Raw genomic sequence first — 226411 nt, 5'->3', positions numbered from 1 at the left:
CTCATCCAGCGTGTACAGGCGCTGCTTGATCGAACGCACGATCGTGGCCTGGTCCCCGCCCCACAAATCCGTGCGCCCGACACCGCGTCGAAACAAGGTGTCTCCGGCGATCAGCAGCTTGGCATCGGCGAACCAGAAACTCATCGAGCCCGGCGTGTGCCCCGGCGTATGCAAGGCCACGCCGCAACCGCAGGCGAGCTCTTCCTCATCCTCCAGCCAACGGTCCGGTGACGGCACAGGCGTGTAGGGCACCCGAAACATTTGGCATTGCATTTCCAGGTTATCCCAGAGGAATTGATCCTCTTTGTGCAGGTGCAACGTCGCGCCGGTCTTCTCCTTCAACTGGCCGGAAGCCAGGAAGTGATCCAGATGGGCATGGGTATGAATGATGCTGACCACATGGAGACCGAGCGCATCGAGGCGCGCCAGGATCAACTCGTGATTGCCACCCGGATCGACCACAATGGCTTTTTTGGTGATCGGGTCGCCGATGATGGTGCAGTTGCACTGCAACGGGCCGACGGGGAAGGTTTCGCGGATCAAGGCGGGAGGCAGAGACATCAGGGCGGGCTCGGTCATGTGTGATCCGGTGATTTTGGCACAGATCGTTTCATTCCTAGCCCAGCAACCCCATCTCCTGCGCACGCGCCACCGCCTGAGTTCTGCGCTCCACCCCCAGTTTGCTGTTGATATGACTCGCGTGGGTTTTGACCGTGTGCAACGAGATAAACAGCCGGTTACTGATTTCCTGATTCGAACAGCCTTGGGCAATCAGATGGAGAACTGCCAATTCCCGCGCGCTCAGGGTTTCATGGGCCGGTGAAGCGTCGACCGGCGTTACGGCCGGCAGCAGCGCCAGCAAACTTTGGTTCAACACACCCTGCGGATCCTTGCCCAGTTGTTCGCGCATCCAGCCCGGATGGCTGTCCAGCAACCGCTGAAACGGTTGCAGCGCGCCGCCAATGCCAGCCTCGAGGGCCTTGGCCAGACCCAAGCGCGCTTTGGCTTCCTGACCACACGCCAGCAACACCTGCGTCTGCTGGGTCAGGGCCATCAAGGCAATCATCTGGCGACCACTGTTTTGCGCCTGTTGCGCCAGTTCTTCGAGCCGCTCCAGCGCCGTCGCCGGTTGATGGCGGGTGGCTTCCAGCGCGGCCTGTTGCAGTCCGATATGCTGCGGCAGGTGCGGATGAAACTCCGGCGCGGCGGCCGCGTGCTCACCGTTGTAGGTTTGCCCCAGCCGGGCCAGCCAGGCGTCGGCAAGGTCAGTGCGCCCCTGAGCCAGCCACAACTCGCATTTAATCAGCGTGATCATTGCCAGGTAATAAATGGGCGGCACGTCCCAGATGTGCATCAAGCGCTCGGCCTCGGCGAGTTCGGCAAAGGCTTTGGGGAAATCATTGCGGCGCCCTTCAAAGTTGGCGATGACGCAATGCCCGATCAGCACACTGATATCCCGGCACGCGCGGGCTTCGGTGAGCCCGGCGCGCAGGCGCGCAAGGCCCGCTTCCGGTTGGCAACGCACCAGCAACAAAAAACCTTCATACAGTGATAAACGTGCGCGTACCGCATACAAGCGCTGCGGCGGCAGGCCGTGCAAACGCTGCTGGCCCTGGCGCACCTCGTCAAGCGAACGCAGGATTTCGCCTCGCGCCTGCAGCACTCGCGCCCGGTCGTAGTGGGCCAAGGCCTCGAATAACGGGTTGCCGACGCGCTGGGCCAACTCCAGAGATTCGCGATTCAAGCCACGGGCGCGCCACAGATCGGCGTCAACGATGGCCAGGTTGGACAGGGTCGACAGGCACATCAGCCGCTGGCCATAACGCTTCTGCGGCAGGCTTTCCAGCGCCTCGCTGCAGTAGCGCTGGGTCAGTTCGCGGTCGCCCCGGCCCCGGGCGATGATCCCGCTCAGCGCCAGCCACTGGGCCAGCATCGACTTTTGCGCAGTGGCCGACGGCGCGGGCAGAAAGCGGCTGAGATAGCCGGACAATTCTTCCGCCGCATCCAGCTGGCAGGCCAAGCCCAACGCCCAGCTGTAGAGCACGATCAGGCGCGGCGTGCTGATCAACAGGCTGTCGGGCAAGTCCATCTTCCAGCGCAGCAGCATGCCAATATTCTGTTCGGCCAGCAGCTGCTCCTCCGACAGGTTCTGCACCAGGTTGGCCGCCACGTCCAGATGGCCGGCGCGCAATGCCTGCTCCACCGCCTCATCAATCAACCCCTGGGCGTTGAACCAGCGGCAGGCGCGCAAATGCAGGCTGGCGAGCGTCAATGTGGCATTGCTTGCACGGCGGGTACGCAGCAAATCGGAGAACAAATGGTGATAGCGGAACCAGTGGCCCTGCTCGTCCAACGGCACCAGGAACACCTGATGGGACTGCAAGTAGCGCAGGATTTCCGCGCTGTCGTGGGCTTCGCGCAGGGCGTCGCACAGCTCGCTGCAAAAACGGTCCTGAGACGCGGTGTCGTACAGAAATGCCTGAACCTCGACGGGCAGGCAGTCGATCACTTCTTCGAGCAGGTAATCACGAATCAGCCCTTCCCCACCGTGCAGGTTCTGCGGCAAAGCGCCTTCATTACCGGCCTCGGAGACGGCCAACAGCCAAAAACGCAGGCCGGCGACCCAGCCTTCACTGCGCCGAATCAGGTTGTCCAGCGCCTCGCCACGCAGCGAATTGCTGTGCCTGTCCAGCACGGCCAGGGACTCGGCGTGGGTCAGGCGCAGGTCTTGTTCGTTCAGTTCCAGCAAATGCCGCGACAAACGCAGCCGCGCCAGGTGCCAATCGGGGCGCTGACGGCTGGTGACCAGCACCACCAGCCCATCCGGCAGATGATTGAGAAAAAATTGCAGGCAACGATCCAGCACCGGGCCCTGGGCCAGATGGTAGTCATCCAGCACCAGCAATAACGGCGCGCGCGTAGACAGGTGTTCGGCCAGCTCGTCGAGCAACCCATCGAGCCACTCTTCAAAGGCAAAGGGCTGATGGCGCTGGCGCATTTTCAGCAAGCCCAGGGACTGGGTGCCGATGTGCGGGAAATAGTGCTGCAAACCGTCGAGCAGGCGTTCAAGAAAACGGCCCGGGTCATTGTCCCGAGGGCTCAAGCCCAGCCAGAGGCTTTGCCAGTGAGCCGGCAGGCTTTGACAGAACTCCACCGCCAGCGAACTCTTGCCGAACCCCGCCGGTGCGCTGACCAGCAGCAACCGCCCTTCGAGGCCCGCACTCAACCGCTCGCACAGACGCGGGCGCAGCACGTAGCCGTCAGGTAGCGGAGGCCTGTAGAAACGCGCTTCCAGGGTTGGAATTACCGCGCTTGCAGGCCCCAGGACAGGGGACAGATCAGTCATCGCCGGGCTCTTGTGGAAGGCTGTTGTCGGCATTGCGGATGTCCGCAGACTAGCGGTAAAAGCGGCGGGATTGTAGATCTTTGCAACATTTGCCTGAAAAAGAACTGCGACAAAAAATGTGGGAGGTGGCCAGTGTGGGAGCCGGGCTTGCCCGCGATGCAGTCACCCCGGCCTGTCAGACCAACCGGGGCGAGGCTATCGCAGGCAAGCCAGCTCCCACACTGGCCGCCTCCCACATGGGCGTTACGTGTAAAGCTTAGCGAACACCATCCTGACGCAGGGCCGCAGGCGAGAAGTCGGCGGTGGAGGCGGTGAAGCCGAAGTCATACGCCTGCTTCTCTTCGTTCTTCATACCCAGCGCGAGGTAACGGCCGGACTGCAGGTCGTAGAGGGTTTCGAGGGCGTACCACGGCACTTGTTTGTCGTAGTAGTTCTCGGCATGGGCTTCGGCGACGCGCCACAGCTGGCCACGGCCGTCGTAGTGGTCGATCACGGCGGCTTGCCAGGTGTCTTCGTCGATGAAGAAGTCACGCTTGGCGTAGATGTGGCGCTGGCCTTCCTTCAAGGTCGCGACCACGTGCCACACGCGGCGCAGCTCGTAGCGTGCCAGGTCCTGGTTGATGTGGCCGGCCTTGATGATGTCGGCGTATTTGAGCTTCGGATCGTCGATCTTGTAGCTGTTGGAGGCGATGTACAGCTCCTTCTTGCCTTCCAGTTTCCAGTCGTAGCGGTCCGGCGCGCCGTTGTACATGTCGAGGTTGTCGGAAGTGCGCAGGCCGTCGGCGGCGGTACCCGGGCCGTCGTAGGACACTTGCGGCGCCCGGCGCACACGGCGCTGGCCGGCGTTGTAGACCCACGCCGAACGCGGTTCCTTGACCTGGTCCAGGGTTTCGTGCACCAGCAGCACACCACCGGCCAGACGCGCCGGCGCGGTCACTTGCTGCTTGAAGTAGAACAGCACGTTGCCCGGGTTTTTCGGGTCGAAATCTTTCATCTTGTCGCGGAACACGAACTGGTCGCGGAAGTACACCAGGCTGAACGAACCGTTGGTTTGCGGCGTGGCCTGGGTCACCAGACGGGTCACGCTGCCGCCGCGATAGCGGGTGATGTGGTTCCAGATGACTTCAACGCCGCTTTTGGGAATCGGGAACGGCACGGCCGTTTCGAAGTTTTCCAGGCCGTTGCCGCCCGACACCAGGTTGGTGCTGGTGGCGTTCTTCTTGATGGCGGCGAACACATCAGCTGGCACTGTGGCGCCACGATGGGTCGGGTAAACCGGCATCTTGAAGGTGTCGGGGTAACGCTTGAACATCGCGTACTGCCCCGGCGCCAGCTTGTCTTTGTATTGCTCCACGTTTTGCGCGGTGATAGTGAATTGCGGTTGTTCGCTGGCATACGGGTTAGCGAGGAAACCACGGGCATCCACGGCGCCGGCATTGGTCGGCAGCGGTGACCACTTCGGGATGGTGCCCGCTGCGTTACCAGCCATTTCAGCGCCCATCGGCGTCAGGCTCGTACCCAGCTTGGCGGCTTCATCCGCCGAGACTGCCGCCATGACGTTGCTCGCCAGGATCGACAGCCCAAGCACACCCACGTGCAACAGACTTTTAGTTATTTTCATGTTCTGGTTCTTCCTGAAATGCATGCATCTGAAAAAGAAAGTCTTAGAAGTTCACGCCCGCGCTCACGGCGATGAAGTCACGGTCATCCACGGTGCTGAACTTGCCACCAAAGAAGTTGGTGTAGTTCAAGCCCACGGTGTAGGTGTTCTGGTACTCGGCATCCACACCCAGGCTGACGGCCTTGCGACCTTCTTCAAAGTTGCCGCCAGGGCCTGGCGAGTAACCTTTCACGTCGTGCGACCAGGCCACGTTGGGCTTGAGGTTCACACCGGCGAACACATCCGGGTATTCCCAGATGGCCCGGGCGCGGTAGCCCCAGGAAGTGGCCGTGGTGTAGCCGTCGTTGTTGCAATTGGTGTTCAGGCCGGCAGCGTTGGGCAAGCCTGCGCCCGTGGCCGTGGAATTGTTGAGTGCATTACAGAAACCACCTGGCAGCTTGCCCGGGCCGAAGACCGGATCACGGCCATAGCGCGCAGTGTTTTTACTCTCCAGGCCGCCCACATGGGTCACGCCGATTTCACCCACGGTGGTCAGGCGGGTTGCGCCCATTACCTGGTCGAAGAAGTGCGTGAAGGTGGTCTGGAACTGGGTCACTTCCTTGCGGTTGTAGCCATGCAGGTCCTGGCCCGGCGTGCCCTTGAGCACCGATGCATTGCCAAAGCCCGGGATCGGCGTAACGCCCGCATACAAAATGTCGGTGGTGCTCAGTTGCACCGGCGCGTTCGGGCGATAGCTCAACTCGCCGCTCCAGGCGGTGCCGGTGGGCAGCGTGGTGGAGAAGCTCAAGCCGTACAGGCGAATATCTTCAGGGTACTCGACGAAGTAGCGCGAGCTGCCCGCCACGATCAGTGGGCGCAATGCTGCCAGCGGACCCAGCGGACGGGTGTAGGCCGAGTTTGGCGCACCCGTGGCGCTGAAGATCGGCGCGCGGCTGTGGTAGTTCATGAAATAGGCGCCGAACTCCGTGTCCAGCGGCTCGAAGTTGTAGTGCATCGCCACGCCGAACTGGCCGCTGTCCCGTGCATCCCGGTCGCCGCCGCGGCGTACCAGCACGCCTTCGTTGTTGACGTCCACACCCAGGGCGGTGAGGGTCGGCAACGCGGCGCCCGGAATGGTGGAGCGCTTGTTCAGCACGCGCAGGTTATTGCTGCAACCGTCGGCGATCACGTCGGGTTGAGAGAAGAACGTACCGCAGTTGTCCACAACGGTCTGGTCCCACTCCAGCTGGTAGAAGGCTTCGGCGGAGAGGTTGTCGGTCAGGGTTTGGGACACGTAGAACATGTTGACCGGAATCAGGCCTTCCTTGATCTCGGCGCCCGGACGACGGAACGCGGACACGTCGATCGGGTTGATCGAGTTGATGCCGCCACCGATGAAGGTACTCTCGCCCCAGCTCACCACCTGCTTGCCGAACCGCACGTTACCCGGCTGATCGGCGATGGTGTAGTTGTGGTAGATGAAGGCGTCGAGGATCTGCCCGCCGGAGGATTTTGCGCCCTCTTTGCGGTTGTCATTGCTGACGTTCTTGAAGTCCAGGTCTTCGTTTTGCAGCGCGAAGTCGTACCAGTACTTGCCCCGGACGAAGATGCCGGTATCACCGTATTTCAATTCAAGGTCATGGATACCCTTGAAGATCTTCGAAAAGGAGTCGCCCTTGTCAAAGTTCAGGTGACCGTCATCGGAGGTCTGGGACAGACCCTTGCCGCCGTTGTTGGCACCGATCAGGTCTTTGTTGCGACCTGCAGTCGACCAGCTCGCGCCCACCGACAGGGAAGAGTCAAAGCTGCCTTCGATTTCACCGATGTTGAAACTGACGCCGAATGCGGGCCCGGCGAGCGTGGAAGCGAGACCGACGGCCAGGGGCAGTTTCGCCCGGCGCCAGAACTGGTTTACTGAGGTCATCGACGCTACTCCATGTGCATTATTGTTATGGCAGTGAGTTCTTTCTCTGGACGCTTGTAACAGCCGGAATACAACGATTCCAATGCCGCCTGGCAACCGGGGCCCCATGCCCCTGAACGCAACATCCATGAAAAACTCTGGGTGGGACTATAGCCAGCAGGGTGTACCGCTTGATCCCTCTAAAGTGTGATTTGCATCACCAACCCGTCTGCCACAGTCCTTTCGCCACGCCGACGAAGGTCGGCGCGGGAAGGATGGCTGAAAATCCGGAAATCACAAGTGAAGGGCGCGAGATAGAGCAGTGCGTGCCCCGAAGGGCACGCGGCAAAGTGTCAGAGGGTGGACAGGAAGGTGCTGTTGTTGGCCTGCCATTCGATGATGTCGATACGGATACGCTTTTTATCGAGCTTACCGACGCTGGTCTTGGGAATTTCAGTAACAACGGCGATCTGGCTGGGGATCGCCCACTTGCTCAAGTGGCCCAGTTCGACAAAAGGCTTGAGGTGTTCCTTAAGCTCACGGGCGCCTATCTCATGGCCATCACGCACCACCAGCAACGCAAACGGGCGCTCGCCCCACTGCGGGTCGGCGATGCCCACCACCGCTACTTCGCGTACCGCTGGGTGACGACTGACCAGGTCTTCAAGGGCCAGGGACGAGATCCACTCGCCACCGGTCTTGATCACGTCCTTGATGCGATCTCGGATGTCGATCACGCCAAAGGCGTCCAGCGTCGCCACATCGCCCGTGTGCATCCAGCCACCCGCCCACAGCTCGGCGCCCTTTTGCGGCTCGTTGAAATAACCTTCGCTGAGCCAGGGCGCGCGCAACACCAACTCGCCCTGGGACTCGCCGTCGGCGGGCAGGAAGTTGCCATCGCCGTCGATGATCGCTGCTTCCACCAGGGGCCCGGGCACGCCGGCCTTGATGCGGTAGGTGGTGCGTTCGTCTTCGCTGCCGGCCATCAACTCTTCGTTGAGGTGGGCGCACGACACCAGCGGCCCGGTCTCGGACATGCCGTACGCAGCGGTCAGCTGAATCCCTCGCGCCTTGGACGCTTCATACAGCGAACGGTTGAGCGCACTGCCACCAATGACGATTTTCCAGCCGCCAAAATCCACGCCTTGCGCAGCCTTGGCGTTGAGCACCATTTGCAGGATGGTCGGCACGCAATGGGAGAACGTGACCTTTTCCTTGCGCCACAGCTCCACCAGAAATTCCGGATCGTAGCGGCCGGGGTAGACCTGCTTCAGACCGAGCATGGTCGCCACGTACGGCAAGCCCCAGGCATGCACGTGGAACATCGGCGTGATCGGCATGTACACGTCGTTGGTGCCTAACAGGCGCACGCTGTCGACACTGCCCATGATGGTCGCCACGCCCATGGTGTGCAGCACCAGTTGGCGATGGGTGAAGTACACGCCTTTGGGGTTGCCGGTGGTGCCGGTGGTGTAGAAGGTGGTGGCGACGGAATTTTCGTCGAAATCCTGGAAGTCGTATTTCGGGCTGGCGGCTGCCAGTAAGGTTTCGTACTCGCCGACCAAACCGGGCAGCTCGGCGGTTTTGGCCTCGCCATCGGTCAGCAGCAGGGTCTTGTCGACGGTGGTGAGATGGCCGGCAATCGCCTGGTAAAGGCCCACGAACTCGCTGTTGACCAGCACAAAGCGGTCCTCGGCGTGGTTCATGGTGTAGAGAATCTGTTCCGGCGACAGGCGCACATTGATGGTGTGGATCACCGCGCCGATCATTGGAATGGCGAACATACACTCCAGGTAGCGGTGGCTGTCCCAATCCATCACCGCCACGGTGTCACCCGCCTTGACCCCGGCTTCGGTGAGCACATTGGCCAGGCGCGCGACGCGCTCGATCAGGGTCGGGTAGGTGTAACGCAGCTTGTCGCGGTAGACGATTTCCCGGGTTTTCTCGTAACGCGTCCCGGACATCAACAGGCGTTTGATCAACAGCGGGTATTGGTACGCGCCTTCGGCGGGCGGGATAACACGGGTCTGCAACATACGAATCCCTTATCTGACTGCACGGTCTTGGCTTGAAGACCTGCACTTTAGAGACCTTATGTGTCAGCCAAATCAGCCGAAGGAATGATTTGTTGCGCCCCGTGAATGCTAGCTTTGCGCCATCACCGAGCGCCTGCCGGGATCCATGTGGGAGCTGGCTTGCTGTGGCGAGGGAGCTTGCTTGCGCTGGGGTGCGAAGCGCCCCCAAAAAGCTGGCGACCGCTACGCGCTCGAGCGGGAGCAAGCTCCCTCGCCACAGACAGCCCGCTCCCACATTTTGAACTGTGTTTACTTCATGCTGGTGAAGGCCAGCTTCACCCCAATCGCAATCAACACCGCGCCCATGGTCCGGTCAAACCAATGCCCCATCCGCGCAAACCCGGCGCGCACGCGCTGCTGGCTGAACAGCATCGCCACCAGGCAAAACCACAGCGCCGTCGCCACCGCCAGGTACACGCCGTAACCGGCCTGAATCGCCAGCGGCGTGTGCGGGTTGATCACCACCGTAAACAACGACAGGAAAAATAGCGTGGCCTTGGGGTTCAGACCATTGGTCACAAAGCCCGAAGTGAACGCCCCGCGCGCCGTGCGCTCGCCGACCTCACGGTGCAGCTCTTCTTCGCTGGCAGGCTTGGCCGGTTGGGCGCGCAGGGCTTTGAAGCCGATGTACAGCAAGTAAGCCGCGGCGGCCCACTTCAGCGAGTTGAACAGCACGATGGACTGGGACACGATCAAACCAATTCCCAGCAGCGAATACCCCACATGCAGGAAAATCGCCGAACCGACGCCGAGCGCCGTCCAGGTTCCGGCGCGACGGCCATGGGTCACGCTTTCACGCACTACCACGGCGAAATCCGGGCCGGGGCTGGCCACCGCCAACAAGTGAATCAAGGCTACGGTCAAAAACTCGGCGGCGTACATGCTCACTCCATTAAGTAACTGATTATTTCATCTGATAGGCTCGGGAGATTACGCCTACAAACCCAGTCGCAAAAGGTACAGTTGATGTCGAACAATCGCCGCGCCGTCTTCCTTGACCACCCGTCCCTGGACCTCGGGGACCTCGACCTCAGCGAGCTGCGAGACAGCTTCAGCGAGCTTGAGCTGTTTTCCGACACCACCCCGCAGAATGTGCTCGAACGCGTGCAGGGCGCCCAAGTGGTGATCAGCAATAAAATTGCCCTCAATACCGAAACCCTCGCGGCGTGCCCGGACCTCAAGCTGATTCTGGTGTCGGCCACCGGCACCAATAACGTCGACCTCGCCGCCGCTCGCGCCCACGGCATTACCGTGAGCAACTGCCAGGGTTACGGCACACCGTCAGTGGCGCAGCACACGATCATGCTGCTGCTCAACCTGGCGACGCGCTTGAACGACTATCAGCGCGACGTAAGCGCGGGCAAATGGCAGCAAGCCAGGCAGTTCTGCCTGCTGGACCACCCGATTGTCGAGCTGGAAGGCAAAACCCTCGGCCTGCTCGGCCATGGCGAATTGGGCGGCGCGGTGGCGCGCCTGGCCGAAGCTTTCGGCATGCGCGTGCTGCTCGGGGCAATTCCCGGTCGCCCTGCGCGCGCCGACCGTGTGCCGCTGGATGAACTGCTCGCCCAGGTCGACGCGCTGACCCTGCACTGCCCGCTCAATGAACACACCCGTGACTTTATCGGCGCCCGCGAATTGGCACTGCTCAAGCCCGGCGCGTTTGTGATCAACACCGCGCGCGGTGGCTTGATCAACGAACAGGCGTTGGCGGATGCGTTGCGCAGCGGCCATTTGGGCGGCGCCGCCACCGACGTGCTGAGCGTAGAGCCGCCGGTCAACGGCAACCCGCTGCTGGCCGGCGACATTCCGCGCCTGATCGTCACGCCTCACAATGCCTGGGGCAGCCGCGAAGCGCGCCAGCGCATCGTCGGCCAACTGGCGGAAAACGCCCGGGGCTTTTTCAGCGGCGCCCCGCTGCACGTCGTCAGTTGATAAACTGCGCCCCTTTTTCAAGGAGCAGACCATGGATCCGCGCAGTGAAGTACTGCTTCGTCAGGCCGAACTTTTTCAGGGCAACCTGTTGCTGGTCGGCCTGCCCGCCGACGATTTGCTCGGCCGCCTGCCGAATGCCCACGGCTGGTGCTGGCATGCCGGCGACCAGGCGGCGCTGGATGCGCGCTTCCCGCAGCGCAGCCAGTTTGGCGTGAACCTGCCCGAGCGCGGGTTCGACGCGGCGGTGGTTTTCCTGCCCAAATCCAAGGACCTCACTGATTACCTGCTCAACGCCGTGGCTGCGCGCCTGCCCGGTGCCGAGCTGTTTCTGGTGGGGGAGAAAAAGGGCGGTATCGAAAGCGCTTCAAAACAACTGCTGCCCTTCGGCAAACCGCGCAAGCTCGACAGCGCGCGGCATTGCCAGCTCTGGCAAGTCACCGTGGCCAACGCTCCGCAAGCGGTCGATTTGGAAAGCCTGGCGCAGGTATTTGAGGTGCCGCTGGCCGAAGGCCCACTCAAAGTGGTGAGTTTGCCCGGGGTGTTCAGCCATGGGCGCCTGGACCGCGGCACCGAATTGCTGCTGGAGCATCTCGACAAACTGCCGGGCGGCCACTTGCTGGACTTCGGTTGCGGCGCGGGCGTGTTGGGGGCGGCGGTCAAACGCCGCTACCCGCACAACAGCGTGACGTTGCTCGACGTGGACGCCTTTGCCGCCGCCAGCAGCCGCCTGACGCTGACTGCCAATGGTCTGGAAGCCGAGGTGCTGACCGGTGATGGCATCGACGCTGCACCGATGGGTTTGAACGCAATTCTCAGCAACCCGCCGTTCCATGTCGGGGTGCACACCGATTATTTCGCCACCGAGAACCTGCTGCGAAAAGCGGCGAAACATCTGGCAAAAGGCGGCGAACTTCGCTTGGTGGCTAACAGTTTCCTGAAGTACCAGCCGCTGATCGAAGAGCACCTCGGCGTGTGTGCGATCAAGGCCGAGGGCAGTGGTTTTCGCATTTATCGTGCCAAACGCGGCTGATGGCTTTTTGAAAAAGAAGGCTTGCCGAATGGGTTTTGCCTAGGCAGAATCCGCTCCGTCCTAGGGGAGTAGTCTCCCACGAGCGCCACGCTCGTCCGGCATACGTCAACATACTTGGTCAGCAGACCATGGCGTATGCGACCCAGGAGTCCGCACAGACGGACCGGGGTTTGACAAGACCTATGACACGCACACCTTACCCGGGGCGGGAAGGCTGTACGTGTCATAGCCGTGTCGACCCGCCCCTGGAAACCTACCTGATGCTGGATTCATTACTCGTACCTACCGCAATCGTTGCCTTGGCCGAAATCGGCGACAAGACGCAACTGCTCGCGCTCATCCTTGCCGCCCGCTTTCGCAAACCCTGGCCGATCATCGCCGGCATCGTCGCCGCGACCCTGGCCAACCATGCGGCGGCCGGTGCCGTGGGGGCCTGGTTCGGAAGCTTCTTCTCGGATGCGGTGTTGCACTGGATTCTCGCGGCGAGCTTCTGCGCCACGGCCTTGTGGACCCTGGTGCCCGACAAACTCGATGATGACGAAGCCAGCACCACGCGCAAGTTCGGGCCGTTTTTGACCACGCTGATCGCGTTCTTCCTCGCGGAAATCGGTGACAAGACCCAGATCGCCACGGTGATGCTCGCGGCGCAATACCCGGAGCTGTGGCTGGTGATTATCGGGACCACGCTGGGCATGCTGATTGCCAACGTGCCGGTGGTTCTGGCGGGAAATTTTGCCGCCGAGAAACTGCCATTGACCCTGATTCGCCGGCTGGCGGCGACGGCGTTTTTCGTGCTGGCGGTGGTGGCGGTTTACAAGGCCATGCAGAGCAGCGGCTGGATTTAAACCTCTAAACCCAACCCAATGTGGGAGCTGGCTTGCCTGCGATGCAGACACCTCGGTATTTCAGGCAGACCCGGTTGATGCTATCGCAGGCAAGCCAGCTCCCACACACGCCAGTTCCCACCTTGGATCTTCATAAGGTCAGGATTTTTTGGCCTGCTGGTAGAGCGGCATCACCTTTGGAATCGCCGCCTGCAACGAGGCGATCCGGCTGTCGGACGCCGGGTGCGTGCTCATGAACTCCGGCGGTGCGCCTTCCGAAGCCTTGGCCATCTTGTTCCACAACGTGATGGCCGCGTTCGGGTTGTAACCGGCACGGGCCGACAGCTCCAGGCCGATCAGGTCGGCTTCGTTTTCGTTGGCACGGCTGTTGGGCAAGGTCATGCCGTAGTTTGCCACCGTGTCGGCGAGCGCCATGCTGTCCTGGCCCAAGCCGAACAAGGCACCGGCGCCCTGTTTCGCCATCTGGATGCCGTACGCTTTGGACATGGCCTCGCGCCCGTGCTCGCGCAAGGCGTGGGCAATTTCATGGCCCATGACGGCGGCCAATTCGTCATCGGTGAGCTTGAGGTTGTCGATCAGCGCGCTGTACACAAAGATTTTGCCGCCTGGCCCGCAGTTGGCGTTCATCTCGTCGCTTTTGATCAGGTTCACCTCCCACCTCCACTGCGCCGCATCCGGGCGGAACGTCGGTGCCTGGGCGATCAGGCGGTTGGCAATTGCCTGAACGCGTTTGGCGTTGGCACTGGTTTTGTCCACCAGGCCTTTGCCACTGGCCTCACCCAATGTCTGTTGATAGGACTGGGCGTACATTTGGTCGACTTCCTGGCTCGACAGCATGCTGAACATGTACTGCTTGCGCTCAACCCCAACGGCGCCGCCGCTGGTGGTATTTACCGACTGGCAACCCGCCAGCAGCATCGCTGCAACCAATGCACTGATGGTCAATGACTTCTTCATGACGCTCTCCCTGAAAACATGGCGCGTATCGTAGGCGGTCGTTTGTATCAGCGCCAGACACAAAGGACGTGTAGCCATCGAATTTCAGATACATCCCACACCCGGAGCGGCGACCAACTGCCCATCCGCGACACCGCCCATTATTTTGTAGGACAAAGCTTAAGCCTGCGCACGCCGTGGCCGATATAAAAAAGCAGCCACTCTCGCCCTGCGTTCGGAGCTTTCATGAAATTCAAGTCGATTCAGTTTTCTGTCGCGGCACTCACCGGGGCCATCGTGCTGAGTGTGGTCGCGGTGCTGGTGCTCTACGCCTTGTTTGCCGGCGCGCGCACCCAGGAGATGGTGCAGGACCGCACCCAGGCGCAGTTCGAGCAAATCATCGAGCAGCGCCTGACCACTCTGGCGCAAACCCAGGCCACGCTGATCCAGCGCGAACTCGAAGCGCCTCTGGTCACCGCCAAAGGCCTGGCCACCGCCAACGCCCTGCTCGGCATGAAAGACGCCAAGGGCGAGCCGGCCTTGCAGATCGGCCGCGAGCAACTGATCAACCTGCTGCACGAAACCGTGGTGCGCAACCCGAAAATCCTCGGCGCTTATATCGGCTGGGAACCCAACGCCATCGACCACAATGACGCCGCCTACGTAAACAGCCCGATTGTCGGCATGGGCACCGACGGCCGCTTCCTGCCTTGGTGGTACCGCAACGCCGATGGCAGCCTGGGCCTGGACAAGCTCGCCGACGTCAACGACCAGACAATCCTCTCCACCGGCGTACGCGCCAGCGAGTACTACCTGTGCTCCAAGGAAACCAGCAAACCCTGCGCCATCGACCCGGCGCCCTACAAGGTCGGCAACGCCATGGTCATGCTGGCCTCGTTCATCGAGCCGATCATGATCAACGGCACCTTCCAGGGAATTGTCGGCGCCGACCTGTCGGTGAACTTCATTCAGGAAATGCTCACCCACGCCGACCAGAACCTCTACAACGGCGCCGGTGAACTGGCCCTGATCTCCAGCAACGGCCGTCTGGTGGCCTACACCAAAGACGCCAGCAAACTGGGTGAAAAAGCCAGCGACCTGCTCGACAGCAATGAGCTGGCCAACCTGAACCAGCTCAAAGCCGGCGAAGTGCGCTACGACATCGACAAGGAGCACGGGCATATCGAGCTGTTCCTGCCCTTCAGCATCGGCCAGGCCGAAGCGCGCTGGACCCTGATGCTGCAACTGCCGCTGAGCGCGGTGATGGCCGACTCGCAGAAACTTCAGGCCGACCTGCAGGCCCAGCGCAAAACCGACACCTTTGGCATGACCGTGGCTGGCCTGTTGATCGCCGGCCTCGGTTTGCTGGTGATCTGGCTGGTGGGTCACGGCATCGCCCGCCCGCTCAAGCAGATGGTGGCCATGCTCAATGACATCGCCCAGGGCGAAGGCGATCTCACGCGCCGCCTCACCAGTGACCGCGCCGATGAATTGGGCGCGATTGCCAGCGGCTTCAACACCTTTCTGATCAAGCTGCAGGGCATGATTACCCAAGTGGTGAGCTCGGTGCAGAAGGTCAGCGACTCGTCGGAGCACACGGCCGACATCGCGATTCGTACCAACCAGGGCGTGCATAAGCAGATGGTGGAAATCGATCAGGTGGCCACCGCCGTGCACGAGATGACCGCCACCGCGCAAGACGTTGCGCGCAACGCCACCCAGGCCGCCCAAGCCGCCAGCCATGCCGACCAGGCGGCGAGCCAAGGCATGCGTATTGTGCGCGACACCTCCACCTCCATCGGCGCCCTCGCCGAGGAAATCGGCAAGGCTGTGGGCGTGGTGCAGACCCTGGCCAAGGACAGCGAGAACATCAACGCGATCCTCACGGCCATCCGCGGGATTGCCGAGCAGACCAACCTGCTGGCCCTCAACGCCGCCATCGAAGCCGCGCGGGCGGGCGAGCAAGGCCGTGGTTTTGCCGTGGTGGCCGATGAAGTGCGCAACCTGGCGCAAAAAACCCAGAAGGCTACCGAAGAAATCCAGACGATGATCCAGCAACTGCAACAAGGCACGCGGGACGTGGTGCGGGTGATGGAAGACAGCCAGAACCGCACCGATGAAAGCGTGCAGCACGCGGCCAAGGCGGCGCAGGCGCTGGAAACCATCACTCAGGCGGTGTCGGTGATCAACGACATGAACACCCAGATTGCCAGCGCCGCCGAGGAGCAGAGCGCGGTGGCCGAGGACATCAACCGCAACGTCATCAATATCGGCCAGGTGGCCAACGAAGTGGCGGGCGGCGCGGATGAGTCCAGCGCGGCCAGTGCGGACCTGACCAAACTGGCGGAGCAGCAGCGGCGGTTGATCAATCAATTCAAGGTTTGAGGCCGCCATCGCAGGCAAGCCAGCTCCCACCTTTGAATGCATTCACACATCAAAGGTGGGAGCTGGCTTGCCTGCGATGAGGCCAATGGACTCAGCGCTAAGCCGGGGTCAGGCACTCCGGCCCATTGAGCTTGGGATCATTGACCATATTGGCCAGCACCCGCTCGCGCAACGCGGTGGGTTCGCTGGCCAACAAGCCCTGCAACACATGCAACGGTGTTTCCGGGTTCAACCAGGCCGCCTGCCCCGCCGCATCCAGAATCAACGGCCGCCGCTGATTCTGCGCGGCTTGAGTCACCACCGCCGTGCTCAACCACACCTGCTCCTGCACCGGATAGGCCTCCCAGATCGCCGCAAAAAACAACGTGGAGCCCTCCTCTGGTGTCAGCCAGTAAGGGCGTTTGCGCTGGGTGCCGCGCCATTCGTAAAACCCGTTGGCCGGTAGCAGGCAGCGGCGCTGGCGGAACGCTTCGCGAAACATGGGTTGCTCGGCAAGGGTTTCAGCGCGGGCGTGGGCCGGGGTACGGGAAAGGTCTGTCAGCCAGGGCGGCGTCAGGCCCCAACGGGCGCGGGCCAGCGTGCGCTGACCGTCGACGACGCGCTGGATCAGCACCGAATCATTGGGGGAGATGTTCCACTGGGCCTGCTGGTCGGCCGGAAAGCCCGGCAAGGCAGCAAAGGCGGGGTTCCAGCGAAACAGGGCATAACGTCCACACATGGGGCAACACGACTCTCAGGTAAACCGACCGACAGCCTAACAGACCAGCACGTCGGGGAAGCTGTCGGGTTCGTCGCCGGGCACGGGCTGCGCGCCGATATAGGCGGTAATCAGCTCGCGGGCGTAGGCGGCGCGGTCGTTATCCACCTCGAGGCCCAGCAAGCCGAAAATCGGCAACTCGCCGGTGCCGCCCAGCAAATGCCGGCCCACCAGGTGCGCTTCGATGCCCTCGCTGGCGAGCATTTGCTGCAGCAGCTCGCCTTCCATCAGGTTTTCCGGTTCGTAGATTCGCAGCATGGGCGTACCTGTCACTCGTTCTCGCTGCGCACGTTCAGCATCCATTCATCGCCATGCACCTGCAGATCGAAAATAATCGGCCGGCAACACACCGGGCAGTCTTCTATGTATGACTGATCGCCGCCGGAAAGATCCAATACCGCCTCGGCGGGCTCACCACAATAAGGACAATCGTACGAGTCGGTTTCCAGCATCGCGGTCTCCCAGGTGACTTGTGCGTATAATCGCCGGTCTATTTACAGGGCTATTCACGGCAGAGCCAATATTGCGGCCGCACCCTGATATTTCCTTTACTTACCCTAGCCGTTTCTAACAAGAGAGCATGATGGGCGAATTCGATACCATCCGACCTTACAACGACAGCGAAGTCCCGGCAGTGCTGGCACGCCTGTTCAGTGACAAGGCCTTTCTGGACATCCTGACCCACTTCCGCTTCCCGCGCTTTGCCGGCGCCCTGGGCTGGCTGCTCAAGCCGATGATCGCCCGCAAGCTGCGCCGCGAGTTCGCCGGCGTCACCACCGTCGCCACGCTGCAGGACAAAGTCGAGTATTACGTCGACCACACCATTGACCGCGCGACCGACGGCGTGACCTACACCGGCGTCGAACAGCTCAAGTCCGGCACCGCCTACCTGTTTCTGGCCAACCACCGCGACATCGTGATGGACCCGGCCTTCGTCAACTACGCCGTGTACCACGCCGGCCTGCCGACGCCCCGCATCGCTATCGGCGACAACCTGCTGCAAAAGCCGTTTGTCAGCGACCTGATGCGCCTGAACAAGAGTTTTATCGTGCACCGCTCGATCACCGGGCGCAAAGAGAAGATGGCGGCGTACCAGTTGCTGTCGGCCTATATCAACCATTCGATCCGCAACGACGGCGCTTCCATCTGGATTGCCCAGGCCGAAGGCCGCGCCAAGGACGGGGATGACCGCACCGAGTCGGCGATCCTCAAAATGTTCCACGTCAGCCGCAAGGACGAGCCGTTTGCCGAGGTGATCCAGTCGCTGAACCTGACGCCGGTGTCCATCAGCTACGAGTACGATCCGTGTGATTCGGCCAAGGCCCGCGAGCTGTACATCCGCGCCACTACCGGCACCTACAGCAAGGCACCGGGCGAAGACGACGTGAGCATTGCGCTGGGCATCACCGGCTACAAGGGTCGCGTGCATGTGAACTTCGCACCGCCCATCACCGAACGCTTCGAAGACACCAAGCTGCTGGCCGTGGAAATGGACCGGCAGATTCTCGGCGGTTATCGGTTGTTCCCGGTGCATTACCTGGCGTACGCACAATGGGCCGACGCCGACCCGCAATTGCAGGTGCCGACGGCGGCCGAAATGTTCCCGGCGGATGAATTGGCCAAGGCCAAAGCGGAGTGGGAGCGGCGCTTGAATGAGTGCCCATCGGAGCACCGCCCGTACCTGGTGGTGCAGTATGCAACGCCGGTGCGCAATCAATACCGGGTGAAGGCCGGGATCCCCCTGTAAGCACCGAATCAAACGGTGGGAGCTGGCTTGCCTGCGATAGCAATGTGTCATTCAGCACATCAGTGACTTAACCACCGCTATCGCAGGCAAGCCAGCTCCCACAGTTGTTTGGTGAGGTTGTTTAGAGGTGGGTGCTGAGCCAGGAAGTGGCCAGTGCCAGGCCGAGGCAGGCGAACCCTACGCGGTAGGCCAGTCGATGCGCTCGTTCGATGCGCACATCCAGAAACAACATGGGTTGGTCGATCGCGCGATCTTCGCTTTGGGCGGTCAGGTCGGCGATTGCGCGCTGCTCGCGCAGGCGGGTGATAAACAGCAGGGCTGCGCCCGGGCAGGCCACCAATAAAGCTACAGCGTTAATGAGCAGTGCGGGCATCGCCATCGCAAACCTCGGTCAATCAGTGTTCTGGTATCGATTCAGATACAAACCTGAACGATAGTGGCGTCCTGCGCCTGAATAGCTCCGTCCCCCAAGTACGCTTAATGTATCCAGTAATTTACAGCGTCACCTGAACGTCACCTTAACAAGCCACTCTGTTGCCCTTCGAACGCTCGGGAGCTTGTCATGTTGCACGCGCAAAACCAGGATCGGCTGTACCTGATCGCCCAAAACGATGAGCAGGAAGCACTGGTTGGAGGCCTTGCCTTCAACGTCCAGGACCGCCACTGGTTGGTGTATTGCGCACTCGGCGGGCATCAGCATGCCGACCTGCCGGAGCTGGACTTGCTCACGGGGGTGAGTGTGCTGGACTTTTATGTCGAAACGGCTGCATGAAGGCTACAGGCACAAAAAAACCGGGCTCATCACTGAGCCCGGTTTTTTGTTGGCTGACGCTTACTGGGAGCTGAGCAACTGACCGATGCTCGGGTCTTTGAACAGGCGGGTCAGCGCGTCACTCAACACGTCGCTGACGAGCTTGGTATTGGTTTCCTCATTCGGCGACATACCGAAGCGCTGGTTCAGCGAAGCACCGTAGCGGCCGCTGTAGCGACGGGTACCGGCACTGACGTCGGACTTGAACGTGGCGCCGATGGACGCTTCAGTCACGTACAGGCCTTCTTTGGGCGACTGATACTTCAGTTCCGCCAGGGTGATGGTCAACTGTGGCGCGCCCGGCGAGTTGGCCGGGGTGAAGCCCAGCAGGCGTACGGCAGCTTCGGCCTGGGCCTGCAGTTTGGGCAGTACGTCCTGACCCGTCACCGAAATCAGCGCGGTTTCAGGGTACAGGCCGCCACGGGAACCCAGGGTTGGCGACGGGCGACCGTCCACCACACGCACCGACACCGGCTGGCCGTGGCCGACAGGCGCCAGCTGCGCGGTGACTTTCGGTTGCGGGCTGAGTTGTTGCGGGCTGTTGGCGCAGCCAACCAGGGTCAAACTGGTCACAGTGATCAAACCGAACAACAGGCGTTGCAACATACTCATTTCTCCAGGACTAGATGCAAACAGGCCGCCAGTATAACGGTGCACGCGCGCCAGCCACCAGCGATCCTGAACGGCGGCTGAAGGGCCGGCCGAATTACAATTTCGCATAAATCCGTCATTTCAATGTCATGGCACACTGGCAACCTTCAAGCATGTAACGTAACAGGTACAAAGCCATGCGCCTTCTCAAATCGCTGTTCATGCCAAACGCTCGCCTTCGCCACTATGCCCTGCTCGACAACCACGGCCACTGCCTGGCATTCAAGCAATGCGGCCTGCCGCCTGTCGGTGATGGTTGGGTGGAAGTCACCGAGGCTCATTTGGGCTGGATGCACCGCCCGCTGCCGTCCAGCGCCCGCGTCATTACGCAGGTCGCTCACGCGCAGCCGCAACATGCGTTGGCCTCCTGACCAAAGCACTAATAAAAGTCATAAAACACGCCCATTTCTCTGGCGTTCTTCGCTACAATCTCCCCCCGATTATAAGGACGTCTCCTGATCGGGCCTCGCAGCATCGTTAATGCCTCGGCATTAGCCACCCAACCGCCCACAGAGAGCCGCCCACACAGATCGAGTGAAGCTGGCGTGCTTGCTGTTTTGATTGCAAACCCTCCCTCTTTACCGAATCTGCCAGAGCTGCCATTGCGCTCGGCCACTTGTGTTGTTTGCCCGTATTGCCGCGTGTCGGCAGGCGTCGCGGGCCAGGTGCCAGGCTGGGGCAGCCCTTTTTTGAGGTTCACGTCTTCAAAAGAGCGTGAAAAAACGGGTTTTCACAACTTCACAAGAGTGTGGCGAGCAAATGAATAGTTTGGCGTTTGTACAAGCACCATCAGCGTCTGGAACAGCCCAACCACACAGGACCGAGTACTCCTCAAAAACCGGAGCTTGAAGCCTGTCCGCTACGGATTTGGTTGCACGAATTGCACGCTTTGACCATAAGTCGAATTGCCACAGGCGCCCATGAATGCGTTCATAGGCAGATTAGCCCGGCAGGAAGCGTGCGCTGAAGTTGCAAAAAAATTGCGAAGAACCGGACATGGCGATCCTGGCCATGGGTAACCTGGGGCAACACGTGAACCGCCCCGTCACTCCTGGCAGCCATGCCGTCAATTTGGTGCTGCAGATTTTGGAGACGCGTTAAATGGCGCATAACGAAGCAGTCGACGTAGTACTGGTAGGGGCCGGCATCATGAGTGCCACCCTGGCCGTATTGCTCAAAGAGCTCGACCCCGGCCTCAAGCTGGAAGTCGTTGAGCTGATGGATTCGGGTGCCGCGGAAAGTTCCAACCCGTGGAACAACGCCGGTACCGGCCACGCCGGGCTGTGTGAGCTGAACTACACGCCCCAGGCCGCCGAAGGCTCCATCGATATCAAAAAAGCCGTGCATATCAACACCCAGTTCGAGGTGTCGAAGCAGTTCTGGGCGTACCTGACCAAAAAAGGCACCTTTGGCTCGTCCAAATCCTTTATCAGCCCGGTGCCGCACCTGAGCTTCGTGCAGGGCGAAAAAGGCGTGTCCTTCCTCAAGAAACGTTTTGAATCCCTCAGCCAGCACCACGCGTTTTCGGACATGCACTACACCGAAGACCGCAGCGAGATGGCCGAGTGGATGCCGCTGATGATGCCGGGCCGCCCGCTCGACGAAAAAATCGCGGCGACCCGCGTCATGAACGGCACCGACGTTAATTTCGGCGCACTGACCAATCAACTGCTGAACCACCTGACCAGTTCGCCCGACGCCCAGGTCAAGTACTGCAAGCGTGTGACCGGCTTGAAGCGTAACGGTGCCGGCTGGACCGTGAGCATCAAGGACGTCAACAGCGGCAACAGCCGTGAAGTGGATGCCAAGTTCGTATTCCTCGGCGCCGGTGGCGCGGCCCTGCCGCTGCTGCAAGCGTCGGGTATCGAAGAAAGCAAGGGGTTTGGCGGCTTCCCGGTCAGCGGCCAGTGGCTGCGTTGCGACAACCCGGAAGTGGTCAAGCACCACCAGGCCAAGGTCTATAGCCAGGCCGCCGTGGGTTCGCCGCCGATGTCGGTGCCCCACCTGGACACCCGCGTGGTGGATGGCAAGAAGTCCCTGCTGTTCGGGCCATACGCCGGTTTCACCACCAAGTTCCTCAAGCACGGCTCGTTCCTTGACCTGCCCATGTCGATTCGCGCCGGCAACATCGGCCCGATGCTGGCGGTGGCGCGCGACAACATGGACCTGACCAAGTACCTCGTCAGCGAAGTGCGCCAGTCCATGGAGCAACGTCTGGAGTCCCTGCGCCGTTTCTACCCCGAAGCGAAAGCCGAAGACTGGCGTCTGGAAGTGGCCGGTCAGCGCGTGCAGATCATCAAGAAAGACCCGAAAAAAGGCGGCGTGCTGCAATTCGGCACCGAACTGGTCGCGGCCAAGGACGGCTCGCTGGCCGCGCTGCTGGGCGCGTCCCCGGGTGCTTCGGTGACCGTTTCGATCATGCTGGAACTGATCGAGAAGTGCTTCCCGGCAAAAGCTGCGGGCGAGTGGGCAGCCAAGCTGCACGAGATCTTCCCGGCGCGTGAAAAAGTCCTGGAAACGGATGCCGAGCTGTACCGCAAGATCAACACGCAGAACAACATCAGCCTGGAGCTGGTTGCGCCTGCTGCCGAGACTGAAAGCTACGCTTGAGGCCTTGATGCAATAAAAAACGCCCCGCTCTCAACCTGAGAGCGGGGCGTTTTTTTAAGTCTCGGAAAATCAGCCGCGAGCGTTTTCGATCAGTTCGATGTACTCGTCCGCGTTGCGCTGGTCCTTGATCAGGTCGACGAAGGTCTGGCCATGCTCGTCCTTGCCGTCGAGGTCCAGGCCGGCGTCCTTGAAAAAGCCCAGGAAGCGCTCGAAATCGTCGATACGCAGGCCACGGTAAGCCTTGATCAATTTGTGCAGGGACGGGGAAGTCGCATCAACCGGCTCGAAGTCCAGGAACAACTTGATCTGATCGTCGCCGATCTCGTCGCCAATCACCTGTTTTTTATCTTTACGCATTACCGACTCCAGCCTGCAGACATTTTCACGGGACTGGAAGTCTACCTGCCGGACACCACCTTCGAAAACAACCAAACACGCCTGTGGGAGCTGGCTTGCCTGCGATGGCGGTGGATCAGTTGGCCTGATTGTCACTGATGCACCGCCATCGCAGGCAAGCCAGCTCCCACATTAGGCTATCTGTGGCCTCACTATTTAGCGCGCACGGCACCGGTATGCAGATCTGCCCAAATATGCCCATTAGCGTAGCTCAGGAACTGTACGTACACGGTTTCATTGCGCAGCAAGTCAACAATCACACGGTACTGCGCCACCGGATAGGACAGGGTCAGGGTTTTGCTGGCGTCATCAAAGGCGGGCTTTTTCAGGCTTTTGCTTTCGGCGTCGAAGTTGAGCACCACCTGGGCGATGCTCGCGCCTTTGTTCAGGGGCTTGCCCTTGAGGCGGATGATCAGCGGCGAAGTCACCGGGATGGGTTGTTGCATGGATTGGCGCTGATTGCCCACCACCACCGCGTACGCGGTGACTTGCAGCAATTGTTGCTGGTCAGGGGTTTCGGCGCGCAGGGTCAGATCGTCCGGCGGCAAAAACTGGCTGTGCATCACCGCCGGCGCAGCCGCCAGCGGCAGGCTGAGAGTCAACGCCAGGGCGGCGCAAATGCATTTCAACAGGCTCATGGGCCGCTCCGTGGGAAGACTGGCCGAGCACTGTAGCTCAATCGAACTGGGCAAGCATCCAGCGCTGGTACTCCGCCACTTCGGCATCGCCCTCGCGCGGCGCCCATTCAGCCATTTCGCCCGGGCCGACTGCGCGGTAGGGCCCGGCCTTGCACTCGAACATCACGGTGTCGGGCTCGAGCACCACCAGGCCATGGAACACACCTGGCGGCAGATCGACACCCGAGCATTCCCCGCCCGCCTGCATGACGCGCTTGGCCAGCACCTCGCCGGTGTCGCTGAACACCAGCAAGCCCAGGCTGCCTTTGAGCACCAGCAGGGTTTCCGCCTTGTCGGCGCTCAGGTGGCGATGGGGTGGCACGTAGGTGTCGGGTTGCAGGCCAACGGCCAGGCGGTGGCACGGCTCTTCCATCTGATGGAAGTTGTGGTGGTGCCGGCCACGGGGGCTGGCAGCCGCTTTCTCGGCCAACTCGGTAAACAGCGTCTGATCAAGAAAGCGGGTCATGAATTACATCCCTTTAACAGCGTAGATACCGTTGGCGTTGCGCCAGTAGCCTTTGTAATCCATGCCATAACCGAAGATGTAACGGTCGATGCAGGGCAAGCCGACGTAATCGGCTTTCAGGTCCGGGCGCGCTTTGCGGTTGTGGTCTTTGTCGATCAACACAGCGGTGTGCACTTTACGCGCACCCGCGTGTTTGCAGAAGTCGATGATCGCGCCCAGGGTATGACCTTCGTCGAGAATGTCGTCGATGATCAGCACGTCGCGGTCGATGAACGAGACTTCGGGCTTGGCTTTCCAGAACAGGTCGCCGCCGCTGGTTTCATTGCGGTAGCGCGTGGCGTGCAGGTAGGACGCTTCCAGCGGGAATTGCAGATGGGTCAGCAATTTGCCGGCGAAGATCAGGCCACCGTTCATCACACAGAAGACCACCGGGTTGGTGTCGGCCATTTCGCGGGTAATGTGTGCGCCGACCTCGGCGATCGCTGCTTCGACTTGCGCTTCGGTGTACAGGCAGTCAGCCTCACGCATGATTTGACGGATATGCTCAAGATCAGCGGACATGGCGCTCTCCAAGGGGGTGCTGTGGCAAGAAAAGCGGGCGAAGGTACGCTTCTCGTGCGCTCCGGGCAAGCCTTAATGGACTAACGTACTAGATGTCTATAGGACAACACCCTCGGATAGATTAATCTAGGCCGGTTTTTTTGCCCGCCGCCGGAGCCTTTCCCATGCCCACTCGCGAGATCCGCCACCCGCTGATCCGACACAAACTCGGCCTTATGCGCCGTGCCGACATCAGCACCAAGAATTTCCGTGAGCTTGCTCAGGAAGTCGGAGCGCTGCTCACTTACGAAGCCACCAAGGATTTGCCGCTTGAAACCTACGAGATCCCCGGTTGGGCCGGTCCCGTTCAAGTGGAAAAAATTGCCGGCAAGAAAATCACCGTGGTGCCTATCCTGCGCGCCGGTATCGGCATGCTCGAAGGCGTGCTCAGCCTGATCCCGGGCGCCAAGGTCAGCGCCGTGGGCGTAGCCCGCAATGAAGAGACGCTGGAAGCCCACACGTATCTGGAAAAACTCGTTCCGGAAATCGACGAGCGCCTGGCGATGATCATCGACCCGATGCTGGCCACCGGCAGCTCCATGGTTGCCACCATCGACCTGCTGAAAAAAGCCGGCTGCCGGGACATCCGCGCCATGGTGCTGGTCGCCGCGCCCGAAGGCATCGCTACCGTCGAGAAGGCCCACCCGGACGTGCAGATCTACACCGCGTCCATCGATGAGCGACTCAACGAGCACGGCTACATCATCCCGGGCCTGGGCGACGCCGGAGACAAGATCTTCGGCACCAAGCAGAAGGACGCGTGAACATGCAGGATGAATTCAACGACCCGCTTTGGCGCCAGATCCTGTCTGGCGCACAAATGCTCTTCGTGGCATTTGGCGCGCTGGTGTTGATGCCGCTGATCACAGGTCTTGATCCAAACGTTGCACTGTTTACCGCAGGCCTGGGCACGTTGCTGTTCCAGCTGGTGACAGGCCGGCAGGTGCCGGTTTTCCTGGCGTCGAGCTTTGCCTTCATTACCCCGATCATTCTCGCCAAGGGCCAGTTCGGCCTCGCCGCGACCATGGGCGGGGTGATGGCGGCCGGTTTCGTTTACACGTTCCTGGGCCTGGCGGTGAAGATCAAGGGCACCGGTTTCATCGACCGGCTGCTGCCGCCGGTGGTGATCGGCCCGGTGATCATCTCCATCGGCCTGGCCATGGCACCGATTGCCGCCAACATGGCGATGGGTAAAGCCGGCGACGGCAGCGAGCTGATTCATTACCAGACGGCGATGATGATTTCGATGCCGGCGCTGCTGACCACGTTGATCGTGGCCGTGTTCGGCAAAGGCATTTTCCGCCTGGTGCCGATCATTTCCGGCGTACTGGTGGGTTTTGCCATGTCGTTCTACTTCGGCGTAGTCGACACGGCGAAGATCGCCGCAGCGCCCTGGTTCGCCCTGCCCCACTTCACCGCGCCGGAGTTCAACTGGCAGGCCATCTTGTTTATCGTCCCGGTAGCCCTGGCCCCGGCGATCGAACATATCGGCGGTGTAATTGCAGTGGGCAGCGTGACCGGTCGCGACTACCTGAAGAAGCCCGGCCTGCATCGCACCCTGCTGGGCGACGGCATCGCCACCACGGCCGCCGGCCTGTTTGGTGGTCCGCCGAACACTACCTACGCCGAAGTGACGGGCGCAGTAATGCTGACCAAGAACTACAACCCGAAAATCATGACCTGGGCGGCCATCTTTGCCATCAGCCTGGCGTTTATCGGCAAGTTCGGCGCGTTGCTGCAGAGCATTCCGGTGCCGGTGATGGGCGGGATTCTGTGCCTGCTGTTCGGCTCGATTGCAGCGGTGGGCATGAACACGCTGATTCGCCACAAGATCGACCTGGGTGAAGCGCGCAACCTGGTGATTGTGTCGGTGACGCTGGTGTTCGGGATTGGCGGCGTGCTGGTCGGCACCGGCACCGGCCCGGATGATTTCGGCCTCAAGGGCATCGCCCTGTGTGCGGTGGTAGCGATTGGTTTGAACCTGCTGCTGCCGGGCAACGATGGCTGGAAGAACAAGAAGTCTGACGAGCCGTTGATCTAACTGCCTGCGCAAATCAGTGTGGGAGCTGGCTTGCCTGCGATACCAGTGTAACAGTCGACATATGTGTCGTTTGATACACCGCTATCGCAGGCAAGCCAGCTCCCACATTTTACTTCAGTGGTATTTAAAGCTCGCCAAGGCCATCAATCAGCGCCTGGTTCTGCTCCGGCGTCCCGATGCTGATCCGCAGGAACTGGGCAATCCGCTCCTGCTTGAAGTGCCTCACGATCACACCCTGCTCACGCAACTTCGCCGCCAGGCCGGCAGCGTCGTGCCGTGGGTGGCGGGCGAAGATGAAGTTGGCGGCCGACGGCAACACGTCAAAGCCTTTGCCCTCAAGCTGAGCGACCAGCGTGTTGCGGCTGTCGATCACCAGCCGGCAGGTCTTCTCGAAGTATTCACGGTCCTCGAACGCCGCCGCTGCGCCGACAATTGCCAGGCGATCCAGCGGATAGGAGTTGAAGCTGTTCTTGACCCGCTCCAGCGCTTCGATCAGGTCCGGGTGGCCCACGGCCAGGCCCACACGCAAACCGGCCAGTGAGCGCGATTTGGACAGGGTTTGGGTCACCAGCAGGTTCGGGTATCGATCCACCAGGCTGATAGCGGTTTCGCCACCGAAATCGATATAGGCCTCATCGACCACCACCACCGAGTCCGGGCTGGCTTTGAGGATCTGCTCCACCGCGTCCAGCGCCAGCACACAGCCCGTCGGCGCGTTCGGGTTGGGGAAGATAATCCCGCCGTTGGGTTTGGCGTAATCCGCAACGCGGATCTGGAACTGCTCGTCCAGCGGCACCGGGTCCGACTGAATGCCATACAGGCCGCAGTAAACCGGGTAGAAGCTGTAGCTGATGTCCGGGAACAGCAGCGGCAAATCGTGCTGAAACAAACCGTGGAAGATGTGCGCCAACACTTCATCCGAGCCGTTGCCGAGGAACACTTTGCCGGCATCCACGCCGTAATAGTTGGCCACGGCCTGCTTGAGCAGGTCGCTGTTGGGGTCCGGGTACAGGCGCAGGTTGTCGTTCAACTCGGCCTGCATCGCGGCCAGTGCCTTTGGCGACGGGCCGTAGGGGTTTTCGTTGGTGTTGAGCTTGACCAGTTTGGTCAGCTTCGGTTGTTCACCCGGTACGTAAGGCACGAGGTCCTTGACGAAAGGGCTCCAGAATTTGCTCATGTCTTATTTCCCTTCTTCAAGGATGCGGTATTCAGCGCTGCGGGCGTGGGCACTCAGGGATTCACCACGGGCCAGTACCGACGCGGTTTTACCCAGTTCGGAGGCGCCTTGTGGCGAGCAGAAGATGATCGACGAACGCTTCTGGAAGTCATACACCCCCAGCGGCGACGAGAAACGCGCGGTGCCGGAAGTCGGCAGCACGTGATTCGGGCCCGCGCAGTAATCGCCCAGTGCTTCACTGGTGTGGCGCCCCATGAAGATCGCACCGGCGTGGCGAATCGACGGCAGCCAGGCCTGCGGGTCGGCCACGGACAGCTCCAGATGCTCCGGCGCGATGCGGTTGGCCACTTCAATGGCTTGCTCCATGTCACGCACCAGAATCAGCGCGCCGCGGCCATTGATCGATTTTTCGATGATCTCGGCGCGGTCCATGGTGGGCAGCAACTTATCGATGCTGGCGGCGACCTTGTCGAGGAAGTCGGCATCCGGGCTGACCAGAATCGCCTGGGCGTCTTCATCGTGCTCGGCCTGGGAAAACAGGTCCATGGCGATCCAGTCCGGGTCGGTCTGGCCGTCGCACACCACCAGGATTTCCGAAGGACCGGCGATCATATCGATACCGACCTGGCCGAACACGTGGCGCTTGGCGGTGGCGACATAGATGTTGCCGGGGCCGACCACCTTGTCGACCTTCGGCACGCTTTCGGTGCCGTAAGCCAGGGCTGCAACGGCCTGGGCGCCGCCGATGGTGAACACGCGGTCGACGCCGGCGATGCACGCTGCCGCCAACACCAGTTCGTTGATTTCACCGCGCGGGGTTGGCACCACCATGACCACTTCGGTCACGCCGGCCACCTTGGCCGGAATCGCGTTCATCAATACCGACGACGGGTAGGACGCTTTACCGCCTGGCACGTACAGGCCAGCGCGGTCCAGCGGCGTGACCTTCTGGCCCAGCACGGTGCCGTCGGCCTCGGTGTAGCTCCAGGAGTCCTGTTTCTGTTTTTCGTGGTAGCTGCGCACGCGCGCCGCCGCGATTTCCAGGGCTTCGCGCTGAGGCGCAGTAATGCGTGTCAGGGCCAGCTCCAGGCGCTCGCGGGGCAGAATCAAGTCAGCCATGGACTTGACGTCCAGGCCGTCGAATTGGCGGGTGAAGTCCACCAACGCCGCATCACCGCGCTCGCGCACGGCCTTGATAATGTCGAGCACTCGCCCGTTGACCGAATCGTCGGACACGCTTTCCCAGCTCAGCAGATGATCCAGATGATGGGCGAAATCCGGGTCGGCAGCGTTGAGTCGGGCAATTGCAGTGGACGTGGTCATAGCGAGGGCCTCAATAGAATTGGCAAAAACTCAGGCGCCCTAAACTAGCAGTCGTTTCCGCTTGGGCACCTGAGAATTCTGGCTATGAGGCGGATAGACGGGCGCAGCCGTTCAGCTACGCGGGTAAGTCAACCGCGGTGTCGCGACTCCACTGCCTTGCGCAGGGTGTCGATCAACGCCTGGATACGAGCGTGCTGCATCTTCATCGATGCCTTGTTGACGATCAGGCGGGAGCTGATGTCGGCGATGAAATCCTGTGGCTCAAGGCCGTTGGCACGCAGGGTGTTGCCGGTGTCGACCACATCGATGATCTTGTCGGCCAGGCCGATCAGCGGCGCCAGCTCCATCGAACCGTAGAGCTTGATGATGTCGACCTGGCGCCCTTGCTCGGCGTAGTAACGCTTGGCAACGTTGACGAACTTGGTGGCCACGCGCAGGCGGCCCTTGGGCTCGACATCACCGACACGGCCGGCGGTCATCAGCTTGCATAGGGCGATGCGCAGGTCCAAAGGCTCGTACAGGCCCTGGCCACCGTATTCCATCAGCACGTCTTTACCGGCGACACCCAGGTCAGCCGCGCCATGCTCAACGTAGGTCGGCACGTCGGTAGCCCGCACGATCAGCAGGCGAACGTCGTCCTGGGTCGTGGGGATGATCAGCTTGCGGCTCTTGTCCGGATTCTCGGTCGGCACGATGCCCGCTTCAGCCAGAAGCGGCAAAGTGTCGTCAAGGATGCGGCCCTTGGACAGTGCGATGGTCAACATGGGAAACGTCAGTCCTTCATCAGGCTATTGCTGTCCGGTCGCAAACGGCGCCAGACACAGATCGAGGCCATTACAGCCCCGATTTGAAACAAATCAGCTAACAGCAACTGTGGCGAGGGAGCTTGCTCCCTCGCCACAGGTAACGCCGGGACTAGCCCGGCACGCGGCGAATTTTCGCGCCGAGCATCTGCAGTTTCTCTTCGATGCACTCGTAGCCACGGTCTATGTGGTAGATGCGATCGATCAGCGTGTCGCCTTCGGCGATCAGTGCCGAGATGACCAGGCTGGCCGAAGCACGCAGGTCGGTGGCCATCACTGGCGCGCCCTTGAGCTTGTCGGTGCCGGTCACAATGGCGGTGTTGCCTTCAACCTGGATCTTGGCGCCCATGCGGTGCAGCTCGTACACGTGCATGAAGCGGTTTTCGAAGATGGTTTCGATCACGGCCCCCGTGCCTTCGGCAATCGCATTCAGGGAGATGAACTGCGCCTGCATGTCGGTCGGGAATGCCGGGTATGGAGCGGTACGCACATTGACGGCTTTAGGGCGCTTGCCGTGCATGTTCAGCTCGATCCAGTCTTCACCGGTGGTGATTTCGGCACCGGCTTCGCGCAGTTTTTCCAGGACCGCTTCCAGGATGGTCGGATCGGTGTCCTTGACCTTGACGCGGCCACCGGTCACGGCGGCGGCCACCAGGTAGGTGCCGGTCTCGATACGGTCTGGCATGACCTTGTAGGTGGCGGTGTGCAGACGCTCTACACCATCGATGGTGATGGTGTCGGTGCCGGCGCCGGAAACCTTGGCGCCCATGGCGTTCAGGAAGTTGGCCAGGTCGACCACTTCAGGCTCGCGCGCGGCGTTTTGCAGGACACTGCGGCCTTTGGCCAGGGCAGCGGCCATCATGATGTTTTCGGTACCGGTCACGCTGACGGTGTCGAAGAAGAAATTCGCACCGCGCAGGCCGCCTTCCGGCGCCTTGGCCTTGATATAACCGCCTTCGACGTCGATGACAGCGCCCATGGCTTCAAGGCCACGGATGTGCAGGTCAACCGGACGCGAGCCGATGGCGCAACCGCCAGGCAGGGCCACTTCGGCTTCGCCGAAACGGGCAACCATCGGGCCCAGCACCAGGATCGACGCACGCATGGTTTTCACCAGTTCGTACGGGGCAACCAGAGTCTTGATAGTGCGCGGGTCGATTTCGACCGCCAGCTTCTCGTCGATCACAGGCTCGATGCCCATGCGGCCGAACAGCTCGATCATGGTGGTGATGTCGTGCAGGTGCGGCAGGTTGGCCACAGTCACCGGGCCGTCGCACAGCAGGGTCGCTGCCAGAATCGGCAGCGCAGAGTTTTTCGCACCGGAAATGCGGATCTCGCCATCAAGGCGGGCACCGCCGGTAATAATCAATTTATCCATAAGAATCTCGACGCCTTGGGGGCTCAGGTGCGCTCGGCCCAGGCCGCGCGGCTGAAAAATTTCATAGTGACCGCGTGGATGCTGCCATCGGTGATCCACGGGTTCAAATGGGCATAGATCTGCTGCTGACGCTTGACCGGGCTCAATGCCGCCAGTTCATCGCTAATCACGTTCAGCTGGAAATTGCAGCCTTCGCCTTCAACTTCAACGATCGTTTCCGGCAGCTTTCCTTCAAGGAAGCTCTTAACTTCTAGGGCCTGCATGCTCAACCTCTATCGGCGCCCAGTGCGCACGGGTCGCACATCATACAAAAAAGCCCCGCGCCTGCGAACCCCGCATAGCAGGACTCTGACGGGGGGCTTCTTTAATAATGTGTATTAAGGATGCGCCAGAAGCTCAGTCAGGCCGGAAACCTCAGCGATTTCACGCATATCCTCAGGCAGCGCGCGAATGCTCACCGGTTTTTTGATTGCTTGAGCGTCGCGCATGAAGCACAGCAGCAACGAAAGGCCGACACTGCTGGACTTGGTGACCGCCGAGCAATCGAGCACCAGCGCCGGAGCGTTGCTGGCGTTGATCAGCGCCTGGCCCTGTTTGCGCAGGTCAGGCCCGGAGCGGTAATCGAGCACACCGCTGAGGAACAACTCACCGGCGTCGCCAAGACGCACAGCCGATTCGGTCATTGCGCAGACTTCCCGGCTTCTTTATCGGAATTTTCCTTGGCCTTGGCCACTTCACCGGCCCAGCCGTTGATGGTCTTGTCCAGATCATTGCCATTGCGCTGCATGGCGTCGGCGAACTGATCACGGAACAGTTTGCCGATGTTGATGCCGTTGATGATCACGTTGCGCAGTTTCCAGTCTCCATTGACCTTTTCCAGCGTGTACTGCACAGGGTAAACCGCGCCGTTATTGCCTTTGACGGTCATGCTGACGCTGGTACGGTCACCCGACTCATCGCCCGCAGGCGCGACGGTGATGCCCTGGTTGTTGTACTCAAGCAGAGCGTTGCCGTAGAACTGGAACAGGCCCTTCTTGAAGTTTTCCTGGAAGGTCTGCATCTGTGCAGGGGTGGCCTTGCGAGAATATTTGACCGTCATGATGCTGCGGGAAATGCCTTCAGCGTCGACCACCGGGCCGACGATGGTGTTCAGCGCATCGTAAAACTTGGTCGGGTCCTGCTTGTACTGTTCCTTGTTGGCTGTCAGGTCAGCCAGCATCTTGCTGGTGGTGTCTTGCACCAGATCGTGCGCAGAACCCGCCGCGTTGGCCATCAGCGGCAGCGCTGCGAGCAGAACCAGCAGGCCGCGTCGCAAGGTAGAGATCATGAACAGATTCCTCATTTGGCGTCTTTATTGACCGTATTGAGCAGGAATTTACCGATCAGGTCTTCCAGCACCAGCGACGACTGTGTGTCGTGGATGGTCGAACCATCCTTGAGCAGGGCTGTTTCCCCACCCACGCTAACACCGATGTATTTCTCGCCCAGCAGACCCGCAGTGAGGATAGATGCAGTGGAGTCAGTCGGCAGGTTATCTACCTTCTTGTCGACTTGCATGGTCACTCGCCCGGTGAAGCTGTCGCGATCCAGATCGATTGCCGTGACCTTGCCGATCGTCACACCGGCCATGGTCACTTTAGCTCTGACAGTCAAACCGGCGATATTGTCGAAGTACGCGTAAAGTTTATAAGTGTCGGCCGTAGGGCTGGCCGAAAGGCCGCTGACTCGCAGGGCCAGCAACAGTAAAGCCAGGATGCCAGCCAGCAAGAAAAGGCCGACACCGATTTCCACAGTGCGGTTTTGCATCAGAAATCTCCAAACATCAAGGCGGTCAAAATGAAGTCAAGGCCCAGTACCGCCAGCGAGGCGTACACAACGGTCTTGGTGGTGGCGCGACTGATCCCTTCTGAAGTGGGCTCACAGTCGTAGCCTTGGAATACGGCGATCCAGGTCACTACAAAGGCGAAAACGATGCTTTTAATGATGCCGTTGAGCACGTCGCCACTGAAGGTCACGCTGTTTTGCATGTTGCCCCAGTAAGAGCCGTCGTAGACGCCCAGCCAGTCAACCGCAACCCACGAACCGCCCCAAATGCCCACCACGCTGAAGATCATCGCCAGCAGCGGCAGGGAAATGAAGCCGGCCCACAGGCGCGGGGCAACAATGTATTTGAGCGGGTCGACGCCGATCATTTCCAGGCTCGACAGTTGCTCGGTGGACTTCATGTTGCCGATCTCGGCAGTCAGCGCAGAGCCAGCGCGGCCGGCGAACAGTAACGCGGTGACCACCGGCCCGAGCTCACGCAGCAGCGTCAGGGCAACCATCTGGCCCACCGCCTGTTCGGAACCGTAGCTGGAAAGAATATTGAAGCCCTGCAACGCCAGCACCATGCCGATGAAAATACCGGACACCACAATGATGACCAGGGACATTACGCCCACGGAATGCAGCTGCTTGATCAGCAGGCCAAAACCGCCACCGATGCCACCACGGCCGAGCAAGGCATGAAACAGAAAGATCGTCGAACGCCCGAGCACTTCGACCATGTCGATGCCGGAGCGACCGAAAAGGCGCACGCGCTCAAGTAAAGATTTCTTGCGCATCAGCGCTTCCCCAGAAGATCTGAGCGGTAATCCGCTGCCGGAAAGTGAAAAGGCACCGGACCATCAGGGTCGCCGGTCATGAATTGGCGGATGCGCGGGTTGTCGGCGTTCATCAATTCTTCAGGCGTGCCCTGGCCCAGTACCTGGCCATCGCCGACGACATAAAGGTAGTCGGCAATGCTCGCGGTTTCGGCCAAATCGTGGGAAACCACGATGCTGGTGATGCCCAGCGCATCGTTGAGCAGACGGATCAGGCGCACCAGCACGCCCATGGCGATCGGGTCCTGGCCTACGAAAGGCTCGTCGTACATCAGAATTTGTGGATCCAGCGCAATGGCCCGCGCCAGGGCGACACGGCGCTTCATGCCGCCGGACAACTCGTCGGGCATCAGTTCAGTGGCACCACGAAGGCCTACGGCCTGCAGTTTCAGCAGAACAATGTCACGAATCATTTCATCGGACAGCTGGGTATGCACCCGCAGCGGAAAAGCCACGTTTTCGAAAACGTCGAGGTCGGTAAACAGCGCGCCGCTCTGGAACAGTACGCCCATGTGCTTGCGCGCATCGAACAGGTCGCTGCGCGACAGTGTCGGCAGGTTCTGGCCGTTGACCCACACTTCGCCGGCGCTGGGCCGCAATTGCATGCCCATCAGGCGCAACAACGTGGTCTTGCCGCAACCGGAAGGCCCCATGATGCCCGTGACTTTACCGCGGGGAATGCGAATATCGACGTTATTGAAGATGCTGCGCGACCCGCGCTTGAAGGTAAGACCCTTCAGCTCGACCGCGTAGGCGTTATCGGCACTCATCTAATCTCCTTGGGATGCAGCCTTTCACTCAGACACCATGTTTGCGACTTTCGTTTGCAACGGATGCGCAATAGTTAGCACATGGGTTGGGCGGACCGAACTGGCGGCGAACTATATCACTGCTGGTACAGAGCCCCCAAGGCCGGAACTGCGCTTGTTCAGATTCGGGACAGGGAAAAAGCATTGCGTGAGATGAATCTCACACGCTTCTCGAACAAACCCTGACGAACTAGCGTGAGGGAATTGATCATTACCGCTATAATCGCCGACTTTTCGTCAGGCTATACGATTTCAGACATGAGCCAATCCAGCGACCTTATTCAATCCGCACAACGCACTATCCGCCTGGAGCTAGAAGCCGTAGAAGGCTTGCTGGCCCATATCGACGCGGATTTCGTACGCGCCTGCGAGATGATTCTGGCCAGCAAGGGCCGCGTTGTCGTGGTCGGCATGGGCAAATCCGGCCACGTCGGCAACAAGATCGCCGCAACCCTGGCCAGCACCGGAACCACCGCGTTTTTCGTACACCCGGCCGAAGCCAGCCACGGCGACATGGGCATGATCACCAAGGATGACATCATCCTGGCCCTGTCCAACTCCGGCACCACCAACGAAATCGTGACGTTGCTGCCGCTGATCAAGCGCCTGGGCATCCAGATGATCAGCATCACCGGCAACCCGGAGTCCACGCTGGCCAAGGCTGCCGAAGTGAACCTCAATGTCCACGTAGCCCACGAGGCCTGCCCGCTGAACCTGGCGCCGACCTCCTCGACCACCGCCGCCCTGGTCATGGGCGATGCCCTGGCGGTGGCGCTGCTGGACGCCCGCGGCTTTACCGCGGAAGATTTTGCCTTCTCGCACCCGGGCGGGGCCCTGGGCCGTCGCCTGCTGCTCAAGGTGGAAAATGTGATGCACACCGGTGAGGAGTTGCCCAGCGTGCAACGCGGCGCCCTGCTCAAGGAGGCGTTGATGGAAATGAGCCTCAAGCGCCTGGGCATGACGGCCATCCTGGAAACCGACGGCCGCCTCGCCGGCGTGTTCACCGACGGCGACTTGCGCCGCGCCCTGGACCGCAACCTCGACATCCAGACCGCAAAGATCGATGAAGTCATGACGCCCCACGGCAAGACCGCCCGCCCCGACATGCTGGCGGCCGAGGCGTTGAAGATCATGGAAGACCATAAAATTCTCGCGCTGGTCGTGGTTGACCGCGATGATCGCCCGATTGGCGCCCTGAACATGCACGACTTGCTGCGTGCGGGAGTGATGTAAATGACAGCCGACCTGCTGCAACGCGGCAAAAACATCAAGCTGGCGATTTTCGACGTGGACGGCGTGCTGACGGATGGCCGCCTGTACTTCCTCGAAGATGGCAGCGAATTCAAGACGTTCAACACCCTCGACGGCCAAGGCATCAAAATGTTGATGGCGGCGGGTGTGCAAACCGCGATTATCAGCGGTCGAAAGACGCCGGTTGTGGAGCGCCGCGCACAAAACCTGGGGATTCCTCACCTGTATCAGGGCCGCGAGGATAAACTCGTGGTTCTGGACGAGCTTCTTGGCCAACTCAACCTAAGCTATGAACAGGTCGCCTATCTGGGTGATGACCTGCCTGACCTGCCGGTGATCCGCCGGGTCGGCCTGGGCATGGCCGTGGCAAACGCTGCGGCGTTTGTTCGCGAACACGCACATGGCATCACGACGGCACGTGGCGGCGAAGGCGCTGCCCGCGAGTTCTGCGAATTGATCCTGCGTGCCCAGGGCAGTCTTGAAGCGGCCCACGCCGCCTACCTATAGAGCGTTTTATGCTGAGCAAAAAGATTCGCAACTTTCTGTTATTCGCAGTGATCGCCGCGCTGTTTCTGGCGGTGGGCTACTGGAATATCAGCCCGGAGCGCTTCCTCGACAAGCCTGTTGTGCAGGTTGACGAAGGCGTTATCGACTATTACGCAACCAATGCCTATAGCGTGCAATTCCTGCCTGATGGCAAGGTGCAGTACGAAATGACGGCCGACAGGGTCGATCACGTGAAGGCTTCCGAGGTCACCCTGCTGACCAAGCCGGACATGAACCTGTACCGCGGCACCGAATTCCCGTGGCACGTCACCAGCGAGCGTGGCGAGGTCAACCCGGACGGTACCCAGGTGGAACTGATTGATTCGGTTCGCGTTGCGCGCACCGATGAAAAGAACCGCGACACCATTATTACCAGCAGTCGCATGACCGTTTTCCCACAACAGCAATATGCGCAGACCGAGCAAGACGTTAGAATCGACGGCGCTGGCGGTGTATCGACTGGCAAGGGAATGAAAGCGTATTTGAAAGAAAGCAGGATACACCTGCTATCGAACGTAAGAGGACAGTATGAGGCTCGTTAAAACTCTCCCTATTTTGCTCGGTCTGGGCGCAGCACTGGGAAGCGTGAGCGCCTGGGCTCTGCCGAACGATAGCCAGCAGCCGATTCACATTCAGGCTGACGACGCTCAGCTGGATGACAAGCAAGGTGTGGCCACCTACACAGGCGGCGTGATCATTACCCAGGGTTCGATGAAGATCACCGGCAACACAGTGACCCTCACGCGCACCCCGGGCGGCGACATTGACGTGGTAACGTCGGTAGGCAACCTGGCGTACTTCGAACAGAAGCAAGCGGCTGCCGACCCGGCTCCAATGAAGGGCTATGGCAAGACCATCCAGTACCACGCCCAGCAAAACCGCATCATCCTGATCGACCAGGCCAGGGTTGTCAGCAGTGACGGCAACACCACTGACGGTGAAAAGATCACCTATGACACCGTGAAACAGATCGCACAGGCCGGCCGTGCCAACGGCTCGAAAATCGGAACGCCGAAGCCGCGCATCGACATGGTTATCCAGCCGAAGCAGAAAGATGGCGCCGCCCAGCCTGCGCCTAAACCCGCAGCGAAGAAGACGAATTAATGGCAACCCTGAAAGCCCAGCATCTGGCCAAGGCCTATAAAAGCCGTCAGGTCGTGCGCGACGTCAGCCTGTCGATCGACAGCGGCCAGATCGTCGGCCTGCTCGGCCCTAACGGCGCCGGCAAGACCACGTGCTTCTACATGATCGTCGGGCTGGTTCAGGCCGATCAGGGCCGCGTCCTGATCGACGACCTGGACGTCAGCCACCAACCCATGCACGGCCGCGCCCGCGCCGGTATCGGCTATCTCCCACAGGAAGCGTCGATCTTCCGCAAACTGTCGGTGTCCGACAACATCATGGCGATCCTTGAAACCCGCAAGGAACTCGACCGTGACGGCCGTCGCAAGGAGCTGGAAAGCCTGCTGCAGGAATTCCACATCAACCACATCCGCGACAACCTCGGCATGAGCTTGTCGGGGGGTGAGCGCCGCCGTGTGGAAATCGCCCGTGCACTGGCCACCGCGCCCAAGTTCATCCTGCTGGATGAACCCTTTGCCGGCGTCGACCCGATCTCGGTGGGCGATATCAAGCAGATCATCCACCACCTCAAGGCCAAGGGCATCGGCGTGCTGATCACGGACCACAACGTCCGCGAGACCCTGGATATCTGTGAAACCGCCTATATCGTCAACGACGGTCAACTGATCGCCGAAGGCGACTCAGCCACCATCCTGGCCAATGAACTGGTCAAGGAAGTGTACCTGGGCCACGAGTTCCGCCTGTAAGCAGCACGGTGTCACGGCAGGCCGCCAAAGCGCGCGCGAGTCAATAAAAACCTCTACTTTTTTATTGTTACCGCGCTCTAGGCAAAGCCCCCGATATCAGGCATATAATTTGCTTATGTTTGGCGCTCACGCGCCCTGTCGTGGATGGCGCATTGCGCCGGCGAATAAGGTGTTAAGCCCCTGCCATGAAACCATCGCTAGTCCTGAGAATGGGCCAGCAGCTGACGATGACACCGCAGCTGCAACAGGCCATCCGCCTGCTCCAATTGTCGACCCTGGACCTGCAACAGGAAATCCAGGAGGCCCTGGAGTCCAATCCGATGCTCGAACGCCAGGAAGAAGGCGACGACTTCGACAATGCAGACCCGCTGGCCGATAACATCGAGCAAAAACCCAACTCCGACGTGCAAGAACCCTCCTACCAGGAAACCGCCCCAACGGTGGATAACCTCGAGGAAGGTGAATGGAACGAACGCATTCCCAACGAGCTTCCGGTCGATACTGCCTGGGAAGACGTTTACCAGACCAGCGCCAGCAGCCTGCCAAGCAATGATGACGATGAGTGGGATTTCACCACCCGCACGTCCGCCGGCGAGAGCCTGCAGAGTCATTTGCTGTGGCAATTGAACCTGGCGCCGATGTCCGACACCGACCGCCTGATTGCCGTCACCTTGATCGACTGCATCAACAATCAGGGTTACCTGGACGAGACGCTCGAAGAAATTCTTGAGGCGTTCGACCCGGAACTGGACATTGAGCTGGACGAAATCGAAGCTGTTCTGCACCGCATCCAGCAATTCGAGCCTGCCGGCATAGGCGCCCGCACCCTCAGCGAATGCCTGTTGCTGCAATTGCGCCAGTTGCCCGCCAAAACCCCTTGGCTCGCCGAAGCCCAGCGCCTGGTCACCGACTACATCGACCTGCTGGGCAGCCGCGACTACAGCCAGTTGATGCGCCGCATGAAGCTCAAGGAAGACGACCTGCGCCAGGTGATCGAGCTGGTGCAGAGCCTCAACCCGCGCCCGGGCTCGCAGATCGAATCCAGCGAGGCGGAATACGTCGTTCCTGACGTGATCGTCCGCAAGGACAACGAGCGCTGGCTCGTGGAGCTGAATCAGGAGTCGGTGCCGCGCCTGCGCGTCAACCCGCAATACGCAGGTTTTGTACGCCGTGCCGACACCAGCGCCGACAACACCTTCATGCGCAACCAGTTGCAGGAAGCGCGCTGGTTCATCAAGAGCCTGCAAAGCCGCAACGAAACCCTGATGAAAGTCGCCACCCAAATTGTCGAGCACCAGCGCGGCTTCCTGGAATATGGCGACGAAGCGATGAAACCGCTGGTTTTGCACGATATTGCCGAAGCCGTTGGCATGCACGAATCGACGATTTCCCGGGTCACCACCCAGAAATTCATGCATACCCCACGGGGTATTTATGAGTTGAAATACTTTTTCTCCAGCCATGTCAGCACCTCCGAAGGCGGCGAATGCTCGTCCACGGCGATCCGCGCGATCATCAAAAAACTGGTTGCCGCGGAAAATCAGAAAAAGCCATTGAGTGACAGTAAGATCGCTGGTTTACTGGAGGCACAAGGCATTCAGGTCGCCCGTCGAACCGTCGCCAAGTACCGCGAGTCCCTCGGGATCGCGCCTTCCAGCGAGCGCAAGCGTTTGATGTGACGGGCGGGCCATAGCGTTCCAGTGGTGGGTATTTCTGCCCACCGCTTTATGCACTGGCAACGAAGGAGAAGCTGTATGCAAGTCAACATCAGTGGACACCAACTGGAAGTAACCAAGCCCCTGCGTGAATACACCGAGAGCAAGCTGAACAAGCTTGCGGGGCATTTTGACAAGATCACCAACGTGCAGGTCATCATGGAGGTCGACAAGCTCAAGCAGAAAATCGAGGCCACCCTGCACGTACCGAATGCGAAGCTCGTCGCCAATGCGGAGCATGAAGACATGTACGCTGCGATTGACTCGCTCTACGACAAGCTGGACCGCCAACTCATAAAGCATAAGGAAAAGAATCTGCACCTGATGCAAGGTACAGGTCGTTAACTCTCCCCCCATGATCCGACTTGAAACCATCCTGACCCCCGGCCGTTCCCTTGTGAACGTGCCGGGCGGCAGTAAAAAGCGCGCCCTCGAACAAATTGCCAACCTGATCGGCCGTGAAGTGCCCGAACTGGACACGCAAGCTGTGTACGAAGCGCTTATTGCCCGTGAAAAACTCGGTTCTACCGGTTTTGGCAACGGCATAGCCATTCCTCACTGCCGCCTGCAAGGCTGTGAATCCCCGGTGAGCGCCCTGCTCCACCTGGACGCTCCTATCGATTTTGACGCCATCGACGGTGCTCCGGTCGACCTGCTCTTTGTTCTGCTGGTCCCGCAAGCTGCCACCGATGCACACCTGGAACTGCTTCGGCAGATCGCCAGCATGCTCGACCGCAAGGAAGTACGCGACAAACTGCGCAGCGCCAAAAGCAACGAGGCGCTCTATCAGGTAGTCCTGGATGAACAAAACGGGCAGTAATCATGCGTTTGATCATCGTCAGCGGCCGTTCCGGCTCGGGTAAAAGCACCGCCCTCAACGTGCTTGAGGACAGTGGTTTCTACTGCATCGACAACCTGCCCGCCGGCCTGCTGCCGGAACTGGCGGAACGGGCACTGATCCATACCGAACTGGCGCAACCGCTGGTCGCCGTTTCGATTGACGCCCGCAACCTGCCCAGCCACCTCTCGCGTTTTCCCGAATTGCTCGCAGAAGTGCGTGCCAAGCATATCCATTGCGACGTGCTGTACCTGGACGCCGATGAAGAAACGCTGCTAAAGCGCTTTTCCGAAACCCGTCGCCGCCACCCCCTCAGCAGCCCGCATCGCTCCCTCGCCGAGGCGATCGAGGATGAAACTACATTGCTCGGCCCGATCATTGACCTGGCCGATCTGAAGATCAACACCACGGGGCTGAACCTGTATCAGCTGCGCGACGCCATCAAGCTGCGCCTGCTGAACCAGCCGGAACCCGGCACGGCATTTCTCGTGGAGTCATTTGGCTTCAAGCGTGGCATGCCGGTGGATGCGGACCTGGTGTTCGACGTGCGTTGCCTGCCGAATCCGTACTGGAAACCGGAGCTGCGTGAACAGTCCGGGCTGGACCAGCCGGTGGCCGATTACCTGGCGGCACAGCCGGATGTAGAGGAAATGTTTCAGGACATCTCCAGTTATTTGCTTAAATGGCTGCCGCGTTTCGCCGCGAGCAATCGGGCTTATGTCACCATTGCCATTGGCTGCACCGGGGGCCATCACCGTTCCGTTTACCTGACTGAACGCCTGGGCCAGGTGCTGCAACAAACCCTCAAGAACGTCCAGGTCCGCCACCGCGACCTTTAGCTGAAAGGAACACCCCCGCGATGCCCGCTCTGGAAATTGAAATCATCAACAAGCTGGGCCTGCACGCCCGAGCTTCCGCCAAGTTCGTCGGCGTTGCCGGCCAGTTCCCTTGCCAGATACGCGCCGGGCGCACCCCGGAATCCATGGTCGATGGCAAAAGCATCATGGCCATGATGATGCTGGCCGCGGGTAAAGGCACCAAGATTCACTTGAAGACGGAAGGCGAGCAGGAAGATGAAGCCATGGCCGCACTGGTGGCGCTGATCAATAATTTCTTTGATGAGGGTGAATGAACTCACTCTTGAGGGCAGGTGAAGCCGCAATGGCTTCACCCCAACGCAGTATCCATCACCATCATTAAACAGAACCCGATGCACAGCCCCAGGCTGGCAAGTTTTTCGTGGCCATTGCGGCGCGATTCGGGAATCACCTCGTGGGTGACCACCAACAGCATCGCGCCGGCGGCAAGCGCCAGGCCCAAAGGCAGCAACACTTCAGCCAGGCTCACCAACCAGGCACAGAGCACGGCGAACACCGGCTCGACCAAGCCTGAAGCGGCGCCAATCAAGAACGCCTTGACCCTCGACATTCCGGCCCCCGCCAATACCAACGCGATCACCAAGCCTTCCGGCACGTCCTGCAAGGCAATGCCCATGGCCAGGCTATCGGCATCCGGCATTCCGCCACCGGCGGAAACACCCACCGCCATACCTTCCGGGATGTTGTGGGCAATGATGGCAAACACGAATAGCCAAATACGCGGCGGGATCACCGGTTTATCCGGCGTGCCCACCAGCATTTCCGGGCTGGCGCCCGAGACCTTGCGATCAACCAGATACAAGCCGAAAGCCCCAAGCATAATGCCGAAGCTGATCAGCCCGCTGGCTCCCCATGGCGAGAGCCCCAGGCTTTCAGCGGCTGCAATACCCGGCACAATCAACGAAAAAGCCGTCGCCGCAAGCATCACGCCGGCGCCAAAGCCCAACAAGGTATCGCTCAACGCCACCGGCATCCGGCGAATCACCAGCACTGGCACCGCGCCCAACGCCGTGCCGAGCGCGCAGATCGCCCCGCCCTGCAAGGCACGCAGAATGCGCGGTTCAAGATTCAGCCAGGCCAGCCCGTGGGCCACCAGCAAAGCAGTTCCCGCCAACAGCAACAACGAGCCGAACGCGTAGCGAAACATTCGCCCGCTGCTGATCGCCAGTGTTTCAGTGCCCATAGTCGGCCTTAGATCTTGTTATTGGAGTCAATATCAGGCCAGGGCGGCCTGGTAGCGTGCGGCAACTTCCGGCCAGTTGATGACACTGTAGAAGGCGTTGATGTATTCCGGGCGGCGGTTTTGATACAGCAGGTAATACGCATGCTCCCAGACATCCAGACCGAGGATCGGCGTATTGCCGCTCATCAACGGGCTGTCCTGATTTCCACTGCTTTCCACCACAAGGGTCTTTTGCGGGGTGACGCTCAACCAGGCCCAGCCGCTGCCGAAGCGGGTCAACGCAGCCTTGGTGAAAGCCTCCTTGAAACTGTCGAAGCCACCCAGCTGTTCCTCAATGGCTATGCCCAGTGCGCCCTCGGGTTTGCCACCACCTTTGGGTGACATTACCGCCCAGAACAAGGAATGGTTGGCATGACCGCCACCCTGGTTGATCACCGCTGCGCGTAGTTTTTCCGGCAGTTGTTGCACGCTGGAAACCAGTTTCTCAACCGGCCACCCCACGAACTCAGTGCCCTCGACCGCAGCGTTGAGGTTATTGATGTAGGTCTGATGGTGTTTGGTGTAGTGGATCTCCATGGTTTGCGCATCGATATGCGGCTCCAGGGCGTCATAGGCGTAAGGCAAGGCAGGCAAGGTGTAGGTCATATCAATGAGCTCCGTAATAAGGACTGTTGCGGGTTGACGCATCCGTGTGCGCCGCAGTGCCGCCCAGCAGGCGGTGAGTACGTGGGTACTCACCGTGATCGCTGATGAAATTCAATAGTTCGACGTAGGTTTTGCTGCTCTGGCGCAACGCCGCCTCACGTAACTGCGGGCTGAGGCGCGGGTCCTGCATGGCCTGCAACAACCGCTGGTGGACAGCGCAAAGGTATTCCGCACTTTCCTCAGGCTGGTTCAGGCGCAGGTGCAGGTCCGCCAGGTTGTGATGGGAAATGACGCAAGCCGCCACCGCTTCATCTGCATCCGCCCAGCGCTCGAACAACACTTGAGCCAGGGCCAGGGCCTGCAGATAGGCCTCACGGGCATCAACCAGCTCGCCCGCCATGAAGCAGCGATTTGCCCGTTCGATCGTGCGTTTCCAATGCTCCATGGTGAGCCTCCAAAGCAGAGTGAGTGCTTACACGCCGCCAGCGGTGAGCTTTTCCGGATCCAGCAGGATTTCCAGTTGGCTGCGCGGTAAATCGGTGTGTTCAAGTGCAACGTCAATCACCGGGCGACCTTGCTGATAGGCCTTCTTGGCGATTTCGGCCGCTTTTTGGTAACCAATGATTGGGTTGAGCGCAGTAACCAGGATCGGGTTGCGCGACAGCGCCTCCTTGAGCTTGGCCTCGTTGACCTTGAAGCTGGCGATGGCTTTGTCCGCCAGCAAACCGCTGGAGTTGGCCAGCAATTCAAGGCTGCTCAGCAGGTTCTGGGCGATGATCGGCAGCATCACGTTCAGCTCGAAATTGCCCGACTGGCCGGCAACGGTGATCACTGTGTCATTACCGATGACCTGCGCGGCCACCATGGCGGTGGCTTCCGGGATCACCGGGTTGACCTTGCCCGGCATGATCGAAGAGCCGGGTTGCAGCCCTTCCAGTTCGATTTCACCGAGGCCGGCGAGGGGGCCGGAATTCATCCACCGCAGGTCGTTGGCGATTTTCATCAGCGAAACGGCGGTGGCTTTCAACTGACCCGAGACGGCTACGGCGGTGTCCTGGGAGCCGATCAAAGCGAACAGGTTTTTGCCCGGCGTGAATTTCACGCCGGTCAGGCTGCTGAGTTGCTGGCTGAAACGCTCGGAGAATTCAGGATGCGCATTGATCCCCGTCCCGACAGCCGTACCGCCCTGAGCCAGCGCCTGCAAACTCGGCAGCAAATCCTGCAGGTGGCCAATATTGGCTTTGAGCTGCTGCGCCCAGCCATTGAGCACCTGGCTCATGCGCACCGGCATGGCGTCCATCAGGTGCGTACGACCGGTTTTGATGAATGGGTGGACTTCTTCAGCCTTTTGCTCGATCACCTGTACCAGGTGCAGCAATGCCGGCAGCGTTTGTTCATGCAGGACCAGCGCGGCGCTGACATGAATGGTGGTCGGGATGATGTCGTTGCTGCTCTGACCACAATTGACGTGATCGTTGGGGTTGACCGGCTCGCCCAGCAAGCGGGTAGCCAGGGTCGCAATCACCTCGTTGGCGTTCATGTTGGAGCTGGTGCCGGAGCCGGTCTGGAAAATATCCACCGGGAAGTGCTGCATGAAATCGCCTTCCAGCAAGCCCTGGGCAGCATCGACGATAGCCTTGCCCTGCCCTTCGCTGATTTGCTTGAGGTCGACGTTGACCTTGGCCGCTGCGGCCTTCGCCAGAATCAGGGCACGAATAAATTGCGCCGGCATGCGCTGGTGGCTGATCGGGAAATTGTTCACCGCGCGCTGCGTCTGGGCACCATACAGCGCCTCGGCAGGCACTTGCAGTTCGCCCATGCTGTCGCGTTCGATACGGGTGTTAGGGTCTGCCATCACTTATTTCCTGTGTCGCGTTGAGGTCTGAAAGCGGGCCAGGCAAGGCGCAGTCCGCTGGTAATGGTTTTTCCCTTGCCGAGGACTGCAACGCAGCCTGGCCCGCTTTCAGACACAACCCGAAGGGCCGGGCCTGCAATCGCGCAGGGCTGCGTTGCTCGGAGCTTATTTGGAATGACCAAACCGCACTCCTCGCGCCTTGCCCTGCGCGATTGCAGACCCGGCGCGGCACAGGAAATAAGTGATGGCAGACCCTAATCATCGTTAGATCCTTGCACCAGGTCAGAAACAGAAATGGACGGCAGCAATTCGCAGGTCGCCAATTGCCAGGCAAAGGTCTGCCAGCGCTTGAGGCGGCAGGCACAGTGGGAGAGTTTTTCCAGGTCGCGCAACGGGCGCCAAGCCTGGTCCAGACACATGGAGCGCCAGTGCCACGGCAGGGCTACGTCGCTGGCGGTGTCGATCAACAGGCGGAATGAGGTTTCAGCGATCGTCCACGGATGAGTCGCCGTGCAACACGCCAGATAGCGACCTTCGCTGAGGTAATGTTCGATCAGGCGAGGTTCATTGGGGTCGAGGCCGCAACGAATCTGGCGGCTCATCCAGCGCCAGCTTTCAAGGTACGGATCCTCATGCAGGACAGAACTCATGATCCACACTCATTCAGTAATGATATTTATTATTAAATGATATTGAGAATCAAAACAAGAGTGGCACATTGAACTGCCTTTTACGCAGCCAAAAAAAAGCGCGCCATCTTTACGATGGCGCGCCTTTTTTAAAGCGTGATCGGAGGATCAACTGCCGGCGACGGTCATCCGCTCGATCAACACGGAGCCCGTGCGGATATTGCTGCGCAGCTCCAGGTCATTACCGACTGCAACGATCTGCTTGAACATGTCGCGCATATTGCCGGCAATGGTCACTTCCTGGACTGCAAACTGAATTTCGCCATTTTCAATCCAGAAGCCCGCCGCCCCCCGAGAGTAATCACCGGTCACCATGTTCAAACCATGGCCCATCAACTCGGTAACCAGCAAACCGCGCCCCATGCGACGCAGCAGCGCCGCCTGGTCTTCATCGCCATGGGTCACAAACAGGTTGTGCACGCCGCCAGAGTTGGCGGTGCTCGGCAAGCCAAGCTTGCGGCCCGCGTAGGTGCCCAGTACGTAGGACACCAACTCGCCCTTTTCGACGAATGGCTTGGCGTAGGTCGCGAGGCCGTCACCGTCGAACGCCGAGCTGCCCATGGCGCGCATCAAGTGCGGGCGCTCGTCGATGGTCAGCCACTCAGGGAACAGCTTCTGGCCAATCGCACCTTCCAGGAAAGAAGACTTGCGATACAGATTGCCGCCGGAAATCGCCCCCAAGAAGCTGCCGAACAGACCACCGGCCAATTCCGCCGAAAACAGCACCGGCACTTCGCAGGTCGGCACCGGGCGCGCGCCGAGACGGCTTGCGGCGCGTTGCGCAGCGCGTTGGCCAATGGTGACCGGATCCGCCAGCAATTCCCCTTGGCGGTTCACGTCATACCAGTAATCACGCTGCATCTGGCCGTTGGCTTCGGCGATCATCACGCAGCTCAAACTATGGCGCGTAGACGCATAGCCACCAATAAAACCGTGGCTGTTGCCGTAGACGCGACACCCCTGATGAGTGCTCAACGTGGTGCCATCAGCGTTTTTGATGCGGGCATCCGCGTCGAACGCAGCCGCTTCGCAGGTCAACGCCCGTTCGATGGCCTGCTCGGGCGTGATGTCCCAGGCATGAAACAGGTCAAAGTCTTTCAAATCCTTGGCCATCAGCGCCTTGTCGGCCAGACCCGAGCTTTCATCCTCGGAGGTATGCTTGGCGATTGCCAGTGCTGCCGCGACCGTCTCGCGAATGGCCTCGGGGCCGCTCGCCGATGTGCTGGCCGAACCTTTGCGTTGCCCCACGTACAAGGTGATGCCAAACCCCTGGTCGCGATTGAATTCGACGGTCTCCACTTCCCGCTGGCGCACCGAAGTCGACAGCCCCTGCTCCAGCGACACCGCCACTTCGCAGGCGCTGGCCCCCTGGCGCTTGGCCTCGGCAAGGATCTGCTCGACTTGTTCCTGCAGTGCCGGTAACGCTTGCGGACCGACGCTTTGGGCTGCACTCATGGTTTTCTCCACTCAAATTCTGCTTTCGGTTAAGGCCATCGAGCGACCGGGCCGGACAAGCGGCCCCCGACTGGTTATCATGGCGGCGTTTCTTTGCGGACTGCCACCATGGTTGATTCTTACGACGACTCCCTCGATGGGGAGAAAAGCAAATCCCAGGTCAAACGCGAGCTGCATGCTCTGGTTGACCTTGGCGAGCGCCTTACAACGCTCAAGAAGGATTTGATTGCCAAACTGCCACTGACCGACGAAATGCGCCGGGCCCTGGCCGATGCACCCAAGCACACCGCGAATATCGCGCGTAAACGTCACATCGCGTTTATCGGCCGGCTGATGCGTGATCAGGACACTGACGCCATTCTCGCCTTGCTCGATCAAACCGATGCCTCCACCCGCCAGTACAACGAACGCTTCCACAACCTGGAACGTTGGCGTGACCGCCTGATCGCGGGCGATGACGCCGTGCTGGAAAAATTCGTGGCGGACTACCCGGACGCGGATCGCCAGCAACTGCGCTCCCTGATCCGTCAGGCCCAGCACGAACTGGCCCATAACAAGGCGCCAGCCACCAGCCGTAAAATCTTCAAGTACATCCGTGAGCTGGACGAGACTCAACGCGGCCTGCGCTGATCCTCTTCCCCGGGTGGCGGCCTCCGCCACCCGAAGCTCCACCCGTCACGCGCCCGTGCCACCCACGGTGATCGCATCAATCTTCAGCGTTGGCTGGCCGACACCCACCGGCACCGACTGCCCGTCCTTCCCGCACGTGCCCACGCCGCTGTCCAGCGACAGGTCATTACCCACCATCGACACCTTGCTCATGGCCTCAGGCCCGTTGCCAATCAGCGTTGCCCCTTTGACCGGTGCGGTAATCTTGCCGTCTTCGATCAGGTATGCCTCGCTGGTGGAGAACACGAACTTGCCACTGGTGATATCCACCTGGCCGCCACCGAGGTTGGCGCAATAGATGCCGCGTTTCACCGAGGCGATGATTTCTGCAGGGTCACTTTCGCCACCCAGCATGTAGGTGTTGGTCATGCGCGGCATCGGCAAGTGCGCGTAGGACTCGCGACGGCCATTACCGGTACGCGCCACACCCATCAGGCGGGCGTTGAGCTTGTCTTGCATGTAACCCTTGAGCACACCGTTTTCGATCAGGGTAGTGCACTCGGTCGGTGTGCCTTCGTCATCGACGCTCAACGAGCCACGACGCCCGGCCAGGGTGCCGTCGTCAACGATGGTGCAAAGGCTGGACGCAACCATTTCGCCCATGCGCCCGCTGTAGGCCGAACTGCCCTTGCGGTTGAAATCACCTTCCAGGCCGTGGCCTACCGCTTCGTGGAGCAACACGCCGGACCAGCCGGAACCGAGCACCACCGGTAACGTACCCGCCGGTGCCGGAATGGCTTCCAGATTCACCAACGCTTGACGCAGCGCCTCACGGGCGTAACCCATGGCACGGTCGTCGGCGAGGAAATAACGGTAGTCGGTACGCCCGCCGCCGCCATGGCCACCGCGCTCGCGGCGGCCATTCTGCTCGACGATCACACTGACGTTGAAACGCACCAGCGGCCGTACGTCCGCCGCCAGCCCGCCATCAGTGGACGCCACCAGAATGCGCTCCCACACGCCGGCCATGCTCACGGTCACCTGCTGGATGCGCGGGTCGAGCGCGCGCGTGGCAGCATCGATACGCTTGAGCAAGTCGACCTTTTCCGCACGGCTGATCACTTCAAGCGGATTATCCGGCGCATACAACCGGGCCACGTCCTGGGTGCTGAACGCCTGCACGCTGCCATTCTGGCCCGCACGGGAAATCGAGCGCGCCGCACGGGCCGCCAAACCCAAAGCTTCCAGGGTGATTGCATTGCTGTAGGCAAACCCGGTTTTTTCACCGGATTGCGCACGCACGCCCACGCCCTGGTCAAGGTTGAAGCTGCCTTCCTTGACGATGCCGTCTTCCAGCGCCCAGGACTCGGAAATCTGGCCCTGGAAATACAAGTCGGCGGCATCAATGCCCGGCCCGGCCAGGTCACCCAGCACGGTTTGCAAACTATCGATGGTCACGCCACCGGGTGCCAGGAGGTGATCACTGACTGAGGACAACAACTCGCTCATAGGTTTGGCCTTAAATTCATCGTTCTGAAGCAGGCCGCTGCGCGCCCTGCGAGAAAAAGCGCCGATGGTTGACCACCGGCATGCGCGCCCGTATCGACGCTTGCTCACTGCTATCGCGCTCGGCCGACAACACCGCTTCGCCTCTGTCCTGTTGCGTCAGCACACGCCCCCACGGGTCGACAATCGCCGCATGCCCGTGGGTTTCACGCGGCCCCGGGTGTATGCCGCCCTGCGCCGCCGCCAGCACATAGCACTGGGTCTCGATGGCCCGAGCGCGAATCAGCACGTCCCAATGCGCAGCGCCGGTGACCGCCGTAAAGGCCGACGGCGCTGTAATCAATTCAGCCCCGGCTGCGCGCAACTCACTGTACAGCTCGGGAAAACGCAGGTCGTAACACACGGTCAGACCCAACCGGCCGACAGGTGTGTCCGCCACGACCACATTGCTTCCGAAAGCATAGTCATCGGATTCCCGATAGCGACCTCGCGCGTCTGCTACATCGACATCGAACAAATGCAGCTTGTCGTAGCGAGCGACGATTTCACCCCGGTCATCGACCAGCAGCGAGCAGGCATTGGACTTGGCGTTCGGCTGGCCCTCTGGAGGCAACGGCAAGGTGCCTGCCACTATCCATAAGGTGAGGTCGCGGGCGGTCTGTTTCAACCATGGCAGGATCGGACCTTCGCCCAGCGCTTCGGCGCGACCGATATCGGCCACATCGCGGCGGCCCATGGCAGCGAAGTTTTCCGGCAGCACCGCAAGCTTCGCTCCATCTACCGCAGCTTGCTCCAGCAGGCGACGGGCCTGGGCCAGGTTGGCCAGCACATCGCTCTGGCTGACCATTTGAATTACCGCAAACGACATGGGCCGACACTCCGTAATGGACATGGGGCCATGCTACTCCACAGGCTCTCAGTTTGGTTTTTCAAATGGCTTGTCGAAGGTGATTTTTGGATCCTTCCACGGGCCCTGAACCTTGTATTGCACGCTGGCAAAGCGCGAAACGCGGTCACCAATCAGTTTGTCGATCAGGAACAACGCGCCGCCAATGGCGGGCGCACCGACAATCAGCGCAGCAATCGGCAGGTTGTTGGTCACCGGCAAGGTGACCAACAGCTTGGCGTCGACGCGGTCGGCCACCAGGTCCAGGGTGCCATTGAGCTCCAGGTTGGTCGAGGGGCCAGTCATGGTGATGGGTTCACGGGTCACGAACACACCATTACTGGCTGCCAGCAGACCTTTGACCCGGTCGTAGCTCAAGCCCTTGCCGAGCAGGTCCGAAAAGTCCAGGCGCAAGCGACGGCCGATGGAGTTGAAGTTAAGCAAGCCAAACACCCGCAGAGCCTGGGCACCACCTTCTACCTCAACAAACTGGCCTTTACGGAATGCGGCATCGAGGCTGCCCGAGAAACGCTTGGGCCCAACCCAGGCTGGCGAGCCGGGCCAGCGACCATCCACATCCAGATGAAAGTCCTCACTGGTCACGGTCGGCGCAAAACCCCAGCCCTTCAGCACATCGGCGATGTTCTTGCCGTCCAGACGGCCCTTGTACCAGCTGCTGCTGGCGCCCGGGGCGCCTTCCCAGCCGCCGGCACCATTGAGCTGCATGCCTTTGAGGCCCAGGTCCAGATTATTGAACGCCAGGCCCTTGGCCGTCGGGCGCACCTTCAACGACCAGGCACCGACCAGATCCGGCCCCTGAAACAGCTGGTTGATGGCGATATCCAGCGCCGGAATATCCTTCGGATCGATATCGGCCAGCGGGTCCGGGGCGTTTTCATCCGCTTGCACGTTGGGGTCAACCGCCGGCAACTTCACGTACTGCAGGTTGATCGCAATCGGGGCGCCTTTTGCGTCCGGCAGGTTCACAGTGCCCTTGGCCTGCTGGCTGTCGAGCTGCAGGCCCCAGGCCGCCGGCTTGCGATCGAGCTGCAGGCTGACCTGATCGAATTGGGTGCCAAAACCAGTCAGTTTGCCCACCTTGAAGTCAGCACCACCGAGCAGTTGTTTGGCGCTGCCCCCCGGATCGTTACCCGCGTAGCGGTCGATCAGCTTTTTCCATGGGTCGATGTCCAGTTCCGACAACACGCCACGAATACGCAAACCCTTGGCGGCAGGCAGCACGGCATCACCATCACCGAGGAACAGCTCCCCGCGGCCATCATTGAATTTGTCGGGAGGCGAGGCGAAGGTGAAGCTCGCCAGCTCGCCATAGGCAAACCAATAGCGACGCTCGGCACCTTGCAAGGTCATGCGGAACACACTGTCGCGGCCCTGGCTGGCCGGCATGCCGAACGGTGCCGGTAAATCCACTGCAACGCCCTTCAGGTTGGAACTGACCATCAATTGGCTGTCGGCACCGTCAAGGGTGAGCTGCAACTGGTAGGGAATATCGCCGGATACCGGCAACGGCTGGCTGACTTTCAACCAGTCCGTCAGGCGCTTGACCGCCACCTGGCCCTTCGCACTCACGCGTGTACTGATATTGCCTGGCTTGCCGTCGGCTGTGATCTGCGCAGTGACAGGCCGATCAAACGCCTGGGCCGAAATGTTCTGGCCACTGAGCCCCTTGTCGCTGTCAAAACGGAATTCGCCTTTGAGCTGGGTCAGGTCCAGGCTGGGCTCGGCCAATTGCAGGCGCGACTTGTCGGTCTGGAAGTCCACCACAATTTTGGGTTCGGTGCCCTTGACCAACGGGATATCCAGGTCGAGCTTGCCTTGCAGGTCGCCCTCGCCTTTCCAGCCGGCAAACGTCGAGCCGGTGCCAATCGGCGCTTCCTGAAGAATTTTCAAACCGTCGCCCAGGCCACCGGCAAACCCGCCGGTGATCAGTAGATGGCTGTCTTTACCGGCAGGCGCGTGAGGGATGTTGACGTAGACGTCCTTGACCTTGGTGTCCAGCAATTGGCCCTTACTCGCCAGGATGCGTACGCCAGACTCTTCTACAAACACTTCGCCATTGACCTTGCTCACATGCGGCCAGCCGGGCTGGAACGCCAATTCAGCGTCATGCACCTTGAAGAACAGGCTGATATTGCGTGCCGCCGGTAACGCGTCGTGGTTCAGCGAGCCCTGATACTGGAAGAAGCCTTGGTCCACTGCGCCTTTGAGAATGGCCGTGCGCAGCCACTCGTCGAGGGAAGGGCTCAACACTGCAGGCAAGTATTTGGGGGTAAACCGGCCATCACCGTCGACCATGCCGACCCGCAGGTCCATGTAGTCTTCCTGGCTGTGGTCGAAATGCAGGCGAATCAGGAAGTCGGCAGCGACCTTGCCCTCCTCGCCCAGCACCTTGATATAGGGGGCAATCAGGGTGAAGCCTTCCTTATCCAGCTTCCAGGTCAGGCGCGCGTTCGCCTGGATGTACTGCCAGGGCTTGGCGAAGATCGGGTACAGGTGCAAGGAAAAATCCTTGCTGTCCATGCGCAACTCGCCATGCCCCATGTCCCCGCTGATGCTGCCGGACACATTGCGAGCGGCCGGCGCGCCGAAATAGGCATCAAAACCGATACGCTCAAGGTTGGCGGCAAAGCTGACTTTGCGGTCGGTGGTGTCCTGGGGGCGGAAATCCACCAGCACGTTGCGCAGCACGCCAGTGGCCTTGAGGTGCTCGACGGTCTTGGCGAAACCTTCCGGCAACGGCGCCAGGGCATTGAGCAGAGGCGTGATAGGTGTCAGGTCGAGGCGGTCGGCCTGCAGCTTCCAGACTTCCTGATCCTTATCGGTCGCCAGGGTTTGCTGCAATTGCAGGTGCGATTCCCAGCGGGTATCGCCGATATTCATGGCCAGCGAATCAAACTGAGCCTTAAGGCCTGTCTCACTGCGTTGCAGGTAAGCGGTCAGCGCCAGGTTTTCGATATGCACCGGTTTACGGTCTGCGTAGCTGCCCTTTAACTGGGGGGAATTGAGGCGCACAACGGCGCTTTGCACGGTGCCCTTGGCCCAATTCAGCCAGAACTCACCGCCTGCCTTGAACTGCGTGAGCTTCCATTGCTGGGTCAGCCTGGCCGGAATCCATTTCGCCCAGTCGCTTTGAGGGAGGCTGAGATAGGCCTGGATTTCGGCGTCTTTCCACTGGCTGGCGCGGATGCGGCTGCTCAAGCTCAAGGCCAGTGGCTGACCGTCGGGGAGTGTCAGACGCGCATCCAACTGCTGCCGGGTCGCAACGGTATGCAGGCTCAAGCCTACGTAGGTCAGGGTCAGCGGTGCCTGCTCGAAAGGCTGCAAGGTCACCTGGCTGTCGAGCAACGACACGCGCTTGACCATTTGCATGCGCTTGAGTAACTGCTCCGGGTCCAGTGGCTCATCATTCTGAACCGGCAAGCCTTGCAAAGCCCAGTGGCCGTCCTTGTCTTCACGAACGCTCACCTGCAGGCCGCTGACCTCCAGATGGGCGATGCGCACTTCACGCGCCATCAGGCTGGCCCAGAGGTCCGGCACCACTTCGACCTGGTCCAGACGCAGCGCACTGCTGCCCTCGCCGACCATCACATCATGGGCGAGCAAGACCGGGGCGAAACCGCTCCAGCGCCCTTCCAGGCTGCCGATTTGAACCACCATGTCCACTGCCGCACGGGCCTTGGCTTCGATTTCGCCACGGTATTCAGCAACCAACGGGATCAATTCACGGCCAAGGCTCACGTACACCGCCGCCAACACCAGCAGCAATGCACAAAGGCCCAGGCCCCAGCGGGTCAAAGCGGCAAAAAAGCGTATCAGACGCTCCATGTCAGGCGACCCTCAAGGCAGTTGACGGACGGCAGATCAAGGTCGGCCGGTCTCGGTAAAAGAAAGCGAATGGGGATCAGAGCAGCACCACGTCATATTGTTCCTGGGAATACATGGTTTCGACCTGGAAGCGAATCGTGCGCCCGATAAACCCCTCCAGCTCCGCAACGTTGCCGGACTCTTCGTCCAGTAACCGATCGACCACTTTCTGGTTGGCAAGCACTCTATAACCTTCGGCCTGGTAGGCACGCGCCTCCCGTAAGATTTCCCGGAAAATCTCGTAGCAAACCGTTTCCGGAGTCTTCAACTTGCCGCGCCCCTGGCAACTGCTGCAGGGCTCGCACAACACTTGCTCAAGGCTCTCGCGCGTACGTTTACGGGTCATCTGCACCAGGCCCAGCTCGGTGATACCGATGATATTGGTCTTGGCGTGATCGCGTTCCAGTTGCTTTTCAAGGGTGCGCAACACCTGGCGCTGATGCTCTTCGTCCTCCATGTCGATGAAGTCGATGATGATGATGCCGCCCAGGTTGCGCAGGCGCAGTTGGCGGGCAATTGCGGTGGCCGCTTCCAGGTTGGTCTTGAATATGGTTTCTTCGAGGTTACGATGCCCCACAAAGGCGCCGGTGTTCACGTCAATGGTGGTCATGGCTTCGGCCGGGTCCACCACCAGGTAGCCGCCGGACTTGAGCGGCACTTTGCGCTCCAGGGCTTTCTGGATTTCGTCTTCGACGCCATACAGGTCGAAAATCGGCCGCTCGCCAGGGTAATGCTCCAGGCGGTCGGCAATTTCCGGCATCAGTTCGGCAACAAATTGCGTGGTGCGCTGGAAGGTTTCCCGCGAGTCGATGCGAATTTTCTCTATCTTCGGGCTGACCAGATCGCGCAGGGTACGCAGGGCCAGGCCGAGGTCTTCATAGATGACGCTCGGGGCACCGATGGTCTTGATCTGCGCGCCGATCTGATCCCACAGGCGCCGCAGGTAACGGATGTCCATGAGGATTTCATCCGCGCCAGCGCCTTCTGCGGCGGTGCGCAGGATGAAGCCACCGGCTTCCTTGATGCCTTCTGCGGCGACGCAGTCGCTGACCACCTTTTTCAGGCGCTCGCGCTCGGCTTCATCTTCGATCTTCAGCGAAATGCCGACATGAGCCGTGCGTGGCATGTACACCAGGTACCGCGACGGGATCGACAACTGCGTGGTCAGCCGTGCGCCTTTGGAGCCGATGGGGTCCTTGGTGACTTGCACCACCAGGCTCTGCCCTTCGTGCACCAACGCGCTGATGCTTTCGACCGCCGAGCCCTCACGTAAGGAAATCTCCGACGCATGGATAAACGCGGCGCGGTCCAGGCCGATGTCGACGAAAGCCGCCTGCATGCCCGGCAATACGCGCACCACTTTGCCTTTATAGATATTGCCGACGATCCCGCGCTTTTGCGTACGTTCGACGTGCACCTCTTGCAGAACACCGTTCTCTACCACCGCCACGCGCGATTCCATCGGCGTGATATTGATCAGAATCTCTTCACTCATGGCTGGGTCTCGTTCAGGCGTTTTCACAATAGTGACCAATCGCTTAAGGCTGGGCGCGCGGTAAAGGCGATCAGCGCGCGCTAAGGTTTTGCCAACAGGGTATGCCGAATTGACCGAGCAGTTGCGCGGTTTCGCACACGGGCAGACCGACCACCGCGGAATAACTGCCATTGAGCCCGGCGACAAACACCGAGCCCAGCCCCTGAATAGCATAGCCGCCCGCTTTATCCTGCGGTTCGCCACTGTGCCAGTAGGTTGTAGCCTCTTCGACAGAAATGCCGCGAAAACGTACACGGCTGCTTACACATAGCGTTTCGCAACGCTGCCCATCCGTGAGGGCAATCGCGGTGAGAACTTCATGTTCACGCCCGGCAAGCGCCATCAACATGGCCAACGCATCGGCCTGATCCACGGGCTTGCCGAGGATCTGCCCATCAACGATGACCGCCGTGTCGGCGCCCAGCACGCAGGCGCCAGAGGCTTTTTCGAGCACAGCAAAACCCGCCGCAGCCTTGCCGCGCGCAAGGCGCTCGACGTAGGCAACGGCGAGTTCATTTACAAGGGGAGTTTCATCAATGGCGGCACTGACCACGGTGAAAGGCACACCGATCTGGGTCAGCAGTTCACGCCGCCTTGGGGAGCCGGAGGCCAGATAAAGCGAATTCATACCAGACTCTCCCTGTGACATTCGATAACCAGGCAGAGCCTCGCAATCCATTCAATTGATTTTATAGCGGCGACGCAACCCACGCAGACCGAAGCTGACCCAAGGCCACAGCAAGGCGCTGACCAATGCCGGTAATACCAGCGCCAAGGTTGGCTGGCGGTTGCCGGTCAAGGCACTGAGCCACAGTTGCACCAATTGCGCCAAGCCAAAGATCACCAGAATCACCAGGCACTGCTGCCACATGGGGAACATGCGCAAACGCTGCTGCAACGACAGCACCAGGAACGTGATCAAGGTCAGGATCAGCGCGTTCTGGCCCAGCAAGGTGCCATAGAGCACGTCTTCCGCCAAGCCCAGGCACATCGCCGTGACCATGCCGATTTTATGCGGCAAGGTCAGCGACCAGAACGCCAGCAGCAGTGCCAGCCAGAGCGGGCGCAGGATTTCCATGAATTGCGGCAACGGCGAAACGCTGAGCAGCAAGCCGATGGCGAAGGTCAGCCAGACGATCCAGCCATTGCGCGAATGAGTACCGGCCATTATTCCTCCCTCTGCCGCGTGGTTGCCGGGGCGGTCGCCGGCGGCTTGGCTGCGGGCGTCGTGGTAGCAGGTGTGGCTGCAGGCTTGCTTGCCGGTTTGGCTGGACGCGCATTATGAGCAGCGGGCTTGACCGGGGTAGCGACGGGCGCTGCGGGGGCGGCAGGAGGCGCGGGCGGCCCGACGAAGGCAGGCTTGGGCACTGTGGCAGGCACTATCGGCGCCGTGCCGTTTTGCTTGTCTTCCGCTTCCTGAGCCTGGGCGGCGTCGTTGGCGCGTTCTTCCGGGGTGCGGTTGTCACTGAATACCAGCAACAGATAACGACTGCGGTTCAAGGCGGCGGTCGGTACGGCTCGCACAATGGCGAACGGCTGGCCGGAATCGTGAATGACTTCCTTGACGGTCGCCACCGGGTAACCCGCCGGGAACCGCTGACCCAGGCCGGAACTGACCAGCAGGTCGCCTTCCTTGATGTCTGCGGTGTCCGCCACATGGCGCAATTCCAGGCGTTCCGGATTACCGGTCCCGCTGGCAATCGCACGCAAGCCGTTGCGGTTGACCTGCACCGGAATGCTGTGAGTAGTGTCCGTCAGCAACAACACCCGCGAGGTGTAGGGCATCAACTCGACCACCTGCCCCATCAGGCCACGGGCATCGAGTACCGGCTGTCCAAGTACCACACCATCGCGCTCACCCTTGTTGATGATGATTCGATGGGTGAAAGGGTTGGGGTCCATGCCGATCAACTCGGCCACTTCAACCTTTTCGTTGACCAGTGCCGAGGAGTTAAGCAACTCGCGCAGCCGAACGTTCTGCTCGGTGAGGGCAGCCAGCTTCTGCATGCGCCCCTGCAACAGCAGGTTTTCAGTCTTGAGTTTTTCGTTCTCGGCGACAAGCTCGGTGCGGCTGCCGAACTGGCTGGCCACGCCCTGATAGAGCCGTTGCGGCAGGTCGGTGATCCAGTAAGTCTGCATCAACACCAGCGACATCTGGCTGCGCACGGGCTTGAGCAGTGCAAAGCGGGCATCGACCACCATCAGCGCGACCGAAAGCACGACCAGCACCAATAAGCGCACGCCCAATGAGGGGCCTTTGGCGAAAAGCGGTTTAATAAGCCGCTCCTCCCGGGCAAATGTTCTCTTTATTCATACGGCATCAAACCGGCCTGGATGCAGATTGAAGAAGATAAACGCCAACAGGCAGCACTGCAAAGTGCTGCCTGCCGACGAAGCATGTACCGCCCAAACGATCTTATTCGCTGGAAAGCAGGTCCATGGTGTGTTTATCCATCATTTCCAGTGCACGACCACCGCCACGGGCAACGCAGGTCAGCGGGTCTTCGGCGACGATCACCGGCAGGCCAGTCTCCTGGGCCAGCAGCTTGTCGAGGTCACGCAGCAAGGCGCCACCACCGGTCAGCACCAAGCCACGCTCGGCGATGTCGGAAGCCAGCTCCGGCGGCGATTGCTCCAGGGCGCTCTTCACGGCCTGAACGATAGTGGCCAGGGACTCTTGCAGAGCTTCCAGCACTTCGTTGGAGTTCAGGGTGAAGGCACGTGGAACGCCTTCGGCCAGGTTACGGCCGCGAACATCGACTTCGCGAACTTCGCCGCCTGGGTAAGCGGTGCCGATTTCCTGTTTGATGCGCTCAGCGGTGGATTCGCCGATCAGGCTGCCGTAGTTGCGGCGCACATAGGTGATGATCGCTTCGTCGAAGCGGTCGCCGCCGACGCGTACGGATTCGGCATACACCACACCGTTCAGGGAGATCAGGGCGATTTCAGTGGTACCACCACCGATATCCACCACCATCGAACCGCGCGCTTCCTCAACCGGGAGGCCGGCGCCGATAGCGGCAGCCATAGGCTCTTCGATCAGGAATACTTCGCGGGCACCGGCGCCAAGGGCCGATTCACGGATGGCACGACGCTCAACCTGGGTGGACTTGCACGGAACGCAGATCAGCACACGAGGGCTGGGCTGCAGGAAACTGTTTTCGTGAACCTTGTTGATGAAGTACTGCAGCATCTTTTCGCAGACGCTGAAGTCGGCGATCACGCCGTCTTTCATCGGACGAATGGCAGCAATGTTGCCAGGTGTGCGGCCGAGCATGCGCTTGGCCTCGGTGCCGACGGCAACGACACTTTTCTGATTACCATGGGTCCGAATGGCCACAACCGATGGCTCATTCAGAACGATACCGCGCTCGCGCACGTAAATAAGGGTGTTGGCAGTGCCCAGGTCAATGGAAAGATCGCTGGAAAACATGCCACGCAGTTTCTTGAACATGGGGAAAGGACCCTAGGCAACGCGTGGGTAAAAAAGTGCGGCAAACTCTAACAACGACAGGGATTTTGGGCAAGGCGCCAATGTGCTAAATTGGCCGACTTTCTGTGCACCTAACCCCACAATCGCGGCCATATGACCGTAGAAATGCGGTAGTGTTCCGACAATCTAACACACGGACGCCCTCCGTTCTGTTTTCCACTGGAGAATCCCATGGCGCTTGAACGCTCCGACGTGGAAAAAATCGCGCACCTGGCCTCGCTTGGCCTGAATGACGCCGATCTTCCACAGACCACCGCAGCCCTGAACAGCATTCTCGGGCTGGTTGACCAAATGCAGGCCGTGAATACCGACGGCATCGAGCCCCTGGCTCACCCGCTGGAAGCCAGCCAGCGCCTGCGCGCAGACGTCGTGACCGAAGTTAATAATCGCGAGGTCTACCAGTCCATCGCGCCAGCGGTCGAAAACGGCCTGTACCTGGTTCCGAAAGTCATCGACTAAAGGGAAAGAGCCTTTCATGCATCACATGACTCTGGCCGAGATCGCCCGCGGTCTCGCCGACAAAAAGTTTTCTTCCGAAGAGCTGACCAAGACCCTGCTGGCGCGTATCGCCGAGCTGGACCCGCAGGTCAACAGCTTCATCAGCCTCACCGAAGAGCTGGCCCTGAGCCAGGCCAGGGCCGCCGACGTCCGTCGCGCCAACGGTGAAAACGGCGCACTGCTGGGCGCACCGATCGCCCACAAAGACCTGTTCTGCACCCAGGGCATTCGCACCAGCTGCGGCTCGAAGATGCTCGACAATTTCAAAGCGCCCTACGACGCCACCGTGGTGTCCAGGCTGGCTGCCGCCGGGGCCGTGACTCTGGGCAAGACCAACATGGACGAATTCGCCATGGGTTCGGCCAACGAATCGAGCTACTACGGCGCGGTGAAAAACCCGTGGAACCTGGAGCACGTGCCCGGCGGTTCGTCGGGCGGTTCGGCTGCAGCCGTTGCCGCGCGCTTCCTGCCGGCGGCCACCGCCACCGACACCGGCGGCTCGATCCGCCAGCCTGCGGCCTTCACCAACCTCACCGGTCTGAAGCCGACCTACGGTCGCGTTTCCCGCTGGGGCATGATTGCCTACGCGTCCAGCCTGGATCAGGGCGGCCCTCTGGCCCGCACGGCTGAAGACTGCGCAATATTGTTACAAGGTATGGCCGGGTTCGATAAACAGGACTCCACCAGCATCGATGAGCCGGTGCCGGACTACAGCGCCAGCCTCAACACTTCGCTCAAGGGCCTGCGTATTGGCGTGCCGAAAGAGTATTTCAGCGCCGGCCTCGACCCGCGCATCGCCGAACTGGTGCACAACAGCATCAAAACGCTGGAAAAGCTCGGCGCGGTGATCAAGGAAGTCAGCCTGCCAAACAATCAGCACGCGATTCCCGCCTACTACGTGATCGCCCCGGCAGAAGCGTCTTCCAACCTGTCGCGCTTCGACGGCGTGCGTTTCGGCTACCGCTGTGAAAACCCGAAAGACCTGACCGAACTGTACAAGCGCTCCCGTGGCGAAGGTTTCGGTGCCGAAGTACAACGCCGCATCATGGTCGGCGCTTACGCGCTGTCGGCCGGCTACTACGACGCGTACTACCTCAAGGCGCAGAAAATCCGTCGTCTGGTGAAGAATGACTTCATGGCCGCCTTCGATGAAGTCGACGTGATCATCGGCCCCACCACGCCGAACCCGGCCTGGAAGCTCGGCGCCAAAAACGGCGACCCGGTGGCTGCGTACCTTGAAGACCTGTACACCATCACCGCCAACCTCGCGGGCTTGCCGGGCTTGTCCATGCCTGCAGGTTTCGTCGATGGCCTGCCGGTCGGCGTGCAATTGCTCGCCCCGTATTTCCAGGAAGGCCGCCTGCTCAATGTGGCGCACCAGTACCAGTTGAACACCGACTGGCACACTCGCACCCCTACCGGCTTCTGAGGAGAACACTATGCAATGGGAAGTCGTGATCGGGCTGGAGATTCATACCCAGCTCGCCACCCAATCGAAGATTTTCTCCGGCAGCGCCACCACGTTCGGCTCCGAGCCCAACACCCAGGCCAGCCTGGTCGACCTCGGCATGCCCGGCGTGCTGCCGGTGCTGAACGAGGAAGCGGTGCGCATGGCGGTGATGTTCGGCCTGGCGATTGACGCCGAAATCGGCCAGCACAACGTGTTCGCGCGCAAGAACTACTTCTACCCGGACCTGCCCAAGGGCTACCAGATCAGCCAGATGGAACTGCCTATCGTCGGCAAGGGCTACCTGGATATCCCGCTGGAAGACGGCACCATCAAACGTGTCGGCGTAACCCGCGCCCACCTGGAAGAAGACGCCGGCAAGAGCCTGCACGAAGAATTCCCGGGCGCCACCGGTATCGACCTCAACCGTGCCGGCACACCGCTGCTGGAAATCGTCTCCGAGCCGGACATGCGCAGCGCCAAGGAAGCCGTGGCCTACGTCAAGACCATCCATGCGCTGGTGCGTTACCTGGGCATCTGCGACGGCAACATGGCCGAAGGCTCGCTGCGTTGCGACTGCAACGTGTCGGTACGGCCAAAGGGCCAGGCCGAGTTCGGTACCCGCTGCGAGATCAAGAACGTCAACTCGTTCCGCTTTATCGAGAAGGCGATCAACACCGAAGTGCGTCGCCAGATCGAGCTGATCGAAGACGGCGGCAAGGTGATCCAGCAAACGCGCCTGTACGACCCGAACAAAGACGAAACCCGCGCCATGCGCAGCAAAGAGGAAGCCAACGACTACCGTTACTTCCCCGACCCGGACCTGTTGCCGGTGGTTATCGAAGACTCGTTCCTCAATGACGTGCGCGCGACCCTGCCGGAATTGCCGCAGCAAAAACGCGAGCGCTTCCAGACGGCGTTCGGCCTGTCGGTCTACGACGCCAGCGTGCTGGCTTCCAGCCGTGAACAAGCCGACTACTTCGAAAAAGTGCTGAGCATTGCCGGCGACGCCAAACTGGCGGCCAACTGGGTGATGGTTGAGCTGGGCAGCCTGTTGAACAAACAGGGCCTGGAAATCGACGAAGCCCCGGTCACCGCCGAGCAGTTGGGCGGCATGCTGCTGCGCATCAAGGACAACACCATCTCCGGCAAAATCGCCAAGGCCGTGTTTGAAGCGATGGCCGCAGGCGAAGGCAGTGCGGACGAGATCATCGAAAAGCGCGGCCTCAAGCAAGTCACCGACAGCGGCGCAATTTCGGCCGTATTGGATGAAATGCTCGCGGCCAATGCCGAGCAGGTCGAGCAGTACCGCGCAGCAGACGAAGCCAAGCGTGGCAAGATGTTCGGCTTCTTTGTTGGCCAGGCGATGAAAGCCTCCAAAGGTAAAGCCAACCCGCAACAGGTGAACGAACTGCTGAAAAGCAAGCTCGAAGGCTGATCCAATGATCGTTCCCACGCTCTGCGTGGGAACGCCTCACAGGACGCTCCGCGTCCGCTTTTGTGACGCAGAGCGTCACGGGCTGCATTCCCACGCGGAGCGTGGGAACGATCACCGGGGATACCTTGCATGAAGCGTCTACTCGGCCTCCTGGCCCTGTTCTCTCTGCTGGCCGGTTGCGCCAGCGGCCTCATCGACCCCAACGGCTACGACGAAACCGGCACCGCCTCCTATTACGGCGCCAAGCACCATGGCAACAAGACCGCCAGCGGTGAACCTTTCAACCAGAACGCCCTGACCGCCGCCCATCGGCGCCTGCCTTTCGGCACGCAGGTCAAGGTGACCAACCTCGACAACAACAAATCCGTGGTGGTGCGCATCAATGATCGCGGCCCGCACACCCGTGGGCGTTTGATCGACCTTTCACGCAAGGCTGCCGAACAACTGGGTATGCTGGGCAGCGGCACGGCGCGGGTGCGCGTGCAAGCCATGAGCAACTGATGAGGGAGACCCGGCCATTCTCGGACTAACCGCCCTTTCGCCCTGGAGCCTGCTCGAGCTGGTCAGCGGCTTGCTGCTGCTGATCGTCGGCGCGGAAATCCTCGTGCGCGCCGCCGTGCGCCTGGCCGCCAGCCTGAAAGTACGGCCGCTGATCATCGGCTTGAGCATCGTCGCTTTCGGCAGCAGCGCGCCGCAGATGACCGTCAGCCTGCAAGCCACCCTGGCGGGCAATACCGATATCGCCGTGGGCAGCGTGATCGGCAGCAGCATCTTCAACATTCTCGTCACCCTGGGCCTGTCGGCGCTGATCATTCCGTTGCGGGTGTCGCGGCAATTGGTGCGCCTGGATATTCCGGTGATGATCTGCGCCGGCCTGCTGGTGTTCACTCTGGCGGCCAATGAAGAACTCACGCCGTTCGACGGGCTGGTGTTGCTGGTGGCGTTGGTGGCGTATCTGGCGCTGCTGCATTACCAGACGCGCCACTCCCGCCGCCCGCGCACGCTCGACACCGTGGCCAACGCGCCCTGGCTGAGCAGCGTATTGCTGATGCTCGGCGGCTTGCTGGTGCTGGTACTCGCCGGGCATTTGCTGCTCGGTGCAGCCGTGGATGTGGCCAGCGATCTCGGCCTGTCGGAGCGCATCATCGGCCTGACGCTGATCGGCGTCGGCACCTCGCTGCCGGCCCTTGCCACTTCGCTGATTGCCGCCCTGCGCGGCGAACGCGAGATTGCGGTAGGCAACGTGATCGGCAGCAACCTGTTCAATCTGCTCGGGGTTTTGGGCTTTACCGCGCTGGTCGCGCCGACGCCGCTGTCGGTGTCGCCCAACGCGCTGGATTTCGACTTGCCGGTGATGCTCGCCGTGGTCGTGCTGTGCCTGCCGGTGTTCTACAGCGGCTACCGGGTGACACGGGCCGAAGGCCTGCTGTTTCTCGGCCTGTACCTGGTGTACGGGCTGCATGTGGTGTCGTTCACCTTCGGCATGCCGCTGGCCACCCGGCTTGAACACCTGATGCTGTATTACGTCCTGCCAGTGCTGGTGGCTTTCCTGTTGTTCACCTCGCTGCGAGCCTGGCGCCGCCAACACAAGAGGGAATCGCAATGACCGATCAGAAAAAGCCCGGGGTTGAAATGCGTCGCCAGGTGATGGGCGATGTGTTCGTCGACCGCGCCCTGGGCAATGCCACCGCGTTCACCCAGCCGCTGCAGGACTTCGTCAACGACCACGCCTGGGGCAGTGTGTGGAACCGCGAAGGCTTGCCGCTCAAAACCCGCAGCCTGATCACCCTCGCCGCCCTCACGGCGCTCAAGTGCCCGCAGGAGCTCAAGGGCCATGTGCGCGGCGCGCTGAACAATGGCTGCACGGTGGAAGAGATTCGCGAGGCGTTGCTGCATTGCGCGGTGTATGCGGGCGTGCCGGCGGCGATTGATGCGTTTCGGGCGGCGCAGGAAGTGATTGAGGCGTATCAGGCAGACAAGCAGTGACCGTTCAATAGCTATCGCAGGCAAGCCAGCTCCCACATTTAAATCTGTGAATACCTTCAAATGTGGGAGCTGGCTTGCCTGCGATTGGCCCTCAAAACCACCGCCCCTTCAGATCCAGCCCCCCGCCTGCAACACAAAAATCCCGATATTGGTGGTCACCGCCGCCATCAAGGTGGTGATCACAATAATCGCCGCCGCCAGCTCGTGATTGCCCTCAGCCGCGCGGGCCATCACAAAACTCGCCGCCGCCGTCGGTGCGCCGAAGTACAGAAACAAAATCCCCAGCTCCGGCCCGCGAAAGCCCAGCAGCCAGGCACCCAGTGTCGCGAACACCGGCAAGCCGACCATCTTCACCAGGCTGGCACTCAGGGCCATGCTCCCGCTTTTGCGCAGCGCCGCCAGCGACAGGGTGCCACCGATGCAGATCAGCGCCAGTGGCAGGGTCATGTCCGCCAGGTATTGGCCGGAGGACTCCAGCCAGCCCGGCAGGCCAATCTGGAACACCGCGAAGGGCGTGGCCACGATCACGCTGATGATCAGCGGGTTGGCCACCACACTTTTGAAGATGCTCCATGGGTCGGACTTGATCACCGGGCTGTACACCGCCAGCACAATGGTCGACAGGGTGTTGTAGAACAGAATCACCAGCGCCGCGAGGATCGCGCCGAGGGAAATGCCGTAATCGCCGTACATGCTGGCGGCCAGCGCCAGGCCAATCACCCCGTTGTTGCCGCGAAACGAACCCTGGGTGTAGATGCCACGGTCTTCACGGGGGCAACGAAAAATCGCCCAGCCCCAGGCCAGGGCAAAGCTCAGCAAGGTGGCGACGGCAAAGTAAATCAGCAGGCCCGGCTTGAGCGCCGAGTGCAGGTCGGCATGCAGGATGCCGAGAAACAGCAGCGCGGGCATGGTGACGTTGAACACCAGCGACGACGCGACGTGGATGAAGTTGTCGTTGATCCAGTTGATGCGCTTGAGCAGCACACCGAGAAACAGCATGGCAAACACCGGCGCGGTGATGGTCAGGGTGGTGAGGAAAATAGCCAGCATGCCGGGGAGAACCTTGGTGAGCGTCGTCAGGTGGCTAATGATAAGCCATGCAGCCCTGTCCGTCTGGACGACACCGATCAAATGTGGGAGCTGACTTGCCTGCGATCGCGGTGTTTCAGTCGAAACATCTGTTACTGATACACCGACATCGCAGGCAAGCCAGCTCCCACAGGGTCCACGTCAGTCTCAGGTGATGGGCGCCGGGTTGAACAGGGTGATGTCGTTGTGCAGCTTGTGCCGCTCGGCCCACGTCTGCTTTTTGCCGCTGGCCACGTCCAGATAGAAGTGAAACAGCTCCCAGCCCAATTCCTCGATGCTCGCGCGGCCGGTGGCAATACGACCGGCATCGATGTCGATCAAGTCCGGCCAGCGCTGCGCCAGTTCCGTACGCGTCGAGACCTTTACCACCGGCGCCATCGCCAGCCCGTACGGCGTGCCACGCCCGGTGGTGAACACATGCAGGTTCATTCCGGCCGCCAGTTGCAAAGTGCCACACACAAAGTCGCTGGCCGGCGTTGCGCAGAAGATCAGGCCCTTGCCCTTGAAACGCTCCCCCGGGCCGAGCACGCCGTTGATCGCGCTGCTGCCGGATTTGACGATAGAGCCCAGGGACTTCTCGACGATATTCGACAACCCGCCCTTCTTGTTCCCCGGCGTGGTATTGGCGCTGCGGTCCGCCTCGCCCTTGGCCAGGTAACGGTCGTACCAGTCCATTTCCCTGACAAGTTCTTCGGCAACTGCCTTCGTCTCGGCGCGAGAAGTCAGCAGATAAATGGCATCGCGTACTTCAGTCACTTCGGAAAACATCACCGTCGCCCCGGCGCGCAGCAGCAAGTCCGAGGCATAGCCCAGCGCCGGGTTGGCGGTGATGCCGGAAAACGCATCACTGCCGCCGCATTGCATGCCCAGGATCAGCTCTGACGCGGGCACGGTTTCACGGCGGCGCTGGTCGAGCTTCTTCAAGCGCGTCTCGGCCAGTGCCATGATCTGCTCGATCATCTCGGTAAAACCGTGGCTGGAGTCCTGCAGCCGGTACAGCCACGGCTCGCTCAAATCGACGGAGCTGTCGTCGGCGTGCATCACCTGCCCGGCCTGCAATTTCTCGCAGCCCAGGCTGATCACCAGCGCTTCGCCACCCAGGTTGGGGTTACGCGCCAGATTGCGCACGGTGCGGATCGGGATGTACGCGTCGGTCGCGGTGATCGCCACGCCGCAGCCATAGCTGTGAGTCAGCGCCACCACGTCGTCGACATGCGGGTACTTGGGCAGTAGCTCGTCCTTGATGCGCTTGACCGCGTGATCCAGTACGCCGGTGACGCACTGCACCGTGGTGGTGATGCCGAGGATGTTGCGCGTGCCCACCGTGCCGTCGGCGTTGCGGTAACCCTCGAACGTGAAGCCTTCCAGCGGCGCCTGGGTTTCAGGCACCTCGGTGGACAGCGGCAGGCTGTCCAGCGGTGGCGCGGTGGGCATGCGCAGTTGATCTTCCTGCACCCAACTGCCGCGCGGAATCGGCGTCAGAGCGTAACCAATGGTCTGGCCGTAGCGAATGATCTGGCCGCCTTCGGGGATATCTTCCAGGGTCACCTTGTGGCTTTGCGGGATGAAATCCACGGTCACCAGGCCGTCCGGGAACTCGGTGCCGGCCGGTACGCCCTGGTCATTGACCACGATCACCACGTTGTCGCGCGCGTGCAACCGAATGGAGCGCGGCGAATCGGCATGTTCAATCAACTGCATTACATCGTCCTCAGGAATGCGCGTGGGTCAGGTCTGTCAGCTCGGGGCCTTTGCTGGGCGGCTCTTTGAGCACCACACGTTTGATCGGGCCGACGATGACCAGGTAGCTGAACACCGCCAGCAGCGCGTTGGCGCCCACAAACACCAGCGCCCATTTGAACGAGCCGGTGGTGCTAATGATGTAGCCGATCACGATCGGCGTGCTGATGGAGGCCAGGTTGCCGAACATATTGAACAGGCCGCCGCTCAAGCCGGCGATTTGTTTCGGTGAGGTGTCGGACACCACCGCCCAACCCAGTGCGCCAACGCCTTTGCCGAAGAAGGCCAGGGCCATGAAGCCCACCACCATCCACTCGATGTCCACGTAGTTACACGCCACGATGCTGCACGACACCAGCAACCCGCCAATGATCGGCGCCTTGCGGGCGAATGTCAGCGAGTGGCCCTTGCGCAACAAATAGTCGGAAATCAAACCGCCGAGCACCCCGCCGATAAACCCGCAGATCGCCGGCAGCGAGGCAATGAACCCGGCCTTTAGAATGGTCATGCCGCGTTCCTGCACCAGGTACACCGGAAACCAGGTCAGGAAGAAATAGGTGATACCGTTAATGCAGTACTGGCCCAGGTACACGCCGAGCATCATGCGGTTGGTCAGCAATTGGCGGATGTAATCCCACTTCGGCCCGTCGGTTTTCTGGCCGCGGGCCTTGTCCTGGTCCATATCGACCATCGCCCCGTTGGCGCTGATGTGTTGCAGCTCGGCGTCATTGATCATCGGATGCTGGCGCGGGCCGTGGATCAGTTTCAGCCAGATCAGCGAGAACAGAATGCCGATGCCGCCCATCACGATAAACACGTGCTGCCAGCCGAAGGTGTAGACGATCCAGCCCATCAGCGGTGCAAACAGCACCGTGGCGAAGTACTGCGCGGAGTTGAAGATCGCCGAGGCCGTGCCGCGTTCGGCGGTAGGAAACCACGCCGCCACAATGCGCGCATTGCCGGGGAAAGAAGGTGCTTCAGCCAGGCCCACCAGAAAGCGCAGCATGAACAGCGCGACGATGGCGGTGGAAACACCAAACTCACCGACATAGCCTTGCAGCACGGTGAACAGCGACCAGGTGAAGATGCTCAGGGCGTAGATTTTTTTCGAACCGAAGCGGTCCAGCAGCCAGCCACCGGGGATTTGCCCGGCCACATAGGCCCAACCGAATGCGGAGAAGATGTAACCGAGGGTGACCGCGTCGATGCCGAGGTCTTTTTGCAGGCTGGAGCCGGCAATGGCGATAGTGGCCCGGTCGGCATAGTTGATCGTGGTCACCAGAAACAGCATGAGCAGGATCAAATAGCGGACGTGAGTCGGCTTGGTCGCTTGCATGAAGATGTACTCCCACTAATTATTTTTTTTGCGGGTGATTGTCTTGTTGTGTGCAGGACCGGCTTTGTGTGGGAGCTGGCTTGCCTGCGATACAGGCACCGCGGTGTGTCAGGTACACCGCAGTGATGCTATCGCAGGCAAGCAAGCTCCCACACAAGCAGGGCTCGCAGGTGTTACGAACCGATGTAGCTGGTTTTCACCACGGTGTAGAACTCTTGCGCATAGCGACCCTGCTCGCGCGAACCATAGGACGAACCCTTACGCCCACCGAACGGCACGTGATAGTCCACACCGGCAGTCGGCAGGTTGACCATCACCATTCCGGCCTGGGAGTGGCGCTTGAAGTGGTTGGCATATTTCAATGACGTGGTGGCAATCCCCGCCGACAGGCCGAACTCGGTGTCGTTGGCCATGGCCAGCGCCGCCTCGTAGTCCGCCACGCGCACCACGTTGGCCACCGGGCCGAAGATTTCTTCACGGCTGATGCGCATCGCGGCTTCACTGTCGGCAAACAGCGTCGGTGCCAGGAAGTAGCCTTCGGTATCACAGGTCACCAGGCCGCCACCGCTGACCAGCCGCGCGCCTTCGCTTTGGCCGATGTCGATGTATTTCAGGTCCTGGTCCAGTTGGGCCTGGGAAACCACCGGGCCGATGTCGGTGCCGCTTTTCAGGGCGTGGCCGACCTTGATCGACTTCATGCGCTCGGCCATGGCCGCGACGAACTGGTCGTGAATACCGGCGGTAACGATCAGGCGGCTGGACGCCGTGCAACGCTGGCCGGTGGAGTAAAACGCGCTCTGCACCGACAGCTCGACGGCCTGCTTGAGGTCGGCGTCGTCGAGGATGATCTGCGGGTTCTTGCCGCCCATTTCCAACTGAACTTTGGCCTGGCGCGACACACAACTGACGGCGATCTGACGCCCCACACCCACGGACCCGGTAAAGCTGATGCCGTCGACTTTCGGGCTGTTGACCAGCACGTCGCCGACCACACGGCCACTGCCCATCACCAGGTTGAATACACCGGCGGGGAAGCCCGCACGGGAGATGATTTCAGCCAAAGCCCAGGCGCAGCCCGGTACCAGTTCGGCCGGTTTGACCACCACACAGTTGCCGTAGGCCAGGGCCGGGGCGATTTTCCAGGCCGGAATGGCAATCGGGAAGTTCCACGGCGTGATCAGGCCGACCACACCCAACGCTTCACGGGTGACTTCCACGTTGACGCCCGGGCGCACCGACGGCACGTAGTCGCCAGACAACCGCAGGCATTCACCGGCGAAAAATTTGAAAATGTTGCCGGCGCGGGTCACTTCGCCGATGGCTTCGGGCAGGGTCTTGCCCTCTTCCCGCGCAAGCAGAGTGCCGAGCTCTTCGCGACGGGCAAGGATTTCGCTGCCGACTTTATCGAGGGCGTCATGACGAGCCTGGATGCCGGACGTGGACCAGGCGGGGAAAGCAGCACGCGCGGCGTCGATAGCAGCGTTGACCTGGGCTACATCAGCCTTGGCGTATTCGCCGATCGCATCGGAAAGCTCCGACGGGTTGATGTTGACGCAATAGTCGGCACCGGCCACCCACTCGCCGTTGATGTAGTGATCAAAACGTTTGGCTTGGGACACAAATCTTCTCCTGACGCAAAAGGCCGCTGAGCGATCAGCGGCCTTGTTGATAAGTTACTGCGGACCTTGCTTGTCGATCAGCGCGGCCAAGGCTTCGTATTCTTCCGGCAGCAGGTCGGTCAACGGCGTGCGAACCGGGCCTGCGTCGTAGCCGACGATTTTGGCGCCGGCCTTGACGATGCTCACGGCATAACCGGCCTTGCGGTTACGGATGTCGAGGTAAGGCAGGAAGAAGTTGTCGATGATCTTGGCGACGGTGGCGTGATCGTCCTTGGCAATTGCGTGGTAGAAGTCCATCGCGGTTTTCGGCAGGAAGTTGAACACCGCCGAGGAGTACACCGGCACGCCCAGGGCTTTGTAGGCAGCAGCGTAAACCTCTGCAGTCGGCAGGCCGCCGAGGTAGCTGAAACGGTCACCGAGGCGACGACGGATCGACACCATCAGCTCGATATCACCCAGGCCGTCTTTGTAACCGATCAGGTTCGGGCAGCGTTCGGCCAGGCGTTCCAGCAGCGGCGCGGTCAGGCGGCAGACGTTACGGTTGTAGACCACCACGCCGATTTTCACCGATTTGCACACGGCTTCAACGTGAGCGGCAACGCCGTCCTGGCTGGCTTCAGTCAGGTAATGCGGCAGCAGCAGCAGGCCTTTGGCGCCAAGGCGCTCGGCTTCCTGGGCGTACTCGATGGCCTGGCGGGTCGAACCACCGACACCGGCCAGAATCGGCACGCTGGTGGCGCAGGTGTCCACTGCCGTCTTCACCACTTGGGAATATTCGCTGGCGGCCAGGGAGAAAAACTCACCGGTGCCGCCGGCGGCGAACAGGGCAGTGGCGCCGTAAGGGGCCAGCCATTCCAGGCGCTTGATGTAGCCCGCCTGGTGGAAGTCACCCTGGCCGTTGAAATCGGTCACCGGGAAGGACAGCAGACCGTGGGAGAGGATGGACTTCAGTTCTTGTGGATTCATTATTCGAACACCCTGGGCGAAAACTTTCTGTCGAAAGGTTGTTGTTGATTTGTTGATGTCGTACGTCATCGTACAACTATAAAAAGATTCGTCAACTGCAATTCATCAGGCTTCATGTTCGGCGCGACGTTTAACTGGGCGTCTTGACGTAGGAAATTATTCTTCTATGATCGACATAGCTGTATATACATACAGTTAAAAAGGAAGATTCCTACGACATAGCAAGGAGCTAACATGTCAGGTCTTGAACTCGCTGCACCCGAGAAAAACCCGCCTACCCTGCGCTTTGAAGGCGGCGAACACACGGCTATCGGCGACGATACGCTGCTGCGTTTCGTCAAGGGCGCTCCGGCGATTCCCGCGCGGCAAGTGGAACTGCACCTGCCCAACGGGCTGGCGCTGACTTATGGCCAGGTGATTGCCCTGGGCGGTGACTTTTACGGTATTCCAGGCCAGCCCATCAGCGACGGCGCCTCCCCTGCCGATCGTGTGAAACGCTTTACCGCCGCGTTTAATTCACTGGCCGTATTGCCGGCTTCACGAGACGAAGCCGGCAAAATCCTCGCGGTGATGCAAAAGGAGATCAACGCGGTCAACCAGGCGATCCGGGAGGGCAAGCAACCCCATGAAGCCTATGACGCGCTGGGTGATACGTTGTCGGAAGAGTGGAACCGCATCACCGGGGGCGGCAGCGCGGTGTCGGCGCTGATTCCGCTGGGGCGTTACCTGAAACTGGCGGCGGACAACGCTGATCATTTCGGCGAATGGGCCTTGTCGGCTTACCTGGCCGGTCATACAGCGGCGCTGCAACAAGCGGTCGTCGCCCATCAAACCGGCACTGACCAGGCGCTCGAGTTGGCCTACGCCATGAATAGCTTCGCCGATCACTTTTTGACCGATCTGTTTTCCGCCGGCCACTTGCGCGTGCCGCGCAAACAACTGGCTGCCGTGGTCACGCCGGGTGAACTGGGTTCGCTGATCAGCCGTTTCATGCATGACGAAGACAGCAAATTCGGGCTCAAGGTGCGCAATGCCATGGGCGATCAGTGGCACGCCTACGGCGATAAACGCTATTTCGACAGCATCGACGCGGACAACCGCGCCATGGTCAAACGCGCGGTACAGGCCTCGGCCGATGAAATCTTCGAGACCTTCCTCAGCGGCGCAGCGCCCTCCCCGGCCAGCTTCAAGGCGCCGCTGTATGTGCCGGACTTGAACGCCGCGCAGAACCCGGCGAACAACTTCTCGCCGCTGTTCAAGAGGGAGGGTGACAAGGTGCTGCGCCGCAAGGACGTGAATGACCTCAACGACAAGCACTGGACCAATGACTGGTGGGGGTGGAGTACTTACTTGCTGCTCAAGGACTACAAGCCCAATCAACCGGCCAGTTAAGCAGGCGCATCACCCAAGGCAATGAAGATCAACTGTGGGAGCTGGCTTGCCTGCGATGGCATCAACCGGGTCTGCCTGAGATACCGAGGTGTCTGCATCGCAGGCAAGCCAGCTCCCACACAAGCCCACACTCGATAGGCATCACCTTCAACCGCGCTGCGCTTCTGCCTCTTCATGGGCATGGCGCAGTCGTTCACGGCTGTTGGTCAAGTGCAGGCGCATGGCTGCGCGTGCGGCGTCCGAATCCTGGCGGGCAATCGCCTCGTAAATTTCTTCGTGTTCGCGGCTCAGGCGGCCCATGTAGTGCTGCTGGTCATCGTGAGCCAGGCGCGCCGAGTTCAGGCGGGTACGCGGAATGATGCTGGTGCCCAGGTGGGTCATGATGTCGGTGAAGTAGCGGTTGCCGGTGGACAATGCGATTTCCAGGTGGAACGCAAAATCCGACGCCACGGCATCGCCAGCGTGGGCAGCGCTTTCATTCAGCGCGTCGAGGGCAGCGCGCATGGCGGCCAGTTGCTCATCGCTGCGGCGCAAGGCAGCAAGCCCGGCGGATTCCACTTCCAGGCTGATGCGCAGCTCCAGAATCGCCAGCACATCACGCAATGTCACTACGGTGGCCGGGTCGATCCGGAAGCCGCTCGGGCTTGGCGTGTCCAATACAAAAGTGCCGATACCGTGGCGGGTTTCGACCTGCCCTGCTGCCTGCAGACGGGAGATGGCCTCGCGCACCACTGTGCGGCTGACCCCATGGGCATCCATGATCGCCGACTCGGTGGGCAGTTTGTCGCCCCGCTTGAGCTGGCCGTCGCGGATCTGCTCGGACAACACCGTGACCAATTCCTGGGCAAGGCTGCGGCGCTTGCGGGGAAGACGAGGGGCGGCGTTGGCGTTTTCCATGATGAATCATCTTTCTCGGCGAACTTGAGGGGGCATCATAGCCCATGGCGGTTGTACGATCACCGTTCTGACGCGACTTTCATCCATATCAAGCGCGCAAAAAAATGCCCCGGCACAGGCCGGGGCATTTTTGTGGCTTACCCGAGGGTAAAAGCCGGTTACTTCACCACTTTCAGGCTCGGCCGGCCGCTTGGGCGCGGCGGCTCTGTATCCGGTGGTGGCAGGTCATCGCCGTTTTCGTCTTCGATCGCTTCGTCTTCCTCGAAAGGCGACTCCAGATCAAACACCATGCCCTGGCCATTTTCCCGGGCATAGATGCCGAGGATGGCGCCAATCGGCACGAACAGCGTGTGCGGCACGCCGCCAAAACGCCCTTCGAAGCTCACTGCCTCGTTGTCCATGTGCAGGTGGCGCACGGCGCTGGGTGATACGTTCAGTACAATCTGCCCGTCACTGGCAAAGCCTTGCGGCACGTCAACCTTGGGAAATTCGGAGTTGACCAGCATGTGCGGGGTGCAATCGTTGTCCACAATCCACTCATAGAGCGCGCGGACCAAATAGGGTCGACTGGAGTTCATCAGCGGCTCCTTAAGCCTTAGCGCATGTCGCGTTCGACACCAGACAGACTCGCCTGGAAAGCCTCACGCGCAAACTGGCGCTCCATGTAATCAAGCAACGGCTTGGCCGGCCGCGGCAGTTCAATACCGAGAATCGGCAAGCGCCAGAGTATGGGTAATAGGCAGCAATCCACCAAGCTTTGTTCCTCACTGAGGAAAAAAGGCTTGTCGGCGAACAGCGGCGAAACACCGGTCAGGCTCTCGCGCAATTCCTTGCGCGCCTGCACCCGAACGGCTTCTTTTGTACGTGAATCCAGAATCACATCCACCAGCCCGCACCAGTCACGCTGGATCCGGTGGATCAGCAGGCGGCTGTTGGCGCGTGCCACCGGGTACACCGGCAGCAAAGGCGGATGCGGGTAACGCTCATCCAGGTATTCCATCACCACGGTCGACTCCCACAACGCCAGGTCGCGGTCGACCAGGGTGGGCAAGCTGCCGTAAGGGTTCACTTCGATCAGTTTTGGCGGCTGACGGCCCGCCTCCACACTGATGATCTCTGCGCTGACACCCTTCTCTGCGAGCACGATACGCACTCGGTGGGAATAGTGGTCGGCGGGGTCGGAGTAACAGGCCAACCGGTTGGTCACGCCCATGGCGGTCCTCCTCGCTTGTTGAAATTATCGAAAGCTCAAAAACGAGCGCGCCCAGAGAGCATCCCTGTAGAGCCTGATCGAACCAGACCACTACGTGTTCAGAGATGCCGCTGGGCGCGCAAGATTAACAGCAATTGCTTACGGTTGGATCAATGCACATCCTTCCAGTATTCGCGTTTGAGCAGATAGGCGAATACGAAGAAGAAAGCCAGGTACAGCAAGACGTACGTACCGATGCGCTGATGCTGCAGTTTGACCGGGTTGGCCGAGTAAGCCAGGAAGGTCACCAGGTTTTTCACGGTCTGGTCGAACTGCTCTTCGTTCTGCGTACCGGTCTTGGGCACGATGGTCAGTTGATCGCACGCTTCATGGGTCAGAGGCGTGCCGGTCAACGGATCATATTGCTTCTTGCCGTCTTCAACGACCTGAACCTGCTTGCATCCTACCACTTGGCGACCCTGCAGGCCGACCAGAACGTTGGGCATACCGACATTCGGGAAGACTTTGTTGTTCACGCCGTAAGGGCGCGCAGGGTCTTCGTAGAAGGACTTCAGGTAGCCGTAGAGCCAATCGGTGCCACGCACGCGGGCGACCAGGGTCAGGTCCGGCGGCGCGGCGCCGAACCAGGTCTTGGCGTCAGCCGGTTGCATGCCGATGTTCATGTGGTCGCCGATCTTGGCGCCGGTGAACACCGAATGGCTGAGCATCACGTCATGGGGGATGCCCAGGTCGTCGGCAACACGCTCATAGCGCTGGAACTTGGCACTGTGGCAGCCCATGCAGTAGTTGGTGAAGGTGCGCAGGCCATCCTGCATGGCGGCCTTGTCGGAGACGTCAATGTCGACTTTCTCCAGTTCCGCGCCATGCTCGGCGGCGAAGGACAGTAGCGGCAGGGCCGCAAGCATCAAAGCTACGAATAATTTTTTCATCAGCCAGTCACCCTTTCCGGTACCGGTTTGGTCTTCTCAAGCCGGGTGTAGAACGGCATCAGAATGAAGTAGGCGAAGTACAGGAAGGTGCAGACCTGCGACAGCAACGTACGCTCCGGAGTTGGCGCCAACACGCCGAGAACACCCAGGATGACGAACGCGATGCAGAACACCCACAACCAGATCTTGCTCAGCCAGCCCTTGTAGCGCATGGACTTGACCGGGCTGCGGTCGAGCCAGGGCAGCACGAACAGCACCGCAATGGCCGCGCCCATGGCGATCACACCCATGAGTTTGTCGGGAATCGCCCGCAAAATCGCGTAGAACGGCGTGAAGTACCAGACCGGGGCAATGTGCTCGGGTGTCTTGAAGGCGTTGGCTTGCTCAAAGTTGGGTTTCTCCAGGAAATAACCGCCCATCTCCGGGAAAAAGAACACGATCGAGCAGAACACGAACAGGAACACCACCACGCCGACGATGTCTTTGACGGTGTAGTACGGGTGGAAAGGAATTCCATCGAGCGGCACGCCGTTTTCGTCCTTGTGCTTCTTGATGTCCACACCATCGGGGTTGTTCGAGCCCACTTCGTGCAGCGCCAGAATGTGCAGCACCACCAGGCCGAGAATCACGATCGGCAAAGCCACCACGTGCAAGGCGAAGAAGCGGTTCAGGGTGATGCCGGAGATCAGGTAGTCACCACGGATCCACTGGGTCAGGTCGTTGCCGATCACCGGAATGGCACCGAACAGCGAGATGATCACCTGGGCGCCCCAGTACGACATCTGGCCCCACGGCAGCAGGTAACCCATAAAGGCTTCGGCCATCAGCGCCAGGTAGATCAGCATGCCGAACACCCACACCAGCTCGCGTGGTTTCTGGTACGAACCGTAGAGCAGGCCGCGGAACATGTGCAGGTAGACAACGATGAAGAACGCCGAGGCGCCGGTGGAGTGCAGCAGGCGCAGGATCGAGCCGTACTCGACGTCACGCATGATGTATTCGACGGAGGCGAACGCTTCTTCCGCCGACGGGGTGTAGCTCATCGTCAGCCAGACGCCGGTGACGATCTGGTTGACCAGCACCAGCAGCGCCAGCGAGCCGAAGAAGTAGAAGAAGTTAAAGTTTTTTGGTGCGTAATATTTGCTGAGATGGTCTTCCCACATTTTGGTTGCGGGGAAACGCGCATCCACCCAATCCATGAACTTGCTCATCAGGCTTTCTCCCCCTCGTCGACGCCAATGACAATGACACTGTCAGTCTCGTAGTGATGTGGCGGAACTGGCAGGTTCAGTGGTGCGGGTTGTGACTTGTAGACGCGGCCGGCGAGGTCGTAGTGAGAACCGTGGCAAGGGCAGAAATAACCACCGACCCAGTCCTTGCCAAGGTCGGCAGGTGCCACTTCAGGGCGGAAGGTAGGCGAGCAGCCCAGGTGGGTGCAGATACCGATCAGCAAAAGGATCTCTGGCTTGATCGAACGAACTTCCTTGTCGACGTAAGCGGGTTGGTCGGAGTTCTTCGAGTCGGGGTCGGACAGCTGGCCCTCGATTTTCTTCAGATTCCCCAGGATTTCCTCGGTACGACGAACGATGAATACGGGCTGACCGCGCCACTCAGCAATCATTTGCTGGCCTGGGTCGATCTTGCTGACATTCACCTTCACCGGTGCACCTGCGGCTTTCGCCTTGGCACTGGGAAACCATGACCCCACGAACGGGACCGCAGCCCCCACCGCTCCTGCAGCACCCACCACGGATGTGGCTGCTACCAAGAAGCGACGCCGGCCTGCATTCACGCCGTCATTGCTCATTCAGTCCTCTCCCATCAGCTTTTTGGCCTGTTAAATCAGGCGTCTACTAAGTATTGAAGCTTTGCTTATAAAAATTTTGTCGGATGGTAATGAAAAGCCCCACGTATGACAAGGGAATTGCCCTGGGCTTGGCCCCCAGGCCTTGTAGTATAGGGGGTCTACGGATGTGGCAAGTTGTCACGCGCAAATTTGTGCATAAATCGCAGGCAATAAAAAACGCCCAGCTCCGTGAGGAGGCTGGGCGTTTTTGTGGAACGTAAAGCGAATTAACGCTTCGAGTACTGCGGACGCTTACGCGCTTTACGCAGACCGACTTTCTTACGTTCAACTTCACGGGCATCGCGAGTTACGAAGCCAGCTTTGCGCAGAGCGCTACGCAGGGTTTCGTCGTAGCTCATCAGAGCGCGAGTGATACCGTGGCGGATTGCGCCAGCTTGACCACTTACACCGCCACCGATAACGGTGACGTAGATGTCGAACTTTTCAACGGTCTCGGTCAGTTCCAGCGGCTGACGAACTACCATGCGGGCAGTTTCGCGGCCGAAGAAGTTGTCCAGGGAGCAGTTGTTGATCGAGATGTTACCAGTACCCGGACGCAGGAAAACGCGAGCGGTTGCGGTTTTGCGACGGCCAGTGCCGTAATTTTGAGTCGCCGACATAATGAACTATTCCGTTAAAACTTCAGTTCTTGGGGCTGCTGAGCAGCATGAGGGTGTACAGCGCCCGCATAGACTTTCAGCTTGCGAAACATATCGCGACCCAGTGGGCCCTTAGGCAGCATGCCTTTGACCGCGATTTCGATCGGGGCTTCAGGCTTCTTGGCAATCAGGCCTTCGAAGTTGGAAGACTTGATACCGCCTGGGAAACCGGAGTGACGGTAGTACATTTTGTCGCTTGCTTTGTTGCCGGTTACACGAACCTGCTCAGCGTTGATGATAACGATGTAGTCACCGGTATCAACGTGAGGGGTGTACTCAGGCTTGTGCTTGCCACGCAGACGGCTGGCGACTTCAGTGGCCAGACGACCCAGGGTCTGACCAGCGGCGTCGACGACAAACCAGTCGCGCTGAACTGTTTCCGGTTTTGCAGTAAAAGTTGTCATTCTTTAATAGCCTCAGGGGCCGCCCTGTAAATTAGACGGCGGATCTTACTGAATAGTGCGTACTTTGACAAGTCAAAGGCAGCCGGATACAGACGCTATCGGGGGCTCGGGTCGGCGCGTCCGTTCAACGGCAAGATTCTTCGGCAGGCGGCGCATCACTTCCACTGCAGAAAGAGGTGGGCAATTATGCAGATTGCCAAAAAAAATTCAACCTGCTTTTATGATTGTTTTCCTGCAAGGAGCACCTGATGGATTATCGACAGCTGGGCCGTACGGATCTGAAAGTAAGCGCGATAGCCTTGGGTACCATGACGTGGGGCGAGCAGAATAGCGAGGCAGAGGCCTTCGCGCAGATCGAGCGGGCCAAGGCCGCCGGCATCAACTTCCTCGACACGGCAGAAATGTACCCGGTACCGCCCAAAGCCGAAACGTACGGTGCCACCGAGCGCTATATCGGCAACTACTTCAAAAGCCGTGGCGACCGCGCCGACTGGGTCCTGGCCACCAAGATCGCCAGCCCCGGCAACAAGCTCGGCCATATTCGCGGCGGCCCGCTCAAACTCAACCGCCAGCACATCGTCGAAGCCCTGGATGCGAGCCTCAAACGCTTGCAAACCGACTGGATCGACCTCTACCAGTTGCACACCCCCGAGCGCAGCACCAATTTCTTCGGTCAGTTGGGTTATGTCCATAAAGATGAAGAGGACCTGACGCCACTCGAAGAAACCCTTGAGGTGCTGGATGAACAGGTCAAGGCCGGCAAGATTCGCCACATTGGCCTGTCCAACGAAACGCCGTGGGGCGCCATGAAATTCCTGGCCCTGGCCGAAGCCCGTGGCTGGCCGCGTGCCGTATCGATCCAGAACCCCTACAGCCTGCTCAACCGCAGCTTTGAAGTCGGCCTGGCAGAAGTCGCTATCCGCGAACAATGCGGGCTGCTGGCTTACTCGCCCCTGGGATTCGGCATGCTCAGCGGCAAGTACGAAGCCGGCGCACGCCCGGCCAATGCGCGACTAAGCCTGTACAGCCGCTTCAGCCGCTACTTCAACCCGCAATCGGAAGCCGCATGCAGCCGTTACGTGGCACTGGCACGGGAACACGGCCTGGACCCGGCGCAGATGGCCCTGGCGTTTGTGACGCGGCAGCCGTTCGTGACCAGCAACATTATCGGGGCGACGAGCCTCGAACAACTGGACAGCAACATTGCCAGTGCCGAGCTGAAGTTGTCGGCTGACGTATTGGCGGGGATTGAGGCGATCCAGAAGGATCATCCGAATCCGGCGCCGTGATTGATCTTTAGACCGCCATCGCAGGCAAGCCAGCTCCCACATTTGAATGTATTCACCGCTCAAGTGTGGGAGCTGGCTTGCCTGCGATGGGGCCTCAAGCAGCACTACAAAACCTTCAAAGCGCCCGCGCAATAATCTCCTTCATGATCTCGTTGGTCCCCGCATAAATCCGCTGCACCCGCGCATCCGCCCAGGCCCGTGCAATCGGGTATTCCCACATAAAGCCGTAGCCACCATGCAGCTGCACGCACTCGTCGAGCACCTTGCATTGCAGGTCCGTGGCCCAGTATTTGGCCATTGCCGCCGTGGGTACATCCAGCTTGCCTTCCAGGTGCAGCGCCATGCATTTGTCGACAAACACGCGACCAATCTGAATCTCGGTGGCCATCTCCGCCAGTTTGAAGCGGGTGTTCTGGAAATCCGCGATCGCCTTGCCGAACGCCTTGCGCTCGCGGGTGTAGTCCAGCGTCCATTCCAACGCGGCTTCGGCCGATGACAGGGCACCAATGGCCACGGTCAAACGCTCCTGTGGCAACTCCTGCATCAAATAGGCGAAGCCCATGCCGGCCTGGCCCAGCAGGTTTTCCTTCGGCACGCGCACGTCCTGGAAGAACAGCTCGGAGGTGTCCTGCGCTTTCATGCCGACCTTCTCCAGGCGCTTGCCCTTGTCGAAGCCCGGCGTGTCGGCCTCCACCAGAAACAGGCTGGTGCCCTTGGCGCCGGCCTTGGGATCGGTCTTGGCCACCACAATCACCAGCTCGGCGAGATAGCCGTTGGTGATGAAGGTCTTGGACCCGTTGATCACATACTCATCGCCGTCCAGCACCGCGGTGGTCTTCACGCCCTGCAGGTCGGAACCGGCACCGGGCTCGGTCATTGCAATGGCCGTGACCATTTCGCCAGAGATCAGCTTCGGCAGGTATTTGTGTTTCAGCGCCTCACTGCCGTAATGCAGGATGTATGGCGCCACGATGTCCGAATGCAGCGAAAAACCGATGCCGGTCAGGCCAAGACGACTGATCTCTTCGATGACCACCGCGCTGTACAAAAAGTCCGCACCCAGGCCGCCGTATTCCTCGGGCAGGTGGGAGCACAACATCCCCGCCTCCCCCGCCTTGCTCCACAGGCCACGGTCGATGTAACCCTGCTTTTCCCATTGCCCATGGAACGGCGCGGCGTGTTTTTCGAGGAAGGTGCGCACGCTGCCGCGAAAGAGTTCGTGCTCAGGGCTGTACAAGGTTCTGGGGATCATGGGGCACCTGTGTGGATTGTCGGACAAGGACGAACCCACAGAGCCTATGCCCCGATGGCGTCACGGGACACTGGACACATGCGACAAAAAATAAGACGATCCAGCCGTCTGGTGACCACTTTCCCCTATAAGAATAAATGAAATTATGTCTAACCAAATCTCCACGCCGTTGCGGCGCGTCAGCATTTTGGCCATTGATCGGGTATTCGCTTCCACCCTCATGCAAGCCAAGGATTTCTTCCACCTCGCCAGCCTGCGCTATGGCAAACAACAAGGCCTGGGCCTGACTCCCGCGTTCGAAACACGCCTGGTCAGCCCCGACGGGCAATCGGTGCGCAGCTTCAGTGATGTGATCATGCCGGTGGACGGCGGCCTGGAAAACGCCGACATCATCGTGCTCCCCGCCTTCTGGGATGACTTCGACGCGCTCTGCGCGCGCTACCCGCAAGTGCTGCCCTGGCTACGCGAACAACATGCGCGCGGCGCGGTGCTTTGCGGCGAAGCCACCGGGGTGTTCTGGCTGGCCGAGGCCGGGTTGCTGGATGGCAAGGAGGCAACCACCTATTGGCGCTTCTTCAATGCCTTCAGCGAACGCTTTCCAAACGTCCAGCTGAACGAGGACAAACACCTCACCGACGCCGACAACCTGTACTGCGCCGGCGGCACCACCTCGGCGTGTGACCTCTACATTTACCTGATCGAACGCTTCTGCGGCGCCAACATCGCCCAGGCCGTGGCCCGTGACATTCTCTACGAAGTGCAGCGCAGCTACGCACCGGGGCGCATCGGGTTTGGCGGGCAGAAGCTGCACCAGGACGTGATCATCCTGCAGATCCAGCACTGGCTCGAAGAACACTTCGCCGACAAATTCCGCTTCGAAGACGTCGCCCGGGAACACGGCATGAGCATCCGCAACTTCATGCGCCGCTTCCAGACCGCCACCGGCGACAAGCCGCTGCATTACCTGCAGCGCCTGCGCATCGAGACTGCCAAGGGCCTGCTCTCGGGCAGCCGCAAGAGCATCAAGACCATCAGCTACGAGGTGGGGTATGACGATGCGAGTTTCTTTGCGCGGCTGTTCAGGCAGCACACGGAGCTATCGCCGAATCAATACCGCCAGCAGTTTCAGCAGGCGGCATAACCCGAGCTAAACACAAAACCAATGTGGGAGCTGGCGTGCCTGCGATAGGGGTGTACCAGCCAACACATAAGTTGGCTGACAGACCGCTATCGCAGGCAAGCCAGCTCCCACATTTTGATCTCCATGGTTTTGGAGATTGGCTTACGGCTTGTGCCCGCGCGACAGGAACTCGTGGGACTGCATCTCGAGCAAACGGCTCAGCGTACGCTGGAACTCGAAGTTCAAACGCCCGCCGGTGTACAGATCCTTCAACTCGACTTCTGCCGAGATGATCAGCTTCACGTTACGGTCGTAGAACTCGTCGACCATGTTGATGAAGCGGCGCGCGATATCGTCGGTGGTGACGCTCATCTGCTCCACGCCACTCAGGATCACCGCGTGGAAGATCTTGCCCAGTTCGATGTAGTCGTTCTGGCTGCGCGGGCCGTCGCACAGGGCGCGGAAGTCGAACCAGGCCACGTCATCGCACGTGCGCAGCGCGATGATTTCGCGGTTTTCGATCATCAGCTTGTCGTTTTCCACCGCCTTTGTGCATTCCGGCGTCAGCGCGCGGAAGCTCTTTTTCAGGCTTTCGTGCGCCGCTTCGTTCAGCGGGAAATGGAACAACTCAGCTTGCTCAAGGTGACGCAGGCGATAATCGACGCCGCTGTCGACATTGACGATTTCAGTGTTCTGCTTGATCAGCGCGATGGCCGGCAAGAAGCGCGCGCGTTGCAGGCCGTCCTTGTACAAACCGTCGGGCACGATGTTCGAGGTAGCGACCAGGGTCACACCGTTCTTGAACAGTTCTTCCATCAAGGTGCCGAGGATCATGGCGTCGGTGATGTCGGAGACGAAGAATTCATCGAAGCAGATCACCCGCGCCTCTTCGGAGAACCGCTTGGCGATAATGGTCAGCGGGTTTTTCTCGCCCGGCAGGGTCTTCATTTCTTCGTGCACGCGCTTCATGAAGCGGTGGAAGTGCGTTCGGACCTTTTCCTTGAACGGCAGCGCTTCGAAGAAGGTGTCGACCAGGTACGTCTTGCCCCGGCCCACGCCACCCCAGAAGTACAAGCCTTTGACCGGGGTGTGGTCTTTCTTGCCAAACAACTTGCTGAACATCCCTGGCTTGTTTTGCGAGGCCGCGATCAGGTCGTCATACAGGCGCTGCAAATGACGCACAGCATTTTCCTGGGCCGCGTCGTGGAAGAACTCAGGGCGTTTCAGATCAGCTTGATATCGTTCTAGGGGCGTCATAATTCGTTAGCAAGGCAACAAAAACGGGCCGCCACTGTAACGACGGCTCCGGATAATGGCAATCAACCCTTGGTCGGGTTAATCCTCGATTGGCGTCAACGCAACGCGCAAGGCGGCGATGGCAGCGTCGCGCGACGTTTCGTCGGCAAACGTGGCGCTGTCGGCCACGGCGGCACCGTCCAGCCACACGTTGAAGCTCAGGGCTTCGGTTCGTACGTCCAGCGCATCGCCGCTTTGCAACTGCTTGGTCACCGCACCCGCCGCTTTGCCGTCGGCAAAGCTGCGCGACAACAGCAGTTGCTCGCCGTCAGCCGCCAACAGGCGGAAACGGAAGCTGCCGTCGTCTTCGCGGAAACTCACAAAGCGCGCCGCTTTGGCGGCTTTCTTCTTGGTTGCCACCGGCGCGGCGGCTTGCTCGACAAACGAACGCAAGCCAACCGCTTCGCGCAGCTCGGCAAGAAACGGCGCCGCCGAGGCGCGAGCCTTTCTGGCGCCGACCTGCAGCAGGTCCTCCATGTCCGAAGGGCGCGACATCAACTGGTGATAACGCTCGCGCGCCTCGCCCAACTGGCCGTCCAGCAGCTGGAACAGACGGTTCTTCGCCTCGCCCCAGCCCAGGCCCTGCAGCAGGTCGGCGCGGAATTCTTCTTCCTGGGCCTTGCTGGCAAACGCCTGGAACAAGGTGAACAGGTGCGAGTTGTCCGGGTCTTTGGCTTCGCCTGGCGCGCGCGAGTCGGTAACGATGCGCGAGATCGCGTCCTTCATGTCCTTGGCGCTGGTGAACAACGGGATGGTGTTGTCGTAGCTCTTGGACATCTTGCGGCCATCCAGGCCCGGCAAGGTGGCGACGCTTTCTTCGATCAGCGCCTCGGGCATGGTGAAGAATTCTTTACCGTTGCCGAACAGGTGGTTGAAGCGCTGGCCGATATCGCGGGCCATTTCCACGTGCTGGATCTGGTCACGGCCGACCGGCACCTTATGCGCGTTGAACATCAAAATGTCCGCCGCCATCAGCACCGGGTAGCTGTACAAGCCCATGCTGATACCCGCATCCGGGTCTTCGCCGCTTTCCACGTTTTTATCCACCGACGCCTTGTAGGCGTGGGCGCGGTTGAGCAGGCCCTTGGCGGCAACGCAGGTCAGCAGCCAGGTCAGTTCGGGAATTTCCGGAATGTCGGACTGGCGATAGAACGTCACCCGGTTCACATCCAGGCCACCGGCCAGCCAGGTCGCGGCGATTTCCATGCGCGAACGCTGGATGCGCTGCGGGTCATCGCACTTGATCAGGGCGTGGTAGTCGGCCAGGAAGTAAAAGGAGTCGGCATTGGCGTCCTGGCTGGCGAGAATCGCCGGGCGGATCGCACCGGCGTAGTTGCCCAGGTGCGGCGTGCCGGTGGTGGTGATGCCGGTGAGGATACGGGTACGAGTCGTCATGGGTAATCGCTTATCAGACTGCTATCAATTCGAAAGTCGCGGCAGCACCAGATCCTTCAGATCGGTGAGCTTGCCATGAAAAAAGTGTCCGCATTCTGCCACTTTCAGCAGCTCATGGGGGCGTTTCAGGGCGGCGGACCAGTCATAGACGGTTTGCGGGTCGACCACTTCGTCGGTTTCCGGCTGGATCAGCGTCAGCGGGCAGCCTTGGGGCAGCACGTCGGTATCGCGAAGGCGCATCACCGCCGCGGCCACCATGAACAGGTGCGCGAGCTGTTCGCCCTTGGCTTCCAGACGACCACCGAGGCTGGCGGCAACGTAGCCACCGAAGGAAAAACCGAGCAGCGTGATCGGCAGGTCAGGGTGTTTTTCCCGCAGCCAGGTGGCGGCCGCTTCAGCGTCGTCCACTTCACCGGTGGCCATATCGTGGGTGCCGGCACTCGCGCAGACGCCACGGTAATTGAAACGCAATGTAATCAAACCGGCATCGCGGGCGGTGCGTTGCAGGGTCGATACGACTTTATTGAGCATGGTCCCGCCCTGCACCGGGTTGGGGTGGCAGATCAGCGCCAGGCCCCGCGGCTCGGGGTGATCCAGGTACAGGGCTTCCAATTGGCCCACCGGGCCATCGATCAAAACGGGGGTTTCACGCATGAGCAAGAGATGAACTCCGTGACCTCACAAAGGGTCGACTCGTCTAGCTAAAAGTCTGTGCATGGCATCATTGCGAGCTTAATCGCGGTATACAGCGCAGGTTTGAGCCGTTAACGTAAAGCAAAGCCGTTTATAGAGGAAGGACTCGTGGAACACTCGCTCTTAGTTTGGTTGTTGCCGACTCTTGCCCTGGTTGCCGGTGTCGCCATTGGTTTCCTGGTTGCCCGCTTGCTGCCGAATGCCGCGCCTAACCGCACGCAGCGTCAGCTGGATGACATTCAGGAACGTTTTGACAGTTATCAGAACGAGGTTGTTACCCACTTCAACAGCACCGCGACCCTGGTCAAGAAACTCACCCAGAGCTACCAGGAAGTACAGGATCACCTCGCCGATGGCGCTAACCGCCTGGCCCTCGACGACATCACCCGCCAGCGTCTGCTGGCCGCGCTGCATTCCGAAGCACCGCAAGCTCCACGGGAACGCCTGACCCCGCCTCGGGAAAATCAGGAACCGCCACGGGACTACGCGCCAAAGACGCCGAACGCCCCAGGCATGCTGGATGAGCATTACGGTTTGAAGAAGTAAGTTTTCTTCAAACATTAAAAAGCCCGGCTGATCATTGATCAGCCGGGCTTTTTTCTTTCAGACAACACCGTTCAACTGTGGGAGCTGGCTTGCCTGCGATAGCGGTGTACCCGTGACACCGCCATCGCGGGCAAGCCCCGCTCCCACAGAGACCGCATACGACCTTAAGCCGGTTGCTGCTCCTGCAACAACCCACCCTCAATCCGCACATGCCGCCCATGGAAACGCTTGAGGCTGCTGCGATGGCCGACGCTGACAACACTCAACCCCGGCAGCTCATCGATCAACGCCTGATACAACGTGGCTTCATCTTCTTCATCCATGGCCGACGTCGCTTCGTCCATGTACAGCCATTGCGGCGCAAACAACAGCGCACGCGCAAAGGCCAGACGCTGTTGCTCACCCGGCGAGAGCATGCGTTGCCAGTGGTTGGCCTCGTCCAGGCGCGCAACCAGGTGCGGCAAGCGGCAGGTTTCCAGGACCTGTGCATAACGCTCTGCCGGGTAAACGCTCTCGGCTTGTGGATAACTCAATGCGGCCTTCAACGTGCCAATCGGCAGGTAGGGCTTTTGCGGCAGGAACAGGTAGCGCGCGGCCGGCAGAAGAATACTGCCGTGCCCCGCCGGCCACAGATGCCCCATCGCCCGCAGCAGCGTGCTCTTGCCGCTGCCGGAACGACCACTGAGCATCACACGTTGGCCTGGCTCTACTGTCATGTCGCCATGGGTGAGCAGGTGACGGCCATCGGCCAGGTCCATACCCAAGTCTTGCACCACCAGGCGCTCGCCTTGCGGGCGCACATCGATGGCCGGGGCACGCTCCTCGTTTTCGCGCATGGCCTGATGGAAGCTCAGCAGACGGTCACTGGTGGCGCGCCACGAGGCCAGCTCGGAATACGCGCTGATAAACCAACTGAAATTCTCCTGCACGTTGCCGAAGGCCGAGTTGATTTGCATCAGCTCGCCCAGCTCGATCTTGCCGGTGAAGTAACGCGGCGCGGCCACGATAAACGGAAAGATGATCGCAATCTGGCTGTAGCCGGCGGTAAAGAAGGTCAGGCGCTTGGACACTTTCATGATGTCCCAGAAGTTGTGCCAGACCTTGCCGAAACGCGCACTTAAACGCTGATTCTCGTTGGGCTCGCCGTTGTACAGCGCGATGCTTTCGGCGTTCTCGCGCACGCGCACCATGGAGAAACGCAGGTCCGCTTCGAAACGTTGTTGTTGGTTGCTCAGGCCGATCAAACGACGACCGATCAGGTGCGTCAGCCAGCTGCCGACAGCGGCATACAGCAACGCACACCAGAACATGTACCCGGGGATGGTGATACCAAACACTTCAATGCTGCCCGACACGCCCCACAAAATAATGGAGAACGACACCAGGCTAACCACGTTGCGCAGCAAGCCAAGCCCCAGGCTCAGAGTGCTGGAGGTGAAGTTGTTGAGGTCTTCGGAAATCCGCTGGTCCGGGTTATCGGTGTAACCACCCTGCTCCAGCTGGTAATAGTTCTTGTGCGCGAGCCAGCGCGCGAAGTGTTTTTCAGTGAGCCAGGCACGCCAGCGGATGGTCAGCATCTGGGTTAGGTACAAACGGTACACCGCACCGAGGATGGCCACGGCTGCGATGCCGCCGAAATAGCCGATCAGCTGCCAGAACGCCGCCGTGTCCTTTTTCTCCAGGGCGTTGTAGAAATCCTTGTACCAGTGGTTGATCCACACGGAAATGGCCACGCTGAACAGCGACAGCCCGATCACCGCGGCCAGCAACAGCCAGGCCTTGCCCTTCTCTTCACTGCGCCAATAGGGCGTGATCATCGCCCAGGTTCGGCGAAAGAAGTGCCCATGCACCGCGTCGTTGACCGCGGAGTACTCAGCGTTCTGATTCATCGTTCAGGCTCTGTAAGAAAATGTGACAGGCGTTTGAGCCGATCATAGACGATCGGTTCGTGGCTTCGTGCAACCTGCAGCAAATTGTTCAGACTTTGTTCAGCGCCTTAAGGAGATGCCTCCGTTACCTCCTGCCCGCTCACTGAGATTCCTCATCCTGGCCTGCAGGAAAAAGCCGGTGACACCTGCAGGGGAACGCTACTCGCCCGCTCGCCACACAGGAAACCGGTCAATCAACTGTCCTGTCCGAGACTCAACTTATGCACATTGGTATCCAACGCGTCAGCCCTTACCCGCCCTCGACTGAACCCTCCCTGCGGCCCGAAAACATTGAGCGGCCAGCCACACCAGGGGCTCGCCAAAAACGCGCGATCGACTCCGGTGCGCCTAAAGATCAAGAACGGGTGCAGGACGTCAGGTTGAGTGACGGGGCGCCAGGCGGCTACGAAGAGGTCAGCGTCAATCCTGATCCGGGTAAACGGGCAAGCCTCGGCGAGAAAGAACCGTCTCCGGTGAGTACAGGCCTCAATATCAACATCGACCCCGCCGCCCGGGAAATCACCGACTCGTTCATGAGCGTCGAGCAGGAAGCCTCAAACTTCCTCAGGAAAACATTCGCCGAGCTCGCGCAAAAGGCAAAAACCCCTGCTGACAAAGACATGTGGGATATGGACCCCGATGACACATTTCTGGTGACCTTCGACTACAACACCACAGGAGAACGGCCCTACCCCGCGAAAGTCATCCAGAGAATCTCGCTCACCCAGGCACTGATTCAAAATGCGCAGCAAACGCCTGTGGGCCAGGGTTACGCAGTGCCTTTTTATGCCGGCGGCCCGGAGGTCATCATTAAACCGGATCTGGAAACGCTCCGGCCTGGAACGTTCGACCTCTCAAGCCGCTTTAACCCCTATCAGGAACAGGCCAATACCACCCACACGTTCCAGGGTATTTACAAAGAGTCCGCCGATGAAGCAGCACCTGTTTATAACGGAGGCAACCAGAGTTCACTCACGCCTGCCGAGTTCAAAAAGCTGATATGGAAGGCGGACTTCCAACAGCCCTACAACGCGTTCCTGAATGACTTCTGGACCCGCCACCTCGAAAAATACCCTGCGCTGGCCAAGGCCTCGTTCATCCAGTCAGCCATGACCCAACATCAAGAGGGCAGCCTGACCTCACAGGGTCGGGCGTTGGTCATGCGGGCCGCCGGCCTGCCAGGAAACCAGGCGTCCTGGCCGGACATCAAGTATGAGGACTTGCTTAAGAACCCGCCCAGGGATCCCGGCCTGGAGACCGGCCTGCTCAAACTCGGCAGTTATCCAGCCACCGACCTTGTCTACGTAACGGATGCCAACAGCACGCCTGCGTTGACGCTGCTTTACATCCCCGGCAACTCGTCCCCTCTCCACAGCTTCGGCAGCCAGGCAGAAATGAAAACGTGGCTTGCAAAACAAATGGCCGCCCCGGCCAAACGTGATGCGATGGCGTTGCACTTTGCCTTGAAAGATAAACCCAACGGTTTTACACGGGCCGGCATCGACGAGACGCTGGCCGGGCTCGGGGCCTGGCCTGCAAAACGTGAAACGCCAGGCGGGCTACTCAACTACGACCACAGGGCTTTCACCGGTTTTTGGGACCCGCAAACCTTCATCACCACCGAGCCCAGTCATTTACCGTTCGAGGAAATGGCGAAGCGCCAAAAAGATCGTTCCTATGCGGATGCCGACATTCGGATAACCAGTGATGCGGACGAAACCAAAAAGGCACTGCTGTCTGGTCTTGAAAAAACCAAAAAAGCCGCGCTGTTTCTGGCCCCGCTGGCGTTGGTGATGCCTGAGGTGGCATTGGCGCTGGATGCCTTTTACCTGGCTGACGCGGCCAGCACCACGGTAATTGGCCTCGACGACGAGCTACACGGCAAGCCAAAGGGCACCGAACATATGGTGTTCGGTCTTTTCAACGCCGCGACAGTCGTCGTACCCCGACTCGTGAACGCCTTCCGGACGGCAGAAGGTACAGCCGGCAACGTCGAACCCAACACTGTTTACGCCGTTGAAAACCCGGCGCCGAACTCCCTGATGGGCGTGGAACCTCATGTGCCACGCGTCGATGCTCCGTTGCCCGACTTCAGCCTTCACGCCCTGCCTGACCATTTTCTTGAAGGCCGTGCCCTTCGGGGGGACGGCACTTATCAAGTCGGTGAGCAGTTCTACGTACGCTACACCGACGGTACCGGCGTCAACAGGGCGTTTGAGATCAGCCGCAACTACAAGGTCGAAAATGGATACGTTCGGGTGATCGACCCCAATACGGGGAAGACGGTGATGTTCCTGGAGTCGGCAGGTCACGGTGAATGGCGCTTGAACACCCTGAAAGGCGGCGGCAGGAAGTTCATCAAGCCTGCACCGCAAAAAGCCCCGCTCGCGAAAGAAAACGCGGTGCCAGGCATTTCAGCGAAAACGCCATTGGCCAATCATCAGGATTGGCAATCCATACTGGATTCGGGCACGTACGCCGGGCAGCCGGTTTACATTCACTACACCGACAAGGCTGGCGCAGAGGCAATCGCTCAAGGGCAAAGCATTACGGATGCGACACGGGGCGCAACACGCGCGGGCTCCAAGGGTGGCATATACGTCAACCCTCCCGGTCAGCAATTCAACGGCGAGAATGTCCAAGACCTGTTGTTTCTGGGTAACGAGCGCTATTTGGGCAGGGGCAACTACATGGTGATATTCAGCACCGACCAGGCGCCCGAGGAACTCGGCGCCATTACCGCCGGCAGCCCGTTCGTCGAGCTGAGGATGCCCAAGGAAATCAAGCTGAAACCGTCGAACTTTCTGTACTTGGGACCGAACAACTTCCCCAACTACTTCGGTTGAGGACGCCTGGAAATAGCCGGGTGACCCGGCTATTTCACACCGCTGGTTCAGCGCCGTACCGGGCGCTTCTGCAACTTGCGCTGTAAGGTACGCCGGTGCATGCCCAGGGCGCGGGCGGTAGCGGAAATGTTGCCCTCGTGCTCGGTCAGTACGCGCTGGATGTGTTCCCACTGCAGGCGGTCTACCGACATCGGGTTTTCCGGCACCAGGGTGTCAAGGTCGGCATGTTCGGAGAGCAGCGCGGCCAGCACGTCATCGGCGTCCGCCGGTTTGCACAGGTAATTGCAGGCGCCGCGCTTGATCGCCTCGACGGCCGTGGCAATGCTGGAATAACCGGTGAGGATCACCACGCGCATTTCCGGGTCGAGTTCCAGCAGCTTGGGCAACAGCACCAGGCCGGAGTCGCCGTCCATTTTCAGGTCGAGCGCGGCGTAGTCCGGCAGGTCGGCCTGGGCGATGGTCAGGCCCTCTTCGGCCGACCCCGCAGTGCTGACGCGAAAGCCGCGACGGCTCATGGCGCGCGCCATCACGCGGGTAAAGGTGGCGTCGTCATCTACCAGCAGCAGGTGCGGCAGTTCTTCGCCTTCGACTTGGATCTCGTCACTCATCGATATCTCCTCGTGCGACACGGGGCAGGCGCAGCTCGGTGAGCGTGCCACCTTCCTCATGACTATAGAGCTTCACTGAGCCGCCCGCGCGGGTCACGCTGGCCTTGCTCAAAAACAGGCCCAGGCCGAAGCCTTTGCCCTTGGTGGTAAAGAAGGGTTTGCCGATTTGCTCGGCAATGGCCAGCGGCACGCCCGCGCCGTGGTCACGAATACTGATGGTGACGTTTTCCGCGTCCCAGTCCAGCTGCACGCCCAGGCCTTCGGGGCAGGCGTCGGCGGCGTTGTTCAACAGGTTGAGCAGCGCCTGGGTCAGGTCCGGCGGCGGCGCCATGCGCGGTACAGTGCCCTGCCCTAATAAATGAAAGCGATAACTGGCTTCAGGGCGCATCAGGTGCCAGCGGTTCAGGGCTTCGTCGAGCCACTGGGTCACATCCTGCATTTCTACCGCCAGACGGCGGTTGGCCTCGGCGGCGCGCACCAGTTGCTGCAAGGTGTGCTTGCACTGCTTGACCTGCTCCTGCAACACACTGAGGTCATCTTGCAGGGCCGGGTCGGGGTGGTCCTGGACCATCTCATTGAGCAGCACACTCATGGTCGCCAGCGGCGTGCCCAGTTCATGGGCGGCGCCGGCTGCCTGCGTGGCAACTGCCAGCAGTTGCTGGTCACGCAGGCCTTCTTCACGGCGGATGGCGCGCAGTTCTTCCTGCCGGCGCAGTTCCTCGGCCATGCGCGCGGCGAAGAATGTAATCACTGCCGCCGACAGCGCAAAGCTCAGCCACATCCCGTAAATCTGCAGGTTTTCCCGGGCGATGGGAAAGGTCTGCAACGGGTAGAACTGCGCCAGCAGCAGGGTATACAGCGCCAGCGCGATGCCCGAAAGCACCACCGAGTAGCGCCACGGCAGGGTCACCGCGGCGATGGTCAGTGGCACCAGGTAATAGGAAACGAAGGGGTTGGTGGACCCCCCCGAGAAATACAGCAACACACTGTGGATAAACAGATCGCAGGCCAGCTGCAGGGCATATTCCAGCTCGGTCACCGGCCAGGTGGTGCGCAGCCGAATGGCGGTGAACACACACAGCACGATGGAGAAACCAAGGGTGACGGCCAGTTGCAGCCACGGCAGCGGCAACAGGTCGAACCAGTAGGCGAGCCCGACGGAACCGGCCTGTGCGGCCAATACCAGGGTGCGAATGAACGTCAGGCGCCAGAGGTTCTGGCGTGTGGCGGAAGTCAGTTTTACGGCGGCGAGCATGAGCTCTCCCGATGAGCGCTGCAGGCGGATCGTCGGGAGTATAAACGAAGCAGACCCGCCGCCACGGCCTGTGTGGCTCTTTGACGCAGGCCGGGCGAATGACCGTTCGTCGGCGTTGCCGCAACTTGTAGGTATTGTGTAAACCCGAAGAACCCGATGCCACCGTCTACAGTCATACCGAACACGAACAACCCCAAGGAGTTTCCATGTCTCGTTTCACTCGCAGTGCTGCTGTTATCACCCTCGGCGTCGCAACCCTGGCCAGCCTCCCCGCGCTGGCAGCCGAAGGCCTGAACTACAACCAGATTTCCCTGCGCGCCGAGGTCAGCCAGGAGGTTGCCCGCGACAAGATGATCGTGACGCTCTACACCGAGTCCCAAAACAGCGACCCGGCCAAGCTCGCCGCCGAAATCACCAACACCATGAACAAGGCCCTCGGTGAAGCCCGCGAAGTCAAAGGCGTGACCCTGCGCCAGGGCAGCCGTAACAGCTACCCGATCTACGACAACAAGAACCAGAAAATCACCGGCTGGCGTGAACGCGCCGAGCTGCGCCTGGAAAGTGCGGACTTCCCGGCCCTGTCCAAGCTCACCGGCGAGCTGCTGAACACCCTGAAAATGGAAAACATGGATTTCGCCATCGCCGACGCCACGCGCAAGTCCAGCGAAGACGCGTTGCTCAAAGACGCCGTCGCCGCCTTCAAGGCCCGCGCGCAACTGGCCACCGACGCACTCGGCGGCAAGGGCTACAAGATCGTCAACCTGAACTTCAACACCAACGGCTACCCGATGCCTTACGCGCGCAACGGCGGGATGATGATGAAAGCCGCCATGGCCGATTCGGCGCCCACGCCTGAAGTGGAAGCCGGCACCAGCCAGGTCAACATGAGCGCCGACGGTGTGATCGAAGTGCAAATGCAGTGACCCCTACCTGATACACCTGAACGGCGGTAACCTCGGTGACCGCCGTTTTCGTTTGGGCAGCTTTTATATGCCTGCCACTTCAGGGGTCTCCATGGAAAGAATCGCTTTCAAACCGCTCCTTCTGGCTGCAGGCCTGCTGGCTTTCATGCCGATGGCCCACGCGGCCACTACCCTGGTCTACTGTTCCGAAGCCAGCCCTGCCGGTTTCGACCCCAGCCAGTACACCAGCGGCACCGATTTTGATGCCTCCGCCGAAACCGTGTTCAACCGCCTGACCCAGTTCAAGCGCGGCGGCACTGAAGTCGAACCCGGCCTGGCGACGAGTTGGGACGTGTCAAAAGACGGCCTGACCTACACCTTCCACCTGCGCGATGGCGTGAAGTTCCACACCACGGACTTCTTCACCCCCACCCGCGACTTCAACGCCGATGACGTGCTGTTTACCTTCAACCGCCTGCTGGACGCGAACAGCCCGTTTCGCAAGGCTTACCCGTCCGAGTCGCCGTATTTCACCGACATGGGCTTGAACACCACGATCAAGAACGTTGAAAAACTCGACGACCACACCGTGCGTTTCAGCCTTAACAATGTCGATGCATCGTTTGTGCAGAACCTGGCCATGAGTTTCGCCTCGGTGCAGTCGGCCGAGTACGCCGCGCAGCTATTAAAGGAAGGCAAGGCCGAGGACATCAACCAGAAACCCGTCGGCACCGGGCCGTTTGTGTTCAAGCGCTACCAGAAGGACTCGCAGATTCGCTACGCGGCCAATAAACAGTATTGGAAGCCCGAGGACGTGAAGCTCGACAATCTGGTGTTCGCCATCACCCCGGACGCCGCCGCGCGCCTGCAGAAACTCAAGGCCGGCGAGTGCCAGGTCAGTGGTTACCCGCGCCCCTCCGACATTGAAGTGATGAAGCAGGACCCCAACCTGCGCGTACTGCAACAGGCCGGGTTCAACCTGGGCTTTCTGGCTTACAACGTGACCCATCCGCCGCTGGACCAGCTCAAAGTGCGCCAGGCATTGGACATGGCCATCGACAAGCCCGCCATCATCAAGGCCGTGTACCAGAGCGCCGGGCAATTGGCGCAGAACGCACTGCCTCCGGCGCAGTGGTCTTATGACCCCAATATCAAGGACGCCCCGTACGACCCGACCAAGGCGCGGGCGCTACTAAAAGAAGCAGGGGTTGCACCAGGTACCACCATCAACCTGTGGGCGATGACTGTTCAACGCGCGTCCAACCCGAACGCGCGCATGTCGGCACAAATGATCCAGCAGGATTGGGAAAAAATCGGCATCAAGGCCAACATCGTCAGCTATGAGTGGGGCGAGTACATCAAGCGCGCCAAAAATGGCGAGCACGATGCCATGATTTACGGCTGGACCGGCGACAATGGCGACCCCGATAACTGGCTCGGCGTGCTCTACAGTTGTGCCGCGGTCAAGGGCAGCAACTACGCCAAATGGTGTAACCCGGCCTACGACAAACTCGTGCAGCAGGCCAAGGTCAGCAATGACCGCGAGCAGCGCATCAAGTGGTATCAACAGGCGCAAAAAATCCTTAAGGAACAAGTACCTATAACGCCTATTGCAAACTCGACGGTTTTCCAGCCCCTGCGCAAGGAAGTCCAGGACTTCAAGATCAGCCCGTTTGGCCTCACGCCGTTCTATGGTGTCAGTCTAGATAAGTAACAAGCCCGCCCCAACCGAGTGCGCCAGACGCCTCGGTTGGGCTTTTTTGGTGCGCTCAATGCACCGAAAAAAGCCCCTATATATATGCATTTATGTACAAACTTTCATAAATGCGACATTCCTGTACGTTCGTACCACAGTTTCACCCTCGCGACGGTTCAGCATCTTGCAATGGGTATGGCGCCTGCATAAGTATCCGCAGGCCGACTCACGAGGTCGCCCTCACCACCAAAAATGACAACAAATCATGAGGCCAACATGCTTAAACACGCAGTCCTTCCGTTACTTGTTAGCGCTGGCCTTATGGCCGCAGCTCCTTTCGCCCAAGCGGCGACTAACCTGGTGTTCTGCTCCGAAGGGAGCCCGGCCGGTTTTGATCCAGGCCAGTACACCACCGGAACAGACTTCGATGCCTCGGCCGAAACCATGTTCAACCGTCTGACCCAGTTCGAACGCGGCGGCACCGCTGTGATTCCTGGGCTGGCCACCAGCTGGGACGTGTCCCCGGATGGCCTGACGTACACTTTCCACTTGCGTGATGGCGTGAAATTCCACACCACCTCGTACTTCAAACCGACCCGTACCTTCAATGCCGATGACGTGCTCTTCACGTTCAACCGCATGATCAACAAGGACGATCCGTTCCGTAAGGCCTACCCCACCGAGTTCCCGTACTTCACGGACATGGGGATGGACACCAACATCAAGAACATCGAGAAAGTCGATGACCACACCGTCAAGTTCACCCTTGGCACCGTGGACGCCGCTTTCATCCAGAACCTGGCCATGAGCTTCGCCTCGATCCAGTCCGCCGAATACGCTGCCCAGCTGTTGAAGGAAGGCAAAGCGCCGGACATCAACCAGAAGCCGGTCGGCACTGGCCCGTTCGTGTTCAAGAGCTACCAGAAAGACTCGAACATTCGTTACACCGGCAACAAGGACTACTGGAAACCTGAAGACGTGAAGATCGACAACCTGATCTTCGCCATCACCACCGACCCGTCGGTGCGCATCCAGAAGCTCAAGAAAAACGAATGCCAGATCACCCTGTTCCCGCGTCCGGCCGACCTTAAGGCACTGGGCGACGACAAGGACCTGAAACTGCCGCACCAGGCCGGTTTCAACCTGGGCTACATCGCTTACAACGTCATGCCGGTTCTCAAAGGCCAGACCGCGCCCAACCCACTGTCTGACCTGCGCGTTCGTGAGGCGCTGGACATGTCGGTGAACAAGCAGCAGATCATTGACTCCGTGTACCAGGGCGCAGGCCAACTGGCGGTCAACGCCATGCCGCCGACCCAATGGTCCTACGACACCACCATCAAGGATGCGAAATACGATCCTGCCAAAGCCAAGGAACTGCTCAAGGAAGCCGGCGTTAAAGACGGCACCGAGATCACCCTGTGGGCCATGCCGGTTCAGCGTCCATACAACCCGAACGCCAAGCTGATGGCGGAAATGCTGCAGAACGACTGGAAACAGATCGGCCTGAAAGTAAACATTGTCAGCTACGAGTGGGGTGAGTACATCAAGCGCTCCAAAGGCGGCGAGAACCAGGCCATGATCATTGGCTGGAGCGGTGACAATGGTGACCCGGACAACTGGCTGAACGTGCTGTTCGGCTGCGACTCGCTGGCCGGTAACAACTTCTCCAAATGGTGCGACAAGAAATTCGACGGCATCGTGAAAGAAGCCAAGGCCACATCGGATGTCGCCAAACGCACCGAGCTGTACAAGCAGGCGCAACATATCCTCAAAGATGCAGTCCCGATGACACCTATCGCGCACTCGACGGTGTATCAACCCATGCGCAACAACGTGCAGGACTTCAAGATCAGCCCGTTTGGCTTGAACTCCTTCTACGGCGTGAGCGTCAGCGGCAAGTAAGGATCACTAACGGCGACGTTTCATAACGTCGCCGTTATTGCATCCGTCCGGACCGTAGGAAACAGACCACATCCGCAACCGTTGCCGTCCTACAGCAACGAACTGCGGTTTATGCATCCGTTGCCTACAAGGTCAATCAGTTTCGGCGCATTTACTGCGAAGTCCACGGCCCATAACGTCGCAGGACAGCAGAGGCGCCCGCTGTCGGGCACTTGCTGTGAGTGGGATCAGTGATGTCTCCCGGGCGGTTGGCCCGGGTGATTGCTCGCTGATGACAATTACAAACAAGGATCGGGATCGTCATGCGCCATACCACCGTTCTATCCGCAATTTTTGGCACCAGCCTGCTGGCTGTAGCCACAATGGGCCAAGCCGCCGAGAAGAAGAGCCTGGTGTTCTGCTCCGAAGGCAGCCCGGCCGGTTTTGACACTGCGCAGTACACCACCGCCACCGACAACGACGCCGCGGAGCCTTTGTACAACCGCCTCGTGGAGTTCGAAAAAGGTGCGACCAACGTGGTGCCTGGGCTGGCAACCAAGTGGGATATTTCCGAAGACGGCCTGACTTACACCTTTCACCTGCGTGAAGGGGTGAAGTTCCACAGCAACAAGGAATTCAAGCCGACGCGCGACTTCAATGCCGACGACGTGCTGTTCACCTTCAACCGCATGCTTGACGCCGAACACCCGTTTCGCAAGGCCTACCCCACCGAGTTTCCGTACTTCAACGGGATGAGCCTGAACAAGAACATCGCCAGGGTCGAGAAAACCGGCCCGCACACCGTGGTGATGACCCTGAACACGGTCGACGCCGCGTTCGTCCAGAACATCGCCATGAGCTTCGCCTCGATCCTGTCGGCCGAATACGCCGAGCAGTTGCTTAAAGAAGGCAAGCCCAGCGACATCAACCAGAAGCCGATCGGCACTGGCCCGTTTGTGTTCCAGCGCTACCAGAAAGACTCGCAGATCCGTTATGTGGGCAACAAACAGTACTGGGACCCGAGCCGGGTCAAGCTGGACCAACTGATTTTCGCCATCAACACCGACGCCTCGGTACGCGTGCAAAAGCTCAAGGCCGGCGAGTGCCAGATCACCCTGCACCCGCGCCCCGCCGACGTCGATGCGCTCAAGGCCGACCCGAACCTGCAATTGCTGACCAAGCCAGGTTTCAACCTGGGCTACATCGCCTACAACGTGCGCCACAAACCTTTCGACCAGCTCGAAGTGCGCCAGGCGCTGGACATGGCGGTGAACAAGCAAAGCATCCTCAACGCCGTGTACCAGGGCGCAGGCCAACTGGCAGTCAACGCCATGCCGCCGACCCAGTGGTCCTACGACGACACCATCAAGGACGCCCCCTACAACCCGGAAAAAGCCAAGGAATTGCTCAAGGCCGCCGGCGTGAAGGAAGGCACCGAAATCACCCTGTGGGCGATGCCGGTACAACGGCCGTACAACCCCAATGCCAAGCTGATGGCCGAGATGCTGCAAAGCGACTGGGCCAAAATCGGCCTCAAGGTCAAGATCGTCAGCTACGAATGGGGCGAGTACATCAAGCGCACCAAAAATGGTGAGCACGACATCAGCCTCATCGGCTGGACCGGCGACAACGGTGACCCGGACAACTGGATGGGCACCCTCTACAGCTGCGACGCCATCGGCGGGAACAACTACTCCATGTGGTGCGACCCGGCGTACGACAAGCTGGTCAAGCAAGCCAAGGTCGTCACCGACCGCGAACAAAGGACTGTTCTGTACAAACAGGCGCAGCAACTGCTTAAAGCACAGGTGCCGATCACGCCAGTCGCCCACTCGACGGTCAACCAGCCGTTAAGCGCCAAAGTCGAAGGGTTCAAAGTCAGCCCCTTCGGCCGCAACGTGTTCTCGGGCGTCAGTCTCAACCCATAAGAAAATAACCGGATGATGGAGAGCGAAGTCTGCTCTCCAGCAAACGTGCAGCCTTTTGTTGGGAATTCTCCTACGGCAAACGTTTGCAAAGGCTTGAACGAGTTACACACCCAATAGCCGGTTCACCTAAAAAGACCGGCATTAAAAAGAGAACCAAAGGAGCTCCACCCATGAAACTGAGCAGCAAAGCGCTTCTGGCCCTGGCCATCAGCAGCATCACGGCAACCGCCTTCGCTGAAACCCAAAGCCAGGACTTCGTCCCAACCACATTGGCCGGCACCAGCGCCCAAAGCGAGGCCAAGGGCTTTGTCGATGGCGCAAGCCTGGGCGGTACCACGCGTAACTGGTTCTCCAACGAGCAGAAATTCCGTGGCGGCAAGTTCACCTACCAGAAGCACGGCGAGGCACGCACCGATGCGTACCGTACCAACTGGGTACAGGGCACCATCCTCAACCTGAGCTCGGGCTTCACCCAGGGCACCGTTGGCGTCGCGACCGAAGTTGCCGCCTACAACGCCATCGTGCTGGACCGCAGCAAGCGTGACATCAAGGGGGGTTCCAACCGTACCCTGGCCGACTCCGACGGCGATGCAGTAGGCCAGTGGAGCAAACTGGGCCTGGCCAACGTGAAGTTCCGCGTTTCGAACACCACCTTGACCGCCGGTCGCCAGAACTTCAGCAGCGGCATCATCGACACCATCGGTAACCGTGCCCTGCCATCGAGCTTCGAAGGTTTCGCCCTCAACAGCGAAGAGTTCAGCAACCTGTCGTTCCAGGGCGCTTACTTCGACCGCGTGTCGCCACGTACCGAGCAGAGCCTGTCGAAATTCCGTACCGAATACGGCAATGGCCAGGAAGCGGATCACGTCTACACCGCCGGTGTGAACTACCAGCCGTTCAAGAGCCTGAAAACCAGCTTCTTCGGCGCTCAGGTCAAAGACTTCTGGAACCAGTACTACTTCGGCGCCACCCACGAACTGGGTGACAGCCAGCAACTGAGCCTGACCACCGGCCTGAACTACTACAAGACCGTCGACGAAGGCAAAAAGTTGATGGGCAAGATCGACAACGATACCTACTCGCTGTCGCTGGGCCTGACTCACCAGGCTCACAGCCTGACCTTCTCGTACCAGGAAGTGAACGGTAACGAGTACTTCGACTACCTGCACGAAACCAACGGCATCTACCTGGCCAACTCCCTGACGTCCGACTTCAACGGCCCGAACGAGAAATCGTTCCAGATCGCTTACGGCATCAACATGGCCGAATACGGCGTGCCAGGCCTGAAGTTCAACATCTACTCGGCTCGCGGCTGGGGCATCGACGGTACTCACTACACCGGCGACGGCGGCCGTGCCGGCTTCGCTTACAACGGTATCCAGGCTCAGGACGGCGAGAAACACCAGGAATACGGTATCGGTACTTCCTACGCCGTTCAGAGCGGCGCGCTCAAGGCCACCACCATCCGTGGCACCTACGTGACTCACCGTGCCTCTGCCAACCAGGCTGACGGCAACATCCGTGAATTCCGTCTGGTCACCACCATCCCGTTCAACATTCTTTAATTAGCACCAGGCAGACGGCGGGCTCATCACGAGCCCGCCGTCTACGCTTGTCTGGTTCCATCGATTGCAGAGGGCTCTGAATGAAAATGCTCCCGCTACAAGCCGCTGTGGCCGCTGCGCTGTTGAGCGTGGCGATCGGCGTTTCGGCCAAACCGCTGGTGGTCTGCACCGAAGCCAGCCCGGAAGGTTTTGACCCGGTTCTGTACACCACGGCCGTCACCGCTGACGCCGCCGCGGAAACCATGTTCAACCGTCTCGTGGACTTCAAGCCCGGCACCACCGAAGTGGTGCCGGCACTGGCCAAGGACCTGCCGGAAATCAGCGCCGATGGCCTGACCTACACGTTCCACCTGCGTGACGACGTCAAGTTTCACACCACCGACTACTTCAAACCCACGCGCAACCTGAATGCCGACGATGTGCTTTGGAGCTTCCAGCGCCAGCTGGACCCGAATCACCCTTGGCACAACAAGTCCAACGTGGGCTACCCGTACTTTGAAAGCATGGGCTTCAAGGAACTGCTCAAAAGCGTCACCAAGACCGACGACCACACAGTCGTCTTCACGCTGACCCGTCCTGAAGCACCGTTCCTGGCCGACCTGGCCATGGCGTTTTCCTCGATCCACTCCGCCGAATACGCCGACCAGTTGCTCAAGTCCGGCAAGACCGACGACCTGAACGCCAAACCCGTCGGCACCGGCCCGTTCATCTTCACGCGCTACGCCAAAGACGCCCAGGTACGGTTCAAGGCCAACCCGGAGTACTTCCGTGGCAAGCCACCGGCTGACCCGCTGATTCTGGCGATCACCACCGACAACAACGTGCGCCTGCAAAAGCTCAAGGCAAACGAGTGCCAGATCGCGCTGTATCCAAAGCCCGATGACGTGCCGAGCGTCAAGGCCGACCCGAACCTGAAGGTCGATGAACTGGCGGCAATGACCACCAGCTACACCGCCATGAACACGACCCACAAGTACATGAGCGACGCCCGTGTACGCCACGCGATCAACATCGCGTTCGACAAGGTCGGTTACACCGATGCCTTGTACGGCAAAGGCAATGCGGTGGTGGGCACGGGCCCGTACCCGCCGACGCTGCTGGGTTTCAGCGACAAACTGAAAAACCCGCCACGCGACCTCGACAAGGCCCGCGCCCTGCTCAAGGAAGCCGGCGTGCCGGAAGGCACCGAAATCACGCTGTTCACCCGTAACGGCGGCGGCCCGACCAACCCGAACCCGATGCTCGGCGCCCAGCGCATGCAGGCCGACCTCGCCCAGATTGGTTTGAAGGTCAACATCAAAGTTATGGAATGGGGCGAAATGCTCAAGCGTGCTAAAAACGGTGAGCACGACATGGTTTCGGCCGGCTGGGCGGGGGATAACGGGGACCCGGACAACTTCCTCACCCCTAACCTGAGTTGCGATGCAGCGAAAAACGGCGAAAACTACGCCCGCTGGTGTAACAAGGAGTTTCAAGACTTGATCGACAAGGCGCGCGCCATCGCTGAACCCGCCCAGCGCGCTGCACTCTATGAACAAGCCATGGACGTTTTCGACAAGGATCAACCCTGGATTCCCATGGCTTACCCGAAAATGTTCACCGCCATGCGCAAAAACGTCGAGGGTTATACCCAAAGCCCTCTGACGACCAATAACTTCGCCACCACCCAGGTGAAGTAAATAAGAGAAGACGCTCGGCACCGTCGATATTGACGGTGCCGGACCTGCCTAACCGGCTGACTGAGGTACACAACAAGATGTTTAGTTTTATTGCCCGCCGATTGGGGTTATTGATCCCCACGTTTTTCGGCATAACGTTGCTCACGTTTGCGTTGATTCGCATGATCCCCGGCGACCCCGTTGAAGTCATGATGGGCGAACGACGAGTCGACCCCGAGATGCACGCACAGGCAATGGAACGCCTTGGCCTTAACAAGCCGCTGTATGCGCAATACCTGGACTATGTAGGCAAACTCGCCCACGGCGACCTCGGCGAATCGCTGCGCACACGCACCAGCGTGTGGACCGAATTCACCGCCCTTTTCCCTGCGACCCTGGAACTGTCCATGGCCGCCCTGTTGTTCGCCGGCGTCCTGGGCCTGTTGGCCGGGGTGATCGCGGCACTCAAACGAGGATCCCTGTTCGACCACGGGGTGATGGGCATCTCCCTCGCGGGATATTCGATGCCGATCTTCTGGTGGGGCCTGATCCTGATCATGTTCTTCTCGGTGAGCCTGGGCTGGACCCCGGTTTCCGGGCGTATCGACCTGCTCTACGACATCGAGCCGCGCACCGGCTTCATGCTGATCGACACCCTGCTGGCCGACGAGCCGGATGCGTTCTTCGACGCCCTGCACCACCTGATCCTGCCGGCCATCGTGCTCGGCACCATCCCGCTGGCGGTGATCGCGCGGATGACCCGTTCCTCGATGCTCGAAGTGCTGCGCGAAGACTACATTCGCACCGCCAAGGCCAAAGGCCTGTCGCCGACGCGCGTGGTATTCGTGCACGGCCTGCGTAACGCGCTGATCCCGGTGCTGACCGTGGTGGGCCTGCAGGTCGGCACCCTGCTGGCCGGTGCGGTACTGACCGAAACCATCTTCTCGTGGCCCGGCATCGGCAAATGGCTGATCGAAGCCATTGGCGCGCGGGACTACCCGGTGGTGCAAAACGGCATTCTGCTGATCGCCTGCCTGGTGATCCTGGTGAACTTCGTGGTGGATATCCTCTACGGCTTCGCCAACCCACGCATCCGTCACCAGCGCTGAGATCATGACCATGAGCACACCTACTCAAGCGGTAGCAGTCGATCAAAGCCTGCTGTATCCGTCCCCGTACAAAGAATTCTGGCAAGCCTTTTCCAAGAACAAAGGCGCGGTTGCCGGCCTGCTGTTCATGTTGCTGATCGTGTTCTGCGCGATCTTCGCCCCGTGGGTTGCGCCGCATAACCCGAGCGAGCAATACCGCGACTTCCTGCTGACCCCGCCGGCCTGGCTGGAAGGCGGGCAGATGCAATTTTTGCTCGGCACCGACGAACTGGGCCGTGACCTGCTCTCGCGCCTGATCCAGGGTTCGCGCCTGTCGTTGCTCATTGGTTTGTCGTCGGTGGTGATGTCGCTGATTCCGGGCATCCTGCTGGGCCTGTTCGCCGGGTTCTTCCCGCGCATCCTTGGCCCGACCATCATGCGTTTGATGGACATCATGCTGGCCCTGCCGTCGCTGCTGCTGGCTGTTGCCATTGTCGCCATCCTCGGCCCTGGCCTGATCAACACCGTGATTGCGATTGCCATCGTGTCGCTGCCGTCCTACGTGCGCCTGACCCGTGCTGCGGTGATGGGCGAGCTGAACCGTGACTACGTGACCGCCGCCCGCCTCGCCGGCGCCGGCCTGCCTCGCCTGATGTTCATCACCGTGCTGCCCAACTGCATGGCGCCGCTGATCGTACAGGCGACCTTGAGCTTCTCCTCGGCGATCCTCGATGCCGCAGCGCTGGGCTTCCTGGGCCTTGGCGTACAACCGCCAACCCCTGAGTGGGGCACCATGCTGGCGTCGGCCCGTGACTACATCGAACGCGCCTGGTGGGTGGTGAGCTTGCCGGGTTTGACCATTTTGCTCAGCGTGCTGGCAATCAACTTGATGGGCGACGGCCTGCGCGATGCGCTGGACCCGAAACTCAAGAACGCCGCCTGAGGAGATTCCCATGTCACTGTTAGAAATCAAGAATCTCAACGTCCGCTTCGGCGACAAGACCGCAGTCCCTGTGGTCGACGGCCTCGACCTCAAAGTCGACAAAGGCGAAGTACTGGCCATCGTTGGCGAGTCGGGTTCGGGTAAATCCGTGACCATGATGGCGCTGATGGGCCTGATCGAGCACCCCGGCATCGTCACCGCCGACGCGCTGAACTTCGACGGCAAGGACATGCTCAAGCTGAGCAACCGCCAGCGCCGCCAGATCGTCGGCAAGGACCTGGCGATGGTGTTCCAGGACCCGATGACCGCGCTGAACCCCAGCTACACCGTGGGTTTCCAGATTGAAGAAGTGCTGCGCCTGCACCTGAAAATGTCCGGCAAGGCGGCGCGCAAGCGTGCCATCGAACTGCTCGAAAAAGTCGAAATCCCGGGCGCCGCCAGCCGTATGGATGCTTACCCGCACCAGTTGTCCGGCGGTATGAGCCAGCGTGTCGCCATCGCCATGGCGATTGCCGGCGAGCCGAAGCTGCTGATCGCGGATGAGCCGACCACCGCGCTGGACGTGACCATCCAGGCGCAGATCATGGAACTGCTGCTGGCCCTGCAGAAAGAACAGAACATGGGCCTGGTGCTGATCACCCACGACCTCGCGGTGGTGGCTGAAACCGCCCAGCGCGTGTGCGTGATGTACGCCGGCCAAGCCGTGGAAGTCGGCCAGGTGCCGCAGCTGTTCGACATTCCGGCGCACCCGTACAGCGAAGCGCTGCTCAAGGCGATCCCCGAGCACAGCCTCGGCGCCACGCGCCTGGCCACGCTGCCGGGTATCGTGCCGGGTCGTTATGACCGCCCGCAGGGTTGCCTGTTGTCGCCGCGCTGCCCGTATGTACAGGAATCCTGCCGCGCTCAGCGGCCGGGCCTTGATCCAAAAACCAACAGCCTTGCGCGCTGCTTCTACCCCTTGAACCAGGAGGTGGCGTAATGGCCGTCGTTCTTACCGCCCGCGACCTGACCCGTCACTATGAAGTGTCCCGTGGCCTGTTCAAGGGCCATGCCACCGTGCGTGCCCTCAATGGTGTGTCCTTCGAGCTGGAAGCCGGCAAGACCCTCGCGGTTGTAGGCGAGTCGGGTTGCGGCAAATCCACCCTGGCCCGTGCCCTCACGCTGATTGAAGAGCCGTCTTCCGGTTCCTTGAAAATCGCCGGCCAGGAAGTCGCCGGGGCTGACAAGGCTCAACGCAAGCAATTGCGCAAAGACGTGCAGATGGTGTTCCAGAGCCCGTACGCCTCGCTGAACCCGCGCCAGAAAGTCGGTGATCAACTCGGCGAGCCGCTGTTGATCAACACCAACTTGTCCGCCGCCGAGCGCCGCGAAAAAGTGCAGGCGATGATGAAGCAGGTGGGCCTGCGCCCTGAGCATTACCAGCGCTACCCGCACATGTTCTCCGGTGGCCAGCGCCAGCGCATCGCCCTGGCCCGCGCCATGATGCTGCAACCCAAAGTGCTGGTGGCGGATGAGCCGACCTCGGCATTGGACGTATCGATCCAGGCCCAGGTGCTCAACCTGTTCATGGACCTGCAGCAGGAATTCAACACGGCCTACGTGTTCATTTCCCACAACCTGGCCGTGGTACAGCACGTTGCCGACGATGTGATGGTGATGTACCTCGGCCGCCCGGTGGAAGTGGGCCCCAAGGAAGACATCTACGCCCGCCCGCTGCACCCGTACACCCAGGCGCTGCTGTCGGCGACCCCGACCATCCACCCGGACCCGAACAAGCCGAAGATCAAAATTGTCGGCGAGCTGCCTAACCCGCTGAACCCGCCGCCAGGCTGCGCTTTCCACAAGCGCTGCCCGTACGCGACAGCGCGTTGCAGCAGCGAAGAGCCGCAACTGCGGGCCCTGGATAACCGCCAGGTGGCATGCCACTACGCGGAGCAATTCGTCGCCTGAGATCGTTCCCTCGCTCCACGCGGGAACGAGAATGCCCTGGGTGGTTAAGCCCAGGGCATCTACAGAGTTCTACCGCCCTGCCCGCCGGATTGCGCATCAGTCCGGCCGGCGGGGCTTTTTTATGCCTCAGGTATCGCTGTCACCCTGATCGCCATCATCTTCGTCCGGGGCCTGCTGGTCATCATCATCCTTGGAGCCGCCCTGATCCTGGTCCCCAGGCTCAGCTTCAGACTTAGCCAGTTGCAAGTGCTTGCCCTGCGCCGTCTGCACCGCCGAAAAGCCTGCCTGGCCGGTCTGTGGCGGGTTATGCGCCCAGGCCGTCGACATCCCCAACGACAACAGCACCAACACCTTTATCAACAGCACTACACGTTGAAAAATACTCATGGTCGATTTCCGTCCAGTCAGTGGAAGAATCCCGCACGACAGCGCTTTACCGTCGCCAGGGTAGAAGCTAGTCCCGTTGCCCCATTTACGCCAGGCGTCAGGTGTCACCGTCATCGTAGGTTTCGCTGTCCTCACCTTCGTTATAAGGGTTCTCCGCGTCCTCCTTGGGCGCAGGCTGGGCCTGGGGCTGCCAACCGCCGGAGTTGACCTCGCTTTGCTTCCTTTTGGTGACCGGGCCGGTGTCCTTCCACTGAGGGGTTCCGGCATCGGCCAGCACCGCCGTGCACGCCAGCCCCAGGCACCCCAGCAGCACCAGTTCAATGGCGCGTTGAGTTATACGCAAGATCGCCTCCTGATCCGTCGGTGAATGAGTGGAATAGTCCAAACGCTAGCCCGGAAGCCGGGTTAGCGCCAATGCTGCGGGCTGAATAAGGATCAAATGTGGGAGCTGGCTTGCCTGCGATAGCCTCAACCGGGTGTCTCTGATGCACCGAGGTGTCTGCATCGCAGGCAAGCCAGCTCCCACAGTTTTGGTTTTGTGGCGGGCATGAAAAAGGGCGAAGCCATGACAGCTTCGCCCTCTTGTCTACCGCTCAGACCTTAGTGGTGCTCGCGGGTCGCGCGGAATTTCACATCCGGCCAGCGCTCTTCCATCAGCGCCAGGTTGACCCGGGTCGGGGCCAGGTAGGTCAAGTGACCGCCGCCGTCGAGCGCCAGGTTTTCCACAGCCTTGTTGGAGAACTCTTCCAGCTTCTTCTTATCGCTGCACTCGATCCAGCGCGCGGAGTACACGGTGATCGGCTCGTAGGAGCATTCGACCTTGTATTCCTCTTTCAGGCGGCTGGCCACCACGTCGAACTGCAGCACACCGACGGCGCCAAGGATGATGTCGTTGCTGCGCTCGGGGAAGAACACCTGGGTGGCGCCCTCTTCCGCCAGTTGCTGCAAGCCTTGACGCAATTGCTTGGATTTCAGCGGGTCACGCAGGCGTACGCGGCGGAACAGTTCCGGGGCGAAGTGCGGGATACCGGTGAAGCCCAGGGCTTCGCCTTCGGTGAAGGTGTCGCCGATCTGGATGGTGCCGTGGTTGTGCAGGCCGATAATGTCGCCGGCGTAGGCCTCTTCGAGCTGTTCACGCTCGGAAGAGAAGAACGTCAGGGCGTCGCCGATGCGTACGTCCTTGCCGGTGCGCACGTGGCGCATCTTCATGCCTTTTTCGTATTTGCCGGAGCAGATACGCATGAAGGCGATACGGTCGCGGTGTTTGGGGTCCATGTTCGCCTGGATCTTGAACACGAAACCCGAGAACTTCTCTTCCACCGGTTCCACGGTGCGCTCGTTGGCCACACGAGCCAATGGACGTGGCGCCCAATCGACCACAGCGTCGAGTACGTGGTCGACACCAAAGTTGCCCAGGGCGGTACCGAAGAACACCGGGGTCAGTTGCCCGTCGAGGAATTCCTGCTGGTTGAACTCGTGGCAGGCGCCCTGCACCAGCTCCAGCTGTTCAACAAAACGGTCGTACTCGTCACCCAGGTGGGCGCGGGCTTCGTCCGAGTCGAGCTTCTCGATGATCTTGGTTTCAGTGCGCTCGTGACCGTGGCCGGCGGTGTAAACAATGATGTAGTCGTCGGCCAGGTGGTACACACCCTTGAAGTCGCGGTAGCAGCCGATCGGCCAGGTGATCGGCGCGGCCTTGATCTTCAGGACGGCTTCGATTTCATCGAGCAGCTCGATCGGGTCACGGATGTCGCGGTCGAGTTTGTTGATGAAGCTGACGATCGGCGTGTCACGCAGGCGGCACACGTCCATCAGCGCGATGGTGCGTGGCTCGACGCCTTTACCGCCGTCGAGGACCATCAATGCCGAGTCCACCGCGGTCAGGGTGCGGTAGGTGTCTTCGGAGAAGTCTTCGTGGCCCGGGGTGTCGAGCAGGTTGACCATGTGGTCGCGATACGGGAACTGCATGACCGACGTGGTAATGGAAATACCCCGTTGTTTTTCCATTTCCATCCAGTCGGAGGTGGCATGGCGGTCGGATTTGCGGGATTTCACCGTGCCGGCCACCGCGATTGCCTTGCCCATCAGCAACAGCTTCTCGGTGATGGTGGTTTTACCGGCATCGGGGTGGGAAATAATGGCGAAAGTGCGGCGTTTCGCGACTTCGGCGGCCTGGTGGGTCATGGGAAATCGCCTGGCAGGTGAGTCAAAAAAGGGCGGCGAGTATAGCGCAAACCCCGGGCGCCGGACCACCGTTCACCCGATTGGGGGTGGCTAAATGCTGCCAAGTATGGAACCTTTTAAAAGGTCGAGACGTCCACTCCCCTGCTACCGCACTCGGAACAGGGGCTGATAAATCAGCAAGTTAGCCTGACGAGGCTGCGCTCATGGCTCGATCGCATACCGCGTTGCCGGTATCGGCGAGCTGCTTTTCGCGAACTCATTCGCCGACAGCCAGGAATGGCATTGCCGCTCGGAAATGTGTTCGCCGACAAAAGAAAAAAGGAGTCCGCCTGTGGCTATTCGCTATGGCAAAGGGCTGATAGGAGGCGTGGTTGTCGTCGCGCTCCTGGCCCTGCTGGTCCACTGGATCGGCATCAACACGATCGAACTGTACCGCGACGATTTGTTGTTTTACCTGCAAGCTCACCTGATCCTCGTTCTTGTCTCCATGCTGGCTGCCCTCGTTGTAGGGATCCCCGCCGGTATCCTGCTCAGCCGACCGAACATGGTCGGGCGCGCAGAACGCTTCATGCAGATCTTCAACATCGGCAACACCGTCCCTCCCCTGGCCGTACTGGCCATCGCCCTCGGCGTCCTCGGCATCGGCAGTGGCCCGGCCATCTTCGCGCTGTTCCTAGCGTCCCTGCTGCCCATCGTGCGCAACACCTACGAAGGCCTGAAAAACGTCCAGGGCTCCCTCAAAGAAGCCGCCACCGGTATCGGCATGACGCCTCGCCAGGTGCTGTTTCGTGTGGAATTGCCCAACGCCGTGCCGATCATCATCGGCGGCGTGCGTGTGGCGTTGGCGATCAACGTCGGCACCGCCCCGCTGGCATTCCTGATCGGCGCCAACAGCCTGGGCAGCCTGATTTTCCCTGGCATCGCCCTGAACAATCAGCCGCAACTGCTGCTCGGCGCCGCGTGCACCGCGTTGCTGGCCTTGCTGCTCGATGGCTTGGTGACCCTGGCCAGCCGCCTCTGGCTGGAACGCGGGCTGCGGGCGTCTTAAGGAATCGACATGAAAAAACTGACCTTGATACTGAGCTGCGTCCTGCTGTTGGCAGGCTTTGCGCAAGCCGCTGAAAAACCAGTGATCCGCATCGGCGCGCGGGTGTTCACCGAACAGACCCTGCTGGCCGAAATCACCTCCCAGTACCTGCGCACCAAAGGCTACGACACCCGCGTGACCGGCGGCCTGGGCAGCAACCTGGCGCGCAGTGCCCAGGAAAGCGGGCAGCTGGATTTGATTTGGGAGTACACCGGCGTGTCGCTGGTGGCCTACAACCACATCGACGAGAAACTCGACAGCGAACAGTCCTACGCTCGGGTGAAAGAACTCGACGCAAAAAAAGGCCTGGTCTGGCTCTCGCCGTCGCGCTTCAGCAACACCTACGCGTTGGCACTGCCGGAGAAGGTTGCCGAGGAACATCCTGAAATCAGCAGCATCAGCGACCTGACGAAGGCCATGGCGCAGAACGCCAAAGAGAACCGCCTGGTGGCCTTGGACACCGAGTTCGCCAACCGCTCCGACGGCCTGGCCGGCATGGTCAAGCTGTACGACATGAACCTCACGCGCAAAAACACCCGGCAGATGGACGCCGGCCTGGTCTACACCGCGCTGCGCAATGGCCAGGTGTTTGCCGGTTTGGTCTACACCACCGACGGTCGCCTGAACGCCTTCAAATTGAAGCTGCTGGAAGACGACAAGCACTACTTCCCGGACTACACCGCTGCGCCCGTGGTGCGTCAGGTTTATCTCGATGCCCACCCGGAATTGGCCGCCGACCTCAAGCCGCTGGCCGATCTGTTCGACGACGAAACCATGCGCCAGTTGAACGCGCGGGTCGACGTTGACCATGAAAGCCCATCCGCCGTGGCCGCAGACTTCCTGCGCCAACATCCGATCAATCAATAAGGAGAAGACATGGAATTCCTGAACGCCTTTTCCCATCTTGATTGGGCCCAGGTCCTGCACCTGACCGGGCAGCACATCACCCTGGTCGGCATTGCCGTGATCCTCGCGATCCTCATCGGCGTGCCCCTGGGCATCCTGATGACGCGCTTCCCGACGCTCGCAGGGCCCTTGCAAGCCAGCGCCACCGTGTTGCTCACCGTGCCCTCCATCGCGCTGTTCGGCCTGCTGCTGCCGTTCTACTCCAAATTCGGCCAGGGCCTGGGGCCGATGCCGGCGATCACCGCCGTGTTCCTCTACTCCCTGTTGCCGATCATGCGTAATACCTACCTCGCCCTCACTGGCGTGGAACCGGGTATTCGCGAAGCCGCGCGCGGCATCGGCATGACCTTCGGCCAGCGCCTGCGCATGGTCGAGTTACCCATCGCCGTCCCCGTGATCCTCGCCGGTGTGCGCACCGCCGTGGTGATGAACATCGGCGTGATGACCATCGCCGCCACCATCGGCGCCGGTGGCCTGGGTGTACTGATTCTGGCTTCCATCAGCCGCAGCGACATGTCGATGCTGATCGTCGGCGCCGTGCTGGTCAGTCTTCTGGCCATCTTCGCCGACCTGCTTCTGCAATGGCTGCAACGCTCGCTGACTCCAAAAGGATTGCTCAAATGATCGAACTTCAAAACCTGTCCAAGACTTTTCAAAGCAACGGCAAGACCATCACCGCCGTGAACGATGTCAGCCTGACCGTCAATGAAGGCGAGATTTGCGTGTTCCTGGGGCCTTCGGGTTGCGGCAAGAGCACCACGCTGAAAATGATCAACCGCCTGATCAAGCCCACCTCGGGCAAAATCCTGATCAACGGCGAAGACACCACCGACCTCGACGAAGTGACCCTGCGTCGCAACATCGGTTATGTGATCCAGCAGATCGGCCTGTTCCCGAACATGACCATCGAGGAAAACATCGTGGTCGTGCCGAAATTGCTCGGCTGGGACAAACAGAAATGCCACGACCGCGCCCGCGAGTTGATGAGCATGATCAAGCTGGAACCCAAGCAGTATTTGCACCGCTACCCGCGTGAATTGTCGGGCGGGCAGCAACAGCGCATCGGTGTGATCCGTGCACTGGCGGCCGATGCGCCGCTGCTGCTGATGGACGAGCCGTTCGGCGCAGTCGACCCGATCAACCGCGAGATGATCCAGAACGAGTTCTTCGAGATGCAGCGCGCGCTGAACAAGACCGTGATCATGGTCAGCCACGACATCGACGAAGCCATCAAGCTGGGTGACAAGATTGCGATCTTCCGCGCCGGCAAGCTGCTGCAGATCGACCACCCGGACACGCTGCTGGCGCACCCGGCCGACGAATTCGTCAGCAACTTCGTGGGCCAGGACAGCACCCTCAAGCGCCTGCTGCTGGTGAAGGCCGAGGACGCGGCGGACAACGCGCCGTCGGTCAGCCCGGAAACCCCGGTAGCCGAGGCCCTGGAACTGATGGACGAGCACGACCGCCGATATGTGGTGGTCACCTGCGCCGAGAACAAGGCGCTGGGGTATGTACGACGCCGCGACCTGCACCGTCAGGCCGGTACCTGTGGCCAGTACCTTCGCGAGTTCAACGCCACGGCGGCGTATGACGAGCATTTGCGCATCCTGCTGTCGCGCATGTACGAGTTCAACCGCTCGTGGTTGCCGGTGATGGATGCGGAGCGGGTGTTCCTGGGGGAAGTGACGCAGGAGTCGATTGCCGAGTACTTGAGCTCTGGTAAATCCCGTGGGGGCAAGACCAGTATTGTGTCGCCGGCCGAAACTGCGTTGGCCTGATCCACCGCTATCGCAGGCAAGCCAGCTCCCACAGGTGACCGCGTCGTCATGGATGACACCGATCCCTGTGGGAGCCGGGCTTGCCCGCGATGAAGGCACCGCAAATCCCGCTGATTTGCCCCATTCGGGGAACATCAATCCGTCACACCGGTCGGTTACATAAGTAGCTGCACGGGTTCCCGCGACGAACGCGTGCAAAAACGCGACATTTTTAGTTGATCTATGGCCCCTCACGTCCTAAAGTTCGCGCCGAACGTCCATGCTGGAAACGATCCATCCGGCTCAAGTACTGACGACGAGACAGCAAGGCCAAGGGAAGCGGTTGATCCCATGGCCTTTTTGCTTTCGGCGACATGCCTTGGGAAGTAGGCGAACCAAAGTGGGGATACGGAGGACGTTCATTTGCACCCATTGATCAATTCAGTTTGCCCTTAGGAGTTCCCAGCATGTCGATCAACGTCGAAGATTATTTCGCGCGCGCCACTTTTGACAAAATGAAGGCGTTCGCCGACAAGCAAGAAACCCCGTTCGTGGTGATCGACACCGCGATGATCAGCCAGGCCTACGATGACCTGCGTGCCGGTTTCGAATTCGCCAAGGTCTATTACGCGGTCAAAGCCAACCCGGCCGTCGAGATCATCGACCTGCTCAAAGACAAGGGCTCGAGCTTCGACATCGCCTCGATCTACGAGCTGGACAAAGTTTTGGGCCGTGGCGTCAGCCCGGACCGTATCAGCTACGGCAACACCATCAAGAAATCCAAGGACATCCGCTACTTCTTCGAGAAGGGCGTGCGCCTGTTCTCCACCGACTCCGAAGCAGACCTGCGCAACATCGCCAAGGCCGCGCCGGGTTCGAAAGTGTATGTGCGTATTCTCACCGAAGGCTCGACCACCGCTGACTGGCCTTTGTCGCGCAAATTCGGTTGCCAGACCGACATGGCCATGGACCTGCTGATCCTCGCCCGCGACCTGGGCCTGGTGCCTTACGGCATCTCCTTCCACGTGGGTTCGCAGCAGCGCGACATCAGCGTGTGGGACGCGGCCATTGCCAAGGTCAAGGTGATCTTCGAGCGTCTGAAAGAAGAAGACGGCATCCACCTCAAGCTGATCAACATGGGCGGCGGCTTCCCGGCCAACTACATCACCCGCACCAACAGCCTGGAAACCTACGCTGAAGAAATCATCCGCTTCCTCAAGGAAGACTTCGGCGACGACCTGCCGGAAATCATCCTGGAGCCGGGCCGTTCGTTGATCGCCAACGCCGGCATCCTGGTCAGCGAAGTGGTGCTGGTGGCGCGTAAATCCCGCACCGCCGTCGAGCGCTGGGTGTACACGGATGTGGGCAAGTTCTCCGGCCTGATCGAAACCATGGACGAAGCCATCAAGTTCCCGATCTGGACCGAGAAGAAAGGCGAGATGGAAGAAGTGGTCATCGCCGGCCCAACCTGCGACAGCGCCGACATCATGTACGAAAACTACAAGTACGGCCTGCCGCTGAACCTGGCGATTGGTGATCGTCTGTACTGGCTGTCGACCGGTGCCTACACCACCAGCTACAGCGCGGTAGAGTTCAATGGCTTTCCGCCGCTGAAGTCTTACTACGTGTAAGAAAGCTGCCCATAAAAAAACCCATGACATGTCATGGGTTTTTTATGGGCGTCTACACATCAACGATCTTCGCGGACATGCCACAAACGCAAAATGTAGACCGTCGATTCCTGAATTTCGTAGCGTATTTCGTAATGGCCGACCAATAGCCTTCTCACGTCTCGCGGTTCAAATTCTTCAACCCGTTCACCTATTCGCGGATTGCTCACCAAGCTCATAGGTGCTTGGGAAAGCGACTGCACTGTACGCGCCGCCGCCATCCGATTTACAACGGCAAGGAAGTCGAAAAGTCGAGCCAGGTCGGATAAGGCCTTACTGGTCCACTTCAATTCCATCATCGAGGTACCGGCAGCGGCGTATCGGTGCTCAAACTGTCTGCCCAAGCTTGAACTGCCTGTTGATCAATCACACGGCCGGCATCGACATCGGCCATCGCCTCACGCGTCAGTCGACTGCGCTCTTCCTCCATATCAACCCAATCGGCGAGTGCTTGCTTGACAATCCAGCCACGCGATCGGTCCATTCGCGCCGCGAGTTGATCGACTTTTTGCGCCAGGGCGGTGGGGACGTGAGCTGTCAGTACTTTTGTGTCGGCGCCCATAAATCCTCTCTTCGCAAAATCACGCAATATCTGATTGAAACTGAATCACCCTAAATCATAGTGATTTAAAGTTGCGCAGCAATCACTACGCTACGCCGCTCATCGCTTAGTTGATCCATTCTCCGCTCGAAATCCTCAGAGAGAGATCTGATTTCTGGCTGCGATGCATTCAACAGCGCCTTGTGCGCCGTGCGCAAAAACTTCAGATTCCCGCCTGCCAACGCCTTGCGCAGCCACTCCAGCGCAACATCAATCTGGCCTTTATCCGCCAGCACCGCCGCATAACTGAACTGCCCCCGAAAATCCCCGCCCTCGGCCGAGCGGCGATACCACTCCACCGCCGCGTCCAGATCCCGTGGGCAAACCTGCCCGTCTTCCAGGTAACGCCCCACCAGGTTCATGGATTTGGCGTGCCCCTGCTCCGCCGCCCGGCGATAAAACGCCAGTGCTTGCGGCCGATCCTCGGCAACGCCACGTCCAGTGGCCAGCAGGTTGGCGTAGTTATACTGGCCCCAATCCAGGCCGGCTTCTGCGGCGAGGCGGTATTCGCGCGCCGCCGCCACCTCATCAACCGCACAACCCCAACCATGCTCCAGGCAACGCCCCGTCATGTTGCGCGCCATCAGATGCCCACCATTGGCGGCAATCTGAAACCAGCGCAATGCCAAAGCCTCATCACGGGAAATACCGCGCCCTTCCAGCAGGATCTGCCCGAGCAAGGCCTGGGCATCCACCACGCCCTCTTTGGCCGCCACCAGAATCGCCTGGGCGGCGCGCACCGGCGAGTCATCGAGCATGCTTTGCAGTTGCTCGACGTTGAGCACTTCTTCGCGGCGCAATAAAAAGCCCATCTCAGACCTCAACCCAGCGGCGCAGCAGGTTGTGGTACGTGCCGGCGAGCTGGATGAGAGCCGGGTGGTCCGGCACGTCGCGGGTCAATTGCTGGATGGCGCCGTCCATCTCGAACAGCAGCGTGCGCTGACTGTCTTCGCGCACCAGGCTTTGGGTCCAGAAGAACGAGGCATAACGTGCGCCACGGGTCACGGCGTTGACTTTGTGCAGGCTGGAGCCGGGGTACAGCACCATATCGCCCGCCGGCAGCTTGACCCGCTGCAGGCCGAAGGTGTCCTGGATCTCCAGCTCGCCGCCGTCGTATTCCTCTGGGTCGCTGAAGAACAGCGTCGACGATAAGTCGGTGCGCACCCGCTCGTGGCTGCCCCGGGCCTGGCGCACGGCGTTGTCGATATGGAAGTCAAAACTGCCGCCGGCGGTGTAGCAGTTGAGTAAGGGTGGGAAGACCTTGTGGGGTAACGCCGCTGACATAAACAGCGGGTTTTTCCACAAACGCTCCAGCATCGCCGCGCCGATTTCCTTGGCCAGCGGGTGGCCTTCGGGCAATTGCAGGTTGTGTTTGGCCTTGGCCGACTGGTGCCCGGCAGTGATTTTACCGTCGGCCCACTCGGTGTTTTCCAGGGCCTGGCGGATGCGCTGCACCTCCTCGCGAGAGAACAGGCCGGGAATGTGCAGCAGCATGGGGCAATACCTGAAATCAGAGGGATGCCAATGGTATTGATTCTTATCCGCCCTGTAAAACACGGCGGACGAATGAGTTCGTAAAAACCGTAAGGCAAAAGTGTAAAGAATGTAAATTCCTGACAAATAGCAATGTATCTCAATTGATAGAAACTCTTGTTGTCCCTATATTCCGCCGCCTCACCTCCCTGGGGAAAGGACAACTCATGTCGCGCACACCACAAAAAACATCGACCAGTTCACCACGCATGCTGGCCTCGGCCATCGGCGTTGCCCTCAGCGCCAGCTCTGCCGCCCAGTTGGCGCAGGCGGCCGAAAGCACTGAACAAAAAGGCGAGCGCAACAGCATCTCTCTGGGCGCCACCAGCATCACCGGCCAGGAACAGGACAACACCTCTTACCAGGTGGAAAAAGCCTCTTCGCAAAAGTACACCGCGCCGCTGGTGGATACGCCGCGCTCGGTCACGGTCGTGCCGCAACAAGTACTGAAAGACACCGCCGCCACCTCGCTGCAAGACGCCCTGCGCACCGTGCCGGGCATCACCTTCGGCGCCGGTGAAGGCGGCAACCCCCAGGGCGATCGCCCGTTCATCCGGGGTTTTGACGCCCAGGGCGACACCTACCTCGACGGCGTGCGCGACACCGGCGGCCAGAGCCGTGAGATCTTCGACATCGAATCGATTGAAGTCAGCAAAGGCCCGAACTCGTCCTTTGGCGGCCGGGGCTCGGCCGGCGGCAGCATCAACCTGGTGAGCAAAACACCACAAGCCCGTGACTTCACCAACGGCGGCTTCACCTACGGTTCCGACCAGACCCGCCGCTACGTGCTCGACGTGAACCGCCAGTTCCTCGACACCGCCGCCTTCCGCCTGAACCTGATGAGCCACGAACAGAACGTGGCCGGCCGTGACGTGATCGACTATGACCGCTGGGGCGTCGCGCCGTCGCTGACCTTCGGCCTGGGCACGCCGACCCGCGTCAACCTCAGCTACTACCACATGGAAAGCAACGACCTGCCGGACTCCGGCATTCCTTACGGTTACAGCTCGCCGACCGCCACCGCCCACGGCCACGACAAACCCACCGACGGCGGCGACAGCAACAACTTCTACGGTTTGAAAGACCGCGACTTCCGCAAGACCCGCGCCGACATCAGCACGTTCTCCATCGAGCACGACCTGAACGACAACATGACCCTGAAAAACACCCTGCGCCATGGCAGCACCGGTCAGGATTATGTGCTCACCCAGCCGGACGACAGCCAGCGCAACGTCAGCCGTTTCGGCACCGTGTGGCGCCGCGCCAACACCCGCGTGTCGACCACCGACACCACCACCAACCAGACCGACCTGTTCGGCAGCTTCCAGTTGGCGGGCATGAAGCACACCTACTCCACCGGCCTGGAATTCACCGGCGAAGAAACCCGCGTGAGTGGCTACACCGTCAGCCCGAACGCCAACCCGACCTGCACCGTGGCCAAAGGCAGCCTGGGCGGCCAGTGCACCTCGCTGAGCAACCCGACGCCGGACGACGCCTGGACCGGCAGCGTCGCCCGTAACTACCTGGGCACCAATACCAAGGCCACCAGCCGCGCCGCCTACGTGTTCGACACCATCGAACTGGACCCGAAATGGCTGCTGAACGTCGGCTTGCGCTACGACACCTTCGACACCGAAGCCAACACCAACGCCGCCGCCGGCCGTACCAAGATCAAGGACGACAGCCAGTTCTTCAACTGGCAGGCGGGCCTGGTCTGGAAGCCGCTGGAAAACGGCAGCATCTACACCTCGTACGCTACCTCGGCGCAACCAGCCGGTGGTTTGGTCGGTGAAGGCCAAGACACCAACGGTTTTGTCACCGGCATCAACACCAGCGACCTGAAGCCTGAAGAAACCGTCAACTACGAACTGGGCACCAAGTGGGACCTGTTCCACAACCGCCTCTCCCTGACCGGCGCGATCTTCCGCACCGAGAAAAAGAACACGCGCATTCTGGTGGACTCCAACACCTATGAAACCGCCGGCGAATCGCGCGTCGACGGCCTGGAGCTGTCGGCCAGCGGCAAGATCACCGATCAATGGCAAGTGTTCGCCGGCTACAGCTACCTGAAAAGCGAGCTGGTTGACCCGGGCAAAAACGGCAACCGCCAGGGCGTCGTGACCGCCGGTTCCAACAAAGGCAACCAGATGCCCAACACGCCGAAGAACACTTTCAGTCTGTGGACCACTTACGACATCACGCCAAAACTGACCGTCGGCGGCGGCGCGTTCTACGTCGACGAGGTTTACGGCGATGCGGCCAACACCGTCTATGTACCCGCGTACACCCGCTACGACGCCATGGCCAGCTACAAACTGACCAAGAACGTCGACCTGCAACTGAACGTGCAGAACCTGACCGACAAGACCTACTACGACAAAGCCTACGCGGCGCATTTCGCCAACCAGGCGGCCGGTCGTACGGCCCTGTTGACCACCAGTTTCCACTTCTAAACACGGTCAAGGTTCGGCCAGAAGCCCCACGCATCGGATGCGTGGGGCTTTTGCGTGTAAAACAGAATATTTCTCGATAACCCACGGCATAATGCGCGCCGTGACTTACATATCCAGCTGAGCGAGGCAGTCCGACGTGTTGAAGAAAACCCTGTTCCAGTTGCACTGGTTCTTCGGCATTACCGCCGGGCTGGTGCTGGCGTTGATGGGGATCACCGGGGCCACGGTCTCGTTTCAGGATGAAATTCTGCGGGCGCTCAACCCCACGGTATTGAGCGTCGAAAAACGTGAAGCCGGCGTGTTGCCGCCTGCCGAACTGGTACGCAAGCTCGAAGCCACCGAAGGCAAGACGGTCGCCATGCTCTGGGTGGACATCGACAGCGGCAACGCCGCGCGCGTGTTCTTCACCGCCCCGCCCGGCGAGCGCCGTGGCCAGATGCGTTACTTCGACCCCTACACCGGCAACTACATGGGCGACGCCGTCGGCCAGGACGTGTTCGGCTTTATCCTGCAGTTCCACCGCTTTCTGGTCATGGGCGACACCGGGCGCAACATCACCGGCGCCTGCACGCTGATCCTGGTGTTTTTCTGCCTGAGCGGCCTGTACCTGCGCTGGCCGCGCCAAGTCGCGAGCTGGCGCGCGTGGCTGACGCTGGACTGGCGCAAAAAAGGCCGCAGCTTCAATTGGGACCTGCACTCGGTGTTCGGCACCTGGTGCCTTTTGTTCTACCTTTTTTCAGCGCTGACCGGCCTGTATTGGTCCTATGACTGGTACAGCCAGGGCCTGAACAAACTGATGTCCGACGCGCCGCAAAACGAGCGCGCGCGCAAACGGGGCCCCGCCCCCGAAGGCCCGGCACCCGTGGCCAACTACGATGCCATCTGGAGCAGTATCTACAGCAACGCTGGTCCCGAGCTGACGGCCTATAACATCCGCATGCCGGCCGTCGCCGGGCAGCCGGCCACGGTGTATTACCTGCTCAAGTCATCACCCCACGACCGCGCGCAGAACCAGATCAACCTCGACCCGGCCACCGGTGAGGTCAAATTCCAGGACCGCTACGCCAGCAAGAGTTTGCCGTCGCAATTGCTCACCAGCATTTACGCGCTGCACACCGGCAGTTATTTCGGCTTGCCGGGGCGGATCATCCTCACCCTCAGCTCGCTGATGATGCCGCTGTTCTTCATCACCGGCTGGCTGCTGTACCTCGACCGCCGCCGCAAAAAGCGCCAGGTGCGCGATGCCCGCAAAGGCCTCGGCGCCAACGCGAGCAATGCCCCTGCGTGGCTGATCGGCTTCGCCAGCCAAAGTGGTTTCGCTGAACAATTGGCGTGGCAAACGGCCGGGCAACTACAGGCCGCCGGTTTGCCGGTGAACGTCCAGCCGTTGGGCAGCGTCAGCCAGAGTGACTTGAGCCAGTCGGAAAATGCGCTGTTTGTCGTCAGTACGTTCGGCGACGGCGAAGCCCCCGACAGCGCCCGTGGCTTCGAACGCAGCGTGCTGGGCCAGGACCTGTCCCTCAAGGGCCTGAATTATTCGGTGCTGGCACTCGGTGACCGCCAATACGAACACTTCTGTGGCTTTGCCCGGCGCCTGCATTTCTGGCTGACCCACCAGGGCGGCAATGCGCTGTTCGCCCCGGTGGAAGTCGACAGCGGCGACACCTTGGCCTTGCAAACCTGGCAGCAGCAACTGGGCCAGCTCACCGGCCACACCCCCGCCGCCGTCTGGCAGCCCGCGCAGTACGAAAACTGGACCCTAAGCCATCGCACCCTGCTCAACCGCGACAGCGTCGGCGCCGACGTCTATTTGCTGGGCCTCACACCGCCCTCACCGCAAACCTGGCTGGCCGGTGACCTGGTGGAAATCCTGCCGCGCAATTGCCCGTGGGCCATCGAGCACTTCCTGGCGGGTCTCGGCCTTGCCGGCAGCGACGGCGTGCTGATCGACGGCCTGGCGCAAACCCTCAACCAGGCACTGGCGACCCGCCAACTGCCGGACAACCGCACCCACTTGGTGGGCTTGCATGCCCAGGCGCTGGTCAACGCGCTGGTGCCGCTGGGCATGCGCGAATACTCCATCGCCTCGATTGCCAGCGACGGCGTGCTGGAGCTGATCGTGCGCCAGGAACGCCACCCGGACGGCAGCCTGGGCCTGGGCTCGGGCTGGCTGACCGAACACGCCGCGCTCGGTTCCGGCATCAGCCTGCGCCTGCGCCGCAACAGCGGGTTCCACCTGCCGGAAGCGCCCGTACCGTTGATTCTGCTCGGCAACGGCACTGGCCTCGCCGGGTTGCGCAGCCTGCTCAAGGCGCGCATTGCCGACGGTCAGCAGCGCAACTGGCTGCTGTTCGGCGAACGCAATATCCAGCATGACTACCTGTGCCAGGACGAACTGCAAGGCTGGCTCGCCAGCGGTGACCTGGCCCTGCTGGACCTGGCGTTTTCCCGCGACCAGGAAGAGAAAATCTACGTGCAGGACCGCCTGCGCGAATCGGCGGATGTGCTGCGCAAATGGCTGGCGGACGGCGCGGCGATCTACGTGTGCGGCAGCTTGCAGGGCATGGCGACGGGGGTGGATCAGGCGCTGCACGACATCCTCGGCAGCGAGGCCGTGGAGCGCTTGATCGAGCAGGGCCGTTACCGTCGGGATGTGTACTAAGCCCTCATAAACGCCGAGGGACAAATGTGGGAGCTGGCTTGCCTGCGATACAGACACCTCAGCGTGTCAGTCACACCGCAGTGATGCAATCGCAGGCATGCCAGCTCCCACAGTTTTGACTGCATTCCGCGTCAGACCGGCTGCAGCTTTTGCTCGAACACCGACACGCCATCCAAATCGCGCAACACCACGGTCAACTCCGCCGTCTGCCCGTCAATCTGCACCTCGCCGAAAAACTGGAAGCCGGCCAACGGCGAGCTGTTCTGCACCGCTGGTGCCTTCTGGAACACCACCTCGGGCCCGAAGGTTTTATCCAATTGATTCGGCCCGAAACTCCCGGCGTTCAACGGCCCGGCCACAAACTCCCAGAACGGCTCGAAATCCTGAAACGCCGCACGGTCGGGGTGATAGTGATGCGCGGCGCAGTAATGCACGTCCGCCGTCAGCCACACATGGTTGCGCACCTTGTGGGCGCGCAGAAACCCCAGCAGTTCAGCTATTTCCAGCTCACGGCCTTGCGCCGGGCCGGGGTCGCCGTTGGCGATGGCCTCCCAACGCGGCACACCGGGGCTGACCTCACCGTCGGGCACGCCGAGGCCGATAGGCATGTCGGCGGCGACCACTTTCCACTGGGCCTGTGAGGCCTTGAGTTCGCGCTTGAGCCAGTCCAGTTGCTCACGGCCCATGAACGGTTTTTCGCCGCCCAGGTTGTCGTCGTTGGGGCCGCGATAGCTGCGCATGTCCAGCACGAACACATCCAGCAACGGGCCGTAACTGAGCTTGCGATAAATGCGCCCGCCACCGTCGGCCGCCTGCCGGCGCATCGGCGAATATTCCAGCCAGGCCTGGCGTGCACGGCCAACCAAAGTGTTGATGTCCTTGGTCTGGTAACGCTCATCGAGCTGTTTGCTCGGCGACCAGTTATTCACCACTTCGTGGTCGTCCCACTGCCAGATCTGCGGCACCTCGGCATTGAAGCGGCGCACGTTGTCATCCAGCAGGTTGTAACGGTAGTTGCCGCGGTATTCATCGAGGGTTTCGGCGACCTTGCTCTTGGCCTCGGTGGTGATGTTGCGCCAGATGCGCCCGTCTTCAACCGTGAGCTGCGCGGGCACCGGGCCATCGGCGTAAATGGTGTCGCCGCTGTGGATAAAAAAGTCCGGCAGGCGCAGGCGCATGGCCTCGTAGATGCGCATGCCGCCGATGTCCGGGTTGATGCCGAAACCCTGGCCGACCGTGTCGCCACTCCACACAAAACGGATGTCGCGCCGCTGCTGCGGCACGCTGCGCAAGTGGCCGAACCACGGCTCGCTGGCGACGCCGGTCTGGGCGTCTTCGAAATGCACGCGGTAGAAAATCGCCTGGTCGGCGGGCAGCCCGGTGAGTTCGACGCGGGCGGTAAAATCGGTGCGGTTGTCGGCCAGCGGCGAGATGAATTTACGCGGGTTGCTGAATACGCTGCGAGTGTCCCACTCCACCACCATCCGCGCCGGGCGGTCGCTGCGGCTCCAGATCATCGCGCGATCGCCCAGCAAGTCGCCGGACTGCACGCCATCGGTGAGTTACGGGCGGTCCTTCACCGAAGCAATCACCGCCGGGGCCAGGCCCGGCAGCAACAGGCCGGCGCCGACCGCTTGCATCACGCGGCGCCGGCCAAGGTCGAAGTGGCTCATGCAGGTTCCCTCTTGAGCATCAAAAGGGAAACTAAAACATGGGCGGATGAAGCCCGTGTGACACCGGCCTGAAGGACATAGGAGATCAAATGTGCGAGCTGGCTTGCCTGCGATGGCGATGTTGAAACCACAACCGCTATCGCAGGCAAGCCAGCTCCCACATTTTCAGGCCGTGACTGCCAGCTCCACCGCTTCCGGTCGTTTGAGCAGTGCATACACCAGCCCGGTCACCAGGCTGCCGGCCACAATCGCAAGCAAATACAGCAGCGCATGGTTCATTGCATTCGGGATGATCAGCACAAACAACCCACCGTGCGGCGCGGCGAGCTTGCAGCCGAAGTACATCGACAATGCGCCGGTCAACGCGCCTCCGGCGATGCTGGCCGGAATCACCCGCAGCGGGTCTTTGGCGGCAAACGGGATAGCGCCTTCAGAGATAAAGCACAGGCCGAGAATCATCGCGGCCTTGCCCGCCTCGCGTTCGGTCTGGGCAAACTTGCGCCGGGCCAGGAACGTGGCGATGCCCATGCCGATCGGCGGCACCATTCCCGCCGCCATGGTCGCTGCCATCGGCGCACCGCTGGAAGCGGCCAGCAAGCCGACGGAAAACGCATACGCCGCCTTGTTGATCGGCCCGCCCAAATCCACACACATCATGCCGCCCAGCAAAATCCCCAGCAGCACCGCATTGGTGGTGCCCATGGTGCTGAGAAAGTCCGTCAGCCCGGTGAGCAGCCGCGCAACCGGCGGGCCGACCAGATAAATCATCGCCAGGCCCGTGAACAAACTCGCCAGCAACGGGATGATCAGGATCGGCTTCAGCGCTTCCAGGCTCTGCGGCAATTTCACCGTGCGGGTGATCAGCTTGACGCAGTAGCCGGCAAGAAAGCCCGCGAAAATGCCGCCGATAAACCCTGCGCCCAGCGTGCCCGCCAGCAACCCGCCGATCATGCCGGGCGCAATGCCGGGCCGGTCGGCAATCGAGTAGGCGATGTAGCCCGCAAGCAACGGCACCATCAGCATGAAGGCCTGGTCGCCGACGGTTTTGAGCGCCGCCGCCAGCGTGCCTTTTTCCTCAAAGGCATGAATCCCGAACACGAATGACAAGGCGATCAGCAAACCGCCCGCCACCACCATTGGCAACATGAACGAGACGCCGGTGAGCAGGTGTTTGTACACGCCGGTTTTTTCCGGCTTCTTCACGGCCGCGCTGCCGGCTGCACTTTCCACAGCGCCTTCAGCCAGCGCCTTGTTGAGGGTCGCCTCGGATTGCTTGAGGGCGATACCGGTGCCGCAACGGTAGACCTTCTTGCCGGCAAAGCGCTCGGTGGCGACTTCGATGTCGGCCGCCAGCAACACCACATCCGCATCGGCAATCGCCTGAGCGCTCAATGGCGTGCGCGCGCCCACCGACCCCTGGGTCTCGACCTGCAAGTCGTAGCCCAAACGCTTGGCGGTTTGCTGCAAGGCTTCGGCGGCCATGAAGGTGTGTGCCACGCCCGTCGGGCAGGCGGTAATAGCAACGATGCGCGGCGGTTTTTTCGGCGTTTGCTGCGTGGCGACGTACACCTGCGCCTCTTCGGCGCCCCGGCGCAACACCGCCTCAACATCCGCCAGCGCCTGGGCCGGTGTGCTCTGGAACACGCGCTTGCCGACAAACCGCTGCATGTCCACCGGCGCGCTGCTGACCAGCAACACCCATTCGGCGGCATCGAGGGTGGCCTGGGACAACTGGCGCTCCGGGCGCTGCACGTCCACCACTTCAACGCTGGTGCTCCAGCCCTGGCGCTGCGCGGCGGCGTCCAGCAAGCGGGCGCACAGCACACTGGTGACCATGCCGTTCGGGCAGGCGGTAACAATGGCTAACTTCATCACAAACCCTCTTATTGTTCTGTCAACGCACGCACATGGACGCCGCTTTCGAGACGCGCCAGTTGCGCGTCATCGCTGATGCCGAAACCGATCTGCGTCACCGCCATCGCCGCAATCGCCGTGGCGCGGCGCAAGGTCTGCTCGGGCGCATCGCCCGCGAGCAAGCCGTGAAGCATTCCGGCCAGGAGTGAATCGCCCGCGCCCACGGTGCTGGCAACCGTGACCTTTGGCGGCGTTGCCTGCAGCACACCACCCGGGCTGTACCAGGTCACGCCCGCCGCACCATCGGAGACCACCACATGCTCCACGCCCTGCTGGTGCAGGCGGCGGATGGCGTCTTTGGAGTTGCCCAGTGTCTCGGCGAGTTCTTCGGTGTTGGGTTTGACCAGCCACGGGCCGGCTTGCAGACCGGCGCGCAAGGCGTCGCCGCTGGTGTCCAGGGCGACTTTCAAGCCCAGGCCTTTGATTTTTTCCACCAAGCCCTGAAACCACTGAGGGCTGACACCCCGCGGCAGGCTGCCTGCCACCACCACCGCATCGAATTCAGGGCCGACGATGGCGATGAGTTTGAGCATTTCCTCTTGCGCCTCTTCATCGACCAGCGGCCCCGGCGCATTGATATCGGTGACTCGGCCATCCCTCTCGGCAATCTTGATATTGCTGCGCGTCTCGCCCGGTACGCGAATGAAGGCATTGCCAAACTTGCGACGGGCGATCAACGCTTCGAACGCCTGGGGGTTCTCATCACCGAGAAAACCGCCGACGCTCACCAGGTGCCCCAGATCCGCCAACACCTGCGCCACATTCACGCCTTTGCCGGCGGCGTGGGTCAGCAGGGTTTCGCTGCGGTTGACTTCACCCGGCTCCAGGCGGTCCAGGCGTACGGTCAGGTCCAACGCCGGGTTCAGCGTCAGGCATAAAATCCTTGCCATTTACACGGCCTCCACAAGAGCACGCACTTCGGCGGGCGAACCCACCGCCAGTGCTTTTTGCGCAAGGCTTTGGGCCTCGCTGAAACTGAATTCCCGCACCCGCGCCTTCACTTCCGGAATGCTGCGGGCCGACACGCTCAACTCATCCACGCCCAGGCCAATCAACACCGGCACCGCCAGCGGGTCGGCTGCCAACTCGCCGCACACGCCCACCCATTTGCCATGGGCATGGGCGGCGCGCACGGTGATGTCGATCAGTTGCAATACCGCCGGGTGCAGGCCGTCGGCCTGGGCCGACAAGGTTGGGTGGCCACGGTCGATGGCCAGGGTGTACTGGGTCAGGTCGTTGGTGCCGACGCTGAAAAAATCCACTTCCCTGGCCAGCACCGGCGCGAGCAAGGCCGCCGAGGGCACCTCGATCATGATGCCCAGTTGCAGGTCGGCCACCGGGATTTCCAGGCGCAGGCGCTCGGTCATGTCGCGGGCGGCGCGCCACTCATCCACACTGCCGACCATGGGAAACATGATGCGCAGCGGGCGGTTGTCGGCCGAGCGCAGCAATGCACGCAATTGCGCCTCCATGATCTGCGGGCGCTGCAAGGTCAAGCGAATGCCACGCACGCCGAGGAAGGGGTTTTCTTCCTCGGCAATCGGCCAATAGGGCAGCGGTTTGTCGCCGCCGACGTCCAGGGTGCGCACCACCAGCGGGCGGCCTTCAAGACCGTCGAGTACGCGGCGGTATTCGGCTTCCTGGGTGGCTTCGTCCGGTGCTTGCGGGTGGGCCATGAAAATCAGTTCGGTGCGCAGCAGGCCAATGCCTTCGGCGCCCTGCTCCACCGCACCGGCCACGCCGCCGCTTTCGCCGATATTGGCGAACACTTCCACCGCATGCCCGTCACGGGTGAGAGCCGGTTGATGGCGCTGGGCCGAGGCCACTTGCAAGCGTTGCTCGCGGGTATCGCGTTCGACAGTAGCGCGTTGCAGGGTGGCCGCGTCGGGTGAGACATGCAGCCGACCACGCTGGCCATCAAGCAGCAACGGCGTGCCGGATGTCAGCAGCAAAACGGAGGCACCGGCGCCCACCAGCGCCGGAATGCCAAGGGCGCGGGCGACGATGGCACTGTGAGCCGTGGCGCCACCACGGGCGGTGAGGATGCCGGCCACACGGGCCGGATCCAGACGCGCGACGTCGGAAGGGCCCACTTCGTCCATCACCAGAATGTAGGGCTCGCCCGGTTCCTGAGCGGTTTCGACGCCGCACAGTTGCGCCAACACCCGGCGGCCAATATCACGCAAGTCGGCGGCGCGCTCGGCGAGCAAGGCGTCCTGCAATGACTCCTGCTGTTTGGCCGCGGCTTCGATCACGCTCATCCACGCCGCTTCGGCGCTTTCGCCTTGCTTGAGGCGGGTGTCGACTTCGTCGGTGAGTTCCGGGTCGTCGAGCATTTCCTGGTGGGTGATGAAAATCTCGCGGATGGCTTTGGACGTGCTGCGCTCGATCAGGCCCTGAATATCACCGCGCACATCAGTGAGCGCGGCGTGCAGGCGCTGGCGTTCAATTGCGGCAGACTCGCCGCGCAGCGGGTAATCGAACACCTGTTGAATCTGGATATGCGCCGGGCCGATGGCAATACCGGGCGCGGCCGCGATGGCGTGAATTTGACTCCCAGTCAGCGGCGCGCTGACGACCGGCTCGATATCGGGCGTTGCGGGTTGGGCGCTGGCGGTCGGCAACGGCTCGACTTCTTCGCCCAGCCCTTCCTCCACAGCCGCCAGCAACGCGGGCAGCGCGTCGCCCGCAATCGTCGGCTCGGCGACAAATTCCAGCACCTGGCCCCGCCGCGCACCGAGGCTCAGCAGCTTGCTCAGGCTTTTCACCGACACTGCGCCCACCGCGCCATCCACGATGCGTACGCGGAGATCGCCCGCAAAACTTTTCGCTAACTGCGCGAGGATCTTCGCCGGGCGCGCGTGCAGGCCGTGAGCATTGGCCAAGGCAATGCGGGCGCTCGGCCAATCCGGCGGCAGCTCGCCGCCGAGCACTTCCAGCACTTCGCGGCTGCTGGTGGCTCGGCCCAATTCCTGGCCACGGCCCTCGATCAACAACGCGCACAGGCGTTCGAGCAGGGTTTGATGGGCTTCGCCGAGGCTGGCCAGGCAAAACAGGCCGTGGAGCGGCTGGCCGAGGTAACGCATGGGTTTGTCCGGCGTGACAAAGGCAAGGCCGGGGCGCTTGACCGTCTGTTCGCTGTGCAGCCACCACAGGCCGTCGCCCAGGGGTAGCGCATCAACCTGTTGCAACACGGCCGCGAAACCATTGCTCACACAATCGGCCTGGCGCAGCAGACGTGCGCCGCGCCACACCAGCTCTTCAAAATCATCGGCCGACACGCCGAGGCTGATCATTTGTGCGTCCAGCGCCAGTTCCTGCGGCGCGCCTTGCAGCAGTTTCAGCAAGGCTTCAGCGGAACCGGCGCGGCGCAATGCCTGGCCCAAATCGGTTTCACCGAGGGCGCGGGTCAGCAGTTGCAACAGGCGCAGGTGTTCGTCGGATTTGGCAGCAATGCCGATCGCCAGGTAGACGATCTGGCCATCGCCCCAGTCCACCCCTTCGGGAAACTGCAGCAGGCGCACGCCGGTGGAAAAAACCTGGTCACGGGTTTCGGGCGTGCCGTGGGGAATGGCGATGCCTTGGCCGAGAAAGGTCGAGCCTTGGGCTTCACGGGCTTGCAAGCCGCTGAGGTAGCCCTCGGCGACCAGGCCATCGGCCACCAGTTTGTCTGCGAGCAGGTGCAAGGCGGCAGATTTATCCACAGCCACCTGGCTCATGGAAATCTGCTCTACAGTGAGCTCAAGCATGCCGTTCTCCTAGTTAGTGCGATGGGCGCACTAGGTATTGTTTTGAATAAATCAGCGCAGGGGTGTTCAAAAATTACTGACCGAGTGGTCAATTGGCAGTAGCTACTCAGTCGCGAACGTCGTAAAAATACGATAGCTGAAACGTTTAATCTAGAATTTATGGCAGGTTACGCGTTAATTGCGCAAGCTTGAAGGACCACTCGGCGCTTGAGTTCAGACATTGGTCGTGTGCAGTAATCGGTTACGATTGGACAAAATGTCGGGGCAAGCTCTAAAAAACAAGGAAATCCCGGTTTGAAACTCAGTGATATCGCACGTCTGGCCGGTGTGTCCGTGACCACCGCCAGTTATGTCATCAACGGCAAAGCCGAACAGCAACGCATCAGCAACGCGACCGTCGAACGGGTACGTGCGGTGGTCGAGGCCCATGGATTTACGCCCAACCCTCAGGCAGCCGGGCTGCGCAGTCGGCATACGCGTACCCTGGGCTTTATCCTGCCGGACCTGGAGAACCCCAGTTACGCACGTATCGCCAAGCTGCTCGAACAAGGTGCCCGGGCACGCGGCTATCAGTTGCTGATCGCCAGTTCAGACGACGAGGCCGACAGCGAACGCCAGTTGCTGCAACTGTTCCGGGCGCGGCGCTGCGATGCGCTGTTCGTCGCCAGTTGCCTGCCGGCCAGCGATGACAGCTACCGCGAGCTGCAAGCCAAGGGCCTGCCGGTGATTGCCATCGACCGGGTGATGGAAGCGGATCAGTTCTGCTCGGTGGTCAGCGACGACCGCCAGGCTTGCCAGCAACTGACCGGCAGCCTGTTGCAGCCGCTGCCCAAGCAAATCGCACTGATTGGCGCCCACCCGGAGCTGAGCATCAGCCAGGAACGCGCCGGCGGTTTTCGCGAAGCGTTGCAGGGCTTCACCGGTGAGGTGATCGTCGAACACGCCGAGGCCTTCAGCCGTGACTGCGGCCGACAGTTGATGGAGCAATTACTGCAACGCCTGGGGCATTTGCCTGACGCGCTGGTGACCACGTCCTACGTGCTGCTGCAAGGTGTGTTCGATGCGCTGCACGACTTCCCGCTCAAGTCCCGGCCACTGCGCCTGGGCACCTTCGGTGATACCCAGTTGCTGGACTTCCTGCCGCTGCCGGTCAACGCCATGGCCCAGCAGCACCCGTTGATCGCCGACACCGCGTTGCGCCTGGCCCTGGCCGCCATTGAAGAAGAACACTACCAGCCCGGCGTGCATGCGATTGCGCGTACGTTCAAGCAGCGTATTCACGAGGCTTGAGCATGGAGCTGATCGACACCCACACCCACCTGGACTTCCCGGATTTCGATGACGATCGCCGGGAGGTTCTCGCCCGCAGCCGCCAACTCGGGGTGTCGCGCATGGTGGTGCTGGGGGTTTATCAGCAGAATTGGCAGCGCGTGTGGGACCTGGTGCAACAGGACGAGGGATTGTTCGCCGCCTTTGGCCTGCATCCGGTGTACCTCGAGGAGCATCAACCCGCCGACCTGACCGAGCTGGGCGATTGGCTGGCACGTCTGCGCGGTCATCGGCAACTGTGCGCCGTCGGCGAGATCGGGCTGGATTACTTCCTCGAACAGCTGGACCGCGAACGCCAGCAAGCGCTGTTTGAAGCGCAATTGAAACTGGCGGTGGACTTCCAGCTTCCGGCGCTTGTGCACGTGCGTCGCAGCCACGCCGCGGTGATCGCCACGCTCAAGCGCATTCGCCTGCCACGGGGTGGCATCATTCACGCCTTCGCCGGCAGCCTCGAAGAGGCCCGCGAATACATCAAGCTTGGCTTCAAGCTCGGCCTGGGCGGCGCGCCCACCTGGCCCCAGGCGCTGCGCATGCACAAGGTGCTCGCCCAACTGCCCCTTGAGGCCGTGGTGCTGGAAACCGACTCACCGGACATGGCCCCCGCCATGTACCCCGGCCAGCGCAACAGCCCGCAACACTTGCCGGACATCTGCACGGCACTGGCCGGACGCATGGGTATCAGCCCTTCATTGTTGGCCGAGGCGAGCACACGCAATGCGTGTGAGGTGTTCCAGTGGTAGCCGCTTGACCGCTTGCAGGTTCACGGTCAGGCGCCGCTTGTGGCGGACATAACGCAGCACCAGAAAATGCACCCACAGCATCAGCAGCGACACATTGAGCTGCCCGATCACAGTCAACAACCCCACCCACTCCGCGACCAGCGCGACGATCAGCACTGCACAGGTAAAAACCGCCATGCCCGGCGGCGCCATGCTCCAGTGATCCAGCGCCTTGAACTGGCGCTGTTGCCGGGGGCACGCCAACTGCAAGGTGTGCTGACAATACGGGCACTCGAAAGGCTCGTGAATCGCGATGGCGTTCAATTGCCAGGGTTTGAGTTCGAAGGTGATATCGCAGTGGGCGCAATGCCCTTTGATGCCGATTGCAGCGGCCATCGTTATGCCTCACTTGGACGGTGACGATTTGAAACAAAGTCTCGCCCATCCTCGTCGCCAAAAGAGGCACACAGAAAAATCAGGATAAACACCACATTCGGCTCGGACACGTCCTACACCCGAAACGCGCCGATCAATTGTTTTAACTCAATGACTTGCATCGACAACTGCCGGCTGGCCGCTTCGGTCTGGTTTGCACCCTGGGCCGCGTGCTCGCCCGCGCGATTGATTTCGACAATGTTCTGGTCGATATCGTGGGCCACCGCCGTTTGCTGCTCTACCGCCGCCGCAATTTGCTGGTTCTGGTCGACGATCATGCCCACAGCACCCAGGATATTTTCCAGGGCCTGCTGAACCTTTTCCGACTGCCCAACGGTGCCATTCGCCATGGCATGGCTGGTGCCCATGGCCTTCACCGCCGCCTCCACACCACCGTGCAAACGACTGATCATCTGCTCGATCTCTTCGGTGGAGTGCTGGGTGCGCCGCGCCAGGGTGCGCACCTCGTCGGCCACCACCGCGAAACCACGCCCCTGTTCACCCGCGCGAGCCGCTTCAATCGCCGCGTTGAGCGCCAGCAGGTTGGTTTGTTCGGCAATGCTTTTGATCACTTCCAGCACAGTGCTGATGGACTGGCTGTCGGTGGCCAATTGATTGATGACCCGCACCGATTCATCAATCTCCGACGCCAGGCGCGCAATACTGCCTTGCTGCGATTGCACCAGGCCACGGCCGCTGAGGGTTTCGTCGTTGACGCTGTGGGCACTGCTGACCGCCGCCGCCGCGCTGCGCGCCACTTCCTGTGCCGTGGATGACATTTGATTCATGGCCGTCGCTACTTGCTCGATCTGGCTGCGCTGGCCGGAAACCGCCTGATTGCTGTGAGCCGATACCGTTTCGACTTGCCCGGCTTGCAGCTCAACCTGAGTGACGGTATGCCCGACGCGCTCAATCAAGTCATGGATCTTCGCCACCGTGCCATTGAACACCTGGCCCAGCTCGCCCAGTTCATCACGGCTGTGGGCCACGAAGGTGACCGTCATGTCGCCGGCCGCCACCTTGTCCATCATGGCGGCGAGGCGGCGCAAGGTCGTGCGGGTTGAGGCGTAGAAACCGGCATACAAATAGAAGATCAGTAAGAACACCGCACTCAGGGCGCAAATCAGCATCACCATGTGCGTGCGGTTCTGCGCCAAACGCTGTTCCAACTGCTGGCCGAGAAACGTCAGGGTCGCTTCATTGAGTTGGTAGGTCTGGCCCATCAACTGGCTGACGTCGTCGTAAAACGCCGGCCACGGCGCGTCGAGGGTTTCGGCCATCACCACCTGCTCTTCAAATATTTCGGCGCCGCGTTTCAGGCTGGCGGCGCTGGCCTGGGCCAAACTGTCGAGCGCGCCGTGGGCGGCCTTGCTGGCGCCGAGTGCATCCTGCAACTTCAGCGCGTATTCAGCCTGAAGTTTTTCCAATTGCAGCTGCAGCTCTTCAAAACGCGTGCTCGACGAGGAATTCAGAAACCCTTGGCCCAACGAATACGCGCCCATGGCCCGCCCTTCCCCCAGGGTCTGGGTGACCTGCGGCGTGACGCCGGTAATCAGTTCGCTGAGTTGGCGCAAATCGCTTTGGGAATCACGGCTCAAGCCGGACTGGCTGGCGATGACCTGGCTGAGCATCTGGGCCTTGTTGAGCAGTTTGCCGATCAACGCGCTTTTGCTCAGCAGCGAGGTTTCCTGCTGCTGGGCCTTGAAGGCGGCGATCAGTTCGTCGCGCTTGGCCTCGAAGGCGGCGATTTGCTCGGGGTCAGTCGCCATCGCGTTGAGACCTTGCAGCCGGTTCAGCACACTGTGTTCCAGGGCGACGATTTTGCTTTCGAGGTCGCCCGCTTTGCCGGCCTGGCCGAGGGTGGCGTTGATCTGCACCTGGTTGTTGAGGGTTTCCAGGTCGCGGCGCAGGGCCAGGCTGTTGCCGAGCAAGTCGAGGCTTTGCAGTTCGATGCGCGTGCCCTGGAATTCACGCCAGGAATCGCGTACCAAAAAGTAGTTGGTCGCCAGCATCGGCAGCAGGAACAGCACGCTGATCAGGCTGAATTTCATGCCGAAACTCAGGCGGTTCATCAGCGCGACGGCGGGATAGAGCAAGCTCTTCACGGGTGAACTCCCTTTCTATTATTGTTATTGAGGCGCAGGGCTACGGCAGAAGGCCACTATTTGGCCCACTGACTGTATAGCTCAATTCGAAAGGGAGTTTTGTAACGTAAGGTTAACGAGCTGTGGGAGCTGGCTTGGTGTGGCGAGGGAGCTTGCTCCCGCTCGGCTGCGAAGCAGTCGCCTGCTGTCAGGGGCGCTTCGCACCCCAGCGCAAGCATGCTTGCTCGCCACAACAAGCCAACGCCCACATCGAGTTATGGCAACACGGTCCAGATGGCAAACCCGGCATACCAGAGCACCGCCGCGCGCAGCAGCAGTTCCCACAGACGATCCAGGCTATTGATGCCGTCCGCGCCCACCGCCGGCGGTGGAATTTCCGCCGCCACCAGGCCGACTTTCTCCACCAACTGCGCCGCGCTGATGTCCCAGCTCAACAACTCGTGGAGCATCACGCGGCTGACCGCCACAAAGTTACCCACAAGGGCGAAGCTCGCCGCCAGCAGGCGAGCCGGCAGCCAATCAAAGGCATGACGCAGTTGCCCGGCACGCTCGGCCACCAGCGGGTTCTGGCTGTGCTCACTGGCCAGCGCCAACAGGCGATAGGCCAGCGCCGCTACCGGGCCGAGCAGGAAGTACCAGAAAATCACCGCGAAAAAGCTTTGATAGGCCTGCCACAACAGATGCCCCTGAACACGCTCAAGCAGTTGCTCGCCACTGTCGGCGGCAATCTTCAGGTCGCGCTCGGCCACATGTTCGGCGGCTTGCAGGTCGCCGCGCCGCCATGCATCGCGGAACGGGCCCAGACCTGCCAGCAAGTCGCCGCGCCCCAGGCTGTAAATCACCACCAGCAGATGCACCGGCAGCGCCAACAGGCCGTAGGCCACAGGCTCCAATACCAGCAACAACAGCCCCAGCAACGCCACCGGCAACAGCACCAGTAATGCCAGAATCAGCCAGGGCCGTTTGCCCATGCGCGGGCTGGATTCGAGCTTGGCCAGTTCACGCAACCATCCGCCGTCACGCTGCAATCGCTGGCGCAGGGCCGAGAACTTCTCGATCCACACTGCCAGCACCAACACCAGAAAACTCATTGTGCGTGTCCTCCATCCTGCAGGGCGCTGCGAAAGCGCGCCCAGTCAAAAGCCGGGCCGGGATCGGTCTTGCGCCCCGGAGCGATATCACTGTGACCACAAATACGCTGCGGGGTGATGTCCGGGTAGGCCGCCAGCAGTTGCCTCGTCAGGTCGATCAGCGACGCATATTGGGCATCGGTAAACGGCAGTTCGTCCGTTCCTTCCAGCTCGATACCCAGGGAAAAATCATTGCAGACCTCGCGCCCCTCAAAAAGGGAAACCCCGGCATGCCAGGCGCGGTCGCGGCACGATACAAATTGTGTGACCTTGCCATCGCGCTCAATCAGAAAATGCGCGGACACGCGCAGGGCGGCGATCCCTTCAAAGTAGGGATGTTCCGTGACATCCAGGCGATTCTGGAAAAACGCCTGCACCTTGCCCGTGGCGAACTGCGCCGGCGGCAGGCTGATGTTATGCACCACCAGCAGTGAGATTTCGCCTGCGGGGCGCTCGTTGAAGTTGGGTGAGGGGCAATGTGCAACGCCCTGGCACCAACCGCTGACGGGGTCCAGCTGCATACTGGCTCCTTGAATGTGACGAGGTGTGACCAGTATGCCGCGTTCAGCCCTGCGGTTGCGATCACTTGCCGCGATTGAGTTGACGCAGGTTGCCAATCACAGCGGCCAGGGCGCGGTCGAACAGAAGGCCATCATCCAGGGCACGCAACGCGCCCTGCTTGAACGCCATGGCCAGTTGGCCCGCACTGCGGTCCAGCGCCTTGAGCCCGGTGCGGCTGACGAACACATAGGTATTGGCCGGCGCCATGATCGCCGTGAGCTTGCAGCGCAACGTGGTGGTTTCGTCCAGCCGCAGCTCGAACCAGCCGCCAATGCGCATCTGGTAGGCCTTCAACAGGTCCGGGTCATCGGCGGGCAAGCGCTCGGCTGGATCGGCAGAACCACTGTTGAGCACGAAGGGCTCGCGCACTTCGACCCGCGTTTCGAGACTGTCCGCGTCGGATGAACGCGCATGCATGGCCTGCAAGCGCACGAAAAACTCGCGGGTGCTGAAAGGGTCGAACGCGGCGCTGGTCAAACCGTCGCGCAAGGACTTGAGCAGCCCCGGCAGTTGCTCCAGCAGATGCTGGCCCGCGTCGGCATCCTTTTGCAGGCTCACGCTCCAGATCAACTCATCCAGGGTGCGCAACGCCGACTGCCATTGCACCGACTGTTCGCCGTGCTTGAGGCTGGCCAGCAACAGCACCTGGCTCCAGGCTTGCTGGAGAAACTGCACCACGGTCTGCGGCAAGACTTTGCCCAGTAACCGCCGGTTGAGCACGTCGGCGACACGCTGACGGGCAGCCTCGGTGCGCACGCGCCCTTCTTCAGCCTCATAGGTGTGCTGTTCAAGCAATTGGCTGCGACGGCGCTCATCGGCCGCAAACGCGCCGAATTGCGCGAGCAGGCGCGCAAAAACCGCCTGATCTTCAACAAATTCATTGAGCAACTGCTGCACCACTTGCTCGATGCGCAGGTACAGGCTGTCGCGCTGATAGTCCTCGCGCGGGCTCCAGCCAATCACAGCGGCGGCAATCTCATTGAGCAGGCGCCGCGCCGGATGAGCGGGCCGGCTGAAAAAACTCTTGTCCAGCACCGCCACTTTCAACAACGGAATTTGCAAGCGAGCGATCAGCGCCTTGAAGGCGTCCGGCACGCTGTAGTCATCAAGGATGAACTCGAACAGCAAGGCGAGCAGATTGATGACGTCTTCATCGGCGTCCTCTACCACCCGGGATTTGCCACTCTTGACGCTGACCCGGGTCAGCAGTTGCTCCAGCTGGCTGCGCAGGTCGAAATCGTCTTCGGCCTCAGGCTCCGGCACATATTGCTGCAGGTGAGAGAGCAGTCGCAGCAAGTCGCGGCTGGCAATGGGGAGGGGTTCGGCGCTGGCTTCCAGGGTGGGGGCGACACTGCCACGCACGACCGCCAGCAGTTTCTGCAACGCGGCGAAGGCTTCCTGGCCATTCTCGTCGGGCGGTGGCTCAGCGCTCGGCAGTCCGTTTTCGCGCTGTTGCTCACGCGCCGCCCGCCCGCCTGGGCGCCGCGACGGCACGGCTTTGAGCTCGGGCAACACCCCGGTGGCGATCAGCAGTTGGTTGGCTTCACCGAACAGTTGGTCGGCATCGCTCAGCACGTATTTTTCAAAGAGCTTGAGCATGATCAGCTTGACGCGGATTTCCACCCCCAGGCTGCGCCCCGCGCGCAAAAAGAACTCGCACAGCAGCGCCGGGCCCAGCGGGTTATCGCGCTCATCCAGCGGTTTGCCGAGCAATGCCCCCAAACGCGCGGTGAGTTGCCCCAATGCCAGGCCGTCACGGTGCCGAACCCGGCCGAGCATGGCCTCCAGCGCCACGGCTTTTTCCAGGTCATCGCTGGAAGTGCCGGGCGTCGCCTCATAGGACACCACCGGCAACAGGTGCAATTCGCCCCGCGCAGTCTGGCCCAGGCCTGCAAACGCAGCGAACAGTTGCTCCATGAACACCCGCTCGAAATTCTTGCGCTTCAAACGCAGGTCGCGCATGGCCTCAAAGAAAATGTGGTGGTCGACATTGCTGCGGGCCTTGTCGGCCATTTCGAACAGGGTGTCGTCAGCGTTATCGAACAGTTCCTGCAAACCTTGTTGCAGCTGCTGCGCGGCTTTGTCACGCACCTGCAGCAACACCACCGGCAGGCGCGCGAGCGGCGATGGCGTGGTCTGTGCCTTGTTGATAGGCACCACCTTTCCGTCAATGTGCATCCTGGCCTCCTGAAACGGCGGTGTGGGTTCGGTGAAAAGTCGGCTGCGGGCCCAACGGGCACTGCGAAAAACCGGTTGCCACCAGGACGTCAAAGCTATGACGCCAATTGCAAGGCGCGAGATTATCTTGCAAATGAGGGCCGTTGCGCCAGCAAACTCTGATATTGCGTCGCAATTGGGCGGCGAGTATGGGTTCAAGGCCCTACTGCCCCTATAATCGGGCCACTTTGTTTGTGGAGCCTGTTATGCCGAATCTCCGTCTTGCCGACCTCACCGCCGAAATCGAAGCCAACGTGCGCCGTGCACTGCTGGAAGACATCGGCAGCGGCGACATCACCGCACAGCTGATCCCCGCCGAACGGCTGGCCAAGGCCACAATCATCACTCGCGATGCCGCCGTGATCGCCGGAACGGCCTGGGTGGACGCGGTTTTTCGCCAACTCGACCCTCGGGTCGCGGTGCATTGGCAGGTGGCCGACGGTGAACGCGTCAGCCCCAACCAGGTGCTGTTTCACCTTGAAGGCCCGGCCCGCTCGCTGCTCAGCGGGGAACGTTGCGCGCTGAATTTTCTGCAAATGCTGTCAGGCGTGGCCACCCGTGCTCACTACCTGGCGGACTTTGTCGCCAGCACCCAGGTCAAGCTGCTGGACACCCGCAAAACCCTGCCGGGCCTGCGCCTGGCGCAAAAATATGCCGTGACCTGCGGCGGCTGCCACAACCACCGCATCGGTTTGTATGACGCGTTTCTGATCAAGGAAAACCATATCGCCGCGTGCGGCGGAATCGCCCAGGCAATTACGGCCGCCCACAAGATCGCCCCGGGCAAGCCGGTGGAAATCGAAGTGGAAAGCCTGGAAGAACTGCGCGAAGCGCTGGCGGCTGGCGCCGATATCATCATGCTCGACGAATTGAGCCTGGAGGACATGCGCGAAGCTGTGCGCCTGAATGCGGGCAAGGCCAAGCTGGAAGCCAGCGGCGGGATCAATGAAACCACGTTGCTGCCGATTGCAGAGACGGGCGTGGATTACATCTCCATCGGCGCGATGACCAAGGATGTGAAGGCAGTGGACCTGTCGATGCGCCTGAGTATCTAAAACGAAGAAAGGGCCGGTTTCCCGGCCCTTTCAAGGGTGTTTCAGACCACCAGGTTATTCATCTCGCAGTATTCGTTCCACTCCACGCCCAGCACTTCAGCCGCCTCCTTGTGCAAGACCAGCCGTGCGGCCTCGAACTCTTCCGGCGTCGAAGTGTACTTGAGGGTCAGCTCCCAGGGCTGATAGCCCTGGCTCTCGGCCTCATCCTCAAATGCCCACTGGATCTGGTCGCGCTGGTCATCCGCGCTCAGGTCCTTGATCTCTTCTTTAAGCTGCGGCGACTCCTTGAGGTATTGCTCAAGGGCTTCTTCGTGCCGCGCTTCCTGGGTCTTTTCAGTCGTGGTCATGTTGTTCTCTTTAGATCTGGGAATGGGGATGCATCTGGGTCATCAAGGTTGCGCAGATACAAAAGAGTGGGCACGAATGCCGCCTCGTCTGGCCTTCAGAACCATTCTGGGATCATCTGAAAACGTTGCAGTGGAACAGGTCTTTGAAACGTTGTTGCCCATTTGCCCGAGACAGGAATCGAACCTGCGACCTTCGCGTTACGAGTGCGCTGCTCTACCGGCTGAGCTACACGGGCGGTGGGCTAAAGCTAGCACCGCATTGGGCATGCGGCAACTGACTCGCCTACCGCCCGGCGGCGATTATGCGCCGTCGGCGCCGCAGCCCTTGGCGGCGTATTGCGCGTCGACCGTGGTGGCGCACTTCCAGCCCGTGGTGGCGCTGCGTGTCAGCGTGATGGCTTTGCCCAGCACGGGCGCGGGTGCATCGAGGATTTCACAGCTGATGGACCCGGCGCCGGTGGCGACATCCCCGGTCACGTCAATCCTGCAGTTGGCGGTAGGGCTGGTGCCGCCGATCAAGGCCAATGTAGGCACGGTGCCCTGGTTGATCGTGTCTTCGTAGCCGGCCTTGAGCGCCGAGATTTCAGCCAGCCCCGCGGTGAACTTGGCCTTGGCCTGGTGTTTGGTGTACATGGGCAACCCAATAGTGGCCAAAATACCGATGATCGCCACGACGATCAGCAACTCGATCAAAGTAAAACCTTTCTGACGCATCACATTCACTCTCCAGATATGGAACCCGATTCAGGGCGCTTCCTGCGCCCCGCACTGTGCAGCGGCGCCAGTGTACTCATGCGTGAGCGGTCAATCGCGCCCAGGACGCACAATCTGACATTTTATCCCGGGCCGCCCGCCTGCCCAAATCCGTCACCTGACTAAGCTATAAATCTTCAACCAGCGGTGCGCGGAAACACGTCATGAATGAAGCTTCAACGATTTACGCCTGGGAAGGCATCAACCGCAAAGGCCGCAGGGTGGCTGGGCAAACGGCTGGGCAAAGCCTTGCCCTGATCAAGGCACAATTGCGCCAGCAAGGTATCTGCCCCGGCCGCGTGTACAAGAAAGCCTCGCCCTTGCCAAGGTTCGCCCCACCGATAAAACCTGCCGACATTGCGCTGTTCACCCGCCAGTTGGCGACCTTGTTGCGCGCCGGCATCCCGCTGTTGCAGGCCTTCGACATCATCCGTGAAGGGGTTGACCACCGCCTGCTGCGGGAGCTGATACAAAACCTGAAACAGGAAATCGCCAGCGGCAACAACCTGTCGGCGGCGCTGCGTAAACACCCGCGCCATTTCGATGAGCTTTATTGCAACCTGATCGCCGCCGGTGAACAGGCCGGAGCCCTGGAAACCCTGCTGGAGCGGGTAGCGATTCACCTGGAAAAAAGCCAGCGGCTCAAGGCTCGCATCAAAAAGGCCATGACCTACCCCGCGGCCGTCATCGTGGTGGCTGGCGTGGTCAGCACGGTGCTGCTGATTCATGTGGTGCCGCAGTTCCAGAGCCTGTTTGCCGGGGTCGACAGCAAGCTGCCGGGGTTCACGCTGAGCGTCATTGCCCTGTCCGAATTCCTGCAGCGAGCCTGGTGGATGATTGCACTGGGCCTGGGCGGAGGGTTAGTTGGGGTTCGACAGGCGTTTCAGCACTCCCGGGATTTACGTCTTCGGGTGGACGCCGGTTTGTTGATCGTGCCCCTGGCAGGCACACTGCTGAAAAAATCCGCCGTCGCCCGTTACGCTCGCACCCTCTCGACGACCTTTGCGGCAGGTGTGCCTTTGGTGCAGGCTCTGGATTCCGTGGCGGGCGCGACGGGCAATGGAATGTTCAAACAGGCGATCGAACGTATGCGTCACGATGTATCCACCGGCATGCAGTTGCATCAGTCCATGGCCGCCACGGGCTTGTTTCCCGGCATGGCGATCCAGATGACGGCGATTGGAGAAGAATCCGGCACTCTGGATAGCATGCTGGAGAAGGTTGCCAATCACTACGAGGCCGATGTGGATAACCTGGTCGACAACCTCACCAGCCTGATGGAGCCGCTGATCATGGTGGTATTGGGCGGCATTGTCGGCGCACTGGTTATCGCCATGTACCTGCCGGTTTTTCAGCTGGGTTCGGCATTTTGAGCGGGCTGCTGGTTGAGCGACCGTGGCTGTTTGTCGCAATGGCGCTGGTACTGGGCCTGATCGTCGGCAGCTTTCTCAACGTGCTGGTGTGGCGCCTGCCGAAAATGCTGGAACGCGAGTGGCGGGCTCAGGCCCAGGAAATCCTGGGTTTGCCGGCGGATCCGGAAGGCCCCGTTTACAACCTTGCGCGGCCCAATTCATGTTGCCCGCATTGCAGCCAGCCCATTCGCCCCTGGGAAAACATCCCGCTGCTCAGTTACCTGATGCTCAGGGGGCGTTGTGCTCATTGCCGTGCACCGATCAGCGCCCGCTACCCTTTCACGGAACTGGCCTGCGCACTGATTTCGGCAACCGTCGCGTGGCATTTCGGCTTCGGCTGGGAAGCGGGCGCGGTACTGTTGCTGAGCTGGGGCTTGCTGGCGATGAGCCTGATCGATGTCGACCATCAACTGCTGCCGGACGTGCTGGTGCTGCCATTGTTATGGCTGGGGCTGGTCCTTAACGGTTTCGGTTTGCTGGCAGCGCTGCCTGATGCGCTGTGGGGCGCGGTCATAGGCTATATGAGCCTGTGGTCGGTGTTCTGGGTGTTCAAGATGGTCACCGGGAAGGACGGCATGGGGCATGGCGACTTCAAGTTGCTGGCGCTGCTCGGCGCCTGGGGCGGCTGGCAGATTTTGCCGATGACGCTGCTGATGGCGTCGTTGCTGGGCGTGTGCGCGGGCCTTATCCTGCTGCGCTTGCGCAAGCCGCAGGTATCGGCACCGATGCCATTCGGGCCGTGCCTGGCAATTGCCGGCTGGATTGCATTGCTCTGGGGTGGTCAAATAACCGACTTCTATTTGCAGTCTGTCGGTTTCAGATGACCACTTCTGTTGCAACACCCTGGATCCTTGGCCTTACCGGCGGCATTGGCAGCGGCAAAAGCGCTGCCGCCCAGCATTTTATCGACCTGGGCATCGACCTTGTAGACGCTGACCATGCCGCGCGCTGGGTGGTCGAGCCCGGCCGGCCGGCTTTGGCGCGCATCGCCGAGCATTTCGGGGCAGGCGTGCTGCAGCCTGACGGCCAATTGGACCGTGCGGCGCTGCGCAAGCTGATCTTTGAAGTACCTGAAGAGCGCCGCTGGCTGGAAGCCTTGCTGCACCCGCTGATTGGCGAGGAAATTCGCAGCCACCTGGCGCGCGCCCGTTCGCCTTACGCGATTCTGGTGTCGCCGCTGCTGATCGAGTCCGGCCAATACAGCATGACCCAGCGCATCCTGGTGATCGACGTGCCGCAATCGCTGCAGATTCAGCGTACCCTGCAGCGCGACGGCATCAGCGAGCAACAGGTTCAGGCGATTCTCAAGGCCCAGTCCAGCCGCGAAGACCGCATGAACCATGCCGATGACGTGCTGGTCAACGACAAAGACCTCGCCTGGTTGCACAGCGAGGTCGAGCGACTGCATCACTTTTACCTTACTTTGCGTGGAGGCCGATCATGAGCCAACCCTTGACCGTCGACTGCCCAACCTGCGGTGCACCCGTGGAATGGAAAGCGACCAACCTCAACCGGCCATTCTGCTCGGACCGTTGCAAACTCATCGATTTGGGCGCCTGGGCGGCCGAAGAACACAAGATTCCCGTGGCGCCGGACGCTGAAGACGAACTGTTCTCCGAAGACCTGCCGCCGCGCCACTAAGGTCGCATAAAGGCGTATTCCTGCTGGTCGTCGAGGTTTTCTGCAAGGTATTGCAGCTCGTCGGCCAGGTCTTCAAACGTGCGCACGCCCTTGCTCTGCTGCACCACCGCACTGAGCATGGCGCGCAGAGTCAGGCCAGGGTCAAAACCGATCTCCAGTGCTGAGTCCTGGCTTCTGCGCAACTCCTGCCGTGCCCATTCATACACACTCATGATTCGTGCTCCCGCTCGCTCAAAAAAGTTTCGCGGAGCATGGGCCTGCGACGCTGTCCGGGATTTGATCTGGATCAACGCTGCGAATCGTCATCCTTCCACGGCGCCGAGAGGTAGCGCGTGCGGTTGAAGGTCTCCAGCCATTCCGGGCAAAACACCACCAGTGCGCTGATGAGCATGCCGTTGATAAACGCTTCGGGGAAGATGATCAGCCACAGATAACCGATGAAATCTTCCAGCCACTCGGGCATCGCAAAACGGCCATCGAACCACAACAGGCCAAGCCCGATCAGCACGCACAGCAAGGCCGACAACGCGGCAGCAAAGAAACCGGAACAGAAGATGTACACAAACGGATTGCGTGGTTGCGCTCGCTCCACCAACAGCGCGCACATCTCGGTGACCAGCACCGGCAGCGCAATCAGCAGTAACCCGTTGACGCCGACAGCCGCCAGATCCTGACGCCCGAGCAACACCAGCCCGACCTGCGCAGCGAGCCCGCCGACGATCGCCAGGGGCCAGTCGAGCAACAGGGTGACCGCCGTCATGCCGATGAAATGGTAGGAAACGCCGGTATCGAAATCGCGCCGCACCAGCCACAGCATGAACAGCGCGAACACGGTGCCGAACAGCAAATGCTGGCGCCGCCGGTCGGCAAACAGCTCGACCCAGGGCGAGCGCAGGATTGCCCACACCACCACGGGCACATAAAGCAGCCAGCCGATACCGAGGGTTTCCGGGGCCAATACGGCGGCACTGATCACGGGCGTTGCCCTTTTCTGTTAAACCTCATCTCGCACCTCGTCCATAGGCGGCTGCAGAATGACCAGTCTACACCGGGGTTTTTCAGCAAGACTTCCTGTGGTCATCATTTGAACGCTAAGCTGGCACTATGGATGACTCAGATTATTTGCGCCTGCTCACCGTAGCGGCCGAACAAGCCAACGCGTTTTTGTCCAATGCCCGCAAATGGGAGCGTGAGCGTTGGGTCTGCCAGCGCCTGTTGCAGGGCTTGAATGTGCCCTACCGAGCCGAAGAGTTTCACGCCGCCGGCCAGGAGCCGCCGGATGTGCTGTTTCGGGACGCCAGTTTCGAGGTGTTTTTCGTGCTGGACGAAGGCCGTCGCTTGAACGACGAATGGCGCGATGAGCTGCTGCGTCGGCGCAGCGCGTTTTCCCTGAGCCAGCTGGTACGGCGTGAAGCCAAGCCACGGCGCATTCCGGCGCATGAGTTTTTGCTGCGTCTGGCGCCGACCTTGCGCAAAAAGGCGCATAACTACAAGGAGCGCGGGATCGAGCTGGGTGAACTCGACCTGATCGCCTTTACCAGCCTCAAGCGCGAAGTGCTGGACCTCAACAGCCACTTTCCGCCGCCCACCGAATACCTGCGCCAGGGCTGGCGCTCGCTGTCGTTGGTGGGCCCGACCTTTGCCCGCGTGCTGTTCGCCCACCCGGATGCGCCGGACTTCTTGCGCAACAATCTGGGGCGCAGCATAGTATTCGACGTGGGCATCAGCCTGTGACGCGGGCACAGGCTACGCTTGTGGCGATACCGCCAATCCCCTGACTGTAACGTGGCGCCCTTTTGCAACGTCTACCTGACGAGGCCTTTATGACCAGCCGCCTGAACCCCGATGACCAACAGCATGTCGAAGAGTACCTGCAACTCTCCCAGAACCGGGTCGAGCGCAAGCCTTTCAGGCCGTGGCTGCTCCTCGTTGTGGTGCTGGTGGCAGTGATCGGGCTCGGTCTGCTGAGCCGCCTTTTGAGTTACCTGACGCTATGAGCTGCCTGGCGCTCGCGGGGGTAACTGCTCCGATTTCTTTTAGCCTTGCGAGATATCCCCATGACCCATCGTATTATTATCGTCGGCGGCGGCGCCGGCGGCCTGGAGTTGGCTACCCGCCTGGGTAAGACTCTGGGCAAGCGCGGCACCGCCAACATCACGCTGGTGGACGCCAACCTGACCCACATCTGGAAACCGCTGCTGCATGAAGTGGCTGCCGGCTCGCTGAACTCATCGGAAGACGAACTCAATTATGTCGCCCAGGCCAAATGGAACCACTTCGAGTTTCAGCTGGGGCGCATGAGCGGGCTCGACCGTGAGCAAAAGAAAATCCAGCTGGCCGCCACCCTTGATGAAGAAGGCCGTGAATTGGTGCCTGCACGCGTGCTCGGCTACGACAGCCTGGTGATCGCGGTCGGCAGCACCACCAACGATTTTGGCACCGAAGGCGCGGCACAGCACTGCCTGTTCCTCGACACGCGCAAACAGGCCGAGCGCTTCCATCAGCAATTGCTCAACCATTACCTGCGCGCCCACGCCGGGCAAACGGATGTGGAAGAGAAAATCAGCGTCGCCATCGTCGGCGCCGGTGCTACCGGTGTTGAATTGGCCGCAGAGCTGCACAACGCAGCTCACGAGCTCGCCGCTTACGGGCTGGACCGCATCAAGCCGGAAAACATGCACATCACCCTGATCGAAGCCGGCCCACGGGTGCTGCCTGCCCTGCCGGAGCGCATCGGCGGGCCTGTGCATAAAACCCTGGAGAAGCTCGGCGTGACCGTGCTGACCAACTCGGCAGTGAGTGAAGTGACCGCCGACGCGTTGATCACCAGCAGCGGCCAGGTGATTCCCGCCAGCCTGAAAGTATGGGCCGCCGGCATTCGCGCCCCGGCCTTCCTCAAGGAAATTGATGGCCTGGAAACCAACCGCATCAACCAGCTTCAAGTGTTGCCGACCCTGCAAACCACCCGCGACGAAAACATCTTCGCCTTCGGTGACTGCGCCGCCTGCCCGCAACCGGGCACGGACCGCAATGTACCGCCACGCGCCCAGGCGGCTCACCAGCAAGCGTCGCTGCTGGCCAAATCGCTGAAATTGCGCATTGAAGGCAAAGACCTGCCGACCTACAAGTACACCGACTACGGCTCGCTGATTTCGCTGTCGCGGTTCTCGGCGGTGGGTAACTTGATGGGCAACCTGACCGGCAGCGTGATGCTCGAGGGCTGGCTGGCGCGCATGTTTTATGTGTCGCTGTACCGTATGCACCAGATGGCGCTGTACGGTTTTTTCCGCACGGCGATGCTGATGCTGGGCAGCAAGATCGGGCGTGGCACTGAGCCAAGGCTCAAGCTGCACTGATCGATTGCACAGCGGTAAAAAAATCCCCCGGCCTTGCGGCAGGGGGATTTTTATTGGCCCCGGTAAAACTCGGCCATATGGTCGACGAATGCCCGTACCTTCGGCGCCAGATGCCGGGACTGTGGGTAAAGCGCGTAGTAATGCCGCTCGCCCAATGAGTAGTTAGGCAGGATGTTCACAAGTTGACCCTGCGCCAGATCATTGCGCACCGTGGCCTGGGTGAAACACGCAATGCCTGCCCCGGCTAGAGTAGCCGCGTGCAATGCGCTGATCGTGTTCGTCCTGAACTGGCCTGATGGCGTGACCTTTACTGTTCCACCCCGCACGGCGGTCAATTCCCAGTCCGAAGAGGCGCCCACAAAGGTCAGCAAACGATGCTTGTCGAGTTCCTGTGCAGAGCGAGGCAGACCATGGCGGCCGATGTAACCCGGCGAGGCCACCAAGACCTGCCTGGAAACCGTCAGCGTGCGCGCCACCAACGTGGTATCCGCCATCTCCCCGGCGATGCGTATCGCCACATCAAACCCGTCGGCTACCAGGTCCACAAACTGATCATCGCAACACAATTCAAGCTCGATATCCGGATAGCGCCGCTGGAAGTCAGGTAACCAGCGCGGCAAATCCAGAGTCCCCACCACCAATGGCACACTGACCTTGAGCAAGCCTTCAGCGCGCTGATGGCCCTGAGCCATGAGCTGAGAGGCGGCATCGATACGGTCGAGGATTTCCACGCACGCCGCGTAGTACTGCTCCCCCATCGCTGTCAGGCTGAACCGCCGCGTATTGCGATTGATGAGTTGGGCGCCCAGCTCAGTTTCCAGCTGCTGCAATTGCCGGGAAATCGTCGAATGCGTGGTGTTCAGGCGTTCTGCAGCGGCAGAAAACCCCTTGGCTTCGACGATGCACCGGAAGGCGCGCATGGCAGACAATTGATTCATGACGCAGGCTATCCCGGCGAGTCAGAGCATTATTTAACCGGCAAGGCAACGATTTGCGATGTGGTCAGCACCGAGCCGAAGGTATCTTCGATTTCAGCCAGCGCCGAATTGTGCAGTTCATCCTTGCTCACCGAGCGGCCATCAGCGCGGGTGATCGCCCGGGTGGCGGTGGCGTCGGATGCTACCACAACGTCATAGCCCAACGGCGCTGCGTCCCGGGCGGCGCCGGCCACACAGGCGTGAGTCATCAGGCCCGTGATGATCAAGGTCTTGACGCCCGCTTTCTTCAATTGCGCGTCCAGATCGGTGCTGGCAAATACGCTGACGGTGGTTTTCTGCACTCGCTTGTCTTGCGGGCGCGGCCTCATCAGCGGGTGGAAGTCCACAGTCTTGCCGTCTTTGGCAAACACGGCCGCGCCGTCCGGGGCGATGTGTTGAACGTGAATGACCTGGATATGTTGCGCGTCGGCAAACTCGATCAGGCGGCGGGTATTTTCCAGGGCTTTCAAGCCGTCCGGGATCGGCATGCGACCGGTGAAATATTCATTCTGGAAATCGATCACCAGCACGGCAGTGGTTTGCGGCTCAAGCCGATCAACGGGTTTGACGCCGGACATGGCACGAATGGTCAGGTGCTGGCTCGCAGCGGTTTCAGTGGCGAGGGCAAACTGGCCAACCCCCATCATCATGCCAAGGCCGATGAGAGTGGACTTGAGCAGTGCAGGCAACGAACGAGCGGGTTGAATGGCAATGGCGTAGGACATGATGCGGATACCTGTGTGGGTGATTGACCGAGGCCCAGTCTAGGAGCTCAAAAGCCCCGCACCAACGCACCAATCCGCACAATATCTGTTTGGACATTGCACAAATCAACTCAAAAAAAACGCAAAAAAAATCCCCGTATCTTTCGATACGAGGATTTTTAATATGGTCGGGGTAAGGGGATTCGAACTCCTGACATCCTGCTCCCAAAGCAGGCGCGCTACCGGACTGCGCTATACCCCGGTAAAAAAAAGGCGACCTTTCAGTCGCCTTCTTCGATCAGCGCTTTTGGCCTCTGATCTTAAGATTCGATTCCAGCGTTAACTGGTTTCAAAAATGGTGGGTCGTGTGGGATTCGAACCTACGACCAATTGGTTAAAAGCCAACTGCTCTACCAACTGAGCTAACGACCCAAATATGGTCGGGGTAGGGGGATTCGAACTCCCGACATCCTGCTCCCAAAGCAGGCGCGCTACCGGACTGCGCTATACCCCGATTTTGAAATTGGCTCCGTGACCAGGACTCGAACCTGGGACCCAATGATTAACAGTCATTTGCTCTACCGACTGAGCTATCACGGAACTACATATTTCAAATTTACAACGTTTACTGCGATGTAACCTTCTCTTCGACTTGCCCGTATCGCTACGTTCATGTGTCTGAGGCGCGCTATTCTACAATCTTAAAAACCCCTGTCAACCCTTTAAATTGCTTTTAAGACAATGATTTGCGCTTGTTTCTGATTTCTTCTTGGGGAGAAGAAACCCGTGGGCTGACGTTGCTGCGGGGCGCACTTTACAAGCCTTTGCCTTACAGTTCAACGCCCTATCGAAAAAAAAGGCCCCGCAATGCGGGGCCTCTTCTTATCGCCATAACAGGCCGGGCTTAATGGAAGACGATTTCATCGTTTTCCACCGCGGCCTTGACGCTGGTGCCTGGCATAAAGCTGCCCGACAGGATCAATTGCGCCAGCGGGTTTTCGATCCAGCGCTGGATCGCACGCTTCAGTGGCCGTGCGCCATACACCGGGTCGTAGCCAACCGCGATCAGCTTGTCCAACGCCTCGTTGCTGAGTTCCAGGTCCAGCTCGCGTTCGGCCAGACGACCCCGCAGGCGACCCAACTGGATCTCGGTAATGCCCGCAATCTGATCCCGCGCCAACGGCTCGAAGATCACCACCTCATCGACCCGGTTGATAAATTCCGGGCGGAAGTGAGTGGTCAGCGCATCCATCACCGCAGCGCGCTGGGCCTCGCGATCACCCACCAGCTCCTGGATCTGTGCCGAGCCGAGGTTGGAGGTCATCACGATCACCGTATTGCGGAAGTCCACCGTACGGCCGTGGCTGTCGGTCAAACGTCCGTCTTCGAGCACTTGCAACAGGATGTTGAATACATCCGGGTGCGCTTTCTCGACCTCGTCCAACAGGATCACCGAGTAAGGCTTGCGCCGCACGGCTTCGGTCAGATAACCGCCCTCTTCATAGCCCACATAGCCTGGTGGCGCACCGATCAAGCGAGCCACCGAGTGTTTCTCCATGAATTCGGACATATCGATCCGCACCATGGCCTCTTCAGTATCGAAGAGGAACTCGGCCAGCGCTTTGCACAGTTCGGTTTTACCCACGCCGGTCGGGCCCAGGAACATGAACGAACCGCTCGGACGGTTCGGGTCGGACAACCCGGCCCGCGAACGCCGCACCGCGTTGGACACCGCCACCACAGCCTCTTCCTGGCCAATCACACGCTGGTGCAACAGGCTTTCCATCTTCAGCAACTTGTCGCGCTCGCCTTCGAGCATTTTCGACACTGGGATGCCGGTCCACTTCGAGACGACTTCGGCAATTTCTTCCTCGGTCACTTTGCTGCGCAGCAATTGGTTCTCGCTGTGGCCATGCTGGTCGACCATCTGCAGGCTGCGCTCCAGGTCCGGGATCACCCCGTACTGCAACTCGGCCATGCGGTTCAGGTCGCCCTTACGACGCGCGGCTTCCAGCTCCTGGCGGGACTGCTCGATCTTTTGCTGGATCTGCGCAGAACCCTGCACTTCGGCTTTTTCCGAGGTCCAGATTTCTTCCAGGTCTGAATACTCGCGCTCCAGACGCACGATTTCTTCCTGGAGTTTTTCCAGGCGCTTTTTCGCCGCGTCGTCTTCCTCTTTCTTCAACGCCTGGGATTCAACTTTCAGCTGAATCAGGCGCCGGTCCAGACGGTCGAGCACTTCCGGCTTGGAATCGATCTCCATGCGAATACGGCTGGCCGCTTCGTCGATCAGGTCAATGGCCTTGTCGGGCAACTGACGGTCAGTGATGTAGCGATGGCTCAGTTTGGCCGCCGCGATGATCGCACCGTCAGTGATCGCGACCTTGTGGTGAACCTCATAACGTTCTTTCAGGCCACGCAGGATCGCGATGGTGTCTTCTTCGCTCGGCTCTTCCACCAGTACTTTCTGGAAGCGGCGCTCAAGGGCCGCGTCCTTTTCAATGTACTGGCGGTACTCGTTGAGTGTGGTCGCGCCGACGCAATGCAACTCACCCCGCGCCAGGGCAGGCTTGAGCATGTTGCCGGCGTCCATGGAGCCCTCGCCTTTACCCGCACCGACCATGGTGTGCAGTTCGTCGATAAACAGAATGATCTGCCCTTCCTGCTTCGACAGCTCGTTGAGCAGGGATTTCAGACGCTCTTCGAACTCGCCACGGAACTTGGCACCGGCGATCAGCGACCCCATGTCCAAAGACAGCAGGCGCTTGCCCTTCAGGCCGTCCGGCACTTCGCCATTAATGATGCGCTGGGCCAGACCTTCGGCGATCGCGGTTTTCCCCACGCCAGGCTCGCCGATCAGCACCGGGTTGTTCTTGGTGCGGCGTTGCAACACCTGGATGGTGCGACGGATTTCATCGTCACGGCCGATCACCGGGTCCAGCTTGCCTTCTTCGGCGCGCTTGGTCAGGTCGACGGTGTACTTGTCCAGCGCCTGGCGCGACTCCTCGTGGTTGGGGTCGTTCACCGCGTCGCCGCCACGCAGGTTGTTGATGGCATTTTCCAGGGCTTTCTTGCTCACGCCCTGGCCGAGCAGCAACTTGCCGAGCTTGCTGTTCTCGTCCATCGCGGCGAGCAGCACCAGTTCGCTGGAGATGAACTGGTCACCTTTTTGCTGGGCCAGACGGTCTGCCTGATTGAGCAGACGCGCCAAGTCCTGCGACATGTTCACGTCGCCGGTAGGGTTCTGGATTTTCGGCAGTTGGTCGAGCTCTTTGCTCAACTCCTTGCGCAGGCTGTTGACGTCGAAGCCCACCTGCATCAGCAAGGGCTTGATAGAACCACCTTGCTGCTCCAGGAGCGCCTGCATCAAGTGCGCAGGCTCAATGGCCGGATGGTCGAGGCCCACCGCCAGGGATTGGGAATCCGATAAAGCCAACTGCAATTTGCTGGTTAAACGATCAATACGCATTAGTCACCTTCCTTTTGAGCAGGCCGGAGCTAGAAATACACATCCTGAATGAAGAAACCTGCCAGATACCCCTATAGATGGGGTGGATTCTGGAAGATTCAAGCTGTGGATAGTTGACGCAGATCAGAGAAGTCTAGCGTTCCAGCCAGATAAGGGAGGCAAACCGACCGGTGCGCGGGCTGCGGCGGTAGGAAAAGAAACGAGGGTCGGTCACCGTACAGAAACCGCCACCATAAACAGCGGTGACGCCGCATGCGGCGAGGCGCAGGCGAGCGAGCTTATAGATGTCGGCCATGAACTTGCCGGGGTTGCGGCTGGGTACGAAGGCTTCAGCGGTGATCGGCAATTGCTGCATGAAGGCTTCACGCACTTCCGGGCCGACCTCAAAAGCCTGCGGGCCGATGGCCGGGCCCAGCCACACCAATACATCGGCAGGCTCGGTTTGCAGGCTTTCAAAGGCAGCTTCCAGCACACCTGCCGCAAGACCGCGCCAACCGGCATGGGCAGCCGCGACCCGAGTGCCCGCACGGTTGCAGAACAACGCGGGCAGGCAATCGGCAGTCATCGAAGTACAAGCGATGCCAGGCGTGCTGGTCCAACTGCCATCCGCCTCGACGGTGTGCGCCGGGTCGGCCTCGACCACATTCACGCCGTGAACCTGGCGCAACCAGGCGGGCTGGATGGCAAAGGCGTCATTAAGACGGCGACGGTTTTCGAGTACGGCCGCAAGGTCATCCTCGACATGATCGCCGAGATTGAAGCTGTCGAACGGCGCCAGACTGACGCCGCCCGCCCGGGTGGTGACACAGGCCTTCACCTGAGCCGGCGCGGGCCAGTCAGGAATCAGCCAGTCATTCATCCGATAAACGCCTCACGGTCCTGCTTGAGCAGCGACAACAACCAGACCAGATCGTCCGGCAGAGGCGACTCCCAGCTCATCCGCTTACCGCTCGTCGGATGGTCCAGCTCCAGGAAGCGTGCGTGCAATGCCTGGCGCGGGAAGCTTTTCAACGATTCAACCATTGTCTGGCTTGCGGCAGGCGGAATACGGAAACGACCGCCATAGGCCGGATCCCCGACCAACGGAAAGTTGATGTGCGCCATGTGCACGCGAATCTGGTGGGTACGCCCGGTTTCCAGCTTGACCCGCACATGGGTGTGGGAACGGAAACGCTCCAGTACACGGTAGTGGCTGACGGCCTGCTTGCCGCCTTCCATCACCGCCATACGCTGGCGCTGCTGGCCGTGACGGCCAATCGGGGCGTTGATCTTGCCCCCCGCCACCACGACGCCGATCACGATGCACTCGTAGATCCGGCTGACGCTGCGGCTCTGCAATTGTGTGACCAGCTGCGTCTGGGCCTGGATGGTCTTGGCGACCACCATCAGACCGGTGGTGTCCTTGTCCAGGCGGTGCACGATGCCGCAGCGCGGCACATTGATGATGTCCGGCACGTGGTGCAGCAGGGCATTGAGCAAGGTGCCATCAGCGTGCCCGGCTGCCGGGTGAACCACCAGGCCTGCGGGTTTGTTGATGACCAGGATGTCGTCGTCTTCGTAGACGATATCCAGCTCGATGTCCTGGGCGACCCACTCTCCCTGGGCTTCCTGCTCGGCAGTCAGCTCAAGAATCGCACCGCCATGGACTATGTCTCGCGGGCGGATAACCGCTCCATCCACAGTCAGGCGGCCGTCTTTGATCCAGGCGGAAAGGCGCGAGCGCGAGTGCTCAGCGAATAATTGTGCGGCGACTTGATCGAGGCGTTGGCCGCCCAATTCGGACGGCACCTCTGCGCGAAGTTCAATTTTATCGGACATGCTCAGACTAGGCGTGGCACAGCCTTTGGTTTCGGCTGCGCGCTTGTGGTTAAATACGGCGTCTTTTGCCCCGAGGCTTTCAACGGGGCGCTCATCATAACAGGACGGCCCCGCCCAAGACAGCGGCCGTCATAGGGACGCAAGCCGCCATGCAAGTGAAACACCTGCTGCTGATCGCCATCCTCGCCATGACTGCTGCTTGCTCGTCAACAAAGGAAGTCGTCGACGAAAACCTGAGCGAAGTCGAGTTGTATCAACTGGCTCAGAAAGACTTGGACAATAATAGCTACACCAGCGCCACAGCGAAGCTGAAGGCCCTGGAGTCTCGCTATCCGTTCGGGCGCTACGCCGACCAGGCCCAGCTTGAGTTGATCTACGCCAACTACAAGAACGCCGAGCCGGAAGCCGCCAAGTCCGCCGCCGAGCGTTTTATCCGCCTGCACCCGCAGCACCCGAACGTTGACTACGCCTACTACATGAAAGGCCTGACTTCGTTCGACCAGGACGTTGGCCTGCTGGCGCGCTTCCTGCCGCTGGACATGACCAAGCGTGACCCGGGTGCCGCCCGCGACTCCTACAACGAGTTCGCCCAGCTCACCAGCCGCTACCCGAACAGCCGCTACGCGCCGGACGCCAAGCAGCGCATGATCTACCTGCGCAACCTGCTGGCGTCCTACGAAATTCACGTAGCCGACTACTACCTGACCCGTCAGGCCTACGTAGCCGCCGCCAACCGTGGCCGTTACGTGGTGGAGAACTTCCAGGAAACCCCTTCCGTAGGTGACGGTCTGGCGGTGATGACCGAGGCTTACCAGGGGCTGCACCTGGATGCATTGGCCGCCACCAGCCTGGAAACCCTGAAGCTTAACTACCCGGACTCCCCGAACCTGAAAGACGGCCAGCTCGTGCCTCGGGTTGCCGAAGCCGACAACCGTTCGTGGCTCAGCAAATACACCCTGGGCCTGATCAGCTCCCGCCCACCGCTGCCGCCGGGAGAAACCCGCGCCAACCAGGACGTGATGAAACAGTTCCAGGACGCCAAGGAAGCCATTCCTTCGGAGCTCAAGCCGCACGATGCCAACGGCGACGTCATCGAAGAAGAAGCCCCACAAGCGCTCGGCAACAATCAAGACCGCTCGTGGTTCAGCTACATGACCTTCGGCGTCTTCGACTGACCGCTCGACGCAATATAAAAAGGGAGCCCTCAGGGCTCCCTTTTTTGTGGGCCAGCATTATTACTCTGTGCGCCTGCCACGTCCTTGGCTAAACTGGCGCATTCCCTGTCGAGAAACTGCCCATCATGGTTCGTCTACTGTTCTGGATTGCCGTTATTGCTGCCGCGGTATGGTTCTGGCGCAAGTTCAAAAGCCCGGCCGCTAAACAGCAGCGCTCGGGCGAACCCGAAACAACCTTGATGGTGCGCTGTGCCCACTGTGGCGTGCACCTGCCACAGAATCGCGCATTGAGCTCGGGGCAGGAGTGGTATTGCACCCAGGCGCATCTGGAACAGGGGCCGAAGTCTATCCAGCGTTGAGCCGCCCCTGGGGTGCATAAGGCGCCGGATCGATAATCGGCGCTTGCCCCAGCAACAAATCGGCAAACAACTGGCAGGAGGCCGGCGCCAGCACCAGGCCGTTGCGATAGTGCCCGCAGTTGAGCCACAGCCCCTTGAAGCCTGGAACTTCGCCGATATAGGGAACCCCTTCGGGCGAACCAGGCCGCAAGCCGGCCCAGTGCCCCACCACCTCGGCATTTGCCAACTCTGGAATCAGTTCCACCGCTGATGCCTTGAGGCTTTCCAGGGCCGATTCGGTCGGCGTCTTGTCGAAGCCTTCATGCTCCAGCGTACTGCCAATCAGAATGTGGCCGTCACGCCGCGGGATCGCATAACGCCCCTTGGCCAGGACCATGCTCGACAGAAAATCCGATGCGCATTTGTACAGGATCATCTGCCCCTTGACCGGCTCCACCGGCAGCGCCAGCCCCAGCTTGCCGAGCAACTCACCACTCCAGGCACCTGCCGCCAGCACGACCTGATCGCCAAGGACCTGACCCGCGGGCGTATCCACGCCCACCACGTTGTCGCCATCCAGAACAAAGCCACTGACCTCACACTGCTCGTGGATGGTTACGCCGGGCAGCGCCAATAGAGCGGCTTTCAACGATTTGACCAGCCGCGGGTTGCGCACATTGGCCACGCCCGCCATGTAGATCGCCCGGGAATAGCCGCCTCCCAACACAGGCACCGCATCATGGGCAGCGGATACGTCCACCGCGCTCAATGGCCGCCCCTCGCGTGCCGCCCAGGCAAGCGCTTCGGCTTCGTCGTCCAGGTCGAGCCAGTACAGGCCTGTTGTGTGCACCTCCGGATCGACGCCGGTGGCCGCAAACAATCGCTCAGCCAGCTGTGGATAAAAGTCCTGGGACCAATGGGCCAACGCAGTGACCGCCGGGCTATAGCGCCACGGGTAAAGCGGCGAAACGATGCCGCCGCCGGCCCATGAAGACTCCTGCCCAAGCCCGGAACGCTCCAGCAGCACGACCGCCTGCCCTTGGGTGGCCAGGTTGAACGCGGTCAACAACCCTATGACCCCGCCGCCGACAATCACTACTCGCTGTTGCTTAGCCATCACTTTTTCCAGCCGATAAAAAGGGAGAAGCGCACCCGGCGCCCATTCATCCAGCACGCTCATCATTGCCCCCAGCATGCCCGGCGCGACATTTCGGGTGCCGCGCCCGGGTTACTGCGCTCGCCGTTGCTGGCCAGGCTGAATTCGCCGCAAGGGTCATCCGCCATCATGGAGCCGAGAACCGGCGTCGCTGACAGGCTGAATGCCTGAGGTTGCAATGCAGCGCTGATTCTATAGCGATCATTGCCCTCGCTGATGCCGCTGGCATCAATAAAAGTGCCGTTGCGCGTATAAAAAAGCTCGAGGGACCGGGCTTGATCCATCAGCAGCGCAGCGATTTCTGCGCGATAAGCCTTTTTTACGTGTCGGGTGTAACCGGGATAAGCGATCCCGGCCAGTAATGCGACGATCAACACAGCCCCCAATAACTCGATCAGGGTAAAACCTTGGCAATCCTTGCCCATGAATACGCACCTTATTGAAGTTGCCGCCATAAAACCCGTCGTAATCCGGCGCCACCACCTTCAACCGCCTGTGCATAAACGGCCTCCAACACCGTACGCGACTGACCCACGAAGCCGACCGCCGTCACTCGATACAACGCAGCCGGATTCCCGGGAGGCCTATCAACCTGTCCGAGCGACTGGACCCCATAGAGACCACCTTTGATGGGCACCCAGCTCACACTTGAAACAGGGTTCGTTCCTGCACTCACAACCGAATGCGATTCCTCTGGCGGTGCACATGTGTGGATTGAGAGGCACAGCGGCAGTGTTCCTCCTGCTGTTCGCACCCGCGCCGCGCCCAAGCTCAACCCGCTTTCAGCCGTTTGAAATGATTGATTGCGATGCCAAAAACTGCCGGCGATCTTTTGCTGGGAGAGCGCCCCTTGCATCGACGCCAGACCAATCAGTGACAGCGCCAACAGAAAAACCAGGCTGATCAGCAGGACCATGCCTGCCTGTCGCAGATACATCCCTTCAAAACGCATCTGGATCGCCCTGCCCCAACCGGCTACGTACCGCCGCCACAACGCTGTAGGCCTGGTCTTTCACCATGCCGGCCGGGTCGCGCAACGTCATATGGATACGCACACTGCGTATCAGCGACTCATCGGCGGGGTTGGTGTCATAGCGCACCACGCCTGCGGAACCCGCGTGTGCTGCCATGCCGAAACTGACCTCGAATGCCTGGACGTTATCCACCAGCACCGTTTTGGCAGGCGCCGCAGGCGTGCTGACTTTCAATTGGCCCGCTTCGAAGGTGTAGGTGAGTTGGCGTATCGCAAACCGGATCTGGCCTGGCAATGGGGCGGCGAGCGCCCGGCGTAGGCATGTGCGGTACTGCGGCAATCGGAAAGCACTGTCCAGTCAGGCGTTCCCCCATCACTGCCGACGTCGGCGGTCAGGAGGGTCAGCGACCTGGCGCTGCCTGCAGCACTCCAACCCAGAGGCCGATCAAATGCCTGCGGCGCATTTTCGATAGCGACTACTGGCAGGCAGCCGAACACGCCAGCCTGACGAATATCCTGAGTGATCTTGCCCAACACGAACCGGGCATCATCCTGAAGCAATGTTGCCGCCTGCTGGGCAGCCTGGGTCACCCGTGAATGGATGACCACCTGGCTGGCGCCGAGCACGAGCACCATCCCGATGGCGAGCGCCAGCAACAGCTCCACCAGACTGAAACCTCTGATAAAACGACTCAAGGCCCGACTTCCGAAGCGGCGGCAATACGGCTGGTCAGGCTGAACGTTTCCCGTGCGCCGGGGCCGCTCGCCGCTCTGGCGTCGTCCCAACTGATGCTGACTGTCACCTCGTTGCCGCTGACCACCACAGAACCCTTGGCGCCCTCCCCGGCAAACCCGACGATATTGGCTTCAAAGTCATGCAGGTCGAGATCCCGCACACTGGCGCCAACCGCGCTGGACACTGGCCGCCCGGTCTGGCTCCAGGAGTAATCGGCGTGCGAATTGGCACGTACCCGATCCAGCATGTCGTAGGCAATGAAACTGGCCTGGCTGATCATTCTTGAGCTGTCGGTGTACTTGAGGGCCTTGAGCTGGAGAGCCGCGGCCCCGAGCAGTCCGACTGCGAGAATCAGCACAGACACCAGCACCTCAATCAGCGTCATGCCGTATTGCTGGCAACGCAGGGCGCCGGTGGGAGATTTATTCAGGGATACGGGCATTACCGTCGTCGTCCATGTCGAGTACCGAAGAAACAGCAAAAAGCGGCTGTGCGGCCCAAGACTAGCGCCGGATTCCGGCAGGCGCCGCTGCCGGAACAAAGGGAAATACTTTGGACATAAAGGCCATCATTCAATGCCCGGAACCAGGGGCTATACCTGAATCGTCAGGCGGAAACACACGCCCCATCCACGGAGGGATGACACATGAAGCAACGAGGTTTCACCCTGATCGAGCTGCTGATCGGCCTGCTGCTCAGCGGCATGCTGATGCAATGGGCGGTCCCCGGTTTCAAAGGCTTATTGGCATCACAGCAGCGAAGCAGCGCAGCGAGCGCCCTGGCAGATGGACTGCGCTTTGCTCGCGCCGAGGCCATCGTGCGCAATCGCCCGGTCATCATTCATGCCGTGGAGGAGAGCTGGAGCCGCGGATGGCGAGTGATCGTGGACGCCAGCGGACGAGGCCATCAAGACGACAACAACCCGGTGCTATTGGCGCGTCAGGGCAGTGGGCTGGTTGCGATGGCGGGCAATGGCCCGGTCAAGACCCAGGTACGCTTCAGCGGGCTGGGTGAACCGGTGTTTGCTGGAGGAGGATTTCGTGCCGGCACCGTACACGTGTGTGACACGGAGCAGGGCCTGAGCAAGCATCAAGTGGTGCTGGCCCCCAGCGGAAGGGTCAGCCTGCGCAGTGACAACACTGAGCAGGCCTTGTGCCAGGGCGGATCATGAGCAATCAGAGCAACGAACGAACCCGCAGTTCCTTGGGCATGGAGAACGTGATGTTCTCTTCACGGCCGGCCAACTCATCGGCACCGGTGGCGCCCCACGCCTGCAGTTGCTGGATCACACCACGCACCAGCACTTCCGGCGCCGAAGCACCGGCAGTAATACCGATGCGCTCTACGCCGTCGAACCAGCTGCGTTGCAGGTCTTCAGCACCGTCGATCAGGTATGCCGGCGTGGCCATACGCTCAGCCAGCTCGCGCAGGCGGTTGGAGTTGGAACTGTTAGGGCTGCCGACAACCAATACCACGTCACATTCGTCGGCCAGTTGTTTGACTGCGTCCTGGCGATTTTGCGTGGCGTAGCAGATGTCGTCCTTGCGCGGGCCGCCGATCGCCGGGAAGCGCGTACGCAGGGCATCGATCACACGGCTGGTGTCATCCATGGACAAGGTAGTCTGAGTGACAAAGGCCAAACGCTCAGGGTTGTGCACATGCAGGCTGGCGACGTCGTTCTCGTCTTCGACCAGGTAGATGGCGCCGCCGTTGCTGGCGTCGTACTGGCCCATGGTGCCCTCGACTTCCGGGTGGCCAGCGTGGCCGATCAGGATGCATTCACGACCGTCGCGACTGTATTTGGCGACTTCGATGTGCACCTTGGTCACCAGCGGGCACGTGGCGTCGAACACTTTCAGGCCACGACCGGCCGCTTCGTTGCGGACGGCCTGGGAAACACCGTGGGCGCTGAAAATGACGATGACGTCATCGGGTACCTGTTCCAGTTCTTCGACAAAAATGGCACCGCGTGCGCGCAGGTCTTCGACCACGAACTTGTTGTGGACGACTTCATGACGCACGTAAATCGGCGGCCCGAAGACTTCCAGGGCGCGGTTGACGATTTCGATCGCCCGGTCCACGCCGGCGCAGAAGCCACGGGGGTTGGCGAGTTTGATTTGCATGCTGTGCCTCGTGCCTTGCTGGGCAAGAAATTGGGTCAACTCAACCCTTGCAGTAACCGGCTTTTGTGGGAGCTGGCTTGCCTGCGATTGCATCACTGCGGTGAACCTTTAGCACCGCGTCGTCTGCATCGCAGGCAAGCCAGCTCCCACAGAGGCCAGCCCCACAGGAGCCGGTGTCTTCATTCAGAGCGCTTTAACGTCGATGATTTCAACATCAAAGGTCAAGGTTTTACCGGCCAACGGGTGGTTGAAGTCGATGGTCACTTGCGTGTCATCGAAGGTTTTCACCACACCCGGCAACTCGGTATTTGCCGCATCATTGAAGATCACCAACAGGCCTTCCGACAAGTCCATGTCCTGGAACTGCGAACGCGGGATGATCTGCACGTTTTGCGGGTTGGGCTGGCCAAAAGCGTTTTCCGGCTGGATTTGCAGGGTGCGCTTGTCGCCGGCCTTGAAGCCGAACAGGGCCGCTTCGAAACCCGGCAGCAGGTTGCCGTCGCCAACCTTGAAGGTGGCCGGGGCTTTGTCGAACGTGCTGTCGACCGTGTCGCCATTCTCCAGGCGCAGTGCGAAATGCAAAGTGACTTCCGTGTTCTGGCCGATGCGTTGCTCAGCCAATACCTGATCAGTCATTGACGGTCTCTCCGGTTTTCTTGCTCTTGAACATATCCAGCGCCAGCATGATTGCGCCGACGGTGATGGCACTGTCGGCAAAGTTGAACGCCGGGAAATACCAGCGGTTCTGCCAATGCACCAGAATGAAGTCGATCACATGGCCCAGGGCGATGCGGTCGTACAGGTTGCCCAGCGCGCCGCCCAGCACCAGGGCCAGGGCAATGGCCAGCCAGGTGTCATCGCGGCCAAGGCGCTTGAGCCACACCACCAGCACCGCACTGACCACCACGGCGATCAAGGCGAACAGCCAGCGCTGCCAGCCGGAGCTGTCGGCCAGGAAGCTGAAGGCTGCGCCGGTGTTGTAGGCCAGGGTCCAGCTGAAGTAGTCGGGAATGACCACAATTTGCTGGAACATCTGCAGGGAGCCTTCGAAGTGAGCCTTGCTGACCTGATCGATGATCAGGACCAGCACACTCAATACGAGCCAGCCCAGACGTCCGAAACGGCTGGAAGCATTAGGCATAGTGGCGAACCTCGCCAGCACCGCTGATGTTGTCGACGCAACGACCACAGATTTCCGGATGCTCGGGGTTCACGCCAACGTCTTCACGACAGTGCCAGCAACGGGCGCATTTCGGGAAGGCCGACTTGACCACTTTGAGCTTGAGGCCCGGCACTTCGGTGGCGACCGCATCCGCCGGTGCCTGGGCAAACGGGGCCAGGCTTGCAGTGGAGGTGATCAGCACAAAGCGCAGTTCGTTGCTGAGTTTGGCCAGGTCGGCGGTCAGGCCTTCCTCGGCAAACAGGGTGACTTCGGCCTGCAGGTTGCCACCGACGGCCTTGGCCGCACGCTGCACTTCCAGTTCCTTGTTCACCGCAACCTTCACGGCCATCACGCCTTCCCAGTACTCGCGGCCCAGCTCGAAGTCGGCCGGCAATTCGGTCAAGCCTTCGTACCAGGTGTTGAGCATCACGGACTCGTTACGCTCGCCCGGCAGGTACTCCCACAATTCGTCGGCGGTGAAGGCCAGGATCGGCGCGATCCAGCGCACCAGCGCTTCGCTGATGTGATACAGCGCGGTCTGCGCCGAACGGCGTGCCTTGCTGTTCGCTCCGGTGGTGTACTGACGGTCCTTGATGATGTCGAGGTAGAAACCACCCAACTCCTGCACGCAGAAGTTGTGGATCTTCGAGTACACGTTCCAGAAGCGGTACTCGCCGTAGTTTTCCTGCAACTCGCGCTGCAGCAACAGGGTACGGTCGACGGCCCAACGGTCGAGGGCAAGCATGTCCTCGGACGCCAGGATGTCGGTGGCCGGGTTGAAACCGGTCAGGTTCGACAGCAGGAAGCGTGCGGTATTGCGGATGCGGCGGTAGGCATCGGCGCTGCGGGCCAGGATCTGGTCGGAGACGGCAATTTCGCCCGAATAGTCAGTCGACGCGACCCACAGGCGCATGATGTCGGCGCCCAGGGTGTCGTTGATTTTTTTCGGCTCGATCACGTTCTTCAGCGACTTGGACATCTTGCGGCCCGTCTCGTCGACGGTGAAGCCGTGGGTCAGCAGTTCGCGGTACGGCGCGTGGTTGTCGATGGCGCAGCCGGTCAGCAACGACGAGTGGAACCAGCCACGGTGCTGGTCGGAGCCTTCCAGGTACAGGTCGGCACGCGGGCCGGTCTCGTGGCCCATCGGGTGCGAGCCGCGCAGCACATGCCAGTGGGTGGTGCCGGAGTCGAACCACACGTCGAGGGTGTCACTGATCTTGTCGTACTGCGGCGCTTCATCGCCCAGCAGTTCGGCGGCGTCCAGCTTGAACCAGGCCTCGATGCCTTCCTGTTCAACGCGCTGGGCAACGATTTCCATCAATTCGACGGTGCGCGGGTGCAGCTCGCCGCTTTCCTTGTTCAGGAAGAACGGGATCGGCACGCCCCAGTTGCGCTGACGGGAGATGCACCAGTCCGGACGGTTGGCGATCATCGAATGCAGGCGCGCCTGGCCCCAGGCCGGGACGAACTTGGTGTCTTCGATGGCCTTCAGCGAGCGCACACGCAGGGTGTCGCCGCTGGTTGGCTCTTTGTCCATGCCGATGAACCACTGCGCGGTGGCGCGGTAGATCAACGGGGTCTTGTGGCGCCAGCAGTGCATGTAGCTGTGCTTGATGGTTTCGGTGTGCAGCAGCGAACCGACTTCCTTCAGCTTGTCGATGATCGGTTCGTTGGCCTTGAAGATGAACTGGCCACCGAAGAACTCCAGCGACGGCGCGTACACGCCATTGCTTTGCACCGGGTTGAGGATGTCGTCGTTGACCATGCCGTAGGCTTTGCAGGTTACAAAGTCGTCCACGCCATAGGCCGGCGCGGAGTGAACCACCCCCGTGCCGGAGCCCAGCTCGACGTAATCAGCCAGGTAAACCGGCGACAGGCGGTCATAGAACGGGTGACGGAAGTTGATCAGTTCCAGTGCCGAGCCAGTGGTCGTGGCGATGACCGAACCTTGCAGCTCGTAACGGGCCAGGCAGGCTTCAACCATTTCCTCGGCCAGTACCAGCAGGCGATCACCGACGTCCACCAGGGCGTAGGTGAACTCCGGATGCACGTTCAGCGCCTGGTTGGCCGGAATGGTCCACGGGGTGGTGGTCCAGATCACGATGGCGGCAGGCTTGGCCAGCGACGCGAGGCCAAAAGCCTCGGCCAGTTTGGCCTCGTCGGCGATCGGGAAAGCCACGTCGATGGTCGACGACTTTTTGTCTTCGTACTCGACTTCCGCTTCAGCCAGGGCCGAACCGCAGTCAAAGCACCAGTTCACGGGCTTGAGGCCCTTGAACACGAAACCGCCCTTGACGATCTCGGCCAAGGCACGGATTTCGCCGGCCTCGTTCTTGAAGTTCATGGTTTTGTACGGGTTGTCCCACTCGCCCAGCACGCCCAGGCGGATGAATTCGGACTTCTGCCCTTCGATCTGCTCGGTGGCGTAGGCACGGCACAGTTCGCGGGTTTTGTCCGCGCCCAGGTTCTTGCCGTAGGTCACTTCGACCTTGTGTTCGATCGGCAGGCCATGGCAGTCCCAGCCCGGAACATACGGTGCGTCGAAGCCCGAAAGGGTTTTCGAGCGCAGGATCATGTCCTTGAGAATTTTGTTCAGCGCATGACCGATGTGAATCGTGCCGTTGGCATAAGGAGGGCCGTCGTGCAGGACGAACTTCGGACGATCCTTGCCAATTTCGCGCAACTTTCCGTACAGGCCAATACTGTCCCAGCGCTGCAGGATCTGCGGTTCGCGCTGTGGCAGGCCGGCCTTCATTGGGAAGGCGGTGTCCGGAAGGTTTAGCGTGGCTTTATAGTCGGTCATTTAAGGCTCTTCGGTTAGCGATGGGCGCTAGGTGCGGCTAGTGCACGGGCGGCGGCGACATCCGCATTGATCGCCGTTTTCAACGCCTCAAGGGAGGCGAAACGCTGCTCTTCACGCAGCTTTTGGTGGAAAACCACCGTCAAACGCCGGTCATACAAATCACCGGCAAAATCCAGAAGGTGTACTTCCAGGTGGGCCTTGCCATCACCTGCAACCGTGGGCCTGACGCCTATATTGGCGACTCCCGGCCACGATTGGCCGTCGATGTCGACGCTGACGAGGTAAACCCCGGTCAGCGGCACACGGCGGCGCTTGAGTTGCACGTTGGCGGTTGGCGTGCCCAGTTGGCGCGCCAGCTTCTGGCCGTGCAGAACCCGCCCGGCAATGCGGAACGGGCGACCGAGCAAGCGCTCGGCGAGGGCGAAGTCGGCAGCGGCCAGGGCGTTACGCACCTGGGTACTGCTCACGCGCAGGCCGTCCAGTTCGACGGTTTGCGCGGCTTCGACGGTAAAACCCTGGTTGACGCCTGCGTGTTGCAGGAAATCGAAATCGCCCACGCGGTCGCAGCCGAAACGAAAGTCGTCACCGACCTCCAGGTGCTGTACGCCCAGGCCATCGACCAGGATACGGTCGACGAACTCGGCGGCACTCAGGCTTTGCAGGCGCTGGTTAAAGGCCAGGCAAAGGACACGGTCCACGCCCTCCTCGGCCAATAACTGTAGCTTGTCCCGCAAGCGGGCCAGGCGAGCCGGCGCGGTCTCGGGGGTGAAATATTCCCGTGGCTGCGGCTCAAAAATCACCACGCAGCTGGGCACGCCCAACTCGACCGCACGTTCACGCAGCCGGCCCAGGATAGCCTGGTGGCCACGGTGAACACCGTCAAAGTTGCCAATAGTGGCGACGCAGCCCCGATGCTCGGGGCGCAGGTTGTGGAGACCTCGAACCAGCTGCATAACGCGCTTCTTGCTCATAAAGTGGTCGATTATAACCACACCCGGCCCCGGACGACAGGCAACAGAACAGGCCAAATGGATCGAATCGATAAAACAACCGTTTTATCGCGGCAAAGTCTCTACCCCAACGACTTGCGATTGAAATCCCGCAGGCGGAAGCCTTGCAACAGCAACATTCCGAAGTACACCACCACACCGACGACTACCAACAGGCCAAGGCGCATAAAGCGCTCCAGCATGTGGCCTTCGTCCCAGGCGGGCATGAAGTGCATCAAGCCCAGCAGCACGGCGGACATCGCCCCTACCGCCACCAAAAGCTTGAGGGCAAACATCCCCCAGCCCGGCTGTGGCTGAAACATTTGCTGCTTGCGCAGTTGATAGAACAGCAAACCGGCGTTGATGCACGCCCCGGCGCTGATCGCCAGGGCCAACCCGGCATGGGCCAGTGGGCCGATAAATACCAGATTGAGCAATTGCGTGACGATCAGCGTGAATACGGCGATTTTCACCGGCGTACGGATGTTTTGCTGGGCATAGAAGCCCGGCGCCAGCACTTTGATCACAATGATGCCGAGCAGACCGACGGAATAGGCGATCAGCGCGCGCTGGGTCATGGAGGCGTCAAACGCGCTGAATTGGCCGTATTGGAACAGCGATACAGTCAGCGGCTCAGCCAGAATCCCCAGTGCCAGGGAACATGGCAATACCAGTACGAAGCACAGGCGCAGGCCCCAATCGAGGATGCGCGAGTATTCCTGGCGGTCCTTGCTGGCGTAGGTGCGCGACAGGGTTGGCAGCAAAATAGTGCCCAACGCCACGCCCAGCACACCGGACGGCAACTCCATCAGGCGGTCGGCATAGTACATCCACGACACCGAGCCCGAGACCAGCAGCGAAGCGAACGCGGTGTTGATGATCAGGGAAATCTGGCTCACCGACACCCCCAGGATCGCCGGCAACATGTTGCGCATTACGCGCCACACGCCGGTGTCCTTGAGGTTCAGGCGCGGCAGCACGAGCATGCCGATTTTTTTCAGGTGTGGCAGTTGGTAGAGCAACTGCGCAAGACCACCGGCCAGCACCGCCCAGCCCAGGGCCATGACGGGCGGGTCGAAGTACGGCGTGAGGAACAGCGCGAAAATGATCATGCTGACGTTCAACAGCGTCGGCACGAAGGCGGGCACCGAGAAGCGGTTCCAGGTGTTGAGGATCGCCCCGGCGAGGGATGACAGGGATATCAGCAATATATAAGGAAAGGTCACGCGCAGCAGATCAGTGGTCAGCGCGAACTTTTCCGGCGTATTGGCAAAACCGGGCGCCGTCGCCCAGATCACCCAGGGTGCGGCGAGCATGCCGGCGATGGTCACCAGCATCAGTACCAGGGTCAGCAAACCCGAGACATAGGCGATAAAGGTGCGGGTCGCCTCCTCGCCTTGCTGGGTTTTGTATTCGGCCAGGATCGGCACGAATGCCTGGGAAAACGCGCCCTCGGCAAAGATCCGCCGCAACAGGTTGGGCAACTTAAAGGCAATAAAGAACGCATCCGTGGCCATGCTGGCGCCGAAAATGCGTGCCAGCAGGGTGTCACGCACGAAGCCCAAAACCCGGGAGATCATCGTGATAGAGCTGACGGCAGCCAACGATTTGAGGAGGTTCATTGAAAGAGTTTGCGCCTATTAGATAAACAGCAGGCGAACAAAGCGCCTACTTATGCGATACTGCGCGCCTGCAACAGCACAGAGCCAAAGCTCGCGAGTTTACAGGTCAAGCGCCGGAAATAAATCACCCGCCTCTTCAGATCGACCACTCAGCAGTTCGCATCAGCCGCCCTTGACAACCCATCAAGTCATCGGCATGATTCGCGGCCTATTTTGTTTGCTATTTCCTAAAAAGTCTTTCGAGGAGCTCGACGGTGGCCAACACACCTTCCGCCAAAAAACGTGCAAAACAGGCTGAGAAGCGTCGCAGCCACAACGCCAGCCTGCGTTCCATGGTTCGTACCTACATCAAGAATGTAGTTAAAGCCATCGACACCAAAGACGCTGAAAAAGCTCAAGCAGCTTACGTTCTGGCTGTGCCTGTTATCGACCGTATGGCCGATAAAGGCATCATCCACAAGAACAAGGCCGCTCGTCATAAGAGCCGCCTGAATGGCCACATCAAGGCTCTGAACGTCGCTGCAGCAGCCTGAGTGGTAACAACTGCCACGTAACCCAGGTTGCGTAACAGTTAAGAAATGCCCCGGATCGAAAGGTCCGGGGCATTTTTGTTTGCGCCTCATATTTGACGCACACAGAACAGAATGTGGGAGCGGGCAAGCCCGCTCCCACATTTTTTGACCGCATACATTCCCAGGCACAAAAAAAGCCCCGAACCAGTCGGGGCTTTTTGCTACCGATTGATCAAACCGCAATCAATGGTGGTGACCACCTTCACCGTGGACGTGGCCGTGAGCCACTTCTTCCTGGGAAGCGTCGCGGATGGCGACGATCTTCACCTGAAAGTTCAGGCGCTGGCCAGCCAGAGGGTGGTTGCCGTCGACGGTCACGTCGTCGCCGTCCAGGTCACGGATGGTGACGATCTGCATTTGACCGTCCGGCGCGGAAGCGTGGAACTGCATACCCACTTCCAGCTCGTCAACGCCTTCGAACATGCTGCGGCTCAGGGTGCTGACCAGTTCGGCCGAGTACTCGCCGTAGGCATCTTCAGGTTCTACGGCAACGGTCAGTTCGTCACCGACGTTCTTGCCTTCCAGCGCCTTTTCCAGGCCCGGGATGATGTTACCTGCGCCTTGCAGGTAGACCAGCGGCGCGCCGCCGGCTGAGCTGTCGATGACCTCACCAGCGTCGTTGGTCAGGGTATAGTCGATGGAGACAGCCTTGTTAGCGGCGATCGTCATGGGGCGAGACCTTTTGCATAAGAATGAAGAACGGACAAGTCTAAACAAGGATTTGCCCGAAAGCGAACAGAACCCGGACAGACGGGGCCGATCAACGGCATCCTTCATCATTGGCTTCCACCAGGACGAAGACCTGCACTGGGTTGCCGAGCTGTCCTGCGGGCATACCCAGCACCTGCGCCACCAGCCACCCTGGCAGTCGCGCGCATGGGTGCTCGATGCGGCGCAACGCCTTGAAAAAATAGGTCAACCCTTTGCTTGCGGCTGGTGTGCGCAAGCGCGCGAATAACGATAACCTTGGCACCTGATTCGCGGTAGGCACCCAGCCATAGGGTGCCACCCAAGCCATGCACCTCCAGAGAATTCGCATGCAGACTTTTTTTATCGCGCCCACCGATTTTGGTGTGGGTCTGACCTCCATCAGCCTTGGGCTGGTGCGTACCCTTGAACGGGCCGGGCTGAAAGTCGGTTTCTTCAAACCGATTGCCCAGCCGCACCCGGGCGACACCGGCCCTGAGCGTTCCACCGAACTGGTGGCGCGCACCCACGGCCTGAAACCGCCGCAGCCTCTGGGCCTGGCGCACGTCGAACGCATGCTCGGCGACGGCCAGCTCGACGAACTGCTCGAAGAAATCATCACCCTGTATCAGCAAGCCGCCGTGGGCAAGGACGTGCTGATCGTTGAAGGCATGGTGCCGACCCGCAGCGCCAGCTATGCCGCGCGGGTCAACCTGCACCTGGCCAAGAGCCTGGATGCGGAAGTGATCCTCGTCTCCGCACCGGAAAACGAGGTGCTCACGGAGCTCTCCGGCCGGGTTGAATTGCAGGCCCAGCTGTTTGGCGGTCCGAAAGACCCGAAAGTGCTCGGCGTGATTCTCAACAAGGTGCGCACCGACGAAAGCATGGAAGCCTTCTCGGCGCGCCTCAAAGAGCATTCACCGTTGTTGCGCAGCGGCGATTTCCGCCTGCTCGGTTGCATCCCGTATCAACCCGAACTCAACGCCCCGCGCACCCGCGACGTAGCCGACCTGATGGGCGCACAGATCCTCAACGCCGGCGACTACGAAAGCCGGCGCATGACCAAAATCATCATCTGCGCGCGCACCATGCGCAACACCGTGGAGCTGCTCAAGCCCGGCGTGCTGGTGGTGACACCGGGCGACCGCGACGACATCATCCTCGCCGTCAGCCTGGCCGCCATTAACGGCGTGCCGCTCGCCGGCCTGCTGCTGACCAGTGACACCCTGCCCGACCCGCGCATCATGGACCTCTGCCGTGGCGCGTTCCAGGCCGGCCTGCCGGTGCTGTCGGTGAGCACCGGCTCCTACGACACGGCGAACCAGCTCAACAGCCTCAACAAGGAAATCCCCATCGATGACCGCGAGCGCGCGGAAATCATCACCGATTTCGTCGCCAGCCACCTCGATGCGCGCTGGCTGCACCAGCGTTGCGGCACGCCACGGGAGATGCGCCTGTCGCCCGCCGTGTTCCGGTACCAATTGGTTCAGCGCGCCCAGGCTGCCAACAAGCGCATCGTGCTGCCCGAAGGCAGCGAGCCGCTGACCGTACAGGCTGCTGCCATTTGCCAGGCACGGGGCATTGCCCGCTGCGTGTTGCTGGCCAAGCCGGCTGACGTGGAAGCCGTTGCCCGCGCCCAGGGCATCGAATTGCCCGAAGGCCTGGAGATTCTCGACCCGGACCTGATTCGCCAACGCTACGTCGAACCCATGGTGGCCCTGCGCAAGAGCAAGAGCCTCAACGCGCCGATGGCCGAGCAGCAACTGGAAGACACCGTGGTGATCGCCACCATGATGCTCGCCCTGGATGAAGTGGACGGCCTGGTATCCGGCGTCATTCATTCCACTGCCAACACCATCCGCCCTGCCCTGCAGTTGATCAAGACGGCGCCGGGCTGCACCTTGGTGTCGTCGGTATTCTTCATGCTGTTCCCCGAGCAGGTGCTGGTGTACGGCGACTGCGTGATGAACCCGCACCCGAGCGCGGCTGAGCTAGCAGAGATTGCCTTGCAAAGCGCCGACTCGGCGGCGGCGTTCGGCATCACCCCACGCGTGGCGATGATCAGCTATTCCAGCGGCGATTCGGCCAGCGGCGAAGAAGTGGAAAAAGTCCGCGAAGCCACGCTGCTTGCCCACGAACAACAAAGCTCGCTGCTGATCGACGGCCCGCTGCAATACGATGCCGCCGCGAACGAAACCGTGGCGCGACAATTGGCGCCCAACAGCCAGGTCGCGGGCAAGGCCACGGTGTTTGTGTTCCCGGACTTGAACACCGGCAACACCACCCACAAAGCCGTGCAACGCAGCGCCGACTGCGTGAGCCTCGGCCCGATGCTGCAAGGCCTGCGCAAACCGGTGAATGATTTGCCGCGGGGCGCTCAGGTCGATGACATCGTGTACACCATCGCGCTGACTGCGATCCAAGCCGCCAACCGACCTATGGATATCTAAATGCTGGTTTTTTTGCCTGCCGCCGTGCGCGGGGTGATCGCATCGTTGTTGCTCGCGCTCAATACGATTTTGCTGTGCTCGTTCCTGTTCATCGTCGCGTTGTTCAAGGCGCTGCCGTTTGCCAAGCGTTTCAGCGAATGGCTGATGAACCATACCCATGAAGCCTGGGTGACCAATAACAAGGGCTGGATGAACCTGGTGCGGCGCACGCGCTGGCACATCAGCGGGCTTGAGGGGCTGGACTATCAGCACTCGTACTTGGTGACCAGCAACCACCAGAGCTGGGTCGACATCATGGTGCTGCAATACGTGCTCAACCGGCGAGTTCGCCCGCTGAAGTTTTTCCTCAAGCAGGAGCTGATCTGGGTGCCGGTGATTGGCTTGGCCTGGTGGGCGCTGGGCTTTCCGTTCATGAAGCGCTACACCAAGGCCTATCTGGAAAAACACCCGGAGAAGAAAGGCAAAGACCTGGAAACCACCCGCAAGACCTGTGCGAAGTTTCGTGACAACCCGGTAGGCATTTTCAACTTCGCCGAGGGCACGCGGTTTACGCCCGGTAAGCACGCTCAGCAGAAATCACCGTTTAAGTATCTGCTCAAGCCCAAGGCTGGCGGGATTGCGTTTGTGCTGGATGCCATGGGCGAGCAGTTGAAGTCACTGGTGAACGTGACCATTCACTACCCCGCCGGACGCCCAGGGTATTGGGATTTGTTGTGCGGGAATGTGAAGGACGTGGTGGTGCAGTTTGAAGAGGTGCAGATCCCGGCCGGGTTCATTGGCAAGAATTATGAGCAGGATGGGGAGTATCGGACGGCGTTCCAGGGCTGGATCAACCGGCTGTGGGAAGACAAGGACCGTTTGCTGGATAGGCTGCACACCGATTTCCCAGACAAAAAGTGATCAAAATGTGGGAGCTGGCTTGCCTGAGATAGCGGCCTGTCAGTTGATATATGCACAGCTGAACCACCGCTATCGCAGGCAAGCCAGCTCCCTCCTTGACCGAGTACGAACATGGGAATGTAAAAAGCCCGCCACCGAATGCTCGGTGGCGGGCTTTTTTTTGGCAGCGAGGTTTAGATCGCGCCGCGCTTGCGCAACAGCTCCAGCACTTGCTTGACGCTGTCTTCCAGCGACAGGGCCTGGGTGTCGATCACCAGATCGGCATTCAACGGCACGTCGTACGGGAAGGACTCGCCAGGGATGTTATCCCCGCCAGCCGCGTACAGCCCTTGCGGATCACGCTCGGCACACACCAATGGCGACGCCTGCACGTACACGGTCAGCAGGCGATCGCTGCCGATCAGCGCCTTGGCCTGTTCGCGGCCTTCGGCATCCGGGGCCACAAATGCGGCCAGGGTCAGCAAGCCCGCTTCGTTGAACTGACGCGCCACGTGAGCGGCACGACGCCAGTTCTCGGTGCGCCCGGCACGGTCCTGCGGCAACCCCTTGTTCAGGTCGTGGCGCAGGTTCTGACCATCCAGCACAAACACTGCGCGGCCCATGTCGAACAGCTTGCGCTCAACCGCGTAGGCCAGGGTGCTTTTGCCCGCGCCCGACAGGCCGCTGAACAGCACGGTGGCCGGTTGCTGGCCGAAACGCAGTGCGCGCTCTTCGGTGGCCACATGGGCCAAATTGCCGTGTTGTGCAGAACCGCCGTGGCTGACCGGCGGCGCGATGATCATGCCCGCGGCCACGGTGCCGTTGGTCAAACGGTCAATGACGATAAATGCACCGGTGGTGCGGTTGCTGTCGTAACCGTCCAGGGCGATGGCGGCGTCGAGGCTGACCTTGACCCGGCCAATCTCGTTCAGCTGCAGGGAGCTCGCCGGGCCTTCGGCCAGGGTGTTCACGTCCACGCGGTGCACGATGCTGGTGATGGAACCCGGCACATAGCTGGTGGCGCGCTTGATGTCGTACTTCTTGCCCGGCAGCATCGGCTCTTCGCCCATCCACACCAGCATGGCGTCGAAGGCGTCGGTCACCTGCGGCACGTTGTCGGCATGCACCAGCAGGTCGCCACGGGAGATGTCGATTTCGTCTTCCATGGTCAGCGTCACGGCCTGGCCTGGGCCTGCGTGTTCCAGTTCACCTTCGAAGGTGACGATGGATTTGACGCGGCTGCTCTTGCCCGACGGCAGCACAACAACTTCGTCACCCTTGTGCACGATGCCACTGGCCAGGGTGCCGGCGAAACCACGGAAGTTCAGGTTCGGGCGGTTAACGTACTGCACCGGGAAACGCAGGTCGGTGTAGTTGCGGTCGTTGGCGATCTCGACGGTTTCGAGAATCTCCATCAGCGACTGACCGGTGTACCAGGGCGAACGCTCGCTCTTGTTCACCACGTTGTCGCCCTTGAGCGCCGACATCGGCACAAAAGCCAGAGTGCTCGGTTTGAACGCAATACCCTCGGCGAACTTCAGGTAATCGGCCTTGATTTGCTCGAACACGTTCTGGTCGAAGCCATTGATGTCCATCTTGTTGACGGCCACCACGATGTGTTTGATGCCGAGCAACGAGGCGATGAAGCTGTGGCGACGGGTCTGGGTCTGCACGCCATAACGGGCGTCGATCAGGATGATCGCCAGGTCACAGGTGGAGGCACCGGTGGCCATGTTGCGGGTGTACTGCTCATGGCCGGGGGTGTCGGCGATGATGAATTTGCGCTTGGCGGTGGAGAAGTAGCGGTAGGCCACATCGATGGTGATGCCCTGCTCGCGCTCGGCCTGCAGGCCGTCGACCAGCAAGGCCAGGTCGATGTCGTCACCGGTGGTGCCGGATTTCTTCGAATCACGGGTGATGGCTTCCAGGTGATCTTCGTAGATCATCTTGGAGTCGTGCAGCAAGCGCCCGATCAGGGTGCTCTTGCCGTCGTCGACGTTGCCGCAGGTCAGGAAGCGCAACATTTCCTTGCGCTCGTGCTGGCCCAGGTAGGCGAGGATGTCCTCGCTGATCAAATCAGATACGTGCGACATGACAACCCCTTAGAAATAACCCTGACGTTTTTTATCTTCCATCGAGCCTGCACCATCGTGGTCGATGACACGGCCCTGGCGCTCGGAAGTTCGCGTCAGGAGCATTTCCTGAATGATGTCCGTCAGCGTCTCGGCTTCAGACTCCACCGCGCCCGTCAACGGGTAGCAGCCAAGGGTACGGAAACGGACTTTCTTTTTGACGATCCGGGCTTTGTCTTCGTCGGACAGGTGCTCGAGGATGCGGTCGTCGTCGATCATGATCAACGTGCCGTTCTTCTCGATCACTTCACGCTCGGCGGCAAAATACAGCGGCACGATCGGGATGCCTTCCAGGTAGATGTACTGCCAGATGTCCAGCTCGGTCCAGTTGGACAGCGGGAACACGCGGATCGACTCGCCCTTGTTGACGTTGCCGTTGTAGACGTTCCACAGCTCCGGGCGCTGGTTTTTCGGGTCCCAGCGATGCTTGCTGTCGCGGAACGAGTACACACGCTCTTTGGCGCGGGATTTCTCTTCATCGCGACGGGCACCGCCGAACGCTGCGTCGAAACCATGCTTGTCCAGGGCTTGCTTGAGGCCCTCGGTCTTCATGATGTCGGTGTGCTTGGCACTGCCGTGGGTGAACGGGTTGATGTTCTGCGCCACGCCGTCCGGGTTGATATGGGTGATCAGGTCCAGGCCCAGCTCTTCGACCATTTTGTCGCGGAACTTGTACATCTCCTGGAATTTCCAGCGGGTGTCGACGTGCATCACCGGGAACGGCAGCTTGCCCGGAAAGAAGGCCTTGCGCGCCAGATGCAGCATCACGGCGGAATCTTTACCGATCGAGTAGAGCATCACCGGGTTGTCGAACTCGGCGGCGACCTCGCGGATGATGTGGATGCTTTCCGCCTCCAGCTGTTTCAGATGCGTCAGTTTGTCGACCATGGCTACTCACGGAAAAACGATCTTATGGACGGCCAGCGGGCCGTGTTCGAGCGGGGCATGCTAGCACAGCACCTTCTTCTATTCAGGGAGCTGGCTAGATCGAAACGGTATATGAATATACCTGCCTGTTTGGGCTTCCTGTGGGAGCTGGCTTGTGTGGGAGCTGGCTTGCCTGCGATGGCATCACCTGTATTTACCTGAATGACCGAGGTGTCTGCATCGCAGGCAAGCCAGCTCCCACACTTGAGCCTTGGTGTTCTTTAGATCGGGTTGGGGCAATCGATGAACAGATGCTCAAGCGCAAACCGCCGCGCCAGGTAATCGCCCAGCGCCTGCACGCCGTAGCGCTCGGTGGCATGGTGGCCGGCGGCGATGAAGCTGATGTCGTTTTCCCGCGCGCAGTGAAAAGTCTGCTCGGAGGCTTCGCCACTCAAATACAGGTCGACACCCGCCGCAATCGCGTCATCGATGTAGCCCTGGCCACCGCCGGTGCACCAGCCGACGCGGCGGATCATTTCGCTGCCTTCGATCAGCAGCGGCTCGCGCCCCATCACATCCTGCACGCGACGTGCGAAGTCTCGCGGTGACAGCGGCTCGGCCAGCGAGCCCACCAGGCCGACGATTTTCGGGTTGTTCGGGTCCAGCGGGCCTTCGACGGTGATGTCCAGCTGGCGGGCGAGCTGCACGTTGTTGCCCACCTCGGCATGCACATCCAGCGGCAGGTGGTAAGCCAGCAGGCTGATGTCGTGCTTGAGCAGGGTTTTCAAGCGGCGCTGCTTCATGCCGGTGATGCAGGGGTTTTCGCCCTTCCAGAAATAACCGTGGTGCACCAGCACCAGGTCGGCCTGAGCTTCCACGGCGGCGTCCAGCAGCGCCTGGCTGGCGGTCACGCCACTGACGATGCGCATCACCTGCGGGCGCCCCTCCACTTGCAGGCCGTTAGGGCAGTAATCGGCAATTTTTGCGCTGCCGAGGTAGCGGTCCGCTTCCTCGACGAGGGTGCTAAGGGGGACGGCCATAAAAGACTCCTAAATATCCCGTTCCGAGGCGCTCTCAGCCTCGTATAATGCGCGACATTATGGGCGCTCTCCCGCCCCCTGCAACCTGTCAGGACTTACTTGATGCTCAAGGCACTGCGTTTTTTTGGATGGCCATTGTTGGCTGGCGTGCTGATCGCGATGCTGATTATCCAGCGTTATCCCCAGTGGGTGGGCTTGCCCAGCCTGGATGTAAACCTGCAACAGGCGCCGCAGACCAGTTCTGTGGTGCAGGGCCCGGTCACCTATGCAGACGCCGTGGTCATCGCCGCCCCTGCCGTGGTCAACCTGTACACCACCAAGGTCATCAACAAACCGGCGCATCCGCTGTTTGAAGACCCGCAGTTCCGCCGCTATTTCGGCGACAACGGGCCCAAGCAGCGCCGCATGGAATCGAGCCTCGGCTCCGGGGTGATCATGAGCCCGGAAGGTTACATCCTCACCAACAACCACGTGACCACTGGCGCCGACCAGATTGTGGTAGCCCTGCGTGATGGCCGTGAAACCCTGGCCCGTGTGGTCGGCAGCGACCCGGAAACCGACCTCGCGGTGCTTAAAATCGATCTGAAAAGCCTGCCGTCGATCACCATCGGCCGCTCCGAAGCATTGCGCGTGGGTGATGTGGCGCTGGCCATCGGCAACCCGTTCGGCGTCGGCCAGACAGTCACCATGGGCATTATCAGCGCCACCGGGCGCAACCAGTTGGGGCTTAACAGCTACGAAGACTTCATCCAGACCGACGCCGCGATCAACCCCGGCAACTCCGGCGGCGCGCTGGTGGACGCCAACGGCAACCTGACCGGCATCAACACCGCGATTTTCTCCAAGTCCGGTGGCTCCCAAGGCATCGGTTTTGCTATCCCGGTGAAGCTGGCGATGGAGGTGATGAAGTCGATCATCGAGCACGGCCAGGTGATTCGCGGCTGGCTGGGTATTGAAGTGCAGCCGCTGACCAAGGAACTGGCCGAATCGTTCGGCCTGACCGGGCGCCCTGGCATTGTGGTCGCCGGGATCTTCCGTGACGGCCCGGCGCAGAAAGCCGGCCTGCAGTTGGGTGATGTGATCCTGAGCATCGACGGCGAACCGGCCGGTGATGGCCGCAAGTCGATGAACCAGGTGGCGCGGATCAAGCCGACCGACAAGGTGGCGATCCAGGTGATGCGCAATGGTAAAGAGATCAAGCTCTCGGCGGAGATCGGTCTGCGTCCGCCGCCTGCGCCAGTGAAAGAAGAGGAATAACGTTGCCGGGAGCCCATTCGCGAGCTCCTGTAACTTGATGTTTCAACGGAAATTCATTCTCATTAGGCATGTTATATTGTTTCAATATCGCTATTGGAACGCTCTATCATGTCGTCTCGAAGAATTGCCCCCATGGCCGGCCTGGCCCTGGGTTTGTTGCTTGACCCCGCCTATGCCGAAGACAACACCCTTGAACTGGACGCCATAAGCGTCACCACCGACGCGTATGAATCCGCCACCGGCCCGGTCAAAGGCTACCGCGCGAACCGTTCCGCCAGCGCGACCAAAACCGACACCGCGATTCGCGATATCCCACAAGCCATCAGCGTCATTCCTGCCACCGTGCTCAAAGACCTGGGCAGCACCAGTGTGGAGCGCGGCCTGGAATTTGCCGGCGGCGTGTCCAAACAGAACAACTTCGGCGGCCTGACCCTCTACGAGTACAGCGTGCGCGGCTTTACCACTTCGGAGTTCTATCAGGACGGTTTCAGCGCCAACCGTGGCTACCCGAGCACACCGGACGCCGCCAACATCGAACGCATTGAAGTGCTCAAGGGCCCCGCCGCCAGCCTGTACGGGCGTGGCGACCCGGGCGGCACCGTGAACATCGTCAGCAAGAAACCTCAGCCAGACGCCTTCACCACTCTGCAAACCAGCGCCGGCAGCTGGGACCGCTATCGCACCGCGCTGGATGTGAATACACCGCTGGACAGTGATGGCCACGTATTGTCACGCGTAAACCTGGCCGTGGAGGACAATCACAGCTTCCGCGACCACGTTGACGCCCAGCGCGTATTCGTCGCGCCGTCGTTCAGCTGGCAACTGGACCCGGACACCAGCCTGCTCGTCGAAAGTGAATTCGTGCGCCACAGCTCCACCTTCGACCGCGGCATCGTGGCGCCCCATGGCATGTCGCGCTCCACCTTCCTGGGCGAGCCCAACGACGGCAACATCCGCAACCACAACAACCGCCTGCAGGCCACCCTGGAACATCACCTCAACGATGCCTGGAAACTGCGCCTGGCCAGCCACTACAAGCAAGGCAGCCTGTGGGGCGACGCCTCGGAAAGCCGCGCGCTGAATGCCGACGGCCACACCGTCAACCGCCGCTACCGCGAGCGCTCCACCGGTTGGCACGACAGCATCACCCAACTGGAATTGCGCGGCCTGTTCGATATCGGCAGCTGGCAGCATGAACTGCTGATCGGCACCGAGTACGAGGACTACCGCAAAAAAGAACGCGTGACCGCCATCGCCGGCAGCCCCTACGCCATCGATATTTACAAGCCGATTTACGGCCAGCCCAAACCCAACGGCGCACGTTCCGGCAGTGACTTTTTCGAACAGACCAAAAGCCACGCGCTCAATCTGCAAGACCAGATCATCTTCACCGACCGTCTGCGCGGCATGCTCGGCGCGCGTTTCGAGCACTTCGAACAAAGCACCGACGACTTCGCACGCAACCACGCCAAGAGCCGGCAAACCCACGACGCCCTGACCCAGCGCGCCGGCCTGCTCTACCAACTGACGCCGCAGGTCGGCGTGTTCGCCAACGCTTCTACCTCGTTCAAACCCAACAATGGCCTGGACGCCGCCGGCAAATCCTTCAAGCCGGAAGAAGGCGTGGGCTACGAAGTGGGGGTCAAAAGCGAGCTGTTCGACGACCGCCTGAGCGCCACCCTCGCCGCCTTTCATATCGAAAAGGAAAACGTACTCACCCTCGACCCGGCCACCAACCTCAACCGCGCCATGGGCAAGGCGCGCAGCCAGGGTGTTGACCTGCAACTGAGCGGGCAAGTGACGGACGCCATCCGGGTGATCGGTGCCTTCGCCTACATCGACGCAGAAGTCACCAAGGGCGACAAGGCCATTCCCGCCGGCAGCCGCATTCTCGGTGTGGCCAAACGCAGCGGCAGCCTGTTGGGCGTGTATGAATTTCAGGACGGCGCGTTACGCGGCTCGGACATGGGCGCGGCGTTTACCTACGTGGGCGACCGCTCGGGCGAGGCCGGCAGCAGCTTTAAGCTGCCGGCGTATCACACCGTCGACCTGCTCGCGCATTACAAGGCCACGGACAACGTCACCGTGGGCCTGAACCTCAACAACCTGTTCGATGAAAAGTACTACGAGCGCTCCTACAGCAATTACTGGGTCAACCCCGGCGAGCCGCGCAATTTCACCGTCAGCCTGACCCTCAACCTGTAAAAGGACGCCACCATGCACCTGCTCAAACCTCTCGCCCTGATGGGCTTGTTGTTCGCTGCCGACGTATCCGCCCATGGCCTGTGGACCGAACAACGTCGCGGCAATATCGAAGTGATCTACGGTCATGGCGCCGAAGACAACGCGTTCAAGCCCCAGAAAATCAGCGGCGCCTGGGCCTATGACGCCAGCGGCAAGATGATCCCGGTCACCGTCGAACGCCTGGCCGACCACGCACGCCTCAAGCCACTCAAGCCCCCGGCCGTATTGGCGGTGGCGCTGGACAACGGCATGTGGTCGCAGACGGCGGATAAAAAATGGATTAACCAGGGCCGCAGCAAGGTCGAGGGGGCGATAGCGTCAACCCAGACCTTCAAATACAGCCTGGCGATCTACGAGCCTGGAGCCAAACTGCCGGAGTTAAAGCACATCAAACTGCTGATCCTGCCGGAAGCCGACCCACTGACCGTAGGGCCGGGCAAATCACTGCCGGTGCGCGTGCTGCTGGATGGCAAGCCGGCGGCGGGGGTCAAATTGGTCGGCGACTATCGCAACATGCCGAATACCTTGAGCACCGAGACCGACAAGGATGGCCGCGCCCAGGTGCTGGTGCGCAATGAGGGGCTGAATGTGATTTCGGCGCAGGTGGAAGTGCCGCTCAAGGACAACCCGGATGTGGCGACACAGGGGCTGTTCACCTCGCTGACGTTCCTCGGTGAACCGCACCACGAATAACACCACTATCCAAAGTGGGCACACTCTTTGTGGGAGCTGGCTTGCCTGCGATAGCAGTCCTTCAGCCAAGTATTCATCGGCTGACACACTGCTATCGCAGGCAAGCCAGCTCCCACAGTTGATCGATATCGTTTCGACAATCGGGTTACAGCGCCAACGGCGCCCGCTCGCACAGGGTGTTCAACGCCACCGCCCACTGCGGGTCATCATTGAGGCACGGCACCAGCACCAGCTCCTCGCCTCCCGCTTCGCGGAACTGCTCCGACCCGCGATCGCCGATCTCTTCCAGCGTCTCGATGCAATCGGCGACAAACGCCGGGCACATCACCAGCAGTTTTTTCACGCCTTGTTGGGCGAGGGTTTCCAGGCGGGCTTCGGTGTAGGGTTCGATCCACTTGGCGCGGCCCAGGCGCGACTGGAAAGCCACCGACCATTTGTCCGCAGGCAGCCCCATGCGGGCGGCAAAGTCTCGCGCCACGCTGAAACACTGGCCGCGATAGCAGGTGGCACGCACCTGGGCTGAAGCATTGGCGCAGCAATCGGTGGCGCCGTCAAAGGTATGGCCCGGGTTGAGCTTTTGCAGGTGGCGCTCCGGCAAACCGTGGAAGCTGAACAGCAGGTGATCGTAGTCCTGCTGCAAATGCGGCTTGGCGCTCGCCACCAGGGCGTCGAGGTATTCGGGTTGATCGTAGAAGGGTTGCAGGATCGCAAACTGCACATCGAGTTTTTTCTCACGCACTACACGGCGGGCCTCTTCAATGACCGTGGTCACAGTGCTGTCGGCAAACTGCGGGTACAACGGCGCCAGGGTAACCTTGCGAATGCCCTGTGCGGCCAATCGGGTCAGCACGCTTTCAATGGAGGGCTCGCCGTAACGCATCGCCAGTTCCACCGGGCCATGGGTCCACTGCGTGGTCATTTGCTGCTGCAGGCGACGGCTGAGCACCACCAGCGGCGAGCCTTCATCCCACCAGATCGAGGCGTAGGCATGCGCCGACTGCTCGGGGCGCTTGATCAGAATCAACGACACCAGCAAACGTCGGACCGGCCACGGCAGATCGATCACGTACGGGTCCATCAGGAACTGATTGAGGTAGCTGCGCACATCGGCCACCGAAGTGGACGCCGGTGAACCCAGGTTGACCAATAACAACGCGTGATCCGTCATGCAACATCCTATGGCTAGAGGCGGCTGGACAAGTCTTCCAGGGCCGCATGCAACTCAGTGAACTGAAAAGTGAAACCGGCAGCCAGCAACCGTTCGGGCACCGCTTTCTGCCCGCCCAGCAACAGACCGGACAACTCGCCCAACCCGACCTTCAAGGCGAACGCCGGCATCGGCATGAACGCGGGGCGGTGCAACACCTGGCCCAGGGTCTTGGCAAATTCGCGGTTACGCACCGGGTGGGGTGCGCAGGCATTATAAGGACCACTGGCGTCAGGCTTGTGCAGAAGAAAATCAATCAGGGCGATTTGATCCTGAATGTGCACCCATGGCATCCACTGGCGACCATTGCCGATAGGCCCGCCCAGCCCCAGCTTGAACGGCAGCAACAGGCGCGACAAAAAGCCGCCCTTGGCTGCCAGCACCAACCCCGTACGCACCAGCACCACGCGCACGCCCAATGCTTCGGCGCGCAGGGCGGTTTCTTCCCAGGCGATGCACAACTGGCTGGGGAAATCGTCCTGCACCGGGCCGCTGGCTTCGGTGAGTTCACGCTCGCCGCCGTCGCCGTACCAGCCTACGGCAGAACCGGAAATCAATACGGCGGGCTTTTGTTCCTGAGTTTCAATCCACGCCAGCAGGGTTTCAGTGAGGCCGATGCGGCTGCTCCACAGCAACGCCTTGCGTTTTTTGGTCCAGGGTCTGTCCGCGATGGGCGCGCCGGCCAGGTTGACCACCGCATCGACATGGCCGATCACGTCCTGCAGACGGCCGACACCCAGTACCTGGGGGCCACACCATTGGGCCACGGTCTCCGGCTCGCGGCTCCACACCGTCAAGCGATGGCCCTGGGCAAGCCAGTGCAGGCAAAGTTTGCGGCCGATCAGACCCGTACCGCCGGTCAGCAAAATATGCATGGGAACCTCCTCATGTAACGTTCGCCGCCCGCCGTTAGTCTATTTTATAAGCAGGGATCATTTGTAATCGGGCGTGGCCTGTCGTTTAACCATAGGCCACGCCGTTAGAACAGGTACGCCAAAACTTATACCAAAAAACAATATTGTACAGCTATTGGTGTCGGCGTAGTCTGTACCCAACGGTAAAACGAGGCCCCCCATGACTGTTCCCATCGCGATCATCGGCACCGGCATTGCCGGTCTCTCCGCCGCCCGAGCGTTACGAGACGCGGGGCACGTCGTACAACTCTTCGATAAAAGCCGCGGCAGTGGTGGCCGCATGTCCAGCAAGCGCAGCGACGCCGGCGCACTGGACATGGGTGCGCAATATTTCACCGCCCGCGACCGGCGCTTCGTCAACGAAGTGCAGCGCTGGCAAAGCAACGGCTGGGCCGAGCAATGGAAGCCACAGCTGTACAACTTCAAGTCAGGCCAACTCACCCCCTCCCCCGATGAACAGATCCGCTGGGTCGGCACGCCGCGCATGAGCGCGATTACCCGTGCACTGCTTGATGATTTGCCGGTGGAATTCGGTTGCCGCATTACCGAGGTGTTCCAGGGCAAACAGCATTGGAACCTGCTCGACGCCGACGGCGGCAACCACGGCCCGTTCAGCCACGTAGTCATCGCCACACCGGCGCCGCAAGCCACCGCCCTGCTGGCCGCCGCGCCCAAGCTGGCAAGTGCTGCCGCCGGGGTCAAAATGGACCCGACCTGGGCCATCGCCCTCGCCTTCGACAAACCGCTGGATACCCCCATGCAAGGCTGCTTCGTGCAAGACAGCCCGCTCGACTGGCTCGCGCGCAACCGCAGCAAACCCGGGCGCGACACCACCCTCGACACCTGGGTGCTGCACGCCACCAGCACCTGGAGCAAGGCCCATCTGGACCTGCCCAAGGAAGCCGTGATCGAGCACCTGCACGGCGCCTTCGCCGAACTGCTGCACAGCGCCATGCCCGCGCCGTCCTTCAGCCTGGCCCACCGCTGGCTGTACGCGCGGCCCTCCAGCAGCCATGAGTTCGGCGTGCTGGCGGATGCCGATCTGGGCCTGTACGTGTGTGGCGACTGGTGCCTGTCAGGCCGGGTCGAAGGTGCCTGGCTCAGTGGCCAGGAAGCCGCGCGACGCTTGATCGAACACCTGCAATGAACCGCATCAACCCGGCCAAATTGCTGCTGTCGAAGTGGACAGCAGCCCACCCTCGCAACAAGGAAAAACATTTCCTCGTCACCGAGCTGTTTCGTGACGAAGAAGGCACCGTGCTGGAAATCGAGCTGCAAGCCATCATGACCCGCCGCGCCGAACGCCTGGCCTGGCAGACCCTGCAAAATGCCGAAGACTGGCGAATCGGCTGGAAATAGCCGCGCCGCAAATACTTGTACAAAATATTTGACTTGTACAGCATCAAACCTATGATGAGATTTAGTTGTACAAATTTTCTTGCTTGTACAGGAATCTTGCAGAGGTTCGGCCATGTCCACCACCGTCAAACCGAAGATCGCCATCAGCGCCTGCCTGTTGGGCGAAAACGTGCGCTTCAACGGCGGACACAAACAATCCCTGCTGTGCAGCCAGACCCTCGCCGACTACTTCGACTTTGTGCCGCTGTGCCCTGAAGTCGCCATCGGCCTGGGTATCCCCCGCGAGCCGATCCGCCTGGTGGGCGACCCCGACCACCCGCACGCCGTCGGCACCGTGCACCGCGAACTCGACGTCACCCGGCCACTGGACGACTACGGCCAGCAAATGGCGGCAGAACACACCGACCTGTGCGGCTACATCTTCATGCAGAAATCGCCGTCCTGCGGCCTGGAACGGGTCAAGGTCTATCGCGACAACGGCACGCCCATCGACGGCGGCGGCCGCGGCATTTACGCCCAGGCCTTTTGTGCGCGCCACCCCAACTTGCCGGTGGAAGAAGCCGGCCGCCTGAACGACCCGGTGCTGCGGGAAAACTTCCTCACCCGTGTTTTCGTCTACGCCAGCTGGCAGCAATTGCAGGCCGAAGGCGTGACCCGTCACCGCCTGCTGGCCTTTCATTCGCGCTACAAATATTTGTTGATGGCCCACAGCCCGGCGCACTACAAAAGCCTCGGCCACCTGCTGGGCAGCATGGACAAGGGGTCGAACCTGAACGAGTTGGCCGAGTGCTACTTCAGCGACTTGATGACCGGCCTGAAAAAATGCGCCACCCGCGGCACCCACACCAATGTGCTGCAACACATCAGCGGCTATCTCAAGCAGGCCATCAGCGCCGACGACAAGCAGGAAATGCAAACCGTGATCGGCCAATACCGCCACGGCATCGTGCCCCTGGTGGTGCCGCTGACCCTGCTCAAGCACCACTTTCGCCAACATCCGGACCGCTACATTGCGCAGCAGGCCTACTTGCAGCCGCACCCGGAAAATCTCAGCCTGCGTAACGCGATCTGACCCATGAAAAGCACCCTGAAACCTGCCCTGCAAGACGAACCCGGCGAAGACATCGCCAAAGCCCTCGAGGACGGCTGGTTGCCGATTCGCGAAGTGGCGCGCCAGACCGGCGTCAACGCCGTGACTCTGCGCGCCTGGGAACGCCGTTATGGCCTGATCGTGCCGCAGCGCACGCCCAAGGGCCATCGGCTGTTCAGCGCCGAACACGTGCAACGCATTCACGCCATCCTCACCTGGCTCAACCGTGGCGTGCCGGTCAGCCAGGTCAAAACCCTGATCGATTCCGCCCTGTCCGTACCCGACAGCGTTGAAAACGAATGGCACGCGCTGCGCCAGAACCTGGTGACAGCCATCAGCGAACTGGCCGAGCGCCGGGTCGATGACGCCTTCAATCAAGCCATGGCGCTGTACCCGCCGCGCACCTTGTGCGAGCAGTTGCTGCTGCCGCTGCTCAAGGAACTCGAGCAACGCTGGCAGGGCCAATTCGGCGCGCAGATGGAGCGGGTGTTTTTCCTGTCCTGGCTGCGCAGCAAGTTCGGCGCACGCATTTACCACAACAACCGTCAGTTGCAGGGCGCGCCGCTGTTGCTCGTCAACCATTCCGATTTGCCGCTGGAGCCGCACCTGTGGCTCAGCGCCTGGCTGGCCAGCAGCGCCGACTGCCCGGTGGAGGTGTTCGACTGGCCGCTGCCCGCAGGCGAGCTGGCACTGGCGGTGGAGCACCTGAAACCGCGTGCCGTGTTGCTGTATTCGAGCAAGTCCCTCCATTTGTCGGCAATCCCCAAACTTCTGGGCGGTGTCAGTTGCCCAATCCTGATTGCCGGACCAACGGTATGCATCCACCAGGCCGAGTTGGCCGTATTAACCCGTGACACCCCTGAATTGTTCGTGGCCGAAGACCCTTTGGCGGCCCACCAGATACTGATCCAGCGTGGAATCGTTTAAATGCACTTGATCTGGCTGCGCACCGACCTGCGCCTGCACGACAACACCGCCCTGACCGCCGCGAGCCAGCGGGGGCCGATTGCCGCTGTGTACCTGATCACGCCCGAACAATGGCTGGCCCACGATGACGCGCCGTGCAAAGTCGATTTCTGGCTGCGCAACCTGGAAAGCCTGAGCCGGGCGCTCGGCGAGCTGAATATTCCCCTGTTGATCCGCACCGCCCCGACCTGGGACCAGGCGCCAGACGTGTTGCGCACACTGTGCCGGGAACTGTCGGTGGAATCGGTGCACGTCAACGAGGAATACGGCATCCACGAAACCCGTCGCGACGCCGCCGTGGCCAAGGCCCTGGAAGCTGACGGGGTGACGTTCCACAGCTACCTTGACCAACTGTTTTTCCAGCCTGGCAGCGTGCTGACCAAAACCGGCACGTACTTCCAGGTCTTCAGCCAGTTTCGCAAAGTCTGTTACACACGCCTGCACAGCGCCTTGCCGCGCACCGTGGCGGCGCCCAAAGCCCAGGCGCCAATCAAGCTCAATAGCGACCCGATCCCCCAATCGGTCGAAGGCTTCGAACCACCCAGCGACACCCTGCGCGCCCTCTGGCCCGCCGGTGAAGACGAAGCGCGCCGCCGCCTCGACGCCTTTGCCGATCAGCAGATCAGCTATTACAAGGACGAACGCGACTTCCCGGCCAAACCCGGTACCAGCCAGTTGTCGGCCTACCTCGCCGCCGGCGTGGTATCGCCGCGCCAATGCCTGCACGCGGCGCTGCAAACCAACGGTGGCGAATTCGAAAGTGGCGACATGGGCGCCATCACCTGGATCAACGAACTGCTGTGGCGCGAGTTCTACAAACACATTCTGGTGGGCTACCCGCGGGTCTCCAGACATCGCGCCTTCCGCCCCGAAACCGAAGCCGTGGCCTGGCGCCATGCACCCAAGGACCTCGCCGCCTGGCAGGAAGCGCGCACCGGCCTGCCGATCATCGACGCAGCCATGCGCCAACTGCTGGAAACCGGCTGGATGCACAACCGCCTGCGCATGGTGGTGGCGATGTTCCTGACCAAGAACCTGCTGATCGACTGGCGCGAAGGCGAGCGCTTTTTCATGCGCCACCTGATCGACGGCGACCTGGCGGCCAACAACGGCGGCTGGCAATGGAGCTCGTCCACCGGCACGGATTCGGCGCCGTATTTCCGGATTTTCAGCCCGCTGAGCCAGTCGGAGAAATTCGACAGCGAAGGCGTGTTTATCAAGCACTGGCTGCCGGAGCTGGCGTCGCTGAATAAAAAGGAAGTGCACAACCCCGAAGCGGTCGGCGGCCTGTTTGGCGTGGCGGATTATCCGCGCGCGATCGTCGATCTGAAAAAATCCCGGGAACGCGCGTTGGCCGCCTTCCGCAGCCTGCCATCGCGCGAAGCCGCCGGAGGCATTCATGAGTGACTTCCTGCGCAAGTTCGCCCAGGCCTTTGCCACGCTGGACAAGCACAACCTGCACCTGCTCGACAGCTTGTACAGCAAGGACATTGCCTTCGCCGACCCGCTGCACGAAGTCCACGGCCTGCCTGCGATGCACCGCTATTTCGCCGAGCTGTACAGCAACGTCACCCAGCTGCGTTTCGATTTTCACGGCTTCGACGAGGTGGCTGAAGGCGAAGGCTACCTGCGCTGGAAAATGAGCTTCTGTCACCCGCGCCTGGCCAGGGGCAAGGTCATCCGTGTGGAAGGCTGCTCGCACCTGATGTGGCGCGACAAGGTGTACCGCCATCGTGACTATTTCGATGCCGGCGCCATGCTCTATGAACACTTGCCGGTCATTGGCCGCGTGATCGGTTGGCTGAAAAGGAGAATGGGATGAGCACCACACCGCCCCGCCGTTATTGGTTGACCGGCGCCAGCAGTGGCATCGGCGCGGCCCTGGCCGTGGAACTGCTCATGAGCGGCGCCCATGTCGCGCTCAGTGCGCGCACCAAAGGCCCGTTGCAAGCATTGGCTCAGCGTTTCCCGGGGCAAGTACTGGTGGTGGCCGGCGACCTGACCAACAGCCAGGTCGTGCGCGAAATCGGCGAGCACATCGGCGTGGTCTGGGGCTCGCTCGACACCGTGATCCTCAACGCCGGCACCTGCGAATATGTGGACGCCCGGCAATTCGACGCGTCCATCGTCGAACACGTTGTGCGCACCAATTTGCTGGCGAGCAGTTACTGCATCGAAGCTGCGTTGCCGTTGCTGCGCGCCGGGCACAGGCCGCATCTGGTGGGCGTGGCCAGCGCCGTGACCTACCTGCCAATGCCGCGCGCCGAAGCCTATGGCGCGTCCAAGGCGGGCCTGCGGTATCTGTTTGAATCCCTGCGCATCAGCCTGTCGCCGGAGAACATTGATGTGACGGTGATCAGCCCGGGTTTTGTCGACACGCCGCTGACCGAGCGTAATGACTTCCCGATGCCCCTGAGCTGGCCGGCCGACAAAGCGGCCAAACACATCTTCGCCAAGCTGGAAAAACGCCCGCTGGAAATCGCTTTCCCCGCGCTGTTTATCGCCACGCTGTGGCCGCTGTCGAAGCTGCCCAACCGCGCGCAACTGATCATCGGCAAACGCATGCTGCGCAGCCCGCCGCCGCACAAGGACAACCTGTGAAAATCGCCATTGTCGGCAGTGGCATCGCCGGGTTGACCAGCGCCTATCTGCTCAGCCGTCGCCACGACATCACGCTGTTCGAAGCCGGCGACCGCATCGGCGGGCACACGCACACGGTGAACGTGACGGTAGAGGGCAAAAGCCACGCGGTGGACACCGGATTTATCGTGTTCAACGACTGGACCTACCCCAACTTCATTCGCCTGCTCGGCCAGATTGGCGTGACGTTCAAGCCCACCGAGATGAGTTTTTCGGTGTGTGACCAGAACGAAGGCTTCGAGTACAACGGCAATAACCTCAACAGCCTGTTCGCCCAGCGCCGCAATATTTTGTCACCGGGTTTCTGGGGCATGTTGCGCGACATCCTGCGCTTCAACCGCCAGGCGCCGCTGGACCTGCAAGAGCAACGCATCAGCGCCGAGATGACCCTGGGTGACTACCTCGAGGCTGGCGGCTACGGCGAGCGGTTTATCCGGCATTACATCGTGCCGATGGGCGCGGCGATCTGGTCGATGCCTTTGTCGGACATGCTCGGTTTTCCGCTGCAGTTCTTTGTGCGTTTTTTCAAGAACCACGGTTTGCTCTCGGTGAACAACCGGCCGCAGTGGTGCGTGATCGAGGGCGGGTCCAGCCGTTATATCGAGCCGCTGACCCGCAGCTTTCGCGAACAGATCCGGCTCAATTGCCCGGTGCATCGGGTCGAGCGCAATGCCGAAGGCGTGGTGGTTCACAGTGCCGCGGGCAGCGAGGCTTTCGACAAGGTGGTGTTTGCCTGCCACAGCGACCAGGCGCTGGCCTTGCTGGGCGACCCGAGCGTTGCCGAGCAACAGATTTTGGGCGCCCTGCCCTACGCCGATAACGACGTGGTGCTGCACACCGACACCCGCCTGCTGCCCGACCGCAAACTGGCCTGGGCCAGCTGGAATTACCGGCTGATCGGCAAGACGCAGAACCAGGCGGCCGTGACCTACGACATGAACATCCTGCAAGGCATCGACAGCCCGACCACCTTTTGCGTCAGCCTCAACCAGACGCCGATGATCGACCCGCTGAAAGTCCTCGCGCGGTACACCTACGCTCATCCGCAATACAGCCTGGTGGCCGTGGCGGCGCAGGCGCGCTGGGAGGAACTGCACGGCACCCGCCATACCTTTTATTGCGGCGCTTATTGGGCCAACGGTTTTCACGAAGACGGCGTGGTCAGCGCCCTGCGCGTGGCCCAGGCCTTTGGGGAAACCCTGTGAACAGTGCCCTGTACAGCGGCTGGATCGCCCATCGCCGATTCTCGCCCAAGGCCCACGCCTTTCGCTACCGCATCGGCCTGCTGTACCTGGACTTGAGCGAACAGGACGAAGTACTCGGCCTGTCGCCGCTGGCCGGCGCAAGCCGTCTGGCCCCCTTCGGTTTTCGCCAGCAGGATTACCTGCGTGAATTGACGCGCAACGGCATGAGCTTGACCGATGCCGTGCGCCAGGAAGTCGGCAAGGCACTGGGGCGCGAGCCTCGGGGCGTTATCTGCCTACTGACCCAGGCCCGCAGTTGGGGCCTGGCTTTTAACCCTGTGAGTTTCTTCTACTGTTTCGAGGCCGACGGGCAACTGGCCGCGATCCTGTGTGAAGTGACCAACACCCCGTGGCGCGAGCGCTACCACTATGTGTTGCCGGCCCAAACCCGGAGCGCCGAGCAACACCAGCACTTCGCCGTAGCCAAGGCGTTTCATGTGTCGCCGTTTTTGCCGCGTGACCTGGAATACCGCATGAGCTTCAGCCCGCCCGCCACCCGGCTCGGCGTGCACATGGCCGACTGGCAAGGCACGCACAAAGTCTTCGACGCCACCCTGAGCCTGCAACGGGAAGTGCTGAACCGCGCCAGCCTGCATCGTTACCTGTGGCGCTTTCCCTGGATGACCGCCAAAACCTGCCTTGCGATTTACTGGCAGGCCGTGCGCCTGTTTCTCAAGCGCACACCGATTTTTTCCCATCAGGCCGCCGATGGCGCCTCTCGCACCGCAGTCGGGTATACCAAGGATCGCCGCCATGAAAACCCCTAGCTTATCGGTCAAGGCCAACCGCCTGAACGTCAATGGCCTGACCACCGCGCTGCTGCGCAAGGCGGTGCTGCGTCAACTCAGCCAACTGCGCCACGGCCAGTTGGTGGTGATTGAAGACGGCGAACGCCAGGTCTTCGGCGCCCGGGAAGCGCATTTGTTGGGGGAAATCCAGATTCTGGATTCAGCGGTGTGGGGCCTGGTGGCGGCCAATGGCTCAATCGGCGCAGGCGAAGCGTTTATCCACGGCTACTGGAGCAGCCCGGACCTGACCGCCGTGGTGCGCGTGATGGTCAGCAACCTCGACGTACTCGATGCCCTGGAAGGCGGCCTCGCGCGCCTGGCCCGGCCGTTCACCCAGGGCTTGCACTGGCTTAACCGCAATACGCGCAAGGGCTCGCAGAAAAACATCGCGGCCCACTACGACCTGGGCAACGACCTGTTCGAAGAGTTTCTCGACCCGACCATGATGTACTCGGCCGCGCAATTTCTGACCGCCGATGACACTCTGGAACAGGCGCAACTGAACAAGCTTGAACGCATCTGTCAGAAACTTGCGCTCAAGCCCACCGACCACTTGCTGGAAATCGGCACCGGTTGGGGCAGCATGGCGCTGTATGCGGCGCAGCACTATGGCTGCAAGGTGACCACCACAACCTTGTCCAAAGAGCAGTTCGCCTACACCGAAAAACGCATTGCGGCGCTGGGGCTGCAAGGCCGGGTCACTCTGTTACTGCAGGACTACCGCGACCTCACCGGCGAGTACGACAAGCTGGTGTCCATCGAGATGATCGAAGCCGTGGGCCATCGCTTCCTGCCGACCTACTTCAAGCAATGCGCGCAATTGCTCAAGCGCGACGGCCTGATGTTGCTGCAAGCCATCACTATTCGCGAACAACGCTTCGAACAGGCCAAAAACAGCGTCGACTTTATCCAGCGCTACATCTTCCCCGGCGGCGCGCTGCCCTGTGTGCAGAACATGTTGCAGATCGTCAGCCGTGACACCGACATGAACCTGCTGCACATGGAGGACTTCGGCCTGCACTACGCGCGTACGTTGCGCCTGTGGCACGAAAACTTCCGCCGCGCCCATGGCCGTCTCGCCGAGCTGGGCTACGATGAATATTTCCTGCGTTTGTGGGAATTCTATCTGTGCTACTGCGAAGGCGGGTTTATGGAACGAACGATTGGTACCGCGCAGCTGCTGCTGGCCAAGCCGGCGGCGATCAACCCGCCTCTGCTCGGGCGTTTCAGTGCTTAAAACGCTGGCCAATGCCGTGCTGTTCCAGTGCGGCTGGTTTGCTTGCGTGCTCGGCGGTGATAGTCGCTGGTTGCTGGTGGGTGGGGTGGTACTGGCTATCCACCTGTTGTGGACAAGTTCGTGGTCGGCCGATGGGCAAGCCATCCTCGCCGTGACCTTGCTGGGCACCGTCATCGACACCACGCTGCGTACCTTTGGCGTATTTCATTTCAGCTTTCCTGGCCCGCTGATTCCTTTTTGGCTGATCCTGCTGTGGGCGCTGCTTGCCACCACCTTGCGCCATTGCCTGGCCTGGAGCGCCCGGCCCTGGTGGCGCGCCAGTTTGTTGGGCGCGGTAGGCGGGCCGCTGTCCTATTACGCGGGCAGCCAAATGGCCGGGGTGAATTTTGGCTACGGCACGGTGCCGACCGTGATCGGCCTGGCGGTGTTGTGGGCCCTGCTGTTTCCCTTGCTGCACTGGATTGCACGGCAGCTGGGGCACTGACGTCCGTCAGAGCATTCATACGCCGCCAACGCGCTTGCCTTACACTGCGCGCCTATGACAAACATCCGTCTCACCCAGATTCCCGAACCCGCCGTCACCTGCTCGACGTGCGCGGCCTGTTGCTGCCAGCTGGAAGTGATGCTGATCACCGACACGGGTGTTCCGCAGCGCTACATCGATACCGACGACTGGGGCGGTGAAGTGATGCTGCGCCTGGACGACGGCTGGTGCGCAGCGCTGGACCGGGACACGATGATGTGCACGATCTACGAGCGACGGCCGCTGATCTGCCGGGAGTTCGAGATGGGCGCCCCGGAGTGCATCGAGGAACGCCAGGGCATTGCGACGGCGTATCGCTGATTCCCGAATAAATGGAGATTCAACTGTGGGAGCTGGCTTGCCTGCGATGCAGGCACCTCGGTCCATCAGTGACACCGAGGTGATGCTATCGCAGGCAAGCCAGCTCCCACAGGGGTATTGCGGTGGACTTGGGATCTATAGCGGCAAGGTGTAGTGCAACGAGTAGCTCTCAACCCCATCGTTATTGCTGCTCAGCCCGGCGTTGGAATAGTGCGTGGCACGAATGCCCACCTCATGCCCACCGGCAAAGCGCAGGCCGAAGCCCAGACGGTCTTCGAACTGGAAGGCCTGGCCAATATTGTTGTCTTCCAGCCTCGTGCGCGAGAACACCGCCACGCCGATACCGGCCTCGATGTAGGGCTTCACCGACTGCCCGGCAAACTCATACACAAATACCGGCGAAAACGACAGGCTGCTCGCACCGGCGCGCTTGTCGCCGTCCCAATAGGTGTAGGCGCCGCTCCAGTAACCGGTCAGTCGGCCGGTATCGCTCTGCCACCAGCTTTTATCCCAGTCCGACGTCAGCCCCAGGCGATAAGTCATGGTCGAATCGCTGGTGCTCCCCACACCGAACTCCAGGCCGGCAGCCTGGGCTGAAACCGAGTGTCCCACCACAGCGGCCGCAATCGCAGCCAAACAGAACAAGCGCTTCATAAGAAACATCCTTTCCAAACGAAGTTATAGGGTTTTATGCAGGCTATCTCGCTATAGAAGCTGGCGTATAGACGGAAGTTCCAGCGTATAACGCCGGTGTTTCACGAATTTTTCACGCGCCAAAGCTTCGCACAACGCCGGGGTATTTCCATAGTGTCGGTAGGATATTTCTGAGGTGATCGGCATCACCACTGGTCCAAAAATGTGCTGGCTCAGGGGTGGCAGTGGCCAGCAAATCACGCTCGCCCAGCAATCGCTTGAGCTGGCGCGCCACGGCGGCGCCGGTGTCGATCAGGATGATGCTGGGGGGAAGCATCTGCGCCAGAAGCGGCTTGAGAAAGGGGTAATGGGTGCAGCCAAGGATGATGGTGTCGCAACCGGCACTGAGCAGCGGTTCGACATAACCCTGCAACATCCGGCGCAGGGCCGGGCTGCACAGGTCGCCGGTTTCAATCAGCTCCACCAGGCCCGGGCAGGGCTGGGTGATAACACGCACATCCGTGGCAAAACGGTCGAGCAAGGCCGCGAACTTGGCGCTTTGCAGGGTGCCGGTGGTAGCGAGTACACCGACCACACCGCTGCGCGTGGCGGCGGCGGCGGGTTTGACGGCGGGTTCCATGCCTACCAGCGGCCAGTCCGGGTAGTCCTGGCGCAAATCCGCGACGGCGGCGACGGTGGCCGTATTGCAGGCAATCACAAAGGCCTTGGCGCCACGCTCGCGGAAAAACCCGGCGACCACACGCGAGCGTTGCAGAATGAACGCCGGGGTTTTCTCGCCATAAGGAATGTGCCCGCAGTCAGCCACGTAAAGCAGCGATTCCTGAGGCAATAATTGCCGGATTTCATCCAGCACCGACAAGCCGCCGACGCCGGAATCGAACACACCGATCGGCGCGTCCTTAACCATGTTGCGTCCCGCACACGGCGCAGCCGGGGTCGCGTTTGACGCGCAGCTCGCGAAACCGCGTGGTCAGTGCGTCGATCAGCAACAGACGGCCCACCAACGGCTCGCCAAACCCGGCGAGCAGCTTCAAGGCTTCCAGCGCTTGCAGGCTGCCGACCACACCCACCAGCGGGCCGACCACGCCGGCTTCGCTGCAAGTCAGTTCGGTGTCGCTGCCGTGTCCGTATAAACAGTGGTAACACGGGCTGTCTTCGCGGCGCGGGTCGAACACCGACAATTGGCCTTCAAGGCGAATTGCCGCGCCGCTGATCAATGGCTTGGTGGCGGCCACGCAAGCGGCGTTGACCGCCTCGCGGGTAGAGAAGTTGTCGCTGCAATCAAGCACCACGTCCACCGCCGCCACTGCGGCCGCCAGTGAATCGGCATCCAGCGCGCTGCGATGGGCGACCAGCGTGATCTCGGGGTTGATGGCACTCAGGCGACGCAACGCCGAATCGACCTTGGTCTGCCCCACGCTGTCGGTGTCGTGGATGATCTGGCGCTGCAGGTTGGTCAGGTCGACCGTGTCGAAGTCTGCCACATGCAGCTCGCCCACTCCGGCGGCGGCCAGGTAAAGCGCAACCGGTGCGCCGAGGCCGCCGAGGCCGATGATCAAGGCGCGGCCATTTTTCAGGCGCAACTGGCCGTCGATGTCGACATGCTGCAACAAAATCTGCCGGCTATAGCGCAACAGCTCCTGATCGGTCAGCACGGCCGACGCCCCAGGGTAATACGTTCGTGGCTGCCGAGGTCGACGCGGCTGTGGACTTCCTCAAAGCCCTCGCCACACAGCAGGTCGCGCACGGCCGCCGCCTGGTCGTAACCGTGCTCGAGCAACAGCCAGCCGCCGGCATTCAGATGGGCCGGGCTTTGCGCGATGATCACGCGCAAGTCGTCCAGGCCATCGTGGCCCGCCACCAGCGCACTGGCCGGCTCAAAACGCACATCACCGGCCGCCAGATGCGGGTCGCTATCGGCGATATACGGCGGGTTGCTGATGATCAGGTCGAAGCGCTGGCCTTGCAGGGCGCTGAACCAATGACTGTTCAGCACGGTGGCGTTTTTCAGATGCAGACGCTGGCGGTTGCGCTCGGCAAGGGCCACGGCCTCAATTACACGATCCACCGCGGTCACTTGCCAGGCCGGGCGCTCACTGGCCAGAGCCAGGGCAATCGCACCGCTGCCGGTGCCCAGGTCGAGAATGTTGGCGGGGGTGGCCGGCAACAATTCCAGCGCAGCCTCCACCAGCATTTCGGTTTCCGGGCGCGGAATCAGCGTGTGGGGCGCGACTTCCAGGTCCAGCTTCCAGAAACCTTGCTGGCCGAGGATATAGGCCACCGGCTCACCGCCGCGACGGCGCTGCAAGTAGTCGGCAAACTTCAACGCATCTTCGCTGCTGACGATTTTTTCCGGCCAGGTGTGCAGGTAACTGCGCGATTTCCCCAGGGCTGCGGCCAGCAACAGCTCCACATCCAGGCGCGCGGTGGGCGAGTCCGGCAGGTCGGCGGCGCGCAAAAGGCTGGCGATGATGGTCATTTATTCACCTGTTTATTCACCAATCGCCGCCAACTGATCCGCCTGGTATTCGGCGAGCAACGGCTCGATCACCGCTTCAACGCCACCGGCGAGAATCTCGTCAAGGGAATACAGGGTGAGGTTGACCCTGTGGTCGGTAACCCGGCCCTGGGCAAAGTTGTAAGTACGAATGCGTTCGGAGCGGTCGCCCGACCCCACGAGCAATTTACGTTCGCTGGCAATTGCGTTGGCGGCGGCGCTGGTCTGCTGGTCGTTGAGCTTGGCCGACAGCCACGACATGGCGCGCGCGCGGTTCTTGTGCTGGGAACGTTCTTCCTGGCACTCCACCACGATGCCCGATGGCAAGTGGGTGATGCGGATCGCGGAGTCGGTCTTGTTGACGTGCTGACCGCCAGCGCCCGACGAACGGTAGGTGTCGATACGCAGGTCCGCCGGGTTGATCTCGATGGCTTCCTGTTCATCCGGCTCGGGCAACACGGCCACGGTGCACGCCGAAGTGTGGATGCGGCCCTGGGATTCCGTCGCCGGAACCCGCTGCACGCGGTGCGCACCGGACTCGAACTTCAATTTGCCGTAAACGTTGTCGCCTTCGACCCGCGCGATGACTTCTTTATAGCCGCCATGCTCGCCTTCGTTCTCGGACAAAATCTCCACACGCCAGCCACGACGTTCGGCGTAACGCGAATACATGCGGAACAGGTCGCCGGAGAAAATCGCCGCCTCGTCGCCGCCGGTGCCGGCGCGGATTTCGAGGAACACGTTGCGGCCATCGTTCGGGTCTTTGGGCAGCAGCATGCGCTGCAGGTCGCCTTCCAGCTGGGCGAGCTTTTCCTTGGCTTCGCGGACTTCTTCCACGGCCATTTCACGCATGTCCGGGTCGCTGTCCTTGAGCAACGCCTGGGCGCCTTCGAGGTCGGCCTGCACTTTGAGCAGGTGTTTGTAGGTGGCCACAACCGGCTCAACTTCGGCGTATTCCTTGGAATAGGCGCGGAATTTGGTCTGATCGGAAATGACCTCGCCGTCGCCGAGCAAGGCGGTCAGTTCTTCGAAACGGTCCTGGAGCACGTCCAGTTTATTGAGCAGTGACGCTTTCATTGCGGTTTTTTATCCGAAGAGCTATCTGACGCGCCCTCACCGAGGGCAAAGAGTTCCTGGGCCATGGCCAGCGCATCGAGGCGGCCTTCGGCTGTAAGCTTTTTCAACTGCACACTGGGGGCATGCAGCAATTTGTTGGTGAGGCCGCGGGCCAATTGCATCAACACCTCTTCGGCGCTGCTGCCGTTGGCCAGCAAACGCTGGGCCTTGCTCAATTCTTCGTCGCGCAGGCGCTCGCCTTGCTGACGATAGGCCTTGAGCACGTCCACCGCCGCCAACTCGCGCAGGCGCACCATGAAATCTTCGGCGCCGGTGCTGACCATTTCCTCGGCGGCCTGGGCAGCGCCCTGGCGGCTCTTGAGGTTTTCGGCGACCACTTCGTGCAGGTCGTCGACGCTATAGAGGTAAACGTCGTCCAACTCGCCGACTTCCGGCTCGATATCCCGGGGAACGGCGATATCCACCATGAAAATAGGCTTGTGCTTGCGCAGCTTCAGCGCGCTTTCCACCGCGCCCTTGCCCAGGATCGGCAACTGGCTGGCAGTCGAACTGATGACGATATCGCTGCGCACCAGTTCGGCCGGAATGTCCGACAACAACACCGCGTGGGCGCCAAACTGCTCGGCGAGGATGCTCGCGCGCTCCAGCGTTCGGTTGGCCACCACAATACGCTTCACCCCCAGGTCATGCAGGTGGCGGGCAACCAGGGTGATGGTCTCACCGGCGCCAATCAGCAGGGCCTGGCTGCGCTGCAGGTCGCTGAAAATCTGCTTGGCCAGGCTGACGGCGGCAAAAGCCACGGACACCGGGTTTTCACCGATGGCGGTGTCGGTGCGCACTTGCTTGGCGGAATTGAAGGTGGCCTGGAACAGGCGGCCCAGCAATGGCCCAACCGTACCGGCCTCGCGCGCCACGGCGTAGGCGGATTTCATCTGGCCGAGAATCTGCGGCTCGCCCAATACCAACGAGTCGAGGCCGGCGGCCACACGCATCATGTGACGAACGGCCGCATCGTCTTCGTGCACATAGGCACTGGCGCGCAGGTCGTCGAGGCTCAAATGGTGGTAATCGGCCAGCCAGCGCAGCACCACATCGGCTGAAAGATGTTCCTGCTCTATATAGAGTTCGCTGCGATTGCAGGTCGAAAGGATCGCAGCTTCGCGGCTGTCGGTGATCCGGCAGAGCTGCTGCAAGGCCTCAACCAACTGCTCCGGCGTGAACGCAACGCGCTCGCGCACGTCTACGGTAGCAGTCTTGTGGTTAATACCGAGTGCGAGGAAGGCCATTCAATATCGCTGATGATGTCGGGAAGCCGACAATTGTCCTACTTCGAATGATTCAGAACAACCACCGTAGGCTATTGTCCTAATGCCTTGTGTCTATTAAGGCATCCACTGAGACTCGGTTATGTTTGGCCGAAGGCTTGTGTCATGATGATCCGACCGCAGGTTAGTCGTCCTCTTCCTATATGAATAGATCTTCCGCGTTGCTCCTTGCTTTTGTCTTCCTCAGCGGCTGCCAGGCCTTGGCACCCGTGTCGCCGGACGGTACGCCGCCGGTCGAAGACAGCACCCCCGCCCCTGAAAAGCCCAAGGTTTATTCCTCGTTCAAGGAAGAAACGATCTACAGCCTGCTGACTGCGGAACTCGCCGGCCAGCGCAATCGTTTTGACATTGCCCTGGATAACTACGTGACCCAGGCCATCAACACTCAGGACCCGGGCATTTCGGAGCGGGCGTTTCGCATCGCCGAATACCTGGGCGCCGACCAGGCTGCGCTGGACACGTCGCTGATCTGGGCGAAAAACGCGCCGGACGATCTGGAAGCGCAACGCGCCGCCGCCGTCCAACTGGCACGTGCCGGGCGCTATGACGACTCCATGGTCTATATGGAGAAAGTCCTGCAGGGCAAGGGTGACACGCATTTCGACTTCCTCGCGCTGTCGGCCGCCGACACTGACCAGGACACGCGCAACGGTTTGATGAAGAGTTTCGACCGTTTGCTGCAAAAACACCCAAAAAACAGCCAGCTTATTTTCGGCAAGGCATTGTTGCTGCAACAGGATGACGAGGCCGACGCCGCACTCAAGCTGCTGGAACAAAACCCGCCGGAAGATGGCGAGATCGCGCCGATCCTGCTGCGTGCACGCTTGCTGCAGAACCTCAACCGCGGCAAGGAAGCGATTCCGTTGCTGGAAAAAAGCATCAAAAAGTACCCGGAAGACAAGCGCCTGCGCCTGACCTATGCGCGCACGCTGGTGGAGCAGGACCGCATGGAGGACGCCAAAGTGCAGTTCGCCAACCTGGTCCAGCAATACCCGGACGACGATGAACTGCGCTACTCCCTGGCGCTGGTGTGCCTGGAAGCCAAGGCCTGGGACGAGGCCAAGGGTTATCTGGAAGAACTTATCCAGCGTGAGAGCCATGTGGACTCGGCGCACCTGAACCTCGGCCGTATCGCCGAGGAGCGCAATGACCCGCAGGCGGCTTTGCTCGAATACGCCCAGGTCGGCCCCGGCAATGACTATCTGCCGGCCCAATTGCGCCAGGCCGATATTTTGATGAGCAACGGCCGCACCGACGAGGCGGAAAAACGCCTGGCCGCCGCCCGCGATGCCGAGCCCGATTACGCGATCCAGCTGTACCTGATCCAGGCCGAAACGCTGTCGGCCAACAAGCAGGGCGAGCGCGCCTGGAAACTGCTGCAACAAGCCTTGCTGCAATACCCCGACGACTTGAACCTGCTGTACACCCGCGCCATGCAGGCGGAAAAACGCAATGACCTGGCACAGATGGAAAAAGACCTGCGCCTGATCATCAAGCGTGACCCGGACAATGCCATGGCGCTGAACGCCCTGGGTTACACCTTGTCCGACCGCACGACGCGTTACGCCGAAGCCAAGGTCCTGATCGAGCAAGCCCACAAGTTGAATCCGGAAGACCCGGCTGTTCTCGACAGCCTGGGCTGGGTGAATTACCGCCTGGGCAACCTCGACGAGGCCGAACGTTTGCTGCGACAAGCGCTGGAGCGCTTCCCCGACCAGGAAGTCGCTGCCCACTTGGGCGAAGTGCTGTGGGCCAATGGCAAGCAGCGCGAAGCGCGACAAATCTGGGAAAAATTCCTCAAGGAACAACCCGAAAGCCCCATCCTGCGCGGCACCATCAAGCGCCTGACCGGATCCGAGACCCTTTAAACTTATGTTCTTGCGCCACGTTATCGTTTTCAGTTTCATCGCCCTGCTCGCCGGTTGCGCGGGCATAGGCAGCCGCGAATCCGTTGAGGGCCAGGGCAACCCGGCGCAATGGAAACAGCACAAGGATCAACTCAGCAGCATCGACGGCTGGCAGATCGAAGGCAAGGTAGGGGTTCGCGCGCCGAAGGATTCGGGCAGCGGCACGCTGTTCTGGCTGCAGCGCCAGGACTATTACGACATTCGCCTGTCCGGCCCGTTGGGACGCGGCGCGGCACGCCTGACTGGTCGCCCGGGGCAAGTGAGCCTGGAAGTGGCCAATCAGGGGCGCTATGAAGCGGCGTCGCCGGAAGAATTGCTGGAACAGCAGATGGGCTGGAAACTGCCCGTCTCTCATTTGGTCTGGTGGGTACGCGGTTTGCCCGCACCTGACAGCAAAAGTCGTCTGAGCCTTAATGGCGACAGCCGCCTGGCCACCCTGGAGCAGGACGGTTGGCAGGTCGAGTACCTCAGCTACGTCGAACAAAACGGTTACTGGCTGCCCGAACGCATCAAGCTGCACGGCACCGACCTGGATGTAACGCTGGTGATCAAGGACTGGCAACCGCGCAAGTTGGGGCAATAACGTGTCCGTACAAAAACTGACCCTGCCCTCCCCCGCCAAACTCAATTTGATGCTGCACATTCTGGGGCGCCGCGAAGACGGGTACCACGAGTTGCAGACGCTGTTTCAATTTCTCGACTACGGCGATGAGCTCACCTTCGCCGTACGCGACGATGGCGTAATCAAGCTGCACACCGAATTCGAAGGCGTGCCCCACGACAGCAATCTGATCGTGAAGGCTGCGAAAAAACTGCAAGAGCAATCCGGCAGCTCGCTCGGGATTGATATCTGGATCGATAAAATCCTGCCCATGGGCGGTGGCATCGGCGGCGGCAGCTCGAATGCCGCGACCACATTGCTGGGTCTGAATCACCTGTGGCAGCTGGGCTGGGACCACGATCACCTGGCCGCACTGGGCCTGACGCTGGGCGCCGACGTGCCGGTTTTCGTGCGCGGCCACGCGGCTTTCGCCGAGGGCGTGGGCGAGAAACTCAGCCCGGAATACCCCGAAGAGCCGTGGTATGTCGTGCTTGTTCCGCAAGTATCTGTAAGTACAGCAGAAATTTTTTCAGATCCACTGTTGACACGTAACTCTCCTCCCATTAAAGTGCGCCCCGTTCCCAAGGGAAACAGTCGAAATGACTGCTTACCGGTTGTAGCAAAGCGTTATCCAGAGGTACGTAACGCTTTGAATTTGCTAGGTAAATTTACCGAAGCAAAATTAACCGGAACTGGAAGTTGTGTGTTTGGGGGCTTCCCAAGCAAAGCTGAAGCTGATAAAGTCTCGGCCCTTCTTACAGAGACCCTTACAGGGTTTGTAGCAAAGGGAAGCAACGTTTCGATGTTGCATCGCAAGCTGCAAAGTCTGCTCTAAAAGGAACCGAGTGTTAGGCACTCGTTGCAACAGATACAGGGGCGTCGCCAAGCGGTAAGGCAGCAGGTTTTGATCCTGCCATGCGTTGGTTCGAATCCAGCCGCCCCTGCCATTTTCTAATACTCATCCAGGTTACCCTCAGCCTCTAGGTACTGCGCGTGTCCAAGATGATGGTCTTTACGGGGAATGCTAACCCCGATCTGGCTCGACGTGTCGTACGTCAGCTGCATATCCCTCTCGGTGACATCTCTGTCGGTAAATTCTCCGACGGCGAAATTACAGCCGAGATCAATGAAAACGTTCGCGGTAAAGACGTCTTCATTATTCAGCCGACTTGCGCTCCGACCAACGATAACCTGATGGAACTCGTCGTGATGGCTGATGCCTTCCGCCGCTCCTCAGCGACTCGAATCACAGCTGTAATTCCTTACTTTGGTTATGCCCGTCAGGATCGCCGTCCGCGTTCCGCACGTGTGGCCATCAGCGCGAAAGTCGTTGCTGACATGCTGACCGTGGTAGGTATCGACCGTGTTCTCACGGTTGACCTGCACGCTGACCAAATCCAGGGTTTCTTCGATATTCCGGTAGATAACATCTACGGTTCGCCCGTATTGGTGGACGACATCGAAGACCAGCGCTTTGAAAACCTGATGATCGTGTCCCCGGACATTGGCGGCGTCGTGCGTGCACGTGCTGTTGCCAAATCCCTGGGCGTGGACCTCGGGATCATCGACAAACGCCGTGAAAAAGCCAATCACTCTGAAGTGATGCATATCATCGGTGATGTCGAAGGGCGTACCTGTATTCTGGTTGATGACATGGTCGACACCGCCGGCACCCTGTGCCACGCGGCAAAAGCCTTGAAAGAGCACGGTGCTGCAAAAGTTTTCGCCTACTGCACACACCCTGTGCTGTCTGGCCGTGCGATCGAGAACATCGAGAATTCCGTGCTGGACGAACTGGTGGTGACCAACACCATCCCGTTGTCCGCCGCCGCTCAAGCCTGTTCGCGTATCCGTCAACTGGATATCGCACCGGTAGTTGCCGAAGCGGTTCGCCGCATCAGCAATGAAGAATCGATCAGCGCGATGTTCCGTTAAGGGTCAAACCTTCGGAACACCCCACTGACGAAAAGCGCCCCGCCCCGACATTCTGTTGGGGCGGGGCTTTTTTGCCCATGTCGAGGCCGGCGCTGGTCGCAAACGCCGCTCGATGATGGCTATTTTGGAGATACAAAATGACTGACTTTACTCTGAACGCCCAAGCGCGTACTGACCTGGGGAAAGGTGCGAGCCGCCGCCTGCGTCACGCCGCCAACATCCCTGCCGTGGTTTACGGTGGCAACAAGCCTGCTGAATCCGTAACCATCCTGGCCAAGGAAATCGCCAAGCTGTTCGAAAACGAAGCTGCCTACAGCCACGTTATCGAACTGAACGTCGACGGCACCAAGCAAAACGTCATCGTTAAAGCGATGCAGCGCCACCCGTCCAAGCAATTCATCATGCACGCTGACTTCGTGCGCGTTGTTGCTGGCCAGAAACTGACCGCTATCGTGCCTGTGCACTTTGTTGGTGAAGAAGCTCCGGTCAAGAAAGGCGGCGAGATCTCGCACGTTCTGAACGAAATCGAAGTGACCTGCCTGCCGAAAGACCTGCCTGAGTTCATCGAAGTCGACCTGTCGGCTCTGGAAATCGGCGCGATCGTTCACCTGTCCGACCTCAAAGCCCCTAAAGGCGTTGAGTTTGTTGCGCTGGCTCACGGTGATGACAAAGCTGTTGCAAACGTACACGCTCCACGCGTTGCTCCAGAAGCTGAAGAAGGCGCTGCAGAGTAATTCACTCTGTATGGCCGGAGCTTGAGGAAACATCGCGGACCGGAACGTAGCGAGAAAGCGGGCGATAACGCGGCGTTTACTCTTGAGTAAATGAGCTACTGTTGTCCACTTTCGCCGCACCAAGGTCAGGCGATGTTATCCACAACTCCAAAGGAAGGGCCCCTGTCGTGACTGCCATTAAACTGATCGTTGGCCTGGGAAATCCAGGCGCCGAATACGAACAGACCCGGCATAACGCGGGGGCCCTTTTTGTTGAGCGTATCGCCCACGCGCAAGGTGTGAGCCTTGTGGCCGATCGCAAATATTTCGGCCTGACCGGGCGCTTCTCGCACCAGGGTCAGGATGTTCGTCTGCTGATTCCCACCACCTACATGAACCGCAGCGGCCAGGCCGTGGCGGCGCTTGCGAATTTCTTCCGAATCAAACCCGAGGAAATCCTGGTGGCCCATGACGAACTGGACCTGCCACCCGGCGTTGCCAAGCTCAAGCTGGGCGGCGGGCATGGGGGTCATAATGGCCTGCGCGACATCATCGCGCAGTTGGGCAATCAGAATAATTTCTACCGTCTGCGGCTCGGCATTGGCCACCCAGGCGTTGCCAGTATGGTTTCAAATTTCGTCCTGGGTCGTGCGCCACGCGCCGAACAGGAAAAACTCGATGCCAGCATCGACTTTGCCCTCGGCGTGCTGCCGGATATCTTCGCCGGTGAATGGAACCGCGCGATGAAAAACCTGCACAGCCAGAAGGCCTGACTCTTACCGAGGGGAAACACCATGGGATTCAATTGCGGCATCGTCGGCCTGCCCAACGTCGGCAAATCCACCCTGTTCAACGCGCTGACCAAATCCGGTATTGCGGCGGAGAACTTCCCCTTCTGCACCATCGAGCCTAACAGCGGCATCGTGCCGATGCCGGACCCGCGCCTGGAAGCCCTGGCGGCCATCGTCAATCCAAAGCGCATTCTGCCGACCACCATGGAATTCGTCGACATCGCAGGCCTGGTTGCCGGCGCCTCGAAAGGTGAAGGTCTGGGCAACAAGTTCCTGGCCAACATCCGTGAAACCGATGCTATCGCCCACGTGGTCCGCTGCTTTGAAGACGAGAACGTGATTCACGTCTCCAACAGCGTCGACCCGAAACGCGATATCGAAATCATCGACCTGGAACTGATCTTCGCCGACCTCGACAGTTGCGAGAAACAACTGCAGAAAGTCGCGCGCAACGCCAAAGGCGGTGACAAGGACGCTGTAGTCCAGAAAGGCCTGCTGGAGCAATTGATCGCCCACTTCACCGAGGGCAAGCCTGCGCGCAGCCTGATGAAGAACATGGGCGCCGACGAAAAGGCAGTGATCAAGGGCTTCCACCTGCTGACCACCAAGCCTGTGATGTACATCGCCAACGTCGCTGAAGACGGCTTCGAGAACAACCCGCTGCTCGACGTGGTCAAGGCCATTGCCGAGGAAGAAGGCGCCATGGTTGTACCGGTGTGCAACAAGATCGAAGCGGAAATCGCCGAGCTCGATGACGGCGAAGAAAAAGACATGTTCCTCGAGGCCCTGGGCCTGGAAGAGCCTGGCTTGAACCGTGTGATCCGCGCCGGCTACGAAATGCTCAACCTGCAGACCTACTTCACCGCCGGCGTTGAAGAAGTCCGTGCCTGGACCGTCAAGGTCGGCGCCACCGCGCCACAGGCCGCTGGCGTGATCCACACTGACTTCGAAAAAGGCTTCATCCGCGCCGAAGTGATCGCCTACAACGACTTCATCCAGTACAAGGGCGAAGCCGGTACCAAGGAAGCCGGTAAATGGCGCCTGGAAGGCAAGGACTACATCGTCAAGGATGGCGACGTGATGCACTTCCGCTTCAACGTGTAAATGCCGCCCGCGGTATTGACCGCCACGATAAAAAGCCGATGCACTGCATCGGCTTTTTTGTGGGCGCTGTTTTTAAAGCCAGCCACTGTTGAATGCCAATAGACGAATTTGCCTGCAATATTAATCACTCACTAATCCCTGGAATTTCAGGTTTAGTCCTACGCAGTAGGTCAGGGCTTTGAGCGTTATTTTTTATCATTAAAACATGCGAAAACCCTCAATAAATCCAGGAGTTTTCTTACTTAAACAGCCGTGACGGCGTGGTTAAATTGCGCCGTACTTCAACCCCGCAAAATAACGTTCCACTACAGTGAAGTCATTGAAAAATGTCGGCCGCCTACCCGCAGGAAAGTGATTCCGATGTCCCGCTGATTGAAGACAGGGAAATCGAAAACACACTCAACGCCACAGCAGCACTCAATGTCGACATTCTGCTCCTGGGGGAAACGGGTACCGGCAAGGACACCTTGGCGCAACGAATCCATCGCATGTCCGGTCGGCGGGGCAACTTCGTGGCGGTCAATTGTGCCGCCATCCCGGAAAGCCTCGCAGAGAGTCAGCTCTTCGGCGTCAACAGCGGCGCCTATACCGGTGCGGTGCAGTCCCGGGCAGGCGTTATTGAAACGGCTCACCTTGGCACGTTGTACCTGGATGAAATCGACAGCATGCCGCTCTCACTGCAAGCCAAGCTATTGCGAGTACTGGAAGCCCGGGGTGTGGAGCGCCTGGGGTCGACCCGCTTCATTGCGGTGGATATGCGCGTCATCGCGTCCGCCCAGCAGTCCTTGCATGAAATGGTCGAGCAAGGCACCTTCCGGCGTGATCTGTACTTTCGCCTGAGCGTCGTGAATATCGGATTACCCGCCCTGCGCAACAGGCGTGAGCGCATCACACCGATGTTCTTGAGCATGGTTCGCCAGGAAGCGGATTACTTCAAGTGCCCTGCTCCACAACCCTCCAGCGCCCTGCTGCAGGAGTTGCTGTGCCACCCCTGGCAGGGCAACGTGCGCGAGCTGCGCTCTACCGCCAAACGCTTTGTATTGGGCTTGACCCCTCTTCCAAAACAAGCGCCCCTGCTGACACAGGAAGACAAAGGCCTGAAGGAGCGCCTGCAACAAATAGAAAAGTCATTAATTGAAGACTCGCTGCACCGTCACGACTATAGCGTGGACGCGGTCAGCCTGGAATTGGGCGTTGCCAAACGCACGCTTTATTATCGAATGAAACAGTTGGCGATACCCCTTGCTTCATCTCACGGCGCAAAGTTACAAGAGTAAAACCCTCGATACAATTAGAAACAACGCAGCAAACAGAATCTGGAACCACCCTCTCGCCATTGACCACGCAATATATGCAAAAAGTTATTTCAGCCTTGAGATGGCTTGGTGCTCTTTTACGTACTCCTCAAGTACGGGGTGCGGATCAGAAAACAACGGTTTCAGATCATCAACTTAATGGGAGTAACCCTATGTCTGGTATAAGCGGCCTCGGCGGTCTCAGCAACCTCTTTAATTCTCTGGGTTCCGGCAATTCGGGGGCCAATGACTCCGTAGCACAGCTGCGCGCCATCGGTGAACAGCAAGTCAAGGACTCTATCGAGACAGCCGAAGTAAAACGCAAAGTTACTTTTGGCCAAGGTCTTAAAGACGCTTACGGCACCGCACGCTAACACGATGGCCTCTTCTGTTTTCAATGGAAGAGGCCATTCCCTATAGAGGGACTTACCATGCAAATAGACCTTCAGAAAAAGTCGACTTCCTTTTCCTCTACACGCAGCGCCAATGAACATGACACCGCCGGGAGGACGGCAGACATCGATTTTTTTGTCACGGCATTGTCCGCTGGCAATACATCTACAACCGGTCCAAATCAAGCACAGCTGGCAAACATTTTAACGATGGCGTCAGAGCAACTGGACCTGTCGAAAAAGCGTATGGCTAAAAGTATGCGGGCGTTAAGTACAGGGAAGGATGAAAAAGCCAAAGGCGACTATCCACTCATGATCTCCAACGCCCTGTTGACGACACAGGTATTGGTAAAAAGCTGTGGCTCAGTGATTCAGTGCGTCGAAAAGATCTCCAACCTGCAGTAGGTAATCATGACTCGTCCCTTGCTCAGCGCCTTCCTCTTGACGTTGGTTTGTTTGCTGACCGGCTGCAGCGACAGTGTCGAGCTTCATCGCCAACTCTCGGAGCAAGAAGCCAATGAAATCATCGCAGAACTGGCGGACAAGCATATCCGTGCGCAAAAAGTACCAGCCAAGGATGGCGTGATTGTTCGTGTGGACGCCGCCGATATCGGCGGTGCTGTACGTGTGCTGGATGCAGTAGGGCTTCCCAAACCCAAACGCGCCACCATGGGCGATACCTTCCGCAAGGAAGGCGTCATTTCCACGCCTCTCGAAGAACGAGCCCGTTACATTTATGCGCTGTCTCAGGAACTTGAGGCCACCCTGTCCAAAATAGACGGCGTCATCGTCGCCCGAGTGCATGTGGTGCTACCCGAGCGCATAGCGCCCGGCGAACCTGTACAGCCTGCATCCGCATCTGTCTTCATCAAGCACGACCCGCGCCTTGAGCCCGACAACATTCGTGGCCGGGTACGCAGAATGGTGGCCAGCAGTATTCCGGGGATGGCCACGGCGGTAGACAACTCACAAAAACTGACGGTGGTATTTGTCCCTGCAACTGCGCTTCAGGAACAACGCCCCCTGACCCACTTCGGGCCGTTCCTGATGCCCGAGAACCAGTTCGTTTATTGGCGTAACGCCATGGTGGTGTTGCTGCTCGCGTTGATCGCGGGGGCAGTTGCCTTCGCAGTGTTCTGGCAAAAGCGCAAACAGCGACGTTCACACGCTGGGCTCAGTGCAGAACCCGCCGTTCCCTTATCGCCGTCCGTTCGCCCTTCGCCGCATGAATGACGCTTTGGCTTGGGCACGATGGTGGGCTTTCCCCTGGCTAACCGCACACGCGGATTGGGGCCGTTTCTCGCCAGAGACGCTGTATCGCAGCCACCACGTATCGGCCAGTGCCATGCTTGGCATATCGCCCTGCCTGGCTCCGCCGCTCAGTACTACCGTACTGCGGCTGACTCAGGTATCAGAGCAAGCACTTGACCGGGCGCTGACACTCGTTGACTACATCAGCCACAACACTGCAGCAAGCTTTCTGCCTGAAGACGAGCAACTCTGGTGCAGGCGCTTCTCGAAAGCCCTTCCCCCCAACACCCTGCCACTTTATGACGATGCCGCATTACACCTGCTGCGCCTATGGGTCGAACCCGCTACCTGGCAACGTCTGAGGTTGCGCTTTGCGCGCCAGCGGGTGCTTGACCTGGAAAAGAATGAGCGTTTCTTCCATGACACGCACATTCGGCTCGACACGCTCTGGCAAGCGGTGGTGTGGCGTATCACAACACTTCCGGCCAACGGCGCGCCCACCGATTCAAACAACCTGGATACAGACGATGTTATGCCGTCGAAAACTTGAATTACACACCTCGCCATCCTCGGTGCCACACACGCTCATTCCGCGCCAGATGCTCGAAGACAGCAACCAGGCCAGCTCATTATTGGAGCGCGCAAAAGCCCAGGCCGAGGAGCACTTGCATCAGGCCGAACAGCAGCGTGAAGCCCTGCTTGAAGAGGCGAGCGTGGCGTTCTGGCGACGCGCCGAGGCTCAACTCGACCGCTGGGAGCGTGAGCGCCAGTCGATGAGCCACGCGCTGGAACAGTACGCGACCACCGTCACGAATAATGTGATCCGTTATCTGCTCGGCGAGGTACCCGACCAGCAACGGTTGACGGTCATGCTTAAACAACTGTTGGCGAGCCAGTTGCCCCCTGTTGAAGCGACCCTGCTCTGCCATCCCGATGAGTTGAACGCCCTGGAGTCACTCCTTGCGCCTCCCCACGCCACCCTGTGGATGCTTCGCTCCGACGACACGATCCGTCCACAGACCCTGGTGCTCAAAACCGATGAAGGCGATTTCCGTATCGACTGGGCTTCAATGTTCAGCTTATTGCTGACGCAACAAAAACATGCCGTACCCGATGCCCCATCCGCCCCGGATGTTTATGAGTGGCAACCGCCCAGGAACCGTTGAATAACAGAAACACTTTGGAACTGATGCCCCCTCACTGACCACCCAGGTCGAACACAGCCGGAGTAATTGCCATGACTGAATACGCCACGTTGAGAAAACAGATAGTGGGCGATGTAAAAACCACCAAAAGCCAATATGACTCGATGCTCAATGACCCGGACATCGCGTCAGGCGACATACGCGCCTTTTATGAGTCCTATTACAAATTGCACAACGCCCACAATGCGCTGTTTGAACATGACCGTGCCAACCATCTCATTATCAAAACGGCCATCGACAGTCTGCGAGGCTGATGTGAGCGAGCGGGTTATTCGTTGGGCGCAGGGCACACAGACCCAGCTCACGTTGTATGAGGACAACAGCAAGATCTCTCTGCAACGTCAAGCCGCCGCCTTTGTGCTCGGCGCCCAACTGACTGAGCCCCCCCCCCCAGCCCTTCACACCTGCATACCTGGATGCGCCTGGGGTACAGCAGCCTGAACCACTTTAAAGGAGCGCTCGCCATTGCACCCGAAGATGGCGCGCTCTGGTTGCTGCAAACCCTGTCGCCGAGTAGCAGCCATGAGCAATTGCTGGCGGAGCTGGAGTCACTGCTTAACCAACGGGACAGTTGGCGAGCCATGGCTGTACGCCTGACAAAACCCGCCCACACGTCCATTCCCAGGCTCCTGAGCCCGCAGCCTTACTAATCCGAGAAACCTCTATGTATAACGAAAACCACAGGCAGACTCGCTTGCGCGCGGGCTCGCCTGCTGACATCCACCGCCGAGCGGGTTGGCGATCCCTGCTGGCGCTGCCGTGGTTATTGCTGCCATGGGGGGCCACACAGGCGGCGATTCCATCGGAATGGAAAAATACCGCTTACGCCTATGAAGCCCAGTACAAGCCGCTGCGAGAAGTCCTGGAAGATTTCGCCCAGACCTTTGGCATTCAGCTTCAGGTCGAAGGCCTGCTGGAAGGCGTCGTGAATGGCAAGATACGCGCCAACACCCCGCAATCAATGCTCGACAGGCTTGGCGTAGAGCACCGCTTCCAGTGGTATCTGTACAACAACACGCTGTATATCAGCACCCTGGATCAGCAGGAGTCGGCACGCCTGGAGGTCTCCCCCGAGACCCTCTCCGACCTCAAGCAGGCCCTGACTGATATCGGCCTGCTCGACAGCCGTTTTGGTTGGGGCGAATTGCCTGAAGACGGCGTCGTGCTGATCTCAGGCCCCAAGCGCTATATCGAACAGATCAAGCAGTTCAGCAGCCAGCGTCGTACGCCGGATGAAAAGCAGAACGTATTGACCTTCCCGCTGAAATTCGCCAATGCGGCCGACCGCGTCGTGGATTACCGCGGCGAAAAGCTGACCATCCCCGGCATCGCCAGCATGCTGCGCGGTTTACTCGAACCCCGTAGCGCCTCCGAGCCCTCAAGCGCGAGCCGATCGTCCGCTGCGCAGTCACAAACCACCCTGGCCACGCCCAACCTGCCGCGGTTGGGCAACCCACTGCTGGACCAGATAACAGGGGCCTCGGCAGCCTCAGGGCAGTTGGCAACCGGCGCAACGCTGACCCCGCGCGCGCCAGTGGGCACCAGCCGAATCAGGGTCGAGGCCGATGTTCGCAATAACGCGATTCTGATTTACGACCTGCCCGAGCGCCAAACGATGTACCGCGAGTTGATTACTCAACTCGACGTGGCGCGAAAACTGGTAGAGATCGACGCCATCATTCTCGATATCGAACGCACGCAGTTGAACGAGTTCGGCGTCACCTGGGGGTTTCAAAACAGTCGGTTTCGCGGCGCCAGCGTCGCCCCCGGCGCCACATCCCAGTTGCTCATCGCCAACCGCGACGGTTTCATCGCAGCCGTACGCGCCCTGGAAGCCCGCGGCCTGGCGACGCTGGTCTCCAACCCGTCGGTGCTCACCCTTGAAAACCAGCCGGCCGTCATCGACTTCAACCGCACCCGGTATCTGGAAGCCGGCACAGAAAACGCGACCATCTTGCCTGTCACTGTGGGCACCAGCTTTCAAGTGGTGCCCAGGGTTATCACCAGCCGCGGCAGCCACCAGATCAACCTGGTGGTAGACATTGAGGACGGTAATTTTGACGACGCCACGCCCTCATTCCGCGACCTGGATGTGCGCCGGGGCAAGGTCAGCACCCAAGCGGTCATGGCGGAAAAACGCTCACTGGTCGTCGGTGGGTTCCACGTCACCAACAACACCGACAAGCGAACCAAGGTGCCGCTGCTGGGGGACATTCCACTGCTGGGCAAGGCGCTGTTCTCCTCGGCTGAACGGCAGAACAGCCGGCGCGAACGGTTGTTCATCATTACGCCGCGCGTTATCGGTGATCAGGCCGACCCTTCACGCTATTTGCCCCAGGAGGACCAGGCTGAATTGCAGGCGGCCCTCAAACCCCTGGCACGTCGCCTGGCCCCTCACTCGCCGGAAATCAAACGCAGCGACATCACCGGCACGCTGGCACGTCTTGTCAGTGGGCAAGTACCTGATGGCTTCAAGGCCGGGCCGATGCCCCTGGCGTTAAACACCCTGTGCACCACACGCGACGTGCTGGCACTCAACACCGAACGCAGCCAATGGTATGAAGGCTCACAGTTCAACGTGGCGGTCGTGGTGCTGCGCAACACGATCAAACGCAATGTTCGCATCGATGAAAAAGAGTGCAGCAACTCGCAGACCCTGGCGGTCAGCGTGTGGCCACGCGCCTGGCTCAAACCCGGGGAAGAGGCGGAAGTATTCATCGCCATGCGCCCCGTCGTGAAAGATGAACACATCGGCGTGACGCGCCCGTCTCTCATCACTCCCCTCAAGAAGACCACCCCATGAAAACAGTGATGTACCCCCTTCTGCTCGGCGCGGTATTGCTTCTTGCCGGCTGCACCGCAACCTGCAAAGGCGACTCATGCTCTCGCCCGCAATCGAGCGCTGACAAGCTGGTGGTCTGGTGGCCACCCCACATGCGGGTGGATGCCGGCCCGAGCGCGGAGCGCGCGGACCATCAAACGATTTCACTGGAACGCTGAGGACGCTGGGTTGCCGGGTAATAACGTGAATCGCCAGGCATTCCTGGACAGGCTGGTGGACGGCGAAGCCGCTCACCAGCAGCTCTGCCCGGGCATCCAGCTGTGCGTGAAAAACGCAGGCGCACGCCAGGGTCTATGCGTACAGATCGCCCGCGAGGCATTGCGCCCCGGGCAGTTGCAGCGTGTGCTGGAACGGCGTTTTGAACAGGCCGTGGCATTCGACGGCTGCTTTGCCTACCTCGATACTCAGGGTGCACTGGTTATCTGGCACCACCTGCCCAGCCAACGCAGCGTGCTCGAGCGCACACTCAGCCGAATACTGTCGCTTGCCGATCTACACGCCTTCGACGAACGCCTGCTTCGCTGATCAGCGCTGCTCAAGTTCCGGCAATTCCAGGGTTTCGCGCTTGGCTTCATCATCCAGCTCACGCAGGACACGGTAGATCACCGCCACGGCCTGCAAGGTCTCGCGAGGAATACTCGCCCCCAGCTTTTTCTCATACAGCGTACGCGCCAGCCACACACACTGGATCACCGGCACATCGGCAGCCTTGGCCCGCGCAATCAATTTTCGCGCATCGGCATCCGTGCCCTTGTCGACCAGCAACGGCAGTGGCGTTTCACCCGGTCGGTAATACAAGGCGACGGCAAAGTGCGTCGGGTTGACCACCAGCATGTCGGCCTCCTCAAGCTTGGGCAGCTTGACCTTCGGTTCTTCCTGAGCCAGTTGCTGCGCCAGTTGGCGCCGCTGTCCCTTGACGTGGGGGTCGCCCTCCATGTCCTTGTATTCCTTGACCACCTCGACCTGAGTCATGCGCATGCGCTGGGCAAAGAAATACTTCTGCATCGCCAGGTCAATCAGCGCCAGTACCAGCAATACCCCCAGGCACGCATGCAGCAAATGGCGAAACAAGGTGATCAGCGCCAGGATGTAACTCTGCAGGTCGCTGTTGGCCAGGTTGATCAACGCACTCAACGACGGGCCGATCACCACGTACAGAATCACGCTCAGCAGCACCGCCTTGACGATGCCCATCAACAGGTTCATCAAGGACTGCTTGGAGAACATCTGCTTGGCCTGGTTGAGCGGGTTGAGCCGGTTGAAATCCAGCTTCAGGGTTTCCGGGGCAAACAGCAGCCCGAACTGCATCCAGCTGCTGATCAGCTTGATCGCAATGGCGACTGCAACCATCAGCAGGGCGAACGAGAAAAACACCACCAGCGCTTCCATCAGCACTTCTTCCAACGCGCGAACAAACGGCTGGTCGAATCGCGACATCGGCAACACCATCAATTGCCCGAAGCGTTGCATGCTGCTGTCGGCGGTGAACAGCGCAATCTCGCTCAGGGCCGTCAGCACCAATAACTTTGGGACGTCCTGGCTCTGGGCGACCTGCCCCTTCTTGCGCTGGTCGCGCAGCTTCTTGGCACTCGCCGGGTGCTTTTTTTCACCTGAATCGCTCATGGTGCCGGCACCTTGAACATCAAACCCAACGCGTGTTTGAGGTCGCCCAAGAGCACCATGCGCCCCACGATCAAATCCTGCAGCAATGAAAAGTACAGGATCAAAATACCGATGCCCGCCAGGCATTTGACCGGCGGAGCCAACGTGCTCACCTGCAACTGCGGGCTGTAGAGCCCAAGCAGCGCAATGCCGAACTCCAACAACAGCAGCACCGCGATGAAGGGCGCCGCGTAGAGCATCATGTGCGTGAAGGTATCGCCCAGCAGCCCGATGAACGTACTGAACCCATTGGGCCCCACCACGGGGAACCAGGCCGTAGGCGGCCAAATCTGGTAGCTGTCCCAGATCACCTGGGTCAGCGCTCCCAGCCCCAGCGTGACCATCAACAGAAAGATCGCCAGTTCCTTGAAGAGATGGCCGATGGGGGTCGCGTCCGGGCCCAGCGAGGGGTTGAGCTGGCCGCCGGCCAGGGCGCCACGCTGGTTGTCCAGCAGAGCGCCCACCGCTTCGAACATCCAGAACGGCATCGACAACAGCACGCCCAGCAAAAACCCCAGGGCGACTTCCTTGAGCATCAACCCGGCAAGCGCGAGGGCGGAGTACTCAGTGCCGAGCAGCGCCGCATGGATACCGGGCGCGGGCATCAATGCCAGCACCATGATAATCGTGTGCCGGGTCATACCGCGGATGTGTTGAAAACAGAATGCCGCCACCAGCAACGCGCACGGATAAATACGCGCCATGCCCAGCAGCAAGCCGGGCAAGTATTCAAGGTATAGCAACACAGGCAGGACCTCAGTTCAGCGCCGAGCGGGCGATCATGTCAAAGGTCAGGTTGATCAGCTGGATCAGTTCCACCCCGATCCAGCGTCCGGTCACCGCCAGGGTGATACCCACCGCCACCAGCTTGATACCAAACGGCAAGGTCTGGTCCTGGATCTGCATCAGGGCCTGCACCAGCGAGGTCAGCACGCCGACGATCACCGCCACGATAAGCGGCGGCGCCGACAGCACAACCACCAGCAACATGCCCTGTTTGAACAGCACGATCGGGTCCATAGGGCGCTCAGAGATAAGAAAGGAACAGGCTGTCGAGTAACCGTGACCAGCCGGAGACGAGCACGAACAGCAGCAATTTGAGGGGCAGGGAAATGGTCATCGGCGAGACCATTTGCATGCCCAGCGCCAGGAGCAGGTTGGAGACAATCAGGTCGATCACGACGAACGGGATATAGATCAGAAACCCGATCTCGAACCCTGACTGCAACTGCGACAGCACAAACGCCGGAATCAGCAGAATGAGGTCTTCGCGCTGAACTTCCTGTGCCATCTGCGCCGGCCACATGCGAGTGGTGTTTTCCAGAAGATGGGTCAGCACATCCGGGTCCACGTTGCGAAGCATGAACGTGCGCAGCGGCTTTATCGCTTCCAGCCCGGTCTGCTGCATGGTCTGTACATTGGCCAGGTTGAGCGGCGTGACCTTGACGACCTCGGCGATTTCATAGCCCACCGGCGCCATGATGAACAGCGTCGCCGCCAGCGCGATAGCGTTGATCGCCATGCTCGGCGGAACTTGCTGCACACCAATGGCGTTGCGCGTAATCATCAGCACAATCACGATTTTCAGAAACGCGGTGCACACAATCAGCAACATCGGCATCAACGACATTGCCCCAAGGAGCAGCGCGAGAACGAGAGGATCTACGCCCTGGAAACTCATCGGGAAAACATCACTCGGGTCAGTTGCAGGCCGAGTCGCCCGTACACTTCGACCAACTGCCCCTGGCCAATGGGGCGGTCGCCGTAATAGAGCCCGGCCATGCCAGGCGCGTACCCGGAGATACCCAGCACCGCGCCGGGGGCCAGATTGCGCAATTCCCCAAGCGTCAGGTTCAGGGTGCCGCAGCGCACATGGAGTGCCATGCTCAACTCATCGAACGGCTCATGACCGAATACGTCCTCCACCGGTTCATGGTCGTTCTGCCCAAGGTAATTGGGCTCTGCAAAATCTTCATCCACACCGGTGTCCTCAATAGAAGTTAGGGTCAGGCGCAACAGCCCGGATTCATCGTCAATACGCCCGTGCAGGCGTTGCCTGCCTGCCTGTACATAGCCGTCGCCCCCGGCCTGGAAAAAACTCTGCTCAAACATCAGCACATCGCCTTGCGCCACACGGTTTACCTGCGTGACGGGCAACTGCAAACGCCCAAGCGCAACAGCAACCGCCACCTGAAACACCGCGGGCAGTGACCCGGCGACAGGTCGCCACCGGCCCGCCTCACACAGGGCGAGAAAGCTCTCGGGGGCCAGCCACAGATAGCTCACGGCCCTCGCCCCGCCCAAGGTCACCGTCAGGCTGCAGCCAAAGCTCGAAGGGCGATCCGTTGCCAGCAGTCGTACGTAACCCAAGAGCCCGCGCACCTGCGGGCTGAGATGGTGCAGGAACAGGTCCCAGACCCAGGAGTGCGGATCGTTGTCGGCGTGTGCCAACGTCACGGGGCACTCGCCCAACAAGCTGAACAAGGGCCCCGGGTCGGAGAAGGCCAGGACGCCGCGTGCCGTTTCAAAGCACATGGGTGTGACGCCGACCGGGTCAGGGCCGGGCTCAAGCAGCAGCTCTCCCTGTTCTGCGGCCACCTGAAACGCCATGCGTAAACCGCGCCCCAGGTGACGGCGGGCCGCAACCGCCTCCTCCTTGAGCGTTGGCAAAGTCAGCAACGACGCCATCATGCCAAGCCCGTATTGGCCAGGCTTACGCTGACAGGTGCCCCCAGACTCTGTGTGAGGCCGTCCTGAAAACGTTGCCGCACACCGCCGAGCCATTGCGCGGTTGACTCTTCCTCCGCAGCCAGTTCCACGCTCCACTCTCCCTGCTCGCGGCGTACACGCGTATTGATCCGCCCCAGACGCGGCACGTACAACACCGCCACCAATGGCCACTGCGAAGCGCCCAAAATCCGCGGCACCAATTGCTCGGTCAACGCCTGGATCATGGCGATGTGAGCTGAGGCCTTACTCGCCGTCAGGGACGCGCCACTGCCGGCGCCGTCACCACTGCCGTCAAACAGTTGGGCAAAGACACGGGCATGCTCCCACGGCACCACCGACGGATTGGCCCGTGCAGAATCGCTGCGTGGTTCACGCGTACGCGGGCGTTTGGGCGGGCTGCCAGATACCTTCGTCATGTCGGCTCCTGAGCCAGCAAAATGGACAATTCCTGAAGCTTCTCGACTTGGCGCAGGCACAAGGTCACCTGTTTCTGGGCGGTGCCAATTTCAATTTCCTGTTGCTCACGCTGCTCATGCAGTGCGTGTAATTGGCCTTCTTCACGCCGCGTGCTGGCCGTCAACGTTTGCTCCTGGGCGCTCCAGGATTTCAGCGCTTGAAAGGTCAGTACCTGGCCCTGATGCTGATTGAGTAATTGCGCACTTTGCTGCGCCTCTTCCAGCCGGGTTTGCTCCAGCGTGTCCTGCGCCTGACGGATATTCGCGAGCAGGGTTTGCTGGGTTCTTTTTGCCTCACGCAATGCTCGCTCGGCGCGGTCGGCACGGTGCCTGCGCAAACGCCGCAAGGTTTCGATTTCACCCGGCAGCGAATCAGAATGGGACATAGGCGGTCAGCTCCGTCAGTTGCTCAAGGGTGGCCGTCATGGGCGTGGGCTCGCGCAAGTCCTGGCGCAGGAAGCCATCGACCGCCTGGCGGCTGTCCACCGCCATGTCCGTCAAGGCATCACTGCCCGGCTGGTACTCGCCCAGCTTCAGCATCAGCTCGATCTGCTGATAAGCCGACAGCAAACGTCGCAACGCCGTGCCTGCATGAATGTGCTCAGGCTCGGCGACGTTGCTCAAAATCCGGGAAAGGCTGGCGAGCACATCGACCGCCGGGTAATGCCCGCGCTCGGCCAGCTTGCGTGACAACACGATGTGGCCGTCGAGCAGCGACCGCACTTCATCGGCCACCGGGTCGCTCATGGAGTCCTGTTCGATCAGCACGGTGTAGATCGCCGTGATCACCCCGTCGCGGGTCAGCCCGGCGCGTTCAACCAGCCGCGGCAACAGGCTGTAGACCGACGGCGGCAAGCCACCGCGCCCCAGCGGCTCGCCCGCAGCCAGGCCGATTTCACGCTGGGCCCTGGCAAACCGGGTCAGGGAGTCGATCAGCAGCAACACGCGCTTGCCCTTGCGCCGAAAACCTTCCGCCAGGGCCGTCGCCGTAAAGGCCGCCCGGGCGCGCTCCATGCTGGAGCGGTCGGAGGTCGCGCACACCAGCACGGCTTTGGCGCGCAACGAGTCATCGAGCTCATGGTCCAGAAACTCGCGCAGCTCACGGCCCCGTTCGCCGATCAAACCGAACACGATCACATCGCACTCGACGTTACGGGCGATTTCCGCGAGCAAGGTGGTCTTGCCGCACCCGGCACCTGCAAACAGCCCGACGCGCTGCCCCTCGCCCAGGGTCAGCAGGCCATCGATCGAACGCACACCGGTTGCAAGGGCGCGGCTGATCCTCGGCCGCTCCGTGGGCAACGGCGCTTCGCACAGCACCGTGCTGGCGTCGGCGCTGTCGCTCTCGACAAACGCACCGTGGCCTTCTCCCGCAATCGGCCGGCCAAAACCGTCCAGCACCTGGCCGAGCAAGTCATCCCCTACCCTCACCCGATGCGGCACACCCAACCTCTCGACGGCGGCGCCCACGCGCACGCCTTCCAGGTTGCCCAAGGCACTGAGCACCGCATCCTGCTGATCGAACCCGATGATCTCGGCGAGCATGTTGTCGCCCGGGGTTTTCTCCACCCGGCACAAATCGCCAATGCGCGCCTCGGGCAACCGGCATTGCAGCAGCATGCCGTTGACGCGTTGAATGCGGCCGCGCTGGGTCACGGGCGTAAAGCGGGTCAAGGCCAGGGACTGTTGCTGCTGCCAGGCGTCCAGACGTTCCTGCAGGTTATCGTTCACCAGCGCACCTCATAGCGTTGCGCGCCGTCGAACACCACCTTGTTGTTGTCGATCAGCACCAGGCGCACACCCTCCACTTCATCCCCCACAAACAGCCGGCTGCCGGTTTCAAGCACCACATGGCCATTCGGCCCGCCGACGATCTGCAAAATTTTGAACGGCAGCGTGCCGTCACTGGCCCGCACACGGCTAAGCACCGGCACGACCGTGTCGAACTGCTCGCCAAACCGGTTGAGCATGCGCGCCACCAGTTCCACGTCGTCCTGAGGCACTTCGCCGTCGAGCACGATCTGGCCGTTGACCACCAGCAAGCTGACCTTCTGGCCCAACTCGCGCTCACCCAACATTTTCAGCAACTGTTGGCGCACTTCGAAAGGCGAAGCCAACGCTTGCTTGCGGTCTGCCGTCGGCATCAACGATGCCTGCGCTTCGCGATCCCCGGTGGACGCCATACCCACGGCAACGAGAATCACCGCACACACCAGTAACAGGCTGATCAAATGCTTGTGCCGTGCGGGCGAAATGGACGACAACGTCAGCGTTAATGGCGCCTTGCTCTCGACGGCCGTCGTTAACGGCTGGGGGGCTGGCGCCTGCGGCCAGGGCTGGTCGGCCAGCGTGACGCACAGGCGCACCACGCCAATCGAAAAAGGTGTGTTGGGTGGCAGGTCGCTGATTTGCGCCAGAACCAGCCCGTCCGCCCCTTGGATGAGCCCGGCCTCGGCCTGGACCGACCAGCCGCCATTGATGAGTCGCAGCCGCGCATGATGCTCGGCAATGCCGGTGTCGTTGAGCAAAAGGTCTGCGTCGGCATGTGCGCCGATACTCCACTGCTCGCCGAACAACGGCAGCGCGGCGCCCTGATGCAAACCACTCAATACCCGAAGCTCGTACATCATCGAGCGCCTTCTGCCGTCGACCGGAGTGACAGGGTCATGCCGCGGCTCCGCGCATCAGCTCGTCCTGGTTCAGGTCGAAACGGCCCAGTACCTTGACCTTGGAAGTGCTGCCCAGCTCGGCAAACGACAGCACCGGCACATGGTTGAATTCTTCCAGCAACAAGGTGCGCAAAGGGCTGCGCAGGTCCTGTGCAACCAACATCACGCTTTTGGTCTTGGGGCGCAGCGTAAAGGCTTGGTTGAGCAGGTTGATCAACGCTGCGCTGTTATCGTTATCGAGCGCGAAGAACACCCCGGTCTGAGTCTGGCGCAACGCTTCACGCAGAATGTTTTCAGTCTGCGGCGCCAGCAGCCAGGCATGCAGGCCATCGGCTTCGCTGTACTGGTGGAAGATCTGCGACTTGAGGGCGATGCGCGCATAGTCGGCCAAGGCATCGGGCTCACGCTCATGCTGGCCGTATTCGATCAGCGATTCGACGATCAGGCGCACGGCGCGCAAGGGCACGCCCTCGCTTGCCAGGCGCTGCAGCACGGCGGAGAAGCGCGAGAGCGGCATGATGCGCTGAAGCTCCTGGACCAGCTCCGACTGGTTGTGCTCAAGCCAACCGAGGATTGACTTGCTCTCCTGAATGCCGAGAAATTGCGGCCCGCTGAGCATCATCGAATGGGTCATGCGCTCAACGATCAAACTCAGGGCGCTGAAGCGCTCAAGGTCCGGGTCAGCCAGCAGCGGGGCATCGGCCGGTAACCATACCCAGTCCTGTTCATCTCGCTCGGGCAAGCCTGGCACCCCCTGTTCCGGCTCCTGCGCCAGGGACGTGCGGGCCACGGCCACTGCGTCGCCCTGAGTGGCTTTGACCATCGGTACTTCATGCACGCAAAAACGCATTTCATCGCTGGCAAGGGCCGGGTTGAACTCCACTTCAAACGGCGGCAACGTCAAACCGATCCGCGCAACGATGCCGTTACGCGCTTTGCGAACCTCATGCACGATTTCCGTCACCCGCTCGGTGCCTCGCAGCTCGGGAGGAAACTGTAAAAGGTAAGGCCGCGAAGGGTCGAACCCGCGCAGGTCCTCGGCGCCGTTTTCCTCCGGTGCGATTTCGACCGTGTTGCCCGCTTCGGCTTTTTCCCGGCGCTGACGCATCAGGTAAAACCCCAGGCAGCCGGTGACCAACGCGATCAGAATAAACACCAGCGTGGGCATGCCCGGCAACGTCGCGAAGGCCAGCATTCCGACCGACGCGATCATCCAGCTCTTGGGCTCGCTGGTCATCTGCCGGGCAATTTCGGCGCCCATGTTGCTCACGCCTTTGCGCCCGTCCGGCGCCACGCGGGTGATGATCATGCCGGCGGTCAGGGAGATCAGCAGCGCGGGAATCTGCGCGATCAGGCCATCGCCGATGGTCAGCACCGAGTACAACGCCATGGAATCGGCGGCGCTCATGCCATGCTGGAACATGCCGGTGGAAAAACCGCCCAGCAAGTTAATCAACACGATCACCAGGCCCGCAATCGCGTCGCCCTTGACGAATTTCATGGCGCCGTCCATGGCGCCGAACAGTTGGCTCTCGCGCGACAGCTGATCGCGCTTGTCACGCGCCTGGATGCCGTCGATCAGCCCGGCGCGCAGGTCGCTGTCGATGGACATCTGTTTGCCCGGCATCGCGTCCAGACTGAAGCGGGCCGCCACTTCGGCAACGCGTTCGGAGCCCTTGGTGATCACCAGGAAGTTAACCAGGGTCAGGATCATGAAGATCACCAGCCCGACCGCCAGATTGCCGCCCACCACAAAATTGCCGAACGCCTCGACGATGTCGCCGGCGTCTTGCTCCAGCAGGATCAGGCGCGTGGTGGCGATCGACAGCGCCAGGCGAAACATCGTGGTCAGCAGCAAGATCGAGGGGAACGAGGAAAACGCCAGAGGCCCCGGCAGGTAAAGCGCCAACACAATCAACAGGCAGGAAATACAAATATTGAGCGCAATCAGAATGTCCACCAACCAGGTGGGCAGCGGCACGATAAAGATGAACACGATAGCCAACACCACCACCGCGCCCAGTACCTCGGCACGCTGCGCAGCTTTCAACAGCCAGCGGTTGACGGTTGCCAGAATGTTCACGCCAGCGTCCTCGGCTCACTGCCAAACCGGGACGGGCCTTTCTCCAGGCGCGTGAACTCATCCATCACCAACAAAAAGGTGTGCAGCCCCTCCTGGCGCCCACGGGTATCGCGCCACAGGGCCATCGGCAAACTTTTCACCACAGGGTAAACGGCATTCAGCGAGGTCAGCTGACTGGCCGTCTCTGCATCGCTCGCCAGTTCACTCGCCAACCGCTGGACTTCGGAAGACCCGATGCCGTTGCCGGCGTAACCCAACAAACGCTGCAACAGGATGACCGCGTCGTGCTCGACCTGCAGGCGTTCGATCAGCCCGCGACAACTGGACAAAACCCCGCCCAGTTGCCCGCAGCTTTGCAACCCCAGCAACAAAGTGCGCAACTTGGCCGTCGGAATGGACGACGCAAGGGCCGCCACGTCATCTGCCAGGGCCCGTCGCATGATGTTGAGCCCGTCGGCAAACCGTTCGCCACCGTACATGCCGAGCAACGCCTGCATCATGTTCGCCAACGATTGGCGCACCACCACATTGGTGTAATACAGGGTGCGTACCGCCTGGCGCTCCTGAGGATCACCGCTGGCCGCCTGCAAGGTCATGGCGATGTTCAGGCCCGCCTGGATCTCCCGCTTGTGGCGCATTTCCAGCCTGGCCAACGCATCACGTGCCAGCGCGGCTTCCGTCTTGCGCACTTCGGCTTCCGCCTGCGCAGTGATCTGGCGCAACACCACATAGGTACGCGCCGGGTCGCCACCCGTGAGCTTCAGCAGGTCCTCGACACTGGGCTGTTTCTTCAGCGCCTGCCTGGCTTGCTGGGTGATGGACGCCAGGCTCGTCTGGGCCGGATGGCCCAACTGGTCATAGAGTTGCGCGAGCTGCTCGGTGGGCGTCATCAGAACGCCCATCGAGCGCTGATTCAGGGTTTTGCTGATCAGCGCCACTTCTCGACTGAACGCGTTGGCAAGCTCATCCAGGCCCGTAGCAGCTTGCGCGCGAGCCTGAACGACTTTCTCGGGGGCAGGCTGCTCCAGGCGCTGGATTTTGTGCAGATCGGGGCTGGATTCGACTTTCATGGGCGTGCCGGGGCAGGAAGTTTGTGTCCCTGTGTGGCAGGCATGCGCCATACGGTTCCATCGAAAAACGATACATAAGGCTTATTGAAAAGACCGGCAAAAACAACACGCCACTTTTGCAAAAAACTGCGCAAAACACTCTCATTTCAGGATATTTATTTATATAAATCAGTGTATTACGCGATTTATTCGCTTGGCACAGCCAGTGCTAAAGGGGTTCTCACCGAAAACATTTCGGCAGCGTCTACCCTGAGGAAAATATCGTGAATATCCCTATTGAAGCTTTAGCGCACCTCGTTGGCAGCTCGCCTCAATTCATGCTCCAACTGACGGACGACCAGCAAAAGAAACTTCGACGTTTTATTCATAAACGCGTGCTCAACCCCGAAGACGCCGATGACATCCTGCAACTGACCTACCTGGAAGCCTGGCGCAACCGCGAACGCTTCGGCGGTCAGGCCACCCTCAGCACGTGGATGTGTGGCATCGCACAGAACCTGATCCGCAACCATTTCCGGCGCATGTACGCCAAGCCGGTGCATTGCGAATTCGACGAATCACTGTGGCATGGTCAGGAAGACACCAAAAACCTGGACTGGGAGTTCGAAGTCAACCGTCGACTCGAGAAAACCCTGAGCGCCATCGACCATCTTCCGGCAGAGATGCGCAAGACGTTGTACGCCTCGCTGGAGACCGACGGCAGTTATCAGGATACTGCCGACGTTTTGGACATTCCTATCGGCACTGTCCGTTCACGCCTGTCGCGCGCACGTGAACAGCTCAAACGCGTCACGCACAACGCCTCACAACCGTAAGCCCGCCGAAAGGCAACGTTGGGCGGCAGGGATATCTGCCCAACCGAATTCCCCGGTTTCAAAGACGCCGGACGCTGCACACACCGCCATCAGATCGCCCCCACCTACACCCCACGCCCGATGTACCACTCGTCGCCGTCTCAGCCGACTTTGGTTAAACAGTTGAAAGCGTAGAAAAATTTTCAATAAAAGTGCTTGACGCATTCCCGTTCTGCGCGAATAATGCGCGCCACTTGGCTACATAGCTCAGTTGGTTAGAGCATAGCATTCATAATGCTGGGGTCCGGGGTTCAAGTCCCTGTGTAGCCACCAAGTACTAAAAACGGCTTACCGAAAGGTAAGCCGTTTTTTTATGCGTCAAGAAAAGTGCTGAGGCATACTCGCCCCCAATCATCAGGAGGCGAGACGTGAACCCCGACTTCTCCAACCCCGGCGTCACCCTGGAACAGCTGCCGTTACAGGCTGACCGCGCTGACTTCCGGCCCTGGGCGCCTTGGCGTGAAGACAGCGACCTGGAACTCGATGCATGAGCCTCGACATCTTCGCAATCATCCTGCTGGGCGCACTGCTCCACGCCACCTGGAATGCAGTGGTCAAGGGCGGCGGCGACAAGTTGCTGACCACTTGCATGATCACCTCTGTCGCCGCCCTGATCGCGCTGGCAGTTATTCCATTTCTTGAGCGGCCAGCGCCGCAAAGCTGGCCGTTCATCGGCGCGTCGGTGGTGTTTCAGGTGCTGTATTTCGTGCTGGTGGCCTCGACCTACCGCATCGCCGATATGAGCCAGACCTACCCGATCATGCGCGGCACCGCCCCGCTGCTGGTGGCAATGGTCAGTGTGCTGCTGTTATCCGAAACGTTATCGGCGTTCGCCTGGCTCGGCATTGCCGTGATATCACTCGGCATCCTGAGCATGGCCGTCGCACCTTCGGTCGGGCGCAAAAACGGACTGATGCTGGCGCTGATCAATGCCTGCGTGATCGCAGGCTACACCCTGATTGATGGCTTGGGCGTGCGTAAATCCGGCGCGCCGGTGGCCTATACGCTGTGGATTTTCCTGCTGACCGGCCTCCCGCTTGCCGCCTGGGCCCTGGCCACTCGACGACGCGAGTTCTGCCGTTACCTGGAGCACCACTGGCGGGCCGGAATCATCGGAGGGTTTGGCACCATCGCGTCCTACGGGCTGGCACTATGGGCGATGACGTCTGCGCCCATCGCCACGGTTTCCGCACTCAGGGAAACCTCAATCCTGTTCGGCGTGGTGATCTCGGCGTTTGTTCTCAAAGAACATCTGACCCTCGTACGAATCGTCGCCGCCTGCATCATTGCCGCCGGGGCGATGTTGTTGCGCCTAGGCTGAACCGACCCTCACAACGGCGCTCAAAAAAAGCCGCCATCTGTACTTTGACGCTCGACTGAACCCACTGTTAGTGTCCAGCCTCCCCCACACCGAGTGCCCCACGGTGAAACTGGATATCTACCAAGTCGACGCGTTCAGCAGTCATGCCTTCGGCGGCAACCCGGCCGCGGTATGCCCGCTCACCGAATGGCTGACCGATGAGCAGCTGCAAAATATCGCCGCGGAAAACAACCTCTCGGAAACCGCTTACTTTGTACCCCGTGGCGATGTTTACGAGCTGCGCTGGTTTACTCCGGAAGTCGAAGTCGACCTGTGCGGCCACGCCACGCTGGCGGCGGCATGGGTGCTGATTCACAAGCTGCCGGGTGCGCCGCAAGTGTTGCGCTTTGCCACGCGCAGCGGCGAGCTTCGGGTGACGCGCAACGGTGATGAACTGGCGATGGATTTCCCGGCCAAACACCCTGAACGTTGCGAGCCGCCGGCCGGAATGCTGAGTGCACTGGGCATCGAACACGCCGAGGTGTATGCCACCGACGATTACATTGTATGGGTCGAGGATGAAGCTCAAATCGCCGCCTTGACGCCGGACTTCGCCCGCCTCAAAGGCCTGCCGAAGCGCGGAATCGCGGTGACGGCCAGAAGCACACGTTTTGATTTTGTCACCCGGTGGTTCGGACCGAACGTGGGCGTCAACGAAGACCCGGTCACGGGCTCGGCCCACACCTCGCTGGCGCCCTTTTGGGCCGAACGCCTGGGCAAGTTGCAGCTCACCGCCGAGCAAGGCGGCAAGCGCCGCGGGCAACTGCGTTGCGAGCTCAAGGGCGACCGCGTGATCATTTCGGGCACCGCGGTACTTTACCTGCAAGGCACGATTTACCTGTAAAACGTACGACCCCAAGGACAACAGATCATTTTCACAATGAACGGAGTTCAGCGCGTGTTTTCGATTTCCCGCCGTCAACTGTCGATGATTGCCGCAGCCCTCGCCCTGGCTGGCTGTCACCCCCCCGTCAACGAACAGCCTCCGGCGCCGGAACCGGGCTCGGGTTATCGCACTGACCTCACCACCCGGCACGCCGAGCGCCACATGGCCGCTGCCGCTAACCCGCTGGCGGCCGAAGCCGGGCGCGAGATGTTGCGTCAGGGCGGCTCGGCCATTGACGCCGCCATTGCCATGCAGGCCGTGTTGACCCTGGTGGAGCCGCAGTCTTCCGGCATTGGTGGCGGCGCGTTCATCATGCTGTGGGACGGGAAAACCGTGCACGCCTACGACGGCCGCGAAACCGCGCCTGCCGGTGCCACCGAGCGCTTGTTCCTGAAAGCCAACGGCACCCCGATGGCGTTTCCCGAGGCGCAGATCGGCGGGCGCTCGGTCGGCACGCCGGGGGTTTTGCGCGCGCTGGAAATGGCGCACAAGCAAACCGGGCACCTGCAGTGGGCCAAGCTGTTCGAGCCGGCCATTCGCCTGGCAGAACAAGGCTTCGCTATTTCCCCGCGCTTGCATGCCCTGATCGCAGCTGACCGCTTCATTCCCCAATCGCCGGACATGGCCGCCTATTTCCTGAAGGCCGACGGCTCGCCAAAAGCCACCGGCACACTGCTGAAAAATCCGGCGCTGGCGGCGGTGTTCAAGCGCATCGCCAAGGAGGGCCCCGACGCGCTGTACCACGGGCCGATTGCCGATGAGATCGCGCGCAAGGTGCAGGACCATCGCAATGCGGGCAGCCTGTCCCAGGCCGACCTCAAGGGCTACACCGCCAAGGAGCGCACGCCGCTGTGCACCGACTACAAACAATGGAAGGTGTGTGGCATGCCGCCGCCGTCGTCGGGCGGGATTGCCGTTGCGCAGATCCTCGGCACATTGCAGGCGCTGGAAACGCGCGATCCGGCGCTGGCCATTGCACCGATGCTGCCGGTGAACAGCCCGTCACCTGCCGGACTTGAACCCACGCCCGAAGCCGTGCACCTGCTCGCCGAGGCCGGGCGACTGGCGTTCGCCGACCGGGGCCTGTACGTGGCCGACGCGGACTTCGTACCCGTACCGGTCGCAGGCCTCGTCGCCCCGGACTACCTGGCCAGGCGCGCCGCACTGATCGGCGAGCGCAGCATGGGCATTGCCAAGCCGGGTACGCCTGCAGGCATTCAGGTG

General features: G+C 60.6%; 220 protein-coding genes, 7 tRNA genes, 3 pseudogenes and 1 riboswitch (2 of these 231 cut by a window edge). Of the genes and pseudogenes, 106 read left to right on the top strand and 124 right to left on the bottom strand.

Annotation, left to right across the window (positions count from 1 at the left end):
- The 6 genes from ATI14_RS11945 to ATI14_RS11920 form a co-directional block, all read right to left on the bottom strand.
- Positions 1-561 carry the 5' portion of an MBL fold metallo-hydrolase gene (locus tag ATI14_RS11945; RefSeq protein WP_026083041.1) on the bottom strand. Its footprint begins 81 nt before the window's first position, so only the first 561 of its 642 coding nucleotides appear in the window; the start codon lies at positions 559-561; its stop codon lies beyond the left edge, outside the window.
- Between the two features lie 55 nt (positions 562-616).
- Positions 617-3346, bottom strand: coding sequence for a winged helix-turn-helix domain-containing protein (locus ATI14_RS11940; RefSeq protein ID WP_016974252.1), 2730 nt, complete (start codon positions 3344-3346; stop codon positions 617-619).
- A gap of 256 nt (positions 3347-3602) precedes the next feature.
- Entirely contained in the window at positions 3603-4967 is a 1365-nt protein-coding gene (locus ATI14_RS11935) for a DUF1329 domain-containing protein (RefSeq protein WP_016974253.1), read from the bottom strand.
- Between the two features lie 43 nt (positions 4968-5010).
- A complete protein-coding gene (locus ATI14_RS11930) occupies positions 5011-6870 on the bottom strand; it encodes a DUF1302 domain-containing protein (protein ID WP_016974254.1) in 1860 nt (619 codons plus the stop codon).
- 332 nt (positions 6871-7202) lie between these two features.
- Positions 7203-8885, bottom strand: a complete 1683-nt coding sequence (locus ATI14_RS11925) for a fatty acid--CoA ligase (RefSeq protein WP_016974255.1) — start codon at positions 8883-8885, stop codon at positions 7203-7205.
- A gap of 288 nt (positions 8886-9173) precedes the next feature.
- On the bottom strand, positions 9174-9806 hold the full coding sequence (locus ATI14_RS11920; protein ID WP_016974256.1) for a LysE family translocator: 633 nt from the start codon (positions 9804-9806) through the stop codon (positions 9174-9176).
- Between the two features lie 84 nt (positions 9807-9890).
- Between ATI14_RS11920 and ATI14_RS11915 the strand changes: the two genes are divergently transcribed.
- The 3 genes from ATI14_RS11915 to ATI14_RS11905 all read left to right on the top strand — a co-directional run bounded on the left by ATI14_RS11915 (position 9891) and on the right by ATI14_RS11905 (position 12731).
- A complete protein-coding gene (locus ATI14_RS11915; protein ID WP_016974257.1) occupies positions 9891-10856 on the top strand; it encodes a 2-hydroxyacid dehydrogenase in 966 nt (321 codons plus the stop codon).
- A 31-nt stretch (positions 10857-10887) separates the two neighbouring features.
- A complete protein-coding gene (locus ATI14_RS11910; RefSeq protein WP_016974258.1) occupies positions 10888-11886 on the top strand; it encodes a class I SAM-dependent methyltransferase in 999 nt (332 codons plus the stop codon).
- A gap of 50 nt (positions 11887-11936) precedes the next feature.
- A riboswitch (yybP-ykoY riboswitch) is annotated at positions 11937-12058 on the top strand.
- 88 nt (positions 12059-12146) lie between these two features.
- Positions 12147-12731, top strand: a complete 585-nt coding sequence (locus tag ATI14_RS11905; RefSeq protein WP_016974259.1) for a TMEM165/GDT1 family protein — start codon at positions 12147-12149, stop codon at positions 12729-12731.
- Between the two features lie 138 nt (positions 12732-12869).
- On the opposite strand, the gene ATI14_RS11895 is transcribed toward ATI14_RS11905, so the two are convergent.
- Positions 12870-13688, bottom strand: coding sequence for a M48 family metallopeptidase (locus tag ATI14_RS11895; protein WP_016974260.1), 819 nt, complete (start codon positions 13686-13688; stop codon positions 12870-12872).
- 225 nt (positions 13689-13913) lie between these two features.
- On the opposite strand from ATI14_RS11895, the pseudogene ATI14_RS32000 reads away from it, so the two are divergent.
- Both ATI14_RS32000 and ATI14_RS31995 read left to right on the top strand, forming a co-directional pair.
- Positions 13914-15194: pseudogene (locus ATI14_RS32000) on the top strand (methyl-accepting chemotaxis protein); the annotation flags it as partial.
- 15 nt (positions 15195-15209) lie between these two features.
- Positions 15210-16052, top strand: coding sequence for a methyl-accepting chemotaxis protein (locus ATI14_RS31995; RefSeq protein ID WP_370589236.1), 843 nt, complete (start codon positions 15210-15212; stop codon positions 16050-16052).
- A 97-nt stretch (positions 16053-16149) separates the two neighbouring features.
- Here ATI14_RS31995 and ATI14_RS11885 read toward each other — a convergent pair whose 3' ends face one another.
- The 3 genes from ATI14_RS11885 to ATI14_RS11875 are packed head-to-tail and all read right to left on the bottom strand — an operon-like array spanning position 16150 to position 17261.
- Positions 16150-16770, bottom strand: coding sequence for an SOS response-associated peptidase (locus ATI14_RS11885; protein WP_016974262.1), 621 nt, complete (start codon positions 16768-16770; stop codon positions 16150-16152).
- Between the two features lie 36 nt (positions 16771-16806).
- Positions 16807-17067 carry a putative signal transducing protein gene (locus tag ATI14_RS11880; RefSeq protein WP_016974263.1) on the bottom strand — a complete coding sequence of 87 codons (261 nt, stop codon included), beginning with the start codon at positions 17065-17067 and terminating at the stop codon, positions 16807-16809.
- A gap of 11 nt (positions 17068-17078) precedes the next feature.
- Positions 17079-17261: a CPXCG motif-containing cysteine-rich protein gene (locus ATI14_RS11875; RefSeq protein WP_016974264.1), complete on the bottom strand. Its 183-nt coding sequence runs from the start codon at positions 17259-17261 to the stop codon at positions 17079-17081.
- A 131-nt stretch (positions 17262-17392) separates the two neighbouring features.
- Between ATI14_RS11875 and ATI14_RS11870 the strand changes: the two genes are divergently transcribed.
- Positions 17393-18556: a 1-acyl-sn-glycerol-3-phosphate acyltransferase gene (locus tag ATI14_RS11870; RefSeq protein ID WP_026083047.1), complete on the top strand. Its 1164-nt coding sequence runs from the start codon at positions 17393-17395 to the stop codon at positions 18554-18556.
- Between the two features lie 121 nt (positions 18557-18677).
- Here ATI14_RS11870 and ATI14_RS11865 read toward each other — a convergent pair whose 3' ends face one another.
- Positions 18678-18935, bottom strand: coding sequence for a hypothetical protein (locus ATI14_RS11865; protein ID WP_016974266.1), 258 nt, complete (start codon positions 18933-18935; stop codon positions 18678-18680).
- 183 nt (positions 18936-19118) lie between these two features.
- On the opposite strand from ATI14_RS11865, the gene ATI14_RS11860 reads away from it, so the two are divergent.
- A complete protein-coding gene (locus tag ATI14_RS11860) occupies positions 19119-19328 on the top strand; it encodes a hypothetical protein (RefSeq protein ID WP_017138216.1) in 210 nt (69 codons plus the stop codon).
- Between the two features lie 60 nt (positions 19329-19388).
- Here the strand turns inward: ATI14_RS11860 and ATI14_RS11855 are convergent, their stop codons facing one another.
- Positions 19389-19973, bottom strand: a complete 585-nt coding sequence (locus tag ATI14_RS11855) for a YajG family lipoprotein (RefSeq protein ID WP_016974267.1) — start codon at positions 19971-19973, stop codon at positions 19389-19391.
- 182 nt (positions 19974-20155) lie between these two features.
- Here ATI14_RS11855 and ATI14_RS11850 point away from each other — a divergent pair, with 182 nt between their 5' ends.
- Together ATI14_RS11850 and mqo are read left to right on the top strand one after the other, a co-directional pair.
- Complete coding sequence (locus ATI14_RS11850) at positions 20156-20389, top strand: hypothetical protein (protein ID WP_016974268.1); 234 nt, start codon at positions 20156-20158, stop codon at positions 20387-20389.
- A gap of 730 nt (positions 20390-21119) precedes the next feature.
- Positions 21120-22628: a malate dehydrogenase (quinone) gene (gene mqo / locus ATI14_RS11845; protein WP_080520114.1), complete on the top strand. Its 1509-nt coding sequence runs from the start codon at positions 21120-21122 to the stop codon at positions 22626-22628.
- Between the two features lie 69 nt (positions 22629-22697).
- Here mqo and ATI14_RS11840 read toward each other — a convergent pair whose 3' ends face one another.
- From ATI14_RS11840 to ATI14_RS11825, 4 genes are all read right to left on the bottom strand, one after another.
- Positions 22698-22985: a PA4642 family protein gene (locus ATI14_RS11840; RefSeq protein WP_017254492.1), complete on the bottom strand. Its 288-nt coding sequence runs from the start codon at positions 22983-22985 to the stop codon at positions 22698-22700.
- Between the two features lie 191 nt (positions 22986-23176).
- The gene (locus ATI14_RS11835; RefSeq protein ID WP_080520113.1) at positions 23177-23662 is read right to left on the bottom strand and encodes a hypothetical protein; all 486 of its coding nucleotides are present in this window, start codon (positions 23660-23662) and stop codon (positions 23177-23179) included.
- Between the two features lie 37 nt (positions 23663-23699).
- Positions 23700-24167 (bottom strand): WbuC family cupin fold metalloprotein, encoded by a 468-nt coding sequence (locus ATI14_RS11830; protein WP_016974272.1) that lies wholly within the window; start codon positions 24165-24167, stop codon positions 23700-23702.
- A 3-nt stretch (positions 24168-24170) separates the two neighbouring features.
- Positions 24171-24728: a hypoxanthine-guanine phosphoribosyltransferase gene (locus ATI14_RS11825; RefSeq protein ID WP_016974273.1), complete on the bottom strand. Its 558-nt coding sequence runs from the start codon at positions 24726-24728 to the stop codon at positions 24171-24173.
- A 164-nt stretch (positions 24729-24892) separates the two neighbouring features.
- On the opposite strand from ATI14_RS11825, the gene upp reads away from it, so the two are divergent.
- Together upp and ATI14_RS11815 are read left to right on the top strand one after the other, a co-directional pair.
- Positions 24893-25531 carry a uracil phosphoribosyltransferase gene (gene upp, locus ATI14_RS11820; protein ID WP_016974274.1) on the top strand — a complete coding sequence of 213 codons (639 nt, stop codon included), beginning with the start codon at positions 24893-24895 and terminating at the stop codon, positions 25529-25531.
- A gap of 2 nt (positions 25532-25533) precedes the next feature.
- Entirely contained in the window at positions 25534-26808 is a 1275-nt protein-coding gene (locus ATI14_RS11815; protein WP_016974275.1) for a uracil-xanthine permease family protein, read from the top strand.
- 124 nt (positions 26809-26932) lie between these two features.
- Here ATI14_RS11815 and hisC read toward each other — a convergent pair whose 3' ends face one another.
- The 10 genes from hisC to ATI14_RS11765 all read right to left on the bottom strand — a co-directional run bounded on the left by hisC (position 26933) and on the right by ATI14_RS11765 (position 34901).
- A complete protein-coding gene (hisC, locus tag ATI14_RS11810) occupies positions 26933-27985 on the bottom strand; it encodes a histidinol-phosphate transaminase (RefSeq protein WP_016974276.1) in 1053 nt (350 codons plus the stop codon).
- Between the two features lie 3 nt (positions 27986-27988).
- A complete protein-coding gene (gene hisD / locus ATI14_RS11805; protein WP_016974277.1) occupies positions 27989-29308 on the bottom strand; it encodes a histidinol dehydrogenase in 1320 nt (439 codons plus the stop codon).
- 128 nt (positions 29309-29436) lie between these two features.
- On the bottom strand, positions 29437-30072 hold the full coding sequence (gene hisG, locus ATI14_RS11800; protein WP_003188599.1) for an ATP phosphoribosyltransferase: 636 nt from the start codon (positions 30070-30072) through the stop codon (positions 29437-29439).
- 151 nt (positions 30073-30223) lie between these two features.
- The gene (murA, locus tag ATI14_RS11795; protein WP_016974278.1) at positions 30224-31489 is read right to left on the bottom strand and encodes a UDP-N-acetylglucosamine 1-carboxyvinyltransferase; all 1266 of its coding nucleotides are present in this window, start codon (positions 31487-31489) and stop codon (positions 30224-30226) included.
- Between the two features lie 23 nt (positions 31490-31512).
- On the bottom strand, positions 31513-31752 hold the full coding sequence (locus ATI14_RS11790; RefSeq protein ID WP_016974279.1) for a BolA family protein: 240 nt from the start codon (positions 31750-31752) through the stop codon (positions 31513-31515).
- A 114-nt stretch (positions 31753-31866) separates the two neighbouring features.
- On the bottom strand, positions 31867-32172 hold the full coding sequence (locus ATI14_RS11785; protein WP_016974280.1) for an STAS domain-containing protein: 306 nt from the start codon (positions 32170-32172) through the stop codon (positions 31867-31869).
- Positions 32169-32816, bottom strand: a complete 648-nt coding sequence (locus tag ATI14_RS11780; protein ID WP_016974281.1) for an MlaC/ttg2D family ABC transporter substrate-binding protein — start codon at positions 32814-32816, stop codon at positions 32169-32171. Before ATI14_RS11780 ends, ATI14_RS11785 begins: the two co-directional genes overlap by 4 nt.
- 11 nt (positions 32817-32827) lie before the next feature.
- Complete coding sequence (mlaD, locus tag ATI14_RS11775) at positions 32828-33295, bottom strand: outer membrane lipid asymmetry maintenance protein MlaD (protein WP_005784855.1); 468 nt, start codon at positions 33293-33295, stop codon at positions 32828-32830.
- A complete protein-coding gene (gene mlaE, locus ATI14_RS11770) occupies positions 33295-34092 on the bottom strand; it encodes a lipid asymmetry maintenance ABC transporter permease subunit MlaE (protein ID WP_016974282.1) in 798 nt (265 codons plus the stop codon). Before mlaE ends, mlaD begins: the two co-directional genes overlap by 1 nt.
- The gene (locus ATI14_RS11765; RefSeq protein WP_016974283.1) at positions 34092-34901 is read right to left on the bottom strand and encodes an ATP-binding cassette domain-containing protein; all 810 of its coding nucleotides are present in this window, start codon (positions 34899-34901) and stop codon (positions 34092-34094) included. The genes mlaE and ATI14_RS11765 overlap by 1 nt, the downstream gene beginning before the upstream one ends.
- Before the next feature lie 297 nt (positions 34902-35198).
- Here ATI14_RS11765 and ATI14_RS11760 point away from each other — a divergent pair, with 297 nt between their 5' ends.
- The 10 genes from ATI14_RS11760 to ATI14_RS11715 all read left to right on the top strand — a co-directional run bounded on the left by ATI14_RS11760 (position 35199) and on the right by ATI14_RS11715 (position 42251).
- The gene (locus tag ATI14_RS11760) at positions 35199-36173 is read left to right on the top strand and encodes a KpsF/GutQ family sugar-phosphate isomerase (RefSeq protein WP_016974284.1); all 975 of its coding nucleotides are present in this window, start codon (positions 35199-35201) and stop codon (positions 36171-36173) included.
- Entirely contained in the window at positions 36174-36698 is a 525-nt protein-coding gene (locus ATI14_RS11755; protein WP_016974285.1) for a KdsC family phosphatase, read from the top strand.
- An 8-nt stretch (positions 36699-36706) separates the two neighbouring features.
- Positions 36707-37279, top strand: coding sequence for an LPS export ABC transporter periplasmic protein LptC (gene lptC, locus ATI14_RS11750; RefSeq protein WP_016974286.1), 573 nt, complete (start codon positions 36707-36709; stop codon positions 37277-37279).
- On the top strand, positions 37266-37841 hold the full coding sequence (lptA, locus tag ATI14_RS11745) for a lipopolysaccharide transport periplasmic protein LptA (protein ID WP_016974287.1): 576 nt from the start codon (positions 37266-37268) through the stop codon (positions 37839-37841). The genes lptC and lptA overlap by 14 nt, the downstream gene beginning before the upstream one ends.
- The gene (lptB, locus tag ATI14_RS11740; protein WP_016974288.1) at positions 37841-38566 is read left to right on the top strand and encodes an LPS export ABC transporter ATP-binding protein; all 726 of its coding nucleotides are present in this window, start codon (positions 37841-37843) and stop codon (positions 38564-38566) included. The genes lptA and lptB overlap by 1 nt, the downstream gene beginning before the upstream one ends.
- Positions 38567-38751: 185 nt before the next feature.
- On the top strand, positions 38752-40245 hold the full coding sequence (locus ATI14_RS11735) for an RNA polymerase factor sigma-54 (RefSeq protein WP_016974289.1): 1494 nt from the start codon (positions 38752-38754) through the stop codon (positions 40243-40245).
- 75 nt (positions 40246-40320) lie between these two features.
- Entirely contained in the window at positions 40321-40626 is a 306-nt protein-coding gene (gene hpf, locus ATI14_RS11730; RefSeq protein ID WP_003171804.1) for a ribosome hibernation-promoting factor, HPF/YfiA family, read from the top strand.
- 10 nt (positions 40627-40636) lie between these two features.
- A complete protein-coding gene (ptsN, locus tag ATI14_RS11725) occupies positions 40637-41101 on the top strand; it encodes a PTS IIA-like nitrogen regulatory protein PtsN (RefSeq protein WP_016974290.1) in 465 nt (154 codons plus the stop codon).
- Positions 41102-41103: 2 nt separating this feature from the next.
- Entirely contained in the window at positions 41104-41958 is an 855-nt protein-coding gene (gene rapZ / locus ATI14_RS11720) for an RNase adapter RapZ (protein WP_016974291.1), read from the top strand.
- Positions 41959-41978: 20 nt separating this feature from the next.
- The gene (locus tag ATI14_RS11715) at positions 41979-42251 is read left to right on the top strand and encodes an HPr family phosphocarrier protein (RefSeq protein WP_016974292.1); all 273 of its coding nucleotides are present in this window, start codon (positions 41979-41981) and stop codon (positions 42249-42251) included.
- A gap of 35 nt (positions 42252-42286) precedes the next feature.
- On the opposite strand, the gene ATI14_RS11710 is transcribed toward ATI14_RS11715, so the two are convergent.
- The 6 genes from ATI14_RS11710 to pmbA form a co-directional block, all read right to left on the bottom strand.
- Complete coding sequence (locus ATI14_RS11710) at positions 42287-43180, bottom strand: ZIP family metal transporter (protein ID WP_016974293.1); 894 nt, start codon at positions 43178-43180, stop codon at positions 42287-42289.
- Between the two features lie 33 nt (positions 43181-43213).
- The gene (locus ATI14_RS11705) at positions 43214-43825 is read right to left on the bottom strand and encodes a superoxide dismutase (RefSeq protein WP_016974294.1); all 612 of its coding nucleotides are present in this window, start codon (positions 43823-43825) and stop codon (positions 43214-43216) included.
- A 1-nt stretch (position 43826) separates the two neighbouring features.
- Positions 43827-44270 (bottom strand): hypothetical protein, encoded by a 444-nt coding sequence (locus ATI14_RS11700; RefSeq protein ID WP_016974295.1) that lies wholly within the window; start codon positions 44268-44270, stop codon positions 43827-43829.
- 27 nt (positions 44271-44297) lie between these two features.
- Positions 44298-45680, bottom strand: coding sequence for a class II fumarate hydratase (locus ATI14_RS11695; protein WP_016974296.1), 1383 nt, complete (start codon positions 45678-45680; stop codon positions 44298-44300).
- Between the two features lie 254 nt (positions 45681-45934).
- Positions 45935-46330 carry a hypothetical protein gene (locus ATI14_RS11690; RefSeq protein WP_016974297.1) on the bottom strand — a complete coding sequence of 132 codons (396 nt, stop codon included), beginning with the start codon at positions 46328-46330 and terminating at the stop codon, positions 45935-45937.
- Between the two features lie 147 nt (positions 46331-46477).
- Positions 46478-47824 (bottom strand): metalloprotease PmbA, encoded by a 1347-nt coding sequence (gene pmbA / locus ATI14_RS11685; protein ID WP_016974298.1) that lies wholly within the window; start codon positions 47822-47824, stop codon positions 46478-46480.
- Positions 47825-47932: 108 nt separating this feature from the next.
- On the opposite strand from pmbA, the gene yjgA reads away from it, so the two are divergent.
- A complete protein-coding gene (gene yjgA / locus ATI14_RS11680) occupies positions 47933-48454 on the top strand; it encodes a ribosome biogenesis factor YjgA (protein WP_016974299.1) in 522 nt (173 codons plus the stop codon).
- A gap of 45 nt (positions 48455-48499) precedes the next feature.
- Here yjgA and tldD read toward each other — a convergent pair whose 3' ends face one another.
- The 8 genes from tldD to mreB all read right to left on the bottom strand — a co-directional run bounded on the left by tldD (position 48500) and on the right by mreB (position 59698).
- Positions 48500-49942 (bottom strand): metalloprotease TldD, encoded by a 1443-nt coding sequence (tldD, locus tag ATI14_RS11675; protein ID WP_080520112.1) that lies wholly within the window; start codon positions 49940-49942, stop codon positions 48500-48502.
- Positions 49943-49958: 16 nt separating this feature from the next.
- On the bottom strand, positions 49959-50807 hold the full coding sequence (locus ATI14_RS11670; protein ID WP_016974301.1) for a carbon-nitrogen hydrolase family protein: 849 nt from the start codon (positions 50805-50807) through the stop codon (positions 49959-49961).
- Positions 50808-50855: 48 nt separating this feature from the next.
- Positions 50856-54671, bottom strand: coding sequence for a YhdP family protein (locus tag ATI14_RS11665; protein ID WP_016974302.1), 3816 nt, complete (start codon positions 54669-54671; stop codon positions 50856-50858).
- A gap of 76 nt (positions 54672-54747) precedes the next feature.
- Positions 54748-56205, bottom strand: coding sequence for a ribonuclease G (gene rng / locus ATI14_RS11660; RefSeq protein ID WP_016974303.1), 1458 nt, complete (start codon positions 56203-56205; stop codon positions 54748-54750).
- 70 nt (positions 56206-56275) lie between these two features.
- Entirely contained in the window at positions 56276-56872 is a 597-nt protein-coding gene (locus ATI14_RS11655) for a Maf family protein (RefSeq protein WP_016974304.1), read from the bottom strand.
- 51 nt (positions 56873-56923) lie between these two features.
- Positions 56924-57412: a rod shape-determining protein MreD gene (gene mreD, locus ATI14_RS11650; RefSeq protein ID WP_016974305.1), complete on the bottom strand. Its 489-nt coding sequence runs from the start codon at positions 57410-57412 to the stop codon at positions 56924-56926.
- Entirely contained in the window at positions 57412-58521 is a 1110-nt protein-coding gene (gene mreC, locus ATI14_RS11645; RefSeq protein WP_080520111.1) for a rod shape-determining protein MreC, read from the bottom strand. The genes mreD and mreC overlap by 1 nt, the downstream gene beginning before the upstream one ends.
- A 139-nt stretch (positions 58522-58660) precedes the next feature.
- Complete coding sequence (gene mreB, locus ATI14_RS11640) at positions 58661-59698, bottom strand: rod shape-determining protein MreB (protein WP_002555108.1); 1038 nt, start codon at positions 59696-59698, stop codon at positions 58661-58663.
- A gap of 210 nt (positions 59699-59908) precedes the next feature.
- On the opposite strand from mreB, the gene gatC reads away from it, so the two are divergent.
- The 6 genes from gatC (at position 59909) to ATI14_RS11610 (ending at position 65106) form a co-directional block, all read left to right on the top strand.
- Positions 59909-60196: an Asp-tRNA(Asn)/Glu-tRNA(Gln) amidotransferase subunit GatC gene (gatC, locus tag ATI14_RS11635; RefSeq protein ID WP_016971552.1), complete on the top strand. Its 288-nt coding sequence runs from the start codon at positions 59909-59911 to the stop codon at positions 60194-60196.
- Positions 60197-60212: 16 nt separating this feature from the next.
- Positions 60213-61664 (top strand): Asp-tRNA(Asn)/Glu-tRNA(Gln) amidotransferase subunit GatA, encoded by a 1452-nt coding sequence (gatA, locus tag ATI14_RS11630; protein WP_016971553.1) that lies wholly within the window; start codon positions 60213-60215, stop codon positions 61662-61664.
- Positions 61665-61674: 10 nt separating this feature from the next.
- Complete coding sequence (gene gatB / locus ATI14_RS11625; RefSeq protein ID WP_080520110.1) at positions 61675-63120, top strand: Asp-tRNA(Asn)/Glu-tRNA(Gln) amidotransferase subunit GatB; 1446 nt, start codon at positions 61675-61677, stop codon at positions 63118-63120.
- Between the two features lie 129 nt (positions 63121-63249).
- Entirely contained in the window at positions 63250-63621 is a 372-nt protein-coding gene (locus tag ATI14_RS11620; RefSeq protein WP_016971555.1) for a septal ring lytic transglycosylase RlpA family protein, read from the top strand.
- Positions 63622-63679: 58 nt separating this feature from the next.
- Positions 63680-64726, top strand: a complete 1047-nt coding sequence (locus ATI14_RS11615; RefSeq protein ID WP_026083003.1) for a calcium/sodium antiporter — start codon at positions 63680-63682, stop codon at positions 64724-64726.
- On the top strand, positions 64723-65106 hold the full coding sequence (locus tag ATI14_RS11610; protein WP_016971557.1) for a carboxymuconolactone decarboxylase family protein: 384 nt from the start codon (positions 64723-64725) through the stop codon (positions 65104-65106). The genes ATI14_RS11615 and ATI14_RS11610 overlap by 4 nt, the downstream gene beginning before the upstream one ends.
- A gap of 108 nt (positions 65107-65214) precedes the next feature.
- On the opposite strand, the gene ATI14_RS11605 is transcribed toward ATI14_RS11610, so the two are convergent.
- The 5 genes from ATI14_RS11605 to kdgD form a co-directional block, all read right to left on the bottom strand.
- Complete coding sequence (locus tag ATI14_RS11605) at positions 65215-66156, bottom strand: AEC family transporter (RefSeq protein WP_016971558.1); 942 nt, start codon at positions 66154-66156, stop codon at positions 65215-65217.
- A gap of 186 nt (positions 66157-66342) precedes the next feature.
- Positions 66343-67896 (bottom strand): galactarate dehydratase, encoded by a 1554-nt coding sequence (gene garD / locus ATI14_RS11600; RefSeq protein WP_016971559.1) that lies wholly within the window; start codon positions 67894-67896, stop codon positions 66343-66345.
- A gap of 10 nt (positions 67897-67906) precedes the next feature.
- A complete protein-coding gene (locus ATI14_RS11595; RefSeq protein WP_016971560.1) occupies positions 67907-69271 on the bottom strand; it encodes an MFS transporter in 1365 nt (454 codons plus the stop codon).
- A gap of 173 nt (positions 69272-69444) precedes the next feature.
- A complete protein-coding gene (locus ATI14_RS11590) occupies positions 69445-70890 on the bottom strand; it encodes an aldehyde dehydrogenase family protein (protein ID WP_016971561.1) in 1446 nt (481 codons plus the stop codon).
- Positions 70891-70944: 54 nt separating this feature from the next.
- Entirely contained in the window at positions 70945-71856 is a 912-nt protein-coding gene (gene kdgD / locus ATI14_RS11585; RefSeq protein WP_080520056.1) for a 5-dehydro-4-deoxyglucarate dehydratase, read from the bottom strand.
- Positions 71857-72090: 234 nt separating this feature from the next.
- On the opposite strand from kdgD, the gene ATI14_RS11580 reads away from it, so the two are divergent.
- Positions 72091-73248, top strand: a complete 1158-nt coding sequence (locus ATI14_RS11580) for a hypothetical protein (protein ID WP_016971563.1) — start codon at positions 72091-72093, stop codon at positions 73246-73248.
- A gap of 147 nt (positions 73249-73395) precedes the next feature.
- Here the strand turns inward: ATI14_RS11580 and ATI14_RS11570 are convergent, their stop codons facing one another.
- The 8 genes from ATI14_RS11570 to rplM all read right to left on the bottom strand — a co-directional run bounded on the left by ATI14_RS11570 (position 73396) and on the right by rplM (position 79196).
- The gene (locus tag ATI14_RS11570; RefSeq protein WP_016971564.1) at positions 73396-74145 is read right to left on the bottom strand and encodes a FadR/GntR family transcriptional regulator; all 750 of its coding nucleotides are present in this window, start codon (positions 74143-74145) and stop codon (positions 73396-73398) included.
- 158 nt (positions 74146-74303) lie between these two features.
- Complete coding sequence (locus tag ATI14_RS11565; protein WP_016971565.1) at positions 74304-74723, bottom strand: ClpXP protease specificity-enhancing factor; 420 nt, start codon at positions 74721-74723, stop codon at positions 74304-74306.
- Between the two features lie 17 nt (positions 74724-74740).
- The gene (locus ATI14_RS11560; protein ID WP_016971566.1) at positions 74741-75358 is read right to left on the bottom strand and encodes a glutathione S-transferase N-terminal domain-containing protein; all 618 of its coding nucleotides are present in this window, start codon (positions 75356-75358) and stop codon (positions 74741-74743) included.
- Between the two features lie 149 nt (positions 75359-75507).
- Positions 75508-76287 carry a cytochrome c1 gene (locus ATI14_RS11555; RefSeq protein ID WP_016971567.1) on the bottom strand — a complete coding sequence of 260 codons (780 nt, stop codon included), beginning with the start codon at positions 76285-76287 and terminating at the stop codon, positions 75508-75510.
- Positions 76287-77498, bottom strand: coding sequence for a cytochrome b (locus tag ATI14_RS11550; protein ID WP_016971568.1), 1212 nt, complete (start codon positions 77496-77498; stop codon positions 76287-76289). Before ATI14_RS11550 ends, ATI14_RS11555 begins: the two co-directional genes overlap by 1 nt.
- Positions 77498-78094: a ubiquinol-cytochrome c reductase iron-sulfur subunit gene (petA, locus tag ATI14_RS11545; RefSeq protein WP_016971569.1), complete on the bottom strand. Its 597-nt coding sequence runs from the start codon at positions 78092-78094 to the stop codon at positions 77498-77500. Before petA ends, ATI14_RS11550 begins: the two co-directional genes overlap by 1 nt.
- A gap of 266 nt (positions 78095-78360) precedes the next feature.
- Positions 78361-78753, bottom strand: coding sequence for a 30S ribosomal protein S9 (gene rpsI, locus ATI14_RS11540; protein ID WP_080520057.1), 393 nt, complete (start codon positions 78751-78753; stop codon positions 78361-78363).
- Between the two features lie 14 nt (positions 78754-78767).
- Positions 78768-79196, bottom strand: a complete 429-nt coding sequence (gene rplM / locus ATI14_RS11535; protein WP_003188508.1) for a 50S ribosomal protein L13 — start codon at positions 79194-79196, stop codon at positions 78768-78770.
- A gap of 248 nt (positions 79197-79444) precedes the next feature.
- Between rplM and ATI14_RS11530 the strand changes: the two genes are divergently transcribed.
- A complete protein-coding gene (locus ATI14_RS11530; protein ID WP_016971571.1) occupies positions 79445-80485 on the top strand; it encodes an NADP(H)-dependent aldo-keto reductase in 1041 nt (346 codons plus the stop codon).
- Between the two features lie 115 nt (positions 80486-80600).
- Here ATI14_RS11530 and ATI14_RS11525 read toward each other — a convergent pair whose 3' ends face one another.
- A complete protein-coding gene (locus tag ATI14_RS11525; protein WP_016971572.1) occupies positions 80601-81737 on the bottom strand; it encodes an acyl-CoA dehydrogenase family protein in 1137 nt (378 codons plus the stop codon).
- Between the two features lie 220 nt (positions 81738-81957).
- Here ATI14_RS11525 and ATI14_RS11520 point away from each other — a divergent pair, with 220 nt between their 5' ends.
- The gene (locus ATI14_RS11520; RefSeq protein ID WP_177006364.1) at positions 81958-82878 is read left to right on the top strand and encodes a GlxA family transcriptional regulator; all 921 of its coding nucleotides are present in this window, start codon (positions 81958-81960) and stop codon (positions 82876-82878) included.
- Between the two features lie 141 nt (positions 82879-83019).
- Here ATI14_RS11520 and zapE read toward each other — a convergent pair whose 3' ends face one another.
- The 3 genes from zapE to ATI14_RS11505 form a co-directional block, all read right to left on the bottom strand.
- On the bottom strand, positions 83020-84114 hold the full coding sequence (gene zapE / locus ATI14_RS11515) for a cell division protein ZapE (protein ID WP_016971574.1): 1095 nt from the start codon (positions 84112-84114) through the stop codon (positions 83020-83022).
- Between the two features lie 78 nt (positions 84115-84192).
- Complete coding sequence (locus tag ATI14_RS11510) at positions 84193-85548, bottom strand: tryptophan--tRNA ligase (protein WP_016971575.1); 1356 nt, start codon at positions 85546-85548, stop codon at positions 84193-84195.
- A gap of 24 nt (positions 85549-85572) precedes the next feature.
- On the bottom strand, positions 85573-86202 hold the full coding sequence (locus ATI14_RS11505; protein ID WP_080520065.1) for an alpha/beta hydrolase: 630 nt from the start codon (positions 86200-86202) through the stop codon (positions 85573-85575).
- 147 nt (positions 86203-86349) lie between these two features.
- On the opposite strand from ATI14_RS11505, the gene ATI14_RS11500 reads away from it, so the two are divergent.
- Positions 86350-86787 carry a Z-ring associated ZapG family protein gene (locus ATI14_RS11500; protein WP_016971577.1) on the top strand — a complete coding sequence of 146 codons (438 nt, stop codon included), beginning with the start codon at positions 86350-86352 and terminating at the stop codon, positions 86785-86787.
- A gap of 164 nt (positions 86788-86951) precedes the next feature.
- Here ATI14_RS11500 and ATI14_RS11495 read toward each other — a convergent pair whose 3' ends face one another.
- Entirely contained in the window at positions 86952-88676 is a 1725-nt protein-coding gene (locus ATI14_RS11495) for an ABC transporter ATP-binding protein/permease (RefSeq protein WP_016971578.1), read from the bottom strand.
- A gap of 260 nt (positions 88677-88936) precedes the next feature.
- Here ATI14_RS11495 and ATI14_RS11490 point away from each other — a divergent pair, with 260 nt between their 5' ends.
- Positions 88937-91561 carry a dermonecrotic toxin domain-containing protein gene (locus ATI14_RS11490; RefSeq protein WP_231124404.1) on the top strand — a complete coding sequence of 875 codons (2625 nt, stop codon included), beginning with the start codon at positions 88937-88939 and terminating at the stop codon, positions 91559-91561.
- A 47-nt stretch (positions 91562-91608) separates the two neighbouring features.
- Here ATI14_RS11490 and ATI14_RS11485 read toward each other — a convergent pair whose 3' ends face one another.
- Both ATI14_RS11485 and ATI14_RS11480 read right to left on the bottom strand, forming a co-directional pair.
- Positions 91609-92169 (bottom strand): response regulator transcription factor, encoded by a 561-nt coding sequence (locus ATI14_RS11485; protein WP_003171731.1) that lies wholly within the window; start codon positions 92167-92169, stop codon positions 91609-91611.
- The gene (locus ATI14_RS11480; RefSeq protein ID WP_016971580.1) at positions 92162-93424 is read right to left on the bottom strand and encodes an ATP-binding protein; all 1263 of its coding nucleotides are present in this window, start codon (positions 93422-93424) and stop codon (positions 92162-92164) included. The genes ATI14_RS11485 and ATI14_RS11480 overlap by 8 nt, the downstream gene beginning before the upstream one ends.
- 206 nt (positions 93425-93630) lie before the next feature.
- On the opposite strand from ATI14_RS11480, the gene ATI14_RS11475 reads away from it, so the two are divergent.
- The 10 genes from ATI14_RS11475 (at position 93631) to ATI14_RS11430 (ending at position 107038) form a co-directional block, all read left to right on the top strand.
- Entirely contained in the window at positions 93631-94347 is a 717-nt protein-coding gene (locus ATI14_RS11475; RefSeq protein WP_016971581.1) for an SIMPL domain-containing protein, read from the top strand.
- 91 nt (positions 94348-94438) lie between these two features.
- Complete coding sequence (locus ATI14_RS11470) at positions 94439-96040, top strand: ABC transporter substrate-binding protein (RefSeq protein ID WP_016971582.1); 1602 nt, start codon at positions 94439-94441, stop codon at positions 96038-96040.
- A 258-nt stretch (positions 96041-96298) separates the two neighbouring features.
- On the top strand, positions 96299-97927 hold the full coding sequence (locus ATI14_RS11465) for an ABC transporter substrate-binding protein (protein ID WP_016971583.1): 1629 nt from the start codon (positions 96299-96301) through the stop codon (positions 97925-97927).
- Positions 97928-98289: 362 nt separating this feature from the next.
- Positions 98290-99834: an ABC transporter substrate-binding protein gene (locus tag ATI14_RS11460; RefSeq protein WP_370590113.1), complete on the top strand. Its 1545-nt coding sequence runs from the start codon at positions 98290-98292 to the stop codon at positions 99832-99834.
- A 170-nt stretch (positions 99835-100004) separates the two neighbouring features.
- Positions 100005-101399: an OprD family porin gene (locus tag ATI14_RS11455; protein WP_016971585.1), complete on the top strand. Its 1395-nt coding sequence runs from the start codon at positions 100005-100007 to the stop codon at positions 101397-101399.
- 80 nt (positions 101400-101479) lie between these two features.
- Entirely contained in the window at positions 101480-103078 is a 1599-nt protein-coding gene (locus ATI14_RS11450) for an ABC transporter substrate-binding protein (RefSeq protein WP_016971586.1), read from the top strand.
- Between the two features lie 77 nt (positions 103079-103155).
- Entirely contained in the window at positions 103156-104166 is a 1011-nt protein-coding gene (locus tag ATI14_RS11445; protein WP_016971587.1) for an ABC transporter permease subunit, read from the top strand.
- 10 nt (positions 104167-104176) lie between these two features.
- On the top strand, positions 104177-105088 hold the full coding sequence (locus ATI14_RS11440; protein ID WP_016971588.1) for an ABC transporter permease subunit: 912 nt from the start codon (positions 104177-104179) through the stop codon (positions 105086-105088).
- 10 nt (positions 105089-105098) lie between these two features.
- Positions 105099-106067, top strand: a complete 969-nt coding sequence (locus tag ATI14_RS11435) for an ABC transporter ATP-binding protein (RefSeq protein ID WP_016971589.1) — start codon at positions 105099-105101, stop codon at positions 106065-106067.
- A complete protein-coding gene (locus ATI14_RS11430; protein WP_016971590.1) occupies positions 106067-107038 on the top strand; it encodes a peptide ABC transporter ATP-binding protein in 972 nt (323 codons plus the stop codon). The genes ATI14_RS11435 and ATI14_RS11430 overlap by 1 nt, the downstream gene beginning before the upstream one ends.
- A 126-nt stretch (positions 107039-107164) precedes the next feature.
- Here the strand turns inward: ATI14_RS11430 and ATI14_RS11425 are convergent, their stop codons facing one another.
- From ATI14_RS11425 to ATI14_RS11415, 3 genes are all read right to left on the bottom strand, one after another.
- On the bottom strand, positions 107165-107425 hold the full coding sequence (locus ATI14_RS11425) for a hypothetical protein (protein WP_016971591.1): 261 nt from the start codon (positions 107423-107425) through the stop codon (positions 107165-107167).
- Between the two features lie 97 nt (positions 107426-107522).
- Positions 107523-107768: a hypothetical protein gene (locus ATI14_RS11420; protein WP_016971592.1), complete on the bottom strand. Its 246-nt coding sequence runs from the start codon at positions 107766-107768 to the stop codon at positions 107523-107525.
- Positions 107769-108025: 257 nt separating this feature from the next.
- A complete protein-coding gene (locus ATI14_RS11415; protein ID WP_016971593.1) occupies positions 108026-109609 on the bottom strand; it encodes a peptide chain release factor 3 in 1584 nt (527 codons plus the stop codon).
- A 331-nt stretch (positions 109610-109940) separates the two neighbouring features.
- On the opposite strand from ATI14_RS11415, the gene ATI14_RS11410 reads away from it, so the two are divergent.
- The 5 genes from ATI14_RS11410 (at position 109941) to ATI14_RS11390 (ending at position 114990) form a co-directional block, all read left to right on the top strand.
- Positions 109941-110657 carry an ABC transporter permease gene (locus tag ATI14_RS11410; RefSeq protein ID WP_016971594.1) on the top strand — a complete coding sequence of 239 codons (717 nt, stop codon included), beginning with the start codon at positions 109941-109943 and terminating at the stop codon, positions 110655-110657.
- A 9-nt stretch (positions 110658-110666) separates the two neighbouring features.
- On the top strand, positions 110667-111563 hold the full coding sequence (locus ATI14_RS11405) for a glycine betaine ABC transporter substrate-binding protein (RefSeq protein WP_016971595.1): 897 nt from the start codon (positions 110667-110669) through the stop codon (positions 111561-111563).
- A gap of 9 nt (positions 111564-111572) precedes the next feature.
- Positions 111573-112226, top strand: coding sequence for an ABC transporter permease (locus ATI14_RS11400; RefSeq protein WP_016971596.1), 654 nt, complete (start codon positions 111573-111575; stop codon positions 112224-112226).
- Positions 112223-113380: an osmoprotectant ABC transporter ATP-binding protein OsmV gene (locus ATI14_RS11395; RefSeq protein ID WP_016971597.1), complete on the top strand. Its 1158-nt coding sequence runs from the start codon at positions 112223-112225 to the stop codon at positions 113378-113380. Before ATI14_RS11400 ends, ATI14_RS11395 begins: the two co-directional genes overlap by 4 nt.
- Before the next feature lie 446 nt (positions 113381-113826).
- A complete protein-coding gene (locus ATI14_RS11390; RefSeq protein WP_080520058.1) occupies positions 113827-114990 on the top strand; it encodes a type III PLP-dependent enzyme in 1164 nt (387 codons plus the stop codon).
- A 59-nt stretch (positions 114991-115049) separates the two neighbouring features.
- Here the strand turns inward: ATI14_RS11390 and ATI14_RS11385 are convergent, their stop codons facing one another.
- The 4 genes from ATI14_RS11385 to ATI14_RS11370 all read right to left on the bottom strand — a co-directional run bounded on the left by ATI14_RS11385 (position 115050) and on the right by ATI14_RS11370 (position 117124).
- Positions 115050-115325 (bottom strand): type II toxin-antitoxin system RelE/ParE family toxin, encoded by a 276-nt coding sequence (locus ATI14_RS11385; protein ID WP_026083149.1) that lies wholly within the window; start codon positions 115323-115325, stop codon positions 115050-115052.
- Positions 115325-115591 carry a CopG family ribbon-helix-helix protein gene (locus tag ATI14_RS11380; protein ID WP_016971600.1) on the bottom strand — a complete coding sequence of 89 codons (267 nt, stop codon included), beginning with the start codon at positions 115589-115591 and terminating at the stop codon, positions 115325-115327. The genes ATI14_RS11385 and ATI14_RS11380 overlap by 1 nt, the downstream gene beginning before the upstream one ends.
- Before the next feature lie 65 nt (positions 115592-115656).
- On the bottom strand, positions 115657-116442 hold the full coding sequence (locus tag ATI14_RS11375) for a tetratricopeptide repeat protein (protein ID WP_016971601.1): 786 nt from the start codon (positions 116440-116442) through the stop codon (positions 115657-115659).
- 1 nt (position 116443) lies between these two features.
- Positions 116444-117124, bottom strand: a complete 681-nt coding sequence (locus ATI14_RS11370; protein WP_016971602.1) for a Fe2+-dependent dioxygenase — start codon at positions 117122-117124, stop codon at positions 116444-116446.
- 206 nt (positions 117125-117330) lie between these two features.
- Here ATI14_RS11370 and ATI14_RS11365 point away from each other — a divergent pair, with 206 nt between their 5' ends.
- Both ATI14_RS11365 and ATI14_RS11360 read left to right on the top strand, forming a co-directional pair.
- Positions 117331-119616: a TonB-dependent receptor gene (locus tag ATI14_RS11365; protein ID WP_016971603.1), complete on the top strand. Its 2286-nt coding sequence runs from the start codon at positions 117331-117333 to the stop codon at positions 119614-119616.
- A gap of 136 nt (positions 119617-119752) precedes the next feature.
- On the top strand, positions 119753-122278 hold the full coding sequence (locus ATI14_RS11360; RefSeq protein ID WP_080520059.1) for a PepSY domain-containing protein: 2526 nt from the start codon (positions 119753-119755) through the stop codon (positions 122276-122278).
- A 131-nt stretch (positions 122279-122409) separates the two neighbouring features.
- On the opposite strand, the pseudogene ATI14_RS11355 reads toward ATI14_RS11360, so the two are convergent.
- From ATI14_RS11355 to ptsP, 4 genes and pseudogenes are all read right to left on the bottom strand, one after another.
- A pseudogene (locus tag ATI14_RS11355) lies at positions 122410-123951 on the bottom strand (alkaline phosphatase D family protein).
- A gap of 165 nt (positions 123952-124116) precedes the next feature.
- Entirely contained in the window at positions 124117-125823 is a 1707-nt protein-coding gene (locus tag ATI14_RS11350) for a PTS fructose-like transporter subunit IIB (RefSeq protein ID WP_016971605.1), read from the bottom strand.
- Between the two features lie 11 nt (positions 125824-125834).
- On the bottom strand, positions 125835-126755 hold the full coding sequence (gene pfkB / locus ATI14_RS11345) for a 1-phosphofructokinase (RefSeq protein WP_016971606.1): 921 nt from the start codon (positions 126753-126755) through the stop codon (positions 125835-125837).
- Positions 126756-129614 carry a phosphoenolpyruvate--protein phosphotransferase gene (gene ptsP, locus ATI14_RS11340; protein WP_080520060.1) on the bottom strand — a complete coding sequence of 953 codons (2859 nt, stop codon included), beginning with the start codon at positions 129612-129614 and terminating at the stop codon, positions 126756-126758. It abuts the gene before it with no gap.
- 294 nt (positions 129615-129908) lie between these two features.
- On the opposite strand from ptsP, the gene cra reads away from it, so the two are divergent.
- Positions 129909-130904: a catabolite repressor/activator gene (gene cra, locus ATI14_RS11335; protein WP_016971608.1), complete on the top strand. Its 996-nt coding sequence runs from the start codon at positions 129909-129911 to the stop codon at positions 130902-130904.
- Between the two features lie 2 nt (positions 130905-130906).
- Entirely contained in the window at positions 130907-131683 is a 777-nt protein-coding gene (locus ATI14_RS11330) for a TatD family hydrolase (protein WP_016971609.1), read from the top strand.
- Here ATI14_RS11330 and ATI14_RS11325 read toward each other — a convergent pair.
- The 5 genes from ATI14_RS11325 to ATI14_RS11305 all read right to left on the bottom strand — a co-directional run bounded on the left by ATI14_RS11325 (position 131630) and on the right by ATI14_RS11305 (position 138071).
- Positions 131630-132058 carry a hypothetical protein gene (locus tag ATI14_RS11325; protein WP_016971610.1) on the bottom strand — a complete coding sequence of 143 codons (429 nt, stop codon included), beginning with the start codon at positions 132056-132058 and terminating at the stop codon, positions 131630-131632. The two genes, ATI14_RS11330 and ATI14_RS11325, sit on opposite strands and share 54 nt — an antisense overlap.
- Positions 132059-132171: 113 nt before the next feature.
- Positions 132172-132876: a methyl-accepting chemotaxis protein gene (locus tag ATI14_RS31990; protein ID WP_371132215.1), complete on the bottom strand. Its 705-nt coding sequence runs from the start codon at positions 132874-132876 to the stop codon at positions 132172-132174.
- Positions 132877-134456: 1580 nt separating this feature from the next.
- A complete protein-coding gene (gene ampE, locus ATI14_RS11315) occupies positions 134457-135293 on the bottom strand; it encodes a regulatory signaling modulator protein AmpE (protein WP_016971612.1) in 837 nt (278 codons plus the stop codon).
- Positions 135290-135853 carry a 1,6-anhydro-N-acetylmuramyl-L-alanine amidase AmpD gene (gene ampD, locus ATI14_RS11310; protein ID WP_016971613.1) on the bottom strand — a complete coding sequence of 188 codons (564 nt, stop codon included), beginning with the start codon at positions 135851-135853 and terminating at the stop codon, positions 135290-135292. Before ampD ends, ampE begins: the two co-directional genes overlap by 4 nt.
- A gap of 61 nt (positions 135854-135914) precedes the next feature.
- On the bottom strand, positions 135915-138071 hold the full coding sequence (locus tag ATI14_RS11305) for a DUF1631 domain-containing protein (protein ID WP_016971614.1): 2157 nt from the start codon (positions 138069-138071) through the stop codon (positions 135915-135917).
- Between the two features lie 245 nt (positions 138072-138316).
- Between ATI14_RS11305 and nadC the strand changes: the two genes are divergently transcribed.
- Positions 138317-139165, top strand: a complete 849-nt coding sequence (nadC, locus tag ATI14_RS11300) for a carboxylating nicotinate-nucleotide diphosphorylase (RefSeq protein ID WP_016971616.1) — start codon at positions 138317-138319, stop codon at positions 139163-139165.
- A 41-nt stretch (positions 139166-139206) separates the two neighbouring features.
- Here nadC and ATI14_RS11295 read toward each other — a convergent pair whose 3' ends face one another.
- The 3 genes from ATI14_RS11295 to ATI14_RS11285 form a co-directional block, all read right to left on the bottom strand.
- The gene (locus ATI14_RS11295; protein ID WP_016971617.1) at positions 139207-139512 is read right to left on the bottom strand and encodes a DUF6388 family protein; all 306 of its coding nucleotides are present in this window, start codon (positions 139510-139512) and stop codon (positions 139207-139209) included.
- A 163-nt stretch (positions 139513-139675) separates the two neighbouring features.
- Positions 139676-139748: transfer RNA gene (locus ATI14_RS11290), tRNA-Thr, on the bottom strand.
- Positions 139749-139812: 64 nt separating this feature from the next.
- On the bottom strand, positions 139813-140226 hold the full coding sequence (locus ATI14_RS11285; protein ID WP_031319830.1) for a pilin: 414 nt from the start codon (positions 140224-140226) through the stop codon (positions 139813-139815).
- Positions 140227-140429: 203 nt separating this feature from the next.
- Here ATI14_RS11285 and ATI14_RS11280 point away from each other — a divergent pair, with 203 nt between their 5' ends.
- The 4 genes from ATI14_RS11280 to yacG are packed head-to-tail and all read left to right on the top strand — an operon-like array spanning position 140430 to position 143318.
- Positions 140430-141638 (top strand): type II secretion system F family protein, encoded by a 1209-nt coding sequence (locus tag ATI14_RS11280; protein WP_016971619.1) that lies wholly within the window; start codon positions 140430-140432, stop codon positions 141636-141638.
- On the top strand, positions 141635-142501 hold the full coding sequence (locus tag ATI14_RS11275; RefSeq protein ID WP_017253637.1) for a prepilin peptidase: 867 nt from the start codon (positions 141635-141637) through the stop codon (positions 142499-142501). The genes ATI14_RS11280 and ATI14_RS11275 overlap by 4 nt, the downstream gene beginning before the upstream one ends.
- The gene (coaE, locus tag ATI14_RS11270) at positions 142498-143121 is read left to right on the top strand and encodes a dephospho-CoA kinase (protein WP_080520061.1); all 624 of its coding nucleotides are present in this window, start codon (positions 142498-142500) and stop codon (positions 143119-143121) included. The genes ATI14_RS11275 and coaE overlap by 4 nt, the downstream gene beginning before the upstream one ends.
- A complete protein-coding gene (gene yacG, locus ATI14_RS11265) occupies positions 143118-143318 on the top strand; it encodes a DNA gyrase inhibitor YacG (protein WP_003188437.1) in 201 nt (66 codons plus the stop codon). The genes coaE and yacG overlap by 4 nt, the downstream gene beginning before the upstream one ends.
- Here the strand turns inward: yacG and ATI14_RS11260 are convergent.
- Entirely contained in the window at positions 143315-143530 is a 216-nt protein-coding gene (locus tag ATI14_RS11260) for a hypothetical protein (protein ID WP_016971622.1), read from the bottom strand. The genes yacG and ATI14_RS11260 overlap by 4 nt on opposite strands.
- A gap of 74 nt (positions 143531-143604) precedes the next feature.
- On the bottom strand, positions 143605-144294 hold the full coding sequence (locus tag ATI14_RS11255) for an energy-coupling factor ABC transporter permease (protein ID WP_016971623.1): 690 nt from the start codon (positions 144292-144294) through the stop codon (positions 143605-143607).
- Positions 144295-144422: 128 nt separating this feature from the next.
- Here ATI14_RS11255 and ATI14_RS11250 point away from each other — a divergent pair, with 128 nt between their 5' ends.
- From ATI14_RS11250 to ATI14_RS11240, 3 genes are all read left to right on the top strand, one after another.
- Entirely contained in the window at positions 144423-145052 is a 630-nt protein-coding gene (locus ATI14_RS11250; RefSeq protein WP_016971624.1) for a DUF1780 domain-containing protein, read from the top strand.
- A gap of 89 nt (positions 145053-145141) precedes the next feature.
- On the top strand, positions 145142-145315 hold the full coding sequence (locus tag ATI14_RS11245) for a DUF3094 family protein (RefSeq protein ID WP_016971625.1): 174 nt from the start codon (positions 145142-145144) through the stop codon (positions 145313-145315).
- A gap of 60 nt (positions 145316-145375) precedes the next feature.
- A complete protein-coding gene (locus ATI14_RS11240; protein WP_016971626.1) occupies positions 145376-146674 on the top strand; it encodes an NAD(P)/FAD-dependent oxidoreductase in 1299 nt (432 codons plus the stop codon).
- 50 nt (positions 146675-146724) lie between these two features.
- Here the strand turns inward: ATI14_RS11240 and ATI14_RS11235 are convergent, their stop codons facing one another.
- The 9 genes from ATI14_RS11235 to rluD form a co-directional block, all read right to left on the bottom strand.
- Positions 146725-147612, bottom strand: coding sequence for a LysR family transcriptional regulator (locus tag ATI14_RS11235; protein ID WP_165448257.1), 888 nt, complete (start codon positions 147610-147612; stop codon positions 146725-146727).
- Between the two features lie 29 nt (positions 147613-147641).
- Positions 147642-148376: a cysteine hydrolase family protein gene (locus ATI14_RS11230; RefSeq protein WP_016971628.1), complete on the bottom strand. Its 735-nt coding sequence runs from the start codon at positions 148374-148376 to the stop codon at positions 147642-147644.
- A 164-nt stretch (positions 148377-148540) separates the two neighbouring features.
- Positions 148541-148617 (bottom strand) — tRNA-Pro (locus ATI14_RS11225).
- A 94-nt stretch (positions 148618-148711) separates the two neighbouring features.
- Positions 148712-148787: transfer RNA gene (locus ATI14_RS11220), tRNA-Lys, on the bottom strand.
- A 5-nt stretch (positions 148788-148792) separates the two neighbouring features.
- Positions 148793-148869: transfer RNA gene (locus tag ATI14_RS11215), tRNA-Pro, on the bottom strand.
- Between the two features lie 10 nt (positions 148870-148879).
- A tRNA-Asn gene (locus ATI14_RS11210) sits at positions 148880-148955 on the bottom strand.
- 304 nt (positions 148956-149259) lie between these two features.
- Positions 149260-151824: an ATP-dependent chaperone ClpB gene (clpB, locus tag ATI14_RS11205; protein WP_016971177.1), complete on the bottom strand. Its 2565-nt coding sequence runs from the start codon at positions 151822-151824 to the stop codon at positions 149260-149262.
- Positions 151825-151957: 133 nt separating this feature from the next.
- Positions 151958-152683, bottom strand: coding sequence for a peptidoglycan editing factor PgeF (pgeF, locus tag ATI14_RS11200; protein WP_016971178.1), 726 nt, complete (start codon positions 152681-152683; stop codon positions 151958-151960).
- A complete protein-coding gene (gene rluD, locus ATI14_RS11195) occupies positions 152680-153642 on the bottom strand; it encodes a 23S rRNA pseudouridine(1911/1915/1917) synthase RluD (protein ID WP_005784662.1) in 963 nt (320 codons plus the stop codon). Before rluD ends, pgeF begins: the two co-directional genes overlap by 4 nt.
- 149 nt (positions 153643-153791) lie before the next feature.
- On the opposite strand from rluD, the gene ATI14_RS11190 reads away from it, so the two are divergent.
- Together ATI14_RS11190 and ATI14_RS11185 are read left to right on the top strand one after the other, a co-directional pair.
- Positions 153792-154817 (top strand): outer membrane protein assembly factor BamD, encoded by a 1026-nt coding sequence (locus ATI14_RS11190; protein WP_016971179.1) that lies wholly within the window; start codon positions 153792-153794, stop codon positions 154815-154817.
- Between the two features lie 125 nt (positions 154818-154942).
- The gene (locus ATI14_RS11185) at positions 154943-155176 is read left to right on the top strand and encodes a PP0621 family protein (RefSeq protein WP_016971180.1); all 234 of its coding nucleotides are present in this window, start codon (positions 154943-154945) and stop codon (positions 155174-155176) included.
- Here ATI14_RS11185 and thiO read toward each other — a convergent pair.
- From thiO to pilV, 5 genes and pseudogenes are all read right to left on the bottom strand, one after another.
- Positions 155163-156272 (bottom strand): glycine oxidase ThiO, encoded by a 1110-nt coding sequence (gene thiO / locus ATI14_RS11180; RefSeq protein ID WP_080520771.1) that lies wholly within the window; start codon positions 156270-156272, stop codon positions 155163-155165. The two genes, ATI14_RS11185 and thiO, sit on opposite strands and share 14 nt — an antisense overlap.
- Before the next feature lie 62 nt (positions 156273-156334).
- On the bottom strand, positions 156335-156736 hold the full coding sequence (locus ATI14_RS11175; RefSeq protein ID WP_016971181.1) for a type IV pilin protein: 402 nt from the start codon (positions 156734-156736) through the stop codon (positions 156335-156337).
- A gap of 11 nt (positions 156737-156747) precedes the next feature.
- Positions 156748-157263, bottom strand: a complete 516-nt coding sequence (locus tag ATI14_RS11170) for a pilus assembly PilX family protein (RefSeq protein WP_016971182.1) — start codon at positions 157261-157263, stop codon at positions 156748-156750.
- Positions 157253-157980 (bottom strand): annotated as a pseudogene (locus tag ATI14_RS11165) (PilW family protein). The gene ATI14_RS11170 and the pseudogene ATI14_RS11165 overlap by 11 nt, the downstream one beginning before the upstream one ends.
- On the bottom strand, positions 157977-158462 hold the full coding sequence (gene pilV / locus ATI14_RS11160) for a type IV pilus modification protein PilV (protein ID WP_016971184.1): 486 nt from the start codon (positions 158460-158462) through the stop codon (positions 157977-157979). The pseudogene ATI14_RS11165 and the gene pilV overlap by 4 nt, the downstream one beginning before the upstream one ends.
- A gap of 204 nt (positions 158463-158666) precedes the next feature.
- On the opposite strand from pilV, the gene ATI14_RS11155 reads away from it, so the two are divergent.
- Entirely contained in the window at positions 158667-159191 is a 525-nt protein-coding gene (locus tag ATI14_RS11155) for a GspH/FimT family pseudopilin (RefSeq protein ID WP_016971185.1), read from the top strand.
- A gap of 4 nt (positions 159192-159195) precedes the next feature.
- On the opposite strand, the gene ispH is transcribed toward ATI14_RS11155, so the two are convergent.
- The 6 genes from ispH to murJ all read right to left on the bottom strand — a co-directional run bounded on the left by ispH (position 159196) and on the right by murJ (position 166719).
- Positions 159196-160143 (bottom strand): 4-hydroxy-3-methylbut-2-enyl diphosphate reductase, encoded by a 948-nt coding sequence (gene ispH / locus ATI14_RS11150; protein ID WP_016971186.1) that lies wholly within the window; start codon positions 160141-160143, stop codon positions 159196-159198.
- Positions 160144-160326: 183 nt separating this feature from the next.
- Positions 160327-160764 carry an FKBP-type peptidyl-prolyl cis-trans isomerase gene (gene fkpB / locus ATI14_RS11145; protein ID WP_177006362.1) on the bottom strand — a complete coding sequence of 146 codons (438 nt, stop codon included), beginning with the start codon at positions 160762-160764 and terminating at the stop codon, positions 160327-160329.
- A gap of 7 nt (positions 160765-160771) precedes the next feature.
- On the bottom strand, positions 160772-161284 hold the full coding sequence (lspA, locus tag ATI14_RS11140) for a signal peptidase II (protein ID WP_016971188.1): 513 nt from the start codon (positions 161282-161284) through the stop codon (positions 160772-160774).
- Positions 161277-164108 (bottom strand): isoleucine--tRNA ligase, encoded by a 2832-nt coding sequence (gene ileS / locus ATI14_RS11135; protein WP_016971189.1) that lies wholly within the window; start codon positions 164106-164108, stop codon positions 161277-161279. Before ileS ends, lspA begins: the two co-directional genes overlap by 8 nt.
- Positions 164109-164122: 14 nt before the next feature.
- Positions 164123-165061, bottom strand: a complete 939-nt coding sequence (gene ribF / locus ATI14_RS11130) for a bifunctional riboflavin kinase/FAD synthetase (protein WP_016971190.1) — start codon at positions 165059-165061, stop codon at positions 164123-164125.
- Between the two features lie 119 nt (positions 165062-165180).
- Positions 165181-166719 (bottom strand): murein biosynthesis integral membrane protein MurJ, encoded by a 1539-nt coding sequence (murJ, locus tag ATI14_RS11125; RefSeq protein ID WP_016971191.1) that lies wholly within the window; start codon positions 166717-166719, stop codon positions 165181-165183.
- Positions 166720-166973: 254 nt separating this feature from the next.
- Between murJ and rpsT the strand changes: the two genes are divergently transcribed.
- Complete coding sequence (rpsT, locus tag ATI14_RS11120) at positions 166974-167252, top strand: 30S ribosomal protein S20 (RefSeq protein ID WP_003171647.1); 279 nt, start codon at positions 166974-166976, stop codon at positions 167250-167252.
- 222 nt (positions 167253-167474) lie between these two features.
- Here the strand turns inward: rpsT and ATI14_RS11115 are convergent, their stop codons facing one another.
- Positions 167475-167960: an FKBP-type peptidyl-prolyl cis-trans isomerase gene (locus ATI14_RS11115; protein ID WP_003188398.1), complete on the bottom strand. Its 486-nt coding sequence runs from the start codon at positions 167958-167960 to the stop codon at positions 167475-167477.
- Here ATI14_RS11115 and ATI14_RS11110 point away from each other — a divergent pair.
- From ATI14_RS11110 to ATI14_RS11100, 3 genes are all read left to right on the top strand, one after another.
- Positions 167959-168249: a DUF3565 domain-containing protein gene (locus tag ATI14_RS11110; protein WP_080520063.1), complete on the top strand. Its 291-nt coding sequence runs from the start codon at positions 167959-167961 to the stop codon at positions 168247-168249. The genes ATI14_RS11115 and ATI14_RS11110 overlap by 2 nt on opposite strands.
- A gap of 79 nt (positions 168250-168328) precedes the next feature.
- Positions 168329-170428, top strand: coding sequence for a phosphate acetyltransferase (gene pta, locus ATI14_RS11105; protein ID WP_080520064.1), 2100 nt, complete (start codon positions 168329-168331; stop codon positions 170426-170428).
- Positions 170429-171328 (top strand): acyltransferase, encoded by a 900-nt coding sequence (locus ATI14_RS11100; RefSeq protein WP_016971194.1) that lies wholly within the window; start codon positions 170429-170431, stop codon positions 171326-171328.
- Between the two features lie 173 nt (positions 171329-171501).
- On the opposite strand, the gene cysN is transcribed toward ATI14_RS11100, so the two are convergent.
- The 3 genes from cysN to ATI14_RS11085 all read right to left on the bottom strand — a co-directional run bounded on the left by cysN (position 171502) and on the right by ATI14_RS11085 (position 175346).
- Positions 171502-173400 (bottom strand): sulfate adenylyltransferase subunit CysN, encoded by a 1899-nt coding sequence (gene cysN, locus ATI14_RS11095; RefSeq protein ID WP_016971195.1) that lies wholly within the window; start codon positions 173398-173400, stop codon positions 171502-171504.
- Between the two features lie 9 nt (positions 173401-173409).
- Entirely contained in the window at positions 173410-174327 is a 918-nt protein-coding gene (gene cysD, locus ATI14_RS11090) for a sulfate adenylyltransferase subunit CysD (protein ID WP_016971196.1), read from the bottom strand.
- Positions 174328-174587: 260 nt separating this feature from the next.
- Positions 174588-175346: a Nif3-like dinuclear metal center hexameric protein gene (locus ATI14_RS11085; protein ID WP_016971198.1), complete on the bottom strand. Its 759-nt coding sequence runs from the start codon at positions 175344-175346 to the stop codon at positions 174588-174590.
- Positions 175347-175448: 102 nt separating this feature from the next.
- On the opposite strand from ATI14_RS11085, the gene algW reads away from it, so the two are divergent.
- The 3 genes from algW (at position 175449) to ATI14_RS11070 (ending at position 179540) form a co-directional block, all read left to right on the top strand.
- Positions 175449-176603 carry a Do family serine endopeptidase AlgW gene (gene algW / locus ATI14_RS11080; protein WP_016971199.1) on the top strand — a complete coding sequence of 385 codons (1155 nt, stop codon included), beginning with the start codon at positions 175449-175451 and terminating at the stop codon, positions 176601-176603.
- Between the two features lie 108 nt (positions 176604-176711).
- Positions 176712-178808, top strand: a complete 2097-nt coding sequence (locus ATI14_RS11075) for a TonB-dependent siderophore receptor (protein WP_080519804.1) — start codon at positions 176712-176714, stop codon at positions 178806-178808.
- Between the two features lie 12 nt (positions 178809-178820).
- The gene (locus ATI14_RS11070; protein WP_016971201.1) at positions 178821-179540 is read left to right on the top strand and encodes a DUF4198 domain-containing protein; all 720 of its coding nucleotides are present in this window, start codon (positions 178821-178823) and stop codon (positions 179538-179540) included.
- A 145-nt stretch (positions 179541-179685) separates the two neighbouring features.
- Here the strand turns inward: ATI14_RS11070 and hemH are convergent, their stop codons facing one another.
- Both hemH and ATI14_RS11060 read right to left on the bottom strand, forming a co-directional pair.
- Entirely contained in the window at positions 179686-180708 is a 1023-nt protein-coding gene (gene hemH, locus ATI14_RS11065; protein WP_016971202.1) for a ferrochelatase, read from the bottom strand.
- Positions 180709-180722: 14 nt separating this feature from the next.
- Positions 180723-181622 carry a TIGR01777 family oxidoreductase gene (locus ATI14_RS11060; protein ID WP_016971203.1) on the bottom strand — a complete coding sequence of 300 codons (900 nt, stop codon included), beginning with the start codon at positions 181620-181622 and terminating at the stop codon, positions 180723-180725.
- Positions 181623-181821: 199 nt separating this feature from the next.
- Between ATI14_RS11060 and ATI14_RS11055 the strand changes: the two genes are divergently transcribed.
- The 12 genes from ATI14_RS11055 to ATI14_RS11000 all read left to right on the top strand — a co-directional run bounded on the left by ATI14_RS11055 (position 181822) and on the right by ATI14_RS11000 (position 191829).
- Positions 181822-182808 (top strand): NAD(P)/FAD-dependent oxidoreductase, encoded by a 987-nt coding sequence (locus ATI14_RS11055; protein WP_016971204.1) that lies wholly within the window; start codon positions 181822-181824, stop codon positions 182806-182808.
- The gene (locus ATI14_RS11050; RefSeq protein ID WP_016971205.1) at positions 182805-183020 is read left to right on the top strand and encodes a TIGR02450 family Trp-rich protein; all 216 of its coding nucleotides are present in this window, start codon (positions 182805-182807) and stop codon (positions 183018-183020) included. The genes ATI14_RS11055 and ATI14_RS11050 overlap by 4 nt, the downstream gene beginning before the upstream one ends.
- A gap of 112 nt (positions 183021-183132) precedes the next feature.
- Positions 183133-184092, top strand: a complete 960-nt coding sequence (locus tag ATI14_RS11045; protein WP_016971206.1) for a YbgA family protein — start codon at positions 183133-183135, stop codon at positions 184090-184092.
- Between the two features lie 15 nt (positions 184093-184107).
- Positions 184108-185037 (top strand): MerR family transcriptional regulator, encoded by a 930-nt coding sequence (locus tag ATI14_RS11040; RefSeq protein WP_031319787.1) that lies wholly within the window; start codon positions 184108-184110, stop codon positions 185035-185037.
- Complete coding sequence (phrB, locus tag ATI14_RS11035) at positions 185038-186483, top strand: deoxyribodipyrimidine photo-lyase (protein WP_016971208.1); 1446 nt, start codon at positions 185038-185040, stop codon at positions 186481-186483.
- Entirely contained in the window at positions 186476-186898 is a 423-nt protein-coding gene (locus ATI14_RS11030) for a nuclear transport factor 2 family protein (RefSeq protein WP_016971209.1), read from the top strand. The genes phrB and ATI14_RS11030 overlap by 8 nt, the downstream gene beginning before the upstream one ends.
- A complete protein-coding gene (locus ATI14_RS11025; RefSeq protein ID WP_016971210.1) occupies positions 186895-187677 on the top strand; it encodes an SDR family NAD(P)-dependent oxidoreductase in 783 nt (260 codons plus the stop codon). The genes ATI14_RS11030 and ATI14_RS11025 overlap by 4 nt, the downstream gene beginning before the upstream one ends.
- Positions 187674-188921, top strand: a complete 1248-nt coding sequence (locus tag ATI14_RS11020; RefSeq protein ID WP_016971211.1) for an NAD(P)/FAD-dependent oxidoreductase — start codon at positions 187674-187676, stop codon at positions 188919-188921. The genes ATI14_RS11025 and ATI14_RS11020 overlap by 4 nt, the downstream gene beginning before the upstream one ends.
- Positions 188918-189727, top strand: a complete 810-nt coding sequence (locus ATI14_RS11015; protein ID WP_016971212.1) for a DUF1365 domain-containing protein — start codon at positions 188918-188920, stop codon at positions 189725-189727. The genes ATI14_RS11020 and ATI14_RS11015 overlap by 4 nt, the downstream gene beginning before the upstream one ends.
- Positions 189714-190985: an SAM-dependent methyltransferase gene (locus ATI14_RS11010; RefSeq protein WP_016971213.1), complete on the top strand. Its 1272-nt coding sequence runs from the start codon at positions 189714-189716 to the stop codon at positions 190983-190985. The genes ATI14_RS11015 and ATI14_RS11010 overlap by 14 nt, the downstream gene beginning before the upstream one ends.
- A complete protein-coding gene (locus ATI14_RS11005; RefSeq protein WP_016971214.1) occupies positions 190978-191469 on the top strand; it encodes a DUF2878 domain-containing protein in 492 nt (163 codons plus the stop codon). The genes ATI14_RS11010 and ATI14_RS11005 overlap by 8 nt, the downstream gene beginning before the upstream one ends.
- A 54-nt stretch (positions 191470-191523) precedes the next feature.
- The gene (locus tag ATI14_RS11000) at positions 191524-191829 is read left to right on the top strand and encodes a YkgJ family cysteine cluster protein (RefSeq protein ID WP_016971215.1); all 306 of its coding nucleotides are present in this window, start codon (positions 191524-191526) and stop codon (positions 191827-191829) included.
- A gap of 135 nt (positions 191830-191964) precedes the next feature.
- Here ATI14_RS11000 and ATI14_RS10995 read toward each other — a convergent pair whose 3' ends face one another.
- From ATI14_RS10995 to hemA, 6 genes are all read right to left on the bottom strand, one after another.
- Entirely contained in the window at positions 191965-192483 is a 519-nt protein-coding gene (locus ATI14_RS10995; protein ID WP_016971216.1) for an acyloxyacyl hydrolase, read from the bottom strand.
- Between the two features lie 112 nt (positions 192484-192595).
- Complete coding sequence (murI, locus tag ATI14_RS10990) at positions 192596-193390, bottom strand: glutamate racemase (protein WP_016971217.1); 795 nt, start codon at positions 193388-193390, stop codon at positions 192596-192598.
- Positions 193383-194138 (bottom strand): molybdopterin-synthase adenylyltransferase MoeB, encoded by a 756-nt coding sequence (gene moeB, locus ATI14_RS10985; RefSeq protein WP_016971218.1) that lies wholly within the window; start codon positions 194136-194138, stop codon positions 193383-193385. Before moeB ends, murI begins: the two co-directional genes overlap by 8 nt.
- Positions 194132-194962 (bottom strand): peptide chain release factor N(5)-glutamine methyltransferase, encoded by an 831-nt coding sequence (gene prmC / locus ATI14_RS10980; RefSeq protein ID WP_016971219.1) that lies wholly within the window; start codon positions 194960-194962, stop codon positions 194132-194134. The genes moeB and prmC overlap by 7 nt, the downstream gene beginning before the upstream one ends.
- Positions 194963-194974: 12 nt before the next feature.
- Positions 194975-196057: a peptide chain release factor 1 gene (prfA, locus tag ATI14_RS10975; RefSeq protein WP_016971220.1), complete on the bottom strand. Its 1083-nt coding sequence runs from the start codon at positions 196055-196057 to the stop codon at positions 194975-194977.
- Positions 196054-197343: a glutamyl-tRNA reductase gene (gene hemA / locus ATI14_RS10970; protein WP_016971221.1), complete on the bottom strand. Its 1290-nt coding sequence runs from the start codon at positions 197341-197343 to the stop codon at positions 196054-196056. The genes prfA and hemA overlap by 4 nt, the downstream gene beginning before the upstream one ends.
- A 182-nt stretch (positions 197344-197525) precedes the next feature.
- On the opposite strand from hemA, the gene ATI14_RS10965 reads away from it, so the two are divergent.
- From ATI14_RS10965 to ATI14_RS10875, 18 genes are all read left to right on the top strand, one after another.
- Positions 197526-199250 (top strand): tetratricopeptide repeat protein, encoded by a 1725-nt coding sequence (locus tag ATI14_RS10965; RefSeq protein ID WP_016971222.1) that lies wholly within the window; start codon positions 197526-197528, stop codon positions 199248-199250.
- 4 nt (positions 199251-199254) lie between these two features.
- The gene (gene lolB / locus ATI14_RS10960; protein WP_016971223.1) at positions 199255-199872 is read left to right on the top strand and encodes a lipoprotein insertase outer membrane protein LolB; all 618 of its coding nucleotides are present in this window, start codon (positions 199255-199257) and stop codon (positions 199870-199872) included.
- A gap of 1 nt (position 199873) precedes the next feature.
- Positions 199874-200725, top strand: coding sequence for a 4-(cytidine 5'-diphospho)-2-C-methyl-D-erythritol kinase (ispE, locus tag ATI14_RS10955; RefSeq protein WP_016971224.1), 852 nt, complete (start codon positions 199874-199876; stop codon positions 200723-200725).
- A gap of 37 nt (positions 200726-200762) precedes the next feature.
- Positions 200763-200837 (top strand) — tRNA-Gln (locus ATI14_RS10950).
- A 46-nt stretch (positions 200838-200883) separates the two neighbouring features.
- A complete protein-coding gene (locus ATI14_RS10945) occupies positions 200884-201825 on the top strand; it encodes a ribose-phosphate pyrophosphokinase (protein ID WP_016971225.1) in 942 nt (313 codons plus the stop codon).
- A gap of 137 nt (positions 201826-201962) precedes the next feature.
- Positions 201963-202559, top strand: coding sequence for a 50S ribosomal protein L25/general stress protein Ctc (locus ATI14_RS10940; protein WP_016971226.1), 597 nt, complete (start codon positions 201963-201965; stop codon positions 202557-202559).
- A gap of 167 nt (positions 202560-202726) precedes the next feature.
- Positions 202727-203311 (top strand): aminoacyl-tRNA hydrolase, encoded by a 585-nt coding sequence (pth, locus tag ATI14_RS10935; protein ID WP_016971227.1) that lies wholly within the window; start codon positions 202727-202729, stop codon positions 203309-203311.
- A 21-nt stretch (positions 203312-203332) separates the two neighbouring features.
- Positions 203333-204433, top strand: coding sequence for a redox-regulated ATPase YchF (gene ychF / locus ATI14_RS10930; protein ID WP_016971228.1), 1101 nt, complete (start codon positions 203333-203335; stop codon positions 204431-204433).
- 326 nt (positions 204434-204759) lie between these two features.
- Positions 204760-205710 carry a sigma-54-dependent Fis family transcriptional regulator gene (locus ATI14_RS10925; RefSeq protein ID WP_016971229.1) on the top strand — a complete coding sequence of 317 codons (951 nt, stop codon included), beginning with the start codon at positions 204760-204762 and terminating at the stop codon, positions 205708-205710.
- Between the two features lie 74 nt (positions 205711-205784).
- Entirely contained in the window at positions 205785-206102 is a 318-nt protein-coding gene (locus ATI14_RS31155; RefSeq protein ID WP_130886730.1) for a hypothetical protein, read from the top strand.
- A gap of 57 nt (positions 206103-206159) precedes the next feature.
- Positions 206160-206525: a hypothetical protein gene (locus tag ATI14_RS31645; protein ID WP_016971231.1), complete on the top strand. Its 366-nt coding sequence runs from the start codon at positions 206160-206162 to the stop codon at positions 206523-206525.
- Positions 206526-206531: 6 nt separating this feature from the next.
- A complete protein-coding gene (sctJ, locus tag ATI14_RS10910; protein ID WP_051032793.1) occupies positions 206532-207353 on the top strand; it encodes a type III secretion system inner membrane ring lipoprotein SctJ in 822 nt (273 codons plus the stop codon).
- Positions 207346-207921 carry a hypothetical protein gene (locus tag ATI14_RS31640; protein ID WP_026083039.1) on the top strand — a complete coding sequence of 192 codons (576 nt, stop codon included), beginning with the start codon at positions 207346-207348 and terminating at the stop codon, positions 207919-207921. The genes sctJ and ATI14_RS31640 overlap by 8 nt, the downstream gene beginning before the upstream one ends.
- On the top strand, positions 207899-208537 hold the full coding sequence (gene sctL, locus ATI14_RS10900; protein WP_051032795.1) for a type III secretion system stator protein SctL: 639 nt from the start codon (positions 207899-207901) through the stop codon (positions 208535-208537). Before ATI14_RS31640 ends, sctL begins: the two co-directional genes overlap by 23 nt.
- Before the next feature lie 71 nt (positions 208538-208608).
- On the top strand, positions 208609-208830 hold the full coding sequence (locus ATI14_RS10895; RefSeq protein ID WP_016971234.1) for a hypothetical protein: 222 nt from the start codon (positions 208609-208611) through the stop codon (positions 208828-208830).
- A 410-nt stretch (positions 208831-209240) separates the two neighbouring features.
- A complete protein-coding gene (gene sctC / locus ATI14_RS10885; protein ID WP_016971236.1) occupies positions 209241-211379 on the top strand; it encodes a type III secretion system outer membrane ring subunit SctC in 2139 nt (712 codons plus the stop codon).
- The gene (hrpT, locus tag ATI14_RS10880) at positions 211376-211576 is read left to right on the top strand and encodes an HrpT family type III secretion system protein (protein WP_026083038.1); all 201 of its coding nucleotides are present in this window, start codon (positions 211376-211378) and stop codon (positions 211574-211576) included. Before sctC ends, hrpT begins: the two co-directional genes overlap by 4 nt.
- Before the next feature lie 25 nt (positions 211577-211601).
- Positions 211602-211943 (top strand): hypothetical protein, encoded by a 342-nt coding sequence (locus tag ATI14_RS10875; protein ID WP_016971238.1) that lies wholly within the window; start codon positions 211602-211604, stop codon positions 211941-211943.
- Here ATI14_RS10875 and sctU read toward each other — a convergent pair whose 3' ends face one another.
- The 11 genes from sctU to sctW are packed head-to-tail and all read right to left on the bottom strand — an operon-like array spanning position 211944 to position 222087.
- On the bottom strand, positions 211944-213041 hold the full coding sequence (sctU, locus tag ATI14_RS10870; RefSeq protein ID WP_080519805.1) for a type III secretion system export apparatus subunit SctU: 1098 nt from the start codon (positions 213039-213041) through the stop codon (positions 211944-211946).
- Complete coding sequence (gene sctT, locus ATI14_RS10865; RefSeq protein WP_016971240.1) at positions 213038-213826, bottom strand: type III secretion system export apparatus subunit SctT; 789 nt, start codon at positions 213824-213826, stop codon at positions 213038-213040. The genes sctU and sctT overlap by 4 nt, the downstream gene beginning before the upstream one ends.
- Positions 213827-213836: 10 nt before the next feature.
- Complete coding sequence (gene sctS, locus ATI14_RS10860) at positions 213837-214100, bottom strand: type III secretion system export apparatus subunit SctS (RefSeq protein ID WP_016971241.1); 264 nt, start codon at positions 214098-214100, stop codon at positions 213837-213839.
- Between the two features lie 7 nt (positions 214101-214107).
- A complete protein-coding gene (gene sctR, locus ATI14_RS10855) occupies positions 214108-214761 on the bottom strand; it encodes a type III secretion system export apparatus subunit SctR (RefSeq protein ID WP_016971242.1) in 654 nt (217 codons plus the stop codon).
- Positions 214758-215771 (bottom strand): FliM/FliN family flagellar motor switch protein, encoded by a 1014-nt coding sequence (locus tag ATI14_RS10850; RefSeq protein ID WP_016971243.1) that lies wholly within the window; start codon positions 215769-215771, stop codon positions 214758-214760. The genes sctR and ATI14_RS10850 overlap by 4 nt, the downstream gene beginning before the upstream one ends.
- A complete protein-coding gene (locus tag ATI14_RS10845) occupies positions 215768-216226 on the bottom strand; it encodes a type III secretion system HrpP C-terminal domain-containing protein (RefSeq protein WP_016971244.1) in 459 nt (152 codons plus the stop codon). The genes ATI14_RS10850 and ATI14_RS10845 overlap by 4 nt, the downstream gene beginning before the upstream one ends.
- The gene (gene sctO / locus ATI14_RS10840; RefSeq protein ID WP_016971245.1) at positions 216223-216651 is read right to left on the bottom strand and encodes a type III secretion system stalk subunit SctO; all 429 of its coding nucleotides are present in this window, start codon (positions 216649-216651) and stop codon (positions 216223-216225) included. The genes ATI14_RS10845 and sctO overlap by 4 nt, the downstream gene beginning before the upstream one ends.
- Positions 216638-217996: a FliI/YscN family ATPase gene (locus tag ATI14_RS10835; protein WP_016971246.1), complete on the bottom strand. Its 1359-nt coding sequence runs from the start codon at positions 217994-217996 to the stop codon at positions 216638-216640. The genes sctO and ATI14_RS10835 overlap by 14 nt, the downstream gene beginning before the upstream one ends.
- Complete coding sequence (locus tag ATI14_RS10830; protein ID WP_016971247.1) at positions 217993-218892, bottom strand: FHA domain-containing protein; 900 nt, start codon at positions 218890-218892, stop codon at positions 217993-217995. Before ATI14_RS10830 ends, ATI14_RS10835 begins: the two co-directional genes overlap by 4 nt.
- A gap of 37 nt (positions 218893-218929) precedes the next feature.
- Entirely contained in the window at positions 218930-221017 is a 2088-nt protein-coding gene (sctV, locus tag ATI14_RS10825; RefSeq protein WP_016971248.1) for a type III secretion system export apparatus subunit SctV, read from the bottom strand.
- Positions 221014-222087: a type III secretion system gatekeeper subunit SctW gene (gene sctW / locus ATI14_RS10820; protein ID WP_016971249.1), complete on the bottom strand. Its 1074-nt coding sequence runs from the start codon at positions 222085-222087 to the stop codon at positions 221014-221016. Before sctW ends, sctV begins: the two co-directional genes overlap by 4 nt.
- A 263-nt stretch (positions 222088-222350) precedes the next feature.
- On the opposite strand from sctW, the gene ATI14_RS10815 reads away from it, so the two are divergent.
- The 6 genes from ATI14_RS10815 to ggt form a co-directional block, all read left to right on the top strand.
- Positions 222351-222902 (top strand): RNA polymerase sigma factor, encoded by a 552-nt coding sequence (locus tag ATI14_RS10815; protein ID WP_016971250.1) that lies wholly within the window; start codon positions 222351-222353, stop codon positions 222900-222902.
- A gap of 235 nt (positions 222903-223137) precedes the next feature.
- Positions 223138-223214 (top strand) — tRNA-Met (locus ATI14_RS10810).
- A gap of 95 nt (positions 223215-223309) precedes the next feature.
- On the top strand, positions 223310-223432 hold the full coding sequence (locus tag ATI14_RS31830; protein ID WP_016971251.1) for a hypothetical protein: 123 nt from the start codon (positions 223310-223312) through the stop codon (positions 223430-223432).
- Entirely contained in the window at positions 223429-224262 is an 834-nt protein-coding gene (locus ATI14_RS10805) for an EamA family transporter (protein WP_016971252.1), read from the top strand. Before ATI14_RS31830 ends, ATI14_RS10805 begins: the two co-directional genes overlap by 4 nt.
- A 103-nt stretch (positions 224263-224365) precedes the next feature.
- Positions 224366-225145 carry a PhzF family phenazine biosynthesis protein gene (locus tag ATI14_RS10800; protein WP_016971253.1) on the top strand — a complete coding sequence of 260 codons (780 nt, stop codon included), beginning with the start codon at positions 224366-224368 and terminating at the stop codon, positions 225143-225145.
- Positions 225146-225181: 36 nt separating this feature from the next.
- Positions 225182-226411: the 5' portion of a gamma-glutamyltransferase gene (ggt, locus tag ATI14_RS10795; protein WP_080519806.1), read on the top strand. Its footprint extends 600 nt past the window's final position; only the first 1230 of its 1830 coding nucleotides appear in the window; the start codon lies at positions 225182-225184; its stop codon lies beyond the right edge, outside the window.

Source organism: Pseudomonas tolaasii NCPPB 2192 (genome assembly GCF_002813445.1).
In the GTDB taxonomy this organism is placed as follows: Bacteria; Pseudomonadota; Gammaproteobacteria; order Pseudomonadales; family Pseudomonadaceae; genus Aquipseudomonas; species Aquipseudomonas tolaasii.
The sequence above is the reverse complement of the archived record's forward strand: the minus strand, read 5'-3'. Positions and strand labels throughout refer to the sequence as shown.

What these genes read in the sequence shown, in the direction of transcription:
- ATI14_RS11940 (WP_016974252.1), bottom strand. Translation starts at nt 3,346, where the DNA reads ATGACTGATCTGTCCCCTGTCCTGGGGCCTGCAAGCGCGGTAATTCCA.
- ATI14_RS11935 (WP_016974253.1), bottom strand. Translation starts at nt 4,967, where the DNA reads ATGAAAATAACTAAAAGTCTGTTGCACGTGGGTGTGCTTGGGCTGTCG.
- ATI14_RS11930 (WP_016974254.1), bottom strand. Translation starts at nt 6,870, where the DNA reads ATGACCTCAGTAAACCAGTTCTGGCGCCGGGCGAAACTGCCCCTGGCC.
- ATI14_RS11925 (WP_016974255.1), bottom strand. Translation starts at nt 8,885, where the DNA reads ATGTTGCAGACCCGTGTTATCCCGCCCGCCGAAGGCGCGTACCAATAC.
- ATI14_RS11920 (WP_016974256.1), bottom strand. Translation starts at nt 9,806, where the DNA reads ATGTACGCCGCCGAGTTTTTGACCGTAGCCTTGATTCACTTGTTGGCG.
- ATI14_RS11915 (WP_016974257.1), top strand. Translation starts at nt 9,891, where the DNA reads ATGTCGAACAATCGCCGCGCCGTCTTCCTTGACCACCCGTCCCTGGAC.
- ATI14_RS11910 (WP_016974258.1), top strand. Translation starts at nt 10,888, where the DNA reads ATGGATCCGCGCAGTGAAGTACTGCTTCGTCAGGCCGAACTTTTTCAG.
- ATI14_RS11905 (WP_016974259.1), top strand. Translation starts at nt 12,147, where the DNA reads ATGCTGGATTCATTACTCGTACCTACCGCAATCGTTGCCTTGGCCGAA.
- ATI14_RS11895 (WP_016974260.1), bottom strand. Translation starts at nt 13,688, where the DNA reads ATGAAGAAGTCATTGACCATCAGTGCATTGGTTGCAGCGATGCTGCTG.
- ATI14_RS31995 (WP_370589236.1), top strand. Translation starts at nt 15,210, where the DNA reads ATGATTACCCAAGTGGTGAGCTCGGTGCAGAAGGTCAGCGACTCGTCG.
- ATI14_RS11885 (WP_016974262.1), bottom strand. Translation starts at nt 16,770, where the DNA reads ATGTGTGGACGTTATGCCCTGTTTCGCTGGAACCCCGCCTTTGCTGCC.
- ATI14_RS11880 (WP_016974263.1), bottom strand. Translation starts at nt 17,067, where the DNA reads ATGCTGCGAATCTACGAACCGGAAAACCTGATGGAAGGCGAGCTGCTG.
- ATI14_RS11875 (WP_016974264.1), bottom strand. Translation starts at nt 17,261, where the DNA reads ATGCTGGAAACCGACTCGTACGATTGTCCTTATTGTGGTGAGCCCGCC.
- ATI14_RS11870 (WP_026083047.1), top strand. Translation starts at nt 17,393, where the DNA reads ATGGGCGAATTCGATACCATCCGACCTTACAACGACAGCGAAGTCCCG.
- ATI14_RS11865 (WP_016974266.1), bottom strand. Translation starts at nt 18,935, where the DNA reads ATGGCGATGCCCGCACTGCTCATTAACGCTGTAGCTTTATTGGTGGCC.
- ATI14_RS11860 (WP_017138216.1), top strand. Translation starts at nt 19,119, where the DNA reads ATGTTGCACGCGCAAAACCAGGATCGGCTGTACCTGATCGCCCAAAAC.
- ATI14_RS11855 (WP_016974267.1), bottom strand. Translation starts at nt 19,973, where the DNA reads ATGTTGCAACGCCTGTTGTTCGGTTTGATCACTGTGACCAGTTTGACC.
- ATI14_RS11850 (WP_016974268.1), top strand. Translation starts at nt 20,156, where the DNA reads ATGCGCCTTCTCAAATCGCTGTTCATGCCAAACGCTCGCCTTCGCCAC.
- mqo (WP_080520114.1), top strand. Translation starts at nt 21,120, where the DNA reads ATGGCGCATAACGAAGCAGTCGACGTAGTACTGGTAGGGGCCGGCATC.
- ATI14_RS11840 (WP_017254492.1), bottom strand. Translation starts at nt 22,985, where the DNA reads ATGCGTAAAGATAAAAAACAGGTGATTGGCGACGAGATCGGCGACGAT.
- ATI14_RS11835 (WP_080520113.1), bottom strand. Translation starts at nt 23,662, where the DNA reads ATGAGCCTGTTGAAATGCATTTGCGCCGCCCTGGCGTTGACTCTCAGC.
- ATI14_RS11830 (WP_016974272.1), bottom strand. Translation starts at nt 24,167, where the DNA reads ATGACCCGCTTTCTTGATCAGACGCTGTTTACCGAGTTGGCCGAGAAA.
- ATI14_RS11825 (WP_016974273.1), bottom strand. Translation starts at nt 24,728, where the DNA reads ATGTCCGCTGATCTTGAGCATATCCGTCAAATCATGCGTGAGGCTGAC.
- upp (WP_016974274.1), top strand. Translation starts at nt 24,893, where the DNA reads ATGCCCACTCGCGAGATCCGCCACCCGCTGATCCGACACAAACTCGGC.
- ATI14_RS11815 (WP_016974275.1), top strand. Translation starts at nt 25,534, where the DNA reads ATGCAGGATGAATTCAACGACCCGCTTTGGCGCCAGATCCTGTCTGGC.
- hisC (WP_016974276.1), bottom strand. Translation starts at nt 27,985, where the DNA reads ATGAGCAAATTCTGGAGCCCTTTCGTCAAGGACCTCGTGCCTTACGTA.
- hisD (WP_016974277.1), bottom strand. Translation starts at nt 29,308, where the DNA reads ATGACCACGTCCACTGCAATTGCCCGACTCAACGCTGCCGACCCGGAT.
- hisG (WP_003188599.1), bottom strand. Translation starts at nt 30,072, where the DNA reads ATGTTGACCATCGCACTGTCCAAGGGCCGCATCCTTGACGACACTTTG.
- murA (WP_016974278.1), bottom strand. Translation starts at nt 31,489, where the DNA reads ATGGATAAATTGATTATTACCGGCGGTGCCCGCCTTGATGGCGAGATC.
- ATI14_RS11790 (WP_016974279.1), bottom strand. Translation starts at nt 31,752, where the DNA reads ATGCAGGCCCTAGAAGTTAAGAGCTTCCTTGAAGGAAAGCTGCCGGAA.
- ATI14_RS11785 (WP_016974280.1), bottom strand. Translation starts at nt 32,172, where the DNA reads ATGACCGAATCGGCTGTGCGTCTTGGCGACGCCGGTGAGTTGTTCCTC.
- ATI14_RS11780 (WP_016974281.1), bottom strand. Translation starts at nt 32,816, where the DNA reads ATGATCTCTACCTTGCGACGCGGCCTGCTGGTTCTGCTCGCAGCGCTG.
- mlaD (WP_005784855.1), bottom strand. Translation starts at nt 33,295, where the DNA reads ATGCAAAACCGCACTGTGGAAATCGGTGTCGGCCTTTTCTTGCTGGCT.
- mlaE (WP_016974282.1), bottom strand. Translation starts at nt 34,092, where the DNA reads ATGCGCAAGAAATCTTTACTTGAGCGCGTGCGCCTTTTCGGTCGCTCC.
- ATI14_RS11765 (WP_016974283.1), bottom strand. Translation starts at nt 34,901, where the DNA reads ATGAGTGCCGATAACGCCTACGCGGTCGAGCTGAAGGGTCTTACCTTC.
- ATI14_RS11760 (WP_016974284.1), top strand. Translation starts at nt 35,199, where the DNA reads ATGAGCCAATCCAGCGACCTTATTCAATCCGCACAACGCACTATCCGC.
- ATI14_RS11755 (WP_016974285.1), top strand. Translation starts at nt 36,174, where the DNA reads ATGACAGCCGACCTGCTGCAACGCGGCAAAAACATCAAGCTGGCGATT.
- lptC (WP_016974286.1), top strand. Translation starts at nt 36,707, where the DNA reads ATGCTGAGCAAAAAGATTCGCAACTTTCTGTTATTCGCAGTGATCGCC.
- lptA (WP_016974287.1), top strand. Translation starts at nt 37,266, where the DNA reads ATGAGGCTCGTTAAAACTCTCCCTATTTTGCTCGGTCTGGGCGCAGCA.
- lptB (WP_016974288.1), top strand. Translation starts at nt 37,841, where the DNA reads ATGGCAACCCTGAAAGCCCAGCATCTGGCCAAGGCCTATAAAAGCCGT.
- ATI14_RS11735 (WP_016974289.1), top strand. Translation starts at nt 38,752, where the DNA reads ATGAAACCATCGCTAGTCCTGAGAATGGGCCAGCAGCTGACGATGACA.
- hpf (WP_003171804.1), top strand. Translation starts at nt 40,321, where the DNA reads ATGCAAGTCAACATCAGTGGACACCAACTGGAAGTAACCAAGCCCCTG.
- ptsN (WP_016974290.1), top strand. Translation starts at nt 40,637, where the DNA reads ATGATCCGACTTGAAACCATCCTGACCCCCGGCCGTTCCCTTGTGAAC.
- rapZ (WP_016974291.1), top strand. Translation starts at nt 41,104, where the DNA reads ATGCGTTTGATCATCGTCAGCGGCCGTTCCGGCTCGGGTAAAAGCACC.
- ATI14_RS11715 (WP_016974292.1), top strand. Translation starts at nt 41,979, where the DNA reads ATGCCCGCTCTGGAAATTGAAATCATCAACAAGCTGGGCCTGCACGCC.
- ATI14_RS11710 (WP_016974293.1), bottom strand. Translation starts at nt 43,180, where the DNA reads ATGGGCACTGAAACACTGGCGATCAGCAGCGGGCGAATGTTTCGCTAC.
- ATI14_RS11705 (WP_016974294.1), bottom strand. Translation starts at nt 43,825, where the DNA reads ATGACCTACACCTTGCCTGCCTTGCCTTACGCCTATGACGCCCTGGAG.
- ATI14_RS11700 (WP_016974295.1), bottom strand. Translation starts at nt 44,270, where the DNA reads ATGGAGCATTGGAAACGCACGATCGAACGGGCAAATCGCTGCTTCATG.
- ATI14_RS11695 (WP_016974296.1), bottom strand. Translation starts at nt 45,680, where the DNA reads ATGGCAGACCCTAACACCCGTATCGAACGCGACAGCATGGGCGAACTG.
- ATI14_RS11690 (WP_016974297.1), bottom strand. Translation starts at nt 46,330, where the DNA reads ATGAGTTCTGTCCTGCATGAGGATCCGTACCTTGAAAGCTGGCGCTGG.
- pmbA (WP_016974298.1), bottom strand. Translation starts at nt 47,824, where the DNA reads ATGAGTGCAGCCCAAAGCGTCGGTCCGCAAGCGTTACCGGCACTGCAG.
- yjgA (WP_016974299.1), top strand. Translation starts at nt 47,933, where the DNA reads ATGGTTGATTCTTACGACGACTCCCTCGATGGGGAGAAAAGCAAATCC.
- tldD (WP_080520112.1), bottom strand. Translation starts at nt 49,942, where the DNA reads ATGAGCGAGTTGTTGTCCTCAGTCAGTGATCACCTCCTGGCACCCGGT.
- ATI14_RS11670 (WP_016974301.1), bottom strand. Translation starts at nt 50,807, where the DNA reads ATGTCGTTTGCGGTAATTCAAATGGTCAGCCAGAGCGATGTGCTGGCC.
- ATI14_RS11665 (WP_016974302.1), bottom strand. Translation starts at nt 54,671, where the DNA reads ATGGAGCGTCTGATACGCTTTTTTGCCGCTTTGACCCGCTGGGGCCTG.
- rng (WP_016974303.1), bottom strand. Translation starts at nt 56,205, where the DNA reads ATGAGTGAAGAGATTCTGATCAATATCACGCCGATGGAATCGCGCGTG.
- ATI14_RS11655 (WP_016974304.1), bottom strand. Translation starts at nt 56,872, where the DNA reads ATGAATTCGCTTTATCTGGCCTCCGGCTCCCCAAGGCGGCGTGAACTG.
- mreD (WP_016974305.1), bottom strand. Translation starts at nt 57,412, where the DNA reads ATGGCCGGTACTCATTCGCGCAATGGCTGGATCGTCTGGCTGACCTTC.
- mreB (WP_002555108.1), bottom strand. Translation starts at nt 59,698, where the DNA reads ATGTTCAAGAAACTGCGTGGCATGTTTTCCAGCGATCTTTCCATTGAC.
- gatC (WP_016971552.1), top strand. Translation starts at nt 59,909, where the DNA reads ATGGCGCTTGAACGCTCCGACGTGGAAAAAATCGCGCACCTGGCCTCG.
- gatA (WP_016971553.1), top strand. Translation starts at nt 60,213, where the DNA reads ATGCATCACATGACTCTGGCCGAGATCGCCCGCGGTCTCGCCGACAAA.
- gatB (WP_080520110.1), top strand. Translation starts at nt 61,675, where the DNA reads ATGCAATGGGAAGTCGTGATCGGGCTGGAGATTCATACCCAGCTCGCC.
- ATI14_RS11620 (WP_016971555.1), top strand. Translation starts at nt 63,250, where the DNA reads ATGAAGCGTCTACTCGGCCTCCTGGCCCTGTTCTCTCTGCTGGCCGGT.
- ATI14_RS11610 (WP_016971557.1), top strand. Translation starts at nt 64,723, where the DNA reads ATGACCGATCAGAAAAAGCCCGGGGTTGAAATGCGTCGCCAGGTGATG.
- ATI14_RS11605 (WP_016971558.1), bottom strand. Translation starts at nt 66,156, where the DNA reads ATGCTGGCTATTTTCCTCACCACCCTGACCATCACCGCGCCGGTGTTT.
- garD (WP_016971559.1), bottom strand. Translation starts at nt 67,896, where the DNA reads ATGCAGTTGATTGAACATGCCGATTCGCCGCGCTCCATTCGGTTGCAC.
- ATI14_RS11595 (WP_016971560.1), bottom strand. Translation starts at nt 69,271, where the DNA reads ATGCAAGCGACCAAGCCGACTCACGTCCGCTATTTGATCCTGCTCATG.
- kdgD (WP_080520056.1), bottom strand. Translation starts at nt 71,856, where the DNA reads ATGAATCCACAAGAACTGAAGTCCATCCTCTCCCACGGTCTGCTGTCC.
- ATI14_RS11580 (WP_016971563.1), top strand. Translation starts at nt 72,091, where the DNA reads ATGTCAGGTCTTGAACTCGCTGCACCCGAGAAAAACCCGCCTACCCTG.
- ATI14_RS11570 (WP_016971564.1), bottom strand. Translation starts at nt 74,145, where the DNA reads ATGGAAAACGCCAACGCCGCCCCTCGTCTTCCCCGCAAGCGCCGCAGC.
- ATI14_RS11565 (WP_016971565.1), bottom strand. Translation starts at nt 74,723, where the DNA reads ATGAACTCCAGTCGACCCTATTTGGTCCGCGCGCTCTATGAGTGGATT.
- ATI14_RS11560 (WP_016971566.1), bottom strand. Translation starts at nt 75,358, where the DNA reads ATGGGCGTGACCAACCGGTTGGCCTGTTACTCCGACCCCGCCGACCAC.
- ATI14_RS11555 (WP_016971567.1), bottom strand. Translation starts at nt 76,287, where the DNA reads ATGAAAAAATTATTCGTAGCTTTGATGCTTGCGGCCCTGCCGCTACTG.
- ATI14_RS11550 (WP_016971568.1), bottom strand. Translation starts at nt 77,498, where the DNA reads ATGAGCAAGTTCATGGATTGGGTGGATGCGCGTTTCCCCGCAACCAAA.
- petA (WP_016971569.1), bottom strand. Translation starts at nt 78,094, where the DNA reads ATGAGCAATGACGGCGTGAATGCAGGCCGGCGTCGCTTCTTGGTAGCA.
- rpsI (WP_080520057.1), bottom strand. Translation starts at nt 78,753, where the DNA reads ATGTCGGCGACTCAAAATTACGGCACTGGCCGTCGCAAAACCGCAACC.
- rplM (WP_003188508.1), bottom strand. Translation starts at nt 79,196, where the DNA reads ATGACAACTTTTACTGCAAAACCGGAAACAGTTCAGCGCGACTGGTTT.
- ATI14_RS11530 (WP_016971571.1), top strand. Translation starts at nt 79,445, where the DNA reads ATGGATTATCGACAGCTGGGCCGTACGGATCTGAAAGTAAGCGCGATA.
- ATI14_RS11525 (WP_016971572.1), bottom strand. Translation starts at nt 81,737, where the DNA reads ATGATCCCCAGAACCTTGTACAGCCCTGAGCACGAACTCTTTCGCGGC.
- ATI14_RS11520 (WP_177006364.1), top strand. Translation starts at nt 81,958, where the DNA reads ATGCAAGCCAAGGATTTCTTCCACCTCGCCAGCCTGCGCTATGGCAAA.
- zapE (WP_016971574.1), bottom strand. Translation starts at nt 84,114, where the DNA reads ATGACGCCCCTAGAACGATATCAAGCTGATCTGAAACGCCCTGAGTTC.
- ATI14_RS11510 (WP_016971575.1), bottom strand. Translation starts at nt 85,548, where the DNA reads ATGACGACTCGTACCCGTATCCTCACCGGCATCACCACCACCGGCACG.
- ATI14_RS11505 (WP_080520065.1), bottom strand. Translation starts at nt 86,202, where the DNA reads ATGCGTGAAACCCCCGTTTTGATCGATGGCCCGGTGGGCCAATTGGAA.
- ATI14_RS11495 (WP_016971578.1), bottom strand. Translation starts at nt 88,676, where the DNA reads ATGAATCAGAACGCTGAGTACTCCGCGGTCAACGACGCGGTGCATGGG.
- ATI14_RS11490 (WP_231124404.1), top strand. Translation starts at nt 88,937, where the DNA reads ATGCACATTGGTATCCAACGCGTCAGCCCTTACCCGCCCTCGACTGAA.
- ATI14_RS11485 (WP_003171731.1), bottom strand. Translation starts at nt 92,169, where the DNA reads ATGAGTGACGAGATCCAAGTCGAAGGCGAAGAACTGCCGCACCTGCTG.
- ATI14_RS11480 (WP_016971580.1), bottom strand. Translation starts at nt 93,424, where the DNA reads ATGCTCGCCGCCGTAAAACTGACTTCCGCCACACGCCAGAACCTCTGG.
- ATI14_RS11475 (WP_016971581.1), top strand. Translation starts at nt 93,631, where the DNA reads ATGTCTCGTTTCACTCGCAGTGCTGCTGTTATCACCCTCGGCGTCGCA.
- ATI14_RS11470 (WP_016971582.1), top strand. Translation starts at nt 94,439, where the DNA reads ATGGAAAGAATCGCTTTCAAACCGCTCCTTCTGGCTGCAGGCCTGCTG.
- ATI14_RS11465 (WP_016971583.1), top strand. Translation starts at nt 96,299, where the DNA reads ATGCTTAAACACGCAGTCCTTCCGTTACTTGTTAGCGCTGGCCTTATG.
- ATI14_RS11460 (WP_370590113.1), top strand. Translation starts at nt 98,290, where the DNA reads ATGGGCCAAGCCGCCGAGAAGAAGAGCCTGGTGTTCTGCTCCGAAGGC.
- ATI14_RS11455 (WP_016971585.1), top strand. Translation starts at nt 100,005, where the DNA reads ATGAAACTGAGCAGCAAAGCGCTTCTGGCCCTGGCCATCAGCAGCATC.
- ATI14_RS11450 (WP_016971586.1), top strand. Translation starts at nt 101,480, where the DNA reads ATGAAAATGCTCCCGCTACAAGCCGCTGTGGCCGCTGCGCTGTTGAGC.
- ATI14_RS11445 (WP_016971587.1), top strand. Translation starts at nt 103,156, where the DNA reads ATGTTTAGTTTTATTGCCCGCCGATTGGGGTTATTGATCCCCACGTTT.
- ATI14_RS11440 (WP_016971588.1), top strand. Translation starts at nt 104,177, where the DNA reads ATGAGCACACCTACTCAAGCGGTAGCAGTCGATCAAAGCCTGCTGTAT.
- ATI14_RS11435 (WP_016971589.1), top strand. Translation starts at nt 105,099, where the DNA reads ATGTCACTGTTAGAAATCAAGAATCTCAACGTCCGCTTCGGCGACAAG.
- ATI14_RS11430 (WP_016971590.1), top strand. Translation starts at nt 106,067, where the DNA reads ATGGCCGTCGTTCTTACCGCCCGCGACCTGACCCGTCACTATGAAGTG.
- ATI14_RS11425 (WP_016971591.1), bottom strand. Translation starts at nt 107,425, where the DNA reads ATGAGTATTTTTCAACGTGTAGTGCTGTTGATAAAGGTGTTGGTGCTG.
- ATI14_RS11415 (WP_016971593.1), bottom strand. Translation starts at nt 109,609, where the DNA reads ATGACCCACCAGGCCGCCGAAGTCGCGAAACGCCGCACTTTCGCCATT.
- ATI14_RS11405 (WP_016971595.1), top strand. Translation starts at nt 110,667, where the DNA reads ATGAAAAAACTGACCTTGATACTGAGCTGCGTCCTGCTGTTGGCAGGC.
- ATI14_RS11400 (WP_016971596.1), top strand. Translation starts at nt 111,573, where the DNA reads ATGGAATTCCTGAACGCCTTTTCCCATCTTGATTGGGCCCAGGTCCTG.
- ATI14_RS11395 (WP_016971597.1), top strand. Translation starts at nt 112,223, where the DNA reads ATGATCGAACTTCAAAACCTGTCCAAGACTTTTCAAAGCAACGGCAAG.
- ATI14_RS11390 (WP_080520058.1), top strand. Translation starts at nt 113,827, where the DNA reads ATGTCGATCAACGTCGAAGATTATTTCGCGCGCGCCACTTTTGACAAA.
- ATI14_RS11385 (WP_026083149.1), bottom strand. Translation starts at nt 115,325, where the DNA reads ATGGAATTGAAGTGGACCAGTAAGGCCTTATCCGACCTGGCTCGACTT.
- ATI14_RS11380 (WP_016971600.1), bottom strand. Translation starts at nt 115,591, where the DNA reads ATGGGCGCCGACACAAAAGTACTGACAGCTCACGTCCCCACCGCCCTG.
- ATI14_RS11375 (WP_016971601.1), bottom strand. Translation starts at nt 116,442, where the DNA reads ATGGGCTTTTTATTGCGCCGCGAAGAAGTGCTCAACGTCGAGCAACTG.
- ATI14_RS11370 (WP_016971602.1), bottom strand. Translation starts at nt 117,124, where the DNA reads ATGCTGCTGCACATTCCCGGCCTGTTCTCTCGCGAGGAGGTGCAGCGC.
- ATI14_RS11365 (WP_016971603.1), top strand. Translation starts at nt 117,331, where the DNA reads ATGTCGCGCACACCACAAAAAACATCGACCAGTTCACCACGCATGCTG.
- ATI14_RS11350 (WP_016971605.1), bottom strand. Translation starts at nt 125,823, where the DNA reads ATGAAGTTAGCCATTGTTACCGCCTGCCCGAACGGCATGGTCACCAGT.
- pfkB (WP_016971606.1), bottom strand. Translation starts at nt 126,755, where the DNA reads ATGGCAAGGATTTTATGCCTGACGCTGAACCCGGCGTTGGACCTGACC.
- ptsP (WP_080520060.1), bottom strand. Translation starts at nt 129,614, where the DNA reads ATGCTTGAGCTCACTGTAGAGCAGATTTCCATGAGCCAGGTGGCTGTG.
- ATI14_RS11330 (WP_016971609.1), top strand. Translation starts at nt 130,907, where the DNA reads ATGGAGCTGATCGACACCCACACCCACCTGGACTTCCCGGATTTCGAT.
- ATI14_RS11325 (WP_016971610.1), bottom strand. Translation starts at nt 132,058, where the DNA reads ATGGCCGCTGCAATCGGCATCAAAGGGCATTGCGCCCACTGCGATATC.
- ATI14_RS31990 (WP_371132215.1), bottom strand. Translation starts at nt 132,876, where the DNA reads ATGTCATCCACGGCACAGGAAGTGGCGCGCAGCGCGGCGGCGGCGGTC.
- ampE (WP_016971612.1), bottom strand. Translation starts at nt 135,293, where the DNA reads ATGAGTTTTCTGGTGTTGGTGCTGGCAGTGTGGATCGAGAAGTTCTCG.
- ampD (WP_016971613.1), bottom strand. Translation starts at nt 135,853, where the DNA reads ATGCAGCTGGACCCCGTCAGCGGTTGGTGCCAGGGCGTTGCACATTGC.
- ATI14_RS11305 (WP_016971614.1), bottom strand. Translation starts at nt 138,071, where the DNA reads ATGCACATTGACGGAAAGGTGGTGCCTATCAACAAGGCACAGACCACG.
- nadC (WP_016971616.1), top strand. Translation starts at nt 138,317, where the DNA reads ATGCCGAATCTCCGTCTTGCCGACCTCACCGCCGAAATCGAAGCCAAC.
- ATI14_RS11295 (WP_016971617.1), bottom strand. Translation starts at nt 139,512, where the DNA reads ATGACCACGACTGAAAAGACCCAGGAAGCGCGGCACGAAGAAGCCCTT.
- ATI14_RS11285 (WP_031319830.1), bottom strand. Translation starts at nt 140,226, where the DNA reads ATGCGTCAGAAAGGTTTTACTTTGATCGAGTTGCTGATCGTCGTGGCG.
- ATI14_RS11280 (WP_016971619.1), top strand. Translation starts at nt 140,430, where the DNA reads ATGAATGAAGCTTCAACGATTTACGCCTGGGAAGGCATCAACCGCAAA.
- coaE (WP_080520061.1), top strand. Translation starts at nt 142,498, where the DNA reads ATGACCACTTCTGTTGCAACACCCTGGATCCTTGGCCTTACCGGCGGC.
- yacG (WP_003188437.1), top strand. Translation starts at nt 143,118, where the DNA reads ATGAGCCAACCCTTGACCGTCGACTGCCCAACCTGCGGTGCACCCGTG.
- ATI14_RS11260 (WP_016971622.1), bottom strand. Translation starts at nt 143,530, where the DNA reads ATGAGTGTGTATGAATGGGCACGGCAGGAGTTGCGCAGAAGCCAGGAC.
- ATI14_RS11250 (WP_016971624.1), top strand. Translation starts at nt 144,423, where the DNA reads ATGGATGACTCAGATTATTTGCGCCTGCTCACCGTAGCGGCCGAACAA.
- ATI14_RS11245 (WP_016971625.1), top strand. Translation starts at nt 145,142, where the DNA reads ATGACCAGCCGCCTGAACCCCGATGACCAACAGCATGTCGAAGAGTAC.
- ATI14_RS11240 (WP_016971626.1), top strand. Translation starts at nt 145,376, where the DNA reads ATGACCCATCGTATTATTATCGTCGGCGGCGGCGCCGGCGGCCTGGAG.
- ATI14_RS11235 (WP_165448257.1), bottom strand. Translation starts at nt 147,612, where the DNA reads ATGAATCAATTGTCTGCCATGCGCGCCTTCCGGTGCATCGTCGAAGCC.
- ATI14_RS11230 (WP_016971628.1), bottom strand. Translation starts at nt 148,376, where the DNA reads ATGTCCTACGCCATTGCCATTCAACCCGCTCGTTCGTTGCCTGCACTG.
- clpB (WP_016971177.1), bottom strand. Translation starts at nt 151,824, where the DNA reads ATGCGTATTGATCGTTTAACCAGCAAATTGCAGTTGGCTTTATCGGAT.
- pgeF (WP_016971178.1), bottom strand. Translation starts at nt 152,683, where the DNA reads ATGAATGACTGGCTGATTCCTGACTGGCCCGCGCCGGCTCAGGTGAAG.
- rluD (WP_005784662.1), bottom strand. Translation starts at nt 153,642, where the DNA reads ATGTCCGATAAAATTGAACTTCGCGCAGAGGTGCCGTCCGAATTGGGC.
- ATI14_RS11190 (WP_016971179.1), top strand. Translation starts at nt 153,792, where the DNA reads ATGCAAGTGAAACACCTGCTGCTGATCGCCATCCTCGCCATGACTGCT.
- ATI14_RS11185 (WP_016971180.1), top strand. Translation starts at nt 154,943, where the DNA reads ATGGTTCGTCTACTGTTCTGGATTGCCGTTATTGCTGCCGCGGTATGG.
- thiO (WP_080520771.1), bottom strand. Translation starts at nt 156,272, where the DNA reads ATGGCTAAGCAACAGCGAGTAGTGATTGTCGGCGGCGGGGTCATAGGG.
- ATI14_RS11175 (WP_016971181.1), bottom strand. Translation starts at nt 156,736, where the DNA reads ATGGGCAAGGATTGCCAAGGTTTTACCCTGATCGAGTTATTGGGGGCT.
- ATI14_RS11170 (WP_016971182.1), bottom strand. Translation starts at nt 157,263, where the DNA reads ATGCGTTTTGAAGGGATGTATCTGCGACAGGCAGGCATGGTCCTGCTG.
- pilV (WP_016971184.1), bottom strand. Translation starts at nt 158,462, where the DNA reads ATGCCCGTATCCCTGAATAAATCTCCCACCGGCGCCCTGCGTTGCCAG.
- ATI14_RS11155 (WP_016971185.1), top strand. Translation starts at nt 158,667, where the DNA reads ATGAAGCAACGAGGTTTCACCCTGATCGAGCTGCTGATCGGCCTGCTG.
- ispH (WP_016971186.1), bottom strand. Translation starts at nt 160,143, where the DNA reads ATGCAAATCAAACTCGCCAACCCCCGTGGCTTCTGCGCCGGCGTGGAC.
- lspA (WP_016971188.1), bottom strand. Translation starts at nt 161,284, where the DNA reads ATGCCTAATGCTTCCAGCCGTTTCGGACGTCTGGGCTGGCTCGTATTG.
- ileS (WP_016971189.1), bottom strand. Translation starts at nt 164,108, where the DNA reads ATGACCGACTATAAAGCCACGCTAAACCTTCCGGACACCGCCTTCCCA.
- ribF (WP_016971190.1), bottom strand. Translation starts at nt 165,061, where the DNA reads ATGCAGCTGGTTCGAGGTCTCCACAACCTGCGCCCCGAGCATCGGGGC.
- murJ (WP_016971191.1), bottom strand. Translation starts at nt 166,719, where the DNA reads ATGAACCTCCTCAAATCGTTGGCTGCCGTCAGCTCTATCACGATGATC.
- ATI14_RS11110 (WP_080520063.1), top strand. Translation starts at nt 167,959, where the DNA reads ATGGGGCGAGACCTTTTGCATAAGAATGAAGAACGGACAAGTCTAAAC.
- ATI14_RS11115 (WP_003188398.1), bottom strand. Translation starts at nt 167,960, where the DNA reads ATGACGATCGCCGCTAACAAGGCTGTCTCCATCGACTATACCCTGACC.
- pta (WP_080520064.1), top strand. Translation starts at nt 168,329, where the DNA reads ATGCAGACTTTTTTTATCGCGCCCACCGATTTTGGTGTGGGTCTGACC.
- ATI14_RS11100 (WP_016971194.1), top strand. Translation starts at nt 170,429, where the DNA reads ATGCTGGTTTTTTTGCCTGCCGCCGTGCGCGGGGTGATCGCATCGTTG.
- cysN (WP_016971195.1), bottom strand. Translation starts at nt 173,400, where the DNA reads ATGTCGCACGTATCTGATTTGATCAGCGAGGACATCCTCGCCTACCTG.
- cysD (WP_016971196.1), bottom strand. Translation starts at nt 174,327, where the DNA reads ATGGTCGACAAACTGACGCATCTGAAACAGCTGGAGGCGGAAAGCATC.
- ATI14_RS11085 (WP_016971198.1), bottom strand. Translation starts at nt 175,346, where the DNA reads ATGGCCGTCCCCCTTAGCACCCTCGTCGAGGAAGCGGACCGCTACCTC.
- algW (WP_016971199.1), top strand. Translation starts at nt 175,449, where the DNA reads ATGCTCAAGGCACTGCGTTTTTTTGGATGGCCATTGTTGGCTGGCGTG.
- ATI14_RS11075 (WP_080519804.1), top strand. Translation starts at nt 176,712, where the DNA reads ATGTCGTCTCGAAGAATTGCCCCCATGGCCGGCCTGGCCCTGGGTTTG.
- ATI14_RS11070 (WP_016971201.1), top strand. Translation starts at nt 178,821, where the DNA reads ATGCACCTGCTCAAACCTCTCGCCCTGATGGGCTTGTTGTTCGCTGCC.
- hemH (WP_016971202.1), bottom strand. Translation starts at nt 180,708, where the DNA reads ATGACGGATCACGCGTTGTTATTGGTCAACCTGGGTTCACCGGCGTCC.
- ATI14_RS11060 (WP_016971203.1), bottom strand. Translation starts at nt 181,622, where the DNA reads ATGCATATTTTGCTGACCGGCGGTACGGGTCTGATCGGCCGCAAACTT.
- ATI14_RS11055 (WP_016971204.1), top strand. Translation starts at nt 181,822, where the DNA reads ATGACTGTTCCCATCGCGATCATCGGCACCGGCATTGCCGGTCTCTCC.
- ATI14_RS11050 (WP_016971205.1), top strand. Translation starts at nt 182,805, where the DNA reads ATGAACCGCATCAACCCGGCCAAATTGCTGCTGTCGAAGTGGACAGCA.
- ATI14_RS11045 (WP_016971206.1), top strand. Translation starts at nt 183,133, where the DNA reads ATGTCCACCACCGTCAAACCGAAGATCGCCATCAGCGCCTGCCTGTTG.
- phrB (WP_016971208.1), top strand. Translation starts at nt 185,038, where the DNA reads ATGCACTTGATCTGGCTGCGCACCGACCTGCGCCTGCACGACAACACC.
- ATI14_RS11030 (WP_016971209.1), top strand. Translation starts at nt 186,476, where the DNA reads ATGAGTGACTTCCTGCGCAAGTTCGCCCAGGCCTTTGCCACGCTGGAC.
- ATI14_RS11025 (WP_016971210.1), top strand. Translation starts at nt 186,895, where the DNA reads ATGAGCACCACACCGCCCCGCCGTTATTGGTTGACCGGCGCCAGCAGT.
- ATI14_RS11010 (WP_016971213.1), top strand. Translation starts at nt 189,714, where the DNA reads ATGAAAACCCCTAGCTTATCGGTCAAGGCCAACCGCCTGAACGTCAAT.
- ATI14_RS11000 (WP_016971215.1), top strand. Translation starts at nt 191,524, where the DNA reads ATGACAAACATCCGTCTCACCCAGATTCCCGAACCCGCCGTCACCTGC.
- ATI14_RS10995 (WP_016971216.1), bottom strand. Translation starts at nt 192,483, where the DNA reads ATGAAGCGCTTGTTCTGTTTGGCTGCGATTGCGGCCGCTGTGGTGGGA.
- murI (WP_016971217.1), bottom strand. Translation starts at nt 193,390, where the DNA reads ATGGTTAAGGACGCGCCGATCGGTGTGTTCGATTCCGGCGTCGGCGGC.
- prmC (WP_016971219.1), bottom strand. Translation starts at nt 194,962, where the DNA reads ATGACCATCATCGCCAGCCTTTTGCGCGCCGCCGACCTGCCGGACTCG.
- prfA (WP_016971220.1), bottom strand. Translation starts at nt 196,057, where the DNA reads ATGAAAGCGTCACTGCTCAATAAACTGGACGTGCTCCAGGACCGTTTC.
- hemA (WP_016971221.1), bottom strand. Translation starts at nt 197,343, where the DNA reads ATGGCCTTCCTCGCACTCGGTATTAACCACAAGACTGCTACCGTAGAC.
- ATI14_RS10965 (WP_016971222.1), top strand. Translation starts at nt 197,526, where the DNA reads ATGAATAGATCTTCCGCGTTGCTCCTTGCTTTTGTCTTCCTCAGCGGC.
- lolB (WP_016971223.1), top strand. Translation starts at nt 199,255, where the DNA reads ATGTTCTTGCGCCACGTTATCGTTTTCAGTTTCATCGCCCTGCTCGCC.
- ATI14_RS10940 (WP_016971226.1), top strand. Translation starts at nt 201,963, where the DNA reads ATGACTGACTTTACTCTGAACGCCCAAGCGCGTACTGACCTGGGGAAA.
- ychF (WP_016971228.1), top strand. Translation starts at nt 203,333, where the DNA reads ATGGGATTCAATTGCGGCATCGTCGGCCTGCCCAACGTCGGCAAATCC.
- ATI14_RS10925 (WP_016971229.1), top strand. Translation starts at nt 204,760, where the DNA reads ATGTCGGCCGCCTACCCGCAGGAAAGTGATTCCGATGTCCCGCTGATT.
- ATI14_RS31155 (WP_130886730.1), top strand. Translation starts at nt 205,785, where the DNA reads ATGCAAAAAGTTATTTCAGCCTTGAGATGGCTTGGTGCTCTTTTACGT.
- ATI14_RS31645 (WP_016971231.1), top strand. Translation starts at nt 206,160, where the DNA reads ATGCAAATAGACCTTCAGAAAAAGTCGACTTCCTTTTCCTCTACACGC.
- sctJ (WP_051032793.1), top strand. Translation starts at nt 206,532, where the DNA reads ATGACTCGTCCCTTGCTCAGCGCCTTCCTCTTGACGTTGGTTTGTTTG.
- ATI14_RS31640 (WP_026083039.1), top strand. Translation starts at nt 207,346, where the DNA reads ATGAATGACGCTTTGGCTTGGGCACGATGGTGGGCTTTCCCCTGGCTA.
- sctL (WP_051032795.1), top strand. Translation starts at nt 207,899, where the DNA reads ATGTTATGCCGTCGAAAACTTGAATTACACACCTCGCCATCCTCGGTG.
- ATI14_RS10895 (WP_016971234.1), top strand. Translation starts at nt 208,609, where the DNA reads ATGACTGAATACGCCACGTTGAGAAAACAGATAGTGGGCGATGTAAAA.
- sctC (WP_016971236.1), top strand. Translation starts at nt 209,241, where the DNA reads ATGTATAACGAAAACCACAGGCAGACTCGCTTGCGCGCGGGCTCGCCT.
- hrpT (WP_026083038.1), top strand. Translation starts at nt 211,376, where the DNA reads ATGAAAACAGTGATGTACCCCCTTCTGCTCGGCGCGGTATTGCTTCTT.
- sctU (WP_080519805.1), bottom strand. Translation starts at nt 213,041, where the DNA reads ATGAGCGATTCAGGTGAAAAAAAGCACCCGGCGAGTGCCAAGAAGCTG.
- sctS (WP_016971241.1), bottom strand. Translation starts at nt 214,100, where the DNA reads ATGGACCCGATCGTGCTGTTCAAACAGGGCATGTTGCTGGTGGTTGTG.
- sctR (WP_016971242.1), bottom strand. Translation starts at nt 214,761, where the DNA reads ATGAGTTTCCAGGGCGTAGATCCTCTCGTTCTCGCGCTGCTCCTTGGG.
- ATI14_RS10850 (WP_016971243.1), bottom strand. Translation starts at nt 215,771, where the DNA reads ATGATGGCGTCGTTGCTGACTTTGCCAACGCTCAAGGAGGAGGCGGTT.
- ATI14_RS10845 (WP_016971244.1), bottom strand. Translation starts at nt 216,226, where the DNA reads ATGACGAAGGTATCTGGCAGCCCGCCCAAACGCCCGCGTACGCGTGAA.
- sctO (WP_016971245.1), bottom strand. Translation starts at nt 216,651, where the DNA reads ATGTCCCATTCTGATTCGCTGCCGGGTGAAATCGAAACCTTGCGGCGT.
- ATI14_RS10830 (WP_016971247.1), bottom strand. Translation starts at nt 218,892, where the DNA reads ATGTACGAGCTTCGGGTATTGAGTGGTTTGCATCAGGGCGCCGCGCTG.
- sctW (WP_016971249.1), bottom strand. Translation starts at nt 222,087, where the DNA reads ATGAAAGTCGAATCCAGCCCCGATCTGCACAAAATCCAGCGCCTGGAG.
- ATI14_RS10805 (WP_016971252.1), top strand. Translation starts at nt 223,429, where the DNA reads ATGAGCCTCGACATCTTCGCAATCATCCTGCTGGGCGCACTGCTCCAC.